The sequence below is a fragment of the Pseudomonas sp. WMBT8 genome (assembly GCF_050916005.1).
GTDB lineage: Bacteria > Pseudomonadota > Gammaproteobacteria > Pseudomonadales > Pseudomonadaceae > Aquipseudomonas.
The window spans coordinates 1662013-1888110 of record NZ_CP188096.1 but is presented as its reverse complement, the minus strand read 5'-3'; the positions used below and the strand labels follow the sequence as shown (position 1 = coordinate 1888110).

At 59.6% G+C, this 226098-nt stretch carries 220 protein-coding genes, 1 other RNA gene and 3 pseudogenes (1 of these 224 only partly in view); 147 read left to right on the top strand and 77 right to left on the bottom strand.

Features of this window, described 5'->3' with window-relative positions; translation table 11 throughout:
• The first annotated feature begins 258 nt into the window (after positions 1–258).
• Both ACO77H_RS08470 and ACO77H_RS08465 read left to right on the top strand, forming a co-directional pair.
• Positions 259–1080 carry a DUF5677 domain-containing protein gene (locus ACO77H_RS08470; protein ID WP_432755275.1) on the top strand — a complete coding sequence of 274 codons (822 nt, stop codon included), beginning with the start codon at positions 259–261 and terminating at the stop codon, positions 1078–1080.
• A 248-nt stretch (positions 1081–1328) separates the two neighbouring features.
• On the top strand, positions 1329–2270 hold the full coding sequence (locus tag ACO77H_RS08465) for a hypothetical protein (protein ID WP_432755274.1): 942 nt from the start codon (positions 1329–1331) through the stop codon (positions 2268–2270).
• Between the two features lie 101 nt (positions 2271–2371).
• Here ACO77H_RS08465 and ACO77H_RS08460 read toward each other — a convergent pair whose 3' ends face one another.
• Both ACO77H_RS08460 and ACO77H_RS08455 read right to left on the bottom strand, forming a co-directional pair.
• A complete protein-coding gene (locus ACO77H_RS08460) occupies positions 2372–2971 on the bottom strand; it encodes a hypothetical protein (protein ID WP_432755273.1) in 600 nt (199 codons plus the stop codon).
• 41 nt (positions 2972–3012) lie between these two features.
• Positions 3013–3231 (bottom strand): hypothetical protein, encoded by a 219-nt coding sequence (locus tag ACO77H_RS08455; protein WP_432755743.1) that lies wholly within the window; start codon positions 3229–3231, stop codon positions 3013–3015.
• Positions 3232–4198: 967 nt separating this feature from the next.
• Here ACO77H_RS08455 and ACO77H_RS08450 point away from each other — a divergent pair.
• The gene (locus ACO77H_RS08450; protein WP_432755272.1) at positions 4199–4996 is read left to right on the top strand and encodes a BRO-N domain-containing protein; all 798 of its coding nucleotides are present in this window, start codon (positions 4199–4201) and stop codon (positions 4994–4996) included.
• A gap of 265 nt (positions 4997–5261) precedes the next feature.
• Here the strand turns inward: ACO77H_RS08450 and ACO77H_RS08445 are convergent, their stop codons facing one another.
• A complete protein-coding gene (locus ACO77H_RS08445; RefSeq protein ID WP_432755271.1) occupies positions 5262–5756 on the bottom strand; it encodes a hypothetical protein in 495 nt (164 codons plus the stop codon).
• A complete protein-coding gene (locus tag ACO77H_RS08440; RefSeq protein WP_432755270.1) occupies positions 5753–6610 on the bottom strand; it encodes a winged helix-turn-helix domain-containing protein in 858 nt (285 codons plus the stop codon). Before ACO77H_RS08440 ends, ACO77H_RS08445 begins: the two co-directional genes overlap by 4 nt.
• Positions 6611–6799: 189 nt before the next feature.
• On the opposite strand from ACO77H_RS08440, the gene ACO77H_RS08435 reads away from it, so the two are divergent.
• Complete coding sequence (locus tag ACO77H_RS08435) at positions 6800–7120, top strand: hypothetical protein (RefSeq protein ID WP_432755269.1); 321 nt, start codon at positions 6800–6802, stop codon at positions 7118–7120.
• Between the two features lie 669 nt (positions 7121–7789).
• On the opposite strand, the gene ACO77H_RS08430 is transcribed toward ACO77H_RS08435, so the two are convergent.
• Both ACO77H_RS08430 and ACO77H_RS08425 read right to left on the bottom strand, forming a co-directional pair.
• On the bottom strand, positions 7790–8839 hold the full coding sequence (locus ACO77H_RS08430) for a phage portal protein (protein ID WP_432755268.1): 1050 nt from the start codon (positions 8837–8839) through the stop codon (positions 7790–7792).
• Positions 8839–10596, bottom strand: coding sequence for a terminase ATPase subunit family protein (locus ACO77H_RS08425; protein WP_432755267.1), 1758 nt, complete (start codon positions 10594–10596; stop codon positions 8839–8841). The genes ACO77H_RS08430 and ACO77H_RS08425 overlap by 1 nt, the downstream gene beginning before the upstream one ends.
• 155 nt (positions 10597–10751) lie before the next feature.
• Between ACO77H_RS08425 and ACO77H_RS08420 the strand changes: the two genes are divergently transcribed.
• The 25 genes and pseudogenes from ACO77H_RS08420 (at position 10752) to ACO77H_RS08300 (ending at position 28521) form a co-directional block, all read left to right on the top strand.
• Positions 10752–11582: a GPO family capsid scaffolding protein gene (locus ACO77H_RS08420; RefSeq protein ID WP_432755266.1), complete on the top strand. Its 831-nt coding sequence runs from the start codon at positions 10752–10754 to the stop codon at positions 11580–11582.
• A 40-nt stretch (positions 11583–11622) separates the two neighbouring features.
• Positions 11623–12645, top strand: coding sequence for a phage major capsid protein, P2 family (locus tag ACO77H_RS08415; protein WP_432755265.1), 1023 nt, complete (start codon positions 11623–11625; stop codon positions 12643–12645).
• 4 nt (positions 12646–12649) lie between these two features.
• Complete coding sequence (locus ACO77H_RS08410; protein ID WP_432755264.1) at positions 12650–13351, top strand: terminase endonuclease subunit; 702 nt, start codon at positions 12650–12652, stop codon at positions 13349–13351.
• A gap of 103 nt (positions 13352–13454) precedes the next feature.
• The gene (locus tag ACO77H_RS08405) at positions 13455–13916 is read left to right on the top strand and encodes a head completion/stabilization protein (protein ID WP_432755263.1); all 462 of its coding nucleotides are present in this window, start codon (positions 13455–13457) and stop codon (positions 13914–13916) included.
• Positions 13916–14128 (top strand): tail protein X, encoded by a 213-nt coding sequence (locus ACO77H_RS08400; protein WP_198849215.1) that lies wholly within the window; start codon positions 13916–13918, stop codon positions 14126–14128. The genes ACO77H_RS08405 and ACO77H_RS08400 overlap by 1 nt, the downstream gene beginning before the upstream one ends.
• A gap of 45 nt (positions 14129–14173) precedes the next feature.
• Positions 14174–14497, top strand: coding sequence for a phage holin, lambda family (locus tag ACO77H_RS08395; RefSeq protein ID WP_170043373.1), 324 nt, complete (start codon positions 14174–14176; stop codon positions 14495–14497).
• A complete protein-coding gene (locus tag ACO77H_RS08390) occupies positions 14494–15336 on the top strand; it encodes an N-acetylmuramidase domain-containing protein (RefSeq protein WP_432755262.1) in 843 nt (280 codons plus the stop codon). The genes ACO77H_RS08395 and ACO77H_RS08390 overlap by 4 nt, the downstream gene beginning before the upstream one ends.
• Positions 15333–15536 (top strand): hypothetical protein, encoded by a 204-nt coding sequence (locus ACO77H_RS08385; RefSeq protein WP_128592886.1) that lies wholly within the window; start codon positions 15333–15335, stop codon positions 15534–15536. Before ACO77H_RS08390 ends, ACO77H_RS08385 begins: the two co-directional genes overlap by 4 nt.
• Positions 15533–15976: an Rz-like lysis system protein LysB gene (lysB, locus tag ACO77H_RS08380; protein ID WP_432755261.1), complete on the top strand. Its 444-nt coding sequence runs from the start codon at positions 15533–15535 to the stop codon at positions 15974–15976. Before ACO77H_RS08385 ends, lysB (ACO77H_RS08380) begins: the two co-directional genes overlap by 4 nt.
• A pseudogene (gene lysC / locus ACO77H_RS08375) lies at positions 15891–16076 on the top strand (Rz1-like lysis system protein LysC); the annotation flags it as partial. The gene lysB (ACO77H_RS08380) and the pseudogene lysC (ACO77H_RS08375), both read left to right, overlap by 86 nt.
• Positions 16073–16555, top strand: coding sequence for a phage tail protein (locus tag ACO77H_RS08370; RefSeq protein ID WP_432755260.1), 483 nt, complete (start codon positions 16073–16075; stop codon positions 16553–16555). The pseudogene lysC (ACO77H_RS08375) and the gene ACO77H_RS08370, both read left to right, overlap by 4 nt.
• Positions 16545–17003: a phage virion morphogenesis protein gene (locus tag ACO77H_RS08365; RefSeq protein ID WP_432755259.1), complete on the top strand. Its 459-nt coding sequence runs from the start codon at positions 16545–16547 to the stop codon at positions 17001–17003. The genes ACO77H_RS08370 and ACO77H_RS08365 overlap by 11 nt, the downstream gene beginning before the upstream one ends.
• Positions 17004–17064: 61 nt before the next feature.
• Complete coding sequence (locus ACO77H_RS08360; RefSeq protein WP_432755258.1) at positions 17065–17637, top strand: phage baseplate assembly protein V; 573 nt, start codon at positions 17065–17067, stop codon at positions 17635–17637.
• Entirely contained in the window at positions 17634–17978 is a 345-nt protein-coding gene (locus ACO77H_RS08355) for a GPW/gp25 family protein (protein ID WP_432755257.1), read from the top strand. Before ACO77H_RS08360 ends, ACO77H_RS08355 begins: the two co-directional genes overlap by 4 nt.
• The gene (locus tag ACO77H_RS08350) at positions 17975–18886 is read left to right on the top strand and encodes a baseplate assembly protein (protein ID WP_432755256.1); all 912 of its coding nucleotides are present in this window, start codon (positions 17975–17977) and stop codon (positions 18884–18886) included. The genes ACO77H_RS08355 and ACO77H_RS08350 overlap by 4 nt, the downstream gene beginning before the upstream one ends.
• Positions 18886–19503, top strand: coding sequence for a phage tail protein I (locus ACO77H_RS08345; protein ID WP_432755255.1), 618 nt, complete (start codon positions 18886–18888; stop codon positions 19501–19503). The genes ACO77H_RS08350 and ACO77H_RS08345 overlap by 1 nt, the downstream gene beginning before the upstream one ends.
• Positions 19500–21179, top strand: a complete 1680-nt coding sequence (locus tag ACO77H_RS08340) for a phage tail protein (protein ID WP_432755254.1) — start codon at positions 19500–19502, stop codon at positions 21177–21179. The genes ACO77H_RS08345 and ACO77H_RS08340 overlap by 4 nt, the downstream gene beginning before the upstream one ends.
• Position 21180: 1 nt before the next feature.
• Complete coding sequence (locus ACO77H_RS08335; protein ID WP_432755253.1) at positions 21181–21786, top strand: phage tail assembly chaperone; 606 nt, start codon at positions 21181–21183, stop codon at positions 21784–21786.
• 91 nt (positions 21787–21877) lie between these two features.
• Positions 21878–23053, top strand: a complete 1176-nt coding sequence (locus ACO77H_RS08330) for a phage tail sheath protein (protein WP_432755252.1) — start codon at positions 21878–21880, stop codon at positions 23051–23053.
• A gap of 58 nt (positions 23054–23111) precedes the next feature.
• Positions 23112–23627, top strand: coding sequence for a phage major tail tube protein (locus ACO77H_RS08325; protein ID WP_432755251.1), 516 nt, complete (start codon positions 23112–23114; stop codon positions 23625–23627).
• A 51-nt stretch (positions 23628–23678) separates the two neighbouring features.
• Complete coding sequence (locus ACO77H_RS08320) at positions 23679–24014, top strand: phage tail assembly protein (RefSeq protein WP_128592877.1); 336 nt, start codon at positions 23679–23681, stop codon at positions 24012–24014.
• An 8-nt stretch (positions 24015–24022) separates the two neighbouring features.
• A complete protein-coding gene (locus tag ACO77H_RS08315; protein WP_029293885.1) occupies positions 24023–24142 on the top strand; it encodes a GpE family phage tail protein in 120 nt (39 codons plus the stop codon).
• Positions 24132–26807 carry a phage tail tape measure protein gene (locus tag ACO77H_RS08310; protein ID WP_432755250.1) on the top strand — a complete coding sequence of 892 codons (2676 nt, stop codon included), beginning with the start codon at positions 24132–24134 and terminating at the stop codon, positions 26805–26807. The genes ACO77H_RS08315 and ACO77H_RS08310 overlap by 11 nt, the downstream gene beginning before the upstream one ends.
• A gap of 5 nt (positions 26808–26812) precedes the next feature.
• Positions 26813–27253, top strand: a complete 441-nt coding sequence (locus tag ACO77H_RS08305; protein WP_169960485.1) for a phage tail protein — start codon at positions 26813–26815, stop codon at positions 27251–27253.
• The gene (locus ACO77H_RS08300) at positions 27250–28521 is read left to right on the top strand and encodes a phage late control D family protein (RefSeq protein WP_432755249.1); all 1272 of its coding nucleotides are present in this window, start codon (positions 27250–27252) and stop codon (positions 28519–28521) included. The genes ACO77H_RS08305 and ACO77H_RS08300 overlap by 4 nt, the downstream gene beginning before the upstream one ends.
• A 333-nt stretch (positions 28522–28854) precedes the next feature.
• On the opposite strand, the gene ACO77H_RS08295 is transcribed toward ACO77H_RS08300, so the two are convergent.
• Entirely contained in the window at positions 28855–29367 is a 513-nt protein-coding gene (locus ACO77H_RS08295) for a hypothetical protein (RefSeq protein WP_432755248.1), read from the bottom strand.
• A 75-nt stretch (positions 29368–29442) separates the two neighbouring features.
• Positions 29443–29778 carry a helix-turn-helix domain-containing protein gene (locus tag ACO77H_RS08290; protein WP_432755247.1) on the bottom strand — a complete coding sequence of 112 codons (336 nt, stop codon included), beginning with the start codon at positions 29776–29778 and terminating at the stop codon, positions 29443–29445.
• 84 nt (positions 29779–29862) lie between these two features.
• Here ACO77H_RS08290 and ACO77H_RS08285 point away from each other — a divergent pair, with 84 nt between their 5' ends.
• From ACO77H_RS08285 to ACO77H_RS08235, 11 genes are all read left to right on the top strand, one after another.
• Positions 29863–30075, top strand: a complete 213-nt coding sequence (locus tag ACO77H_RS08285; RefSeq protein ID WP_092231667.1) for a DNA-binding protein — start codon at positions 29863–29865, stop codon at positions 30073–30075.
• Between the two features lie 29 nt (positions 30076–30104).
• Positions 30105–30578 carry a YmfL family putative regulatory protein gene (locus ACO77H_RS08280; RefSeq protein WP_432755246.1) on the top strand — a complete coding sequence of 158 codons (474 nt, stop codon included), beginning with the start codon at positions 30105–30107 and terminating at the stop codon, positions 30576–30578.
• Positions 30575–30862: an ogr/Delta-like zinc finger family protein gene (locus ACO77H_RS08275; protein ID WP_057439568.1), complete on the top strand. Its 288-nt coding sequence runs from the start codon at positions 30575–30577 to the stop codon at positions 30860–30862. The genes ACO77H_RS08280 and ACO77H_RS08275 overlap by 4 nt, the downstream gene beginning before the upstream one ends.
• Entirely contained in the window at positions 30862–31233 is a 372-nt protein-coding gene (locus ACO77H_RS08270) for a hypothetical protein (RefSeq protein WP_170060364.1), read from the top strand. Before ACO77H_RS08275 ends, ACO77H_RS08270 begins: the two co-directional genes overlap by 1 nt.
• A 75-nt stretch (positions 31234–31308) precedes the next feature.
• On the top strand, positions 31309–31542 hold the full coding sequence (locus tag ACO77H_RS08265; RefSeq protein WP_057439570.1) for a hypothetical protein: 234 nt from the start codon (positions 31309–31311) through the stop codon (positions 31540–31542).
• A 12-nt stretch (positions 31543–31554) separates the two neighbouring features.
• On the top strand, positions 31555–34272 hold the full coding sequence (locus ACO77H_RS08260; protein ID WP_432755742.1) for a toprim domain-containing protein: 2718 nt from the start codon (positions 31555–31557) through the stop codon (positions 34270–34272).
• A gap of 43 nt (positions 34273–34315) precedes the next feature.
• Positions 34316–34627, top strand: coding sequence for a hypothetical protein (locus ACO77H_RS08255; protein WP_432755245.1), 312 nt, complete (start codon positions 34316–34318; stop codon positions 34625–34627).
• A 58-nt stretch (positions 34628–34685) separates the two neighbouring features.
• On the top strand, positions 34686–34949 hold the full coding sequence (locus tag ACO77H_RS08250) for a hypothetical protein (protein ID WP_432755244.1): 264 nt from the start codon (positions 34686–34688) through the stop codon (positions 34947–34949).
• A gap of 2 nt (positions 34950–34951) precedes the next feature.
• Positions 34952–36628: a DNA cytosine methyltransferase gene (locus ACO77H_RS08245; protein WP_432755243.1), complete on the top strand. Its 1677-nt coding sequence runs from the start codon at positions 34952–34954 to the stop codon at positions 36626–36628.
• A 258-nt stretch (positions 36629–36886) separates the two neighbouring features.
• On the top strand, positions 36887–37183 hold the full coding sequence (locus ACO77H_RS08240) for a hypothetical protein (protein ID WP_432755242.1): 297 nt from the start codon (positions 36887–36889) through the stop codon (positions 37181–37183).
• Between the two features lie 2 nt (positions 37184–37185).
• Entirely contained in the window at positions 37186–37461 is a 276-nt protein-coding gene (locus ACO77H_RS08235; RefSeq protein ID WP_096143616.1) for a pyocin activator PrtN family protein, read from the top strand.
• Here the strand turns inward: ACO77H_RS08235 and ACO77H_RS08230 are convergent.
• The gene (locus ACO77H_RS08230) at positions 37436–38587 is read right to left on the bottom strand and encodes a tyrosine-type recombinase/integrase (RefSeq protein ID WP_432755241.1); all 1152 of its coding nucleotides are present in this window, start codon (positions 38585–38587) and stop codon (positions 37436–37438) included. The two genes, ACO77H_RS08235 and ACO77H_RS08230, sit on opposite strands and share 26 nt — an antisense overlap.
• Before the next feature lie 414 nt (positions 38588–39001).
• On the opposite strand from ACO77H_RS08230, the gene ACO77H_RS08225 reads away from it, so the two are divergent.
• The 3 genes from ACO77H_RS08225 (at position 39002) to ACO77H_RS08215 (ending at position 41870) form a co-directional block, all read left to right on the top strand.
• Positions 39002–39481: a GNAT family N-acetyltransferase gene (locus tag ACO77H_RS08225; protein WP_170043395.1), complete on the top strand. Its 480-nt coding sequence runs from the start codon at positions 39002–39004 to the stop codon at positions 39479–39481.
• 377 nt (positions 39482–39858) lie between these two features.
• Positions 39859–40680 carry a DUF5677 domain-containing protein gene (locus ACO77H_RS08220; protein ID WP_432755275.1) on the top strand — a complete coding sequence of 274 codons (822 nt, stop codon included), beginning with the start codon at positions 39859–39861 and terminating at the stop codon, positions 40678–40680.
• A gap of 248 nt (positions 40681–40928) precedes the next feature.
• The gene (locus ACO77H_RS08215) at positions 40929–41870 is read left to right on the top strand and encodes a hypothetical protein (protein ID WP_432755274.1); all 942 of its coding nucleotides are present in this window, start codon (positions 40929–40931) and stop codon (positions 41868–41870) included.
• A 101-nt stretch (positions 41871–41971) separates the two neighbouring features.
• On the opposite strand, the gene ACO77H_RS08210 is transcribed toward ACO77H_RS08215, so the two are convergent.
• Both ACO77H_RS08210 and ACO77H_RS08205 read right to left on the bottom strand, forming a co-directional pair.
• Positions 41972–42571 (bottom strand): hypothetical protein, encoded by a 600-nt coding sequence (locus ACO77H_RS08210; RefSeq protein ID WP_432755273.1) that lies wholly within the window; start codon positions 42569–42571, stop codon positions 41972–41974.
• Between the two features lie 41 nt (positions 42572–42612).
• Positions 42613–42831, bottom strand: coding sequence for a hypothetical protein (locus ACO77H_RS08205; protein WP_432755743.1), 219 nt, complete (start codon positions 42829–42831; stop codon positions 42613–42615).
• A gap of 967 nt (positions 42832–43798) precedes the next feature.
• Here ACO77H_RS08205 and ACO77H_RS08200 point away from each other — a divergent pair.
• A complete protein-coding gene (locus ACO77H_RS08200) occupies positions 43799–44596 on the top strand; it encodes a BRO-N domain-containing protein (RefSeq protein ID WP_432755272.1) in 798 nt (265 codons plus the stop codon).
• 265 nt (positions 44597–44861) lie between these two features.
• Here ACO77H_RS08200 and ACO77H_RS08195 read toward each other — a convergent pair whose 3' ends face one another.
• Together ACO77H_RS08195 and ACO77H_RS08190 are read right to left on the bottom strand one after the other, a co-directional pair.
• Positions 44862–45356: a hypothetical protein gene (locus ACO77H_RS08195; protein ID WP_432755271.1), complete on the bottom strand. Its 495-nt coding sequence runs from the start codon at positions 45354–45356 to the stop codon at positions 44862–44864.
• Positions 45353–46210: a winged helix-turn-helix domain-containing protein gene (locus ACO77H_RS08190; protein ID WP_432755270.1), complete on the bottom strand. Its 858-nt coding sequence runs from the start codon at positions 46208–46210 to the stop codon at positions 45353–45355. The genes ACO77H_RS08195 and ACO77H_RS08190 overlap by 4 nt, the downstream gene beginning before the upstream one ends.
• 189 nt (positions 46211–46399) lie before the next feature.
• Between ACO77H_RS08190 and ACO77H_RS08185 the strand changes: the two genes are divergently transcribed.
• Complete coding sequence (locus ACO77H_RS08185; protein WP_432755269.1) at positions 46400–46720, top strand: hypothetical protein; 321 nt, start codon at positions 46400–46402, stop codon at positions 46718–46720.
• Between the two features lie 669 nt (positions 46721–47389).
• Here the strand turns inward: ACO77H_RS08185 and ACO77H_RS08180 are convergent.
• Together ACO77H_RS08180 and ACO77H_RS08175 are read right to left on the bottom strand one after the other, a co-directional pair.
• Positions 47390–48439, bottom strand: a complete 1050-nt coding sequence (locus ACO77H_RS08180; RefSeq protein ID WP_432755268.1) for a phage portal protein — start codon at positions 48437–48439, stop codon at positions 47390–47392.
• Positions 48439–50196: a terminase ATPase subunit family protein gene (locus tag ACO77H_RS08175; RefSeq protein WP_432755267.1), complete on the bottom strand. Its 1758-nt coding sequence runs from the start codon at positions 50194–50196 to the stop codon at positions 48439–48441. Before ACO77H_RS08175 ends, ACO77H_RS08180 begins: the two co-directional genes overlap by 1 nt.
• 155 nt (positions 50197–50351) lie before the next feature.
• On the opposite strand from ACO77H_RS08175, the gene ACO77H_RS08170 reads away from it, so the two are divergent.
• The 25 genes and pseudogenes from ACO77H_RS08170 to ACO77H_RS08050 all read left to right on the top strand — a co-directional run bounded on the left by ACO77H_RS08170 (position 50352) and on the right by ACO77H_RS08050 (position 68121).
• Positions 50352–51182 carry a GPO family capsid scaffolding protein gene (locus tag ACO77H_RS08170; protein WP_432755266.1) on the top strand — a complete coding sequence of 277 codons (831 nt, stop codon included), beginning with the start codon at positions 50352–50354 and terminating at the stop codon, positions 51180–51182.
• Between the two features lie 40 nt (positions 51183–51222).
• Positions 51223–52245: a phage major capsid protein, P2 family gene (locus tag ACO77H_RS08165; protein ID WP_432755265.1), complete on the top strand. Its 1023-nt coding sequence runs from the start codon at positions 51223–51225 to the stop codon at positions 52243–52245.
• Between the two features lie 4 nt (positions 52246–52249).
• The gene (locus ACO77H_RS08160) at positions 52250–52951 is read left to right on the top strand and encodes a terminase endonuclease subunit (RefSeq protein ID WP_432755264.1); all 702 of its coding nucleotides are present in this window, start codon (positions 52250–52252) and stop codon (positions 52949–52951) included.
• 103 nt (positions 52952–53054) lie between these two features.
• Positions 53055–53516 (top strand): head completion/stabilization protein, encoded by a 462-nt coding sequence (locus ACO77H_RS08155; protein WP_432755263.1) that lies wholly within the window; start codon positions 53055–53057, stop codon positions 53514–53516.
• Positions 53516–53728: a tail protein X gene (locus ACO77H_RS08150; protein WP_198849215.1), complete on the top strand. Its 213-nt coding sequence runs from the start codon at positions 53516–53518 to the stop codon at positions 53726–53728. Before ACO77H_RS08155 ends, ACO77H_RS08150 begins: the two co-directional genes overlap by 1 nt.
• A gap of 45 nt (positions 53729–53773) precedes the next feature.
• The gene (locus ACO77H_RS08145) at positions 53774–54097 is read left to right on the top strand and encodes a phage holin, lambda family (protein ID WP_170043373.1); all 324 of its coding nucleotides are present in this window, start codon (positions 53774–53776) and stop codon (positions 54095–54097) included.
• A complete protein-coding gene (locus ACO77H_RS08140; RefSeq protein ID WP_432755262.1) occupies positions 54094–54936 on the top strand; it encodes an N-acetylmuramidase domain-containing protein in 843 nt (280 codons plus the stop codon). The genes ACO77H_RS08145 and ACO77H_RS08140 overlap by 4 nt, the downstream gene beginning before the upstream one ends.
• Entirely contained in the window at positions 54933–55136 is a 204-nt protein-coding gene (locus ACO77H_RS08135; RefSeq protein ID WP_128592886.1) for a hypothetical protein, read from the top strand. Before ACO77H_RS08140 ends, ACO77H_RS08135 begins: the two co-directional genes overlap by 4 nt.
• Entirely contained in the window at positions 55133–55576 is a 444-nt protein-coding gene (lysB, locus tag ACO77H_RS08130) for an Rz-like lysis system protein LysB (RefSeq protein ID WP_432755261.1), read from the top strand. The genes ACO77H_RS08135 and lysB (ACO77H_RS08130) overlap by 4 nt, the downstream gene beginning before the upstream one ends.
• Positions 55491–55676 (top strand): annotated as a pseudogene (gene lysC, locus ACO77H_RS08125) (Rz1-like lysis system protein LysC); the annotation flags it as partial. The gene lysB (ACO77H_RS08130) and the pseudogene lysC (ACO77H_RS08125), both read left to right, overlap by 86 nt.
• Positions 55673–56155, top strand: a complete 483-nt coding sequence (locus tag ACO77H_RS08120) for a phage tail protein (protein ID WP_432755260.1) — start codon at positions 55673–55675, stop codon at positions 56153–56155. The pseudogene lysC (ACO77H_RS08125) and the gene ACO77H_RS08120, both read left to right, overlap by 4 nt.
• On the top strand, positions 56145–56603 hold the full coding sequence (locus tag ACO77H_RS08115; RefSeq protein ID WP_432755259.1) for a phage virion morphogenesis protein: 459 nt from the start codon (positions 56145–56147) through the stop codon (positions 56601–56603). Before ACO77H_RS08120 ends, ACO77H_RS08115 begins: the two co-directional genes overlap by 11 nt.
• Before the next feature lie 61 nt (positions 56604–56664).
• Positions 56665–57237, top strand: a complete 573-nt coding sequence (locus tag ACO77H_RS08110; protein ID WP_432755258.1) for a phage baseplate assembly protein V — start codon at positions 56665–56667, stop codon at positions 57235–57237.
• A complete protein-coding gene (locus ACO77H_RS08105) occupies positions 57234–57578 on the top strand; it encodes a GPW/gp25 family protein (RefSeq protein ID WP_432755257.1) in 345 nt (114 codons plus the stop codon). Before ACO77H_RS08110 ends, ACO77H_RS08105 begins: the two co-directional genes overlap by 4 nt.
• The gene (locus tag ACO77H_RS08100) at positions 57575–58486 is read left to right on the top strand and encodes a baseplate assembly protein (protein ID WP_432755256.1); all 912 of its coding nucleotides are present in this window, start codon (positions 57575–57577) and stop codon (positions 58484–58486) included. Before ACO77H_RS08105 ends, ACO77H_RS08100 begins: the two co-directional genes overlap by 4 nt.
• Positions 58486–59103 carry a phage tail protein I gene (locus ACO77H_RS08095; protein ID WP_432755255.1) on the top strand — a complete coding sequence of 206 codons (618 nt, stop codon included), beginning with the start codon at positions 58486–58488 and terminating at the stop codon, positions 59101–59103. The genes ACO77H_RS08100 and ACO77H_RS08095 overlap by 1 nt, the downstream gene beginning before the upstream one ends.
• Positions 59100–60779 carry a phage tail protein gene (locus ACO77H_RS08090; RefSeq protein ID WP_432755254.1) on the top strand — a complete coding sequence of 560 codons (1680 nt, stop codon included), beginning with the start codon at positions 59100–59102 and terminating at the stop codon, positions 60777–60779. Before ACO77H_RS08095 ends, ACO77H_RS08090 begins: the two co-directional genes overlap by 4 nt.
• Position 60780: 1 nt before the next feature.
• Complete coding sequence (locus ACO77H_RS08085; protein WP_432755253.1) at positions 60781–61386, top strand: phage tail assembly chaperone; 606 nt, start codon at positions 60781–60783, stop codon at positions 61384–61386.
• A gap of 91 nt (positions 61387–61477) precedes the next feature.
• The gene (locus tag ACO77H_RS08080; RefSeq protein WP_432755252.1) at positions 61478–62653 is read left to right on the top strand and encodes a phage tail sheath protein; all 1176 of its coding nucleotides are present in this window, start codon (positions 61478–61480) and stop codon (positions 62651–62653) included.
• 58 nt (positions 62654–62711) lie between these two features.
• Entirely contained in the window at positions 62712–63227 is a 516-nt protein-coding gene (locus ACO77H_RS08075) for a phage major tail tube protein (protein ID WP_432755251.1), read from the top strand.
• 51 nt (positions 63228–63278) lie between these two features.
• Complete coding sequence (locus tag ACO77H_RS08070; RefSeq protein WP_128592877.1) at positions 63279–63614, top strand: phage tail assembly protein; 336 nt, start codon at positions 63279–63281, stop codon at positions 63612–63614.
• A gap of 8 nt (positions 63615–63622) precedes the next feature.
• Complete coding sequence (locus ACO77H_RS08065; protein ID WP_029293885.1) at positions 63623–63742, top strand: GpE family phage tail protein; 120 nt, start codon at positions 63623–63625, stop codon at positions 63740–63742.
• Positions 63732–66407: a phage tail tape measure protein gene (locus ACO77H_RS08060; RefSeq protein ID WP_432755250.1), complete on the top strand. Its 2676-nt coding sequence runs from the start codon at positions 63732–63734 to the stop codon at positions 66405–66407. Before ACO77H_RS08065 ends, ACO77H_RS08060 begins: the two co-directional genes overlap by 11 nt.
• A 5-nt stretch (positions 66408–66412) precedes the next feature.
• On the top strand, positions 66413–66853 hold the full coding sequence (locus tag ACO77H_RS08055) for a phage tail protein (protein ID WP_169960485.1): 441 nt from the start codon (positions 66413–66415) through the stop codon (positions 66851–66853).
• A complete protein-coding gene (locus ACO77H_RS08050) occupies positions 66850–68121 on the top strand; it encodes a phage late control D family protein (RefSeq protein ID WP_432755249.1) in 1272 nt (423 codons plus the stop codon). The genes ACO77H_RS08055 and ACO77H_RS08050 overlap by 4 nt, the downstream gene beginning before the upstream one ends.
• Positions 68122–68454: 333 nt before the next feature.
• Here ACO77H_RS08050 and ACO77H_RS08045 read toward each other — a convergent pair whose 3' ends face one another.
• Positions 68455–68967 (bottom strand): hypothetical protein, encoded by a 513-nt coding sequence (locus tag ACO77H_RS08045; protein WP_432755248.1) that lies wholly within the window; start codon positions 68965–68967, stop codon positions 68455–68457.
• A 75-nt stretch (positions 68968–69042) separates the two neighbouring features.
• Positions 69043–69378 (bottom strand): helix-turn-helix domain-containing protein, encoded by a 336-nt coding sequence (locus ACO77H_RS08040; protein ID WP_432755247.1) that lies wholly within the window; start codon positions 69376–69378, stop codon positions 69043–69045.
• A gap of 84 nt (positions 69379–69462) precedes the next feature.
• On the opposite strand from ACO77H_RS08040, the gene ACO77H_RS08035 reads away from it, so the two are divergent.
• The 11 genes from ACO77H_RS08035 to ACO77H_RS07985 all read left to right on the top strand — a co-directional run bounded on the left by ACO77H_RS08035 (position 69463) and on the right by ACO77H_RS07985 (position 77061).
• Positions 69463–69675, top strand: a complete 213-nt coding sequence (locus ACO77H_RS08035) for a DNA-binding protein (protein WP_092231667.1) — start codon at positions 69463–69465, stop codon at positions 69673–69675.
• A 29-nt stretch (positions 69676–69704) separates the two neighbouring features.
• A complete protein-coding gene (locus tag ACO77H_RS08030) occupies positions 69705–70178 on the top strand; it encodes a YmfL family putative regulatory protein (RefSeq protein ID WP_432755246.1) in 474 nt (157 codons plus the stop codon).
• Positions 70175–70462 (top strand): ogr/Delta-like zinc finger family protein, encoded by a 288-nt coding sequence (locus ACO77H_RS08025; protein ID WP_057439568.1) that lies wholly within the window; start codon positions 70175–70177, stop codon positions 70460–70462. Before ACO77H_RS08030 ends, ACO77H_RS08025 begins: the two co-directional genes overlap by 4 nt.
• Positions 70462–70833: a hypothetical protein gene (locus tag ACO77H_RS08020; RefSeq protein ID WP_170060364.1), complete on the top strand. Its 372-nt coding sequence runs from the start codon at positions 70462–70464 to the stop codon at positions 70831–70833. Before ACO77H_RS08025 ends, ACO77H_RS08020 begins: the two co-directional genes overlap by 1 nt.
• A 75-nt stretch (positions 70834–70908) precedes the next feature.
• Positions 70909–71142 carry a hypothetical protein gene (locus tag ACO77H_RS08015; RefSeq protein ID WP_057439570.1) on the top strand — a complete coding sequence of 78 codons (234 nt, stop codon included), beginning with the start codon at positions 70909–70911 and terminating at the stop codon, positions 71140–71142.
• A 12-nt stretch (positions 71143–71154) separates the two neighbouring features.
• Positions 71155–73872 carry a toprim domain-containing protein gene (locus ACO77H_RS08010; protein ID WP_432755742.1) on the top strand — a complete coding sequence of 906 codons (2718 nt, stop codon included), beginning with the start codon at positions 71155–71157 and terminating at the stop codon, positions 73870–73872.
• A gap of 43 nt (positions 73873–73915) precedes the next feature.
• Positions 73916–74227 carry a hypothetical protein gene (locus ACO77H_RS08005; RefSeq protein ID WP_432755245.1) on the top strand — a complete coding sequence of 104 codons (312 nt, stop codon included), beginning with the start codon at positions 73916–73918 and terminating at the stop codon, positions 74225–74227.
• Positions 74228–74285: 58 nt separating this feature from the next.
• A complete protein-coding gene (locus ACO77H_RS08000) occupies positions 74286–74549 on the top strand; it encodes a hypothetical protein (RefSeq protein ID WP_432755244.1) in 264 nt (87 codons plus the stop codon).
• 2 nt (positions 74550–74551) lie between these two features.
• Complete coding sequence (locus ACO77H_RS07995) at positions 74552–76228, top strand: DNA cytosine methyltransferase (protein WP_432755243.1); 1677 nt, start codon at positions 74552–74554, stop codon at positions 76226–76228.
• A 258-nt stretch (positions 76229–76486) separates the two neighbouring features.
• Positions 76487–76783: a hypothetical protein gene (locus tag ACO77H_RS07990; protein WP_432755242.1), complete on the top strand. Its 297-nt coding sequence runs from the start codon at positions 76487–76489 to the stop codon at positions 76781–76783.
• Between the two features lie 2 nt (positions 76784–76785).
• Entirely contained in the window at positions 76786–77061 is a 276-nt protein-coding gene (locus tag ACO77H_RS07985; RefSeq protein ID WP_096143616.1) for a pyocin activator PrtN family protein, read from the top strand.
• Here ACO77H_RS07985 and ACO77H_RS07980 read toward each other — a convergent pair.
• Positions 77036–78187 (bottom strand): tyrosine-type recombinase/integrase, encoded by a 1152-nt coding sequence (locus ACO77H_RS07980; protein WP_432755241.1) that lies wholly within the window; start codon positions 78185–78187, stop codon positions 77036–77038. The two genes, ACO77H_RS07985 and ACO77H_RS07980, sit on opposite strands and share 26 nt — an antisense overlap.
• A gap of 103 nt (positions 78188–78290) precedes the next feature.
• Here ACO77H_RS07980 and dusA point away from each other — a divergent pair, with 103 nt between their 5' ends.
• Together dusA and tal are read left to right on the top strand one after the other, a co-directional pair.
• A complete protein-coding gene (dusA, locus tag ACO77H_RS07975; protein WP_432755240.1) occupies positions 78291–79301 on the top strand; it encodes a tRNA dihydrouridine(20/20a) synthase DusA in 1011 nt (336 codons plus the stop codon).
• A gap of 242 nt (positions 79302–79543) precedes the next feature.
• Positions 79544–80470 carry a transaldolase gene (tal, locus tag ACO77H_RS07970; protein WP_169954162.1) on the top strand — a complete coding sequence of 309 codons (927 nt, stop codon included), beginning with the start codon at positions 79544–79546 and terminating at the stop codon, positions 80468–80470.
• A 132-nt stretch (positions 80471–80602) separates the two neighbouring features.
• Here the strand turns inward: tal and rssC are convergent, their stop codons facing one another.
• Positions 80603–81085 carry an anti-sigma factor antagonist RssC gene (gene rssC / locus ACO77H_RS07965; protein ID WP_029293846.1) on the bottom strand — a complete coding sequence of 161 codons (483 nt, stop codon included), beginning with the start codon at positions 81083–81085 and terminating at the stop codon, positions 80603–80605.
• Positions 81085–82266 (bottom strand): two-component system response regulator RssB, encoded by a 1182-nt coding sequence (rssB, locus tag ACO77H_RS07960; RefSeq protein ID WP_032863287.1) that lies wholly within the window; start codon positions 82264–82266, stop codon positions 81085–81087. The genes rssC and rssB overlap by 1 nt, the downstream gene beginning before the upstream one ends.
• Before the next feature lie 277 nt (positions 82267–82543).
• Here rssB and ACO77H_RS07955 point away from each other — a divergent pair, with 277 nt between their 5' ends.
• The gene (locus ACO77H_RS07955) at positions 82544–82840 is read left to right on the top strand and encodes a PilZ domain-containing protein (RefSeq protein WP_432755239.1); all 297 of its coding nucleotides are present in this window, start codon (positions 82544–82546) and stop codon (positions 82838–82840) included.
• A 59-nt stretch (positions 82841–82899) separates the two neighbouring features.
• Here the strand turns inward: ACO77H_RS07955 and ACO77H_RS07950 are convergent, their stop codons facing one another.
• Entirely contained in the window at positions 82900–83586 is a 687-nt protein-coding gene (locus ACO77H_RS07950) for an MlaA family lipoprotein (RefSeq protein ID WP_432755238.1), read from the bottom strand.
• A gap of 195 nt (positions 83587–83781) precedes the next feature.
• Here ACO77H_RS07950 and ACO77H_RS07945 point away from each other — a divergent pair, with 195 nt between their 5' ends.
• On the top strand, positions 83782–84393 hold the full coding sequence (locus ACO77H_RS07945) for an HAD family phosphatase (protein WP_432755237.1): 612 nt from the start codon (positions 83782–83784) through the stop codon (positions 84391–84393).
• A gap of 110 nt (positions 84394–84503) precedes the next feature.
• The gene (locus tag ACO77H_RS07940) at positions 84504–84770 is read left to right on the top strand and encodes a DUF4404 family protein (RefSeq protein WP_076961288.1); all 267 of its coding nucleotides are present in this window, start codon (positions 84504–84506) and stop codon (positions 84768–84770) included.
• 139 nt (positions 84771–84909) lie between these two features.
• On the opposite strand, the gene queF is transcribed toward ACO77H_RS07940, so the two are convergent.
• Both queF and ACO77H_RS07930 read right to left on the bottom strand, forming a co-directional pair.
• Positions 84910–85740, bottom strand: a complete 831-nt coding sequence (gene queF, locus ACO77H_RS07935) for an NADPH-dependent 7-cyano-7-deazaguanine reductase QueF (protein ID WP_432755236.1) — start codon at positions 85738–85740, stop codon at positions 84910–84912.
• 66 nt (positions 85741–85806) lie between these two features.
• Positions 85807–86331: a copper-resistant cuproprotein CopI gene (locus tag ACO77H_RS07930; RefSeq protein ID WP_172313154.1), complete on the bottom strand. Its 525-nt coding sequence runs from the start codon at positions 86329–86331 to the stop codon at positions 85807–85809.
• Positions 86332–86485: 154 nt separating this feature from the next.
• On the opposite strand from ACO77H_RS07930, the gene ACO77H_RS07925 reads away from it, so the two are divergent.
• Complete coding sequence (locus ACO77H_RS07925; protein WP_169954168.1) at positions 86486–87166, top strand: heavy metal response regulator transcription factor; 681 nt, start codon at positions 86486–86488, stop codon at positions 87164–87166.
• Positions 87166–88527 carry a heavy metal sensor histidine kinase gene (locus ACO77H_RS07920; RefSeq protein WP_432755235.1) on the top strand — a complete coding sequence of 454 codons (1362 nt, stop codon included), beginning with the start codon at positions 87166–87168 and terminating at the stop codon, positions 88525–88527. The genes ACO77H_RS07925 and ACO77H_RS07920 overlap by 1 nt, the downstream gene beginning before the upstream one ends.
• 105 nt (positions 88528–88632) lie before the next feature.
• On the opposite strand, the gene ACO77H_RS07915 is transcribed toward ACO77H_RS07920, so the two are convergent.
• The 3 genes from ACO77H_RS07915 to ACO77H_RS07905 are packed head-to-tail and all read right to left on the bottom strand — an operon-like array spanning position 88633 to position 91879.
• Positions 88633–89877 (bottom strand): lipoprotein-releasing ABC transporter permease subunit, encoded by a 1245-nt coding sequence (locus ACO77H_RS07915; protein ID WP_169954170.1) that lies wholly within the window; start codon positions 89875–89877, stop codon positions 88633–88635.
• Positions 89878–89937: 60 nt separating this feature from the next.
• On the bottom strand, positions 89938–90621 hold the full coding sequence (gene lolD, locus ACO77H_RS07910) for a lipoprotein-releasing ABC transporter ATP-binding protein LolD (protein ID WP_169954171.1): 684 nt from the start codon (positions 90619–90621) through the stop codon (positions 89938–89940).
• Positions 90622–90628: 7 nt separating this feature from the next.
• Positions 90629–91879 carry a lipoprotein-releasing ABC transporter permease subunit gene (locus ACO77H_RS07905; protein ID WP_169954172.1) on the bottom strand — a complete coding sequence of 417 codons (1251 nt, stop codon included), beginning with the start codon at positions 91877–91879 and terminating at the stop codon, positions 90629–90631.
• Positions 91880–91973: 94 nt separating this feature from the next.
• Here ACO77H_RS07905 and ACO77H_RS07900 point away from each other — a divergent pair, with 94 nt between their 5' ends.
• Entirely contained in the window at positions 91974–92558 is a 585-nt protein-coding gene (locus tag ACO77H_RS07900; protein ID WP_170043346.1) for a PilZ domain-containing protein, read from the top strand.
• Between the two features lie 43 nt (positions 92559–92601).
• The gene (locus ACO77H_RS07895; RefSeq protein ID WP_432755234.1) at positions 92602–93324 is read left to right on the top strand and encodes a glycerophosphodiester phosphodiesterase; all 723 of its coding nucleotides are present in this window, start codon (positions 92602–92604) and stop codon (positions 93322–93324) included.
• Between the two features lie 42 nt (positions 93325–93366).
• Here ACO77H_RS07895 and sthA read toward each other — a convergent pair whose 3' ends face one another.
• Positions 93367–94761: a Si-specific NAD(P)(+) transhydrogenase gene (gene sthA / locus ACO77H_RS07890; protein ID WP_024074093.1), complete on the bottom strand. Its 1395-nt coding sequence runs from the start codon at positions 94759–94761 to the stop codon at positions 93367–93369.
• A gap of 190 nt (positions 94762–94951) precedes the next feature.
• Positions 94952–95965, bottom strand: coding sequence for an FAD:protein FMN transferase (locus ACO77H_RS07885; protein ID WP_432755233.1), 1014 nt, complete (start codon positions 95963–95965; stop codon positions 94952–94954).
• Between the two features lie 263 nt (positions 95966–96228).
• Here ACO77H_RS07885 and ACO77H_RS07880 point away from each other — a divergent pair, with 263 nt between their 5' ends.
• Entirely contained in the window at positions 96229–97527 is a 1299-nt protein-coding gene (locus ACO77H_RS07880) for an MFS transporter (RefSeq protein WP_432755232.1), read from the top strand.
• A gap of 286 nt (positions 97528–97813) precedes the next feature.
• Here the strand turns inward: ACO77H_RS07880 and ACO77H_RS07875 are convergent, their stop codons facing one another.
• Entirely contained in the window at positions 97814–99277 is a 1464-nt protein-coding gene (locus ACO77H_RS07875; protein WP_076961276.1) for a glyceraldehyde-3-phosphate dehydrogenase, read from the bottom strand.
• A 338-nt stretch (positions 99278–99615) separates the two neighbouring features.
• Between ACO77H_RS07875 and mfd the strand changes: the two genes are divergently transcribed.
• From mfd to ACO77H_RS07860, 3 genes are read left to right on the top strand one after another with little or no spacing between them, the layout of a single operon-like run.
• A complete protein-coding gene (gene mfd / locus ACO77H_RS07870) occupies positions 99616–103065 on the top strand; it encodes a transcription-repair coupling factor (protein ID WP_432755231.1) in 3450 nt (1149 codons plus the stop codon).
• A gap of 10 nt (positions 103066–103075) precedes the next feature.
• Positions 103076–103645 (top strand): CsiV family protein, encoded by a 570-nt coding sequence (locus ACO77H_RS07865; protein ID WP_170043341.1) that lies wholly within the window; start codon positions 103076–103078, stop codon positions 103643–103645.
• 9 nt (positions 103646–103654) lie between these two features.
• Positions 103655–106348, top strand: a complete 2694-nt coding sequence (locus ACO77H_RS07860) for a DEAD/DEAH box helicase (RefSeq protein WP_172313162.1) — start codon at positions 103655–103657, stop codon at positions 106346–106348.
• A 125-nt stretch (positions 106349–106473) separates the two neighbouring features.
• Here the strand turns inward: ACO77H_RS07860 and nagZ are convergent, their stop codons facing one another.
• Together nagZ and ACO77H_RS07850 are read right to left on the bottom strand one after the other, a co-directional pair.
• A complete protein-coding gene (nagZ, locus tag ACO77H_RS07855) occupies positions 106474–107484 on the bottom strand; it encodes a beta-N-acetylhexosaminidase (RefSeq protein ID WP_170043339.1) in 1011 nt (336 codons plus the stop codon).
• Positions 107485–107624: 140 nt separating this feature from the next.
• A complete protein-coding gene (locus ACO77H_RS07850) occupies positions 107625–108332 on the bottom strand; it encodes a TetR/AcrR family transcriptional regulator (RefSeq protein ID WP_169954182.1) in 708 nt (235 codons plus the stop codon).
• A gap of 263 nt (positions 108333–108595) precedes the next feature.
• On the opposite strand from ACO77H_RS07850, the gene lexA reads away from it, so the two are divergent.
• Both lexA and sulA read left to right on the top strand, forming a co-directional pair.
• On the top strand, positions 108596–109204 hold the full coding sequence (lexA, locus tag ACO77H_RS07845; protein WP_029300096.1) for a transcriptional repressor LexA: 609 nt from the start codon (positions 108596–108598) through the stop codon (positions 109202–109204).
• 10 nt (positions 109205–109214) lie between these two features.
• Complete coding sequence (gene sulA / locus ACO77H_RS07840; protein ID WP_169954183.1) at positions 109215–109694, top strand: SOS-induced cell division inhibitor SulA; 480 nt, start codon at positions 109215–109217, stop codon at positions 109692–109694.
• Positions 109695–109843: 149 nt separating this feature from the next.
• Here sulA and ACO77H_RS07835 read toward each other — a convergent pair whose 3' ends face one another.
• The 7 genes from ACO77H_RS07835 to ACO77H_RS07805 all read right to left on the bottom strand — a co-directional run bounded on the left by ACO77H_RS07835 (position 109844) and on the right by ACO77H_RS07805 (position 118316).
• Positions 109844–110077, bottom strand: coding sequence for a hypothetical protein (locus ACO77H_RS07835; RefSeq protein ID WP_026136850.1), 234 nt, complete (start codon positions 110075–110077; stop codon positions 109844–109846).
• 198 nt (positions 110078–110275) lie between these two features.
• Positions 110276–110797: a DUF6586 family protein gene (locus ACO77H_RS07830; RefSeq protein WP_076961269.1), complete on the bottom strand. Its 522-nt coding sequence runs from the start codon at positions 110795–110797 to the stop codon at positions 110276–110278.
• A 129-nt stretch (positions 110798–110926) separates the two neighbouring features.
• A complete protein-coding gene (topA, locus tag ACO77H_RS07825) occupies positions 110927–113548 on the bottom strand; it encodes a type I DNA topoisomerase (protein WP_169954184.1) in 2622 nt (873 codons plus the stop codon).
• 114 nt (positions 113549–113662) lie between these two features.
• Positions 113663–113899 (bottom strand): DUF1653 domain-containing protein, encoded by a 237-nt coding sequence (locus ACO77H_RS07820; protein ID WP_170057751.1) that lies wholly within the window; start codon positions 113897–113899, stop codon positions 113663–113665.
• Positions 113900–113993: 94 nt separating this feature from the next.
• Entirely contained in the window at positions 113994–115169 is a 1176-nt protein-coding gene (gene fadA / locus ACO77H_RS07815; protein WP_005786153.1) for an acetyl-CoA C-acyltransferase FadA, read from the bottom strand.
• 29 nt (positions 115170–115198) lie between these two features.
• Positions 115199–117346, bottom strand: coding sequence for a fatty acid oxidation complex subunit alpha FadB (fadB, locus tag ACO77H_RS07810; RefSeq protein ID WP_029300084.1), 2148 nt, complete (start codon positions 117344–117346; stop codon positions 115199–115201).
• 532 nt (positions 117347–117878) lie between these two features.
• On the bottom strand, positions 117879–118316 hold the full coding sequence (locus tag ACO77H_RS07805) for a hypothetical protein (RefSeq protein WP_169954186.1): 438 nt from the start codon (positions 118314–118316) through the stop codon (positions 117879–117881).
• Between the two features lie 105 nt (positions 118317–118421).
• On the opposite strand from ACO77H_RS07805, the gene ACO77H_RS07800 reads away from it, so the two are divergent.
• Positions 118422–118859, top strand: a complete 438-nt coding sequence (locus tag ACO77H_RS07800; protein WP_169954187.1) for a universal stress protein — start codon at positions 118422–118424, stop codon at positions 118857–118859.
• Positions 118860–119037: 178 nt separating this feature from the next.
• Here ACO77H_RS07800 and ACO77H_RS07795 read toward each other — a convergent pair whose 3' ends face one another.
• Positions 119038–120954: an ATP-binding cassette domain-containing protein gene (locus ACO77H_RS07795; protein WP_432755230.1), complete on the bottom strand. Its 1917-nt coding sequence runs from the start codon at positions 120952–120954 to the stop codon at positions 119038–119040.
• Between the two features lie 212 nt (positions 120955–121166).
• On the opposite strand from ACO77H_RS07795, the gene ACO77H_RS07790 reads away from it, so the two are divergent.
• On the top strand, positions 121167–123095 hold the full coding sequence (locus ACO77H_RS07790; protein WP_169954291.1) for a transglycosylase SLT domain-containing protein: 1929 nt from the start codon (positions 121167–121169) through the stop codon (positions 123093–123095).
• Positions 123096–123143: 48 nt separating this feature from the next.
• On the opposite strand, the gene ACO77H_RS07785 is transcribed toward ACO77H_RS07790, so the two are convergent.
• Positions 123144–124913, bottom strand: a complete 1770-nt coding sequence (locus tag ACO77H_RS07785; protein ID WP_432755741.1) for an ABC transporter transmembrane domain-containing protein — start codon at positions 124911–124913, stop codon at positions 123144–123146.
• 245 nt (positions 124914–125158) lie between these two features.
• On the opposite strand from ACO77H_RS07785, the gene ACO77H_RS07780 reads away from it, so the two are divergent.
• Complete coding sequence (locus ACO77H_RS07780; RefSeq protein WP_029300072.1) at positions 125159–125332, top strand: PA1571 family protein; 174 nt, start codon at positions 125159–125161, stop codon at positions 125330–125332.
• 63 nt (positions 125333–125395) lie between these two features.
• Here ACO77H_RS07780 and pdxB read toward each other — a convergent pair whose 3' ends face one another.
• Complete coding sequence (pdxB, locus tag ACO77H_RS07775; RefSeq protein WP_432755229.1) at positions 125396–126538, bottom strand: 4-phosphoerythronate dehydrogenase PdxB; 1143 nt, start codon at positions 126536–126538, stop codon at positions 125396–125398.
• Between the two features lie 142 nt (positions 126539–126680).
• Between pdxB and ACO77H_RS07770 the strand changes: the two genes are divergently transcribed.
• Positions 126681–128066 (top strand): MATE family efflux transporter, encoded by a 1386-nt coding sequence (locus tag ACO77H_RS07770; RefSeq protein ID WP_169954292.1) that lies wholly within the window; start codon positions 126681–126683, stop codon positions 128064–128066.
• Here ACO77H_RS07770 and tusA read toward each other — a convergent pair.
• On the bottom strand, positions 128063–128314 hold the full coding sequence (gene tusA, locus ACO77H_RS07765; RefSeq protein ID WP_432755228.1) for a sulfurtransferase TusA: 252 nt from the start codon (positions 128312–128314) through the stop codon (positions 128063–128065). The two genes, ACO77H_RS07770 and tusA, sit on opposite strands and share 4 nt — an antisense overlap.
• Positions 128315–128457: 143 nt before the next feature.
• Positions 128458–129531: a 23S rRNA (cytidine(2498)-2'-O)-methyltransferase RlmM gene (gene rlmM / locus ACO77H_RS07760; protein WP_029300064.1), complete on the bottom strand. Its 1074-nt coding sequence runs from the start codon at positions 129529–129531 to the stop codon at positions 128458–128460.
• Positions 129532–129721: 190 nt separating this feature from the next.
• Here rlmM and acnA point away from each other — a divergent pair, with 190 nt between their 5' ends.
• Positions 129722–132463 (top strand): aconitate hydratase AcnA, encoded by a 2742-nt coding sequence (gene acnA / locus ACO77H_RS07755; RefSeq protein ID WP_170043335.1) that lies wholly within the window; start codon positions 129722–129724, stop codon positions 132461–132463.
• Positions 132464–132514: 51 nt separating this feature from the next.
• Here the strand turns inward: acnA and ACO77H_RS07750 are convergent, their stop codons facing one another.
• Positions 132515–132922 carry an ester cyclase gene (locus tag ACO77H_RS07750; protein ID WP_169954194.1) on the bottom strand — a complete coding sequence of 136 codons (408 nt, stop codon included), beginning with the start codon at positions 132920–132922 and terminating at the stop codon, positions 132515–132517.
• A 258-nt stretch (positions 132923–133180) separates the two neighbouring features.
• On the opposite strand from ACO77H_RS07750, the gene ACO77H_RS07745 reads away from it, so the two are divergent.
• The 8 genes from ACO77H_RS07745 to ACO77H_RS07710 all read left to right on the top strand — a co-directional run bounded on the left by ACO77H_RS07745 (position 133181) and on the right by ACO77H_RS07710 (position 145081).
• Positions 133181–133975, top strand: a complete 795-nt coding sequence (locus ACO77H_RS07745; protein WP_169954195.1) for a CPBP family intramembrane glutamic endopeptidase — start codon at positions 133181–133183, stop codon at positions 133973–133975.
• Between the two features lie 219 nt (positions 133976–134194).
• Positions 134195–135334: a non-hydrolyzing UDP-N-acetylglucosamine 2-epimerase gene (wecB, locus tag ACO77H_RS07740; protein ID WP_169954196.1), complete on the top strand. Its 1140-nt coding sequence runs from the start codon at positions 134195–134197 to the stop codon at positions 135332–135334.
• Positions 135331–136593, top strand: a complete 1263-nt coding sequence (gene wecC, locus ACO77H_RS07735; RefSeq protein ID WP_170043333.1) for a UDP-N-acetyl-D-mannosamine dehydrogenase — start codon at positions 135331–135333, stop codon at positions 136591–136593. Before wecB ends, wecC begins: the two co-directional genes overlap by 4 nt.
• A 12-nt stretch (positions 136594–136605) precedes the next feature.
• Positions 136606–140286, top strand: a complete 3681-nt coding sequence (locus tag ACO77H_RS07730) for a glycosyltransferase family protein (protein WP_432755227.1) — start codon at positions 136606–136608, stop codon at positions 140284–140286.
• Positions 140210–141022: a hypothetical protein gene (locus tag ACO77H_RS07725; protein ID WP_432755226.1), complete on the top strand. Its 813-nt coding sequence runs from the start codon at positions 140210–140212 to the stop codon at positions 141020–141022. The genes ACO77H_RS07730 and ACO77H_RS07725 overlap by 77 nt, the downstream gene beginning before the upstream one ends.
• 31 nt (positions 141023–141053) lie before the next feature.
• The gene (locus tag ACO77H_RS07720; protein WP_432755225.1) at positions 141054–142262 is read left to right on the top strand and encodes a glycosyltransferase family 4 protein; all 1209 of its coding nucleotides are present in this window, start codon (positions 141054–141056) and stop codon (positions 142260–142262) included.
• Positions 142259–143431, top strand: a complete 1173-nt coding sequence (locus tag ACO77H_RS07715) for a glycosyltransferase family 4 protein (RefSeq protein WP_432755224.1) — start codon at positions 142259–142261, stop codon at positions 143429–143431. The genes ACO77H_RS07720 and ACO77H_RS07715 overlap by 4 nt, the downstream gene beginning before the upstream one ends.
• Before the next feature lie 84 nt (positions 143432–143515).
• Positions 143516–145081, top strand: a complete 1566-nt coding sequence (locus ACO77H_RS07710; protein WP_038442232.1) for a methyl-accepting chemotaxis protein — start codon at positions 143516–143518, stop codon at positions 145079–145081.
• An 85-nt stretch (positions 145082–145166) separates the two neighbouring features.
• Here the strand turns inward: ACO77H_RS07710 and ACO77H_RS07705 are convergent, their stop codons facing one another.
• The gene (locus tag ACO77H_RS07705; protein WP_432755223.1) at positions 145167–145859 is read right to left on the bottom strand and encodes an alpha/beta family hydrolase; all 693 of its coding nucleotides are present in this window, start codon (positions 145857–145859) and stop codon (positions 145167–145169) included.
• Positions 145860–145938: 79 nt separating this feature from the next.
• Between ACO77H_RS07705 and ccoN (ACO77H_RS07700) the strand changes: the two genes are divergently transcribed.
• The 16 genes from ccoN (ACO77H_RS07700) to hemN all read left to right on the top strand — a co-directional run bounded on the left by ccoN (ACO77H_RS07700) (position 145939) and on the right by hemN (position 160847).
• Positions 145939–147363 carry a cytochrome-c oxidase, cbb3-type subunit I gene (ccoN, locus tag ACO77H_RS07700; RefSeq protein WP_169954201.1) on the top strand — a complete coding sequence of 475 codons (1425 nt, stop codon included), beginning with the start codon at positions 145939–145941 and terminating at the stop codon, positions 147361–147363.
• 10 nt (positions 147364–147373) lie between these two features.
• Positions 147374–147982 (top strand): cytochrome-c oxidase, cbb3-type subunit II, encoded by a 609-nt coding sequence (gene ccoO / locus ACO77H_RS07695; protein ID WP_432755222.1) that lies wholly within the window; start codon positions 147374–147376, stop codon positions 147980–147982.
• 3 nt (positions 147983–147985) lie between these two features.
• Positions 147986–148204: a cbb3-type cytochrome oxidase subunit 3 gene (locus ACO77H_RS07690; protein ID WP_169954202.1), complete on the top strand. Its 219-nt coding sequence runs from the start codon at positions 147986–147988 to the stop codon at positions 148202–148204.
• Positions 148201–149124 carry a cytochrome-c oxidase, cbb3-type subunit III gene (gene ccoP / locus ACO77H_RS07685; RefSeq protein ID WP_169954203.1) on the top strand — a complete coding sequence of 308 codons (924 nt, stop codon included), beginning with the start codon at positions 148201–148203 and terminating at the stop codon, positions 149122–149124. Before ACO77H_RS07690 ends, ccoP (ACO77H_RS07685) begins: the two co-directional genes overlap by 4 nt.
• A gap of 536 nt (positions 149125–149660) precedes the next feature.
• Positions 149661–151103 carry a cytochrome-c oxidase, cbb3-type subunit I gene (gene ccoN / locus ACO77H_RS07680; RefSeq protein ID WP_057439486.1) on the top strand — a complete coding sequence of 481 codons (1443 nt, stop codon included), beginning with the start codon at positions 149661–149663 and terminating at the stop codon, positions 151101–151103.
• A complete protein-coding gene (ccoO, locus tag ACO77H_RS07675; protein ID WP_029300047.1) occupies positions 151103–151711 on the top strand; it encodes a cytochrome-c oxidase, cbb3-type subunit II in 609 nt (202 codons plus the stop codon). The genes ccoN (ACO77H_RS07680) and ccoO (ACO77H_RS07675) overlap by 1 nt, the downstream gene beginning before the upstream one ends.
• A gap of 5 nt (positions 151712–151716) precedes the next feature.
• Positions 151717–151902 carry a CcoQ/FixQ family Cbb3-type cytochrome c oxidase assembly chaperone gene (locus ACO77H_RS07670; RefSeq protein ID WP_003175465.1) on the top strand — a complete coding sequence of 62 codons (186 nt, stop codon included), beginning with the start codon at positions 151717–151719 and terminating at the stop codon, positions 151900–151902.
• On the top strand, positions 151899–152873 hold the full coding sequence (ccoP, locus tag ACO77H_RS07665; RefSeq protein ID WP_170043329.1) for a cytochrome-c oxidase, cbb3-type subunit III: 975 nt from the start codon (positions 151899–151901) through the stop codon (positions 152871–152873). The genes ACO77H_RS07670 and ccoP (ACO77H_RS07665) overlap by 4 nt, the downstream gene beginning before the upstream one ends.
• A gap of 156 nt (positions 152874–153029) precedes the next feature.
• Entirely contained in the window at positions 153030–153284 is a 255-nt protein-coding gene (locus ACO77H_RS07660) for a type II toxin-antitoxin system Phd/YefM family antitoxin (RefSeq protein WP_169954205.1), read from the top strand.
• Positions 153284–153694, top strand: a complete 411-nt coding sequence (locus ACO77H_RS07655) for a type II toxin-antitoxin system VapC family toxin (protein ID WP_432755221.1) — start codon at positions 153284–153286, stop codon at positions 153692–153694. Before ACO77H_RS07660 ends, ACO77H_RS07655 begins: the two co-directional genes overlap by 1 nt.
• A gap of 207 nt (positions 153695–153901) precedes the next feature.
• Positions 153902–155317, top strand: a complete 1416-nt coding sequence (gene ccoG / locus ACO77H_RS07650; RefSeq protein ID WP_169954207.1) for a cytochrome c oxidase accessory protein CcoG — start codon at positions 153902–153904, stop codon at positions 155315–155317.
• A 14-nt stretch (positions 155318–155331) separates the two neighbouring features.
• Positions 155332–155871: a FixH family protein gene (locus tag ACO77H_RS07645; protein ID WP_057960318.1), complete on the top strand. Its 540-nt coding sequence runs from the start codon at positions 155332–155334 to the stop codon at positions 155869–155871.
• Positions 155872–155985: 114 nt separating this feature from the next.
• Positions 155986–158436 (top strand): heavy metal translocating P-type ATPase, encoded by a 2451-nt coding sequence (locus tag ACO77H_RS07640; RefSeq protein ID WP_170057743.1) that lies wholly within the window; start codon positions 155986–155988, stop codon positions 158434–158436.
• Between the two features lie 22 nt (positions 158437–158458).
• A complete protein-coding gene (gene ccoS / locus ACO77H_RS07635) occupies positions 158459–158686 on the top strand; it encodes a cbb3-type cytochrome oxidase assembly protein CcoS (protein WP_169954209.1) in 228 nt (75 codons plus the stop codon).
• The gene (locus ACO77H_RS07630; protein WP_170043328.1) at positions 158679–159362 is read left to right on the top strand and encodes a sulfite exporter TauE/SafE family protein; all 684 of its coding nucleotides are present in this window, start codon (positions 158679–158681) and stop codon (positions 159360–159362) included. Before ccoS ends, ACO77H_RS07630 begins: the two co-directional genes overlap by 8 nt.
• Before the next feature lie 102 nt (positions 159363–159464).
• Positions 159465–160847 carry an oxygen-independent coproporphyrinogen III oxidase gene (gene hemN, locus ACO77H_RS07625; protein ID WP_432755220.1) on the top strand — a complete coding sequence of 461 codons (1383 nt, stop codon included), beginning with the start codon at positions 159465–159467 and terminating at the stop codon, positions 160845–160847.
• 6 nt (positions 160848–160853) lie between these two features.
• Here hemN and ACO77H_RS07620 read toward each other — a convergent pair whose 3' ends face one another.
• On the bottom strand, positions 160854–161324 hold the full coding sequence (locus tag ACO77H_RS07620) for a hypothetical protein (protein ID WP_057960322.1): 471 nt from the start codon (positions 161322–161324) through the stop codon (positions 160854–160856).
• 154 nt (positions 161325–161478) lie between these two features.
• On the opposite strand from ACO77H_RS07620, the gene fnr reads away from it, so the two are divergent.
• The gene (fnr, locus tag ACO77H_RS07615; protein WP_032863348.1) at positions 161479–162213 is read left to right on the top strand and encodes a fumarate/nitrate reduction transcriptional regulator Fnr; all 735 of its coding nucleotides are present in this window, start codon (positions 161479–161481) and stop codon (positions 162211–162213) included.
• A 90-nt stretch (positions 162214–162303) separates the two neighbouring features.
• A complete protein-coding gene (locus ACO77H_RS07610) occupies positions 162304–162852 on the top strand; it encodes an adenine phosphoribosyltransferase (RefSeq protein ID WP_169954212.1) in 549 nt (182 codons plus the stop codon).
• 118 nt (positions 162853–162970) lie between these two features.
• On the opposite strand, the gene ACO77H_RS07605 is transcribed toward ACO77H_RS07610, so the two are convergent.
• The 5 genes from ACO77H_RS07605 to dnaX form a co-directional block, all read right to left on the bottom strand.
• Positions 162971–164119: an acyl-CoA dehydrogenase family protein gene (locus ACO77H_RS07605; protein ID WP_170057741.1), complete on the bottom strand. Its 1149-nt coding sequence runs from the start codon at positions 164117–164119 to the stop codon at positions 162971–162973.
• Positions 164120–164319: 200 nt separating this feature from the next.
• The gene (gene recR / locus ACO77H_RS07600; protein ID WP_432755219.1) at positions 164320–164922 is read right to left on the bottom strand and encodes a recombination mediator RecR; all 603 of its coding nucleotides are present in this window, start codon (positions 164920–164922) and stop codon (positions 164320–164322) included.
• A gap of 58 nt (positions 164923–164980) precedes the next feature.
• Positions 164981–166006 carry an NADP-dependent oxidoreductase gene (locus tag ACO77H_RS07595; RefSeq protein ID WP_432755218.1) on the bottom strand — a complete coding sequence of 342 codons (1026 nt, stop codon included), beginning with the start codon at positions 166004–166006 and terminating at the stop codon, positions 164981–164983.
• A gap of 141 nt (positions 166007–166147) precedes the next feature.
• Positions 166148–166486, bottom strand: coding sequence for a YbaB/EbfC family nucleoid-associated protein (locus ACO77H_RS07590; protein ID WP_003193199.1), 339 nt, complete (start codon positions 166484–166486; stop codon positions 166148–166150).
• Positions 166487–166552: 66 nt separating this feature from the next.
• A complete protein-coding gene (gene dnaX, locus ACO77H_RS07585) occupies positions 166553–168604 on the bottom strand; it encodes a DNA polymerase III subunit gamma/tau (RefSeq protein WP_169954298.1) in 2052 nt (683 codons plus the stop codon).
• Positions 168605–168738: 134 nt separating this feature from the next.
• Between dnaX and ACO77H_RS07580 the strand changes: the two genes are divergently transcribed.
• Positions 168739–169506, top strand: a complete 768-nt coding sequence (locus ACO77H_RS07580) for a substrate-binding periplasmic protein (RefSeq protein WP_169954216.1) — start codon at positions 168739–168741, stop codon at positions 169504–169506.
• On the opposite strand, the gene ACO77H_RS07575 is transcribed toward ACO77H_RS07580, so the two are convergent.
• The 3 genes and pseudogenes from ACO77H_RS07575 to ACO77H_RS07565 form a co-directional block, all read right to left on the bottom strand.
• Entirely contained in the window at positions 169485–171176 is a 1692-nt protein-coding gene (locus ACO77H_RS07575) for a putative bifunctional diguanylate cyclase/phosphodiesterase (protein WP_170043323.1), read from the bottom strand. The genes ACO77H_RS07580 and ACO77H_RS07575 overlap by 22 nt on opposite strands.
• Before the next feature lie 18 nt (positions 171177–171194).
• Positions 171195–172262 carry a methyl-accepting chemotaxis protein gene (locus ACO77H_RS07570; RefSeq protein ID WP_432755740.1) on the bottom strand — a complete coding sequence of 356 codons (1068 nt, stop codon included), beginning with the start codon at positions 172260–172262 and terminating at the stop codon, positions 171195–171197.
• 216 nt (positions 172263–172478) lie between these two features.
• Positions 172479–172760: pseudogene (locus ACO77H_RS07565) on the bottom strand (PAS domain-containing protein); the annotation flags it as partial.
• 458 nt (positions 172761–173218) lie between these two features.
• Between ACO77H_RS07565 and ACO77H_RS07560 the strand changes: the two are divergent.
• Both ACO77H_RS07560 and ACO77H_RS07555 read left to right on the top strand, forming a co-directional pair.
• Positions 173219–173533 carry a helix-turn-helix domain-containing protein gene (locus tag ACO77H_RS07560; RefSeq protein ID WP_032863355.1) on the top strand — a complete coding sequence of 105 codons (315 nt, stop codon included), beginning with the start codon at positions 173219–173221 and terminating at the stop codon, positions 173531–173533.
• A 33-nt stretch (positions 173534–173566) separates the two neighbouring features.
• Positions 173567–173851, top strand: coding sequence for a hypothetical protein (locus ACO77H_RS07555; protein ID WP_432755217.1), 285 nt, complete (start codon positions 173567–173569; stop codon positions 173849–173851).
• 156 nt (positions 173852–174007) lie between these two features.
• Here the strand turns inward: ACO77H_RS07555 and ffs are convergent.
• The 6 genes from ffs to ACO77H_RS07525 all read right to left on the bottom strand — a co-directional run bounded on the left by ffs (position 174008) and on the right by ACO77H_RS07525 (position 183279).
• Positions 174008–174104: signal recognition particle sRNA small type (gene ffs / locus ACO77H_RS07550), an RNA gene on the bottom strand.
• Between the two features lie 208 nt (positions 174105–174312).
• Positions 174313–175479 (bottom strand): zinc-binding metallopeptidase family protein, encoded by a 1167-nt coding sequence (locus tag ACO77H_RS07545; RefSeq protein ID WP_432755216.1) that lies wholly within the window; start codon positions 175477–175479, stop codon positions 174313–174315.
• Positions 175480–175565: 86 nt separating this feature from the next.
• A complete protein-coding gene (ligA, locus tag ACO77H_RS07540; RefSeq protein ID WP_432755215.1) occupies positions 175566–177923 on the bottom strand; it encodes an NAD-dependent DNA ligase LigA in 2358 nt (785 codons plus the stop codon).
• Between the two features lie 88 nt (positions 177924–178011).
• On the bottom strand, positions 178012–178875 hold the full coding sequence (zipA, locus tag ACO77H_RS07535) for a cell division protein ZipA (protein WP_169954221.1): 864 nt from the start codon (positions 178873–178875) through the stop codon (positions 178012–178014).
• Between the two features lie 253 nt (positions 178876–179128).
• The gene (gene smc / locus ACO77H_RS07530) at positions 179129–182617 is read right to left on the bottom strand and encodes a chromosome segregation protein SMC (protein ID WP_432755214.1); all 3489 of its coding nucleotides are present in this window, start codon (positions 182615–182617) and stop codon (positions 179129–179131) included.
• A 2-nt stretch (positions 182618–182619) separates the two neighbouring features.
• Complete coding sequence (locus ACO77H_RS07525; RefSeq protein WP_169954223.1) at positions 182620–183279, bottom strand: GntR family transcriptional regulator; 660 nt, start codon at positions 183277–183279, stop codon at positions 182620–182622.
• 267 nt (positions 183280–183546) lie between these two features.
• Here ACO77H_RS07525 and xdhA point away from each other — a divergent pair, with 267 nt between their 5' ends.
• The 4 genes from xdhA to guaD all read left to right on the top strand — a co-directional run bounded on the left by xdhA (position 183547) and on the right by guaD (position 189657).
• On the top strand, positions 183547–184995 hold the full coding sequence (gene xdhA, locus ACO77H_RS07520) for a xanthine dehydrogenase small subunit (protein ID WP_172313195.1): 1449 nt from the start codon (positions 183547–183549) through the stop codon (positions 184993–184995).
• The gene (gene xdhB, locus ACO77H_RS07515; protein WP_432755213.1) at positions 184988–187387 is read left to right on the top strand and encodes a xanthine dehydrogenase molybdopterin binding subunit; all 2400 of its coding nucleotides are present in this window, start codon (positions 184988–184990) and stop codon (positions 187385–187387) included. Before xdhA ends, xdhB begins: the two co-directional genes overlap by 8 nt.
• Positions 187388–187502: 115 nt before the next feature.
• Positions 187503–188345, top strand: a complete 843-nt coding sequence (gene xdhC / locus ACO77H_RS07510) for a xanthine dehydrogenase accessory protein XdhC (RefSeq protein ID WP_432755212.1) — start codon at positions 187503–187505, stop codon at positions 188343–188345.
• Positions 188346–188352: 7 nt separating this feature from the next.
• Positions 188353–189657 carry a guanine deaminase gene (gene guaD, locus ACO77H_RS07505; protein ID WP_169954227.1) on the top strand — a complete coding sequence of 435 codons (1305 nt, stop codon included), beginning with the start codon at positions 188353–188355 and terminating at the stop codon, positions 189655–189657.
• Between the two features lie 122 nt (positions 189658–189779).
• On the opposite strand, the gene ACO77H_RS07500 is transcribed toward guaD, so the two are convergent.
• Positions 189780–190544 (bottom strand): GntR family transcriptional regulator, encoded by a 765-nt coding sequence (locus ACO77H_RS07500; protein WP_057439513.1) that lies wholly within the window; start codon positions 190542–190544, stop codon positions 189780–189782.
• A 220-nt stretch (positions 190545–190764) separates the two neighbouring features.
• On the opposite strand from ACO77H_RS07500, the gene ACO77H_RS07495 reads away from it, so the two are divergent.
• Positions 190765–191955: a benzoate/H(+) symporter BenE family transporter gene (locus ACO77H_RS07495; protein ID WP_169954228.1), complete on the top strand. Its 1191-nt coding sequence runs from the start codon at positions 190765–190767 to the stop codon at positions 191953–191955.
• Between the two features lie 53 nt (positions 191956–192008).
• On the opposite strand, the gene ACO77H_RS07490 is transcribed toward ACO77H_RS07495, so the two are convergent.
• Positions 192009–192353 (bottom strand): YggL family protein, encoded by a 345-nt coding sequence (locus ACO77H_RS07490; RefSeq protein ID WP_169954229.1) that lies wholly within the window; start codon positions 192351–192353, stop codon positions 192009–192011.
• 237 nt (positions 192354–192590) lie between these two features.
• On the opposite strand from ACO77H_RS07490, the gene dacB reads away from it, so the two are divergent.
• The gene (gene dacB / locus ACO77H_RS07485) at positions 192591–194051 is read left to right on the top strand and encodes a D-alanyl-D-alanine carboxypeptidase/D-alanyl-D-alanine endopeptidase (RefSeq protein WP_170043315.1); all 1461 of its coding nucleotides are present in this window, start codon (positions 192591–192593) and stop codon (positions 194049–194051) included.
• Between the two features lie 149 nt (positions 194052–194200).
• On the opposite strand, the gene ACO77H_RS07480 is transcribed toward dacB, so the two are convergent.
• Positions 194201–196600, bottom strand: coding sequence for a sensor domain-containing diguanylate cyclase (locus tag ACO77H_RS07480; protein WP_432755211.1), 2400 nt, complete (start codon positions 196598–196600; stop codon positions 194201–194203).
• Positions 196601–196735: 135 nt separating this feature from the next.
• Positions 196736–199006: a bifunctional 23S rRNA (guanine(2069)-N(7))-methyltransferase RlmK/23S rRNA (guanine(2445)-N(2))-methyltransferase RlmL gene (gene rlmKL, locus ACO77H_RS07475; RefSeq protein WP_432755210.1), complete on the bottom strand. Its 2271-nt coding sequence runs from the start codon at positions 199004–199006 to the stop codon at positions 196736–196738.
• Positions 199007–199539: 533 nt separating this feature from the next.
• Between rlmKL and rmf the strand changes: the two genes are divergently transcribed.
• The gene (gene rmf / locus ACO77H_RS07470) at positions 199540–199755 is read left to right on the top strand and encodes a ribosome modulation factor (RefSeq protein ID WP_002553055.1); all 216 of its coding nucleotides are present in this window, start codon (positions 199540–199542) and stop codon (positions 199753–199755) included.
• 133 nt (positions 199756–199888) lie between these two features.
• On the opposite strand, the gene ACO77H_RS07465 is transcribed toward rmf, so the two are convergent.
• The 4 genes from ACO77H_RS07465 to ACO77H_RS07450 all read right to left on the bottom strand — a co-directional run bounded on the left by ACO77H_RS07465 (position 199889) and on the right by ACO77H_RS07450 (position 202911).
• A complete protein-coding gene (locus ACO77H_RS07465; protein WP_169954231.1) occupies positions 199889–200914 on the bottom strand; it encodes a quinone-dependent dihydroorotate dehydrogenase in 1026 nt (341 codons plus the stop codon).
• A 90-nt stretch (positions 200915–201004) separates the two neighbouring features.
• Positions 201005–201469 (bottom strand): transglycosylase SLT domain-containing protein, encoded by a 465-nt coding sequence (locus ACO77H_RS07460; RefSeq protein ID WP_432755209.1) that lies wholly within the window; start codon positions 201467–201469, stop codon positions 201005–201007.
• Positions 201466–201873, bottom strand: coding sequence for a winged helix-turn-helix domain-containing protein (locus tag ACO77H_RS07455; RefSeq protein ID WP_169954233.1), 408 nt, complete (start codon positions 201871–201873; stop codon positions 201466–201468). Before ACO77H_RS07455 ends, ACO77H_RS07460 begins: the two co-directional genes overlap by 4 nt.
• Positions 201874–202050: 177 nt before the next feature.
• A complete protein-coding gene (locus tag ACO77H_RS07450) occupies positions 202051–202911 on the bottom strand; it encodes a secretin N-terminal domain-containing protein (protein WP_432755208.1) in 861 nt (286 codons plus the stop codon).
• 246 nt (positions 202912–203157) lie between these two features.
• Between ACO77H_RS07450 and ACO77H_RS07445 the strand changes: the two genes are divergently transcribed.
• The 8 genes from ACO77H_RS07445 (at position 203158) to cobA (ending at position 214692) form a co-directional block, all read left to right on the top strand.
• Positions 203158–204384, top strand: coding sequence for a CmpA/NrtA family ABC transporter substrate-binding protein (locus ACO77H_RS07445; RefSeq protein ID WP_432755207.1), 1227 nt, complete (start codon positions 203158–203160; stop codon positions 204382–204384).
• A gap of 13 nt (positions 204385–204397) precedes the next feature.
• The gene (locus tag ACO77H_RS07440; protein WP_038442299.1) at positions 204398–204973 is read left to right on the top strand and encodes an ANTAR domain-containing response regulator; all 576 of its coding nucleotides are present in this window, start codon (positions 204398–204400) and stop codon (positions 204971–204973) included.
• Between the two features lie 247 nt (positions 204974–205220).
• Positions 205221–206432 (top strand): nitrate/nitrite transporter, encoded by a 1212-nt coding sequence (locus tag ACO77H_RS07435; RefSeq protein WP_432755206.1) that lies wholly within the window; start codon positions 205221–205223, stop codon positions 206430–206432.
• Positions 206432–208099, top strand: a complete 1668-nt coding sequence (locus tag ACO77H_RS07430) for a bifunctional protein-serine/threonine kinase/phosphatase (protein ID WP_169954284.1) — start codon at positions 206432–206434, stop codon at positions 208097–208099. The genes ACO77H_RS07435 and ACO77H_RS07430 overlap by 1 nt, the downstream gene beginning before the upstream one ends.
• Before the next feature lie 368 nt (positions 208100–208467).
• Positions 208468–210921 (top strand): nitrite reductase large subunit NirB, encoded by a 2454-nt coding sequence (nirB, locus tag ACO77H_RS07425; protein ID WP_432755205.1) that lies wholly within the window; start codon positions 208468–208470, stop codon positions 210919–210921.
• Positions 210918–211235 carry a nitrite reductase small subunit NirD gene (gene nirD, locus ACO77H_RS07420; RefSeq protein ID WP_169954238.1) on the top strand — a complete coding sequence of 106 codons (318 nt, stop codon included), beginning with the start codon at positions 210918–210920 and terminating at the stop codon, positions 211233–211235. The genes nirB and nirD overlap by 4 nt, the downstream gene beginning before the upstream one ends.
• Positions 211235–213943, top strand: a complete 2709-nt coding sequence (locus ACO77H_RS07415) for a nitrate reductase (protein ID WP_432755204.1) — start codon at positions 211235–211237, stop codon at positions 213941–213943. The genes nirD and ACO77H_RS07415 overlap by 1 nt, the downstream gene beginning before the upstream one ends.
• Positions 213944–213954: 11 nt before the next feature.
• Complete coding sequence (gene cobA, locus ACO77H_RS07410) at positions 213955–214692, top strand: uroporphyrinogen-III C-methyltransferase (protein WP_170057730.1); 738 nt, start codon at positions 213955–213957, stop codon at positions 214690–214692.
• Between the two features lie 60 nt (positions 214693–214752).
• On the opposite strand, the gene ACO77H_RS07405 is transcribed toward cobA, so the two are convergent.
• The 8 genes from ACO77H_RS07405 to ppsA form a co-directional block, all read right to left on the bottom strand.
• Positions 214753–215733 carry an OmpA family protein gene (locus ACO77H_RS07405; protein WP_169954241.1) on the bottom strand — a complete coding sequence of 327 codons (981 nt, stop codon included), beginning with the start codon at positions 215731–215733 and terminating at the stop codon, positions 214753–214755.
• A gap of 107 nt (positions 215734–215840) precedes the next feature.
• Positions 215841–216431 (bottom strand): RNA polymerase sigma factor SigX, encoded by a 591-nt coding sequence (gene sigX / locus ACO77H_RS07400; RefSeq protein ID WP_038442311.1) that lies wholly within the window; start codon positions 216429–216431, stop codon positions 215841–215843.
• Positions 216432–216518: 87 nt separating this feature from the next.
• Positions 216519–217343, bottom strand: a complete 825-nt coding sequence (locus ACO77H_RS07395; RefSeq protein WP_169954242.1) for a mechanosensitive ion channel family protein — start codon at positions 217341–217343, stop codon at positions 216519–216521.
• Between the two features lie 2 nt (positions 217344–217345).
• Positions 217346–217591, bottom strand: coding sequence for a hypothetical protein (locus ACO77H_RS07390; RefSeq protein WP_038442312.1), 246 nt, complete (start codon positions 217589–217591; stop codon positions 217346–217348).
• A gap of 85 nt (positions 217592–217676) precedes the next feature.
• On the bottom strand, positions 217677–218672 hold the full coding sequence (locus ACO77H_RS07385; RefSeq protein ID WP_169954243.1) for a zinc transporter ZntB: 996 nt from the start codon (positions 218670–218672) through the stop codon (positions 217677–217679).
• A gap of 24 nt (positions 218673–218696) precedes the next feature.
• On the bottom strand, positions 218697–219188 hold the full coding sequence (gene rraA / locus ACO77H_RS07380; protein WP_170057727.1) for a ribonuclease E activity regulator RraA: 492 nt from the start codon (positions 219186–219188) through the stop codon (positions 218697–218699).
• Positions 219189–219417: 229 nt separating this feature from the next.
• The gene (locus ACO77H_RS07375; RefSeq protein WP_169954245.1) at positions 219418–220407 is read right to left on the bottom strand and encodes an alpha/beta fold hydrolase; all 990 of its coding nucleotides are present in this window, start codon (positions 220405–220407) and stop codon (positions 219418–219420) included.
• Positions 220408–220506: 99 nt separating this feature from the next.
• Positions 220507–222882, bottom strand: coding sequence for a phosphoenolpyruvate synthase (gene ppsA, locus ACO77H_RS07370; RefSeq protein WP_029298284.1), 2376 nt, complete (start codon positions 222880–222882; stop codon positions 220507–220509).
• A 178-nt stretch (positions 222883–223060) separates the two neighbouring features.
• Between ppsA and ppsR the strand changes: the two genes are divergently transcribed.
• Entirely contained in the window at positions 223061–223879 is an 819-nt protein-coding gene (gene ppsR, locus ACO77H_RS07365) for a posphoenolpyruvate synthetase regulatory kinase/phosphorylase PpsR (protein ID WP_076961191.1), read from the top strand.
• A gap of 105 nt (positions 223880–223984) precedes the next feature.
• Here the strand turns inward: ppsR and ACO77H_RS07360 are convergent, their stop codons facing one another.
• Positions 223985–225409 (bottom strand): PLP-dependent aminotransferase family protein, encoded by a 1425-nt coding sequence (locus tag ACO77H_RS07360; protein WP_169954246.1) that lies wholly within the window; start codon positions 225407–225409, stop codon positions 223985–223987.
• A gap of 160 nt (positions 225410–225569) precedes the next feature.
• On the opposite strand from ACO77H_RS07360, the gene ACO77H_RS07355 reads away from it, so the two are divergent.
• Positions 225570–226098, top strand: the 5' portion of a protein-coding gene (locus tag ACO77H_RS07355) for a DMT family transporter (protein ID WP_169954285.1). The gene runs 365 nt beyond the window's last position; only the first 529 of its 894 coding nucleotides appear in the window; the start codon lies at positions 225570–225572; the stop codon falls past the right edge of the window.

Genomic DNA, 226098 nt, shown 5'->3' with positions numbered 1-226098 from the left:
TCAGGCGCAAAATCACCAGCTTTATCGGTGATGGATTGGAACACTTAAATCTACAGACCTTAGAGCCCGGCACCTGTGGCATGACTCAAAACCACTCGTACCACTTTCGTACCAACACAATTCCAATACTCAGGGCCTGCCCCTTTTCACAGGCTGTAGCGATTCTGTGCGCTGTCACTGCTATGCTTGATCACTGCCAAAATAGGTCAGTCGTAAAGTGATGAGTTCCCCACGGCGATACACGCTGAGGATGTAGACATGGAAGTGCTGCGCAATATCATCAATGAGCAACTCGAGCTGCTTCGCCTCACGTTGTACGTGACGACTCAGGGCCCTCTGGAGTACAGCGGAGAGACGTACAACTGTACCCTCTCAGAAGAAAAGCAGAGGACCTCACAACCGATCGCAATGGCCGCAGGACAGACTGTAAATACGCTACTTAAGTGCTCCGACTGGAGAGGAGTACCGGTTCGGGATCTCTATCCTCTAGCGCGAAGCTGTATTGAGTCGTTCATAAATGCATCTTTCCTGCTGGCGGAAGACGATGCAAAAGCCGAGCGTGCAGTCCGGTGGTTGAAGTATCGTGCTTGGAAACAACACAATCGTAGCGTTGGGACTGGGACGTTTTCCCTACATATCTCCAACGATACCCCTGCCCCCGAAGAAGCAAGCGAGTTCACGAGAAGGGGCGTGTCTCGTGAATGGAGCGAATACGACACACCTACCCGATTGAGAAGAGTGGCCGAACTCGCTGGTGGTAAGGCTGGCTCGCGCTTGCTGGCAGCCTATGCGCTTGTCTACTCCACCTCTTCAGAAATCATCCACGGATCCCCCTACGGCGTGAGCTATTTTTATCAAGCATACCTTCCGCCCGACCCCACCGTGGAGGACTTCCCAAAAGCAACACAGCTACAACTAGAGGATTTACTTTGTGCGGTCTGCCATGCTCTCGCCGGTTATTTATCTTGCAGTACTAAGGTTTTGGGACTTAGGCAGATGTATACCGCCGAACAACGACTTTTCAACCGGCTTCTAGCACACGAAGGTGTTGAGCCTCAAACAGTGGAAGATATTACATAAGATTAATTATCAGCCAGGAACGTTTTTTTTAAATTAGTTGAGTGCACACCTTTAATCAATTTCGGTCGGCAACGCTCGAAATCACCAGCTTCAGAGGTGATTAATTAGACCAGCTAGGAAGTGAAAAACGAACCCCTTACAAAACCCGCAAAGAATATAAAACCACACCCTATTCCTTATTTATTATACACCTTAGCCTTTTGCACCAAACAACACTCACTGCAGTACAACTAAAAAAGAAAAAGACCATGCTCACAATACTATCTAATTGGTTCTCAGATCCTAAAAACTGGGGAGCATTACTGATAACAGCGCCGATAGCAATCTTGGCCTTATTCGTCGCCATTAAAAACTATCAGCGAAAGTCAGGAATATCGATCCGAGGAGGATTTGGAATTGCATCAAGCTCAAGATGCGAAGAAAGCTACGTGTCACATATAGTACTAGAAAATCTAAAAGATCGAGCAGTTACAATATACGGTATTTTTTTAAAAGTAGGGCACAATTTTTATATCGATTTAGAAAGCCATGAAGACAACCCGCTTGTCTTGAAGCCCTACGAAACATACCACAGGACGATGGGGGAAATAATTTTCTATAGCGTTAACACGAATATAATAAAAATGGAAAAACTTCTCCAAGACAAAAAAACAAAAAAACGTTTAGTACTTTCAACAAGCGAAGGTAAATATATCGTACCAAAGGAAGTCAAAAGATGGTCGCCTGTAGGGGATTTTTTTAGAAACTATCTGACTGGAGTAATACGAACCGTTAGAGTTTCTCACAACAAAAAAGACATAGGTGGCAATGTCCGATTTATAGTCGACATAACTAATACTGACGGAGACATAGAAACCATTGAGCTAATGAGCGACGATTACCAGCTAGTCATTTTCAAAAACTTTATACTTACGGAGGAAAGCCTTTCAACCAAAGAATCTTTGGAGAATTTCCTGCAAGAAAAATTGGAAAACAACCTTATTTCTAAAGGATCATCTATCAAAGTCTATGATTTTTATGAACATAAGAAAAAAATAAACGAGCTATATCGAGGCGAAGCAATAGAAGCAGAGCGCTATAGCGCCTCCTATTACTACGTATTTGGCAAGCTCTATACTATTTACTCAAACCTTAAAACCGCCAGAGCAAACAAACGCATCCAGTCAGAAAACAATAAACGTAGAGATTGATTCGCTGTTGGACGGCAAGTAAAGGTTTGTACACTCTGAGCAGCGAGTATTTAAGGATGTGAATTTAAGATAAACTCCTTCCGTTTAGCTGTCGTTTAAGATCAGTTGTGTTTGCCTTTCGGCATTGTCCGGCGTGGGAGCCAGTCATCGGCAGCAGGATTGCCTGTAAGTATGCAGAGCATCCTGCGGCTTATGAAACCTCCTTCATTTTCCCTCTCGCGTGCAAGATCCTCCACTCCACCTGGATATCTGATTTTAAAATTGATTACACTCAGCTCCTTATGGAAATCTGCTAGGCTTCCTGCTGGAAAGTGCAAGGTTATGACCTGTTTTTTAGACACTCGCGTGGTGCTTATTTTTTCTGGTTCGGCCATAGACCAGGTCCACATGCCATGAATTAGCGCGTTTCGAGATTCATGCAGGCGAGTGATATTTTCGAACTGCTGCTCTAACAATACAGCACGCTCGCCCTCTTCTACTTCGGCAACCCGAGCTTTCCATAATTCCAGTACCTTGAGAAAATTTAGGTTATTCATCACCCTTGGTAACTTCTCGACATCTTGCACATCGAAAGTTGCAATTGTCTGTGCAAACACTTCGGACTCAAGCGCCCCCCAAAGAGCAATGATCCTGCCGATGAGTATCGCTTCTTTGTCAGAGAGCGGAAGGTCGTAAAGTTCGATCAAATCATTTTCACTCATGGGTGAATTCTCTCAATATTATCGGTGGGGAGGTAGACTCTCTACGCCTGTCGTAGGCGCATAATCGCATTTGCAATCTCTTTGGCATTTGTATCCAGAGCTTCCATGGCACCGGCTGCATTATATGCAGCACTCTCTACTCCATTCTCTGAAAGCCATTTAGTGACCTCCTCTATTGCAGCAGCAAGAGCATGCTGATTATGCAAAAGCAAAGTCAAAGCATCTGCCGTTGCGATGTTGGATACTGAGTTTTCTGGCATGTAAGTCATCCTTGGCGAGATTTCTGCAAAAGCATAGCTCATCTGGCCGCTAGTTTAGGTCACTAAGCCATCCTGGACTAACTTTCCGTACCAGAAAATAGCATCTACCCCTAATCTTCCCATGTGGTCATTTTTTCATACGATCAAAACCAGAAACTCTATTTTATATAATTAAATCAGTTAGCTAGCCTTGATCAATCTGCAGTGAAGGAGAAATTCGAAAGCATCCGTCCCCCTGATCTGTCAGCCGACTCCCCTGAATACAAGGGCTCCAGCGGTGCCAGTTGCGCAAAAGCATGCCCACTCCATTCCCACGCGCATCAGCATGCACCTCAGTACGCGTGCGCATCACACGTAGAGGGGCCTGAAATTCAAAATCTAGAGGGGGCACAAAAAGAGTAACATAAGTAATCTTGACCGTTTTTTACGCTCAAACAATTGATATTTAAGGGTTTTATATTTAGAGCAAAAGGTAATTTTTAAGTAATATTGAAGTAATCTGATTACTCTTTACAAATGTAATTCCCCACTTTTATAAAACCCTTTAAAATCAATAGCTTGACAAAAAATTACCTTTTCAATTACTTCTCTGTTACTCCTTTTTGTAATCTCTTAACCCACGAAATACGAGGGCTCCAGACCGTTTCCGTGGGGAGATTACTGAAATTACTCTTTTTGAGACTCCCCCCCTCCCCATAAACAACATAGCCTCCAAGGCCCTTCCACAAAATACCCCCTCGGTGCAGGGTTCCGCAGGTATTTCCGAGTTCGGAAATCGGAAAGCGGCCCCTAGCCAGCGCCGTGTTGAGGGGGTTGCAGGTATGCAGAAAAAGCGACCCATTTAGCCCGCAGGCGAGGTGGGGGGACGACGGCGCGCGCCAGGTGCAGATCGAGTTGCCGATCGCTGCCAGGCTGGGCAAACTGCTCGATGCCACATCCTGGACAAGACTTCGCAAGGAACGCATCGATGACCATGCCCATACTGTTTGAGTTTGAAGCATTGCCGGTGCGAGTCGTGACCGAAGAGAACGGAGAGCATTGGTTTTGCGCCAAGGATGTTTGCACGATTCTCGGCTACAGCAACTCAAGACAGGTGATCAGCGACAACTGCCGCGAGAAAGGTGTCCGTAGGACGGACACCCTTACGGAAAAAGGTAAGCAGGAACTGCAATTCATTGATGAAGGCAACCTATACAGGCTCATCATCAGAAGCAGGAAGGAAGAGGCTAAGCATTTCGAATCATGGGTTTGCGACGAGGTACTTCCAGCTCTGCGCAAGACCGGCAGCTATCAATTGGAAAGCCGCTCGACAGCCTCCGCGCGCATTGCTAACCACCGACTTCGCTTATCGTTAGGCAAAGAACTCCATCGCACCCGAGACCCAGCGCTGCGCACGCTCATTCACCAACAACTGGCTGACGTGTCCAATGCATTGGGCCTACCTACCCCGGATATCGACAGTTTAGGTCGCACCGCGCCCACCGTACCGGATGTTCTTAGGACCTTTTGGGAGGCTTTGAATTTACTCGACAGCAAAGGCGTGGACTATAACCACACTGCTCGCTCAAATACCCTGGCCATCAATCTACGAGAGCTAACCCGCTTGCTCAGCGAGAACGGCCGAACGCTACAAATCGACACCGTCCAACGCCAAGCCATGTGGCAAAGTCAGAGCCCCCGCTGCCTGCACAAGAACCATGCTGTTCACAGTCGACTAACCGGAAAGATCATCAAATGCTGGGTGTTTGAGCGACAGGCTGAATGAGGATGGGTGCAGAAAACTCGATTATTTAGTCGGCAGGAGAGGTGCGGGGACGACGGCGGTTGGTAGGAACTGCTCAGATTACGGAACAAGGCGTTGACTGGCTTCACCGCGTCTTCAGGCTTTTATTTAGTTCCGAGAGCCCGAGGTACACCGAAGACCTGGTCGGCGTGTAGCCGCCTGTGGAGTGCATCCTGGGGGAAAACGGTGGGCCCACTCAGGGCGCCAAGCGTCTAAGGACACTTGGCGCTCGACATCGTCGACGTGTCTATCTAAGGCCGAAGCAGAACAGGCTATTATTATCGTAGTGATAGAAACACATCCCTGAAGAGTCGTTTTTTAGTAGGCGGACATACGAAGTACTCCCCTCCGAGAGTTCCAGCTGCCTATCTAATATAATAGGAACTCCAAGCTCACTTAATAAAGTGCGCAGTCCATCCGTCACAACTTGCTTTTCGATGGACATATAGGCGTATGCGCCCCAAATAGGAGTAATATCCCCGGTCACATATAAGTACTCCGTTTCTCCCGCCTTTTGCCAAGTCGAAGTATATTGAAACGAACGGTGTCCCAGCGTCATAGTTTCAACATTATTTATCACGCGCTCATTTTTCAAAGCATCATCTTTCTCGATGTATATTGCAGTGCGCATTTTATACTCGACATTTTTTTCAACGCCCCATTCTCGTAAATAAACTGCCAGTGTAACCAAGACCAAACTACAGACCAGAACAACCAAGAACATAAACTTTTTGAAGCTCATGATTCCCCTCCTGCGCGCGACAGGCAATTCGCAACAGCATAATCTAACGGTACCGAGATCGGCACTGTAAAAGAGCTGAAACCTGCGGAAACATAGCATACAACCCTATATCTTTTTTCATGAACCCTAACCATGACCTTCCCATAAGCCCCCATAGGAATATTTTTGATTTGAGCCTCCAAAGGAGCCGCAATATCTTTTTTTAATGAAATAATAAACTCAACATCAAGCTCTCCAACATTAAATTTTGTAATTCTTAGAGGATCCCTAGTTAAAATCTCAAATTCCGGCTTAAGCAAGTAGATCAAGGAAGCCAAAAAAAACAAAAAAACAACTGCCCTCAACAAACGCACAACAACGTGCTTCCGGCCTCCCCTCTCAAAAGACTTGCTAGTTCTCTCATCAACCGTAAAAGTAAGATCTGCACTATTAACTTCTACATCCAACTCCTGAACCGGATGCTTTTCAACACTGAGAGAGCCAACTAAAAAATCCGAATTAAACATATAGCCAGCTTTTGGGCTAGTGACAATAATTCCATGCCCATCTGCACCAAAGAAAGACCTTATATTAAAAATAGCCTGCGCCAAGCTACCAGTTGCCACTACACGCCCAGGCCAACCAAATAGAATTAGCTGCTCCTTGTTAAACACTTCTCCCGACCTAGAGATAAGTTGATACAAGACCCTAATCTCCGCTGTACCCAGGTTGCAGATGATAGGCTGCTCCTCGAGATCTCTCACCCTCAACCTTTTTTTAGGACCGTCAAAAAACAAACGAGCCCACCTCTTCTTCCCAGAGTCCATATAGACTGTAAAAACTTCAACCCCCACACCTATTTCCTGATCAGGCATAGCCGTTTCTCACTCTAGATCGGACTCAAAATCAATATAGACGATACTGAAGCAGTAGAAACGCAAAGGAAACCCCCGACTACAAAATCTCTCTCACCCCCAAGCAAATAAAATTAATAAACGATCAATGATTTGACCGAGCGTTAAACAACCTCCAAATTTGACGTAACGAATTGTGGAGCAACGAACATGCAAAATAAGTCGAACGCCAATAATGCCAACAGTTTTGTCGAATACGACCAACTGTCGAAGGATTACCAACAGCAGATCCTCGATTTAAACAAGCGACAGTTAATTCCTGCACACTCGTTTAGCCAGGTTTTTAGCGCCGCGCTTGGTGATCGCATTATCATTAGCAATCTTCCCTCGAGCCCAGCCCACAACTCATCAAGTTTCTGCGATAAAATCTCAATCGAGATTACCTCAACAAGCAAAAACTCTATTAACCTCAAGCTAACCATCAGCAACAACACTTTTCTAATAGAGAAACAATTACCAGCAAAGAGCTAAGCCAGTTCCAAGAACTGGCCACACTTCAAAAACCGAGCATTTCAAAGACTATTACAGTTGACTCGTATAAAAACCGGCTTGCCTTATCTGGATACCTAGAGATACTGGAGCTTGCCCATCCATCAATAGAGGCAGAGCACAAGACATTCACAACTTACGCTTAACTTCTGAGCTGGGGCAATTATTATGCATTCACAATCAAGACATATATCAAGGTGCAACTTCACCACCAACCAATGGATTAATTAAAAAGCCCTCCATTGCATATCGACCACCTTCAGTCCTCCAGCAGGCTTCTAACTATTGAAAACTTGAGAAGGAGATCCGTCACTGACACTAGAAATTCTTGAGATGTATAATGCGTACTCCCCTCATCGTCCCTCTAGGTTTCAGAAGGTCTTAGGACTGTGCTTGCGACCGGCACAACAATAAAAATTATGCCTCGCAGTAAAATTATAAACCAACGAGTCCAGGAAGATGGTACTTCACCGCTCCTATAGCCTTACATGACAATGAGAGAATTATTCTCGGTTACAATTTAGTTAAGTCACCATCACCTCACAACGTATTTTTTATACAGCACCTGCAATATTGCATAGGGTCTTTAAACCCTCACCAATCCGGGGTAGCTATCAAAAAAGCAACAACCCCTCATTATTCTCAAAAACCTCAGATGGATTCGCTAACTTCATAAGGTTTGAAGCGCATTACCTCCTCCCCAATCCAGTCATTCAACTGCGTCATTCGCGCCTGAATCGGCTCCAGTTCATTGGCCGCATAAATCTGCGCCGCCTCCCTGATCGACCCAAATCCACCCGCGTTCTGCGGCACGATGCCCATGAGCTGCGGCGGAATGCGCAAGCTGGCCAGCACGTCATCGCGGGTCTGGTTTTTGATCGAGTTGAATTCGTCCTTGGCCGTCACTTCGCTGACCGGGATGATCTGCAGGCCGTCCTTTTTGCCGTTCGGCGAGTACACGAACAGGTTGCGGAAGTTGCCAGGCCCCTTGGAGTCCTTCAGTGCCTTGCGTAGGGAATCAACGTCCGCCTCGTTCTGAGCGGCGTCGGTCATGTAGAGAATGAAACCGGCATGGCTGCCGTTCTCGTAATACTTGCGGCGAAACAGCGTGGCGGATTCATTCAGCAATGCCGACTGCAACGCACTGATCCACTCTGGCAGCCCATACACCTCCTGGTGCAGATCCGCCTCGCGTAGATGGAAGACCGTGCCCGGTTCAAATTCATGTTCTTCGTTCCACCCCTGAACCATGAACTGCCGACCATCCTTGCCAGAGCGCATGTACTTCGCCAGCGGCGGTACCAGCTCACGCACTGGGCCGAGCATTGAGCGGCGGGCCTCCAAGTACCCATTACCCAGGCAAAGGAAGTCCAGGGCAAACTGTTCAAACGCCGCCCGCGATAGCAACCGGTGCGGGACGAAGGTCTTACTCAACAGGTTGCGCTTGAACATCAGACCCGAATGCAGATGCACGCTGGAACCCACCGACCGCGCCAGGCCATCCAGCGACAGAGGTGGCTCGTACCAGCGCCCGTTAAACCAGCATTCCAGATAATCAAACACCTCCCGACCGCTCAGGACCGGCGAAGGGTCACCGAAGCTGAACGCCTCGATCTTGCCCTCACTGCGCGGGATAAACTCCTGCGTTGTCACTGCGGGCACCTGGGCCATCTGTTTGGTACTTCTGCGGCGGTTCGACATCAAAAAATCTCCATCCGCCCGGTGTTGGCAGTGGTCTGCCCCTCCAGCGGTTCATTGTGCAATGCGTGAAAGAGCGCCCATGCCAGGTCGGCATGGCCGGTGTTATCGTTGCGGCCGGCGGTATAGGTGAATTGGCGACCGCCTGCGGTGATGGTCTTGCGAATCGCCATCAGCGACTGCGCCATGTCAGTCCAGCCGGCGTCGAACTCCAGCCGGCCCCGGTGGATCACGTCGTAAGCCTTGAGCACCAGGCGCGTCTTGACCTCGGGCGAGTAGCTGAAGGTGGTGACGTTGGGGAAGAATTGGCGAACCAGCTGCGCCACGCCGCTGCCCAGCCCGGTAACGTCGATCCCGATGTAGGTCACCCAGTAACGGTCGCAGACAGCTTTGATGACGCTGGCCTGGGCCGCGAAGTCCATGCCCCGGAACTGGTGGCGTTCCAGTACGCGGAATTTTCCACCTGGCACCAGCGGCGGCGCGACCACCACCAAGCCTGAACAATCACCGGTTTCAGCGGGGTCATAACCCACCCATACCTGGCGGTCACCGAAGGGCCGTATGGCAAACGGCTTGTAGTCCTCGGCCCACTCGACCCAGCTGTCGACCATGCATGGCTGCAGCACGGTCAGCGGGAAGATGCTCGCGCCGTCGTCGACGAACTCGCACATCAGCAGGTTGGCGAAAGCCTCGGGACTGTACTCACGACGCAGTTCTTCAATGTCGAACAGGTCGCAACCGCCCTGCTCCGCATCGAGGATGGTGACAATCTGGCGCCACAACCGATCCTCACAGAGCCGCCCCTGTTGGAGAGCCCCGTGGGAGACGTCGACTTTGGTATGTTGCGCCGCTGGTTTACCTTTGTTGAAGCGCTCACCGGTCCAAAAGGTGTAGGCCTCATGTGCCATGGTCGATGGCGTCGAGAAGTAGGTTTTGCGCCACTTTTTGTGCATCGCCATGCCCGAGGCGACCTTGTTCAACTCCTCAAACTTGAAGGTCCAGAAGAATTCGTCGAAATAGAAGTTGCCGTGGTAGCCCTGGGCCGTCCGAGCGTTGGTGCCGAGGAAAAACAGCTCGGCGCCGTTCGGTAACACGATGGGATCACCGGTCAGCTCGACGCCGATCACCTCACGCGCAAACGCCTGGATGTACCCACGAAACAGATAGGCCTGGTTCTTCGACGCTGACAGGAAGATTTGATTGCGCCCGGTTTCCAGCGCATCAATGAAAGCCTCGCGAGCAAAGTAGTAAGTGGCACCGATCTGCCGGCTCTTGAGGATGACGCGAGTGCGCTGATTGCCTGCCCGATGCCAGTCTTTCTGGTAATCGAAGCAGCCATCGATAAACGCCTCGCGCAGCAGCTCAATCTGGTCTTCGCTGATGTCGTTTTTCGGAGTCTTTTTCTTCGGTCCTTCGTTGCGTTTGGCAAGGTTCGGGTTGAGTTCGGTTTCGGTACCACCACCCTGGAAGCGCTGAATGCGAGCCTGGCGCTCCAACTGCCGGTGCAGCAAATCAATCTCTTTGAAGTCGCCGCTGCTCTTCCCCTCCTTGAGGATCAGTTGCACCAGCCGTGCTTCCAAAGCCCCGCCGATCCGTTCAACGTTGTCGGCCCGATCCCATTCGTCACGGGCCTTCCAGCTGTGTAGCGTTTTTTCCTTTTCGCCCGTAGCCTCGGCGATCTCGCAGATACGCCAGCCCATCCAATACAGAAACTTGGATTGGCGCCGGGGATCGATGGGGAGCAGTTCGGTCGTAGTCATGGCCGCGATGCTGCCGCCCATGCCTGCGAGTCAGTAGCTCCGCCTCTTGTAACAGCCCTTCCTACAATCCCGCCTCGTTGCCGCAACTCGCGCGCGTCACGACCATGCCCCTCATTGCAACGCACTTAGCGCCCAACGCATTGAGGATTCCCGGCATGAAGAAATTTCGCAGTAATTGGTTTCGCGTCGCCGTCGAGGGCGCTACCTCTGACAAGCGCACCATCAAACGCAGTTGGTTGGAACAGGCGGCGAAGAACTTCAATCCAGCCACCTATGGTGCTCGCATCTGGCTGGAACACTTCCGCAGCCTGCTGCCCGACAGCCCTTTCAAGGCCTACGGTGACGTGCTCGCGGTCAAGACTGAAGAAGTGGAAATCAACGGCCAGAAGAAGCTGGCCCTGTTCGCCCAGGTAGAGCCGACGCCCGATCTGATCGCCATGAACAAGGCCAAGCAGAAGATTTACACCTCGATCGAAATCGACGACAGCTTCTCGGACACCGGCGAGGCCTACATCGTCGGCCTGGCGGTGACCGATTCCCCGGCCAGCCTGGGCACCGATGTGCTGTCTTTCTCCGCGCAGAAGCCAGAATCCAGCCCATTCAAAGACCGTCATTATTCCGCGACGTCGATGTTCACCGAGGCAGTGGAAACCGAGCTGCTGTTTGAAGAAGTCGAAGAAAAACCCAGCCTCGGCGCCCAGCTTTTCAGCAAAGTTCAGGCTCTTCTGGGTGGCAAACAGGCCAAGGACGACGCCGAGTTTGCGCAGATCGGCCAGGCCGTCGAAGCGATTGCCGACCACGTTAAGGATCTGCCCGACCAGTTGGCCGCAGAGAAGAAATTTTCAGGAGAACTGAAAACGACGGTCGAGCAGCTCAGCAAAGACCTGACCGAGCTAAAAACTACGCTCGGCAACACTCAGGACCATTCCCAAATCCAGCGCCCACCGGTAACCGGCGGCGGCAAACAAGCCCTGGCTGAATTCTGACCTGCGGCCTTAACCGCCCAGCCCACTATCGGAGACACCCATGCGTAACGACACTCGAAAACTCTTTACCGGCTACCTCGGTCAGGTTGCCCAGCTCAACCGCGTTGAGTCGGCCACTGCAACATTCAGCGTCGATCCGACCATCCAGCAGAAGCTGGAAACCAAGATCCAGGAGTCGAGCGAGTTCCTGACCAAGATCAACGTCCTCGGCGTCGACGAACAGGAAGGCGAAAAGGTGGGCATGGGCGTGGGCAGCACCGTTGCCAGCCGCACCAACACCAAGATCAAGAAGCGCGAGCCGAGCAGCATCGGCACTCTGTCCAGCGACAAATACCGCGCTGAACAAACCGACTTCGACACCTACGTCAGCTACAAACAGCTCGACGCCTGGGCCAAGTTCCCGGACTTCCAAACCCGCCTGTCTAGCGCCATTGCCCAGCGTCAGGCGCTCGACCGCATCCAGATCGGCTTCTACGGCACCTCGGCAGCCGAGCAAACCGACCGCACGGCACACCCTCTGTTGGAAGACGTCAACATCGGCTGGCTCCAGCAGTACCGCACTCATGCACCCGACCGAGTGCTGAAGGAAGGCGCTATCGCTGGCAAGATCACCATCGGCAAAACCGGCGACTTCAAGAACATCGACGCCTTGGTCTACGACGCCATCCAATTGCTGGATCCGTGGTATCGCCGTAACCCTGGCCTGGTGGTGCTGACAGGCCGCGAGCTGGTACACGACAAGTTCCTGGCCCTGGTCAACAAGGACCAAGACTCCACCAACACCCTGGCCAGCGACCTGATCATCTCTCAACGTCGCGTCGGGGGCCTGCCGCTGTACGAAGTGCCGTACATCCCAGAAGGCACGATCCTGATCACCACCTTCGCCAACCTGTCGGTGTACTGGCAGATCGGTGCTCGCCGCCGCTACCTCAAGGAAGAGCCGGAGTGGAACCGCGTCAGTAACTTCGAATCGTCGAACGAAGCCTACGTCGTCGAGGAATACGGCCTCGGATGCCTGCTGGAAAACATCAAGCCGGTTGAAGACGCAAGCAGCGAGGGTTAATCCCATGGCACTCAGCATCGCCCAAGCCCACCAACGCCGCGCACGCGCGGCAATGGAGGCAGCGAAAACAGCACCACAGCAATCCATGGCCGGCGCCACCGCCTACGAGCATCAGTTGAATCAGCTGCTGCAAGACCGCTTGCGCCTCAAAGCCATCCAGTCCAACGAAGGCAAAGCCGCGCTCAAGCTGCAACTGCTGCCCGAGTACGTCCCGTATGTCGAAGGTGTGCTTGAGGCCGGCCATGGTGCCCAAGACGACGTCATGACCACCGTCATGGTGTGGCGTGTCGACGTCGAGGACTACAGCGGCGCTCTGGACATCGCCGACTACGTGCTCAAGCACAAGCTGATCATGCCGGACCGATTCGAACGCACCACCGGTTGCCTGGTCGCGGAAGAAATCGCCACAGCCGCGCTGAAAGCACAGAAGGCCAATGGCAATTTCGACCTGAGCATCCTGCACCGCACCGTCGAGCTGACCGACGCCGAAGACATGCCTGATCAGGCTCGCGCCAAGCTGTTCCTGGCGACTGGCCGAGCCACCTTGCACGGCATTACCGCCGAAGAACCGGGCCAGCCTGGACAGATTCAGGCCGGTATCGACCTGCTTAAGCGCGCAATCGAATTGCATGACGGTTGCGGCGGCAAAAAGGATTTGGACGGCGCCGAGCGCCTCCTGAAAAAACACGCTGCACCAAGCAGCTAACCGAGCGTCCCCACGCACCCCGCCGGCTCGGGGCGGATCGGCCAGGCCGCTCCTCCTGAACGTGAAGCCCCGACCACCGGCGACCTATTTTCGAGTGCAGTTCATGAGCGCATTTGTAGCCAGCGGCCCTGTCGCAGGCGGTCATATCAACACCGACCCCTTCTGGCCGTCGATTGACCTGGACCACTTGCGCGCCACCCTGCGCATCAACGACAGCGTCACCCCGGCCCGACTGGAAACCGCCGTGATTTCTGCCGCCATCAACCTCAACCGCGAGCTGGCCGAGTGGCGGAAAGCCCAGCAAGCAGCCGGCCACGCCAAGCTGGACGACGTACCCGGTGATCGCATCAATTACGTGTCGGTAAAGGCCCACCTCTACCGCCGTGCCATCGAAGCCGCTACCGGCGCCGAAGTCTGCGAGCGTTACCGCGATTACAGCGCCACGAATGCCGGCAGCCAGAAGGCCGAAGAAGTCACCCCCACCATTGACGACTACCGCCGCGACCTGCGTTGGGCTGTGCGCGACTTTCTTGGTCGCACCCGCACCACCGTGGAGTTGATCTGATGGCCGTCGCGGTCCGTGCAAATCAAAACGACACGGTCGACGCCCTGTGCTGGCGTTTCTACGGCCGCACCGCAGGCGTCACCGAGGCCGTCCTTGAAGCCAACCCCGGCCTGGCCGACCAGGGCCCAATCCTGCCGCAAGGCTTTGTCGTCAACATGCCCGAAGCCCAAACCAGCGCCCCGCAGCGGCAAATGGTGAACCTATGGGACTGACTGAGCTGCACCCGGACCTTGAACCCACCAACCCTGGACAACGGAATGAAGCGCATGCCTGAACGTCCCGACACCTGGGCCTGGCTCGCCGCCTGGCTCGAACAGAACTGGCCGACTCTTTACGCCGGAGTCCTCGCCGTGATCATCGCAGCCCTAAGGATCATGTACGGCGGCGGCACGGTGCGCCGCATGCTGATCGAGGCGCCGCTGTGCGGCACCTTGGCCCTGGCTGCCAGCCATGGCTTGGCCTTGCTCGGCATCCCAACCACCACCGCGCCGTTTTTCGGCGGTGTGATTGGTTTGCTCGGCGTGGAGGGCACGCGCGCGGTCGCCAAGAAGTTTTTCACCCGCAAGGTAGAACAGCTATGACGACCCTACGACACGGCGACCGCTCGCAGGCAGTACGCACGCTGCAAAAGAATCTCAACAGCCACGGCGCCAAGCTGGATGTGGACGGCAGTTATGGCGACAGCACCGAAACCGCTGTCCGTGCCTATCAGCTCAAGGTTGGTCTGGTCGTTGATGGCGTAGCCGGCGAAAAAACCCAAACCAGCCTGGCCGGCGGTGACTGCGCCAAGCTGCTGCGCAACAACGATCTGATCGCTGCCGCCGAACGCCTCGGCGTGCCGCTGGCAAGCATCTACGCCATCAACGAAGTGGAATCCAAGGGCAAGGGCTTCTTCGACAACGGCAAGCCAGTGATCCTTTTCGAACGGCACATCATGTACCGCCAGCTCGCCAAGGTGCGGCACGACGGCGATGACCCGGCCGAACTCAAGCACCACGCCGACCAGCTCGCCGCCGTCAATCCCGCCCTGGTAAACCCAAAGTCGGGCGGATACTCCGGCGGTACCGCCGAACACCAGCGCCTGGCCATGGCCCGGCTGATCGATGACACCGCCGCCCTTGAATCTGCGTCATGGGGGGCTTTCCAGATCATGGGCTTCCACTGGCAGCGCCTGGGCTATACCAGCGTGCAGGACTTCGTGGCAGCCATGAGTGCCAGCGAATCGCAACAGTTCGACGCCTTCACCCGCTTCATTGAAACCGACCCGGTGTTGCAAAAAGCGCTGAAAGCCCGCAAATGGGCCGAATTCGCCAAGCTCTACAACGGTCCGGACTATCAGCGAAACCTCTACGACGTGAAGCTACAGCGTGCCTACGAACGGCACGCCGACTGCGGTTGCGGGCAAGGGGTAGCCGCATGATCGACTTCGAAGCGGTGCAAAAACTGCGAGTGCAGGACGGCGATCTGCTGGTGGTGCCGGAATCCACCGAACAGGACGATATGCAAGTGCTGGCCGAGGCCATTCAGTTGATGAGCGGTGCCAGGGCCGTGATCGTTCGCGGCCCTATTAAACAACTCGATACCGAAGCCATGAATAAGCTCGGCTGGTACCGCGCATGAGCACCCTGCGCCAGGCCCTGTACGGCATTGCCTTGCTCGGTGCCCTGGCGCTGCTGATCTGGGGCCAGCAACAGCGCATCAACGTCGCCGTGGGTAAAGCCGAACGGGAAGAATCTGCGGCTAAGACCGCCCGCGCAGACGCCGACCGCAACCTGACCACCGCCAACACGCTCAAGACCGCCCTAAAACAGGAACGTGACGCCCAAAGTGCCCTGCGAACTCAGCAGGATCAGTTACGCCAGGGCCTGGCAAAGCGCGAGCGAACCATAGAGGAGCTGAAACGTGAAAACGCCGAACTACGCACCTGGGCTACTCAGCCTTTGCCTGATGCTGCTCGCAGGTTGCGAGAGCGCCCCGCCCTTACCGGCGCCGACGCTTATCGTCAGTGGTTGTCCGGCCGTAGTGCCGTGCCAGTTGCCGGCGACCAGCCCACGCAATAATGGTGACCAGCTCACCGACCAGGACCGCGTCGAAGCCGCCTGGGCCGACTGTGCGGCGCAGGTCGACATGGTTTACCAACATCAGCAGGCAGCGCCATGAACAAGCCTGAAAGCCTACGCGCCCACCTCCTGGCCACCGTCGCCGAATTCAAGCACAACCCTGACCGGCTGCTGATCTTTATCAACAACGGCAAAGTTCGCTGCACCTCTGCGCCAAGCCTCTCTTTTGAGTACAGCTTCGAACTGCAGATCATCCTCACAGAGTTCGCAGGACACCCTGATAGCGTGATGCTCCCACTGTTGGGCTGGCTCAGCGTCAACCAATCCGAGCTGCTCGACAACCTCGATAAAGTGAAGAACGGCTTCCAATTTGAGGCCGAAATTCTCAATAAAGACCTGGTGGACCTCAGTATTACCCTGCCGCTGACAGAGAAAGTGATCGTCGGCCAAGATGACCAGGGCCACACCACCGTCAAGCACCCAAACGAGCCGCAGCGTGTAGCGGGCTACCTCGACCCGAACTGGAAGCCTGGCGCCCAGGGCAACACCAGCGAATGGTTTGTCCCAGATGGCAAATGATCTGGAAGCCCTCGAGACCTGGGCAGCGACGCTGCTGGAACGGCTTGAGCCTGGGGCACGCAATCAACTGGCCCGCAGCATCGGCCAGGACCTGCGTCGCAGCCAACAAAAACGGGTTACTGCCCAGCAGAACCCGGACGGCAGCAAGTTTGCCCCCCGTAAACAGCGCAATCTGCGTGGTAAGCAGGGGCATATCCGCCGCAAGTTGGAAATGTTCAAGAAGCTGAAGAACGCCACCTACCTCAAGGCCCGAGGCGACAGCAACGCCATATCTGTGGGCTTTACCGGGCGAATCGCCCGAATTGCCAGGGTTCACCAGTATGGGCTGAAGGACCGCGCAGAGCGTGGCGCTCCAGACGTGCAATACGAACAACGTGAAGTGCTGGGATTCACCGAGGCGGATCTTGATGTGATCCGTGACAGCTTGCTTGCGCACCTGACACTGTAAAACCCCTCCCTACAAGGCAGCGAAGCTGCACCCGCGCACGCGTGGCGCCACCATCGGCGCCATGAACAATTTCGCCGCCCTCTCCCGCATGCTCGAAAACCTCATCCGCCTCGGCGTCATCGCTGAAGTCCAGATGGTGCCCCCGCGCGTGAAAGTAAAGACCGGCGAATTGACAACCGCCTGGCTGCCCTGGCTGGCCCTGCGTGCGGGGGCCGACCGTGAGTGGGACCCGCCCACCGTCGACGAACAGGTCATCCTGATCAGCCCGTCCGGCCAACTCGCCAACGGCGTCGTCATCACCGGCCTACCCAGCGATCACATTCCCGCCAACGGCAACCGCCCTGGCCTGCACCGTCGCACCTACGCCGACGGCACGGTGATCGATTACGACAGCGTCGCCCACCACCTCAACGCCACCCTGGCCGAAGGTGGCACCACCAACTTGACCAGCACAGGCGGCATCAACATCGTCGGCCCGATCACGCACCACGGCGACTACACCCAGACCGGCAACCAAAACGTCACCGGTACCGTGACCGTCACCGAGGACGTGGTCGCGGCTGGTATCAGCCTGGTGGAACATCCGCACGGCGGCGTCATGCCAGGCAGCGGCAAGACGGGGAAACCTGAATGAACCGAGAAACCGGCGGCGCCATCGGCGATCTGGACCTCATCAGCCAGGCGATTACCGACATCCTCACCACCCGCATCGGCACCCGCGTCATGCGCCGCGAATACGGCAGCCTGCTGCCCGAGTTGGTGGACCATCCCTTCAACGATGCCACCCGCCTGCGCGTGTACGCGGCAGCAGTCATGGCATTGATGCGCTGGGAACCGCGTATCAGCCTGAACCGGGTGCAGTTCCTCGGCGCCAATCTGCAAGGCCAATCGGTGCTGGACCTGGACTGCACCCTGGTGGACTCCAATGAGCCGTTGAGCATGAGCCTGCCGCTGCAACTGGGGGCCAGTGTATGAACACGTTCGCCGCCATCGACCTCAGCCTGTTACCCGCGCCGCAGATCGTCGAGCAGATCGACTACGAGCAGATCCTTGCCGAGCGCAAGGCCTACGCCATCAGCCTGTGGCCGGTCGAGGAACAGCCAAAAATCGCCGCGCGCCTTGAGCTAGAGTCGGAGCCTCTGACCAAGCTGCTGCAAGAGAACGCTTACCGCGAGACGATCTGGCGCCAACGGGTCAACGAAGCATCAACCGCCAATATGCTGGCCTTTGCCAAGGGCTCCGACCTGGAAAACTTGGCCTCCAACTTCAACGTCAAGCGCCTGGTTATTCAGGAGGGCAATGCATCAGCATCCCCGCCCGTGGCGCGGGTCATGGAAGATGACGACAGCCTGCGCGAACGCACGCAGATGGCCTGGGAAGGCCTCAGCACCGCAGGCCCGCGCAACAGCTACATCTTCCACGCCCGCGCAGCTGACGGGCGGGTTGCCGATGCCACAGCGGAAAGCCCTTCCCCGGCCGTGGTCGTGGTGACGGTCCAGGGCATGCTGGCCGATGGGAGCGCAGAGCCTGAGTTGCTGGCCGTTGTGAACGCCTATCTCAGCGATGAGGACCGCCGCCCAGTCGGCGACCGCCTGACCGTCCAGGCCGCGCAGATCCTGCGTTACCAGGTCAAAGCCAAGCTCTACCTGAAAACCAGTGGGCCAGAAACTGAGCCTGCCCGAGCGGCTGCCGAACAACGCCTGAAGCACTACGTCCACCAGCGCCGCCGGTTGGGCATGGAAGTCTCAGAATCAGCGATCCACGCCGCGCTGCACGTCGAGGGCGTGCGCAAGGTCGAGCTGGAGAACTGGGTCGATATTGCCGCCACGCCTTACCAGGCGCCGTTTTGCACCGACATTAAATTATCGGTTGGGGTGGAGTGATGGGCGCCCAGCACCTGCTACCCAGCAACTCGACGCAGTTAGAGCGTGACGCGGCCGTCGCACTGGCGCAGATCCAGCGGGTGCCTATTCCCATTCGCCTGCTGTGGAGCCCGGACCTATGCCCGCTCGCGGTGTTGCCGTATCTGGCCTGGTCGTTTTCCGTCGACCGCTGGGACAGCACCTGGTCGGAGTCCATCAAGCGCGCGGCCATCCGTGCCGCTTACTACATCCATTCGCGCAAGGGCACCATCGGCGCGCTGCGGCGCGTGGTCGAGCCCCTGGGCTATCTGATCGAGATTATCGAGTGGTGGCAGGACGTGCCGGTCGGCATCCCGGGCACCTTCAAACTCAAGGTCGGCGTGCTAGACACCGGCATCACCGAAGAGATGTATCAGGAACTGACCTTCCTGATCGATGACGCCAAACCCCGCAGCCGCCACCTCACCGGCCTGGCCATCAGCCTGGAAACCACCGGCAGTTTCTATATCGGCGCCTGCGTCAGCGAAGGCGATGAACTCAGCGTTTACCCACCGACCCAACGCGACATCGAAGTCAGCGGTTACCTGCGCCTGGGCGGTCGCGAACATCACATTGATACGATGGACATCCTCCCATGATCGACCAGAACAGCCAGTTTCAAGCCATTCTTACGGCCATCGGCGAGGCCAAACAGGCGAACGCGGACGCCCTCGGCATCCCCTGGACGTTCGCACAGATGGGCGTGGGTGATGCCAACGGCACCGACCCATTCCCCGACCGCCTGCAAACCAAGCTGATCAACGAGCGGCGCCGTGCACCGCTCAACCAGCTCAAACCCGACCCGAAGAACCCCGGCATCATCATTGCCGAACAGGTCATCCCGGAAAACGTCGGTGGTTTCTGGATTCGGGAAATCGGTCTGTACGACCAGGACGGCGATCTGGTGGCCGTCGCCAACTGCGCGCCGACGTTCAAGCCGTTGTTGGCCCAAGGATCGGGTCGGACTCAGATCATTCGTATGAACCTGATCGTTTCCAGCCTGGCCAACATCGTGCTGAAGATTGATCCATCAGTAGTCCTAGCAACTCGGGATTATGTGGACCGCTCGATTGGTGAGGTGCTGCCGGCGGATAAAACGCCCGGTACTTATCACCGAGTTACGATCAACGCGCGGGGCATTGTGGTGTCGGGAAGCAATCCAACCACGCTCGACGGTTTCGGTATCAAAAACGCTTACACCAAAGACCAGACCGATAACCTGCTTGATCAGCGGGCTGGAGCAGACGGCATACTGGCGGCGGGTGTGGTTAATGGAGATCCAGGCTTACCGTACTTCAGGTTCAAGAATCCTGATGGCTCTGCGGGCCATATAATCAACCTGTCACTGTCATCTCATGGTCACACCTTCGCTAGCTTGAGTGACAAGCCAACAACACGCGATGGCTATGACCTCCGCGATGTTTTTACAAAGACCGAAACACGAGCCGGTTTTGTTGCAGCCGGTTCGGAAAACCGCATCGCTCTTTCCTGGGCTGCGGAGGGGTTAAAAGCCGCTGTTGATGTTACTGACCTCGGTGCGTTATGGCTGACGTCGAACTTCAATCCTGACACGAAGGCAGACAAGTCCAATACCTACACCATTGGGCAAACAGATGTTCGTTTATCGCAGCGAGTTGTCAGCGATTGGATATCTCACGCAGGGTTGATTTCGGATAACCCGGACCTTCCTTACGTCATGCAGACTTCGACCGGCGCTATTTTGCAGCTTGCTCGCCGGGTGCATCGTCACGCATTTTCCGATCTGGATGGGCTTCCGCCTACAGCTGTTGGGCATGGGATCTACGACGTCTACTCCGTATCTCAGTCAGATATAAAGTTCAATCAAAAGCTGACCCGCGATGCGATTAGCGTGGCTGGATTATGGGGCGGCGACATCAACCTTCCGTACTTCCGGAGGGCTTTTGATGAACAGCCGGTTTACTTCATCACCCAAACCACCCTGCCGAAAAACACCTGCCAGAAGGGTATTCCAGGCTGGTGGAAATGCGCCGATACCGGCTTACTACGTCAGCGGGTCTCCATCTATATCGGTGATGTCTCAACGGCATGGGCGGGTGCGGTTACATGGCCTGTTGCCTTTGCAGAGCAAGCTGATTCAGTGAAGCTTTCGTTTCTCCATACCAATGGTTCGCCGGCAACCGTCTCATGTGCGTATGCCGACCTGACCCGCACAGGGTGCAATTTGCGCGTAGATGAATGGGGGTTAAATCCGCAGTACGGGCTGACACTTATCGTAGAAGCGGAGGGTTATTAAGATGAGCGCGTATTTTCACTCAAAAAGTGTCGGGTTCTATACCGATGAGGTTCACGGCCCCCGGACTATCTTGGTAGTTGATCCCAAGTGGAAGCAGCCAGAAATCCAGATTACTGATCCCGATTGGGTTCCTGGTGACGATGATAAAGACGCAGAGCCCCCGCTGATTAGCGTCCCCGACCCTGACGCGGTTCCGCCCCTAATTGAAGTGCCGAACCCCAAATGCTCGCTGCCTCCGAAGGCCGAACTGCGGGACCTGCCCCAGGACAAGTACCTGGCGCTCCTAGTCGCACAGTCCCAAGGTAAAGTCATTCAAGCCAATTCAAAGGGAGAGCCTGTTGCTGTTGCTCCACCTCCGCCCAGTGACGCAGAGCTTGAACGGCGCGAGCGTATTTGGCGCGACTCATCGCTGGCAAACACTGACGGTTTGGTTGTGCGCCATCGTGACGAGTTAGAGCTTCAACAGGCTACAACGCTTACAACTGAACAGTATCAGCAGTTGCAGCGTTATCGCTTGGACCTGCGAGCCTGGCCCGTCGCGGAACATTTTCCAGACAGACAATTCCGGCCAGTAATACCAGATTGGGTCGCTGCCAAGAACTTGTAAGCGTTGCGACTACAAGCCCGCGCGCTCGCCCAACCGGCGCGCGCGCGGCAGCCTGTGCACTGTCATTCCATCACAACGCAGGCAACCACCCATGGCCGGTTCAGACTATCTCCACGGCGTGCGGGTCATCGAACTCAACGACGGCACCCGCCCCATTCGCACCATCTCCACCGCAGTCATCGGCCTGGTTTGCACGGCTGAGGATGCAGACCCCCTGATGTTTCCGCTGGACACCCCGGTACTGCTGACCAATGTGCAAAGCGCCATCGCCAAAGCCGGCGTCAAAGGCACCCTGGCATCCAGCCTGCAAGCCATTGCCGACCAGACCAAGCCCTACACCATCGTGGTGCGGGTCAAGGAAGGCGCGGACGAAGCCGCCACCACCAGCGCCCTGATCGGTACCACCACCGCCGATGGCAAGTACACCGGCATGAAAGCCCTGCTCGCAGCCAAGGCCCGCGTGGGCATGACGCCGCGCATTCTCGGCGTGCCTGGCCTCGACAGCCAGCCGGTAGCCACCGCGCTGGTATCGATTGCCAAGGACCTGCGCGCCTTCGCTTACGTCAGTGCTTGGGGCTGCAAAACCAAGGAAGAGGTGGTCGCCTACCGCGAAAACTTCGGCGCCCGTGAAGTGATGGTGATCTGGCCGGAGTTCCAGAACTGGAGCACCGTCACCAATGCGACCGTCACTGCCTCGGCCGTGGCGCGTGCCCTGGGCCTGCGGGCCAAGATCGATCAGGAAACCGGCTGGCACAAGACTATCTCCAACGTCGCCGTCAATGGCGTGACCGGTATCAGCGCCGACGTGTTCTGGGATCTGCAAAACCCGGCCACCGATGCCAACTACCTCAACAGCAATGAGGTCACCACGCTGATCAACGAGGGCGGCTTCCGATTCTGGGGCAGCCGTACGTGCAGCGACGATCCACTGTTCGCCTTTGAAAACTACACCCGCACCGCGCAGATCCTCGCCGACACCATGGCCGAGGCGCACATGTGGGCGGTAGACAAGCCCATGCACGCCTCCCTGGTGCGGGACATCATCGAGGGCGTTAACGCCAAGTTCCGCGAATGGATCGCCCAGGGCTACCTGATCGGCGGCAGTTGCTGGTACCCCGAAGACATTAACGACAAGGACACCCTCAAGGCCGGCAAGCTGACCCTCGACTACGACTACACCCCAGTGCCGCCCCTGGAAGACCTCACGCTTCGCCAGCGCATCACCGACCGTTACCTGATGCAGTTCGCCAGCCAGATCAACAGCTAAACCGGGCCTCCCCCGCGAGGGGAGTTAACCCTGTGCCATACCCCCGGAGAACACCGCCATGGCCCTGCCCCATAAGCTCAAAAACCTCATGTTGTTCAACGACGCCAACATCTACCGTGGATTGGTTAAGTCCGTCACCCTGCCCGCCCTCGGCCGCAAGATGGAAGCCTATCGCGGCGGCGGCATGAACGGCCCGGTCAAGGCAGACCTGGGCTTTTCCGATGACGGCATCCAGTTGGAATGGAAAACCGGTGGCCTCGATCTGATCAGCCTCAAACAATTCGGCGCGGTCAACGCCTCGGGCGTGGCGCTGCGATTTTCTGGCGCCTATGAGCAGGACGACACCGGCGAAGTCAGCGCGGTGGAAATCGTGGTGCGCGGCCGTCACGAAACCATCGAAATGGGTGACGCGCAGCCAGGCGAGGACACCGAACACGCCATCACCACCACCTGCACCTACTACAAGCTGACGGTCGACAACGAAGAAATCATCGAAATTGACCTGCTCAACTTCATCGAGAACGTAGGTGGCAAGGACATGCTGGAGAAACAGCGCAAGGCCATCGGGGTCTGATCCCCGCCCTCGATCGACAATCCCATACGTTCATCACCAGGAGCTTTTCCAATGAAAACAGCCGCCACCGAACAACCCGACCTCCAGCCACTGGCCGACGACAACACCGTCGTCCTCGACTCCCCGATCCGTCGCGGCGTCACCACCATCGACAGCATAACCTTGCGCAAACCCAGCTCGGGCGAGCTGCGCGGCGTGAGCCTGGTGGAACTGCTGCAAATGGACGTCGCCAGCCTGATCAAGGTCGTACCGCGTATCAGCAGCCCAACCCTCACCGCCATTGAGGTCTCCGGCATGGACCCGGCCGATCTGCTCGCTCTCAGCAGCAAGATCAGCGGTTTTTTGTTGCAGAAGTCGGCGAAGACGGATGCATCCCTCGTCGCGTAGAGGACGCCATGGCCGATCTAGCCGTGGTTTTTCACTGGGCACCGGCCGATATGGATCAGTTGGGCCTGCAAGACCTGATGGACTGGCGCGAGCGTGCCAGGGTGCGGAGTTCCACCGATGGCAAATGATCTGAAACTTCAGGTGCTGCTCAGTGCCATCGACAAAGCCACTCGCCCACTGAAGCAAATCAACAACGGCAGCCTGGAGACCGCTCGCGCGCTCAAGGCTGCCCGCGACCGCCTGAAGGAACTCAACACCCAGCAGAAAGACGTCACCGCCTGGCGGTCGCAGCGTGCAGCTGTCGAGCAGACCAACGAGGCGTTGAGTGCCGCCCAGACCAAAGTCAAAACCCTCAGCCAGCAGTTTGCCGCGACCGGCGTGCCGACCAGGGCAATGGCGAAGGACTTTCGAACGGCCCTGCGCGAGGCCCAGCGGCTGAAACAGCAGCACCAGCAGCAGAGCGAGCAGCTCCAGGGGCTGCGCTCCCGACTGTATGACGCGGGTATCAGCACCAAGAACCTGGGCACTCACGAGCGCCAGCTGCGCGAGCAAATCAACGCTACCAACGCCAGCATCAGTGCGCAGGGCAAGCGAATGGGCGAGCTGGCCGCCCAGCATAAGCAAGCGGCGACAGCCCGCAGCCAGATGGAGAAAACCCAGAGAGCAGCCGGGAACCTGGCAGTCAATGGCGCTGCTGGATTGGGTGTGGGATACGCGGCAAGTCGGCCTATCATGGCGGCAGTCAGGGCCTTTGCACCCAATGAAGACTCAGCCACCCAGCTCAAAGTGTCCATGATGGGCGACACCGGCAAGGTGTCAGAGGACTTCCAGAAGATCACCGAGCAGGCCACCAAGCTCGGCGACCTTTTGCCCGGTTCCACGGCAGACTTTCAAAACATGATGACCATGCTTCGCCGCCAGGGCCTGAGTTCGAAAAATATCTTGGGCGGTACTGGTGAAGCCGCCGCCTACCTCGGCGTCCTGCTGAAAATGGAAGCGACTCAAGCCGCTGAGTTCGCTGCCAAGATGCAGGACGCTACGCGCACCACTGAAAAAGACATGATGAGCCTGATGGATACCATCCAGCGAGGGTTCTACGCGGGTGTTGATCCGACCAACATGCTTGCCGGCTTCAGCAGCATTTCGCCCGTGATGGACATCATCAACAAGTCAGGTTTGGAGGCAACCAAAAGCCTGGCACCACTGCTGATCATGATGGATCAGGCCAGTATCGAGGGGAGCAAAGCAGGTAATGCCTTTCGAAAAATATTTCAGGCATCGCTGAAGAAAAGCAACGTCGACAGCATCAACAAAATGCTCGCCGACAAAGGGCAGAAAATCAGCTTCAGCTTTACCAATGAGGAAGGGAATTTCTCTGGCGTGGAGAACCTCTACGCCCAAATCGACAAGATCAAGGATCTGAATCAGGTCGACAGAACAGCGGTTATCGGAAAGCTGTTTGGCGACGACGCGGAAACCATCACGACCCTCAACGTCATGATGAACAAAGGGCTGGCCGGGTATCAGCAGGTGCAGCAGCAACTACAAACCCAGGCTAATCTACGCACCCGCGTGAATGAACAGCTGGGTACCCTGACCAACGTGATGGAAGCCGCAGAGGGCAGTTTTACCAACGCCTTGGCCGAATTCGGCGCGGCCGTCGCGCCCGACTTGAAAGACCTGATTAAAACGCTGGGCGACATCGCCAACAGCGTCGGGACCTGGGCACGAGAAAACCCGAAGTTGGCTGGTGGTCTAGTTAAGGTAGTGGGCCTTGTGGCGGTCCTGGCGTTCAGCTTCGGGGGCCTGGCATTGACCATGGCGAGTCTGTTGGGACCATTTGCCATGCTGCGCTATGGCATGACCATGTTTGGCATCCAGGGCGGTGGCGTCTCCAAAATGGTGAAGGGGCTGTTCCCCACGCTGACTGGACTTGCTCGCAACGTATTTCCGATGTTCACCCAGGGCATACGCCTGCTCGCCACAACCATGGGCGGTGCGCTTTTAACCGCCCTTCGCACCGTAGGGATTGCGCTGTGGGGGCTGGCAGCAAACCCGATTGTCCTGGTCATCGCCGCCGTGGTCGCCGCCCTGGCTGCCGGCGCCTACCTGATCTACACCAACTGGGACGCGGTGAAGAACTACTTCGCCAACGCCTGGACCGAGATCAAAGCCGGCTTCAGCGGTGGGATCGTCGGCATCATCAACACCCTGGCCAACTTCAGCCCCATCGGCCTGATTTACCAGGCCTTCGCCGGGGTGCTGAGTTACCTGGGCGTGGATCTGCCCAGCCGCTTTACCGAGTTCGGCAACATGATTGTCAATGGCCTGGTCAACGGACTGATGGCTGGGCTGGGCAGCGTCAAGACCGCCATCAGCTCAATCGGCGACGCCAGCATTGGTTGGTTCAAGGAAAAGCTCGGTATTCACAGCCCGTCGCGGGTGTTCGCCGAGTTGGGCGGGTTCACCATGGCTGGGTTGACCAAAGGCCTGGAGGGCGGCCAGAAAGGCCCGCTCAACGCACTGAGCAGCATGGGCAAGCAACTGACAGCCGCCGGCACGCTGGCCCTGAGCGCCACCGCTATGCCGGCGTTGGCCGTAGATGACCGACCGCCCCTTGCTGCCTCGACTGCGACAACCACAATGTCCGCCCCGGCAGAAGTGACCATCCATGTTCACGCGGCACCAGGCATGGATGAAGGCACCATCGCTCGGGAAGTAGCAAAACAGGTTGATCGGATACTGAGAGCTAAAGAAGTACGTCAACGCAGCCAGTTAAAAGACTTGGAATAATCACCATGATGTGTGCCCTCGGCATGTTCGTGTTCAGCCTCTCCACCGCCGCTTACCAGGAGCTGCAACGCCAAACCGATTGGCGCCACGCCAGCAACAACCGCGTCGGCGCCGCTCCTGCGCGGCAGTTCGTGGGCCGTGGTGACGACTCCATCACCCTCCCCGGCATCATTTTCCCGGAACTGGCCGGCAGTGCCCTCAGCCTGGACGCCCTGCGCCTGATGGCAAACACCGGTAAGGCCTGGCCCATGGTCGAAGGCAGTGGCCGGATCTACGGCCTGTGGGTGATCGAGAGCCTCAGCGAAACCAAAACCATATTCTTCAGCAACGGCACGCCACGGCGCATTGAGTTCACCCTGAACCTCAAACGAACCGACGATGACCGGATCGATCTGCTCGGCGCTGCCACCAACATCGGCGTCAACATCCTGCGGGGGCTGCTGTGATTGACGCTGCGCTGTCCAAGGTCACCGGCTACCTCAAAGACACCGCCCAGCGCTTCATCCGCGACGCGGCCTACCCGGTACCGGCATTCCGTCTGTCCGTAGACGGCCTCGATATCGCCCAGAAGATCAGCCCGCGACTGATGAGCATGGATCTGACCGACAACCGTGGCGTCGAAGCCGATCAACTCACCATCACCCTCAGCGACCACGACGGCCTGCTGACCATCCCGCCCAAGGGCGCTGTATTGCGACTGTGGCTGGGTTGGAGTGATACAGGCCTGGTAGACAAAGGCACCTACACCGTCGACGAAACCGAACACAGCGGCGCCCCGGATGTACTGAGCATCCGCGCCCGCTCGGCGGACCTGCGCAAAGGACTCAAGACCAAACGCGAACGCAGCTGGAGCAACACCACCCTCGGCAAAGTCCTGGGCGATATCGCCATCGGCAACAACCTCACCGCCACCATTGCCGGTGCCCTGGACGGATTGCCGATCCTGCAGCTCGACCAGGCCAACGAATCCGACGCCAACCTGATCAGCCGCCTGGGCGAAGAATTCGACGCGGTGGCCAGCGTCAAAGCCGGCTGCCTGTTGTGCCTCCCAGCCGGTGGTGGCAAGACCGCCAGCGGCCTGGACCTGCCCCACATCACCCTGACCCGCATCGACGGCGACCAGCACCGGTACCTGCAAGCAGACCGCGACAGCTACGACGGAGTCCGCGCCTATTACTACGACGTCAACAGCGCAAAAAAACAGGAAGCCATTGCCGGCGGCGGTGACAACCTCAAAGACCTGCGCCACACCTACAGCGACCAACAGTCAGCCCTGCGCGCTGCCCGTGCCGAATTCCGACGACTGCAACGCGGCAGCGCCACCCTCAGCTACACCCTCGCCGTGGGGCGGCCGGACCTGATTCCAGAACTGACCTACACGCTCCAGGGAGTGAAGGCAGAAATCGACGAGATCATCTGGTACGGCGGAAATGTGCAGCACAGCCTGACTGCTGACGGCGGTTACATCGTGAGCCTGGAGCTGGAGAGCAAGTTGCCAGAGGACAATGTCGAGGATCTGGCAGAGGACAATCCAGGGGATTACACGGGAATAATCGCGTACTACCGGGATGAGAAAACCGGAAAGGAAAAGACAATCACGGCGGGGGATCAGGCGAAACCGAGGCGATTGCGGTGGCTGTATGCCAGTGAGAAGACGGCCAAGCGTGCCGTAGATCGAGAGTGGAAAAAGGCACAAGCCGAAAAGTCGGCATAAACCCCGGCGCTCGGCCGGGGCCCTGTGGGCGTTACTCAGGAGCCTGCGCAAACACTTCCAAAAGTCGCATCACATCATTTTTTTGTTGGGCACTTGTGGCCCGAAACAATACCAACAATATGACTTCTTGCTCACTCAGGCAGTCCGAGTTTACGGCTGACGACTGGCTGTTCGAGACGCTATTGTTCCCCATCATGCGATTACTCCTTTCACATGCAACGGGAGCCCGGTGCCAACACGGCACCGTCAAGGTCTCCCGGAGAACAACGGATGTTCATCACAAAATCGGTGTGTCATCAGCTGACGAACAAAAAACTGTGAGGCTTTGTAACCCTACAACTGCCCAGGTCGAGCCCGAACATCAAGTACTTGGTTATTCGCCGGATTGAAGTCGCATTCGTAGGTATGCCTTTGGAAAGCGCCAAAGCCGTTCTGAAATTCGATTTTGTCTCCGATGAAGGTCAGCAGGCCTTGCTCTTGATTCAGCCAACGGAAATGGCTGAATTTCGTCTCGAAAGTGCCATCAGTCCAGCGGGAGGTGTATTTGGCCAGGCGAGATACCGGATCTTTGCAATAGACACTGGCGGCAATTCCGTACTTGTCTCCCGCGCACTGTAGGTCCTTACGGCAGGCAGCTTCATCGACCTTGGTTTTTTTATCATCCGCTTTATCGCTTTCACCGCCAGAGCACATTGAAACGACGATAGCGATGATGATCACCAAAAATATGGCCCCTCCAACAGCGCTTCCCGTGGAAACACCTGGATTTGCCACACCGCAGTTAGGGCATGTTTTCGCCGATGTATCGACATTATGTTTGCAGGACTTACAGGGCTTCAGCGCCATTCCTCTACTCCTTTGAACTTCCTTGAAAAACCGGCCATCTTGGTCGGTGTGTTACTTCCGTTCGCCTAACCTCAGCTACTCGGCTGCTGCCCTACCCACTACTGCGAACGCTAAGGCCATGCGTAGCAAAACCTGGCGATCTTCTTCAGTGACGTGCTGATAAGCAGCCAGCAACTCTGAAGCATCAGCACCGATGCTGTCGGTCGACCGCGGCTTACGCTCGCCAGTCACCACATAAAGAATGTCCACCCCTTTCCCAGCCACAGCTGCGAGGTAAACCGCATCTGGGCTTCGTTCACCTTTCTCGTAGTTGTACTGGCTATTTTTCGAAGCCCCTGCGACGGCCGCAAATTCAGTCTGACTGAACCCTAAGCGCTCCCGTTCCTCTTTGAGGCGGTCACCAATACCCACATTTGTCTCCATCAAGACTTGACGATCCCACGTACATGGGAAATACTTCGCCTATCACCACACGAAACCACACGAAACGAGACTATGCCGAACGCATCCCCCATCGAGCAAGCCTGCCAAGAGGCCCGTGATCGTCTCGCACGTCTCGGGATCTCGGCAAAAGACTGGGCCGAAAAAAATGAATTCAACCCGTCGACGGTCTACGCGGTTCTGAACGGACAGAAGAAGTGTTTACGCGGTGAGGCTCATCGCGCCGCCGTGCTGCTCGGAATCAAAGACGGCGTCATTACAAACTAGGGCCTCTGGCTCCAAGGGGAAACCAGAAGATGAAACGCCCAGTTCTAGCGACCAAGCGGCAAGTAATGAGTGCAGTTATTTGCGACTACCCAGGCGGACGCGAATGCGCTTCAGCTCGCCTTGGTTACGAGCTCAAGAAGTTCGATAACCACATCTATGAAAATGCCGGCAGCCGACCTTTAAGCGATGAGCAGATTCATGTGTTGGAGCAGGACGCTGGCACCACACATCTGCCGGAATACATCGCAGCCTTGTACGGCGGCATGTTCGTCCCACTGGCAAATCCCGAAACCCTGGACAACGTCGACCTCTACAGCCGGTCGGTCAACGCTGCTGCCAAGCGCGGAGTCGTCGACCAGATCATTGCCAAAGCCTTGGACGACGGTCGCATCGAACGTGACGAGGCGGAAGCGATCCTTGCCGCGCACAACCGCTATATGTCGGCTCGTCATTCAGAAGTACTTGCGACCATCCAGTTGCACAGCAAGGGGCCCCAACATTGAGCACTTACAAGCTGGTTTGCCCCCACTGCCAAGGCCGCATGCGTATCCGCACCAGCGAAGGACAGCACATTTTCTTGCGTATCACCTACATGCAATGCACCAACGAAGCCTGTGGCTGGTCGGTGCGTGCTTTGTTTCAAATGACCCACGAGCTGAGCCCCAGCGGCATGCCCAACCCAGCTGTAAAGCTGCCAGTTGCAGACGTGGTCATTCGTCGACAGGCAATGAAAACCGCTAACGATCAACCCGATCTGCTGGATCAACTGGAAATGGAGCGTGCGTGATGAAGCCCGAGCAATTGACTCATGACTACCGCAGCAGCATGCAACACGCTGCTTTCGCTTACCTGCAACGCCATGACGCCGAACACCTGGTGGACTCCGATCTGCTGTTCGACCGGTGCATACGTCATCTGACCCTGGCTCTGGAAGTGCCGGTGTTCATGGCGCCCAAGCTGGTACACAACGCCTGGACCGAACTGCAGGTCATCAAACAACGGCAAAACCTGGGTGTGGACTGGGGTGCCGGTGATGACAGAACGGTCGTGCATCTGATCGATACCCGCGCCCACTTGCGATATCCGGTACCGGCACGACTGCTCCCGCAGAAATTGCTCGACCAGCGCGATACCGCGCTCAAGCCTCACCCTCAGTAAACCCCTTTAAAACATCCCGCCCTTCCCCGGCTGCCGTGGGTTTGGGTGAGCTTTGCCCGAAATCCGAGGTGGACCATGGAAATCGACGTCGCCATCACCGCAAAACTGCCCCGCGACCAGGCCGAAGCCCTGCTTCAGGTGCTACGTGCTCAGTACGCACAGCAGTTCAACGAGCATTGGTACGACGACCGCTTTCGCATGATCCCCGAGGGTTTGCGGCATGGCTCGCTGCTCGTCGCCTTCCCGGTGATGGCTGCACAGAAACGCCTGATCGGCGCCCTTAAACACAGTCTCGACGAAGCGAAGTAAGCCCCGATGGAAATGAAAGAAAGGCTGCGCGCCGACGTCATCCAACGCATTGAGCGGGACTACCAGCTCAAGCACATGCGCGGCACGGACTATATGCGTAAGGGTGTTTGCCCTGCCTGCGGCCAGAAGACTCTGTACACCTTCTACGATTCGCCCTGGACGTTGATCTGTGGACGGCCGGAAAAGTGCGACCACCGCGTCTATATAAAGGACGTGTATGACGACCTGTTCAACGACTGGAGCAAGACCGCCCCGTCGACACCGGACAATCCCCTTGCCACCGCCCGCGCCTACCTGGAGTTTGCGCGGGGCTTCAAATTTGAGCTGATCGCCGGATGGTTCACCCAGGAAAACTACTGGGATAGCCGGCTCAATATCGGTAGCGCCACGGTGCGTTTTGCCCTGGAGAAAGGTGGCTACTGGGAACGCCTGATAGATCGGCCTGACCGCTTCGGCAAGATGAAAGCGCGCTTCCGCCCTACCGGCGAAGGTGCAACAGGCTACAAAGGAGTTTGGTGGTGCCCGCCGAGCGTAGACCTGTTGGAGGTCGACGAACTGTTTATCGTCGAAGGGATATTCGACGCTATCGCCCTGCTGCATAACGACGTGTCGGCCGTGTCGATGATGTCCAGCGCGCCCTGCCCGATTGATTCGCTCAAGGCCCTGGTCAAGCTGCGCCATGACGCTGACAAGCGCCTGCCGACTCTGGTGTGGGCACTGGATAACGAACCGGTGGCTAAAGCCAATACACGCCGCTGGGTCAAAGAGGCCCGCGACCTGGGCTTCACCTGCAAAGCGGCAGTGATCCCACAGCCCAACGGTAAAAAGGTCGACTGGAACGATCTGCACCACCGCTGGAAGTCGATCGAGGGCGACGAGAAACGTGCCGAGCGCATCGAGCAAGACCTTGATAACGCTCGCCACCAGGGTGACCTGCTGCTGGCTGACTCGGCTGAAGAAAAAGGTTTCCTCATCTACCTGCGCGACGAACGCAAAGAATTCAACTTCACATTCCGCAAGCGCCTGTACTGGTTTCGGATTGACCTTGATAAGCACGACCGCGCCATGAGTGACCTTGAGAGTTCACAACATCACGAGGACCAACTGCTCAACGATGAACAAAAGCGTTACAAGGCACTGCGCCAATCCGGCTCAGTGACCTGCATCGCCAACTGCAATTTCCAAGCGCTGTACTACATGCGCAACGACCTGACCGATGAGGCCTGGTACTACTTCCGTATCGAGCGCCCGCAAGGGCCTGCCATTAAAAGCACGTTCACGGCCAAGCAACTCACGTCGGCGCCTGAGTTCGCGAATCGCCTGCTCAACGTCTCCAATGGCGCGATGTTCGAGGGCAGCGCCCAACAACTGAAACGGATTCTGGCACCTCAACTGGACTGCCTGAAAGCCGTCAACACCATCGAATGGATCGGATACAGCCGCGAACACGGTGCTTATGTTTTCAACGACCTGGCCTTCTTCGACGGGGCGGTGCATGTGCGCAACAAAGAAGACTTTTTTGACCTGGGCAAGCTGAGTATCAAGTCACAGAGCCAGTCGCCCGTGCTGCACATCAATACCGACCTGAACGCCTACAACGAAGGTTGGTTCGACATCTACTGGCGCTGCTTTGGTGTCCAAGGTCTGGTAGTGCTGGCCTGGTGGCTTGGCGCTTTGCATGCCGAGCAGATCCGCCAGATCCACAAGTCGCTGATGTTCCTGGAGCTGGTAGGCGAAGCCGGGTCGGGCAAAACCACCCTGGTCGAGCTGCTGTGGAAACTGGTCGGACGCACTGATTACGAAGGTTTCGACCCGTCCAAAGCAACAGCAGCCAGCCGTGCGCGCAACTTCTCGCAGGTCAGCAACCTGCCGGTGGTGCTGATCGAGTCCGAGCGTGAACAGAAGGAAGGCCAGCCCGTAAAGCACTTCGACTGGGACGAACTGAAAACCGCCTACAACGGCCGCAGCGTTCGCTCCACTGGCGTGAAAAACAACGGCAACGACACCCACGAACCGCCATTCCGCGCCGCCCTGCTGATTGCGCAGAACAACGCGGTGAACGCCTCAGAACCGATCCTCCAGCGCCTCTGCCACGTCCATCTGACCCGCGAGCACCACACCCCGGAAACCAAGCAGTTCGCCGAGCAGCTGGAGCGCATGCCGATGGAAAGGATTAGCGGCTTCCTGGTCAAGGCCTTGCAACGCGAAGCCAACACCATGCGCCTGATGGAAGAAAACACCTCCGGCTACGAGCAGGAGCTGCTGGCACAACCCGGCATCCGCACAGTGCGTATCGCGAAGAACCACGCCCAGTTGCGAAGCCTGGTGGATGCCCTGGCCGACGTCGTCCCGCTTGGCGAGCACCGTAAAGCCCTGGCGCACGCCGAGGTCAGCCGCATGGCCCTGGAGCGCCAGCAGGCAATCAACGCCGACCACCCGACCGTTACCGAGTTTTGGGACCTGTACGACTTCCTCAACGGTATGGACGAAACAGGGGCGCTCAACCACGCCCGTCGAGATGGGCTGATCGCGGTAAACCTCAACGAATTTGTAGAGATGGCGGCGAACAAGCGCCAGCAGGTGCCCGCCCTCAGTGACCTGAAACGCCTGCTCAAGACCAGCAAGTCACCCAAGTTTCTGGAATCCAACAAGGCCGTCAACTCGGCGCGGGCGCTGGACGCTTTCGACAAACCGAAAACCATTCGCTGCTGGGTATTCCAGGGCGTGTAGGGGCTGCAACCCCTCGACACCATCCACCCAAAGGAGAAGCACCATGCACATACAAGTAATCACCGGTGACGGCAAGGAGGGGGAAACCAACCGCCTTCGGCATTTGAAAGAGCTGAAAGCCTGGTTTAACGAGTCCGGGAAAATTGTTCACGCTGAAGCCTACGACCCTGCCGGGCTGGTCGCAATCCTGGAGGTTCGTGCCGTAGGCGATAAAGAAATACTGGTGCTGGAGTGCAGCCGGGAACAGATCCAGGCAGTCCTGGAATGGCAATCCGCGACAGATGAAGTTGTCGAGTTTGAAAACCTGCTGCTGCACCTCGTGCGCAAGCAAAACCCAATCGGCGAAGGCCAGTAAGAAGATGGTGTCGAGGGGCTGCAACCCCTCGACACCGACCACCCAAAGGAGAAGCACCATGCAAGTGAATCAACCCCAAGGCGGCACTGTAGAGGCTACCACAACCCCACTCGCCGTCGGCGACAAGGTCAGTTATGTCGCAATGAGCGGTGGAGGTCGGGAATACCGTCTCAGAGCTCGTACAGGCGTGATCACAAGGATCGCTGGCAACGTCGCCACCTTGCGTACCTCAAACGGTCGTAGCACCACCCAACCACTCGACAAGCTGACGCCTGACGGTAAGCCCAACGCGCTGACACGCATGCTCATGGGAGGGCAGTGACCATGCTTAAGCGTGTTTTTAAGCATTTTCACTTCTGCTGCGGCCTCGGCGGCGGCGCCAAAGGGTTCAACAACGCCAAGCCCGTGGTGGGCAACATGCAGGCCGAGTGGCAGTGCATCGGTGGCATTGATGTTGACCCGGCCGGGTTGCGCGACTTCCAGCGGCTGTCTGGTGTTTCTGGCACGTTGATGGATCTGTTCACCCTCAGCATGTACACCGCGTTTCACGGCAAGCCACCATCGCCTGGTTGGGTTGAGGCTGGCCCCGACGATGTACGCAAGGCTGCCGGTTACGAGCGCCCAGATGCGGTGTTTATCTCCAGCCCCTGCAAAGGCGCCTCGGGCTTGCTATCCGAAACAATGAGCCTGACCCCGAAATACCAGGCCCTCAACGAACTGACGCTACGCTGCGTGTGGTTGATGTGTGAAGCCTGGAAGGATGACCCGGTATCGTTGATCGTTTTCGAGAACGTACCGCGCCTGGCCACCCGTGGCCGGCACCTGCTGGACCAGATCAACAAGCTGCTGAACCACTACGGTTATGCAGTTGCAGAAACCACGCACGATTGCGGTGTTATCGGTGGCCTGGCCCAGAGCCGTAAGCGTTTCTTGCTCGTGGCCAGGCACATCGAGAAGGTGCCGCCCTTCCTGTACGAGCCAGAGAAAAAGACGCTCAAGTCTGTTGGTTCGATCCTCGGCCGCATGCCAATGGCTGGTGATGTTGCCGCCGCAGGTCCAATGCATCGACTTCCGGCGCTGCAATGGAAAACGTGGGTTCGCCTCGCCCTTGTCGAGGCTGGCAAGGATTGGCGCTGCCTGAACGACTTAGCGATCGAGGACGGCTACCTGCGCGACCTGGTCATCGTTCCGCAATTCCGTGACGGCTTCCTGGGTATGCATGACTGGAACGAAACCGCCGGTACCGTCGCCGCACGTAGCGGCCCAACCAATGGCAAGTTCTCGGTAGCGGATCCACGGGCCAGGGCCGGCGCCCTGCAATACCAGCAGTACGGTGTCCGCCGTTGGGATGAGACGAGCGGTGCAGTGATCGGCGTCAAGTCACCCGGGCAAGGGACATTCAGCGTTGCTGACCCCCGCGACCCTGGCATTGGGCACGCCAAGTACAACGTGGCCCAGTGGGACGGCACCTCGCGCACGGTAATTTCTGGCAGCACCACCGGCCAGGGCGCTTTCGCTGTTCAAGACCCACGCCCAGGCATGAAGCGCACCAAGGGCGATGCCTACCTAACCGGCGGCCATTACGGGGTTGTGGGTTGGAGCGACCAGTGCGGCGCGGTTTCAGCCAGCGCCCGCCAGGACAATGGGCGCTGGTCTGTTGCAGATCCCCGCATGCCAGAAGCCAACGAGCGGCTGACCTGCGTTATCGAAAGCCTCGACGGCACATGGCACCGGCCATTCACCACGCTGGAGCTGGCCGCACTGCAAAGCCTGGTTGAGCCTGAGGAATGGTTTGAGCTGGAAGGACTGAGCGACCAGGCCTGGCGCGAGCGGATCGGGAACGCAGTTCCACCGGCCGCAGCCGAAGCAATCGCCCATGTGATGGGCACCACCTTGTTGCTGGCCCAGTCCGGAGAAACTTTCATGCTCAACAGCATGCCGGTTTGGGTGCAGCCGGTAGCGATTGCCCTGAGCGTGGCACAGCGGGAGGTAGCGCTATGAACGTCCTTCTCCTGCTGTACCTGTGCTCAGACGCAACCCGCACAGATTGCCAGGTGTTGCCGGCTCAACTCTGGCAGGGACCAGATGCATACGAACAATGCATCGGTGCAGTGCCAGGCCTGACCGAGGCCCTGACGGCGCCCAACCGTAATCGACACCGATTTGTGTGCGAGGTCCAGCCGGACAGCGAGCAAAGCGTTAGGCATCAAGCCAAGCCGGCGTTCATTCATCAATCGTTTCGGATGTGAGGGGATAGCAATGACACATAAATGCTACCGGCGTGACCCAGCTGTTAACGCCATCACCGACCTTGTGACTGATGAACAGATGCTGGTGACATTCCAGGGTACCAACTTCGGGCACAACGACTACCGTGGCCTATTGGCCCAGGGGTGCATTAAAGCACTGGCCGGCTGGCACCAGGGGCACACGCTTACCACAATTCTGCAAGAGCTTCGCCTGATCAACTGGAACAAGCAGTCGGGAAAAATCAAGGTTACCGCCAAAGGTCGCCACTACATTTGGCTTGCCTTCAAAGGCCGTCCGGGAGTTTAGCTATGAACACAGCCTTCATTCTTATGGCCCAATACGACGGCCAAGCGATTATCTCGCTGGAGTTGGTGTGTCGGGATTACTTCACACACCTGACACCGGACATGTTCCAGCGCAAGGTGATGAGTGGTCAGATCAAGCTGCCAATTACCCGCCTGGAGCCGAGTCAGAAGTCTGCCAAGGGCGTCCACATCACCGACCTGGCCGTCTACCTCGACCTACAGCGCGCCGCCGCGGTAAAAGAGCACAACCAACTCAACGGGTTAAAACCCGCCGTTTGAGCCACTTCATTGATGCGGCGCCCAGTTGGACGGGCGCCCTCAATATTTTCTCGTGCCATTCCCAGCCAACATATCGGTCACCCTTGCCACGCAGGTGGGTGTATCGCCGCATAGAGTTCCAATCCCGGTGCCCGGAAACACTCGCCACACGCGGGATATCCCAGTCCATTTCAAACAGGCGGCTCACACCTTCATGGCGAAGGTCATGAAAGTGAAGATCTGCAATTTCCAGGAATTTGCAGGCTTTCGCCCAGGACGTCGAGATTGATTCAGGGCTGTAGGGGAATATGTCGTCGCCAGCTTTTGGCATTGTCCGGAGGATCTGCCATGCCTCATCCGGCAGGAAACACCAAACATCGTTGCCAATCTTCTGGCCGGGATTCTTCATATCGCGCACCAGCACCCGTTGACCAGGCTCGTCGACATCCGCCCAGCGAATACGGGTTATTTCATCCAAGCGGCGTGTGGAGAACAGGGCAAACCCCACGACTTTCAACATATTGATGGCGGTCGGGCGCCTGGCCTGCATGGCTTGGTAGTGCATCAGCACCTTTCCCAACTCGTCCAAGGTCGGCCGGCGGTCACGCTCCCGGCTTTTCAGGTTGTAGCCCAGCTTGCGCAGCACACGCCTGGCGCCGCCCATGGCGAGCGGATCGACCTGATAGCCCCAGGCATCTTTGGCGATGGCCAGGACAGCGCCGAGGTGCGCCAAGTCGTTGCCAGCGGTTTGTGGCTGAACCCCGCCACCCTCTCGGCTCATTCGCCAGAGGGCGAAGTCGACCAGGCATTGGGTGGTAACGTCGGTATCGTTCAGTTTGCCGATATCCATCTTACCGATGGCTTCGAGCGTGAACTTCTTGGTTTTGCCCAACGGCCGGGCCTTTTCCACTTCCCGCAGGTACTGCTCGATCATTTCTTTGACGGTGACGCCCTGCCGGCTCGCCCGCTCGATAGCACCAGGCTGGTCCAGCTCCGATTCGCGCTTGCGCGTCCACGCCTGGGCTGCCTGTTTCCGGGCGAAGGTCTGGCTCTCTTGGTAGACTTGCACTCCGTCGCGCTTGATGCGGATCTGAGCCGTATAGCTCACAGTCCCATCCGCCAGTTTTCTTGCCCTGATAGTCGCCATATCGAAAGTGGTACGCGTCAGTTTTGAGGTGGTACATCGTACCACCGAGCCTTGAAAAACGCCTGAAAACGCCCTAAAACACGCCAAGAACACGTTGAGTAAAATGCTAGATAAACAGAGCTTTAGCCCAGCAGAATCAAGCCCCGCACTGTCTCGGCGCTTTAGCGTTGCACCTATGATGGATTGGAACTACTAAGCCAAAGAGTCTTTAAAACAAAGGCCTACAGCTCACCCAGCTTTAGCTCGTACCACTTATGTACCACTGGACTCCTTTCGATCCATACCTACGCCCTGACTAGCCGCCTTAGGCATCAGGCAGATAACGGCCAGAAGCGGACGTACGCGACACGAGCTTGGTTGCCCCTTAATCTTTTTTGTGAGAGGTTGAGGGACGCTGATTCATCAAGGAAGATCATGGACATTCGATCGACAGAAACAGAGGATTGGATGCTACTAAAGCAAGTCCGACTCGCCGCGCTTTTGGACACGCCAACGGCATTTGGTGTCAGTTATCAAACTGCTGCCGCATACACTGATGAACAGTGGAAAGTTAGAGCCTCATCAACCGGAACAGCATTTTGGCTGGCACTCGACAAAGGTAGACCTGTCGGAATGATCGGTGCCGCAGTCAATAGTGCACATCGCTTTAACTTGATAGGAATGTGGGTTGATCCTGCTGCCCGGGGCTCAGGAGTAGCAACTCAGTTGGTAGAAGTTGTGAAAGCTCGCGCTACCGCGGAAGGCTTTGATCGCGTTTTTCTCGACGTATCGCCCGACAATGCGAGAGCCTCGAACTTCTATCTCAAGCAAGGTTTTATTTTCATGGATGAATGGGAGCCGTTAGAAAGTCATCCGTATATTACGGTTCAGACGATGCTCTGGATCGGAAGCTGATTCACGAGTTCGCTCTTAGCCGGATGTCCCTTAGAGGTCGGCTCCTGCACGTCACAACGGAAAGAAACCGGCCAATTTCTATCGACGCTGACCGGCCGCTTAGGGTCGATTGCTGCCAGTCAGGCGCAAAATCACCAGCTTTATCGGTGATGGATTGGAACACTTAAATCTACAGACCTTAGAGCCCGGCACCTGTGGCATGACTCAAAACCACTCGTACCACTTTCGTACCAACACAATTCCAATACTCAGGGCCTGCCCCTTTTCACAGGCTGTAGCGATTCTGTGCGCTGTCACTGCTATGCTTGATCACTGCCAAAATAGGTCAGTCGTAAAGTGATGAGTTCCCCACGGCGATACACGCTGAGGATGTAGACATGGAAGTGCTGCGCAATATCATCAATGAGCAACTCGAGCTGCTTCGCCTCACGTTGTACGTGACGACTCAGGGCCCTCTGGAGTACAGCGGAGAGACGTACAACTGTACCCTCTCAGAAGAAAAGCAGAGGACCTCACAACCGATCGCAATGGCCGCAGGACAGACTGTAAATACGCTACTTAAGTGCTCCGACTGGAGAGGAGTACCGGTTCGGGATCTCTATCCTCTAGCGCGAAGCTGTATTGAGTCGTTCATAAATGCATCTTTCCTGCTGGCGGAAGACGATGCAAAAGCCGAGCGTGCAGTCCGGTGGTTGAAGTATCGTGCTTGGAAACAACACAATCGTAGCGTTGGGACTGGGACGTTTTCCCTACATATCTCCAACGATACCCCTGCCCCCGAAGAAGCAAGCGAGTTCACGAGAAGGGGCGTGTCTCGTGAATGGAGCGAATACGACACACCTACCCGATTGAGAAGAGTGGCCGAACTCGCTGGTGGTAAGGCTGGCTCGCGCTTGCTGGCAGCCTATGCGCTTGTCTACTCCACCTCTTCAGAAATCATCCACGGATCCCCCTACGGCGTGAGCTATTTTTATCAAGCATACCTTCCGCCCGACCCCACCGTGGAGGACTTCCCAAAAGCAACACAGCTACAACTAGAGGATTTACTTTGTGCGGTCTGCCATGCTCTCGCCGGTTATTTATCTTGCAGTACTAAGGTTTTGGGACTTAGGCAGATGTATACCGCCGAACAACGACTTTTCAACCGGCTTCTAGCACACGAAGGTGTTGAGCCTCAAACAGTGGAAGATATTACATAAGATTAATTATCAGCCAGGAACGTTTTTTTTAAATTAGTTGAGTGCACACCTTTAATCAATTTCGGTCGGCAACGCTCGAAATCACCAGCTTCAGAGGTGATTAATTAGACCAGCTAGGAAGTGAAAAACGAACCCCTTACAAAACCCGCAAAGAATATAAAACCACACCCTATTCCTTATTTATTATACACCTTAGCCTTTTGCACCAAACAACACTCACTGCAGTACAACTAAAAAAGAAAAAGACCATGCTCACAATACTATCTAATTGGTTCTCAGATCCTAAAAACTGGGGAGCATTACTGATAACAGCGCCGATAGCAATCTTGGCCTTATTCGTCGCCATTAAAAACTATCAGCGAAAGTCAGGAATATCGATCCGAGGAGGATTTGGAATTGCATCAAGCTCAAGATGCGAAGAAAGCTACGTGTCACATATAGTACTAGAAAATCTAAAAGATCGAGCAGTTACAATATACGGTATTTTTTTAAAAGTAGGGCACAATTTTTATATCGATTTAGAAAGCCATGAAGACAACCCGCTTGTCTTGAAGCCCTACGAAACATACCACAGGACGATGGGGGAAATAATTTTCTATAGCGTTAACACGAATATAATAAAAATGGAAAAACTTCTCCAAGACAAAAAAACAAAAAAACGTTTAGTACTTTCAACAAGCGAAGGTAAATATATCGTACCAAAGGAAGTCAAAAGATGGTCGCCTGTAGGGGATTTTTTTAGAAACTATCTGACTGGAGTAATACGAACCGTTAGAGTTTCTCACAACAAAAAAGACATAGGTGGCAATGTCCGATTTATAGTCGACATAACTAATACTGACGGAGACATAGAAACCATTGAGCTAATGAGCGACGATTACCAGCTAGTCATTTTCAAAAACTTTATACTTACGGAGGAAAGCCTTTCAACCAAAGAATCTTTGGAGAATTTCCTGCAAGAAAAATTGGAAAACAACCTTATTTCTAAAGGATCATCTATCAAAGTCTATGATTTTTATGAACATAAGAAAAAAATAAACGAGCTATATCGAGGCGAAGCAATAGAAGCAGAGCGCTATAGCGCCTCCTATTACTACGTATTTGGCAAGCTCTATACTATTTACTCAAACCTTAAAACCGCCAGAGCAAACAAACGCATCCAGTCAGAAAACAATAAACGTAGAGATTGATTCGCTGTTGGACGGCAAGTAAAGGTTTGTACACTCTGAGCAGCGAGTATTTAAGGATGTGAATTTAAGATAAACTCCTTCCGTTTAGCTGTCGTTTAAGATCAGTTGTGTTTGCCTTTCGGCATTGTCCGGCGTGGGAGCCAGTCATCGGCAGCAGGATTGCCTGTAAGTATGCAGAGCATCCTGCGGCTTATGAAACCTCCTTCATTTTCCCTCTCGCGTGCAAGATCCTCCACTCCACCTGGATATCTGATTTTAAAATTGATTACACTCAGCTCCTTATGGAAATCTGCTAGGCTTCCTGCTGGAAAGTGCAAGGTTATGACCTGTTTTTTAGACACTCGCGTGGTGCTTATTTTTTCTGGTTCGGCCATAGACCAGGTCCACATGCCATGAATTAGCGCGTTTCGAGATTCATGCAGGCGAGTGATATTTTCGAACTGCTGCTCTAACAATACAGCACGCTCGCCCTCTTCTACTTCGGCAACCCGAGCTTTCCATAATTCCAGTACCTTGAGAAAATTTAGGTTATTCATCACCCTTGGTAACTTCTCGACATCTTGCACATCGAAAGTTGCAATTGTCTGTGCAAACACTTCGGACTCAAGCGCCCCCCAAAGAGCAATGATCCTGCCGATGAGTATCGCTTCTTTGTCAGAGAGCGGAAGGTCGTAAAGTTCGATCAAATCATTTTCACTCATGGGTGAATTCTCTCAATATTATCGGTGGGGAGGTAGACTCTCTACGCCTGTCGTAGGCGCATAATCGCATTTGCAATCTCTTTGGCATTTGTATCCAGAGCTTCCATGGCACCGGCTGCATTATATGCAGCACTCTCTACTCCATTCTCTGAAAGCCATTTAGTGACCTCCTCTATTGCAGCAGCAAGAGCATGCTGATTATGCAAAAGCAAAGTCAAAGCATCTGCCGTTGCGATGTTGGATACTGAGTTTTCTGGCATGTAAGTCATCCTTGGCGAGATTTCTGCAAAAGCATAGCTCATCTGGCCGCTAGTTTAGGTCACTAAGCCATCCTGGACTAACTTTCCGTACCAGAAAATAGCATCTACCCCTAATCTTCCCATGTGGTCATTTTTTCATACGATCAAAACCAGAAACTCTATTTTATATAATTAAATCAGTTAGCTAGCCTTGATCAATCTGCAGTGAAGGAGAAATTCGAAAGCATCCGTCCCCCTGATCTGTCAGCCGACTCCCCTGAATACAAGGGCTCCAGCGGTGCCAGTTGCGCAAAAGCATGCCCACTCCATTCCCACGCGCATCAGCATGCACCTCAGTACGCGTGCGCATCACACGTAGAGGGGCCTGAAATTCAAAATCTAGAGGGGGCACAAAAAGAGTAACATAAGTAATCTTGACCGTTTTTTACGCTCAAACAATTGATATTTAAGGGTTTTATATTTAGAGCAAAAGGTAATTTTTAAGTAATATTGAAGTAATCTGATTACTCTTTACAAATGTAATTCCCCACTTTTATAAAACCCTTTAAAATCAATAGCTTGACAAAAAATTACCTTTTCAATTACTTCTCTGTTACTCCTTTTTGTAATCTCTTAACCCACGAAATACGAGGGCTCCAGACCGTTTCCGTGGGGAGATTACTGAAATTACTCTTTTTGAGACTCCCCCCCTCCCCATAAACAACATAGCCTCCAAGGCCCTTCCACAAAATACCCCCTCGGTGCAGGGTTCCGCAGGTATTTCCGAGTTCGGAAATCGGAAAGCGGCCCCTAGCCAGCGCCGTGTTGAGGGGGTTGCAGGTATGCAGAAAAAGCGACCCATTTAGCCCGCAGGCGAGGTGGGGGGACGACGGCGCGCGCCAGGTGCAGATCGAGTTGCCGATCGCTGCCAGGCTGGGCAAACTGCTCGATGCCACATCCTGGACAAGACTTCGCAAGGAACGCATCGATGACCATGCCCATACTGTTTGAGTTTGAAGCATTGCCGGTGCGAGTCGTGACCGAAGAGAACGGAGAGCATTGGTTTTGCGCCAAGGATGTTTGCACGATTCTCGGCTACAGCAACTCAAGACAGGTGATCAGCGACAACTGCCGCGAGAAAGGTGTCCGTAGGACGGACACCCTTACGGAAAAAGGTAAGCAGGAACTGCAATTCATTGATGAAGGCAACCTATACAGGCTCATCATCAGAAGCAGGAAGGAAGAGGCTAAGCATTTCGAATCATGGGTTTGCGACGAGGTACTTCCAGCTCTGCGCAAGACCGGCAGCTATCAATTGGAAAGCCGCTCGACAGCCTCCGCGCGCATTGCTAACCACCGACTTCGCTTATCGTTAGGCAAAGAACTCCATCGCACCCGAGACCCAGCGCTGCGCACGCTCATTCACCAACAACTGGCTGACGTGTCCAATGCATTGGGCCTACCTACCCCGGATATCGACAGTTTAGGTCGCACCGCGCCCACCGTACCGGATGTTCTTAGGACCTTTTGGGAGGCTTTGAATTTACTCGACAGCAAAGGCGTGGACTATAACCACACTGCTCGCTCAAATACCCTGGCCATCAATCTACGAGAGCTAACCCGCTTGCTCAGCGAGAACGGCCGAACGCTACAAATCGACACCGTCCAACGCCAAGCCATGTGGCAAAGTCAGAGCCCCCGCTGCCTGCACAAGAACCATGCTGTTCACAGTCGACTAACCGGAAAGATCATCAAATGCTGGGTGTTTGAGCGACAGGCTGAATGAGGATGGGTGCAGAAAACTCGATTATTTAGTCGGCAGGAGAGGTGCGGGGACGACGGCGGTTGGTAGGAACTGCTCAGATTACGGAACAAGGCGTTGACTGGCTTCACCGCGTCTTCAGGCTTTTATTTAGTTCCGAGAGCCCGAGGTACACCGAAGACCTGGTCGGCGTGTAGCCGCCTGTGGAGTGCATCCTGGGGGAAAACGGTGGGCCCACTCAGGGCGCCAAGCGTCTAAGGACACTTGGCGCTCGACATCGTCGACGTGTCTATCTAAGGCCGAAGCAGAACAGGCTATTATTATCGTAGTGATAGAAACACATCCCTGAAGAGTCGTTTTTTAGTAGGCGGACATACGAAGTACTCCCCTCCGAGAGTTCCAGCTGCCTATCTAATATAATAGGAACTCCAAGCTCACTTAATAAAGTGCGCAGTCCATCCGTCACAACTTGCTTTTCGATGGACATATAGGCGTATGCGCCCCAAATAGGAGTAATATCCCCGGTCACATATAAGTACTCCGTTTCTCCCGCCTTTTGCCAAGTCGAAGTATATTGAAACGAACGGTGTCCCAGCGTCATAGTTTCAACATTATTTATCACGCGCTCATTTTTCAAAGCATCATCTTTCTCGATGTATATTGCAGTGCGCATTTTATACTCGACATTTTTTTCAACGCCCCATTCTCGTAAATAAACTGCCAGTGTAACCAAGACCAAACTACAGACCAGAACAACCAAGAACATAAACTTTTTGAAGCTCATGATTCCCCTCCTGCGCGCGACAGGCAATTCGCAACAGCATAATCTAACGGTACCGAGATCGGCACTGTAAAAGAGCTGAAACCTGCGGAAACATAGCATACAACCCTATATCTTTTTTCATGAACCCTAACCATGACCTTCCCATAAGCCCCCATAGGAATATTTTTGATTTGAGCCTCCAAAGGAGCCGCAATATCTTTTTTTAATGAAATAATAAACTCAACATCAAGCTCTCCAACATTAAATTTTGTAATTCTTAGAGGATCCCTAGTTAAAATCTCAAATTCCGGCTTAAGCAAGTAGATCAAGGAAGCCAAAAAAAACAAAAAAACAACTGCCCTCAACAAACGCACAACAACGTGCTTCCGGCCTCCCCTCTCAAAAGACTTGCTAGTTCTCTCATCAACCGTAAAAGTAAGATCTGCACTATTAACTTCTACATCCAACTCCTGAACCGGATGCTTTTCAACACTGAGAGAGCCAACTAAAAAATCCGAATTAAACATATAGCCAGCTTTTGGGCTAGTGACAATAATTCCATGCCCATCTGCACCAAAGAAAGACCTTATATTAAAAATAGCCTGCGCCAAGCTACCAGTTGCCACTACACGCCCAGGCCAACCAAATAGAATTAGCTGCTCCTTGTTAAACACTTCTCCCGACCTAGAGATAAGTTGATACAAGACCCTAATCTCCGCTGTACCCAGGTTGCAGATGATAGGCTGCTCCTCGAGATCTCTCACCCTCAACCTTTTTTTAGGACCGTCAAAAAACAAACGAGCCCACCTCTTCTTCCCAGAGTCCATATAGACTGTAAAAACTTCAACCCCCACACCTATTTCCTGATCAGGCATAGCCGTTTCTCACTCTAGATCGGACTCAAAATCAATATAGACGATACTGAAGCAGTAGAAACGCAAAGGAAACCCCCGACTACAAAATCTCTCTCACCCCCAAGCAAATAAAATTAATAAACGATCAATGATTTGACCGAGCGTTAAACAACCTCCAAATTTGACGTAACGAATTGTGGAGCAACGAACATGCAAAATAAGTCGAACGCCAATAATGCCAACAGTTTTGTCGAATACGACCAACTGTCGAAGGATTACCAACAGCAGATCCTCGATTTAAACAAGCGACAGTTAATTCCTGCACACTCGTTTAGCCAGGTTTTTAGCGCCGCGCTTGGTGATCGCATTATCATTAGCAATCTTCCCTCGAGCCCAGCCCACAACTCATCAAGTTTCTGCGATAAAATCTCAATCGAGATTACCTCAACAAGCAAAAACTCTATTAACCTCAAGCTAACCATCAGCAACAACACTTTTCTAATAGAGAAACAATTACCAGCAAAGAGCTAAGCCAGTTCCAAGAACTGGCCACACTTCAAAAACCGAGCATTTCAAAGACTATTACAGTTGACTCGTATAAAAACCGGCTTGCCTTATCTGGATACCTAGAGATACTGGAGCTTGCCCATCCATCAATAGAGGCAGAGCACAAGACATTCACAACTTACGCTTAACTTCTGAGCTGGGGCAATTATTATGCATTCACAATCAAGACATATATCAAGGTGCAACTTCACCACCAACCAATGGATTAATTAAAAAGCCCTCCATTGCATATCGACCACCTTCAGTCCTCCAGCAGGCTTCTAACTATTGAAAACTTGAGAAGGAGATCCGTCACTGACACTAGAAATTCTTGAGATGTATAATGCGTACTCCCCTCATCGTCCCTCTAGGTTTCAGAAGGTCTTAGGACTGTGCTTGCGACCGGCACAACAATAAAAATTATGCCTCGCAGTAAAATTATAAACCAACGAGTCCAGGAAGATGGTACTTCACCGCTCCTATAGCCTTACATGACAATGAGAGAATTATTCTCGGTTACAATTTAGTTAAGTCACCATCACCTCACAACGTATTTTTTATACAGCACCTGCAATATTGCATAGGGTCTTTAAACCCTCACCAATCCGGGGTAGCTATCAAAAAAGCAACAACCCCTCATTATTCTCAAAAACCTCAGATGGATTCGCTAACTTCATAAGGTTTGAAGCGCATTACCTCCTCCCCAATCCAGTCATTCAACTGCGTCATTCGCGCCTGAATCGGCTCCAGTTCATTGGCCGCATAAATCTGCGCCGCCTCCCTGATCGACCCAAATCCACCCGCGTTCTGCGGCACGATGCCCATGAGCTGCGGCGGAATGCGCAAGCTGGCCAGCACGTCATCGCGGGTCTGGTTTTTGATCGAGTTGAATTCGTCCTTGGCCGTCACTTCGCTGACCGGGATGATCTGCAGGCCGTCCTTTTTGCCGTTCGGCGAGTACACGAACAGGTTGCGGAAGTTGCCAGGCCCCTTGGAGTCCTTCAGTGCCTTGCGTAGGGAATCAACGTCCGCCTCGTTCTGAGCGGCGTCGGTCATGTAGAGAATGAAACCGGCATGGCTGCCGTTCTCGTAATACTTGCGGCGAAACAGCGTGGCGGATTCATTCAGCAATGCCGACTGCAACGCACTGATCCACTCTGGCAGCCCATACACCTCCTGGTGCAGATCCGCCTCGCGTAGATGGAAGACCGTGCCCGGTTCAAATTCATGTTCTTCGTTCCACCCCTGAACCATGAACTGCCGACCATCCTTGCCAGAGCGCATGTACTTCGCCAGCGGCGGTACCAGCTCACGCACTGGGCCGAGCATTGAGCGGCGGGCCTCCAAGTACCCATTACCCAGGCAAAGGAAGTCCAGGGCAAACTGTTCAAACGCCGCCCGCGATAGCAACCGGTGCGGGACGAAGGTCTTACTCAACAGGTTGCGCTTGAACATCAGACCCGAATGCAGATGCACGCTGGAACCCACCGACCGCGCCAGGCCATCCAGCGACAGAGGTGGCTCGTACCAGCGCCCGTTAAACCAGCATTCCAGATAATCAAACACCTCCCGACCGCTCAGGACCGGCGAAGGGTCACCGAAGCTGAACGCCTCGATCTTGCCCTCACTGCGCGGGATAAACTCCTGCGTTGTCACTGCGGGCACCTGGGCCATCTGTTTGGTACTTCTGCGGCGGTTCGACATCAAAAAATCTCCATCCGCCCGGTGTTGGCAGTGGTCTGCCCCTCCAGCGGTTCATTGTGCAATGCGTGAAAGAGCGCCCATGCCAGGTCGGCATGGCCGGTGTTATCGTTGCGGCCGGCGGTATAGGTGAATTGGCGACCGCCTGCGGTGATGGTCTTGCGAATCGCCATCAGCGACTGCGCCATGTCAGTCCAGCCGGCGTCGAACTCCAGCCGGCCCCGGTGGATCACGTCGTAAGCCTTGAGCACCAGGCGCGTCTTGACCTCGGGCGAGTAGCTGAAGGTGGTGACGTTGGGGAAGAATTGGCGAACCAGCTGCGCCACGCCGCTGCCCAGCCCGGTAACGTCGATCCCGATGTAGGTCACCCAGTAACGGTCGCAGACAGCTTTGATGACGCTGGCCTGGGCCGCGAAGTCCATGCCCCGGAACTGGTGGCGTTCCAGTACGCGGAATTTTCCACCTGGCACCAGCGGCGGCGCGACCACCACCAAGCCTGAACAATCACCGGTTTCAGCGGGGTCATAACCCACCCATACCTGGCGGTCACCGAAGGGCCGTATGGCAAACGGCTTGTAGTCCTCGGCCCACTCGACCCAGCTGTCGACCATGCATGGCTGCAGCACGGTCAGCGGGAAGATGCTCGCGCCGTCGTCGACGAACTCGCACATCAGCAGGTTGGCGAAAGCCTCGGGACTGTACTCACGACGCAGTTCTTCAATGTCGAACAGGTCGCAACCGCCCTGCTCCGCATCGAGGATGGTGACAATCTGGCGCCACAACCGATCCTCACAGAGCCGCCCCTGTTGGAGAGCCCCGTGGGAGACGTCGACTTTGGTATGTTGCGCCGCTGGTTTACCTTTGTTGAAGCGCTCACCGGTCCAAAAGGTGTAGGCCTCATGTGCCATGGTCGATGGCGTCGAGAAGTAGGTTTTGCGCCACTTTTTGTGCATCGCCATGCCCGAGGCGACCTTGTTCAACTCCTCAAACTTGAAGGTCCAGAAGAATTCGTCGAAATAGAAGTTGCCGTGGTAGCCCTGGGCCGTCCGAGCGTTGGTGCCGAGGAAAAACAGCTCGGCGCCGTTCGGTAACACGATGGGATCACCGGTCAGCTCGACGCCGATCACCTCACGCGCAAACGCCTGGATGTACCCACGAAACAGATAGGCCTGGTTCTTCGACGCTGACAGGAAGATTTGATTGCGCCCGGTTTCCAGCGCATCAATGAAAGCCTCGCGAGCAAAGTAGTAAGTGGCACCGATCTGCCGGCTCTTGAGGATGACGCGAGTGCGCTGATTGCCTGCCCGATGCCAGTCTTTCTGGTAATCGAAGCAGCCATCGATAAACGCCTCGCGCAGCAGCTCAATCTGGTCTTCGCTGATGTCGTTTTTCGGAGTCTTTTTCTTCGGTCCTTCGTTGCGTTTGGCAAGGTTCGGGTTGAGTTCGGTTTCGGTACCACCACCCTGGAAGCGCTGAATGCGAGCCTGGCGCTCCAACTGCCGGTGCAGCAAATCAATCTCTTTGAAGTCGCCGCTGCTCTTCCCCTCCTTGAGGATCAGTTGCACCAGCCGTGCTTCCAAAGCCCCGCCGATCCGTTCAACGTTGTCGGCCCGATCCCATTCGTCACGGGCCTTCCAGCTGTGTAGCGTTTTTTCCTTTTCGCCCGTAGCCTCGGCGATCTCGCAGATACGCCAGCCCATCCAATACAGAAACTTGGATTGGCGCCGGGGATCGATGGGGAGCAGTTCGGTCGTAGTCATGGCCGCGATGCTGCCGCCCATGCCTGCGAGTCAGTAGCTCCGCCTCTTGTAACAGCCCTTCCTACAATCCCGCCTCGTTGCCGCAACTCGCGCGCGTCACGACCATGCCCCTCATTGCAACGCACTTAGCGCCCAACGCATTGAGGATTCCCGGCATGAAGAAATTTCGCAGTAATTGGTTTCGCGTCGCCGTCGAGGGCGCTACCTCTGACAAGCGCACCATCAAACGCAGTTGGTTGGAACAGGCGGCGAAGAACTTCAATCCAGCCACCTATGGTGCTCGCATCTGGCTGGAACACTTCCGCAGCCTGCTGCCCGACAGCCCTTTCAAGGCCTACGGTGACGTGCTCGCGGTCAAGACTGAAGAAGTGGAAATCAACGGCCAGAAGAAGCTGGCCCTGTTCGCCCAGGTAGAGCCGACGCCCGATCTGATCGCCATGAACAAGGCCAAGCAGAAGATTTACACCTCGATCGAAATCGACGACAGCTTCTCGGACACCGGCGAGGCCTACATCGTCGGCCTGGCGGTGACCGATTCCCCGGCCAGCCTGGGCACCGATGTGCTGTCTTTCTCCGCGCAGAAGCCAGAATCCAGCCCATTCAAAGACCGTCATTATTCCGCGACGTCGATGTTCACCGAGGCAGTGGAAACCGAGCTGCTGTTTGAAGAAGTCGAAGAAAAACCCAGCCTCGGCGCCCAGCTTTTCAGCAAAGTTCAGGCTCTTCTGGGTGGCAAACAGGCCAAGGACGACGCCGAGTTTGCGCAGATCGGCCAGGCCGTCGAAGCGATTGCCGACCACGTTAAGGATCTGCCCGACCAGTTGGCCGCAGAGAAGAAATTTTCAGGAGAACTGAAAACGACGGTCGAGCAGCTCAGCAAAGACCTGACCGAGCTAAAAACTACGCTCGGCAACACTCAGGACCATTCCCAAATCCAGCGCCCACCGGTAACCGGCGGCGGCAAACAAGCCCTGGCTGAATTCTGACCTGCGGCCTTAACCGCCCAGCCCACTATCGGAGACACCCATGCGTAACGACACTCGAAAACTCTTTACCGGCTACCTCGGTCAGGTTGCCCAGCTCAACCGCGTTGAGTCGGCCACTGCAACATTCAGCGTCGATCCGACCATCCAGCAGAAGCTGGAAACCAAGATCCAGGAGTCGAGCGAGTTCCTGACCAAGATCAACGTCCTCGGCGTCGACGAACAGGAAGGCGAAAAGGTGGGCATGGGCGTGGGCAGCACCGTTGCCAGCCGCACCAACACCAAGATCAAGAAGCGCGAGCCGAGCAGCATCGGCACTCTGTCCAGCGACAAATACCGCGCTGAACAAACCGACTTCGACACCTACGTCAGCTACAAACAGCTCGACGCCTGGGCCAAGTTCCCGGACTTCCAAACCCGCCTGTCTAGCGCCATTGCCCAGCGTCAGGCGCTCGACCGCATCCAGATCGGCTTCTACGGCACCTCGGCAGCCGAGCAAACCGACCGCACGGCACACCCTCTGTTGGAAGACGTCAACATCGGCTGGCTCCAGCAGTACCGCACTCATGCACCCGACCGAGTGCTGAAGGAAGGCGCTATCGCTGGCAAGATCACCATCGGCAAAACCGGCGACTTCAAGAACATCGACGCCTTGGTCTACGACGCCATCCAATTGCTGGATCCGTGGTATCGCCGTAACCCTGGCCTGGTGGTGCTGACAGGCCGCGAGCTGGTACACGACAAGTTCCTGGCCCTGGTCAACAAGGACCAAGACTCCACCAACACCCTGGCCAGCGACCTGATCATCTCTCAACGTCGCGTCGGGGGCCTGCCGCTGTACGAAGTGCCGTACATCCCAGAAGGCACGATCCTGATCACCACCTTCGCCAACCTGTCGGTGTACTGGCAGATCGGTGCTCGCCGCCGCTACCTCAAGGAAGAGCCGGAGTGGAACCGCGTCAGTAACTTCGAATCGTCGAACGAAGCCTACGTCGTCGAGGAATACGGCCTCGGATGCCTGCTGGAAAACATCAAGCCGGTTGAAGACGCAAGCAGCGAGGGTTAATCCCATGGCACTCAGCATCGCCCAAGCCCACCAACGCCGCGCACGCGCGGCAATGGAGGCAGCGAAAACAGCACCACAGCAATCCATGGCCGGCGCCACCGCCTACGAGCATCAGTTGAATCAGCTGCTGCAAGACCGCTTGCGCCTCAAAGCCATCCAGTCCAACGAAGGCAAAGCCGCGCTCAAGCTGCAACTGCTGCCCGAGTACGTCCCGTATGTCGAAGGTGTGCTTGAGGCCGGCCATGGTGCCCAAGACGACGTCATGACCACCGTCATGGTGTGGCGTGTCGACGTCGAGGACTACAGCGGCGCTCTGGACATCGCCGACTACGTGCTCAAGCACAAGCTGATCATGCCGGACCGATTCGAACGCACCACCGGTTGCCTGGTCGCGGAAGAAATCGCCACAGCCGCGCTGAAAGCACAGAAGGCCAATGGCAATTTCGACCTGAGCATCCTGCACCGCACCGTCGAGCTGACCGACGCCGAAGACATGCCTGATCAGGCTCGCGCCAAGCTGTTCCTGGCGACTGGCCGAGCCACCTTGCACGGCATTACCGCCGAAGAACCGGGCCAGCCTGGACAGATTCAGGCCGGTATCGACCTGCTTAAGCGCGCAATCGAATTGCATGACGGTTGCGGCGGCAAAAAGGATTTGGACGGCGCCGAGCGCCTCCTGAAAAAACACGCTGCACCAAGCAGCTAACCGAGCGTCCCCACGCACCCCGCCGGCTCGGGGCGGATCGGCCAGGCCGCTCCTCCTGAACGTGAAGCCCCGACCACCGGCGACCTATTTTCGAGTGCAGTTCATGAGCGCATTTGTAGCCAGCGGCCCTGTCGCAGGCGGTCATATCAACACCGACCCCTTCTGGCCGTCGATTGACCTGGACCACTTGCGCGCCACCCTGCGCATCAACGACAGCGTCACCCCGGCCCGACTGGAAACCGCCGTGATTTCTGCCGCCATCAACCTCAACCGCGAGCTGGCCGAGTGGCGGAAAGCCCAGCAAGCAGCCGGCCACGCCAAGCTGGACGACGTACCCGGTGATCGCATCAATTACGTGTCGGTAAAGGCCCACCTCTACCGCCGTGCCATCGAAGCCGCTACCGGCGCCGAAGTCTGCGAGCGTTACCGCGATTACAGCGCCACGAATGCCGGCAGCCAGAAGGCCGAAGAAGTCACCCCCACCATTGACGACTACCGCCGCGACCTGCGTTGGGCTGTGCGCGACTTTCTTGGTCGCACCCGCACCACCGTGGAGTTGATCTGATGGCCGTCGCGGTCCGTGCAAATCAAAACGACACGGTCGACGCCCTGTGCTGGCGTTTCTACGGCCGCACCGCAGGCGTCACCGAGGCCGTCCTTGAAGCCAACCCCGGCCTGGCCGACCAGGGCCCAATCCTGCCGCAAGGCTTTGTCGTCAACATGCCCGAAGCCCAAACCAGCGCCCCGCAGCGGCAAATGGTGAACCTATGGGACTGACTGAGCTGCACCCGGACCTTGAACCCACCAACCCTGGACAACGGAATGAAGCGCATGCCTGAACGTCCCGACACCTGGGCCTGGCTCGCCGCCTGGCTCGAACAGAACTGGCCGACTCTTTACGCCGGAGTCCTCGCCGTGATCATCGCAGCCCTAAGGATCATGTACGGCGGCGGCACGGTGCGCCGCATGCTGATCGAGGCGCCGCTGTGCGGCACCTTGGCCCTGGCTGCCAGCCATGGCTTGGCCTTGCTCGGCATCCCAACCACCACCGCGCCGTTTTTCGGCGGTGTGATTGGTTTGCTCGGCGTGGAGGGCACGCGCGCGGTCGCCAAGAAGTTTTTCACCCGCAAGGTAGAACAGCTATGACGACCCTACGACACGGCGACCGCTCGCAGGCAGTACGCACGCTGCAAAAGAATCTCAACAGCCACGGCGCCAAGCTGGATGTGGACGGCAGTTATGGCGACAGCACCGAAACCGCTGTCCGTGCCTATCAGCTCAAGGTTGGTCTGGTCGTTGATGGCGTAGCCGGCGAAAAAACCCAAACCAGCCTGGCCGGCGGTGACTGCGCCAAGCTGCTGCGCAACAACGATCTGATCGCTGCCGCCGAACGCCTCGGCGTGCCGCTGGCAAGCATCTACGCCATCAACGAAGTGGAATCCAAGGGCAAGGGCTTCTTCGACAACGGCAAGCCAGTGATCCTTTTCGAACGGCACATCATGTACCGCCAGCTCGCCAAGGTGCGGCACGACGGCGATGACCCGGCCGAACTCAAGCACCACGCCGACCAGCTCGCCGCCGTCAATCCCGCCCTGGTAAACCCAAAGTCGGGCGGATACTCCGGCGGTACCGCCGAACACCAGCGCCTGGCCATGGCCCGGCTGATCGATGACACCGCCGCCCTTGAATCTGCGTCATGGGGGGCTTTCCAGATCATGGGCTTCCACTGGCAGCGCCTGGGCTATACCAGCGTGCAGGACTTCGTGGCAGCCATGAGTGCCAGCGAATCGCAACAGTTCGACGCCTTCACCCGCTTCATTGAAACCGACCCGGTGTTGCAAAAAGCGCTGAAAGCCCGCAAATGGGCCGAATTCGCCAAGCTCTACAACGGTCCGGACTATCAGCGAAACCTCTACGACGTGAAGCTACAGCGTGCCTACGAACGGCACGCCGACTGCGGTTGCGGGCAAGGGGTAGCCGCATGATCGACTTCGAAGCGGTGCAAAAACTGCGAGTGCAGGACGGCGATCTGCTGGTGGTGCCGGAATCCACCGAACAGGACGATATGCAAGTGCTGGCCGAGGCCATTCAGTTGATGAGCGGTGCCAGGGCCGTGATCGTTCGCGGCCCTATTAAACAACTCGATACCGAAGCCATGAATAAGCTCGGCTGGTACCGCGCATGAGCACCCTGCGCCAGGCCCTGTACGGCATTGCCTTGCTCGGTGCCCTGGCGCTGCTGATCTGGGGCCAGCAACAGCGCATCAACGTCGCCGTGGGTAAAGCCGAACGGGAAGAATCTGCGGCTAAGACCGCCCGCGCAGACGCCGACCGCAACCTGACCACCGCCAACACGCTCAAGACCGCCCTAAAACAGGAACGTGACGCCCAAAGTGCCCTGCGAACTCAGCAGGATCAGTTACGCCAGGGCCTGGCAAAGCGCGAGCGAACCATAGAGGAGCTGAAACGTGAAAACGCCGAACTACGCACCTGGGCTACTCAGCCTTTGCCTGATGCTGCTCGCAGGTTGCGAGAGCGCCCCGCCCTTACCGGCGCCGACGCTTATCGTCAGTGGTTGTCCGGCCGTAGTGCCGTGCCAGTTGCCGGCGACCAGCCCACGCAATAATGGTGACCAGCTCACCGACCAGGACCGCGTCGAAGCCGCCTGGGCCGACTGTGCGGCGCAGGTCGACATGGTTTACCAACATCAGCAGGCAGCGCCATGAACAAGCCTGAAAGCCTACGCGCCCACCTCCTGGCCACCGTCGCCGAATTCAAGCACAACCCTGACCGGCTGCTGATCTTTATCAACAACGGCAAAGTTCGCTGCACCTCTGCGCCAAGCCTCTCTTTTGAGTACAGCTTCGAACTGCAGATCATCCTCACAGAGTTCGCAGGACACCCTGATAGCGTGATGCTCCCACTGTTGGGCTGGCTCAGCGTCAACCAATCCGAGCTGCTCGACAACCTCGATAAAGTGAAGAACGGCTTCCAATTTGAGGCCGAAATTCTCAATAAAGACCTGGTGGACCTCAGTATTACCCTGCCGCTGACAGAGAAAGTGATCGTCGGCCAAGATGACCAGGGCCACACCACCGTCAAGCACCCAAACGAGCCGCAGCGTGTAGCGGGCTACCTCGACCCGAACTGGAAGCCTGGCGCCCAGGGCAACACCAGCGAATGGTTTGTCCCAGATGGCAAATGATCTGGAAGCCCTCGAGACCTGGGCAGCGACGCTGCTGGAACGGCTTGAGCCTGGGGCACGCAATCAACTGGCCCGCAGCATCGGCCAGGACCTGCGTCGCAGCCAACAAAAACGGGTTACTGCCCAGCAGAACCCGGACGGCAGCAAGTTTGCCCCCCGTAAACAGCGCAATCTGCGTGGTAAGCAGGGGCATATCCGCCGCAAGTTGGAAATGTTCAAGAAGCTGAAGAACGCCACCTACCTCAAGGCCCGAGGCGACAGCAACGCCATATCTGTGGGCTTTACCGGGCGAATCGCCCGAATTGCCAGGGTTCACCAGTATGGGCTGAAGGACCGCGCAGAGCGTGGCGCTCCAGACGTGCAATACGAACAACGTGAAGTGCTGGGATTCACCGAGGCGGATCTTGATGTGATCCGTGACAGCTTGCTTGCGCACCTGACACTGTAAAACCCCTCCCTACAAGGCAGCGAAGCTGCACCCGCGCACGCGTGGCGCCACCATCGGCGCCATGAACAATTTCGCCGCCCTCTCCCGCATGCTCGAAAACCTCATCCGCCTCGGCGTCATCGCTGAAGTCCAGATGGTGCCCCCGCGCGTGAAAGTAAAGACCGGCGAATTGACAACCGCCTGGCTGCCCTGGCTGGCCCTGCGTGCGGGGGCCGACCGTGAGTGGGACCCGCCCACCGTCGACGAACAGGTCATCCTGATCAGCCCGTCCGGCCAACTCGCCAACGGCGTCGTCATCACCGGCCTACCCAGCGATCACATTCCCGCCAACGGCAACCGCCCTGGCCTGCACCGTCGCACCTACGCCGACGGCACGGTGATCGATTACGACAGCGTCGCCCACCACCTCAACGCCACCCTGGCCGAAGGTGGCACCACCAACTTGACCAGCACAGGCGGCATCAACATCGTCGGCCCGATCACGCACCACGGCGACTACACCCAGACCGGCAACCAAAACGTCACCGGTACCGTGACCGTCACCGAGGACGTGGTCGCGGCTGGTATCAGCCTGGTGGAACATCCGCACGGCGGCGTCATGCCAGGCAGCGGCAAGACGGGGAAACCTGAATGAACCGAGAAACCGGCGGCGCCATCGGCGATCTGGACCTCATCAGCCAGGCGATTACCGACATCCTCACCACCCGCATCGGCACCCGCGTCATGCGCCGCGAATACGGCAGCCTGCTGCCCGAGTTGGTGGACCATCCCTTCAACGATGCCACCCGCCTGCGCGTGTACGCGGCAGCAGTCATGGCATTGATGCGCTGGGAACCGCGTATCAGCCTGAACCGGGTGCAGTTCCTCGGCGCCAATCTGCAAGGCCAATCGGTGCTGGACCTGGACTGCACCCTGGTGGACTCCAATGAGCCGTTGAGCATGAGCCTGCCGCTGCAACTGGGGGCCAGTGTATGAACACGTTCGCCGCCATCGACCTCAGCCTGTTACCCGCGCCGCAGATCGTCGAGCAGATCGACTACGAGCAGATCCTTGCCGAGCGCAAGGCCTACGCCATCAGCCTGTGGCCGGTCGAGGAACAGCCAAAAATCGCCGCGCGCCTTGAGCTAGAGTCGGAGCCTCTGACCAAGCTGCTGCAAGAGAACGCTTACCGCGAGACGATCTGGCGCCAACGGGTCAACGAAGCATCAACCGCCAATATGCTGGCCTTTGCCAAGGGCTCCGACCTGGAAAACTTGGCCTCCAACTTCAACGTCAAGCGCCTGGTTATTCAGGAGGGCAATGCATCAGCATCCCCGCCCGTGGCGCGGGTCATGGAAGATGACGACAGCCTGCGCGAACGCACGCAGATGGCCTGGGAAGGCCTCAGCACCGCAGGCCCGCGCAACAGCTACATCTTCCACGCCCGCGCAGCTGACGGGCGGGTTGCCGATGCCACAGCGGAAAGCCCTTCCCCGGCCGTGGTCGTGGTGACGGTCCAGGGCATGCTGGCCGATGGGAGCGCAGAGCCTGAGTTGCTGGCCGTTGTGAACGCCTATCTCAGCGATGAGGACCGCCGCCCAGTCGGCGACCGCCTGACCGTCCAGGCCGCGCAGATCCTGCGTTACCAGGTCAAAGCCAAGCTCTACCTGAAAACCAGTGGGCCAGAAACTGAGCCTGCCCGAGCGGCTGCCGAACAACGCCTGAAGCACTACGTCCACCAGCGCCGCCGGTTGGGCATGGAAGTCTCAGAATCAGCGATCCACGCCGCGCTGCACGTCGAGGGCGTGCGCAAGGTCGAGCTGGAGAACTGGGTCGATATTGCCGCCACGCCTTACCAGGCGCCGTTTTGCACCGACATTAAATTATCGGTTGGGGTGGAGTGATGGGCGCCCAGCACCTGCTACCCAGCAACTCGACGCAGTTAGAGCGTGACGCGGCCGTCGCACTGGCGCAGATCCAGCGGGTGCCTATTCCCATTCGCCTGCTGTGGAGCCCGGACCTATGCCCGCTCGCGGTGTTGCCGTATCTGGCCTGGTCGTTTTCCGTCGACCGCTGGGACAGCACCTGGTCGGAGTCCATCAAGCGCGCGGCCATCCGTGCCGCTTACTACATCCATTCGCGCAAGGGCACCATCGGCGCGCTGCGGCGCGTGGTCGAGCCCCTGGGCTATCTGATCGAGATTATCGAGTGGTGGCAGGACGTGCCGGTCGGCATCCCGGGCACCTTCAAACTCAAGGTCGGCGTGCTAGACACCGGCATCACCGAAGAGATGTATCAGGAACTGACCTTCCTGATCGATGACGCCAAACCCCGCAGCCGCCACCTCACCGGCCTGGCCATCAGCCTGGAAACCACCGGCAGTTTCTATATCGGCGCCTGCGTCAGCGAAGGCGATGAACTCAGCGTTTACCCACCGACCCAACGCGACATCGAAGTCAGCGGTTACCTGCGCCTGGGCGGTCGCGAACATCACATTGATACGATGGACATCCTCCCATGATCGACCAGAACAGCCAGTTTCAAGCCATTCTTACGGCCATCGGCGAGGCCAAACAGGCGAACGCGGACGCCCTCGGCATCCCCTGGACGTTCGCACAGATGGGCGTGGGTGATGCCAACGGCACCGACCCATTCCCCGACCGCCTGCAAACCAAGCTGATCAACGAGCGGCGCCGTGCACCGCTCAACCAGCTCAAACCCGACCCGAAGAACCCCGGCATCATCATTGCCGAACAGGTCATCCCGGAAAACGTCGGTGGTTTCTGGATTCGGGAAATCGGTCTGTACGACCAGGACGGCGATCTGGTGGCCGTCGCCAACTGCGCGCCGACGTTCAAGCCGTTGTTGGCCCAAGGATCGGGTCGGACTCAGATCATTCGTATGAACCTGATCGTTTCCAGCCTGGCCAACATCGTGCTGAAGATTGATCCATCAGTAGTCCTAGCAACTCGGGATTATGTGGACCGCTCGATTGGTGAGGTGCTGCCGGCGGATAAAACGCCCGGTACTTATCACCGAGTTACGATCAACGCGCGGGGCATTGTGGTGTCGGGAAGCAATCCAACCACGCTCGACGGTTTCGGTATCAAAAACGCTTACACCAAAGACCAGACCGATAACCTGCTTGATCAGCGGGCTGGAGCAGACGGCATACTGGCGGCGGGTGTGGTTAATGGAGATCCAGGCTTACCGTACTTCAGGTTCAAGAATCCTGATGGCTCTGCGGGCCATATAATCAACCTGTCACTGTCATCTCATGGTCACACCTTCGCTAGCTTGAGTGACAAGCCAACAACACGCGATGGCTATGACCTCCGCGATGTTTTTACAAAGACCGAAACACGAGCCGGTTTTGTTGCAGCCGGTTCGGAAAACCGCATCGCTCTTTCCTGGGCTGCGGAGGGGTTAAAAGCCGCTGTTGATGTTACTGACCTCGGTGCGTTATGGCTGACGTCGAACTTCAATCCTGACACGAAGGCAGACAAGTCCAATACCTACACCATTGGGCAAACAGATGTTCGTTTATCGCAGCGAGTTGTCAGCGATTGGATATCTCACGCAGGGTTGATTTCGGATAACCCGGACCTTCCTTACGTCATGCAGACTTCGACCGGCGCTATTTTGCAGCTTGCTCGCCGGGTGCATCGTCACGCATTTTCCGATCTGGATGGGCTTCCGCCTACAGCTGTTGGGCATGGGATCTACGACGTCTACTCCGTATCTCAGTCAGATATAAAGTTCAATCAAAAGCTGACCCGCGATGCGATTAGCGTGGCTGGATTATGGGGCGGCGACATCAACCTTCCGTACTTCCGGAGGGCTTTTGATGAACAGCCGGTTTACTTCATCACCCAAACCACCCTGCCGAAAAACACCTGCCAGAAGGGTATTCCAGGCTGGTGGAAATGCGCCGATACCGGCTTACTACGTCAGCGGGTCTCCATCTATATCGGTGATGTCTCAACGGCATGGGCGGGTGCGGTTACATGGCCTGTTGCCTTTGCAGAGCAAGCTGATTCAGTGAAGCTTTCGTTTCTCCATACCAATGGTTCGCCGGCAACCGTCTCATGTGCGTATGCCGACCTGACCCGCACAGGGTGCAATTTGCGCGTAGATGAATGGGGGTTAAATCCGCAGTACGGGCTGACACTTATCGTAGAAGCGGAGGGTTATTAAGATGAGCGCGTATTTTCACTCAAAAAGTGTCGGGTTCTATACCGATGAGGTTCACGGCCCCCGGACTATCTTGGTAGTTGATCCCAAGTGGAAGCAGCCAGAAATCCAGATTACTGATCCCGATTGGGTTCCTGGTGACGATGATAAAGACGCAGAGCCCCCGCTGATTAGCGTCCCCGACCCTGACGCGGTTCCGCCCCTAATTGAAGTGCCGAACCCCAAATGCTCGCTGCCTCCGAAGGCCGAACTGCGGGACCTGCCCCAGGACAAGTACCTGGCGCTCCTAGTCGCACAGTCCCAAGGTAAAGTCATTCAAGCCAATTCAAAGGGAGAGCCTGTTGCTGTTGCTCCACCTCCGCCCAGTGACGCAGAGCTTGAACGGCGCGAGCGTATTTGGCGCGACTCATCGCTGGCAAACACTGACGGTTTGGTTGTGCGCCATCGTGACGAGTTAGAGCTTCAACAGGCTACAACGCTTACAACTGAACAGTATCAGCAGTTGCAGCGTTATCGCTTGGACCTGCGAGCCTGGCCCGTCGCGGAACATTTTCCAGACAGACAATTCCGGCCAGTAATACCAGATTGGGTCGCTGCCAAGAACTTGTAAGCGTTGCGACTACAAGCCCGCGCGCTCGCCCAACCGGCGCGCGCGCGGCAGCCTGTGCACTGTCATTCCATCACAACGCAGGCAACCACCCATGGCCGGTTCAGACTATCTCCACGGCGTGCGGGTCATCGAACTCAACGACGGCACCCGCCCCATTCGCACCATCTCCACCGCAGTCATCGGCCTGGTTTGCACGGCTGAGGATGCAGACCCCCTGATGTTTCCGCTGGACACCCCGGTACTGCTGACCAATGTGCAAAGCGCCATCGCCAAAGCCGGCGTCAAAGGCACCCTGGCATCCAGCCTGCAAGCCATTGCCGACCAGACCAAGCCCTACACCATCGTGGTGCGGGTCAAGGAAGGCGCGGACGAAGCCGCCACCACCAGCGCCCTGATCGGTACCACCACCGCCGATGGCAAGTACACCGGCATGAAAGCCCTGCTCGCAGCCAAGGCCCGCGTGGGCATGACGCCGCGCATTCTCGGCGTGCCTGGCCTCGACAGCCAGCCGGTAGCCACCGCGCTGGTATCGATTGCCAAGGACCTGCGCGCCTTCGCTTACGTCAGTGCTTGGGGCTGCAAAACCAAGGAAGAGGTGGTCGCCTACCGCGAAAACTTCGGCGCCCGTGAAGTGATGGTGATCTGGCCGGAGTTCCAGAACTGGAGCACCGTCACCAATGCGACCGTCACTGCCTCGGCCGTGGCGCGTGCCCTGGGCCTGCGGGCCAAGATCGATCAGGAAACCGGCTGGCACAAGACTATCTCCAACGTCGCCGTCAATGGCGTGACCGGTATCAGCGCCGACGTGTTCTGGGATCTGCAAAACCCGGCCACCGATGCCAACTACCTCAACAGCAATGAGGTCACCACGCTGATCAACGAGGGCGGCTTCCGATTCTGGGGCAGCCGTACGTGCAGCGACGATCCACTGTTCGCCTTTGAAAACTACACCCGCACCGCGCAGATCCTCGCCGACACCATGGCCGAGGCGCACATGTGGGCGGTAGACAAGCCCATGCACGCCTCCCTGGTGCGGGACATCATCGAGGGCGTTAACGCCAAGTTCCGCGAATGGATCGCCCAGGGCTACCTGATCGGCGGCAGTTGCTGGTACCCCGAAGACATTAACGACAAGGACACCCTCAAGGCCGGCAAGCTGACCCTCGACTACGACTACACCCCAGTGCCGCCCCTGGAAGACCTCACGCTTCGCCAGCGCATCACCGACCGTTACCTGATGCAGTTCGCCAGCCAGATCAACAGCTAAACCGGGCCTCCCCCGCGAGGGGAGTTAACCCTGTGCCATACCCCCGGAGAACACCGCCATGGCCCTGCCCCATAAGCTCAAAAACCTCATGTTGTTCAACGACGCCAACATCTACCGTGGATTGGTTAAGTCCGTCACCCTGCCCGCCCTCGGCCGCAAGATGGAAGCCTATCGCGGCGGCGGCATGAACGGCCCGGTCAAGGCAGACCTGGGCTTTTCCGATGACGGCATCCAGTTGGAATGGAAAACCGGTGGCCTCGATCTGATCAGCCTCAAACAATTCGGCGCGGTCAACGCCTCGGGCGTGGCGCTGCGATTTTCTGGCGCCTATGAGCAGGACGACACCGGCGAAGTCAGCGCGGTGGAAATCGTGGTGCGCGGCCGTCACGAAACCATCGAAATGGGTGACGCGCAGCCAGGCGAGGACACCGAACACGCCATCACCACCACCTGCACCTACTACAAGCTGACGGTCGACAACGAAGAAATCATCGAAATTGACCTGCTCAACTTCATCGAGAACGTAGGTGGCAAGGACATGCTGGAGAAACAGCGCAAGGCCATCGGGGTCTGATCCCCGCCCTCGATCGACAATCCCATACGTTCATCACCAGGAGCTTTTCCAATGAAAACAGCCGCCACCGAACAACCCGACCTCCAGCCACTGGCCGACGACAACACCGTCGTCCTCGACTCCCCGATCCGTCGCGGCGTCACCACCATCGACAGCATAACCTTGCGCAAACCCAGCTCGGGCGAGCTGCGCGGCGTGAGCCTGGTGGAACTGCTGCAAATGGACGTCGCCAGCCTGATCAAGGTCGTACCGCGTATCAGCAGCCCAACCCTCACCGCCATTGAGGTCTCCGGCATGGACCCGGCCGATCTGCTCGCTCTCAGCAGCAAGATCAGCGGTTTTTTGTTGCAGAAGTCGGCGAAGACGGATGCATCCCTCGTCGCGTAGAGGACGCCATGGCCGATCTAGCCGTGGTTTTTCACTGGGCACCGGCCGATATGGATCAGTTGGGCCTGCAAGACCTGATGGACTGGCGCGAGCGTGCCAGGGTGCGGAGTTCCACCGATGGCAAATGATCTGAAACTTCAGGTGCTGCTCAGTGCCATCGACAAAGCCACTCGCCCACTGAAGCAAATCAACAACGGCAGCCTGGAGACCGCTCGCGCGCTCAAGGCTGCCCGCGACCGCCTGAAGGAACTCAACACCCAGCAGAAAGACGTCACCGCCTGGCGGTCGCAGCGTGCAGCTGTCGAGCAGACCAACGAGGCGTTGAGTGCCGCCCAGACCAAAGTCAAAACCCTCAGCCAGCAGTTTGCCGCGACCGGCGTGCCGACCAGGGCAATGGCGAAGGACTTTCGAACGGCCCTGCGCGAGGCCCAGCGGCTGAAACAGCAGCACCAGCAGCAGAGCGAGCAGCTCCAGGGGCTGCGCTCCCGACTGTATGACGCGGGTATCAGCACCAAGAACCTGGGCACTCACGAGCGCCAGCTGCGCGAGCAAATCAACGCTACCAACGCCAGCATCAGTGCGCAGGGCAAGCGAATGGGCGAGCTGGCCGCCCAGCATAAGCAAGCGGCGACAGCCCGCAGCCAGATGGAGAAAACCCAGAGAGCAGCCGGGAACCTGGCAGTCAATGGCGCTGCTGGATTGGGTGTGGGATACGCGGCAAGTCGGCCTATCATGGCGGCAGTCAGGGCCTTTGCACCCAATGAAGACTCAGCCACCCAGCTCAAAGTGTCCATGATGGGCGACACCGGCAAGGTGTCAGAGGACTTCCAGAAGATCACCGAGCAGGCCACCAAGCTCGGCGACCTTTTGCCCGGTTCCACGGCAGACTTTCAAAACATGATGACCATGCTTCGCCGCCAGGGCCTGAGTTCGAAAAATATCTTGGGCGGTACTGGTGAAGCCGCCGCCTACCTCGGCGTCCTGCTGAAAATGGAAGCGACTCAAGCCGCTGAGTTCGCTGCCAAGATGCAGGACGCTACGCGCACCACTGAAAAAGACATGATGAGCCTGATGGATACCATCCAGCGAGGGTTCTACGCGGGTGTTGATCCGACCAACATGCTTGCCGGCTTCAGCAGCATTTCGCCCGTGATGGACATCATCAACAAGTCAGGTTTGGAGGCAACCAAAAGCCTGGCACCACTGCTGATCATGATGGATCAGGCCAGTATCGAGGGGAGCAAAGCAGGTAATGCCTTTCGAAAAATATTTCAGGCATCGCTGAAGAAAAGCAACGTCGACAGCATCAACAAAATGCTCGCCGACAAAGGGCAGAAAATCAGCTTCAGCTTTACCAATGAGGAAGGGAATTTCTCTGGCGTGGAGAACCTCTACGCCCAAATCGACAAGATCAAGGATCTGAATCAGGTCGACAGAACAGCGGTTATCGGAAAGCTGTTTGGCGACGACGCGGAAACCATCACGACCCTCAACGTCATGATGAACAAAGGGCTGGCCGGGTATCAGCAGGTGCAGCAGCAACTACAAACCCAGGCTAATCTACGCACCCGCGTGAATGAACAGCTGGGTACCCTGACCAACGTGATGGAAGCCGCAGAGGGCAGTTTTACCAACGCCTTGGCCGAATTCGGCGCGGCCGTCGCGCCCGACTTGAAAGACCTGATTAAAACGCTGGGCGACATCGCCAACAGCGTCGGGACCTGGGCACGAGAAAACCCGAAGTTGGCTGGTGGTCTAGTTAAGGTAGTGGGCCTTGTGGCGGTCCTGGCGTTCAGCTTCGGGGGCCTGGCATTGACCATGGCGAGTCTGTTGGGACCATTTGCCATGCTGCGCTATGGCATGACCATGTTTGGCATCCAGGGCGGTGGCGTCTCCAAAATGGTGAAGGGGCTGTTCCCCACGCTGACTGGACTTGCTCGCAACGTATTTCCGATGTTCACCCAGGGCATACGCCTGCTCGCCACAACCATGGGCGGTGCGCTTTTAACCGCCCTTCGCACCGTAGGGATTGCGCTGTGGGGGCTGGCAGCAAACCCGATTGTCCTGGTCATCGCCGCCGTGGTCGCCGCCCTGGCTGCCGGCGCCTACCTGATCTACACCAACTGGGACGCGGTGAAGAACTACTTCGCCAACGCCTGGACCGAGATCAAAGCCGGCTTCAGCGGTGGGATCGTCGGCATCATCAACACCCTGGCCAACTTCAGCCCCATCGGCCTGATTTACCAGGCCTTCGCCGGGGTGCTGAGTTACCTGGGCGTGGATCTGCCCAGCCGCTTTACCGAGTTCGGCAACATGATTGTCAATGGCCTGGTCAACGGACTGATGGCTGGGCTGGGCAGCGTCAAGACCGCCATCAGCTCAATCGGCGACGCCAGCATTGGTTGGTTCAAGGAAAAGCTCGGTATTCACAGCCCGTCGCGGGTGTTCGCCGAGTTGGGCGGGTTCACCATGGCTGGGTTGACCAAAGGCCTGGAGGGCGGCCAGAAAGGCCCGCTCAACGCACTGAGCAGCATGGGCAAGCAACTGACAGCCGCCGGCACGCTGGCCCTGAGCGCCACCGCTATGCCGGCGTTGGCCGTAGATGACCGACCGCCCCTTGCTGCCTCGACTGCGACAACCACAATGTCCGCCCCGGCAGAAGTGACCATCCATGTTCACGCGGCACCAGGCATGGATGAAGGCACCATCGCTCGGGAAGTAGCAAAACAGGTTGATCGGATACTGAGAGCTAAAGAAGTACGTCAACGCAGCCAGTTAAAAGACTTGGAATAATCACCATGATGTGTGCCCTCGGCATGTTCGTGTTCAGCCTCTCCACCGCCGCTTACCAGGAGCTGCAACGCCAAACCGATTGGCGCCACGCCAGCAACAACCGCGTCGGCGCCGCTCCTGCGCGGCAGTTCGTGGGCCGTGGTGACGACTCCATCACCCTCCCCGGCATCATTTTCCCGGAACTGGCCGGCAGTGCCCTCAGCCTGGACGCCCTGCGCCTGATGGCAAACACCGGTAAGGCCTGGCCCATGGTCGAAGGCAGTGGCCGGATCTACGGCCTGTGGGTGATCGAGAGCCTCAGCGAAACCAAAACCATATTCTTCAGCAACGGCACGCCACGGCGCATTGAGTTCACCCTGAACCTCAAACGAACCGACGATGACCGGATCGATCTGCTCGGCGCTGCCACCAACATCGGCGTCAACATCCTGCGGGGGCTGCTGTGATTGACGCTGCGCTGTCCAAGGTCACCGGCTACCTCAAAGACACCGCCCAGCGCTTCATCCGCGACGCGGCCTACCCGGTACCGGCATTCCGTCTGTCCGTAGACGGCCTCGATATCGCCCAGAAGATCAGCCCGCGACTGATGAGCATGGATCTGACCGACAACCGTGGCGTCGAAGCCGATCAACTCACCATCACCCTCAGCGACCACGACGGCCTGCTGACCATCCCGCCCAAGGGCGCTGTATTGCGACTGTGGCTGGGTTGGAGTGATACAGGCCTGGTAGACAAAGGCACCTACACCGTCGACGAAACCGAACACAGCGGCGCCCCGGATGTACTGAGCATCCGCGCCCGCTCGGCGGACCTGCGCAAAGGACTCAAGACCAAACGCGAACGCAGCTGGAGCAACACCACCCTCGGCAAAGTCCTGGGCGATATCGCCATCGGCAACAACCTCACCGCCACCATTGCCGGTGCCCTGGACGGATTGCCGATCCTGCAGCTCGACCAGGCCAACGAATCCGACGCCAACCTGATCAGCCGCCTGGGCGAAGAATTCGACGCGGTGGCCAGCGTCAAAGCCGGCTGCCTGTTGTGCCTCCCAGCCGGTGGTGGCAAGACCGCCAGCGGCCTGGACCTGCCCCACATCACCCTGACCCGCATCGACGGCGACCAGCACCGGTACCTGCAAGCAGACCGCGACAGCTACGACGGAGTCCGCGCCTATTACTACGACGTCAACAGCGCAAAAAAACAGGAAGCCATTGCCGGCGGCGGTGACAACCTCAAAGACCTGCGCCACACCTACAGCGACCAACAGTCAGCCCTGCGCGCTGCCCGTGCCGAATTCCGACGACTGCAACGCGGCAGCGCCACCCTCAGCTACACCCTCGCCGTGGGGCGGCCGGACCTGATTCCAGAACTGACCTACACGCTCCAGGGAGTGAAGGCAGAAATCGACGAGATCATCTGGTACGGCGGAAATGTGCAGCACAGCCTGACTGCTGACGGCGGTTACATCGTGAGCCTGGAGCTGGAGAGCAAGTTGCCAGAGGACAATGTCGAGGATCTGGCAGAGGACAATCCAGGGGATTACACGGGAATAATCGCGTACTACCGGGATGAGAAAACCGGAAAGGAAAAGACAATCACGGCGGGGGATCAGGCGAAACCGAGGCGATTGCGGTGGCTGTATGCCAGTGAGAAGACGGCCAAGCGTGCCGTAGATCGAGAGTGGAAAAAGGCACAAGCCGAAAAGTCGGCATAAACCCCGGCGCTCGGCCGGGGCCCTGTGGGCGTTACTCAGGAGCCTGCGCAAACACTTCCAAAAGTCGCATCACATCATTTTTTTGTTGGGCACTTGTGGCCCGAAACAATACCAACAATATGACTTCTTGCTCACTCAGGCAGTCCGAGTTTACGGCTGACGACTGGCTGTTCGAGACGCTATTGTTCCCCATCATGCGATTACTCCTTTCACATGCAACGGGAGCCCGGTGCCAACACGGCACCGTCAAGGTCTCCCGGAGAACAACGGATGTTCATCACAAAATCGGTGTGTCATCAGCTGACGAACAAAAAACTGTGAGGCTTTGTAACCCTACAACTGCCCAGGTCGAGCCCGAACATCAAGTACTTGGTTATTCGCCGGATTGAAGTCGCATTCGTAGGTATGCCTTTGGAAAGCGCCAAAGCCGTTCTGAAATTCGATTTTGTCTCCGATGAAGGTCAGCAGGCCTTGCTCTTGATTCAGCCAACGGAAATGGCTGAATTTCGTCTCGAAAGTGCCATCAGTCCAGCGGGAGGTGTATTTGGCCAGGCGAGATACCGGATCTTTGCAATAGACACTGGCGGCAATTCCGTACTTGTCTCCCGCGCACTGTAGGTCCTTACGGCAGGCAGCTTCATCGACCTTGGTTTTTTTATCATCCGCTTTATCGCTTTCACCGCCAGAGCACATTGAAACGACGATAGCGATGATGATCACCAAAAATATGGCCCCTCCAACAGCGCTTCCCGTGGAAACACCTGGATTTGCCACACCGCAGTTAGGGCATGTTTTCGCCGATGTATCGACATTATGTTTGCAGGACTTACAGGGCTTCAGCGCCATTCCTCTACTCCTTTGAACTTCCTTGAAAAACCGGCCATCTTGGTCGGTGTGTTACTTCCGTTCGCCTAACCTCAGCTACTCGGCTGCTGCCCTACCCACTACTGCGAACGCTAAGGCCATGCGTAGCAAAACCTGGCGATCTTCTTCAGTGACGTGCTGATAAGCAGCCAGCAACTCTGAAGCATCAGCACCGATGCTGTCGGTCGACCGCGGCTTACGCTCGCCAGTCACCACATAAAGAATGTCCACCCCTTTCCCAGCCACAGCTGCGAGGTAAACCGCATCTGGGCTTCGTTCACCTTTCTCGTAGTTGTACTGGCTATTTTTCGAAGCCCCTGCGACGGCCGCAAATTCAGTCTGACTGAACCCTAAGCGCTCCCGTTCCTCTTTGAGGCGGTCACCAATACCCACATTTGTCTCCATCAAGACTTGACGATCCCACGTACATGGGAAATACTTCGCCTATCACCACACGAAACCACACGAAACGAGACTATGCCGAACGCATCCCCCATCGAGCAAGCCTGCCAAGAGGCCCGTGATCGTCTCGCACGTCTCGGGATCTCGGCAAAAGACTGGGCCGAAAAAAATGAATTCAACCCGTCGACGGTCTACGCGGTTCTGAACGGACAGAAGAAGTGTTTACGCGGTGAGGCTCATCGCGCCGCCGTGCTGCTCGGAATCAAAGACGGCGTCATTACAAACTAGGGCCTCTGGCTCCAAGGGGAAACCAGAAGATGAAACGCCCAGTTCTAGCGACCAAGCGGCAAGTAATGAGTGCAGTTATTTGCGACTACCCAGGCGGACGCGAATGCGCTTCAGCTCGCCTTGGTTACGAGCTCAAGAAGTTCGATAACCACATCTATGAAAATGCCGGCAGCCGACCTTTAAGCGATGAGCAGATTCATGTGTTGGAGCAGGACGCTGGCACCACACATCTGCCGGAATACATCGCAGCCTTGTACGGCGGCATGTTCGTCCCACTGGCAAATCCCGAAACCCTGGACAACGTCGACCTCTACAGCCGGTCGGTCAACGCTGCTGCCAAGCGCGGAGTCGTCGACCAGATCATTGCCAAAGCCTTGGACGACGGTCGCATCGAACGTGACGAGGCGGAAGCGATCCTTGCCGCGCACAACCGCTATATGTCGGCTCGTCATTCAGAAGTACTTGCGACCATCCAGTTGCACAGCAAGGGGCCCCAACATTGAGCACTTACAAGCTGGTTTGCCCCCACTGCCAAGGCCGCATGCGTATCCGCACCAGCGAAGGACAGCACATTTTCTTGCGTATCACCTACATGCAATGCACCAACGAAGCCTGTGGCTGGTCGGTGCGTGCTTTGTTTCAAATGACCCACGAGCTGAGCCCCAGCGGCATGCCCAACCCAGCTGTAAAGCTGCCAGTTGCAGACGTGGTCATTCGTCGACAGGCAATGAAAACCGCTAACGATCAACCCGATCTGCTGGATCAACTGGAAATGGAGCGTGCGTGATGAAGCCCGAGCAATTGACTCATGACTACCGCAGCAGCATGCAACACGCTGCTTTCGCTTACCTGCAACGCCATGACGCCGAACACCTGGTGGACTCCGATCTGCTGTTCGACCGGTGCATACGTCATCTGACCCTGGCTCTGGAAGTGCCGGTGTTCATGGCGCCCAAGCTGGTACACAACGCCTGGACCGAACTGCAGGTCATCAAACAACGGCAAAACCTGGGTGTGGACTGGGGTGCCGGTGATGACAGAACGGTCGTGCATCTGATCGATACCCGCGCCCACTTGCGATATCCGGTACCGGCACGACTGCTCCCGCAGAAATTGCTCGACCAGCGCGATACCGCGCTCAAGCCTCACCCTCAGTAAACCCCTTTAAAACATCCCGCCCTTCCCCGGCTGCCGTGGGTTTGGGTGAGCTTTGCCCGAAATCCGAGGTGGACCATGGAAATCGACGTCGCCATCACCGCAAAACTGCCCCGCGACCAGGCCGAAGCCCTGCTTCAGGTGCTACGTGCTCAGTACGCACAGCAGTTCAACGAGCATTGGTACGACGACCGCTTTCGCATGATCCCCGAGGGTTTGCGGCATGGCTCGCTGCTCGTCGCCTTCCCGGTGATGGCTGCACAGAAACGCCTGATCGGCGCCCTTAAACACAGTCTCGACGAAGCGAAGTAAGCCCCGATGGAAATGAAAGAAAGGCTGCGCGCCGACGTCATCCAACGCATTGAGCGGGACTACCAGCTCAAGCACATGCGCGGCACGGACTATATGCGTAAGGGTGTTTGCCCTGCCTGCGGCCAGAAGACTCTGTACACCTTCTACGATTCGCCCTGGACGTTGATCTGTGGACGGCCGGAAAAGTGCGACCACCGCGTCTATATAAAGGACGTGTATGACGACCTGTTCAACGACTGGAGCAAGACCGCCCCGTCGACACCGGACAATCCCCTTGCCACCGCCCGCGCCTACCTGGAGTTTGCGCGGGGCTTCAAATTTGAGCTGATCGCCGGATGGTTCACCCAGGAAAACTACTGGGATAGCCGGCTCAATATCGGTAGCGCCACGGTGCGTTTTGCCCTGGAGAAAGGTGGCTACTGGGAACGCCTGATAGATCGGCCTGACCGCTTCGGCAAGATGAAAGCGCGCTTCCGCCCTACCGGCGAAGGTGCAACAGGCTACAAAGGAGTTTGGTGGTGCCCGCCGAGCGTAGACCTGTTGGAGGTCGACGAACTGTTTATCGTCGAAGGGATATTCGACGCTATCGCCCTGCTGCATAACGACGTGTCGGCCGTGTCGATGATGTCCAGCGCGCCCTGCCCGATTGATTCGCTCAAGGCCCTGGTCAAGCTGCGCCATGACGCTGACAAGCGCCTGCCGACTCTGGTGTGGGCACTGGATAACGAACCGGTGGCTAAAGCCAATACACGCCGCTGGGTCAAAGAGGCCCGCGACCTGGGCTTCACCTGCAAAGCGGCAGTGATCCCACAGCCCAACGGTAAAAAGGTCGACTGGAACGATCTGCACCACCGCTGGAAGTCGATCGAGGGCGACGAGAAACGTGCCGAGCGCATCGAGCAAGACCTTGATAACGCTCGCCACCAGGGTGACCTGCTGCTGGCTGACTCGGCTGAAGAAAAAGGTTTCCTCATCTACCTGCGCGACGAACGCAAAGAATTCAACTTCACATTCCGCAAGCGCCTGTACTGGTTTCGGATTGACCTTGATAAGCACGACCGCGCCATGAGTGACCTTGAGAGTTCACAACATCACGAGGACCAACTGCTCAACGATGAACAAAAGCGTTACAAGGCACTGCGCCAATCCGGCTCAGTGACCTGCATCGCCAACTGCAATTTCCAAGCGCTGTACTACATGCGCAACGACCTGACCGATGAGGCCTGGTACTACTTCCGTATCGAGCGCCCGCAAGGGCCTGCCATTAAAAGCACGTTCACGGCCAAGCAACTCACGTCGGCGCCTGAGTTCGCGAATCGCCTGCTCAACGTCTCCAATGGCGCGATGTTCGAGGGCAGCGCCCAACAACTGAAACGGATTCTGGCACCTCAACTGGACTGCCTGAAAGCCGTCAACACCATCGAATGGATCGGATACAGCCGCGAACACGGTGCTTATGTTTTCAACGACCTGGCCTTCTTCGACGGGGCGGTGCATGTGCGCAACAAAGAAGACTTTTTTGACCTGGGCAAGCTGAGTATCAAGTCACAGAGCCAGTCGCCCGTGCTGCACATCAATACCGACCTGAACGCCTACAACGAAGGTTGGTTCGACATCTACTGGCGCTGCTTTGGTGTCCAAGGTCTGGTAGTGCTGGCCTGGTGGCTTGGCGCTTTGCATGCCGAGCAGATCCGCCAGATCCACAAGTCGCTGATGTTCCTGGAGCTGGTAGGCGAAGCCGGGTCGGGCAAAACCACCCTGGTCGAGCTGCTGTGGAAACTGGTCGGACGCACTGATTACGAAGGTTTCGACCCGTCCAAAGCAACAGCAGCCAGCCGTGCGCGCAACTTCTCGCAGGTCAGCAACCTGCCGGTGGTGCTGATCGAGTCCGAGCGTGAACAGAAGGAAGGCCAGCCCGTAAAGCACTTCGACTGGGACGAACTGAAAACCGCCTACAACGGCCGCAGCGTTCGCTCCACTGGCGTGAAAAACAACGGCAACGACACCCACGAACCGCCATTCCGCGCCGCCCTGCTGATTGCGCAGAACAACGCGGTGAACGCCTCAGAACCGATCCTCCAGCGCCTCTGCCACGTCCATCTGACCCGCGAGCACCACACCCCGGAAACCAAGCAGTTCGCCGAGCAGCTGGAGCGCATGCCGATGGAAAGGATTAGCGGCTTCCTGGTCAAGGCCTTGCAACGCGAAGCCAACACCATGCGCCTGATGGAAGAAAACACCTCCGGCTACGAGCAGGAGCTGCTGGCACAACCCGGCATCCGCACAGTGCGTATCGCGAAGAACCACGCCCAGTTGCGAAGCCTGGTGGATGCCCTGGCCGACGTCGTCCCGCTTGGCGAGCACCGTAAAGCCCTGGCGCACGCCGAGGTCAGCCGCATGGCCCTGGAGCGCCAGCAGGCAATCAACGCCGACCACCCGACCGTTACCGAGTTTTGGGACCTGTACGACTTCCTCAACGGTATGGACGAAACAGGGGCGCTCAACCACGCCCGTCGAGATGGGCTGATCGCGGTAAACCTCAACGAATTTGTAGAGATGGCGGCGAACAAGCGCCAGCAGGTGCCCGCCCTCAGTGACCTGAAACGCCTGCTCAAGACCAGCAAGTCACCCAAGTTTCTGGAATCCAACAAGGCCGTCAACTCGGCGCGGGCGCTGGACGCTTTCGACAAACCGAAAACCATTCGCTGCTGGGTATTCCAGGGCGTGTAGGGGCTGCAACCCCTCGACACCATCCACCCAAAGGAGAAGCACCATGCACATACAAGTAATCACCGGTGACGGCAAGGAGGGGGAAACCAACCGCCTTCGGCATTTGAAAGAGCTGAAAGCCTGGTTTAACGAGTCCGGGAAAATTGTTCACGCTGAAGCCTACGACCCTGCCGGGCTGGTCGCAATCCTGGAGGTTCGTGCCGTAGGCGATAAAGAAATACTGGTGCTGGAGTGCAGCCGGGAACAGATCCAGGCAGTCCTGGAATGGCAATCCGCGACAGATGAAGTTGTCGAGTTTGAAAACCTGCTGCTGCACCTCGTGCGCAAGCAAAACCCAATCGGCGAAGGCCAGTAAGAAGATGGTGTCGAGGGGCTGCAACCCCTCGACACCGACCACCCAAAGGAGAAGCACCATGCAAGTGAATCAACCCCAAGGCGGCACTGTAGAGGCTACCACAACCCCACTCGCCGTCGGCGACAAGGTCAGTTATGTCGCAATGAGCGGTGGAGGTCGGGAATACCGTCTCAGAGCTCGTACAGGCGTGATCACAAGGATCGCTGGCAACGTCGCCACCTTGCGTACCTCAAACGGTCGTAGCACCACCCAACCACTCGACAAGCTGACGCCTGACGGTAAGCCCAACGCGCTGACACGCATGCTCATGGGAGGGCAGTGACCATGCTTAAGCGTGTTTTTAAGCATTTTCACTTCTGCTGCGGCCTCGGCGGCGGCGCCAAAGGGTTCAACAACGCCAAGCCCGTGGTGGGCAACATGCAGGCCGAGTGGCAGTGCATCGGTGGCATTGATGTTGACCCGGCCGGGTTGCGCGACTTCCAGCGGCTGTCTGGTGTTTCTGGCACGTTGATGGATCTGTTCACCCTCAGCATGTACACCGCGTTTCACGGCAAGCCACCATCGCCTGGTTGGGTTGAGGCTGGCCCCGACGATGTACGCAAGGCTGCCGGTTACGAGCGCCCAGATGCGGTGTTTATCTCCAGCCCCTGCAAAGGCGCCTCGGGCTTGCTATCCGAAACAATGAGCCTGACCCCGAAATACCAGGCCCTCAACGAACTGACGCTACGCTGCGTGTGGTTGATGTGTGAAGCCTGGAAGGATGACCCGGTATCGTTGATCGTTTTCGAGAACGTACCGCGCCTGGCCACCCGTGGCCGGCACCTGCTGGACCAGATCAACAAGCTGCTGAACCACTACGGTTATGCAGTTGCAGAAACCACGCACGATTGCGGTGTTATCGGTGGCCTGGCCCAGAGCCGTAAGCGTTTCTTGCTCGTGGCCAGGCACATCGAGAAGGTGCCGCCCTTCCTGTACGAGCCAGAGAAAAAGACGCTCAAGTCTGTTGGTTCGATCCTCGGCCGCATGCCAATGGCTGGTGATGTTGCCGCCGCAGGTCCAATGCATCGACTTCCGGCGCTGCAATGGAAAACGTGGGTTCGCCTCGCCCTTGTCGAGGCTGGCAAGGATTGGCGCTGCCTGAACGACTTAGCGATCGAGGACGGCTACCTGCGCGACCTGGTCATCGTTCCGCAATTCCGTGACGGCTTCCTGGGTATGCATGACTGGAACGAAACCGCCGGTACCGTCGCCGCACGTAGCGGCCCAACCAATGGCAAGTTCTCGGTAGCGGATCCACGGGCCAGGGCCGGCGCCCTGCAATACCAGCAGTACGGTGTCCGCCGTTGGGATGAGACGAGCGGTGCAGTGATCGGCGTCAAGTCACCCGGGCAAGGGACATTCAGCGTTGCTGACCCCCGCGACCCTGGCATTGGGCACGCCAAGTACAACGTGGCCCAGTGGGACGGCACCTCGCGCACGGTAATTTCTGGCAGCACCACCGGCCAGGGCGCTTTCGCTGTTCAAGACCCACGCCCAGGCATGAAGCGCACCAAGGGCGATGCCTACCTAACCGGCGGCCATTACGGGGTTGTGGGTTGGAGCGACCAGTGCGGCGCGGTTTCAGCCAGCGCCCGCCAGGACAATGGGCGCTGGTCTGTTGCAGATCCCCGCATGCCAGAAGCCAACGAGCGGCTGACCTGCGTTATCGAAAGCCTCGACGGCACATGGCACCGGCCATTCACCACGCTGGAGCTGGCCGCACTGCAAAGCCTGGTTGAGCCTGAGGAATGGTTTGAGCTGGAAGGACTGAGCGACCAGGCCTGGCGCGAGCGGATCGGGAACGCAGTTCCACCGGCCGCAGCCGAAGCAATCGCCCATGTGATGGGCACCACCTTGTTGCTGGCCCAGTCCGGAGAAACTTTCATGCTCAACAGCATGCCGGTTTGGGTGCAGCCGGTAGCGATTGCCCTGAGCGTGGCACAGCGGGAGGTAGCGCTATGAACGTCCTTCTCCTGCTGTACCTGTGCTCAGACGCAACCCGCACAGATTGCCAGGTGTTGCCGGCTCAACTCTGGCAGGGACCAGATGCATACGAACAATGCATCGGTGCAGTGCCAGGCCTGACCGAGGCCCTGACGGCGCCCAACCGTAATCGACACCGATTTGTGTGCGAGGTCCAGCCGGACAGCGAGCAAAGCGTTAGGCATCAAGCCAAGCCGGCGTTCATTCATCAATCGTTTCGGATGTGAGGGGATAGCAATGACACATAAATGCTACCGGCGTGACCCAGCTGTTAACGCCATCACCGACCTTGTGACTGATGAACAGATGCTGGTGACATTCCAGGGTACCAACTTCGGGCACAACGACTACCGTGGCCTATTGGCCCAGGGGTGCATTAAAGCACTGGCCGGCTGGCACCAGGGGCACACGCTTACCACAATTCTGCAAGAGCTTCGCCTGATCAACTGGAACAAGCAGTCGGGAAAAATCAAGGTTACCGCCAAAGGTCGCCACTACATTTGGCTTGCCTTCAAAGGCCGTCCGGGAGTTTAGCTATGAACACAGCCTTCATTCTTATGGCCCAATACGACGGCCAAGCGATTATCTCGCTGGAGTTGGTGTGTCGGGATTACTTCACACACCTGACACCGGACATGTTCCAGCGCAAGGTGATGAGTGGTCAGATCAAGCTGCCAATTACCCGCCTGGAGCCGAGTCAGAAGTCTGCCAAGGGCGTCCACATCACCGACCTGGCCGTCTACCTCGACCTACAGCGCGCCGCCGCGGTAAAAGAGCACAACCAACTCAACGGGTTAAAACCCGCCGTTTGAGCCACTTCATTGATGCGGCGCCCAGTTGGACGGGCGCCCTCAATATTTTCTCGTGCCATTCCCAGCCAACATATCGGTCACCCTTGCCACGCAGGTGGGTGTATCGCCGCATAGAGTTCCAATCCCGGTGCCCGGAAACACTCGCCACACGCGGGATATCCCAGTCCATTTCAAACAGGCGGCTCACACCTTCATGGCGAAGGTCATGAAAGTGAAGATCTGCAATTTCCAGGAATTTGCAGGCTTTCGCCCAGGACGTCGAGATTGATTCAGGGCTGTAGGGGAATATGTCGTCGCCAGCTTTTGGCATTGTCCGGAGGATCTGCCATGCCTCATCCGGCAGGAAACACCAAACATCGTTGCCAATCTTCTGGCCGGGATTCTTCATATCGCGCACCAGCACCCGTTGACCAGGCTCGTCGACATCCGCCCAGCGAATACGGGTTATTTCATCCAAGCGGCGTGTGGAGAACAGGGCAAACCCCACGACTTTCAACATATTGATGGCGGTCGGGCGCCTGGCCTGCATGGCTTGGTAGTGCATCAGCACCTTTCCCAACTCGTCCAAGGTCGGCCGGCGGTCACGCTCCCGGCTTTTCAGGTTGTAGCCCAGCTTGCGCAGCACACGCCTGGCGCCGCCCATGGCGAGCGGATCGACCTGATAGCCCCAGGCATCTTTGGCGATGGCCAGGACAGCGCCGAGGTGCGCCAAGTCGTTGCCAGCGGTTTGTGGCTGAACCCCGCCACCCTCTCGGCTCATTCGCCAGAGGGCGAAGTCGACCAGGCATTGGGTGGTAACGTCGGTATCGTTCAGTTTGCCGATATCCATCTTACCGATGGCTTCGAGCGTGAACTTCTTGGTTTTGCCCAACGGCCGGGCCTTTTCCACTTCCCGCAGGTACTGCTCGATCATTTCTTTGACGGTGACGCCCTGCCGGCTCGCCCGCTCGATAGCACCAGGCTGGTCCAGCTCCGATTCGCGCTTGCGCGTCCACGCCTGGGCTGCCTGTTTCCGGGCGAAGGTCTGGCTCTCTTGGTAGACTTGCACTCCGTCGCGCTTGATGCGGATCTGAGCCGTATAGCTCACAGTCCCATCCGCCAGTTTTCTTGCCCTGATAGTCGCCATATCGAAAGTGGTACGCGTCAGTTTTGAGGTGGTACATCGTACCACCGAGCCTTGAAAAACGCCTGAAAACGCCCTAAAACACGCCAAGAACACGTTGAGTAAAATGCTAGATAAACAGAGCTTTAGCCCAGCAGAATCAAGCCCCGCACTGTCTCGGCGCTTTAGCGTTGCACCTATGATGGATTGGACCGACCGCCACTGCCGCTTTTTCCTACGTCTCCTCTCCAAGCACGCCCTGCTCTACACCGAAATGGTCACCACCGGCGCCATCCTCCGCGGTGACCACGAACGTTTCCTGCGTCACAACGAGGCCGAGCACCCACTGGCGTTGCAACTGGGTGGCAGTGTTCCAGCCGATTTGGCTGCCTGTGCCCGCATGGCCGAGGATGCAGGCTACGACGAAGTGAACCTGAACGTCGGCTGCCCCAGCGACCGGGTGCAGAACAATATGATCGGCGCGTGCCTGATGGGGCACCCCGCTCTGGTGGCGGACTGTGTAAAGGCGATGCGTGATGCGGTGTCGATTCCGGTGACGGTCAAGCACCGTATCGGGATTAATGGCCGGGATAGTTATGCCCAGTTGTGTGATTTCGTCGGGCAGGTGAAAGACGCGGGTTGCACCAGTTTTACAGTGCATGCGCGGATTGCGATTCTGGAGGGGTTGTCGCCCAAGGAGAATCGGGACATTCCGCCGTTGCGTTATGACGTAGCGGCGCAATTGAAGCGGGATTTTGCCGAGTTGGAGATTATTCTCAATGGCGGGATCAAGACGCTGGAGCAATGCGAAGAGCATTTGCAGGTGTTTGATGGGGTAATGCTGGGGCGTGAGGCTTATCACAATCCGTATTTGCTGGCAGAAGTGGATCAGCGGCTGTTTGACAGTACGGCGCCGGTGATCAGTCGGGCCGAGGCGTTGGCGAAGTTGCGGCCTTATATCGCCGAGCACCTGGCCACTGGTGGGGCGATGCATCACATTACGCGGCATGTGTTGGGGTTGGGCACCGGATTTTCGGGGGCGCGCAGGTTTCGGCAGTTGTTGTCGGTGGATATTCATAAGGCCAGCGATCCGTTGGCTTTGTTGGATCAGGCTGGGGCGTTGCTGGAGGGCCACTGACGGAGCGGGTCAGTCGGTTGATTGGACGACTGGTCCAGCGCTATCGCGGGCCAGCCCCACATTTTGATCGCGGTGCAGGCGGAACCTGATGGCGATTCTGCCCTCCTATCTAGCAGCACGGCCGGTCATTCAAACGGCTGTTTTCAGGTTGTTGCCCTCGCAAACGATCGAACGCATTTGCACCCTTGAGCGGCTAGCAACCCTCGGGTAATGTCATCAGACCCATAGGACAGAGCACGCCCATGACTTCCAAGCTGGAACAACTCAAGCAATTCACCACTGTAGTTGCCGACACCGGCGATTTTGAAGCTATCGCTCGCGTCAAGCCACAGGATGCCACCACCAACCCTTCCCTTTTGCTCAAGGCTGCGTCAATTCCAGGCTACGCCAAGTTGCTGGATGCCTGCGTGCAGGATTGCAACGGTGATGTGGGCCTGGCCAGTGACCGCTTTGCGGTGGCTGTGGGCCAGGAGATCCTGAAAGTGGTGCCAGGACGCATTTCCACCGAGGTGGATGCGCGCCTGTCGTTCGACACTGACGCGGTACTCAAGCGTGCGCATCGTCTGATCGACCTGTACGAAAAGGCAGGTATTGGCCGCGACCGCGTGCTGATCAAGATCGCGTCCACCTGGGAAGGCATTCGTGCCGCCGAGCAACTGGAAAAGGAAGGCATCCAGACCAACCTGACCCTGTTGTTCTCCTTCGCCCAGGCCGTGGCCTGCGCGGAAGCCGGGGTGTTCCTGATTTCACCGTTTGTCGGTCGTATCTACGACTGGTACAAAAAGGCCAACGGCAACGACTACATCGGCGCCGATGATCCAGGCGTGCAGTCGGTCACCCGCATCTACAACTACTACAAGGCCAATGGCTACAAGACCGTGGTGATGGGCGCGAGCTTCCGCAACCTGAGCCAGATCGAGGAGTTGGCCGGTTGCGACCGCCTGACCATCAGCCCGGACTTACTGGAGAAGCTGGCGGCCGACAATGGCAAGCTCGAGCGCAAGTTGGCGCCAGGCCACGCCGGCGAACCTCGCGTGCATATGACCGAGGCGCAGTTCCGTTGGGAGTCCAACGAAGATGCGATGGCCACTGAGAAGCTGGCTGAGGGGATTCGTCAGTTTGCCCGGGATCAGGAGAAGCTGGAGGCGTTGTTGAGCGCCAAGCTGTAAAAAGCGAGCGCGGCAAAAAGGGCGGCATCTTTGGGATGCCGCCCTTTTTTGTACCCGCTCAATATGGGTGGTTGGGCTGGCGCTATCGCAGGCAAGCCAGCTCCTGCATTTTGACCTTGCTCAACAGTGAGATCAGTGACGCTCCAGGGCGTTGACCAGGTCGTGAAACGCCTCGCGGTTGGATTCGTTCAGGCCCATCAGGATCTTGTGCGCTTCCAGCACCTTGAGCCGCACCACTTCCTCGGACTGGTCCTGGGAAGGCAAGTCGGTCAGGCATTCCGGACAGGGGATCGGGCGATCGACGATGTTGAACACCTGGTCGAAACCCATCGACTGCAACAGCCGGGTGATGTCTTCGTGTGTGGTGACGACGGTCGGCAGCAGTCCAACCTTCTGCCGCGACAGAATGGACAACTTGGCCAACAGCCCAAGGGTTGTGCTATCGATGCTGCGGGTTTCGGTCAGATCGATCACGATCGCCGAGAAATTCAAGGCTGTGAAAATCCGCTCAATCGTTGCATCCAGCGCCGAACACAAGGTCAGGCGCACTTCACCGACAAACTTCAGGACGAAGGTCCCGTCTTGCTCGGCGAATTGGATTCTTCCGGTACTCATCAAAGATTCCTGCTCAACACCAATAGGGCGATATCATCCGGCATCTCCCCTAGCGTGGCCAATCCAAAAACCTGCCGCAGGCCATCCAGGCTGCCGCCCGCCGACCTTACCCGTTGGGGCAAGGCGGCTTCTTTCTCTTTGAGTGTAGGCTCTGGAAGAAGGTCCAGGATGCCATCGGACATCAGCGTCAGGCTGAAGGCCGGTGGCAGTTCCAGGATGTGATCTTCATAGGTGGCTTCGTTGAACAAACCCACCGGCAGACCACGCCCTTCCAGATAACGCACACTGTCTGGAGTGTATAAAACCGGCAATGGCAGATGACCGCCAATGCTGTAAGTCAAAAGACCCGTTTCTTCATCAATCACGCCGCCCACCATCGTCACGTGCTTGCCCAGCTTGCAGCTGATCAGGCCCCGGTTGATGTGGCCCAGCACTTGCGAGGGAGTGAACTCCGGCAAAGTGCCGTTGCGCTTGGATTCGAACAACAGCCGTGTGGTCATGAACTTCAACAACACAGTCACGAATGCAGAAGATGCGCCGTGCCCGGAGACGTCGGCCAGGTAGAACGCGACACGGCGCTCATCAACGCGAAAATAGTCGACAAAATCACCCGACAAATACAATGAAGGGATGATCTGGTGGGCAAACTGGAACTCGTCGATGCTCCAGGGGCTGACCGGCAGCATGTTCATCTGCACCTGGCGACCGGCGTTCTGGTCTTCCTGGAGCAGGTTGAGGCTGGCCTCGAGTTCACGGTTGGCGGTTTCGAGCTTTTCGCGGTAGCGCTGGTTTTCCAGCAGCAGGCGGGCACGGTCCAGTGCACGGCGCACCGAGTGTTCCAGGACGGCCAGGTCTTCCAGGGGCTTGATCAGGTAATCGGCGGCGCCCAGGCGCAAGGCTTCCACGGCGTCGTTCATCACTCCGGCACCCGACACGACAATGACCGGCGTCTGCGGGGCAAGCTCGGTCACCTGGCGGATCAGCTCAAGGCCGCCCATCTGGGGCATGCGCAGGTCGCAGATCACCAGGTCGGGCTGGTCGCGCTCGAACACCTGGAGACCCTGAAGACCATTGCCGGCCTGCAGGACGCTGAAGCCACTGTCTTCCAAATAGGCCGCGAGGCTCGCGCGCACTACTTCGTCGTCATCGATTATCAGCAGCGTGGCACTGGTTTTTTGCATGTGGGCAAACGGCGCCAGAATTAGGTTGGCGTAGGCAGTCAGGCAATGGCCCGGCTCGCACTACTGGATTCGCTTTCTAGCCTCTCTGTCCTACAAAACATGAGCTGTTGGCCCACGCACAAAGGTAAAGCAGAGTTGCCCTTCTAAGGCGCAGACGGTACTCCCATCCGCCAGGGGTTTCAAGCTCATGCCGATGGTCGCTGGGCGTCTTTACATCGCAAATCACCGGGAGTTATAAGAACAGGCAAAACCACAACGCAATGGAAGGATGAAAGCTATGAGCGCAAATGAATGTGACTACGCAGAAAAGCGCGATTTCATCCGCATGCGGGTGGAGGCGGACGTGTCGCTGATCCATGCCGGGCAAGAGATTGCCGGGGTCTGTCTGGACCTCTCCAGCTCTGGCATGCAGGTCCAGGCGCAGCATCCGTTCAACGTTGGCGACCAACTGAAGGTGCGCATCGACTCAGAACACGCCGCGCTCAAGGGCCTTGAGGCGGACACCGAGGTGGTCTGGGCCAGGAAAGAAGGCAACGACCAACACCTGGGCCTGAAAATCCTCACGATGTACTGAAATCAATGCACACAAAAAAGGCGGCCTCAAGGGCCGCCTTTTTCATTCAAGGTTTAACCTTAAAAGTCATCCACTACATTGCCGTCCTTGACCTTGAACTCGCGGTTCTGCAGGTAGGCATTGCGAATAAAGGTGTATTTGTCGCCGTTGATCAGCTTTTCAGCCGACAGCAGGCTGGCGCGGGTATCGATGATATCCAGGCCCATGGCGCTGTTGCGCGTAGGAATGTCGTTCATGTAGCGGTAGGGTTCGGTGTAGCTGTCGACATACTTGGACGGTGCATCACGCAGGGTGCTCGGGCCCAGCAGCGGCAGCATCACGTACGGACCGCTGCCCACGCCCCAGTAACCGAGGGTCTGGCCAAAGTCTTCATCGCTGCGCTGCAGCCCCATTTTGGTGCCGACATCAACCAAGCCCAGCACGCCAAACGTGGTGTTGACCAGCAAGCGCGCGGTATCGACACCGGCCTGATGCGGCTTGAGTTGCAGCACGTTGTTGGCCAGGTTGCCCACATCGCCGATATTGCGGAAGAAGTTGTGGATACCGTCTTCGACAAATTGCGGGGTGATGAACTGGTAGCCCTGGGCCAATGGCTTCAGTGCATAGGTATCAACGGTGTCGTTGAACGTGAAGATCGGGCGGTTGATGCTCTCCCACGGATCTTCTTCTGCAGCCTGGACGGCGAAAGGCACCAGCAGGACACTGGCACATACCGATAGTTGAGCAAGACACTGGCTCCAGCGCATAGCTTGAACTCCTTGAATGATCTGTCATGGGCGCTATGCCCTGAATAAGGCGGCAGTATATGACGGAAGTGTAGGATTAGGCAGCTTGACGGAATTGTCATTCAGAAAATGTACAAATTCCCTACAATCTCATCAGGTGTCATCTGCCTGTCACGGACCTCCGATAGCGTCACAGCTATTTTCAGGGACGTCGAAATGCCCCACCCCCAGATCGTTGCAGACAACGCCCCTTCCCTGACCGCCGTGTTGTTTGGGCTCAGTGGTTGCCTGGTGGACTTCGGTTCCACGGCCCACGCCAACACCGTCCCCGCAGCCGAAACCCTGGCCACCCCTGGTGCCCTGAATATCCTGCAATGGCTCAACACCCAAGGCACCCCCTGCGCCTGGCTGGATGAGTTGCCTTGCGCCGTCACCACGCCGTTGGCCGCAGCTCTGCCCGGCTGGGTGCATGGCTCTCGCCCTGCGACCGCCCCCTGGCCTGCGCCCCATGCCTGCTGGCAAGCGTTGATGGAGTTGAACATCGCACACCTGGATGGCTGCGTGTTGGTCAGTGGTGAGCCGCGGCTGCTGCAATCAGGGCTCAACGCTGGGCTCTGGACGATTGGCCTGGCGTCCTGCGGCTCCCTCTGCGGGCTCTCCCCTGGCCAATGGCAAGCGCTGGACGAACAGGCACGCGAACACAAGCGCGCCAAGGCCACCGTCGCGCTGTACGGGCTTGGCGTGCACTCGGTGATTGATCACCTGGGTGAACTGGGCACCTGCCTGGCGGACATCGGCCTGCGCCGGCTCAAAGGCGAGAAGCCCTGATCAAGATCATGCACAGTCGCCGCCAGTGGATTAATCTACAGGTCGTCCCGTAGACCTTTCTCGGCGTGCCGTGGTCTATGCCAGTGCCTATTGATAAAAGGAAGAACGCCATGCCTGCCCGCGAAAAACTGCAAGAACAGGTTTCCATCCTGCGCGAGCAATTGAACCAGGACCCGCCTCTGTCGCTGGAAAAACGCGAAGCGCTGGAAGCGTTGATTGCCAAGTTTGAAGTGCAACTGGAACTAGAACCTGCCACTCAGAACCCCAGCCTTGCCGACGGTGTCAACCTGGCTGTAGAACGCTTCGAGCTGGAGCATCCGGGCATAGCCGGGACATTGCGCAATATTGTGGTGACCCTGGGCAATATCGGGATCTAATCCGCATCCAGGCCAAACCCAGAACCAAAAAATGTGGGAGCGGGCTTGCTCGCGATAACGGAGTGCCAGTCACCGAAGATATTGACTGAAACACCGCTATCGCGAGCAAGCCCGCTCCCACATTTGTGTGGTGTAAAGCTTACTGGCGAGCCAGGCGCAGGTTCTGGAACTGCACAGCCTCGGTACTGCGATAGGGGTTGATATCCAACCCACCGCGACGCACATACCGCGCATACACCGTCAACTTCTGCGGCTTGAGCAACCGCTGCAGGTCGAGAAAGATCCGCTCCACGCACTGCTCATGAAAGTCCGAGTGCTGGCGGAAGCTCACCAGGTATGCCAACAGGCTCGCATGGTCCAGCGCCGCGCCACGGTATTCCACCGCCACGCTGCCCCAGTCCGGCTGGCTGGTCACCGGGCAGTTGGACTTGAGCAGGTGGCTGTGCACGCTCTCCTCCACCACACGGGAATCATCGCAACGCAGCAATTCCGGACGCGGATGCTCGTAGTTGCTGACACTGATATCCAGGTCATCGATGCACACCCCCGGCAGGTGCACCACGCCTTCGTCTTCCACCTCGGCCAGGCTGCGGATGCGCACACCCACGGGTTTGCCGGCCGCCGCGCTCAAGTCGGCACGCAAGGTCGCCTCAAGGTTGGACACATCGGCAAACGGCGTCTGGTTCAACGAGTTGAGGTAGAGCTTGAAGGACTTTGACTCGATGATGTTCGGCGAGTCAGCCGGGATGCTGAACTCACCGATAGCCACCACCGGCTTGCCAGACGGCAGCAGCCAGGACAGTTCAAAACAGTTCCAGAAATCCACGCCCTTGTAAGGCAGCGTCTGGGCGGTGAGGCCCAGCTCGGCCCATTTGGCGGCGCGAGGGATAGGGAACAGCAATGAAGGGGTGTAAGTGGAGATGTATTCACTGGACTTGCCCAGCGGCGAATGTTCGGCTGCGGGATGCATGGCGGAAACCTGGCTAAATAAACCCCGCCAGTCTACCAGCCTTTGCTCCCGGCCTTAACCCGCGCGTCAGGGGGCAACAGTCAGCTTGCCGACCATCCCCGCCTGGTAATGCCCGGGGAGGTTGCAAGCGAACTCCAGGGCCCCAGCCTTGCTGAAGGTCCAGGTCAATTGCGCGGTCTTGCCTGGCTCCACCAGCACGCTGTTGGGATCGTCATGCTTCATGCCACCCATATCACCATGGCCCATCGCCGCGTGATCCATCTGGCCCATGCCGGTGGAGGTCAACATGCCACTGGCTTGCATCTTGAGCATTTCTTTCTGGTGATCGGCATGCATGCTTGCGTCACCCAGGTTGAACTCATGCAGCAACTGCCCCTTGTTGACCAGCACAAAGCGCACCGTCTCACCGGCCTTTACATCAAGTGAGGTGGGTGCAAAGGAAATATCCTGCAGCACCACTTCCACCGTACGAGTGGCCTTGGTCGCCGGCGCCGCCTCGCCAAAGGCAAACGTGTGAGCGCCATCGGCCAGCGCCGGGACGCTCAACATCATCAAGCAACCTGCCAGCCACCCAGATTTACGCAAAAACATGTTTATCCTCCAAAGGTATAAGACCAGCCTGTGGGACACTCTAATAATGCACCGCTGCCAGTTCCCTGACTGCTAGATTACAACTTTGTCAGGTTGCGCCAGCCCACCGGCGCGCACGGTATAAAGCCCGCTGCTACCCCGTCATGAGTTGCCTATGAAACTGCTGATCGTCGAAGACCAACCCAAAACCGGCCAATACCTGCGCCAGGGCCTGGCCGAAGCCGGGTTCAATACCGAACTGGTGGCCGACGGCACCACCGGCCAGCACTTGGCGCTGACGGGTGACTACGACTTGCTGATTCTCGATGTGATGCTGCCGGGCCGCAGCGGCTGGCAGATCCTGCAGGCGGTGCGCAGTGCCGGCCTGGAAATCCCGGTGCTGTTCCTGACGGCACGGGATGCGGTGGAAGATCGGGTCCACGGCCTGGAGTTGGGCGCTGACGACTACCTGGTCAAGCCATTCGCGTTCTCCGAACTGCTGGCCCGGGTGCGCAGCCTGTTGCGCCGCGGCAGCAGCACACCCCAGGAAACCAACCTGCACCTGGCCGACCTGCGCCTGGACCTGATCCGGCGCCGCGTGGAGCGCAGCGGCCAGCGTATCGACCTCACCGCCAAGGAGTTCGCCCTGCTGGAAATGCTCCTGCGCCGCCAGGGCGAAGTGTTGCCCAAGTCGCTGATCGCCTCCCAGGTCTGGGACATGAATTTCGACAGCGACACCAATATCATCGAAGTGGCCATCCGCCGCCTGCGCTTGAAGATCGATGACGGCTTCCCCAACAAGCTGATCCACACCGTGCGCGGCATGGGCTATGTGCTGGAAGAGCGATTCAGTTGATGAAACGCCTCTCCCTGGCCAGCCGCCTGGCCCTGCTGTTTGCCGGCTGCACCGCCGTGGTCTCGCTGCTGGCAGGCGTATTGTTCAGCCAGGCCAGCGAAAAGCACTTCATCGAACTCGACCAGCAATTGCTCGACAGCAAGCTGCTGGCCCTGCGCAGTGCCCTGCAAGGCGCCGACACCCCGGCGCTGTTCGCCCAACGCGTGGCCGCACTGACAGACGAACTGAGCCATCAACCGGACCTGGCCGTGCGCGTCAACGCCGCCGACGGCCAGCGCTGGTTTGACAGCGCGCCGCGCATCCCCGTCGACCTGCCCACCGCGCCCGGCCTGCACAGCCTGCAAAGCGCCGGCACCAGCTACCGGGTGTACAACGCTGCGTTGAACCCCGCCCAGCCCGGTTCTGCGCAGTTGGTCCTGATGCTCGACATCACCCATCACCAGCACTTCCTGCAACGCATGCAACACCTGATCTGGCTGACAGTCGGCCTGTCCGCCCTGGCGACCGCGCTCCTTGGCGCCTGGGCCGCGCGCAGCGGGCTGCGGCCCCTGCGGCGAATGACCGAAGTGGCCAGCAATATCCGCGCTCACTCCCTGACCCAGCGCCTGCCCCAGGAACAGATGCCCGCCGAACTGGCGGAACTGGCCCAGGCCTTCAATGCGATGTTTGGCCGCCTCGATGATGCGTTCCAGCGGCTATCGGCGTTCTCTGCCGATATCGCCCACGAACTGCGCACACCGTTATCCAACCTGCTGACCCAGACCCAGGTGATCCTCACCCAACCCCGGCCGCTGGAAGACTACCGCGAAGCGCTGCACAGCAATCTGGAAGAGCTGCAATGGATGGCCCAACTGGTCAACGACATGCTGTACCTGGCCAAGGCCGACCACGGTTTGCTCAACCCCAAACGCGAACACCTGGCCCTGGCCGACGAGGTGGATGCCTTGCTGGAGTTCTTCGCGCCGTTGGCCGAGGACGCCCAGGTCAACCTGCTGCGCGACGGCAGCGCCAGTGCCGCCGGTGACCGCAGCATGCTGCGCCGGGCGTTTTCCAATCTGTTGGACAACGCCGTGCGCTTTACCCCGCCGGGTGGCGAAGTACGGGTGAGGATCAGCGAAAACGCCCAGGGCGTGACACTAAGTGTGGAAAACACCGGGACCGGGATTCCCCAAGGGCTGCTGCCCAAGCTGTTTGACCGGTTCTACCGCGCAGATCCGGCTCGGCATGAAGGCAGCAGTGAGCATGCGGGGCTGGGGTTGGCGATTACCCAGTCGATTGTGCGGGCGCATGGGGGGAGGATTTTCTGTGAATCACAACCGGGGTGGACGCGGTTTGTGATTGAGTTGCCACAGGGGGTTTGAGGCAAGCTGGGCGGGCCTCATCGCGGGCAAGCCCGCTCCCACATGTTGATTTGCGAACACCGTCAAATGTGGGAGCTGGCTTGCCTGCGATAGCGATCTCAAGACCTACGAATATCTCAGGGCATGCGCCGGCTCGATCTTCGCCGCCCGATACGCCGGGTAGATCGTCGCCAAAAAGCTCAACACAAACCCCGCGCTGCAAATCAGCAGCACATCGCCACCTTGCAGCTCCGATGGCAGGTTGCTGACGAAATACACGTCCGAACTGAAGATATGCTGCCCGGTCACACGCTCCATCCAGCCCACCAGCTCACTGACGTTGAGCGCGGCTATCACCCCCAGCACGCCGCCAATCAGAGTGCCGACAATACCGATCACCGTGCCCTGGACCATGAAGATCGCCATGATCTGCCGTGGCGTGGCGCCGATAGTGCGCAGGATCGCGATGTCCGCGCCCTTGTCGTTCACCACCATGATCAGCGTGGCGATGATATTGAAGGCCGCGACGGCGACGATCATCAGCAGCAACAGGCCGATCATGGTCTTTTCCATCTTCATCGCGCTGAACAGGCTGCCCTGGGTATGGGTCCAGTCATCGGCCTTGTAGGCCGCACCCAGCCCACTGGCGATGTCTGCCGAAACCTTGGGCGCCGCATACAGGTCCTTGACCGCCAGGCGCACGCTTTGCACCTGGTTGGGCTGCCAACGCAGCATCTGCGCGGCATCGGCGACGTGGATCAGGGCCATCGAGCCGTCCAGCTCGGCACCGACCTTGAACACACCGACCACATTCAAACGCTGCATACGCGGAGTAATGCCGCCGGGAGCCGTGCTGATTTCCGGGACGATCAATGTCAGCTTGTCACCCACATTCAGGCGGAAACGGCGTGCGGTGATTTCCCCGATCACCACGCCAAACTCACCCGGCTGCAGGTCTGCCAGGTTCCCCTGGACGATATGCTGGGTGACGATGGAGACCTTGCCTTCCTGCGCCGGGTCGATCCCGCTGATCTGGATCGGCTGCATCGAACCCTTGTAGGACAGCATGCCCTCCATCTCGGTGAACGGCACGGCGGCGGTCACTTCGGGGTTTTTCAGGGCGGCGGCGGCCACGGGCTGCCAGTCGCTGATCGGGTTTACGCCGACGATGGTGGCGTGCGGCACCATGCCCAGAATGCGTGAACTCATTTCCCGCTGGAAACCGTTCATCACCGACAACACCACGATCATCGCCAGCACGCCCAGGGCGAGGCCGATCATCGAGGTCATCGAAATAAACGAGACAAAACGGTTGCGGCGCTTGGCGCGGGTATAGCGCGCGCCGATAAAAATCGATAACGGTCTGAACATTCGCTTGCACCGCCTGAAAAAAAAGAAAACCCAGGCACAGGCGCCCGGGCTTGAAACAGGTCAGATGGCGACCAGATGACCTTCCTGCAGGTGCAACACGCGGTCCATCTGCCGGGCCATGCTCATGTCATGGGTCACCACCAGGAACGCGGTGCGCATCTGGGTGCTCAGCTCCAGCATCAAGTCCTTGATGCCCTGGGCGGTGTGGGAGTCGAGGTTGCCGGTCGGCTCGTCGAGCATCACCAGGCCTGGGTTGTTCACCAGGGCGCGGGCAATCGCCACACGCTGGCGCTCGCCACCGGACAACTCTGAAGGCTTGTGCTCCAGGCGATGGCCAAGGCCGACGCGCTCCAGTAACGCCGTGGCACGCTGGCGCGCCTGCGGGATCGCGGTCTTGCCGATCAAGAGCGGCATGCACACGTTTTCCAGGGCGGTGAACTCTGGCAGCAAATGGTGGAACTGGTACACAAAGCCCAGGGAGCGGTTGCGCAACTGGCCACGGGCCTTCTCGTTCAACGCCGAGAGCTCTTCACCGGCCAGCCACACGCTGCCGTGGGACGGCGTATCAAGGCCGCCCAACAGATTGAGCAAGGTACTTTTGCCGGAGCCGGAACTGCCGACGATCGCCACGCGCTCGCCGGGATGCAGTTCCAGTTGCAGGTTGGACAGCACCACTACCGATTCCGGGCCTTCCTCGTAGGATTTGCCCAGGTTGCGGCAGCTCAGGATTGCTTTTTCACTCATGCCCGATTCACTCATAGCGTAAAGCCTGCGCCGGCTGGGTACGTGCCGCGCGCCAGGCTGGATATAGGGTGGCAAGGAAACTCAGGACCAACGCGGCGCCGCCGACCATCAGCACATCCTGGCTCTGCACCTGGGATGGCAAATAGTCGATGAAGTAGACGTCGGCGTTGAGAAACTTGTGGCCGATCAGGGTTTCGACGCCGGCGATGGCGGCGCTGACGTTCAGCGCGGCAAAAATCCCCACCGCCGTACCGATCAAGGTGCCGACCACGCCAATCACCGTGCCCTGGACCATGAAAATCGCCATGATCTGCCCCGGCGTGGCGCCAAGGGTACGCAGGATGGCGATATCGCCCTTCTTGTCGTTCACCACCATCACCAGGGTGGAGATGATGTTGAACGCGGCCACGGCGACAATCAGCAGCAACAACAGGCCGATCATGGCTTTTTCCATGCGGATCGCCTGGTACAGATTGCCGTGGGTACGGGTCCAGTCGCGGGCGTAGTACTGGCTTTCACCCAGGTGCTGGGCAATTTCCCAAGCGCCGCGCGGCGCTTCGAACAAGTCGTTGAATTTCAGGCGCAGGCCCTGCACCTGGTCCGGCTTCCAGCGATGCAGGCGGGCCAGGTCGGTGAGGTTGGTCAGGCCGAGGAAGCCATCGATCTCGCCGGCGCCGACATGAAAGATGCCGACCACGGTAAAGCGCTTCATGCGCGGGAACATCCCGGCCGGGGTCACCGTGACCTCGGGGGCGACAAACGTCAGCTTGTCGCCGATAGCCACGCCCAGCTTGGCTGCCGCCCGGTCGCCAATCACGATGCCGAAGCTGCCAGGCGTAAGGGCATCGAGTTGGCCCTGCTGCATGAACTGGTCAATGATCGAGACCTTGCGCTCCTGCGCCGGGTCGATGGCATTGAGCAGGACTTTCTGCACCTTGCCGTCGTTGGTCAGCAGGCCCTGCATCTGGGTAAATGGCGCGACGGCCAGCACCTTGGGGTTCTGCTTGACCTTGTCGGCCAGGCCTTGCCAGTCACCCAGGGGCTCGCCGGACTCGATGGTCGCGTGGGGCACCATGCCCAGCACGCGGGTGCGCATCTCATGATCGAAGCCATTCATCACCGATAGCACCACGATCATCACGACAACGCCCAGGGCGAGTCCGATCATGGAGGTCAGGGAAATGAACGACACAAAATGATTGCGACGCTTTGCACGGGTATAACGCGTGCCGATAAATACGAAGAGAGGTCTGAACATGTCGGGGCTTGTTCGGAGGAAAAGAAGACGTCCCGGTGGCGGGGTCTGGTAAGCAGCTTTACACTCAGACCATTACCGTTACCTGGGGTTCGCCATGACGACATTAGATGAAGAAGATCGCCGCGAATACTACCGTATCGACGACATGATCGCACTCCAAATCAAAAGCCTGTCGGCCCCGCAAGCGGCGAGCAAGGAAGTGTTGCTGGATGATTCCCCGCTGTTCAACCTGCTCAGTGAACTGCACCTGAGCGAATTCGAGTCCCAGCACCTGCTGCGCCAGCTCGGCGAGCGCGACCGCACCCTCGCCGCCTTCCTCAAGGTGCAGAACAAACGCATGGACCTGCTCAGCCAAGTCATGGCGCAAAGCCTGCTGGGCGAAATCGGTGCGCCGCAGCCGGTGATCATTTCCGAAGGCGGTATCGACTTCCAGCACCCCACGGTGCTCGCGCCGGGCAGCCACCTGGCAGTCAAGCTGGTGCTGATGCCCCAGGCGCTGGGCCTGTTGTTACGGGCCAAGGTCACCCACTGCGATCCAAAGGGCGATGGTTTTGACGTGGGCACCGAATTCGAATCCATGACCGACGCCCAGCGCCAGTTGCTGGCGCGCTATATATTGCAAAAACAGGCCCAGGAACGGCGCCTGGCCCGGGAACAAAGCGACGGCCAAGACACCTGATTTGATATTTATCCAGCCATACACCTGGCGAAAAGGAGCAACTGTGACCCTGATTTATGGCCACCGCGGCGCTAAAGGCGAAGCACCGGAAAACACCCTGACCAGCTTCCAGCAATGCCTCAAGCACGGCGTGCGCCGTTGCGAGCTGGACTTGCACCTGTCCATGGACGGCGAGCTGATGGTAATCCACGACCCAACCCTCAAGCGTACCGCCGACCGGCGCGGCAAGGTGGTGGAATATGCCGCCGCCGACCTGGTGAGGATGGACGCGCGCAACGGCGGCCCGGGCTGGGTCAGCCCCTGCCCGATCCCGCGCCTGGAAGAGCTGTTCGAGAAGTGCGACTTCGATCACTGGCAACTGGAAGTCAAGAGCGCCTCGCGCACCCGCGCCGCGACCACTGTGCTGGCGATCCGCGAAATGGCCCAGCGCTTTGGCTTGCTGGACAAGGTCACCGTGACCTCAAGCTCGCGGGAAGTGTTGAAGGCTGCCCTGGAGTTGACGCCGGACCTGTCCCGTGGACTGGTGGCCGAATACGCCTGGCTCGACCCGCTGAAGGTCGCGCAGAACTATGGCTGTGAGATTTTGGCGTTGAACTGGACGTTGTGTACCCCTGAACGCCTGGCCAAGGCCCAGCGCCAGGGGCTGCACGTGTCCGTGTGGACAGTCAACGAACCCGCGCTGATGCGCAGGCTCGCCGACTTCGGCGTAGATAGCCTGATTACAGACTTTCCCGGTTTGGCCACTGCCACTCTCGGGAATTACTGAAATCGGTCTCCCCGGCCGGCTCAGGCCACCGGCCGGAGCCGCTCAAAAAAGCCGGTTGAGGCCGTCGTAGGCCGCTACCCGATAGGCTTCAGCCATGGTCGGGTAGTTGAACGTGGTGTTGACGAAATACTTCAGGGTATTTTGCTCGCCCGGCTGGTTCATGATCGCCTGGCCGATGTGCACGATCTCCGAGGCCTGGTAGCCGAAGCAGTGCACGCCGAGCACTTCCAACGTCTCGCGGTGGAACAGGATCTTCAGCATGCCTTGCGGCTCGCCGGCGATCTGCGCACGCGCCATGCTCTTGAAAAACGCCTTGCCCACTTCGTAAGGCACCTTGGCCTTGGTCAGCTCGTGCTCGTTCTTGCCGATGGAGCTGATCTCGGGAATGGTGTAGATCCCGGTCGGCACGTCGTTGACGTAACGCCAGCTGCCGTTGTCGACAATGCTGCCAGCGGCAGAACGGCCCTGGTCGTGGGCGGCACTGGCCAGGCTCGGCCAGCCGATCACATCGCCGGCACCATAGATATTGGTGACGCAGGTGCGGTAGTTCTCATCCACCTCGATCTGGCCACGGCTATTGACCTTGACCCCGATGTTTTCCATGCCCAGCTTGTCGGTGTTGCCGGTACGGCCGTTGCACCAGAGCAAGGCGTCGGCCTTGATCTTCTTGCCGGACTTGAGGTGCAGGATCACTCCGTTGTCCAGGCCTTCAACGCGATCGTATTCCTCGTTGTGGCGCACGGTGATGTTGTTGTTGCTGAAGTGGTAGCTCAACGCCTGGGAGATTTCCGAGTCGAGGAAGCTCAGCAACTGGTCACGGTTGTCCACCAACTCCACCAGTACACCCAGGCCACTGAAGATCGAGGCGTATTCACAGCCGATCACGCCGGCGCCGTAGATGATCAGTTTGCGTGGGGTGTGGCCCAGGCTAAGGATGGTGTCGCTATCGTAGATACGCGGGTGGTGGAAATCGATATCGGCCGGGCGATACGGGCGCGAGCCAGTGGCGATGATGATGTGCTTGGCCACCAGTTTTTCGACCACGCCATTGGCGCAGACCACTTCGACGGTTTGCTCGTCGGCGAAGCTGCCGGTGCCGAAGAACAGGTCGACACGGTTACGGGCGTAGTAGCCGGTACGCGAGGCGACTTGCTTGGAAATGACTTTCTCGGCGCTTTTCAGCACATCCGGGAACGAGAACCAGCGCGGCTCACCAATGGCCCGGAACATCGGGTTGGTGTTGAACTGCATGATCTGGCGCACCGAGTGACGCAAGGCCTTGGACGGGATGGTGCCCAGGTGGGTGCAGTTACCGCCGACCTGACGACGGCTATCGACCATCGCCACCTTGCGTCCTGCTTTGGCGGCATTCATCGCCGCACCTTCTCCAGCTGGGCCAGAACCCAGTACCACCACGTCGTAGTTGTAGACAGCCATGCGTACTCCTCAGAACAGGCCAGGGCGCACGGTTGGGCGCCTGGCTAAATCATGCCGCGGCCAGCGGTCATGAAGGATCAAATAGGCTCAGGTGTGTGAGCCGGGGCACAGTCTATATAAGGCTCAACGCCGCGCACATTAACCCTTGGTCGCGTCGTAGGCCAGTTTTGCCTTTACTACACAGTATTGATTACGGCTTGACCGCCGTCAGTTGTTCGAACGCTTTGTTGCTGCGTGTGACGAAAGCATCCCCCTCTCGCATCACAAAAAACGCCGCGATCTGGTGTTTTTCTGCATAGTCCCAGCCTTCTTCAGGCCCCAGCACCAGCAGCAACGTCGACAAGCCATCGGCCATCAACGCCGAAGCCTCCAGCACCGTGACCGACGCCAGGTGATGGGTGATCGGCGCACCGGTTCGCGCATCGAGGGTGTGGGAATAGCGGCGACCATCCTGCTGGAAATAATTGCGATAGTCACCTGAAGTAGACACGCCAAAGCCGTCCACTGCGATAACGCGCTCAGCGACCTGCTGGTCATCGCGGGGCTCCTCCAGGGCCACACGCCAGGGCGTACCGTCAGGTTTGCGCCCGGCGGCCTTGAGCTCGCCGGTCACTTCGACCAGGTACCGCTCAATGCCCAACTGATCAAGCCGCTCGGCAATCCGGTCCACCGTGTAGCCGGCGGCGATGCTGTTGAAGTCCACCTGTACCGCCGCATCCTTGCACAACTGGCCAGCGTCGATACGCAGGTGTTGATGGCCGACCCGCTGGCGCGCCAGGGCCAGCGCCATGGGCTCCGGGACTTTTACCTGGCGCGCCTGGGGGCCAAAACCCCACAGGTTCAGCAGCGGCTCGACCGTCAGGTCAAAAGCGCCGCCACTGGCCTGGGACAGTTGCTCGCCTGTGCGCACCAACCGCAGGATCGATTCGGGCATCGCCTGACAGCGGTTGTCCGGCAAGTCGTTGAAACGCTCGATATCGGAATCGCTACGATAGGTCGACATCTGCCGGTCGACCTCGGCAAGGATGCGCTCGACTTGCGGCTGTACAGCACTGGCCGCCGGCGTACCGGGGGTGCGGACGTACTTGATCGAATAAGTGCTGCCCATGGTCGGGCCGCCAAAAACCTCCACGGGCTCACCCTTACCGCAGCCCGCCAGGATCGCCAGTGCAGCGCCCACCACTACGTATCGCAAACCGCCCATAAGCCACACAACCTTCTCGCTGCTGAAAACCAAAATGATGCCGCACTCAAGCATATTTCCCGGGCGAGCCATTATGCGGCATGTCGTCGCCTGCTCAGGACCACTTGCGGCAAATAGCCAGCGTGCTAACGGTTTTTGTTGCTCGGCAACACGGATACACATATGGTTACAAAACTCTTTGGCGCCACCGCGCGCCCAGATTCTGCAGCACGGACGAACAACAACCAGGGATTTCCAACAAGATAGCCAGTTGAGTAAATGACATGTCCAGCACCACGGGCAAAGGCAAGGCGATCTTTCGCGTTGTCAGCGGTAACTTCCTCGAAATGTTCGACTTCATGGTCTACGGCTTCTACGCCACGGCCATCGCCAAGACCTTCTTCCCTGCCGACAGCGCCTTTGCCTCCCTGATGTTGTCCCTGGCGACCTTCGGTGCCGGGTTCCTGATGCGCCCGCTGGGGGCGATTTTTCTCGGTGCCTACATCGACCGCCATGGCCGTAAAAAAGGCCTGGTGATCACCCTGGCCATGATGGCCGCCGGTACGGTGTTGATCGCCTGCGTGCCCGGCTACGCCACGCTCGGGGTGGCCGCGCCGCTGATCGTGCTGCTTGGCCGGTTGCTGCAAGGCTTCTCCGCGGGTGTCGAGCTGGGCGGGGTTTCGGTGTACCTGGCAGAAATCGCCACGCCGGGGCGCAAGGGCTTCTTCGTCAGTTGGCAGTCCGCCAGCCAGCAAGCCGCCGTGGTCTTCGCCGGCCTGCTGGGCGTAGGCCTGAACCATTGGCTAAGCCCCGAGGAAATGGGCGAATGGGGCTGGCGCGTGCCGTTCCTGATCGGCTGCCTGATCGTGCCGGTGATCTTCGTGATTCGCCGCTCCCTGGAAGAAACGCCTGAGTTCCAGGCGCGCAAACACCGCCCTACCCTGCAGGAAATCATCCGTTCCATTGGTCAGAACTTTGGCATCGTCGTGGCAGGCATGGCGCTGGTGGTGATGACCACCGTGTCGTTCTACCTGATCACTGCCTACACACCGACCTTTGGCAAAGCCGAGTTGCACCTGTCGGACCTGGATGCGCTATTGGTCACCGTGTGCGTGGGCATTTCCAACTTTATCTGGCTGCCGGTGATGGGCGCCGTGTCCGACAAGATCGGCCGCAAACCCTTACTGCTCGGCGCGACGATTCTGGCGATTCTCACGGCATACCCGGCGTTGTCGTGGCTGGTGGTCAATCCGAGTTTCAGCCACCTGCTGATCGTGCTGTTGTGGCTGTCCTTCCTGTATGGCTCGTATAACGGCGCCATGGTCGTTGCACTGACCGAAATCATGCCGGTGGAAGTCCGCACCACCGGCTTCTCCCTGGCCTACAGCCTGGCGACCGCAACCTTTGGCGGCTTTACCCCGGCCGCCTGCACTTACCTGATCCATGTGCTGGATAACAAGGCAGCGCCGGGGATCTGGCTCAGTGGGGCGGCGGTGCTGGGGTTGATTGCGACCCTAGTGCTGTTCAAGGGGAATCGGCATGAACTGAGCACTGCACAGGCTTCGGTAGTCGGTGGGGCCTGATAGATCGCTATCGCGGGCAAGCCCTAATGCCAGTCAGTTAAGCGCAGATCCCCTGTGGGAGCGGGCTTGCTCGCGAAAGCAGTGGGTCAGTCAACATCCATGTTTGCTGGGCCGACGTCTTCGCGGCGATGCGGCGATCCGACAAGCCCGCCCCCACATTTGAATGTATTCGCAAATCAAACTGTGGGAGCGGGCTTGCCCGCGATGAGGCCTTCAAATCCATCACAATCCCCCAGACACAAAAAAGCCCCGAACCAGTCGGGGCTTTTTCATCTACCGCTAATGCTTAGCGCGGAAACGCCGGCGGGTTGACCCCAGCCATGTCTTCCATCACGCGCACCACCTGGCAGCTGTAACCGAATTCGTTGTCGTACCAGACGTACAGTACAACGCGGTTATCCTGGGTGATGGTCGCTTCAGCATCGACCACACCGGCGTGGCGCGAGCCAACGAAGTCGGTGGACACCACTTCCTGGGAATTGACGAAGTCGATTTGCTTATGCAGATCGGAGTGCAGCGCCATGTAGCGCAGGTACTCGTTCATCTCTTCACGGGTGGCGGCTTTCTCAAGGTTGAGGTTGAGAATGGCCATCGACACGTTCGGCGTAGGTACACGGATCGCGTTACCGGTCAGCTTGCCGGCCAGCTCAGGCAGGGCCTTGGCAGCAGCGGTGGCAGCACCGGTCTCGGTGATCACCATGTTCAGCGCGGCGCTACGGCCACGGCGATCGCCCTTGTGGAAGTTGTCGATCAGGTTCTGGTCGTTGGTGTACGAGTGAACGGTTTCGACGTGACCGTTGATGATGCCGAACTTGTCATTCACAGCCTTGAGCACCGGCACGATGGCGTTGGTGGTGCAGGAAGCGGCAGACACGATCTTGTCGTCAGCGGTGATTTCGTTGTGGTTGATGCCGTGAACGATGTTCTTCAGCTTGCCCTTGCCAGGCGCGGTCAGCACAACGCGGTCGATACCTGGGCACGCCAAGTGCTGGCCCAGGCCGTCGGCATCACGCCAGACGCCGGTGTTGTCCACCAGCAAGGCGTTCTGGATGCCGTACTGGGTGTAATCCACCTCGGTCGGGTTCTTCGCGTAGATCACCTGGATCAGGTTACCGTTGGCGGTGATGGTGTTGTTTTCTTCGTCGATGGTGATGGTGCCATTGAACGAACCGTGTACCGAGTCGCGGCGCAAGAGGCTGGCGCGCTTGGTCAGGTCATTCTCGGCGCCTTTGCGCACGACAATGGCCCGCAGGCGCAGGCCGTCGCCACCGCCGGTTTTTTCGATCAGGATACGTGCCAGCAGGCGGCCGATACGACCGAAGCCGTACAGCACCACGTCGGTACCTTTGCGGGACGCGGCATTTTGCTGGCCAACCACGTCGGCCAGCTCTTCACGCACGAACTGCTCGGCGCTGCGGCCATTGCCTTGGGCGCGGAATTTGAACGCCAACTTGCCCAGGTCTACCGAGGCCGCGCCGAGCTTGAGCTCGCTCATGGCTTTAAGCAGAGGGAATGTTTCGTGGACGGAGAGTTCGCTATCGTCGGCAGAACGATGGCGAGCAAAGCGATGAGCCTTGAGAATCGCGATGACTGATTGGTTGATCAGGCTGCGGCCATAGATCGAGCTCACCACATTGTTATTGCGGTACAGCTGACCGATAAGCGGGATCATCGCTTCTGCGAGTGCTTCACGGTCGATCCATTCACCAAGACACTGGTCGGGCTTCTGAGTCACGGGAACCTTCCACATGTAGGGGCTGAAAAAAGGGGCTACATTATGCCGCCCGACCGCCCCCTGAGCAATGCGCGTCACGCAACAAAAGCCCTTGCAAATAATTTTCACCGCGCTACAGGCCAGTAAATACGCGGCTTCCAGCGAACCCCTCGGAGAGAGCCCCAGGCGACTTGTCCGTAACCCTCCGAAACATATGTGCATTTCGGCACTACATATTGAGTCAAAACCGCGCATTGTTTGTCTTAGCCACTACATTTCCTACAAACCGTAATAGGCACAGTCAGCAACTGACAGGCGGCACTCCAGGCCGTTACAATTACCGACTTTGTCGCAACGCTGGAGCTCAACCTTCCGTGCCCGTCCTGCGTCTACCGCTACTCCCTGCCCAGGCAGGTAAACAGCATTGGGGCAATCTGCCCGGTGCCGCCCTGAGCCTGGCCATTGCCGAGGCTGCCAGTGCAGCCAAGCGCTTTACCCTGCTCCTGACCGCCGACAGCCAAAGTGCCGAGCGGCTGGAGCAGGAGCTGAGCTTCTTCGCCCCCGATTTGCCGGTACTGCACTTCCCGGACTGGGAAACCCTGCCCTACGACTTGTTCTCGCCGCACCAGGACATCATCTCCCAGCGCATCGCCAGCCTGTACCGCTTGCCGGAACTGGCCCACGGTGTACTGGTGGTGCCGATCACTACGGCGCTGCACCGCCTGGCGCCGACCAAGTTCCTGCTGGGCAGCAGCCTGGTGCTGGATATCGGCCAGAAACTCGACGTGGAGCAAATGCGCACGCGCCTGGAAGCCAGTGGCTACCGCTGCGTCGATACGGTGTACGAACATGGCGAGTTCGCCGTGCGCGGGGCACTGATCGACTTGTTCCCGATGGGCAGCAAACTGCCCTACCGCATCGACCTGTTCGATGACGAAATCGAGACCCTGCGCACCTTCGACCCGGAAAACCAGCGTTCCATCGACAAAGTACAGTCGATCAAACTGCTGCCGGCCAGGGAGTTCCCCCTGCAAAAAGACGCGGTCACGCGCTTCAAGGCGCGCTTTCGCGAACGCTTTGACGTGGACTTCCGTCGTTGCCCGATCTTCCAGGACTTGAGCAGCGGGATTACGCCCGCCGGTATCGAGTACTACCTGCCGCTGTTCTTCGACGAAACCTCGACCCTGTTCGATTATCTGCCCCAGGACACCCAGGTGTTCTCGCTGCCGGGCATCGAGCAGGCGGCGGAAAACTTCTGGAACGACGTGCGCAACCGTTATGAAGAACGCCGCGTCGACCCCTCCCGGCCTTTATTGCCGCCTGCCGAGCTGTTCCTGCCGGTAGAGGACTGCTTCGCCCGCCTGAAAAACTGGCCGCGCGTGGTCGCCAGCCAGCAGGATGTGGAAGCCGGCGTCGGTCGCGAACGCTTCCCCGCCCAAACCCTGCCCAACCTGGCCATCGAGGCCAAGGCCAGCCAGCCGCTGCAAGCGTTGTCCGACTTTCTCGGTGACTTCCCCGGTCGTGTGCTGTTTACCGCCGAATCCGCCGGGCGCCGCGAAGTGCTGCTGGAGTTGCTGGAACGCCTGAAACTGCGACCAAAAACCGTCGACAGCTGGCCAGACTTTGTCGCCGGCAAGGATCGCCTGGCGATCACCATTGCGCCGCTGAACGAAGGCCTGCAACTGGATGATCCGGCCCTGGCGCTGATTGCCGAGAGCCCGCTGTTCGGCCAACGCGTGATGCAGCGCCGGCGCCGGGAAAAACGCGCCGACGCCAACAACGACGCGGTGATCAAGAACCTCACCGAACTGCGCGAAGGCGCGCCGGTGGTGCACATCGACCACGGCGTGGGGCGCTACCTGGGCCTGCAGACCCTGGAGATCGACAACCAGGCCGCCGAATTCCTCACCATGGAATACGCCGAGGGCGCCAAGCTCTATGTGCCGGTGGCCAACCTGCACCTGATCGCGCGCTACACCGGCAGCGACGACGCCCTCGCGCCGTTGCACCGCCTGGGCTCCGAGACCTGGCAGAAGGCCAAGCGCAAGGCCGCCGAGCAAGTGCGCGACGTGGCCGCCGAACTGCTGGACATCTATGCCCGCCGTGCGGCCCGCGAAGGTTATGCGTTCGCCGACCCGAAGGCCGACTACGCCACGTTCAGCGCAGGCTTCGCCTTCGAAGAAACCCCGGACCAGCAAACCACCATCGATGCGGTGCGCGCCGATATGCTTGCACCCAAGCCCATGGACCGCCTGGTCTGCGGTGACGTGGGCTTTGGCAAGACCGAGGTGGCGATGCGCGCCGCGTTCATCGCGGTGCATGGCGGCCGCCAGGTGGCAATCCTGGTGCCGACCACCCTGCTCGCCCAGCAGCACTACAACAGCTTTCGCGACCGCTTCGCTGATTGGCCGGTGACCGTGGAGGTGATGAGCCGCTTCAAGTCGGCCAAGGAAGTCAACGCCGCCGTCGCCGACCTGGCCGAAGGCAAGATCGATATCGTGATTGGCACGCACAAGCTGCTGTCGGACGATGTGAAGATCAAGAACCTGGGCCTGGTGATCATCGACGAAGAGCACCGCTTTGGCGTACGCCAGAAGGAGCAACTCAAGGCCCTGCGCAGCGAGGTCGATATCCTGACCCTGACCGCCACGCCAATCCCGCGCACGTTGAACATGGCGGTGTCGGGCATGCGCGACCTGTCGATCATCGCCACGCCGCCGGCGCGACGCCTGTCGGTGCGCACCTTCGTCATGGAGCAGAACAACAGCACGATCAAGGAAGCCCTGCTGCGCGAGTTGCTGCGCGGCGGCCAGGTCTACTACCTGCACAACGATGTGAAAACCATCGAGAAATGCGCCGCCGACCTCGCCGAACTGGTGCCGGAAGCACGGATCGGCATCGGCCACGGGCAGATGCGCGAGCGCGAACTCGAACAGGTGATGAGCGACTTCTACCACAAGCGCTTCAACGTGCTGATCGCCTCGACCATCATCGAGACCGGCATCGACGTGCCGAGCGCCAACACCATCATCATCGAGCGCGCCGACAAGTTCGGCCTGGCGCAGCTGCACCAGTTGCGTGGCCGGGTCGGCCGCAGTCACCACCAGGCCTATGCCTACCTGCTGACGCCACCGCGCCAGCAAATCACTGGCGACGCCGAAAAGCGCCTGGAGGCCATCGCCAACACCCAGGACCTGGGCGCAGGCTTTGTGCTGGCCACCAACGACCTGGAAATCCGTGGCGCCGGCGAACTGCTGGGCGACGGCCAGAGCGGGCAGATCCAGGCCGTGGGCTTTACCCTCTATATGGAGATGCTCGAGCGGGCGGTAAAGGCCATCCGCAAAGGCGAGCAACCGAACCTCGATCAACCCCTGGGCGGCGGCCCGGAAATCAACCTGCGCCTGCCGGCGTTGATTCCCGAGGACTACCTGCCGGATGTGCATGCACGGCTGATCCTGTACAAGCGCATCGCCTCGGCCACCGACGAAGAAGGCCTCAAGGACCTGCAAGTGGAGATGATCGACCGCTTCGGCCTGTTGCCGGAACCGACCAAGAACCTGGTGCGCCTGACCCTGCTCAAACTGCAGGCCGAGCAACTGGGAATCAAGAAGGTCGACGCCGGGCCGCAGGGCGGGCGTATCGAGTTCGAAGCGCAGACGCCGGTAGACCCGCTGGTACTGATCAAGTTGATCCAGGGCCAGCCCAACCGCTACAAATTCGAAGGCGCCACGCTGTTCAAGTTCATGGTGCCGATGGAACGTGCAGAAGAGCGCTTTAATACATTGGAGGCGCTGTTTGAGCGCCTCATCCCGAAATCTGCTTGAAGGACGCCCCATGCGCCTGCTTCGTATCCTGAGCCTGTTGTTGGTGGTAGTTGCACCTTCGGCGTTTGCCGACAGCCTCTACCAGGTGGAAATGATCCTGATCCGCCAAAATGCGGAGCCGGTGATCAACAGCCGGCCAGCCCCGGAAGACTGGGCCGCCGGGGCGCCACGCCAAGGGATCGAGAAAATCAGCCCGCCGCGCCTGAACAACATCGTCGAGAAACTAAAGGCCAACGGCGACTACACCGTACTGCTGCACAAGGCCTGGGAACAGAACCTGGGCGAGCAGCCGGTGAAGGTGAAAATCACCGACGGCCAGGAACAGTTCGGCCAGTACCCCATCCAGGGCACCCTGGACCTGCAACTGGGGCGCTTTACCCGTATTGACGCAAGCCTGTGGCTCAATCAGTTCGACAACAACGGCAGCGTGATTGCCAGCGAACACCTGAGCCAGCCAGACGTGCGCACCAAGAACAACCAACTCAACTACCTGGACGGCGGCCACCTGGCCTTGCTGATCAAGATCACCTCCCTCACCGCCAAGCCACCGAGCGCACCGCCGCCCGGCCTCGCGGACTGATCCAGCGCCATGCCCCTGACGCCCTCGCTGACCAAGCCCCTGGCCCCCTCCTGGGCCAACCGCTTCAAGGAACAAAGCCTGGAGCGCGGCCGGCGCTACGCCCTGGAAAACCGCGTGCGGATTGTCGAGTCGGGCGACAGCACCATCATCGCCAGTTGCGAAGGCTCGGGCGGCAATGTGTATCGCCAGACCATCTCTCTGCGCGAGTCGGCCAAAGGCACCTTGATCCTGGTGGACAGCCGCTGCACCTGCCCCGTGCACACCAATTGCAAACACATCGCGGCAGTGCTGCTGCAGGTCCAGGAAACCCTGGCCTACCCGGCAGCGGCCAAGGATGCCGAACTGCTGGAGAAGCTGCAGGCCGTGCTGGATAACCGCGTGGTCCTGCCGCAAGTGGTGCTTGAGGACGTGCAGCCGATTCCACGGCTGTGGCTGGCCAGCATCGAGTTCAGCGCCTTTGAGCCGCGCAACGGCAAGATGCAGCGCTATATCCAGCACCGAGCGGCGCTGTCGTTCAATTACCTGGGCAATTACGTCAGCGGCCAGAAAAACGCCGATATCATCGTGCGCCAGGAAACCCAGAGCCTGCGGATCAAGCGTCACCCCGAGGTGGAACAAGGCTTTCGCGAACACCTGCGCCTGCTTGGCTTCAAGATCGCCACCCGCCAGAGCAAGGCCCTGCCGGAAAGCGCCGGCGAGTTGTTTGAGATGGTCAATGACAGCGCCTGGCTGAACTTCACCCTCAACGCCTCGCCGAGCCTGCGCGCTGAAGGCTGGGAATTGCAGATCGATGAGGATTTCGGCTTTGACCTGAGCCCGGTCGATGACTGGTACGCCAGCGTCGATGAAGTGCCGGAGCGCGACTGGTTCGACCTGGAGCTGGGGATCATCGTCAATGGCGAACGGCTGAGCCTGTTGCCGATCCTGTTGAACCTGATGCGCTCCCACACCGAAATCCTCAACCCGGAAAAACTCGCGCGCCGTCGCGACGACGAACTGATCCTGGTGAACATCCCCGGCCTACCCAACGGTGGCCACGGCCCACTGCAAGTCGCCCTGCCCTATGGCCGGCTCAAACCGGTGCTGGCGACCCTCGGCGAGTTCTACCTGCAAGAGCCCGGCACAACTACCTTGCGCCTGGCCAAGGCCGACGCCACTCGGCTCAACCCGCTGGAAGACCTGCCCCTGCAATGGGAAGGCGGCGAGCAGATCCGCAGCTTTGCCCAGCGCCTGCGCGACATCAAGGACTTCACCTGCATCGCCCCCGAAGGCCTGAACGCCACGTTACGCCCCTATCAGCTCGAAGGCCTGAGCTGGATGCAGTCCCTGCGCCAACTGGAAGTGGGCGGGATTCTCGCGGACGACATGGGCCTGGGCAAAACCCTGCAGACCCTGGCACATATTCTCAGCGAAAAAATCGCCGGGCGCCTGGACCGGCCGTGCATGGTGGTGATGCCCACCAGCCTGATCCCCAACTGGCTCGACGAGGCCGCGCACTTCACCCCGCAGCTCAAGGTATTGGCGCTGTACGGTGCCGGGCGCAAGAAACACTTCGCCCAGTTACAGGATTACGACCTGCTGCTGACCACCTACGCCCTGTTGCCCAAAGACATCGAGCAACTGGCCGCGCAGCCGCTGCATGTGCTAATCCTCGACGAAGCCCAATACATCAAGAACCCCACCAGCAAGGCCGCCCAGGCCGCCCGCGAGCTGAATGCACGCCAGCGCCTGTGCCTGAGCGGCACGCCCTTGGAAAACCACCTGGGCGAACTGTGGTCGCTGTTCCACTTCCTGCTGCCGGGTTGGTTGGGCGATGTAAAAAGCTTCAACCGTGATTACCGCGTGCCCATCGAAAAACGCGGCAGCGACGTGCGATTGCAACACCTCAACGGTCGGATCAAGCCGTTCCTGCTACGCCGTACCAAAGAACAGGTGGCCACTGAATTGCCGCCCAAGACTGAGATCATCCACTGGGTCGATCTCAACGAAGCCCAGCGTGATGTGTACGAAACCATGCGCCTGGCCATGGACAAGAAGGTGCGCGACGAGATCACCCGCAAGGGCGTGGCTCGTAGCCAGATCATCATTCTGGAAGCGCTGCTCAAGCTGCGCCAGGTCTGCTGCGACCTGCGCCTGGTGAACGACGCCACCCCGCCCGCGCGCGGCAGCAGCTCGGGCAAGCTCGACAGCCTGATGGAGATGCTCGACGAACTGTTTGCCGAAGGGCGCAGGATTTTGCTGTTCTCGCAGTTCACCTCAATGCTCAGCCTGATTGAGATCGAACTAAAAAAACGCGGGGTCGCCTATGCCTTGCTGACCGGCCAGACCCGCGACCGGCGCACGCCGGTCAAGGACTTCCAGAGTGGCAGGCTGCAGATCTTCCTGATCAGCCTCAAGGCTGGCGGCGTGGGGCTTAACCTGACCGAAGCCGATACCGTGATCCACTACGACCCCTGGTGGAACCCAGCCACGGAAAACCAGGCGACTGACCGTGCGTATCGCATCGGCCAGGAGAAGCCGGTATTCGTCTACAAGATGATTGCCCGGGGCACCGTGGAAGAGAAGATCCAGGCGTTGCAGCAAGAAAAGTCAGACCTGGCGGCGGGTGTGCTGGATGGTCGTACCACGGGCGACTGGAAGTTGGGCAACGAAGATATCGAGGCGCTGTTCGCGCCATTGCCCCAAAAGCTAGAGAAGCGTTGATAGTTAGATAGCTATCGCGGGCAAGCCCGCTCCCACAGGGGGGGGGCTCACTGGGGCAGAGATTTTTGGTACCGCCACAAATCAAATGTGGGAGCGGGCTTGCCTGCGATGGGCGCAGCTCAATCTCATTCGATCAACTGCGCATCCCGAAGCGCGCCGAGCGCCGCCAACCAACGTGGGTCCTGCTTGTAGTCAGTCGACGCAATCGCCTGCCCACGCATACGGGCAATGCGCGCCGACGGCGTGACCTTCATGCGCTGGGCGGCACTCAGGGCCAGCTCGGCGGCCGCACGGTCATTGCACACCAGGCCCATGTCGCAGCCAGCACTCAACGCAGCCTCGATCCGACTTGCCGCATCCCCCACCACATGGGCACCGGCCATGGACAGGTCATCACTGAAAATCACCCCGTCGAACTGCAACTCGCCGCGCAGGATGTCTTGCAGCCAACGGCGCGAGAAGCCGGCCGGTTGGTTATCGACCTGCGGGTAGATCACGTGGGCCGGCATGACCGCGGCCAATTGCTTGCTCAGGCGCGCAAAGGGCACCAGGTCGTGGGTGCGAATCTGTTCCAGGCTACGTTCATCATTGGGAATGGCGACGTGGGAATCTGCCTCGGCCCAGCCATGCCCTGGGAAGTGCTTGCCGGTGGCGGCCATGCCGGCGCTGTTCATACCCCGGATAAAGGCACCGGCCAGCAGCGCTGCACGTTCGGGATCACCTTCGAACGAACGCGTGCCTACGACGGCGCTGCGCTGGTAGTCGAGGTCCAGCACGGGGGCGAAGCTCAGGTCCAGGCCAACCGCCAGTACTTCCGTGGCCATGACCCAGCCACACTGCTCGGCCAGGTATTCGGCGTTCGGATTGTCCGCCAGCGCACGCATGGCCGGCAGGCGTACAAACCCCTGGCGCAGGCGCTGGACCCGACCGCCTTCCTGGTCGACGGCCAGCAGCAGGTCCGGGCGCACCGCACGAATGGCGGCGCTCAATTCCCGCACCTGGCGCGGATGCTCGATATTGCGCGCAAAAATGATCAGGCCGCCCACTTCAGGCTGGCGCAACAAGTGGCGATCTTCAGCTGTCAGCCAGGTGCCGGCGACGTCCACCATCAAAGAGCCTTGCAGGGCAGCAGTCATAAATTTTCCTTGAATGACGCGCGCACCCCGCCGCTTCGCCAGGTCGAGCCGGGCAAGGCGATGGGGTGCGGGTAACTAGTTGAAATCGGCATGGGCGGCTAGCTTAGCGGATGCAAGCGGTTGCGCCCAGACGCCAGTGGCTAAACCTTGGCCGCCACCGGTACGGACTTGCTGCGCGGGCGCAGTTGGGCGGCCGCCATTGCCGGGTCGGTAACACCGCTTTCAGCGCGCATGCCAGCGGCCAGGAACGGCACCATCAGGCGCATGACCTGCTCGATGGAGGTGTTGACTCCAAAATCGGTCTCGGCGATAGCGCGCAAGGCCTTGATCCCGGACATGCTGAACGCCGCTGCGCCGAGCATGAAGTGCACGCGCCAGAACAATTCGATAGGCGGAATACGTGGCGCCGCCTCGTTGACCAGCAACATATAGCGACGGAAGACCTTGCCGTACATGTCTTCGAGGTAACGGCGCAAGTGGCCCTGGCTCTGGCTGAAGGCCAGGCCCAGCAGGCGCATGAAGATCGACAGGTCATTGCCGCTGCGTGGCTGCACCACCAGGGCTTGTTCGACGAGGATTTCCAGCAGGTCTTCCAGGCTCGGCTTATTGTCGGGCTTGGCTTGGCGCCGCTCCAACTCACGGTCGAGGCTGATGCAGAACGGCCCCAGAAAACGTGAGAAGACGGCCTGGATCAGGGCTTTTTTCGAGCCGAAATGATAGTTCACTGCCGCCAGGTTGACCCCGGCTTTGCTCGTGATCAGGCGCAATGAGGTTTCAGCAAATCCTTTTTCCGCGAACAACTGCTCGGCAGCATCGAGAATGCGTTCAACGGTTTCCGACTGGGCCATGGCTACTCCGCCTGACAAACACTTGTTTGAAACATACGTTTCACCTTGTGCAATGTCAAGCCTGCAGGTCCGTTTTCCGGCCGGGCAGTCACCCGATTCGCACCTATTTAATCACATCTTCAACGGCCTGTAGGCCGCGCTATCTCCGGGCTTTGCAAGGACCGACGGATGACCGTCCGGCGGAGTCGGCAAAAACGATGATTGCCAAGCGCAGTTCACTGTATATAATCCCAGTCACTGTATAAAAAGACAGAGCGATCAACATGCTAAAACTGACGCCACGCCAAGCTGAGATTCTCGCTTTTATCAAGCGCTGCCTCGACGACAACGGTTATCCGCCGACCCGGGCAGAAATCGCCCTGGAGCTGGGGTTTAAATCCCCCAATGCTGCCGAAGAACACCTGAAAGCCCTTGCCCGCAAGGGTGCGATCGAAATGACCCCGGGCGCATCCCGTGGCATTCGTATCCCTGGTTTCGAAGCCAAGGCTGACGAATCGACGCTGCCGATCATCGGCCGGGTCGCTGCCGGTGCGCCGATTCTTGCACAACAGCACGTCGAAGAGTCCTGCAATATCAACCCGACCTTCTTCCATCCTCGCGCCGATTACCTGTTGCGGGTCCATGGCATGAGCATGAAGGACGTGGGTATCTTCGACGGCGACCTGCTGGCCGTACACACCACCCGCGAAGCGCGCAACGGCCAGATCGTCGTGGCCCGCATCGGCGATGAAGTGACGGTCAAGCGCTTCAAGCGCGAAGGCAGCAAAGTCTGGCTGCTGGCAGAAAACCCCGAGTTTTCGCCGATTGAAGTCAACCTGAAGGATCAGGACCTGGTGATCGAAGGCTTGAGTGTCGGCGTTATTCGCCGCTAACGGAGGCATCATGCAGTTCCCACATGCGCAACAACATACACAACTGCCACTGTTTGAGGCCTTTTTGGCCCAGCCGCTTGCACCTATCCTCAGCGAGACGGTGGAGTCCCCATGGACCGCCCCCGCCGAACCGGAGGTATTCAGTGAATTGTCGTTGCGTGGCGCTGCCGGGAACTGCCTGAGCTTGCTGGCGCCAATCCTGCGTGACCTGAGTGAGGAACAGGACGCCCGCTGGCTGACCCTGATCGCCCCGCCGTCCAGCCTGACCCAGGCTTGGCTGCGGGATGCGGGCCTGAACCGCGAGCGTATCCTGCTGCTGCAACCGCGCGGCACCCAGAGCGCCCAGCAACTGACCTGCGAAGCGTTGCGCCTGGGGCGTAGCCACACTGTTGTCAGCTGGCTGAACCCGCTGGGTGCTTCGGCCAAGCAGCAGTTGATCAGCGCAGCGCGCACGGGCGATGCACAAAGCTTGAATATTCGATTGGGATAAGCCCGAGACTGACGCGCAACGCGTTATCGGGAGTGGTACAGGTCGTCCGATTGCAGCCTGACGTCAGGTCAGTGCCTGCGATGGACGCAAGGCTTCTACAGAATTGAGAAGCCGATTGAACATTTGAATCTTAAAAACGACAAACGGACTCAGTGAAGAACCCGTGGACCGTCGTCTTTCTCTGGCTCACCTTCAGCCAGGCGCCCCGCCATCTGCACACCCACGCTCAACATGGCTTTTGCCACTTCCACATGCTGGCCTTGCAGGAACGCCTTGGCGTCCTCGGAAAAGTCCAAAGTCACCAGAGAACCCTCGTCCTCAGCCCTGCGCAGCTCAATTCGGCCGTCGGGCAATTCAACAATTTCCAGAAAGGACGTTGGCATAAAAGTCTGTTCTCCACGAAAGGCCGGCATTATATCAGTCATCAACGCGGCCTCGCTCAGGATCTGAACAGCTTTCTTTACGGCTTGATGAATGGTCTGTAGGCGTTGGCTTGCCAGCGATAGCGCTCTGGCAGTCAACTTGGCATTGCTTGATCAATTGTTATCGCCGGCAAGCCGGCGCCTACATTGTCTTGCCGCTCAGCACTCGTTCAAGCCATCCCGAAAGCGGATCGCCAGCTTCTTCAGTTCCTGGCGCCAGCTCTCCAACTCAGCCCGGCTCAGCGGCTCCGGCCCTTCTTCTTCCAGGCTGACCGCAACGATCAACGGCTGGGTCACATCGCCCTTGGGCTTGTGCGGCACACGCGGCGGCTGGAACAGCGCCGAATGGGCAGCCAACAAGCGAGCCAGCCAACTGTCAGGGCTGCGGGCCATTTCCACCAGCTCGGCCAACTCGGGGATGGCCATAGACTCGAGCACCTCACGGGTCAGGATATCCTCGGCCCGAGGCGCATTCGCCTGGGGCAGGCGGTAGAAACCTGCAATTTCATGACACAACCCCAGCAAAGCCCCATATAGATGGAACAAGGCCGACTCTCGCCCCGCCTGGACCAGCGCAATAGCATTCATCTCCTTCCCTTCCTCGGCACGACCAAGGGCTTCCAGGGACAAACCCGCGAAGTAAATTTTCTGGTTGGTACGGGTATAGAGTTCGTTGGCCATGACGGCAGTCTCCACAACGACATAAACGTGATGCTGGCTGAACAGTGTCACGGATGAGACAAGCCCACTGCAAGCGCAAAACAAAAGGCCGCCTGTGAAGGCGGCCTTTATTTCAATGCAGGAGCGGGATCAAGCGCCCTGGCGCTTGTCCTCGACCTTCCACTTGCCACCGTCGTAGAACGCCTTCCAGCCCGTAGGCTTGCCGTCCACTTCAGTCTGCACGTACTGCTCCTTGGTCTTGCGGCTGTAGCGGATCACGGCCGGACGACCGTCGGGATCCTTCTTCGGCGCTTCGCACAGGAAGTGGTACTTGGGATCGATCTCGTCCTTATGCGGCACGATCTCCATCACCAGTGGTGCACGGGTCTCGCGGTTTTTCGGGAACTGGCTGGCGGCCAGGAACAGGCCCGAAGCGCCATCACGCAGGATGTAGGTGTCGTTGACCTTCTCGCACTTGAGCTCGGGCATCTTCACCGGGTCCATCTTCGGCGGCGCCGCGTCACCGCTTTTCAGCAGCTTGCGGGTGTTCTTGCAGGTCGGATTGGTGCAACCGAAGAACTTGCCGAAGCGACCGGTCTTGAGCTGCATCTCGCTGCCGCACTTGTCGCACTCCAAGCTCGGGCCTTCATAGCCCTTGATGCGATAGGTGCCTTCTTCGATCTCGTAGCCGTTGCAATCGGGGTTGTTACCGCAGATGTGCAGCTTGTGCTTCTCGTCCAGCAGGTAGGCATCCATGGCCGTGCTGCAGATCGGGCAACGGTGCTTGCCACGCAAAACCAGCGACTCGGATTCACCCTCGTCGTCGGCGGCGATTTCATCACCCGGCACCAGGTTGACGGTGGCCTTGCAGCGCTCTTTGGGCGGCAGGCTATAGCCCGAGCAACCCAGGAACACACCGGTAGACGCGGTACGGATCTGCATCGGCCGGCCGCAGGTGGTGCACGGAATATCCGTCATCACCGGCTGGTTGGCGCGCATGCCGTTTTCCGGGCTCTCGGCTACTTCGAGTTTTTTCTTGAAGTCACCATAGAACTCGTCGAGGACGTTTTTCCAATCGCGCTCGCCCTGGGCCACGTCATCGAGGTTCTCTTCCATGCCGGCGGTAAAGCCGTAGTCCATCAGGTTGGAGAAACTCTCGGACAAACGCTCGGTAACGATATCGCCCATCTTTTCCGAATAGAAACGACGGTTATGCAGGGCCACGTAGCCGCGGTCCTGGATGGTGGAGATGATCGCCGCGTAGGTCGAAGGACGACCAATACCGCGTTTTTCCATTTCCTTGACCAGGCTGGCTTCCGAATAACGGGGTGGCGGCTTGGTGAAGTGCTGGCTCGGGTCGAGCTTGATCAGCTTCAGCGCATCGCCCTGGGCCATGTCTGGCAGGACGTCGTCATCGCCCGGCTTGGCAATTTGCGGCATCACGCGGGTATAGCCGTCGAACTTGAGGATACGACCCTTGGCGCGCAGCTCGAAGTCCCCGGCACCCACTGTGACGGTCGTGGACAGGTATTGCGCCGGCAGCATCTGGCAAGCCAGGAATTGGCGCCAGATCAACTCGTAGAGGCGCTCAGCGTCGCGCTCCATGCCGCTCAGCTTGCTTGGCTCGGTATTGGCATCGGAGGGACGAATCGCTTCGTGGGCCTCTTGTGCGCCTTCCTTGCTGCTATAGACGTTTGGCTTCTCCGGCAGGTACTTCTTGCCGAATTCGCTTTCAATATAAGTACGCGCCATCGCCACCGCGTCCACCGACAGGTTGGTGGAGTCGGTACGCATGTAAGTGATGTAGCCCGCTTCGTACAGACGCTGGGCCATCATCATCGTCTTCTTCACGCCAAAGCCCAGGCGGTTGCTCGCGGCCTGTTGCAGGGTGGAGGTGATGAACGGCGCCGACGGCTTGCTGCTGGTGGGCTTGTCTTCACGCTTGACGATGCTGTAGCTGGAAGCCTTGAGCTTCTCCAGCGCGGCCATGGCCTGGGCTTCGTTGAGCGGCTTGAAGGCCTCGCCTTTCTCGCGGGCCACTTCAAAGCGCACGTTATTGCCCTTGGCGGTGCCGAGGTCCGCGTGGACTTCCCAGTACTCTTCAGGGTTGAACGCACGAATCTCGCGCTCACGCTCCACCACCAGCTTGACCGCTACCGATTGCACGCGACCAGCGGACAGGCCACGGGCGATCTTCGCCCACAACAGCGGCGAGACCATGTAGCCGACCACGCGATCGAGGAAGCGCCGAGCCTGCTGGGCATTGACGCGGTCGATGTCCAGTTCGCCCGGCTTGGAGAAGGCTTCCTGGATCGCCTTCTTGGTGATTTCGTTGAACACCACGCGTTTATAGCGGCTGTCGTCCCCACCGATGGCTTCGCGCAGGTGCCAGGCAATGGCTTCCCCTTCGCGGTCCAAGTCCGTCGCGAGATAGATGGTGTCAGCATCCTTGGCGAGCCGGCGCAGCTCCTCGATCACCTTTTCCTTGCCCGGAAGGATTTCGTACTTGGCCTTCCAGCCATGATCCGGGTCCACACCCATGCGCGAGACCAGTTGCTTGCGCGCTTTTTCCTTGGGCGAGAGCACCGGACCTTCGCCCGCAGCCGCCTTGCCGCGCTTGGCAGCAGGCTCCTTGCTGGCGCTAGCCGAACCGCTGGTGGGCAGGTCTCGGATATGGCCGATACTCGACTTCACCACGTACTCGTTACCCAAGTACTTGTTGATGGTCTTGGCCTTAGCCGGGGATTCCACAATGACCAGCGATTTGCCCATGGATCGGAAAATTCCTGAATTCGAGAAGAGAAAGGCGGTTGGCGCCTGACGCGGCAACGCTATATATAGTGGCAACACAGTGAGGTCAAGCACAGCATTCTGCGCAACCTGCCGTTATTGCCCTGAAAAAAGACTGGGTTCGACCTGCACCAAAGCAAAGCGCGGGACCTGCTTGCCGTCAACTTCGACGGTCTCCAGGAACATGCTCAAGGGGCGCACCCAAAAGCCGTAATCGCCATACAGTGCTTGGTAGAACACCACTTCTTCTTCGGTCTCGGAGTGCCGCGCCACATTAAAAACGCGGTACCTGGGACCTTTATAATGCTGGTAGAGCCCTGGTTCGACTTTCATGCTGTGGCCCTCTTACAAAATTTATAAAAAAAAATTAAAAATTCCAAAAAACAAAAGCCGGGGCACTGGGCCCCGGCTTCCGTCAACCCAACGCTTAGACGCGTTCGAAGACGGTAGAAATGCCTTGGCCGAGACCAATGCACATGGTTGCAACCCCAAGGTTGCCGCCATTTTGCTTCATCACGTTAAGCAAGGTGCCGGAGATACGCGCACCGGAGCAACCAAATGGGTGGCCCAGGGCGATTGCACCGCCGTGCAGGTTAACCTTCTCGTTCATCTTGTCGAGTACTTTCAAATCTTTCAGCACTGGCAGGGCCTGTGCGGCGAAAGCTTCGTTGAGCTCGAAGAAGTCGATGTCGGAGATACTCAGACCTGCGCGCTTCAAGGCTTTTTGTGTGGCCGGTACTGGACCATAGCCCATGATCGCCGGGTCCACACCCGCCACAGCCATGGAACGGATCACTGCCAGAGGCTGGATCCCCAGGTCCTGGGCGCGCTGGGCCGACATCACGATCATGCACGAAGCACCATCGGTGATCTGCGACGAAGTACCGGCAGTCACGGTGCCGCCCTTTGGGTTGAATGCCGGCTTCAAGGCCGCCAGGCTTTCCAGGGTGGTGTCCGGACGAATGGTTTCGTCGTAGTCGAACAGTTTCAGGAAACCGTTCTCGTCATAGCCGTTCATCGGGATGATCTCATCCTTGAACTTGCCTTCCACAGTCGCCTTGTGGGCCAACTGGTGGGAGCGCAGGCCGAAGGCGTCCTGGGCTTCACGGGTGATGCCATGCATCTTGCCGAGCATTTCTGCGGTCAGGCCCATCATGCCCGAGGCTTTCGCCGCGTACAGCGACATGTGCGGGTTAGGATCGACGCCGTGCATCATGCTGACGTGGCCCATGTGCTCCACGCCACCGACCACAAACACATCACCGTTGCCGGTCATGATCGCCTGGGCGGCGGTGTGCAGTGCGCTCATGGACGAACCACACAGGCGGCTGACGGTCTGGCCGGCAGCGGTGTGCGGGATCTGGGTCATCAAGGAGGCCATGCGCGCGATGTTCCAGCCCTGCTCCAGGGTCTGGTTGACGCAGCCCCAGATCACGTCCTCGACTTCGTTCGGGTCGACCTTGACGTTGCGTTCCAGCAGCTTGCTGATCAGGTGCGCCGACATGTCTTCGGCGCGGGTGTTGCGGTGCATGCCGCCCTTGGAGCGGCCCATCGGAGTACGACCGAAGTCGACAATCACGACGTCTCTTGGATTCAAGCTCATAAATATTCTCGCTCTAGTCGTCTGGGCACTTAACCGAAGAAGCTCTGGCCATTCTTGGCCATCTCGCGCAGCTTCGCGGTCGGGTGGTACAGCGGGCCCAGATCAGCGTACTGATCAGCCAGGGCAACGAACTCGGCCACACCGATCGAGTCGATGTAACGCAGCGCACCACCACGGAATGGAGGGAAGCCAATACCGTACACCAGGCCCATATCGGCTTCGGCAGCGGTTTCGACGATGCCATCTTCCAGGCAACGCACGGTTTCCAGGCACAGGGCGATCATCATCCAGTTGATGATGTCCTCGTCGGACACCTCACGCTGCTCGTAGACGATTGGCGCCAGCACTTCGTGAACCGATGGATCGGCAACTTTCTTCTGCTTGCCTTTCTTGTCGGTCTCGTAGGCATAGAAACCCTTGCCATTCTTCTGGCCCAGGCGCTTGGCTTCGTACAGCGCATCGACAGCCGAGCGACGGTCGTCTTTCATGCGGTCCGGGAAGCCTTCAGCCATGACGTCGCGACCGTGGTGGCCGGTGTCGATACCGACCACGTCCATCAGGTACGCCGGGCCCATTGGCCAGCCGAATTTTTCCATGACCTTGTCGATACGCACAAAGTCCACGCCAGCACTGACCAGCTTGGCGAAACCACCGAAGTACGGGAACAGCACGCGGTTGACCAAAAAGCCCGGGCAGTCGTTGACCACGATCGGGTTCTTGCCCATTTTCTTGGCGTAGGCAACGGTGGTGGCAACTGCCAGCTCGCTGGACTTCTCGCCACGGATCACTTCTACCAGCGGCATCATGTGCACCGGGTTGAAGAAGTGCATGCCGACGAAGTTTTCCGGACGCTTGAGGGCCTTGGCCAGCAAGGTGATGGAAATGGTCGAGGTGTTGGAAGCCAGGATCGTGTCTTCTTTGACCTGGGCCTCAACTTCAGCCAGGACCGCCTGCTTGACCTTCGGGTTCTCGACAACCGCTTCGACCACCAGGTCGACGTGGCCGAAATCACCGTAGGAAAGCGTAGGACGAATGCCGTTAAGCACTTCAGCCATCTTCGCAGCGGTCATGCGACCTTTATCAACGCGGCCTACCAGCAGCTTGGCGGCTTCCGCCAGACCTTGCTCGATACCGTGCTCGTTGATGTCTTTCATCAGGATCGGTGTGCCTTTGGACGCCGACTGATAGGCAATACCGCCACCCATGATCCCGGCGCCGAGGACGGCAGCCTGTTTCACGTCTTTGGCAATTTCGTCGTAGGCCTTGGCCTTTTTCTTCAGCTCCTGATCGTTCAGGAACAGGCCGATCAGGCTCTGCGCAGCAGAAGTCTTGGCCAGTTTGACGAAGCCGGCGGCTTCGATTTCCAGGGCCTTGTCGCGACCGAAGTTCGCGGCTTTCTGGATGGTCTTGATCGCTTCGACCGGGGCCGGGTAGTTAGGGCCCGCTTGACCGGCGACGAAACCCTTGGCGGTTTCGAACGACATCATTTGTTCGATGGCGTTGAGCTTGAGTTTTTCCAGCTTCGGCTGACGCTTGGCCTTGTAGTCAAATTCGCCGCTGATGGCGCCCTTGATCAGGTTCAGTGCAGCTTCTGCGAGTTTGTCCGGAGCAACCACGGCATCCACGGCGCCGACTTTCAGCGCGTCTTCAGCACGGTTTTCCTTGCCGGCGGCAATCCACTCGATGGCGTTGTCGGCACCGATGATACGCGGCAGGCGTACGGTACCGCCGAAGCCCGGGTAGATGCCCAGCTTGACTTCCGGCAGGCCGATTTTCGCGCTGGAGGCCATGACGCGAAAGTCCGCGGCCAGGCACATTTCCAGACCGCCGCCCAGAGCGATGCCATTGATCGCGGCAACGGTCGGCACGTTGAGGTCTTCGAAATCGCTGAAAATCTTGTTGGCTTCGAGGTTGCCAGCCACAAGCTCGGCATCGGGCAGCTTGAAGTTGTCGACGAATTCGGTGATGTCAGCGCCGACGATGAACACGTCTTTGCCGCTGGAGACGATCACACCCTTGATCGATGCATCAGCCTTGATGGTGTCTACGGCCTGACGCAGTTCGTTCAGGGTTAGACGGTTGAACTTGTTGACGGACTCACCCTTGAGGTCGAATTTCAATTCGACGATGCCACTTTCAAGAGCCTTAACCGTGATGGCTTTACCTTCGTAAATCATCAACTGATCTCCACGATATGGAAGCTGAACAGTACACATCGGACGCTGGCCCCTGGTCGGGCATTGATCACTTCGTCAATGCTCATACCAACGCGCCAGGCACACCCGCCAATGCGATAGTCGGGATTATGTATGAGATGCCTGACAGACAAACACTCAATTCATACGCCCGTTTGATTTGGGTACGCCACCTTCAGCCAATTCCAGGCAATTGTCAATCGCCCGAAAGCACCGTAAAAACGCGACTTTTCAGTCATTTCATAACCGCCAAGGCTAATCAATGCGCAGGCATTCACCCGATCAATAATGCGAAAGAGCCAGCAACGGCCTGTACAGCGGCGGATATCCGGCTAGGCTAGCCGCATGTGAGAACGCCTGTGCGAATGCGCGGCGTGACGATTTACAGATTTACCGGCCTGCCTGGCCAGTTCCAGCCCGATGACGATGTCGGGCTTTTTATTGCCTACGTTTTATTGCCGGCGATGGCGTGCTCAACGGCCCTATCGCCGGCAAGCCGGTTCCTACGGGTGTGTCAGGCCAAGGCCTTGAGTAACGCACTGATGGCCTGCAAGTCGCTGGACTCGCCCTTCTCACCCCAATACACGGCGATCATTTGCTTGTCCGCCTCCACTTTGTAGACATTGGCCGGCAGCGTTGCAAAATGCGGCAACAACTTCTCGTCCACGCAGGTTTCCTGCCATTGGTTGACCCACACCCCGGGCTCCTGCTGCCAGTAAACCCAGAGTGCGGGCTTGCTGCCGCGCCGTGGCCGACAGTACTGCGCACAGGGGCTGGGCGGCTCTTGCTTGAGCCAGTGCGGCCACTCCTGGGGCGACAATTGCATCGCCAGGCCGATGCGGCGCGCCTCCATGCGCAGGGCCATGCGCCCGCTCTGGTGGCGCGACGGTCGCAACCATGCCAGGGGGCTCAAGACCACTAGAAGGATTGACACCACTATCCAGACCGTCATATGTGTACTCCCGAATTTCTAGATGAGCGGATTTGACCTGACTCAACCCCATCCGCTTGAAAGCAGCCATACTGAACTTATTGCAGTCCCCTGGAGGAACGCCTCATGACTTACGAACATATTCTGGTCGCCGTGGACCTGACCGAAGAGTGCGATCCGGTGATCAAGCGCGCCGTGGCCATTGCCGGCGATACCGTGAAGCTGTCCCTGGTGCATATCGTCGAACCCATGGCCATGGCCTTTGGCGGCGACGTGCCGATGGATCTTTCGCAACTGCAACAGCAGCAGTTCGACCAGGCCAAGGAACGCCTGGACCGACTGATTGACAAGTATCCCGCGCTGAAAAAAGACCAAAGCCACCTGACCTATGGCCAGCCGCGCCAGGAAATCCACCACCTGGCCAAGGAACAGAGCTGCGACCTGATCGTGGTCGGCAGCCATGGTCGTCACGGCTTGGCGTTGCTGCTGGGCTCCACTGCCAACGATGTACTGCACGGCGCGCCTTGCGACGTACTGGCAGTGAAGCTGGTAAAAAGCTCGTAAGAACACTGCAAATCAAATGTAGGAGCTGGCTTGCCTGCGATAGCAGTCTGTCAGTTGATACATCTGGTGGCTGGCAAACCGCTATCGCAGGCAAGCCAGCTCCTACCTATTGAAGTGCATTTCATATAAAAAAACCGGTGCTCGTAAGAGCGCCGGTTTTTTATTGCCGCCAAATCATTCAGGCATCCAGCTCGGCCCAACGCTCAACCAATACTTCCAACTCCTGGTTCAGCTTCTCAAGGGACTCGATGACCTTGGCCGTTTCTGCCGCAGGACGCAGGTAGAAACCCGCGTCAGCCATGTCGGCCTCCACGCCAGCGATCTGCTTTTCCTTGGCCTCGATCTCACCCGGCAGGGCTTCGAGCTCACGCTGCAGCTTGTAGCTGAGCTTCTTCTTGGCGGCCGGCGCGGCTTCTTGAACCGGTGCAGCAGCCGACGGTGCAACCACCGCAGAGTTCAAGTCGGCCTTGCCGGACTTGCTCTCGGTCACACCCAGCAGGCGCGGCGAGCCGCCCTGGCGCAGCCAGTCCTGGTAACCACCGACGTATTCGCGCACCTTGCCTTCACCCTCGAAGACCAGGGTGCTGGTGACCACGTTGTCGAGGAATGCCCGGTCGTGGCTGACCATCAGCACGGTGCCGTTGAACGTCAGCAGGACCTCTTCCAGCAACTCCAGCGTTTCCACGTCGAGGTCGTTGGTCGGTTCGTCGAGCACCAGCAGGTTGGCCGGCTTGCTGAACAGCTTGGCCAGCAGCAGACGCGCACGCTCACCGCCAGACAACGCCTTGACCGGCGTACGCGCACGTTGCGGGCTGAACAGGAAGTCCCCCAGGTAGCTCAACACGTGGCGGCTCTGGCCGTCGATGTCGATAAAGTCGCGGCCTTCAGCGACGTTGTCGATCACGGTCTTTTCCAGGTCCAACTGGTGGCGCAGTTGGTCGAAGTAGGCCACGTCGATGCGCGTGCCCTCTTCCACGGTACCGCTGGTCGGTTGCAGGCCACTGAGCATCAGCTTGAGCAAGGTGGTCTTGCCGGTACCGTTGGCGCCCAGCAGGCCGATGCGGTCGCCGCGCTGCAGGACCATGGAGAAGTCCTTGATCAGGAACGGGCCATCCGGGTGATGGAAGCTGACGTTCTCCAGGACCATGACCTGCTTGCCCGACTTGTCGGCGGTTTCGAGCTGGATATTGGCCTTGCCAGTGCGTTCGCGACGCTCGCTACGCTCCACACGCAAGGCTTTCAGGGCCCGTACGCGGCCTTCGTTACGGGTGCGACGGGCCTTGATGCCCTGGCGGATCCAGACTTCTTCCTGGGCCAGTTTCTTGTCGAACAGCGCGTTGGCGGTTTCTTCGGCGGACAGCGCGGCCTCTTTGTGCACGAGGAAGCTGGCGTAGTCGCCGTTCCAGTCGATCAGGCCGCCGCGATCCAGTTCGAGGATGCGCGTGGCGAGGTTCTGCAGGAAGGAACGGTCGTGCGTGATGAACAACACGGCGCCCTGGAAGTCCTTGAGGGCTTCTTCAAGCCAGGCAATCGCGCCGATATCCAGGTGGTTGGTCGGTTCGTCGAGCAGCAGCAGGTCCGGTTCGGAAACCAGGGCCTGGGCCAGCAGGACGCGGCGACGCCAGCCGCCGGACAATTCGGCGAGGGTCTTGTCGGCCGGCAGTTGCAGGCGGCTCAAGGTGCTGTCGACCAATTGCTGCAAGCGCCAGCCATCACGGGCTTCTAGGTCTTGCTGGACGTGCATCAGTTTATCCAGGTCGGCATCGGTGACGCAGTTCTGGGCCAGGTGATGGTATTGGGCAAGCAATGCGCCCACGCCGTCGAGGCCTTCGGCAACCACGTCGAACACGGTCCGTTCGTCGGCCACCGGCAATTCTTGCGGCAATTCGCCGATCTTCAGGCCCGGGGCGCGCCACACGGAGCCGTCATCGGGCTTCTGGTCGCCTTTTACCAGCTTCATCATGCTGGACTTGCCGGTGCCGTTGCGGCCGATGATGCACACCCGCTCACCACGGGCGATCTGCCAGGACACCTTGTCCAACAACGGCATAGCGCCGAAAGCAAGGGACACATCGCTGAATTTGAGCAGGGTCATACGCTTCTCCAAAAACTGGGCGCGCATTCTACCTGAGTTGGGGGGTGAAGCGGCCGGCATTTTCGTGCCCGACACGTTCTGTAGGACATTTCTTGAGAACTTCAGCGAAGCGGCCTGCAAAGCTTTCACCGGCTGCGGGCAAAAGGCTAAGCTAGGGGCAATCAGTGTCGGCGGCGCCGGCACTAGTCCTGATTTCTTTGCACGGACGTCTCATGCGCAGTCGCCTTTTCAGCTTTTTATCTTGCCTGCTTCTTTCCTCCACCGCCGTCCAGACCGCCCAGGCAGTGGACCTGACCACCCAACGCCAATATTACGACCAAGCCAAGCGCGCCCTGGCCAAAGGCGATACCGGTCCCTACATGCAATACAGCCAGGCCCTGGCCGATTATCCGCTGACGCCGTACCTGGCCTACGACGAACTGACCGCTCGCCTGAAGTCCGCGAACAACCAGGAAATCGAACAGTTCCTGGCCAAGCATGGCGACCTGCCCCAGGCCAACTGGATGAAGCTGCGCTGGTTGCGCTGGCTGGCCGAGCGTGGTGATTGGCAGACCTTTGAAAAGTACTACGACGCCAAGCTCAATTTCACCGAACTGGACTGCCTGCATGGCCAGTACCAGTTGAGCCACAACCTCAAGGCCGAAGGCTACAAGACTGCCGAAGCCCTGTGGATGACTGGCAAATCCCAACCGGCCGCCTGTGATGCCACGTTTGGCCAGTGGGCCGCCGCTGGGCAGTTGACCGAACAGAAAATCTGGGACCGCGCGAAGCTGGCCGCCGAGGCCCGCAACTATCCCCTGGCCAACAGCCTGGTGAAAACCCTGCCCACCCTGGGTGCCCAGGGCCGCCTGATGGTGGATGTGGCGCAAAAGCCCACCATGCTCAGCGACCCATCGCGCTTCCTGCCCGCCACTGAAGCCATGTCCGACGCCGTCGGCCTGGGCCTGCGCCGCCTGGCGCGCCAGGACCCGGAACAAGCCATGGCCCTGCTGGATGGGTATGCCAGCAGCATGCACTTCTCGCGCGACGAAAAAGTCTCTATCGCCCGGGAAATCGGCCTGACCCTGGCGCGCCGCTACGACCCGCGCGCCCTGGACGTGATGACCAAATACGACCCGGAGCTGCGTGACAATACCGTCTCCGAATGGCGCCTGCGCCTGCTGCTGCGCCTGGCCCGCTGGGAAGATGCCTATCAGTTGACCCGCAAGCTGCCCCAGGACCTGGCCACCACCAACCGCTGGCGCTATTGGCAGGCCCGTGCCCTGGAGCTGGCCGAGCCGAAGAACCCGCAAGCGCTGGTCCTGTACAAAGGCCTGGCAAAGGAGCGGGATTTTTATGGCTTCCTTGCCGCAGACCGCTCCCAGGCTCCGTATCAACTGAATAACCAGCCGCTGGTGATGAGCCAGGCCCTGGTCAACAAGGTGCGCAATACCCCGGGTGTACGCCGCGCCCTGGAGTTTTATGCCCGCGGCCAGATCGTCGACGGCCGCCGCGAGTGGTATCACGTCAGCCGTCACTTCAACCGTGACGAAATGGTCGCCCAGGCCAAGCTCGCCTATGACATGAAGTGGTACTTCCCGGCGATCCGCACTATCAGCCAAGCCAAGTACTGGGACGACCTGGACATCCGCTTCCCCATGGCCCACCGCGACACCCTGGTGCGTGAAGCCAAGGTCCGTGGCCTGCATTCGAGCTGGGTGTTTGCTATCACCCGCCAGGAAAGCGCGTTTATGGATGACGCCCGTTCCGGCGTGGGCGCCAGCGGCCTGATGCAATTGATGCCCGCCACCGCCAAGGAAACCGCACGCAAGTTCAGCATCCCGCTGGCGTCACCGCAGCAGGTGCTGGACCCGGACAAAAATATCCAGCTCGGCGCCGCCTACCTGAGCCAGGTCCACAGCCAGTTCAACGGCAACCGCGTGCTCGCCTCCGCCGCCTACAACGCCGGCCCTGGGCGCGTACGCCAATGGCTGCGTGGCGCGGACCACCTGAGTTTCGACGTGTGGGTGGAAAGCATCCCCTTCGACGAAACCCGCCAGTATGTGCAAAACGTGCTGTCTTATTCGGTGATCTACGGGCAAAAGCTCAATTCACCACAACCGCTGGTGGACTGGCACGAACGTTATTTCGATGACCTGTAGGAGCCGACCTGGCGATGGCGATCTCACGGACGCCATCGCCAGCCCCCCCTACACGGGTTCTTCGCTAAATTGCAGGGCCGCCAGCCGCGCATACAGCGGGTTGCTGGCAATCAGCTGCTGATGTGTGCCCACAGCCACCAATTTCCCCTGATCCATCACCGCAATCCGGTCGGCGTTTTTCACCGTGGCCAGGCGGTGGGCGATCACCAGGGTGGTACGCCCCTGCATCAATTGCGGTAATGCCTGCTGGATCAGGTGTTCACTCTGCGCGTCCAGGGCGCTGGTGGCCTCGTCCAGCAACAGGATGGGCGCATCCACCAGCAAGGCCCGGGCAATCGCCAGGCGTTGGCGCTGGCCGCCGGAAAGGCCCATGCCGCCATCCCCCAGGTGGGTCTGGTAACCGTCAGGCATTTGCAGGATGAAATCGTGGGCGTGGGCAATGCGCGCCGCCTCTTCGACCTGGGCAAAACTGGCCTTTGGGTTGCCGTAGCGAATGTTGTCTTCGACGCTGCCAAAAAACAGCGCCGGGCTTTGGGACACCAAGGCAAAACAGCGGCGCAGGTCCAAAGGATCGAGGCTGGTCAGCGGTCGGCCTTCGAGCAGCACCTGCCCCTGTTGCGGGTCGTAGAAGCGCAACAGCAAGTCGAACAGGGTGGACTTGCCCGCCCCGGACGGCCCGACCAGGGCCAGGGTTTCTCCGGCCTTGATACTCAGGCTCAGGCCCTCGATGGCAAAGCGATCGGGACGCGACGGGTAGGAAAAGTACAGATCCTGTAGCTCCAGGCGGCCACTGACCCGCTGCGGCAACGTGATCACGCCCGTGGCAGGCGCGTGGATGTCATTGTTCGACTGCAACAGCTCGGCAATCCGCTCCGCCGCCCCGGCGGCCCGTTGCAACTCGCCGATCACCTCGCTCAAGGTGCCAAAGGCGCTGCCGACGATCAAGCTGTAGAACACAAAGGCCGCCAGCTCACCGCCGGAGATGCGCCCGGCGATCACATCCATGCCACCCACCCACAGCATCACGCCGACAGCGCCCAGCACCAGCACAATCACCAGGGTGATCAGCCAGGACCGCTGCACGATGCGTTTGCGCGCCGTGGTGAACGCCTCCTCCACCGTCACCGCGAAGCGCTGCTCATCCTGCGCCTGATGGTTGTAGGCCTGCACGGTCTTGATCTGGCCCAGGGTCTCGGACACGTAGCTGCCGACGTCGGCAATCCGGTCCTGGCTCTGGCGCGACAGGCTGCGCACGCGGCGGCCAAAGACCAGGATCGGCGCCAGCACCAGCGGCAATGCCACCACCACAATGCTGGTGAGCTTGGGGTTGGTGATAAACAACAGCACAATCCCGCCGATCACCATCAACGCATTGCGCAGGAACAGCGACAGGGATGAGCCGATCACCGATTGCAGCAAGGTGGTGTCGGCGGTCAGGCGCGACTGGATTTCCGAGCTGCGATTGTTCTCGTAGAACCCCGGATGCAGGTAGATCAGGTGATTGAACACCTGCCGGCGAATGTCCGCCACCACCCGCTCGCCGATCCACGACACCAGGTAGAAGCGTGCAAACGTGCCCACCGCCAGGCCCAGCACGAGGATCATGAACAGACCGATGGACTGGTTGAGCAGGTGCGGCGACTGGGTCATGAAGCCCTGGTCCACCAACAGGCGGATGCCCTGGCCCATGGACAACGTAATGCCTGCGGTGACGATCAGCGCCAGCAAGGCGCCGACGGCCTGCCAGCGATAGGGGGCGATAAAGCGCATGGCCAGGCGAATGGCGCGGCGTTGACGGGCTGAAAGCATGGAGAGCATCACCTGAGGAAGACAACCTCAAGCCTACACCGCAATCGGATTGAACTTGGGTAAATCACAATGAGTCAGGTTAATTATGCCCGGCAAGACTAGGCCCTAGAGGCTATCGGTCTAAAGTGCGGCTGGAAATCCAAAGTGATTTCTGCTGGACTGGGCATTCGATCCGTCGACGGGCCATGGAGTTGTAACAGCTCGGTCACGCGGGGGAATTAGAGTAGGTACACAACCTGATGAGGAGACAGGCCATGTCCTTGCAAAACAGCAGCACTGACAAAGTTGAAGTAATCCGCCAGCCACAACAGTTGCCTTGCTCGTACATCGATGCCCAGGGCCGCGAAGTGCAGATTACCGAAGAGATGATCCAGGGCGCGTGCGCCGAACTGGAGCAGAAACTGGTCAAGCCTGCCCAGCAAGGCTGATACGCCCCAGCTCTTTCAGACCCGGCCCCGGTGGCCGGGTTTTTTATGCCTACGCTGTGTACATCAGCAAAGGTTTGCGCCCAGGGCGTTGACGAGGCCGTGCAACGCCGCCGACTCCCCGCTGATCCGCACCTTCAAGCCGTCAATCTCGCGGCGATCCGGGTAATGCTTGCGCAGCAGGTCGAAGGCCTTGCGCTGCTGCTCCACAGTGCCCACCAGGCTGCGGCGAAAATCCGCATCGTCACGGCGCGGGTCATAGACGCTGCGGCACAGCGTCGCCAGGGCCCAGGCCGGGTCGGTGCTGGCATGCAGGTTGACCTCGGCCAGCCAAGGCTCGGGCAGCAAGTCACTCAGTTGGATGCTCGCCGGCTGGCCAAGGTGCGCGCACAGCGCCTGGTAGATCTGCGCCGTGCCGCGCTGCTTGCCGTCCAGGCTGTAGCCGGCGATATGCGGGGTCGCCAGCACGCACAACTCGGCCAGCTCGACATCCACCTCAGGCTCGCCTTCCCACACGTCCAGCACCGCCTGCAGGTCTTCGCGCTCCAGCAACACCTCGCGCAGCGCCGTGTTATCCACCACCGGGCCACGGCTGGCGTTGATCAGCCAGGTACCGGGCTTGAGTTGCTCCAGGCGCTGGCGATCCAGCAGGTGCCAGGTCGAGCCATTGCCGGATTTTTTCAGCGGGGTATGCAGGCTGATCACATCACATTGCTCGATGATCTGCTCAAGGCTTACGTAATCACCGTCTTCGACAATCTGGCGGGGCGGATCGCAGACCAGCACCTTCCAGCCCAGGCCCCTGAGCACCTTGACCAGGCGCCCGCCCACTTCACCGGCACCGACGACGCCATAGGTGCGCTGGTTCAGGTCCGCACCCTCGATTTCAGCCAGGGTCAGCAGGCTGCCCAGCACATAGTCCACCACCCCACGGGCGTTGCAGCCCGGCGCGCTGGACCATTGGATACCGGCCTTTTGAAAGTAGTCGAGGTCCAGGTGATCGGTGCCGATGGTGCACGTGCCGACAAACCGTACCGGCGTGCCTTCGAGCAGCGCCCTGTTGACGTTGGTCACCGAACGCACCAGCAGCACATCGGCCTGTTCAATGGCGGCGCGGTCGATGGCGCGGCCCGGCACCCGGCGGATCTCGCCAAAACCTTCAAAGAACGCATCGAGCAGCGGGATATTTTCGTCGGCAACAATCAACATGGCAGGCTCCTTTGGCGGACCCGCAGTGTACAGGCACCAGCCTGTGGCGCGTTTACAAATCCGCTACACAGGTATTTTCCTGACCTACCCGTCAAGGCGTAGAATGCGCCGTCCTGCGCTCCCCCTTATCGGACATCTGCACGTGAACACTGCCACTCTGCCCCTCTCCCGCCCTGCCCGCGTTCGCCGGGAAGTCCACAGCCTGCTGGCGCTGGCCCTGCCGATCATGATCGGGCAACTGGCAACCACTGCCATGGGGTTTGTCGATGCAGTGATGGCCGGGCGCGTGAGTGCGCGGGACCTGGCGGCGGTGGCCCTGGGCAATTCCATCTGGATCCCGGTGTATCTGTTGATGACCGGCACCTTGCTGGCCACCACCCCCAAAGTCGCCCAGCGCTTTGGCGCCGGCAGCCACACCGAGATCGGCCCGCTGGTGCGCCAGGCGTTGTGGCTGGCGCTGGTGGTGGGGTGCACCGCGGCATTGCTGTTGATCAGCGCCGAGCCGATCCTGCATGCGATGAACGTCGACCCCGAGCTGATCGCCCCCTGCATGGGCTACCTGCACGGCATCGCGGCGGGCATGCCGGCGGTGGCGCTGTATTACGTACTGCGTTGTTTCAGTGACGGCCTGGGCCGCACGCGCCCGAGCATGATCCTCGGCCTGGGCGGGCTGGCGTTGAATATCCCGCTGAACTACGTGTTCATCTATGGCCATTTCGGCGTGCCGGCCATGGGCGGCGTGGGCTGCGGCTGGGCCACCGGGATCGTGATGTGGGCAATGATGCTGGGCTTCGCCGCCTGGACGCGCTGGGCCCCGGTCTATCAAGCCAGCGAGCTGTTCAAGCGCTTCGACTGGCCGAAATGGTCGGTGATCAAGCGCATCCTGGGCATCGGCCTGCCGATTGGCATCGCCGTGTTTGCCGAGTCGAGCATCTTTGCGGTGATCGCCCTGCTGATCGGCAGCCTGGGCGCAACTGTGGTGGCCGGGCACCAGATCGCCCTGAACTTCAGCTCCCTGGTGTTCATGATTCCCTACTCCCTGAGCATGGCCGTGACCGTGCGGGTCGGCCAGGCCCTGGGCCGTGGCGAACCCCGTGAAGCGCGCTTCGCCGCAGGCGTGGGGATGGGCACCGCACTGGCTTATGCCTGCCTGTCGTGCAGCCTGATGCTGTTGTTTCGCGAGCAGATCGCCACGATCTACACCGCCGACCCGCAGGTGGTCCAGGTGGCGGCGATGCTGATTGTGTTTGCGGCGCTGTTCCAGTTCTCCGATGCGATCCAGGTGACCGCCGCCGGCGCCCTGCGTGGCTACCAGGACACCCGCGTGACCATGATCCTGACCCTGTTCGCCTATTGGGGCGTGGGCCTGCCGGTGGGTTACTTGTTGGGCCTGACCGACTGGCTGGGCCAGGCCAACGGCCCGAGCGGCTTGTGGCAGGGGCTGATCGTCGGCCTCAGCTGCGCGGCGGCGATGCTGGTAGTGCGCCTGGCACGCAGTGCGCGCAAGCGCATCCGCACGGCGGTTTAAGCGAGCTTCTTGCGGATCCAGTACAGGTAAGTACCGGCCTCTTCGCGCTGTTCTACCAGTTCATGGTCCAGGAACACGCAGAACTTGGGGATATCGCGACGGGTCGAGGGATCGGTCGCGATGACCTTGAGCAGGCCGCCCGGCGCCAGGTCGCGGATGTGCTGGTGCAGCATCATCACCGGTTCCGGGCAGTTGAGGCCGGTGGCGTCGAGGGTGCCGTCGACGGGTATATCCGAAAACTGACTCATACTTCACTCCGAAAACAGATCCGCCCCTGTGTGGGAGCGGGCTGCCCGCGATGACGTGGGCACATTCAACATTGATTTCGATTGTTATAACGCTATCGCGGGCAAGCCCGCCCCCACATTTTGGAGCGGTGCCCGCCACAGGATCAACGGGCCTTGGGTTTCTTTACGTCCAGGCGGCGCAGGTGGCAGGTCACTTCCTCGCGGTCGTGGTACAGCTGCTTGCAACCGATTTCCACGCGAATGCCTCGCGCCTTGAAGCCTTCTTCGATGCGCTCCAGCAGGCGCTTCACTTCGGCATAACGCTGTTTCATCGGCAACTTGAGGTTGACCACCGCTTCGCGGCAATGCCCCTCGCCAATCCAGGTTTCCAGCAGGGCTGCGTTGCGCGCCGGCTTCTCGACGATATCGCAGACCATCCAGTCCACCGGCTGCTTGGGGGTGAAGGTAAACCCATCCGCCATCAGGTGTTGCACCAGGCCGGTGTCCATCAGGCTTTCGGCCATGGGGCCGTTATCGATCGCCGTCACCAGCATGCCACGGTTGACCAACTGCCAGGTCCAGCCGCCCGGCGCTGCGCCAAGGTCCACGCCGGTCATGTCGCCGTGCAGGCGCTCGTCCCACTGGTCCCGGGGGATAAAGTGGTGCCAGGCCTCTTCCAGCTTGAGGGTCGAGCGGCTTGGCGCGTCACGGGGGAATTTCAGGCGCGGGATGCCCATCGGCCACATCGCCGAGTTATTTGACTCGGCCAGGCCCATGAACACTTCGCGGCCGCTCTTGAAGGTCAGCAGCAGGCGCGGCTTGCTCGGGTCTTCGACCAGTTTGCCGGCGGCCAGCAGGGCCTTGCGCAGGTGCACTTCGAATTTCTTGCAGAAGTTCGACAGTTCCTTGCCGTCGTTGGTATCGACCATTTCCAGCCACAGGCTGCCGCACACAGGGAAATCGCGCAGGTGCGCGAGGATCACGCTGATGCGGTCGGTCTCTGGCAAGTCGATGAACACCCCACGCGCCCACTGCCTTGGGAAGATCAGCTCGGCAAACCGCTGGCCGCGCATCAGGCGCTGGGCGCCGTCTTCTTCGGTGCAGACAAATTCGGCGCAGGCGCTGCCGGTCTTGGCCTTGGCATAGCCGGAAACGTTCAGGCGCGCGGCGTGTTCCGCGATCTCGGAACAGACTTCGCCTTCAAAACCCGGGCGGCAGTGCATAAAAAGGGTGTTCATTGAATCTCCTGGCAACTGGCTTGCTCTATCGCAATGCCTGTCATGAAAACGCGCGCATGATAGCTGAGTTCGGAACCTTGGACTTGTCCATAGAGTCCAGTTATTAGCCTGCTACTGAAAACAGGGCTAAGTTGAAAGCTCTGTTCGTCCCGTCAGGTCCGTAGCCGTGCGGACCATAAGGAGTCATGTAATGTCATCCGTTGATAGCCTGAGAACCCTTAAGACCCTGCAAATCGACAGTAAGACCTACCACTACTTCAGCTTGCCCGAAGCCGCCAAGAGCCTGGGTGACCTGGACAAGTTGCCGATGTCCCTCAAGGTGCTGCTGGAAAACCTGCTGCGCTGGGAGGACGAAAAAACCGTCACCGGCGCCGATCTCAAGGCGCTGGCCGCCTGGCTCAAGGAGCGTCGCTCCGACCGCGAGATCCAGTACCGCCCGGCCCGGGTACTGATGCAGGACTTTACCGGCGTACCCGCCGTGGTCGACCTGGCCGCCATGCGCGCCGCCGTGGCCAAGGCCGGTGGCGATCCGCAGCGCATCAACCCGTTGTCGCCGGTGGACCTGGTGATTGACCACTCGGTGATGGTCGACAAGTTCGGCAACGCCGATGCCTTCGAGCAAAACGTCGATATCGAAATGCAGCGCAACGGTGAACGCTATGCGTTCCTGCGCTGGGGCCAGAGCGCCTTTGATAATTTCAGCGTGGTACCACCGGGGACCGGCATCTGTCACCAGGTCAACCTGGAATACCTGGGCCGCACGGTGTGGACCAAGGACGAGGACGGCCGCACCTACGCCTTCCCGGACACCCTGGTGGGCACCGATTCCCACACCACCATGATCAACGGCCTCGGCGTCCTGGGCTGGGGCGTGGGCGGGATCGAGGCGGAAGCGGCGATGCTCGGCCAGCCGGTGTCGATGCTCATCCCGGAAGTGATCGGCTTCAAGCTCACTGGCAAATTGAAAGAAGGCATCACCGCCACCGACCTGGTGCTGACGGTCACGCAAATGCTGCGTAAAAAAGGCGTGGTGGGTAAATTCGTCGAGTTCTATGGCGACGGCCTCGCCGACCTGCCCCTGGCCGACCGCGCGACCATCGCCAACATGGCCCCGGAATACGGCGCCACCTGCGGCTTTTTCCCCGTCGATGAGGTGACCCTGGACTACTTGCGCCTGTCGGGCCGGCCTGCGGCCACCGTCAAGCTGGTCGAGGCGTACACCAAGGCCCAGGGCCTGTGGCGCAATGCCGGTGAAGAACCAGTGTTCACCGACAGCCTGGCCCTCGACATGGGCACCGTCGAAGCCAGCCTGGCCGGGCCCAAACGCCCGCAGGACCGAGTCTCGCTGCCGGATGTGAGCCAGGCGTTCACTGACTTCCTCGACTTGCAGTTCAAACCTGCCAGCAAGGAAGAAGGTCGCCTGGAAAGTGAAGGCGGCGGCGGTGTCGCGGTGGGTAACGCCGACCTGGTGGGTGAAGCCGACTACGACTTTGAAGGCCAGACCTATCGCCTGAAAAACGGCGCGGTGGTGATCGCCGCGATCACCTCCTGCACCAACACCTCCAACCCCAGCGTGATGATGGCTGCAGGCCTGGTCGCGAAAAAAGCCGTGGAAAAGGGCCTGAGCCGCAAGCCCTGGGTAAAAAGCTCGCTGGCGCCAGGCTCCAAGGTGGTCACCGACTACTACAACGCCGCCGGCCTGACCCCCTACCTGGACCAATTGGGCTTCGACCTGGTGGGTTATGGCTGTACCACCTGCATCGGCAACTCCGGGCCATTGCCCGAGCCTATCGAGAAAGCCATCCAGAAAGCCGACCTGACCGTGGCGTCGGTGCTGTCCGGCAACCGTAACTTCGAGGGCCGCGTGCATCCGCTGGTGAAAACCAACTGGCTGGCCTCGCCGCCGCTGGTGGTGGCCTATGCCCTGGCCGGGACCGTGCGCATTGATATCAGCAGCGAGCCCCTGGGCACCGGCAAGGATGGTGCGCCGGTCTACCTGCGCGATATCTGGCCCAGCAGCCAGGAGATCGCCGACGCGGTGGCCCAGGTCAGCACCAGCATGTTCCACAAGGAATACGCCGAGGTGTTCGCCGGTGACGCACAATGGCAAGCCATTGAAGTGCCACAGGCCGCGACCTATGTGTGGCAAAAAGACTCCACCTATATCCAGCACCCGCCGTTCTTCGATGACATCGCCGGGCCGCTGCCGGTGATCAAGGATGTGCAGGGTGCCAATATCCTGGCCCTGCTTGGCGACTCGGTAACCACCGACCACATCTCCCCGGCCGGCAATATCAAGGCCGACAGCCCGGCCGGCCGTTACCTGCGCGAACAGGGCGTGGAACCGCGGGACTTCAACTCCTACGGCTCGCGCCGTGGCAACCATGAAGTGATGATGCGCGGTACCTTCGCCAACATCCGTATCCGCAACGAAATGCTTGGCGGCGAAGAAGGGGGCAACACCCTCTACATTCCCACCGGCGAGAAGATGCCGATCTACGATGCGGCCATGAAGTACCAGGCGTCCGGCACGCCACTGGTGGTGATCGCCGGCCAGGAATACGGCACTGGCTCCAGCCGCGACTGGGCCGCCAAGGGCACCAACCTGCTGGGGGTCAAGGCGGTGATTGCCGAGAGCTTCGAGCGCATCCACCGCTCCAACCTGGTGGGCATGGGCGTGCTGCCGCTGCAGTTCAAGCTGGACCAGAACCGCAAGGCGCTGCAACTGACCGGTAAGGAGAAGATCGACATTCTCGGCCTGACCGATGCCCAGATCGAGCCACGGATGAACCTGACGCTGGTGATTACCCGCGAGGATGGCCGCAGCGAGAAGGTCGAGGTGCTGTGCCGGATCGACACCCTCAATGAAGTTGAATACTTCAAGGCGGGTGGGATTCTGCACTATGTACTGCGTCAACTGATCGCTTCGTAAACCGCGCAGCACACCTCTCGCTGAGGGGTGTGCTGTTTGTTCAGCACAGGTTTATTGGTCTTTAAATCCCAGTTGTTTGAACAACGTGGCCATATTGTAGTAATCCGTGCACTCGATGATTTTACTATTGGCGGTTTTAATCACGCACACCCCGCGAACCAAAATCTCTTTATGGGTTGCAGCCCGATCAAACAACGTCCCTTTGTGCGTGCCTGTCATATGCCATTGAATAGTGCCGCCGCCCTCTCCCAGGCTGATCACTTCCTCGAACACCTTGAAGTCCGGCAAGGCTTGCCTGATCAAGTCGAAAAACCCGCCTAACTCGGGTTTTCCCTTCATTTTCATTTCAGCCGCGACATCCTCGTAAATGCAATCATCTGCAAAGATCGCGAGAAATCGCTGTTTGGAGGAAGTGGACCATGCGTCGGCCCATTCTTTAATCAGTTGATGATCATTCATTGTAAATGCCTCTGAAAGTCGGGAACACGCCTCTTGCGCTGCATACTCCGCCTGACAGATACACCTTCAACTCCTGCTGAGCAGATACTCCCTCTGTTCGTAAGCGTGAAAAAAGCTTAGTTGCCTCCGCGCCATCCAACCAATGTCCAGATGGCGGTTTTTTCATTTAAGTGATCAATGGCGCTCCGTATAATCGGCCGCTGATTCCTGGGCGCCGATTAATGCTGAGCGCCCGCTTGACCGTCACAAGGACTTCTCATGTTTGCTGCTTTACCCTGGCTGTACCTGGCGCTTCTTTCGATTGGCTATGCGCTGGCCCTGACCTATGGACAACTGGGGTTGCTGGCGCTGGTATCGGTCGGTTTACTGGGGGGCGCCGGGTATGCCGTGCGCCAACAACACATCCCCTGGGCCCGCTACCTCGGCCATGGCCTGTTCATCGTATTGGCCCTGGGCCTGGCGATGCACTGGCTGCCCGGTTTCTACAACGGTCGCGGCATCGACCCACAGCGCTTCACGGCCGATGCCGTGCCCTTCTCGATGTACCTGAACCAGGACAAGCCGCTGATCGGCTTCTGGCTGCTGCTCGCCTGCCCGTGGATCGTCGCTCGCCGCCCGTTGCGCCTGTCGATCTACGCCACGGCCCTGGCCTTGACCCTGACCACCATCGCCGCCCTTGGCGGTGCGGTACTGCTGGGCATCATCAGTTGGGCCCCCAAATGGCCGGACCAGGCCTGGCTCTGGGTGTTGAACAACCTGTTGCTGGTGACCCTGGTTGAGGAGGCACTGTTTCGCGGCTACATCCAGGGCGGCCTGAGCCGGCGCTTCAAACAACTGCCCTACGGCGAAAACCTCGCCTTGCTACTGGCTTCGCTGCTGTTTGGCCTGGTGCATGTGGGCGCGGGTTGGCAGTGGGTGCTGCTGGCCAGTATCGCCGGCGCGGGGTACGGCCTGGCCTACCGCTTCGGCGGCCTGGGCGCAGCGATTGCCACGCACTTTGGCTTGAACCTCCTGCATTTCGGCTTGTTTACCTACCCGATGCTGGCGGGCTGAGCAGTCCCTCTGCACTGAACACAAAAGCCGCCTTCGGGCGGCTTTTGTGTGTTCGGCGCTCGATAAAACCTAGCCGGACGGTCAGTGGTCGCCCCTCCCCCCGTTCGGCAGAATGCCTAGGAGCTTTCGTACTCACCCAACCAGCAGCGTTTCAATTGCCGGGGTTGCGATGAGGCAACCCACGCCTGTGTGTCAGGCATCCAATAAGAACCCACGCCCATGCCTCTCAAGACCCTGTCCATCTTCGGCACTCGCCCGGAGGCCATTAAAATGGCACCGCTGGCGATCCAACTGGCAAGCGATGCCCATTTCGACTCGAGAGTCTGCGTCACCGCGCAGCACCGCGAGATGCTGGATCAAGTTCTCGAGCTGTTTGAACTGGTGCCGGACTATGACCTGAACATCATGAAAGCCGGGCAAAACCTGACAGATGTGACCACGGCCATCATCCAGGGGCTCCAGGCAGTGCTGGATGACTTCAAGCCGGATGTGATCCTGGTCCATGGCGACACCGCTACCACCTTCGCTGCCAGCCTGGCGGCCTATTACCGGCAGATTCCGATTGCCCACATCGAGGCCGGGCTGCGTACCAACGACCTGTATTCACCCTGGCCGGAGGAAGGCAATCGACGCCTGACCGGCAGCCTGGCGACGCTGCACTTTGCCCCCACGCAAACCTCCCGGCAAAACCTGCTCAAGGAAGGCGTGGCCCCGGACAGGATCCATGTCACGGGCAATACCGTGATTGATGCGCTGCTCAGCGTGGTAGAGAAGCTGATGCCGATGCGCGCCCGGCTTGATCGACAGTTTTCGTTCCTGCCCAAGGGGCAACGCATGGTGCTGGTAACCGGGCATCGCCGGGAAAACTTTGGCGAGGGTCTGGAGCGTATCTGCCAGGCCCTGGCAGACAGCGCCCGGTGCTTTCCAGAGGTGGCCTTTGTTTACCCGATGCACCTGAACCCCAATGTGCAGAAGCCGGTAAAACGCCTGTTGGCCGGGATCGACAATGTGTACCTGATCGCCCCGCAGGATTACCTGCCCTTCGTGTACCTGATGACCCGCGCCTACCTGATTCTCACCGACTCGGGCGGCATCCAGGAGGAAGCGCCCGCCCTGGGCAAGCCGGTACTGGTGATGCGCGATACCACCGAGCGCCCCGAGGCTGTGGCGGCAGGCACCGTCAGGCTGGTCGGCACCGAGGTCAGTTGCATCACCCACCACCTTAACCAGTTGCTGGAGAACGAGGCCGCCTATCGGCAAATGAGCATCGCCCATAACCCTTATGGCGACGGGAATGCTTGCGTGCGTATCCGGGCTGCGTTGCTGGACCTGCCGCAAAAAAGCGAGGCCGCTGCATGAATGTCGAGAAGATTTGCGTCATGGGCCTGGGCTACATTGGCCTGCCCACCGCGGCCATTTTTGCCTCGCGCAAAAAGCAGGTGATCGGCGTGGATATCAACCAGCGCACCGTGGACATCATCAATCGCGGAGCCGTGCATATTGTCGAGCCCGAGCTGGAGCTGCTGGTCCACGGGGTGATCACCCAAGGCTACCTACGGGCAACCACTACGGTGGAGCCTGCCGAGGCGTTCCTGATCGCCGTTCCCACGCCGTTCACGGGCAACCATGAACCTGACCTGAGCTACATCCGGGCCGCTATCGAAGCCCTGGCTCCGGTGCTGAAAAAACACGACCTGGTCGTCCTCGAATCCACCTCACCAGTGGGCACTACCGAGCGCATGGCCCAGTGGCTCGCCCGGGCACGACCCGACCTGACCTTCCCGGCGACCCACGGCCAAACCAGTGATATCCGCGTTGCCCACTGCCCGGAGCGTGTGTTGCCGGGCCATGTACTGCGCGAGCTGGTGAGCAATGACCGGATCATCGGCGGCCTGACGCCGGCGTGCTCGGCGGCCGCCACCCAGTTGTACCGGACATTCGTCAAAGGCCAATGCATCGAGACCGACGCACGCACGGCAGAGATGTGCAAGCTCACGGAAAACAGCTTTCGCGACGTCAATATCGCCTTTGCCAATGAGCTTTCAATGATCTGCGCACAGTTGAAGATCAACCCCTGGGAGCTGATTCGCCTGGCCAACCATCACCCGCGGGTGAACATCCTCCAGCCAGGGCCGGGTGTGGGCGGGCACTGCATTGCCGTCGACCCGTGGTTCATCGTCAGCAAGAGCCCGGACCTGGCGCGTTTGATCCGCACGGCGCGGGAGGTCAATGAGCATAAGCCGCAGTGGGTGATCCAGCAGGTCAAGCTGGCGCTGGCATCCCTGCTGCTCAAGCGTACCGACCTGCAGGCCGGCAGCGTGCGCATTGCCTGCTATGGCCTGGCATTCAAGGCCGATATCGATGACTTGCGTGAAAGCCCGGCCTTGAGTATCGCCCGGCAACTGGGCCAGGAACTGGGGGTCAAGCTGCTGCTGGTGGAGCCCAACATCGAGGCGCTGCCCGCCGACATGGCCATGCACTCGCTGACCGACACCGTCGACGCCCTCGAGCGCGCACAGATTCATGTGTTGCTGGTCAGGCACCGCGAGTTCGTCTCGATGCCCGCCCTGCGCGATGGCCTTCTGGTGATTGATGCTGCCGGCGTGCTGGCAGCCTGAGAGGTACCGATAATGAATGCGATGGAACGCGCCGCACACAAGCAAGTGCGCCACGACCTGGAGGAGCAACGCGCTACCAGCGAACAGCTGCAGGCTGCCCTCAGCCAAGCCCGTGAGCAGATCGCCACGCTCAATGACAACCTGCACAGTGCCAATGCCAAGCGCCATCTGGCAGAACAGCGGCTGATCAAGACGCGCGCCAGCCTCACCTATCAATTGGGTTATCAATTGAAGGCCGGCACCCGCTCGCTGGGCGCATTGCTGCGCCTGCCAGCGACCTTGTTCAGGCTGTACCGCCAGGCCCGCAGGAGCCGTCCGAACACCCAGCAAGCAAGCGCTGAGCACCCACGACAGCCGCTGCCAGCCACGGCACCGGTTACAGCGACACCCCGGCCCCGTCCGCTGGCAGAGGCCGACTACATCCACGACCACCTGTTGCCAGGCGCCCAGGACAATGCCCAGCCACTGAGAGTGGCCTGCGTGATGGACCCGTTTACCTACGATGCCTACCGCCACGAATGCCAGTTGCTGCAACTGACCCCGGCCCACTACCTGGCAGAACTTGAAGCGTTCCAACCCGAGCTTCTGTTTATCGAGTCGGCTTGGCGCGGCAAGGATGACTTGTGGCACAACAAAGTGGGGCACAACTGCGAGGAACTGCGGGGCACCTTGCAGTGGTGCAAGGAGCACGGCGTGCCCACGGTGTTCTGGAACAAGGAAGACCCCGTGCACTACGAAACCTTCCTCAACACGGCCAAGCAATTGGACTTTGTATTCACCACCGATATCGACTGCATTCAGCGCTATAAAGGCGCATTGGGTCACGAGCGTGTCTACCTGCTGCCCTTTGCCTGCCAGCCCGTGGTGCACAACCCGATTGAGCTGTATGAACGCAAGGACGGGTTCTGCTTTGCCGGTGCCTACTACGTCCGTTATCCCGAACGGACCCGTGACCTGGTCAATCTCATCAGCGAACTGCCACGCTTGCGCCCCTTGGAGATCTTTGATCGCAACTTCGGCAAACAAGACGCCAACTATCAGTTCCCCGCCGAATATCAACCCTACATCGTCGGCACGTTGAGCCCTGCACACATGGACCTGGCCTACAAAGGCTATCGCTACGGGGTCAACCTCAACTCGATCAAGCAATCCCAGTCCATGTTCGCGCGGCGCGTCTTCGAGCTGCTGGGCTCCAACACCCTGACTGTCAGCAATTTTTCCCGTGGCCTGCGCGTATTACTGGGTGATCTGGTAATTACCACCGACAACAGTGCGCACATGCTCAACCGGCTCAAGGCGCTGGCGGATAACCCGCAACATAGCGCCAGACTGCGTCTGGCCGGTTTGCGCAAGGTGATGCAGGAACATACCTACGCCCATCGCTTGCGCTATGTCATGGCCAAAGTCAGCGGCACGCCCCAAGACGATCCCTTGCCCACGATTTGCATCATCGCCAATGCGCTCAACAATGCCGAGCTGCTGGCACTGACCCGGCACCTGCAGCGCCAGCGCTACAGCAATATCATCATGAAGGTCGTGGTGAACACGGGCGTAACCGCAACAGACCCGCGATTACACCTGATCAGCCGCACGCAGTTGAACGCCGTTACCGTGGCTGAACTGGCCAACGGCGCCGCCTGGGTTGGCGCGATGGTCGCGCAGGACTACTACGGCCCCCACTACCTGCTCGACCTGGCCCTGGCCACGCGCTACAGCCAGGCCAACGTGATCGGCAAGGCGGCGCACTACGTAGCCGATGAACATGGCATCCACCTGCACAATGCCGGGCAGGACTACCGCTGCGCCAGCGCCATCGCCGCCCGTTGCGCGCTGATCAAGCCCTCATTGCTGGCCAGCCAAACGGTTGGCGACTGGCTCCGCGCCCTGCCCTCCCTTGAGTACCGCAACCCGAAGGCCCTGGCGAGCGACGTCTTCAACTACTGCAAAAACGCGGCGGGCACCCACCCGCAGCAGGTCAGCGCCATGGTGGATGATCTTGCGGTGGATAGCGGTGTGAGCCTCGCCACCCTGCAACGGCACGCCGAAACCATTCCCCCGCTGCAAGCGAGCGCCAGTACGCCGTACATCAGTGGTGCAGCCCTGGCGAAACTGTTTGCCCCCATCGCCAGCAAGTTCCTGCAAACCAAGGTCGATGCCGATACCTGGCATATCTCCTCATCCCTGGCGGACGGTAGGCACGAGTACCATTACGCCAGGCAGGAACTGCCCGTGGCCCAACTGGCAACCGACGCGCCTCTGCAACTGTTCCTCGACGCCACCCCAGGCTTGAACATTCAGTTGGTCGTCCTGTTCCTGGATGCACAGAAACAACGCATCAGCCATCTGCTGCAAACGGCCAATCGCAACCAGAGCTGCGAGGTCCCTCCCGAAACCGCCTACGTGCGCCTGGGAATCCGTGCTTACGCAAGCGGCAGTTCCACGATCAAGGAACTGGTCCTCGGCCATCGTGATATCCAGCCATCCACACTGCTCGCCAAGGCCGGGCACCTACTGCTGACCAACCACTACCCGGCCTATGACGATCTGTACCGCAACGGCTTTTTGCACACCCGTGTAAGCGCCTATCAAACACAAGGCTTGCCGGTGGATGTGTTTCGCCTGCGCGCAAATGAGCCGGTCAGCTATCAAGAGTTTGAAAACGTCGATGTCATCACTGGCTCCCAGGCAGCCCTGGCCAACATGCTTGGGTCAAGGTGTTATCAATCGGTGCTGGTGCATTTTCTGGACCCGCAGATGTGGGAAGTCCTGCGCCTGCACGCCATCCCCACCATCGTCTGGGTGCACGGTTCCGAAATCCAGCCATGGTGGCGTCGGGCGCACAACTACGGCAGCGATGCGCAACGGCAACTGGGCAAGCTCGAAAGCGAGCGGCGCATGGGCTTCTGGCGCAAGCTGCTAAACCCCATGCCGGCCAATTTGCAGTTGGTGTTCGTATCGCATCACTTTGCCGAAGAGGTCATGGAAGACCTGGGCTTTCGCCTGCCAAAAAACCAGTACCGGATCATTCACAACCCGATCAATACCCAGTTGTTTTCCTATCAGGAAAAACCGCCGGAACAGCGCAAGAAAATCCTCTCGATCCGCCCTTATGCATCGCGCACCTATGCCAATGACCTGAGCGTCAAGGCCATCCAGTTGCTGGCGCAAAAGCCCTGGTTCAGTGAACTGCAGTTTCGCCTGATCGGGGATGGGCCGTTATTCGAGGAGACATTGGCGCCCCTGCGCCAATACCCCAACGTACAGATTGAAAGGGGCTACTTGAAACAGTCCGAAATCGCCGAACTGCACAAACACTATGGGGTATTCCTGTGCCCCAGCCGCATGGATACCCAAGGTGTCTCTCGTGATGAAGCAATGGCCTCGGGCCTGGTACCGATCACCAATCGAGTCGGGGCAATACCGGAGTTTGTCGATGACAACAGTGGTTTTCTAGCGGCCCCGGAAAGTTTCATCGAGCTGAGCGAAGCCATTGAAACCCTGTTCCTGCACCCCTGCACTTTCCAGGAAAAATCCCTGAGCGCCAGACAACGCGTGGTCATGCAAAGCGACACGCTGCAGATTTCAAAAGCTGAACTCAACCTCATACGAGACACAAATGACCATCGAGAAAGAGTCGACACTCCAGATAATCCTGCTATCGACACTCGGCTGGTGCATGTCATTGGCTCGTAAATTCATACGAGTCACTCCGACAGCAACTTTCACCGCCCATACCGCACATTTTTGTGCGCAAGGCCTATTGATCGTAACGTTTCTGTTACCGCTGAAAATCCTCATCCTGCTGGGCTCCGAGGCAATTCCCGAATATTTGCCGCAGGCATTCAAGTCGTTCAGCAAACCCTGGCTGATTATTGGCCTCAGTTTATTGACCGCTGTGTTTTATGGCCTCTATTTGCTGTCGGAAGTTATCGCGTCACGTTATTCAAGAACGGGCGCCTACCAACTAATGAACCACAACCAGAAGTCCAACAGTCTGGGTAACCAGCGACCTCTGGCAGTACTGGCGTTCTCCAGGTTCACTCGGGGCTTGTCTGCGGCCAGTTTTGTGACCATTGCCCTGAGCCTATTGCTTTACATCTACCCGGCGCTGCTGACCATTGCCCTGGCCTATATTGCGGGGGTCACGACACTGATCATCGTTTTATACAACCGTAAACACCGCATACGTTCAATTGTGCAGCGCCATCATCATGCGTTGCTCAATGCACTTTCGTCCCTGGGGTTCCTGGGGACGTTTGCCTTCATGGTCATGGACTTTCTGTACATGACACCTGCCCCCATCTCTATCGCGCTCATTTCATTGATTCTGGTCCGGCAAAGCCTTGCCCGGCTCAAGTCGATGATTGAGGACGCTATCTACCTGAAAAACCATCAACAGAAAATCAATGCGCTGTTCTTCGCCTATTGATTGCCAACGTGCCGAACAGGAGTGGGTTCCCGTGACTCGTATTGCCATGCTCGTATGGAACGAATTTCGCAACGACGCCCGCGTGTTGAAACAGGCCCAGACACTTCAGTCGGCGGGCTATCAAGTCACGGTGTTTGCCCTGCATACCCCAGGTATAACCTGCCAAAAAGAAACCCTCGCGGATGGCACTCAGGTGATACGAGTCGCGCGGCGTCCGTTATGGCGGTGGCGCAGCGCCAAGGCGCAACAATCGAGGGGCGCGTCGGCGACTGGCAAGCCAATGTCAGTGCTGCGCGTACTTGCGCGGGTATGGACACATATCGGCCTGGTGACCCGTATCGCCTGGCATCGCGCAACGGTGATCCACGCCCATGACGTCAATACCCTGCCCAGCGCCTGGCTCGCCGCCCGGCTCAGCGGGGCCAAGCTGGTGTATGACGCCCACGAAATCAGCACCAGCCGCGAAGGTTACGGGCGCTATCGCCAGTGGGTGGCGCGGGTCGAGCGCACGCTGATGCCCAGGACTGACGGCAACATCACCACCACCGAGACGCGGGCGAAGTTCTTTGCCCGCGCTTACGCCATTGCCCGCCCGCTGGTGCTGCAGAATCGGCCACGGTTGAGCAGCAGCCCGCCAACACAACGGATCCGCCATGAACTGGGGCTGGTGCAGCCCTGGCCGATCATCGTCTATCAGGGCGGATTGCAGCAGGGACGCGGGCTGGAGCGCCTGCTGCGGGTAGCGGCAAGCGTACCGGATGCCTATTTCGTGTTGATTGGGGGCGGAAATCTGTGCGGGCCGCTGCTGGCATTGCGCGATGAACTGGGCCTGGCCGAGCGCGTGCATTTTATCCCCGTGGTGCCCCTGGCGGATCTGCCCAGCTACACCGTATCAGCCGATATTGGCGTGCAACCCATCGAACACACCTGCCTGAACCACTTCACCACCGACTCCAACAAGCTGTTCGAGTACGTGATCGCCGGGCTGCCGGTAATAGCCACGGACTTCCCGGAGATTCGCCGGATTGTCAAAGCCCATGACATCGGGTTGCTGGTGCCGGCCGGTGACGACCTGCAATTGCGCGCGGCTCTCAGGCATTTGCTGGATGACCCTGTGCTACGCCGCAGGTATGCCGGCAACACACGAATTGCCGCCAGGTACCTGAACTGGGAACAGCAGGAGGCAGAGCTGGTAACGCTGTACTACCGGTTGACGGGCATGGGCCAGGTGCATCCATGACGATGCGTATCCTGTTGTTGAGCTACTACTACCCACCTGACCTGGCAGCATTTCGGGTCGAAGCGATGGTCGAGGCCCTGCTCGCACACCCTGGCGGCGAGGCGCAGATCGACTTGCTCACCACTTGTCCCAACCGCTATGCCGCCTCTTACGTGGCAGGCAGCGATGGCCCACAACGACCGGGGCTTTGTATTACGCGCATAGCCCTGCCCAGGGCCCCCAACAACTTCCGCGATCAGGCAAGGGGGTTTGCGGCCTATGCCCATGGCGTACGCAAGGCGATAAAAGGCAAGGAGTACGACTTGATCCTTGCCTCCTCCTCGCGGCTGATGACCGCCGCGCTGGCGGCCTCGATTGCCCGGGCACGCAAGACCCCGCTCTATCTGGATATCCGCGATATTTTCGTCGATGTGCTGCCCGAGCTTTTCCCTGGCCTGCGCGGCAACATCCTCGCCCGGCTGTTTGCCGTGGTCGAGCGACTGACGATCAACCAGGCCTCGCGGATCAACCTGGTGTCACCGGGGTTTCTCGGTTACTTCGTCGCGCGCTATCCGCACAAGAGGTTTGCCACCTTTACCAATGGCATTGACGATCTGTTTTTCCAGTCAGCGCTCTCCCAAGGCATACCCTGCGCACCTGCCGGCCGATTGAAAATCGTGTATGCCGGCAACATCGGCGCCGGCCAGGGCCTGGAGAAAATCATCCCGCAACTGGCGCAACGGTTGACCGACCGTGCCAGCTTTTATGTGATTGGCCATGGCGGCACACTGCACAAATTGCGCGATGAGCTGCAACGCCTGCGCATCACCAATGTCGAGCTGATTGCCCCCATGTCCCGCGCCCAGCTCATCAATCACTATCGCCAGGCCGATGTGCTGTTTTTGCACCTGAATACGTTCAAGGCATTCCTCAAAGTCATACCCTCAAAATTGTTCGAGTACGCCGCCACCGGCAAGCCGATCCTGGCGGGCCTGGATGGTTACTCAAAACACTTCGCCACCACCCATATCGCCAACACCGCAGTGTTTGCCCCCGCAGACCTGGAGTCCGCCATCGCCGCCCTGGCTCGACTCAGGCTCGAGCCCACCGACCGTTCGGCATTCATTCGCGATTACGCGCGCACGACCATCCAGCAACACATGGCGATCGACATACTGAGCACCCGATAAGCGCCCGCCGATTATTGCAAAAATAAGTTAAATAAAAGCCCGCCGGGGCCGACAACCTGTCAAAGCCTTGCGGATTGATCAATCATGCGTAATAACCAACCCGTTACCCAGCGCGAACGTACCTTCCCCGCTCAACAACGGTTGATCTCCACGACCGATGCCAAAGGCGTGATCACTTACTGCAACGACGCGTTTGTCGAGATCAGTGGGTTTTCCCGGGATGAACTGATGCGCGCCCCGCACAACCTGGTACGTCACCCGGATGTGCCGGCCGCGGTGTTCGCGCATATGTGGGCGACGCTCAAACAAGGCTTGCCATGGATGGGCATCGTCAAGAACCGCTGCAAGACCGGCGATCACTACTGGGTCAACGCCTATGTGACCCCGGTGTTCGACGGCGAACAGGTGATCGGCTACGAGTCGGTACGGGTCAAGCCGACCGCCGAGCAGATCCGCCGTGCCGAAGCGCTGTACCAGCGGATCAATCAGGGCAAGTCGGCCATCCCGCGCAGTGATAAATGGCTGCCGGTGTTGCAGGACTGGCTGCCGTTTATCCTGGTCAGCCAGTTGAGCTTCCTGATCGGCATCTGGTTCAACTCCCACTGGGGTTTTGCCCTGGCCGCCGCACTGTCGGTGCCGCTGGGCCTGCTCGGCCTGAGCTGGCAGCAGCGCGGTCTCAAGCGCCTGTTGCGCCTGGCCGAACAGACCACCTCCGACCCGCTGATCGCGCAGATGTACACCGACAGCCGTGGCGCGCAAGCACGCCTGGAGATGTCGATCCTCAGCCAGGAAGCCCGCCTGAAGACCTGCCTGACCCGCTTGCAGGACACCGCCGAACACCTCAACGACCAGGCGCGTCAGTCCAACACCCTGGCCCACAACAGCTCTACCGGCCTGGAACGCCAGCGCGTGGAGACCGAGCAGGTAGCCACCGCCGTCAACCAGATGGCCGCCACCACCCAGGAAGTCGCCAGCCATGTACAACGTACGGCTGACGCCACCCAGGAGGCCAATCGCCTGACTGGGCGCGGGCGTGATATCGCGGGCGAAACCCGCGAAGCCATCCAGCGCCTGTCAGTGGTGGTTGGGGAAACCGGTGTGACCGTGACCCAACTGGCCAAGGACAGCGACGAGATCGGCGGCGTGGTGGATGTGATCAAGGGCATTGCCGACCAGACCAACCTGCTGGCCCTGAACGCCGCCATCGAAGCGGCGCGCGCCGGTGAAATGGGCCGCGGGTTTGCGGTGGTGGCCGATGAAGTGCGGCAACTGGCGCAACGCACCAGCGAATCCACCGGGCAGATCCATGCCCTGATCGCCAAGTTGCAACAGACCGCCAGCACCGCCGTGCAGACCATGGATGCCGGGCATCGCCAGGCCGAAGAAGGCGTGGCGCGGGTGATGGAAGCGGACGCGGCGCTGGTGGGGATCAGCGAGGCGGTGGCGCACATTACCGACATGACCACCCAGATCGCCGCCGCGACCGAGGAGCAAAGCTCGGTGGCCGAAGAGATCAGCCGCAATATCAGCACCATTGCGCTGCTGGCGGACCAGACTTCGGAGCAGGCGTTGAATTCGGCGCAGTTGAGTGAAGAGCTGACCCATACGGCCAATACGCAGTATTCGCTGGTGGAGCGGTTTAACCGCTAGATCGCTATCGCAGGCAAGCCAGCTCCCACATTTTGATCTGTGAATACATTCAAAATGTGGGAGCTGGCTTGCCTGCGATGAGGCCCTAACGGGTGCCGAGAAAACCAGCCACCTTCCGCGCCGCAGCTTCCAGATGCTGCTCATGGGTAAACCCCGAAGCCTTCAACGGCTTCAAATCGTGATCCCCCGCCACCAGCCACATCACCTCGATGCTCGGCGACAATACATACCCCTCCACCGCCGCCCGATTGCCCAGCGCATCGCGTTCGCCCTGCACAATCAAGGTCGGGGTCTTCAGCCCTGCCAGATGCTCGACCCGTGGCTTCTCTGGCTTACCCACCGCATAGAACGGATACCCCAGGCACACCAGTGCATCAGCCGCCAATTCATCGGCCAATAAACTGGCCATCCGCCCGCCCATGGACTTGCCGCCAATCGCCAAAGGCCCAGCGACATGACGTCGCACCTGGGCATATACCTCGCGCCAGCATTCCAGCAGTTTTGGCGCCGGGTTCGGCGGGCGTTTGCCGCCATCCACACGGCGCTGGGCCATGTAAGGAAACTCGAAGCGCAACACGCTCACGCCATGCCCGGCAAGGCGTACAGCCATGTCGTCCATAAAGCCCGAGTCCATCGGCGCGCCGGCACCGTGAGCCAGGATCAGCGTCGGTGATTGGCCCGCGTCAACGCTCGTGGCCGCATTCCACAACCACCCGTGTTCACGCACACACTGCGCCCATTGATCCCCGTCAATACTGGCCTTGTGCTCTTTGCCCATGCTTGCCTCGCTTTTTAGTCTGCCTATAACTCCAGCCCAAGTGCCGCATCTGCTTGGGTTGAACCGTGGATGGGGAACCATGAACACTACTTTAAGTACCGCCTATAACTACAAGGTGGTCCGCCAATTCGCCATTATGACGGTGGTGTGGGGCATCGTCGGCATGGGGCTCGGGGTTTTTCTCGCCGCCCAGTTGGTATGGCCCGAACTCAACTTCAACCTGCCTTGGACCAGTTTCGGTCGATTGCGCCCACTGCACACCAACGCGGTGATTTTCGCGTTTGGTGGCTGCGCGCTGTTTGCCAGCTCCTTCTACGCGGTGCAACGCACCTGCCAGACCCAGCTGTTCGCGCCGAAAGTCGCCGCGTTCTGCTTCTGGGGCTGGCAGTTGGTGATCCTGCTGGCAGCAATCAGCTTGCCACTGGGCTACACCAGTTCCAAGGAATACGCCGAACTGGAATGGCCGATCGACATCCTGATCACCATCGTCTGGGTCGCCTACGCCATCGTGTTCTTCGGCACCGTGGCCAAGCGCAACACCAAGCACATCTATGTCGGTAACTGGTTCTTCGGTGCGTTCATCATCACCGTGGCGATCCTGCATATCGTCAACAACCTGGAAATCCCGGTCAGCCTGACCAAGTCCTACTCGCTGTACGGCGGTGCGACGGATGCCATGGTGCAGTGGTGGTATGGCCACAACGCCGTAGGTTTCTTCCTCACTGCGGGCTTTTTGGGGATGATGTACTACTTTGTGCCCAAGCAGGCCGAGCGTCCGGTTTACTCCTATCGCTTGTCCATCGTGCACTTCTGGGCACTGATCACCCTGTACATCTGGGCCGGTCCTCACCACCTGCACTACACCGCGCTGCCGGACTGGGCACAGTCCCTGGGCATGGTGATGTCACTGGTTCTGCTGGCGCCAAGCTGGGGCGGCATGATCAACGGCATGATGACCCTCTCGGGCGCCTGGCATAAGCTGCGCAGCGACCCGATCCTGCGCTTCCTCGTTGTATCGCTGGCGTTCTACGGCATGTCGACCTTCGAAGGGCCGATGATGGCCATCAAGACGGTCAACGCCCTGTCCCACTACACCGACTGGACCATCGGCCACGTACACGCCGGCGCTCTCGGTTGGGTAGCGATGATCTCCATCGGCGCGCTGTACCACATGATCCCGAAAATCTTCGGTCGCGAGCAGATGTACAGCCTCGGCCTGATCAACGCGCACTTCTGGCTGGCGACCATCGGCACCGTGCTCTACATCGCTTCGATGTGGGTCAACGGCATTGCCCAGGGCCTGATGTGGCGTGCGGTCAACGAAGACGGCACCCTGACCTACTCCTTCGTCGAAACCCTGGTGGCCAGCCACCCAGGCTTCATCGTGCGGTTGGTGGGCGGAGCGATCTTCCTCAGCGGCATGTTCCTGATGGCTTACAACACTTGGCGCACCGTGCGTTCGGCACAACCTGCCGAAGTGGCCGCTGCGGCGCAGATGGCCTGAGGAGTCGATGATGAAACACGAAACGATTGAAAAGAACGTCGGCCTATTGATGCTGCTGATGGTGCTTGCCGTGAGTATCGGCGGCCTGACGCAGATCGTCCCGCTGTTCTTCCAGGACGTCACCAACAAGCCGGTCGAAGGCATGAAGCCCTACACCGCGCTGCAACTGGAAGGCCGTGACATCTACATCCGCGAAGGCTGCGTACAGTGTCACTCGCAGATGATCCGGCCGTTCCGCGCCGAGACCGAACGCTACGGCCACTACTCGGTCGCCGGCGAAAGCGTGTGGGATCACCCGTTCCTGTGGGGTTCCAAGCGTACCGGTCCGGACCTGGCCCGTGTTGGCGCGCGCTACTCCGACGACTGGCACCGCGCGCACTTGTACAACCCGCGCAACGTTGTGCCTGAGTCGAAGATGCCGGCCTACCCTTGGCTGGTCACCGCGCAGGTCGACAGCAGCCACATCGAAACCAAGCTCAAGGTCATGCGCACCCTCGGCGTGCCGTACACCGACGCAGACATCACCGCGGCCGTGGACAGCCTCAAGGGCAAGACCGAAATGGACGCCCTGGTCTCCTACCTGCAAGTGCTCGGCACTGCAATCAAGAGCAAGAGGTGAACCATGGGTTTTGAACTCGATACCGGAATGATCCGCGGCCTCGGCACGCTGGTGGTGGCAATTGCCTTCATCGGCCTGTCGCTGTGGGTGTTCAACTCCAAGCGCAACCCGGAGTTCGCCGAGGCCTGCCTGCTGCCATTTGCCGATGAGCCTAAGCCTGACGCCATCGACACCCCATCCGACGCTCAAGAAGAGCCTGTAACAAGGAGCATTCGGCCATGACTACCTTTTGGAGTACATGGATCTGTGTACTGACCCTCGGCAGCCTGATCGGCCTGACCTGGCTGCTGTTCGGCACCCGCAAGGGCGAGACCAAGGGCAGCGTCGACCAGACCATGGGCCACGCCTTCGACGGGATTGAGGAGTACGACAACCCCCTGCCCCAGTGGTGGTTCATGTTGTTCGCCGGTACCCTGGTGTTTGCCGTCGGCTACCTGATCCTCTATCCGGGCCTGGGCAACTGGAAAGGCGTGTTGCCGGGCTATGAAGACGGCTGGACCCAGACCAAGGAATGGGACAAGGAAATGGCCAAGGCCGACGCCAAGTTTGGGCCGATCTTCGCCAAATTCGCAGCCATGCCCGTGGAAGAAGTGGCCAAGGACCCGCAAGCGTTGAAAATGGGCGGCCGCCTGTTTGCCTCCAACTGCGCGGTGTGCCACGGCTCCGATGCCAAGGGCGCCTACGGCTTCCCGAACCTGGCGGACGACAACTGGCGCTGGGGCGGTTCGGCAGACGCGATCAAGCTGACCATCATGAACGGGCGCCACGCCGCCATGCCGGCCTGGGGTGAAGTGCTGGGCGAGGACGGGGTGAAAAACGTCGCGGCCTATGTGCGCCACGACCTGGCCAAGTTGCCACTGCCGGCTGACAGCAAGGTCGACCTGGCTGCTGGCAAGCAAGCGTTCGACACCACCTGCGTGGCCTGCCACGGCCCAGAAGGCCACGGCGTTGAAGCCATGGGCGCGCCAAACCTGACGCAGCCTGCCGGTTTCATCTACGGCACCAGCCTTGCGCAGTTGCAGCAGACCATCCGTCACGGCCGCCAGGGCCAGATGCCGGCGCAGGAAGCCCTGCAAGGCAACGACAAGGTCCACCTGCTGGCGGCCTACGTCTACAGCCTGTCGCAGAAAGAGCAGAAGTAAGCTTCAAGCTACACGCTGCAAGAGAAGAGTTCTCAACTCGGCTCTTGCAGCCCTCCCTCTCCCCGCTCCAAACCTGCCCCTTGCAGCTTGCTACTAACCACTGCGCCCTGCGCCAGATTGTCACACCCTTCTAAAGCACACCTTTCCCCTCTCGCCATTCGGGTCTACGCTTGTTTCCACAGTGGGCCGGCGTTGATCGGTCGCAGCTAGACTTGCACTCGATGAGTCAGACACTCCAGCAGGGTGACAGGCGCAAAGGCTGGCAGTTACCGGCTGTCGTGCCATTGACCATTCGTCACTTCGCCAGCTTGTTTGTACATACCTCGCTACAAGTACCTGCGCCCCCTCAAAATTCCTGTCCAACCCGTCAGCTTTTCATTTTTGATTTTGTCCTTACGCCAAACATGGAAAGGGCGCAGAATCTGGTTTGTAAAGCATTGACGCAGGTCAGCGTTACGTTGCAATGGCACCTCGCTTTCTCCATACTTGCGACCGATTTTTATCCTAATAAAACACCTAAACCGTGGAACCTTAGAATGAGCACAGCAATCAGTCCGACTGCTTATAACTATAAGGTAGTCCGCCAGTTCGCCATCATGACGGTGGTCTGGGGGATCCTTGGCATGGGGCTCGGTGTCTTCATCGCCTCGCAACTGGTCTGGCCGGAGTTGAACTTCGACCTGCCATGGACGACGTTTGGACGCCTACGCCCACTGCACACCAACCTGGTGATCTTCGCCTTCGGCGGATGTGCACTGTTTGCCACTTCCTACTATGTCGTGCAGCGAACCTGCCAGACGCGACTGATTTCCGATGGTCTCGCCGCCTTCACCTTCTGGGGATGGCAAGCGGTGATTGTCGGCGCCATCATCACCCTGCCAATGGGCTTCACCACCACCAAGGAATACGCGGAATTGGAATGGCCCCTTGCCATCCTTCTGGCGATCGTCTGGGTGACCTACGGCATTGTGTTCTTTGGCACCATCGTCAAGCGCAAGACCAAGCACATCTATGTCGGCAACTGGTTCTACGGCGCATTCATCGTCGTGACGGCGATGCTGCACATCGTCAACCACGCGTCCCTGCCGGTGAGTTTCTTCAAGTCCTACTCGGCCTACGCCGGTGCGACCGATGCGATGATCCAGTGGTGGTACGGCCACAACGCCGTAGGGTTCTTCCTGACCACCGGCTTTTTGGGGATGATGTACTACTTCGTGCCAAAACAGGCCGAGCGTCCGATCTACTCCTATCGCCTGTCCATCGTGCACTTCTGGGCGCTGATCACCCTGTATATCTGGGCCGGTCCGCACCACCTGCACTACACCGCACTGCCAGATTGGGCACAGTCCCTGGGCATGGCCATGTCGATCATCCTGCTGGCTCCGAGCTGGGGCGGCATGATCAACGGCATGATGACCCTGTCCGGCGCCTGGCATAAGCTGCGCACCGACCCGATCCTGCGCTTTTTGGTGGTATCGCTGGCGTTCTACGGCATGTCGACCTTCGAAGGGCCGATGATGGCCATCAAGACCGTCAACTCGCTGTCCCACTACACCGACTGGACCATCGGCCACGTCCACGCCGGCGCCCTCGGCTGGGTAGCGATGATCTCCATCGGCGCGCTGTATCACATGATTCCCAAGCTCTATGGCCGGGCGCAGATGCACAGCACCAGCCTGATCAATACCCACTTCTGGCTGGCCACCATTGGCACCGTGCTCTACATCGCCTCGATGTGGGTCAACGGCATCACCCAGGGCCTGATGTGGCGTGCGATCAACGACGACGGCACTCTCACCTACTCCTTCGTCGAAGCGCTGCAAGCCAGCCATCCTGGTTTCATCGTCCGTGCCCTCGGTGGTGCGTTCTTTGCCAGCGGCATGCTGTTCATGGCCTACAACGTGTGGCGCACCGTGCGTGCCTCCAACCCTGTAGAGGCTGAAGCCGCCACCAAGATCGCCGTCGTGGGAGCTCACTGATGAAGCATGAAGTAGTCGAGAAGAATATCGGCCTGCTGGCCTTCTTCATGGTCATCGCCGTGAGTATCGGCGGCCTGACCCAGATCGTTCCGCTGTTTTTCCAGGACGTGACCAACAAGCCGGTCGAAGGCATGAAGCCACGTACCGCCCTTGAACTGGAAGGTCGCGATGTGTACATCGCCAACGGCTGTGTCGGCTGCCACTCGCAGATGATCCGCCCGTTCCGTGCTGAAACCGAACGCTATGGCCACTACTCGGTCGCCGGCGAAAGCGTGTGGGACCACCCGTTCCTGTGGGGTTCCAAGCGTACCGGTCCGGACCTGGCCCGCGTGGGTGGTCGTTACTCCGATGACTGGCAGCGTGCGCACTTGTACAACCCGCGCAACGTGGTGCCCGAGTCGAAAATGCCGGCGTACCCGTTCCTCGTGGAAAACAAGCTCGACGGCAAAGACACGGCCAAGAAAATGGAAGTCTTGCGCACCCTCGGCGTGCCTTACACCGACGAAGACATCGCCGGTGCCCAGGCAGCCGTCAAGGGCAAGACCGAAATGGACGCGCTGGTGGCCTACCTGCAAGGCCTGGGCACCATCATCAAAAGCAAACGGTGATCTGAATGGATATCGGGATGATTCGAGGCCTGGGCACCGTTGTCGTGATGGTGGCCTTTATCGGCCTGGCGTTGTGGGTGTTCAGCCCCAAGCGCAAGTCAGAGTTTGAAGACGCGACCTTGCTGCCTTTTGCGGATGATCCCGAAGCCATCAAGCACGTCGAGCAAGCTTCTAGGAGTAACAAAGAATGACTACGTTCTGGAGTCTGTACGTCACAGTCCTCAGTCTGGGTACCATTTTTGCCCTGACCTGGCTGCTGCTGTCGACCCGCAAGGGCCAGCGCGCCGAACAAACGGACGAGACGGTTGGCCACTCGTTCGATGGCATCGAGGAATACGACAACCCACTGCCAAAGTGGTGGTTCATGTTGTTCGTCGGCACCATCGTGTTTGCCCTGGGCTACCTGGTGCTGTACCCGGGCCTGGGCAACTGGAAAGGCCTGCTGCCGGGCTATGCCTACCTCGATAACGACAAGCAAACCCCATTCGCCAACGGCCAGAGCGGCTGGACTGGCGTGCACGAGTGGGAAAAGGAAATGGCGCGCTCGGACGCCAAGTTCGGGCCGATCTTCGCCAAATTCGCGGCCATGCCTATTGAAGAAGTGGCCAAGGACCCGCAAGCGCTGAAGATGGGAGGCCGCCTGTTCGCCTCCAACTGCTCGGTCTGCCACGGTTCCGACGCCAAGGGTGCCTACGGCTTTCCCAACCTGACCGACGCCGACTGGCGCTGGGGCGGCGAGCCGGAAACCATCAAGGCCACCATCATGGCCGGCCGCCATGCAGTGATGCCGGGCTGGGCTGAAGTCATCGGCGAACAAGGCGTGGCTGACGTGGCCGGCTTCGTGCTGACCAACCTCGATGGCCGCAAGCTGCCGGAAGGCGCCAAGGCCGACGTGGCCAACGGCGAGAAACTGTTCGCCGCCAACTGCGTGGCCTGCCACGGACCGGCCGGCAAGGGTACGCCAGCAATGGGCGCACCCGACCTGACCCACCCGGGCGCGTTCATCTACGGCTCCAGCTTCGCCCAACTGCAGCAGACCATCCGTTACGGCCGCCAGGGTCAGATGCCTGCGCAAGAGCAACTGCAAGGTAACGACAAGGTGCACTTGCTGGCAGCGTATGTTTACAGCCTGTCGCACAAAGAGCAGCAAGAGCAGAAGTAAGCTGCAAGCCCCGATAAAAAGCCCCGTACAGCGCATGCTGGCGGGGCTTTTTTGGTTCTGGTGAAGCCTATCGACCGTTTGTAGCTTCAAGCTTGTGGCTTGCAACTGCGTAGTAGTAACGTAACTACATTCACCCATCCCGCTGGGAGGCGCCCCATGACTATCACGACAATCTCCAGCCGCGAATTCAACCAGGACACAAGCGGTGCCAAAAAAGCCGCGCGCCAAGGACCGGTTTTTATTACCGATCGAGGCAAGCCTGCCCATGTACTGCTAAGTATTGAGGACTACCAAAAATTGACAGGTATCAACGCCGATATCGTTGACCTGTTGGTGATGCCCGAAGCGGCGGATATCGAGTTTGAAACCGAGCGTGCCGTGATTACACACCGACCCGTGGACCTCTCCTGATGTATCTGCTCGATACCAACGTCATTTCCGAGTTACGCAAACCCCAAGCCGACAAAAATGTGGTGGCCTGGGCCAGAACCGTCGCCGCACCGCGCATGTATATTTCGGCGATTACCTTGAAGGAACTGGAGACTGGGGTGCTGCGAATGGAGCGCCGTGACCCCGCGCAGGGCAAGGTCTTGCGCACCTGGCTCAAACGCCACGTCATGCCGGCCTTCGATGCCAGAATCCTGCCAATTGACGCTGCCGTGGCATTGCGCTGCGCCAGCTTGCATGTGCCCGATTGTGCCAACGAAAGTGATGCGCTTATCGCCGCAACCGCTCTGGCTCACGGCCTGACCGTGGTCACCCGCAATGTCACCGACTTCCAAAGCAGCGGTGTGACACTGATCAACCCATGGGACGAATGACCTTCGAGCCCTGAAAAACCGTCCATACTCATCCTGTCAATTGATTCAAGTCACGTACACCATCAATTGATTTCCCCCAACGCGACCAAAGGTCGCACCCGTTCATCGGTACTACAGGCGTATCATTACGCCACTGCAAGACCCCTATTTTGACCCCGGCTGGCACGTACTGGCCGAGGCAAATCTCCACTGCCGTGGGATGCAATGATGAGCAACCAGATTCCGGTACATGACGTTACCCCGCCTGCCAAAAAAACCAGCGACACCGTCGATCTCTACGCCTCGCGGGAGAAAATCTACACCCGTGCCTTCACCGGGATGTTCCGCAATCTGCGGATGCTCGGCGGTGCCGGGTTGTTCCTGCTGTACTTCGGTACGGTGTGGCTGAACTGGGGCGGGCACCAGGCCGTCTGGTGGAACCTGCCAGAGCGTAAATTCTTCATTTTCGGTGCGACATTCTGGCCCCAGGACTTCATCCTGCTGTCGGGCATCCTGATCATCTCGGCCTTTGGCCTGTTCTTTATCACCGTGTACGCCGGGCGGATCTGGTGCGGCTACACCTGCCCGCAAAGCGTGTGGACCTGGATCTACATGTGGTGCGAAAAGGTCACCGAAGGCGACCGCAACCAGCGGATCAAGCTGGACAAGGCGCCGATGAGCGCCAACAAGTTCCTGCGTAAACTCAGCAAGCACAGCCTGTGGCTGATCATCGGTTTTGTTACCGGCATGACCTTTGTCGGCTACTTCTCGCCGATCCGCGAACTGGTCTTCGATTTCTTCACAGGCCAAGCCGATGGCTGGTCGTACTTCTGGGTCGGCTTCTTCACCCTCGCCACCTACGGCAACGCCGGTTGGCTGCGTGAACAAGTGTGCATCTACATGTGTCCGTATGCGCGCTTCCAGAGCGTGATGTTCGACAAGGACACCCTGATCGTCTCCTATGACCCGCGCCGTGGCGAAGTGCGTGGCCCACGCAAGAAAGGCATCGACTACAAGGCCCAGGGCCTGGGGGATTGCATCGACTGCACCATGTGCGTGCAGGTCTGCCCCACCGGGATCGACATCCGTGACGGCCTGCAGATCGAGTGCATTGGCTGCGCGGCCTGCATCGACGCCTGCGACACCATCATGGACAAGATGGACTACCCTCGCGGGTTGATCAGCTACACCACCGAACATAACCTGTCGGGGCAAAAGACCCACAAGTTGCGCCCGCGCCTGATCGGCTATGCGCTGGTGCTGCTGGCGATGATCAGCCTGCTGGCCACGGCGTTTTTCATGCGCTCGCTGGTGGGTTTCGACGTCAGCAAGGACCGCGTGCTCTACCGCGAAAACGCCGAAGGGCGGATCGAGAACGTCTACAGCCTGAAAATCATGAACAAGGACCAGCACGACCACACCTACGTGCTGGACGCCAGCGGCCTGCCGGACCTCAAGCTGCAAGGCAAGCGCGAGATCAAGGTCGCCGCCGGGGAAATCTTCACCATGCCGGTGGAGCTGTCGAGCGCGCCGGAACAATTGCCATCGAGCACCAACGAGGTGAAATTCATCCTCAAGGATGCTGACGATGACAGCGTCCACGTTGAAGCCAAGAGCCGGTTCATCGGCCCACAAATTCGTTAAAAGAGAGCAGAACAATGCCCGTAGCAACTGCCGCAAGCCCCTGGTACAAGCACCTCTGGCCCTGGATCATCATTGCCATCCTGGCCTGCTCGGTGACGCTGACCTTGTCCATGGTGACCATCGCGGTGAACAACCCGGACAACCTGGTCAACGACAACTACTACGAGGCCGGCAAAGGCATCAACCGCTCCCTGGACCGCGAACTGCTGGCCCAGACCCTGCAAATGCGCGCCACCCTGCACCTGGATGAACTGACCGGTGAAGTGGAACTGTTCCTCACCGGCAACAGCGGGCCGACCACTCTGGAGCTGAACCTGATTTCGCCGACCCAGCCGGAGAAAGACCGCAAGGTCGTGCTCACCCGCAGCCAGAGCGAGCCGGGGCGGTACATCGGCCAGGTGACCGACAAGGTCGAGGGGCGGCGCTTCGTCGAACTGCTGGGGGTCGAAGGCGACAGAACCTGGCGCATGTTTGAAGAGGAAGAAGTCAGCCATGGCACCGACTTGAAGTTAGGTGACGAGCCGTTGCAGGGTGCTGAAGACCTGAAGAACTGACAGCCGCGCTTCGCGCATCGCCGGCAAGCCGGCTCCTACAGGGAGTGTGCGATAACCTTGTAGGAGCGGGCTTGCCCGCGATGAGGCCCTCCCCGCCCACACAGATCCAAAACCATGACCACCCCAACCCCCTGCTACCACTGCGCCCTCCCCGTCCCGCCCGGCAGCCGCTTCACTGCGGTGATCCTTGGCGAGTCCCGCGAGCTCTGCTGCCCGGGTTGCCAGGCGGTGGCCGAGGCGATTGTCGCAGGCGGGCTGGAAAGCTATTACCAACACCGCAGCGAGGCCTCGGCCAACCCCGAAGCGCTGCCCGTGCAGTTGGTCGACGAACTGGCGCTGTACGACCGCGCCGATGTGCAAAAACCCTTCGTGCGCCACGACGGCGACCTGGCCGAAGCCACCCTGTTGATGGAAGGCATCAGTTGCGCCGCCTGCGGCTGGCTGATCGAAAAACACCTGCGCAGCCTGCCCGCCGTGGCCGAGGCGCGACTGAACCTGTCCAACCATCGCCTGCATGTGCGCTGGGCCGATGGGCAGTTGCCGTTGAGCCAGGTGCTCAGCGAGCTGCGCCAGATCGGCTACGCCGCCCACCCCTATCAAGCCGACCGCGCCGCCGAACAACTGGCCAGCGAAAACCGCCTGGCCCTGCGCCAACTCGGCGTCGCCGGCCTGCTGTGGTTCCAGGCGATGATGGCAACCATGGCCACCTGGCCGGAATTCAATATCGACCTGAGCCCCGAGCTGCACGTGATCCTGCGCTGGGTCGCGCTGTTTTTGACCACCCCCATCGTGTTCTACAGCTGCGCGCCGTTTTTCAAGGGCGCCATGCGCGACCTGCGCACTCGCCACCTGACCATGGATGTCTCGGTGTCACTGGCCATCGGCGGCGCTTACCTCGCGGGGATCTGGACCGCGATAACGGGGGTGGGCGAGCTGTATTTCGATGCCGTGGGCATGTTCGCCCTGTTCCTGCTGGCCGGCCGCTACCTGGAGCGCCGTGCCCGCGAGCGCACGGCCGCCGCCACCGCGCAGTTGGTCAACCTGCTGCCGGCCTCGTGCCTGCGCCTCAAAGGCGATGGCCAGAGCGAACGCATCCTGCTCACCGAACTGGCCCTGGGCGACCGGGTGCTGGTGCATCCGGGCGCGATCCTGCCGGCCGACGGGGTGATCCTGAAGGGCCAATCGAGCATCGACGAGTCCCTGCTCACCGGCGAATACCTGCCACAACCGCGACAGGCCGGCGATAGCGTCACCGCTGGCACCCTCAACGTCGAAGGCGCGTTGACCGTGCAAGTGCGCGCCCTGGGCCACGACACCCGCTTGTCGGCCATCGTGCGCCTGCTGGAGCGGGCCCAGGCCGAAAAACCGCGCCTGGCAGAAATCGCCGACCGCGCCGCGCAATGGTTCCTGCTCTGCTCACTGATCGCCGCCGCTGTGATCGGCCTGCTGTGGTGGGAGCTGGATTCATCGCGAGCATTCTGGATTGTCCTGGCGATGCTGGTGGCGACTTGCCCGTGCGCCCTGTCCCTGGCAACCCCCACGGCCTTGACCGCCGCCACCGGCACCCTGCACAAACTCGGCCTGCTGCTGACCCGTGGCCATGTGCTGGAAGGCTTGAACCAGATCGACACAGTGATTTTCGACAAGACCGGCACCCTCACCGAAGGTCGCCTGGCCCTGCGCGCCATCCGGCCGCTGGGCAGCATGAGCAGCGACCTCGCCCTGGCCCTGGCCGCCGCCCTCGAAAACCGCTCCGAACACCCGATTGCCCGGGCCTTTGGCCGCGCGCCGCTGGCAGCTGATGAGGTGCTCAGCACCCCTGGCCTGGGGCTCGAAGGGCGGGTCGGCGAACGCCTGCTGCGCATTGGCCAACCCGCTTTCGTCTGTGAGTTAAGCGGCTGTGGGATTCCCGATTCGCCGCAAGATGCCGGCCAATGGCTGCTGCTGGGCGATACCGGCGGGGCCCTGGCCTGGTTTGTCCTGGATGATCGCCTGCGCAGCGATGCTCCTGCGCTGTTGGCCGCGTGCAAGGCGCGGGGCTGGCGTACCTTGTTGCTGTCGGGTGACAGCTCGCCGATGGTCGCCAGCGTCGCCGCCGAACTGGGGATTGATGAAGCCCGTGGCGGCCTGCGCCCGGATGACAAGCTGCAGGTGCTGCAACAACTGCACAAGGAAGGCCGCAAGGTGCTGATGCTCGGGGACGGCGTGAATGACGTGCCGGTGTTGGCCGCCGCCGATATCAGCGTGGCCATGGGCTCGGCCACTGACCTGGCGAAAACCAGCGCCGATGCGGTGCTGTTGTCCAACCGCCTGGACGCCCTGGTGCAAGCCTTCAGCCTGGCCCGGCGCACGCGCCGGGTAATCATTGAAAACCTGCTGTGGGCCGGGCTGTACAATGGCCTGATGTTGCCGTTCGCCGCCCTCGGTTGGATCACGCCGATCTGGGCTGCGATCGGCATGTCCCTCAGTTCGTTGACCGTGGTGATCAACGCCCTGCGCCTGACACGCCTGCCGCGCGCCAGTGCCGCGAGCACCACCCCACAGCCTCGCCCGCTGCCGGCTTGAGCCGCGCGGGCATGGAGTAGCGATGCCAGCTCTTTACGTAATGATTCCAGCGGCGCTGCTGATCGTCGCCATCGCCATCTACATCTTCTTCTGGGCGGTTGACAGCGGCCAGTATGACGACCTCGACGGGCCGGCCCACAGCGTGTTGTTCGACGACCAGGACCCCAAGCACCTGGCCGCTGTCGACGAAGCCAGCAGCCATGCGCAACCACCGACCAAGCCTGACGAGCCGGCGCCGCCCCATGCTTGACCTCGCGCCGCTGCTGGTTTCTGCGCTGATCCTCGGCCTGCTGGGCGGCGGCCATTGCCTGGGCATGTGCGGCGGCCTGATGGGCGCGCTGACCCTGGCCATCCCCCCGGAGCAACGCAGCCGGCGCTTTCGCCTGCTGCTGGCGTACAACCTGGGACGCATCCTCAGCTATGCCTGCGCCGGCGTATTGATTGGCCTGGCCGGCTGGGCCGTGGCCAACAGCCCGGCGGCGATGTTCATGCGCATCCTCGCGGGCCTGCTGTTGATCAGCATGGGCCTGTACCTGGCCGGCTGGTGGAGCGGCCTGACCCGTATCGAAAGCCTCGGCCGCGGCCTGTGGCGCCATATCCAGCCGTTTGCCAGCCGTTTGCTGCCGGTGTCCAGCCTGCCCCGCGCCTTGCTGCTGGGCGCGCTGTGGGGTTGGTTGCCGTGCGGCCTGGTCTACAGCACCTTGTTGTGGGCGGCCAGCCAGGGCAATGCGATGGATAGCGGGTTGCTAATGCTGGCCTTCGGCCTTGGCACCTGGCCGGTCTTGCTCGCCACCGGTCTGGCGGCGGAGCGTGTCACCGCGCTGTTGCGCAAGCGCAGTGTGCGCGTGGCGGGCGGCCTGCTGGTGATGGTGTTCGGGATCTGGACCCTACCCGGCCCCCATCAGCACTGGCTGATGGGCCACTAAAAGGCCATGTGGCATAGCGCCGCTCCCCTTTGATACAAATCAAGATGACCGCCCGGCCATGCCCCTAGACTCGGCCCACTAGCCAATCCGGGGAACGCCCGCATGCTCGACGCCATTCGTTGGGATACTGATCTGATTCATCGCTACGACCTCGCGGGGCCGCGCTACACCTCCTACCCCACCGCCGTACAATTCACCAGCCAGGTCGGCACTTTCGACCTGCTGCACGCCCTGCGCGACAGCCGCAAGGCGGTGCGCCCGCTGTCGCTGTATGTGCACGTGCCGTTCTGCGCGAACATTTGCTACTACTGCGCCTGCAACAAAGTCATCACCAAGGACCGCGGTCGCGCCCAGGCCTACCTGCAACGCCTGGAACAAGAGATTCAACTGGTCGCCTGCCACCTGGACCCCAACCAACGGGTGCAGCAGCTGCATTTTGGCGGCGGCACACCGACCTTTCTCAGCCACGACGAATTGCGCCAACTGATGGCGCAACTGCGCCAGCACTTCAACCTGCTGGATGACGACTCCGGCGACTACGGCATCGAGATCGACCCCCGGGAAGCCGACTGGGCCACCATGGGCCTGCTGCGTGAACTGGGCTTCAACCGCGTGAGCATCGGCGTGCAGGACCTGGACCCCGAGGTACAGCGGGCGGTCAATCGCCTGCAAAGCCTGGAAGAAACCCGCGCGGTGATCGACGCGGCGCGCACCCTGCAGTTTCGCTCGATCAATATCGACCTGATCTACGGCCTGCCCAAGCAGACCCCGGAGCATTTCGCCCGCACGGTGGCCGAGGTCATCAGCCTGCAACCCGACCGCCTGTCGGTGTTCAACTATGCCCACCTGCCCGAACGCTTCCTGCCCCAGCGGCGGATCAACTGCGAAGACCTGCCGGCCCCCGCCGTCAAATTGCAGATGCTGCAGGAAACCATCGAACAGTTGACGGCGGCTGGCTACAACTACATCGGCATGGACCACTTCGCCCTGCCCGATGACGAATTGGCCATTGCCCAGGAAGAGTCCACCCTGCAGCGCAACTTCCAGGGCTACACCACCCACGGTCACTGCGATTTGATCGGGCTTGGCGTTTCGGCCATCAGTCAGATTGGTGACCTGTACTGCCAGAACAGCAGCGACCTGAATCACTACCAGAACGCCCTGGCGGGGGCGCAACTGGCCACCAGTCGCGGCCTGCTCTGCACGGCGGACGATCGTTTGCGCCGGGCGGTGATTCAACAGTTGATCTGTCACTTCAGCCTGGACTTCGAAAGCATCGAGCAGGCCTTCACCGTGGATTTTCGCGGCTATTTCGCCGAGCTTTGGCCACAACTCCAAGCCATGGCCAGTGACGGCCTGATCGAACTCGACGCCGAAGGCATTCGGGTACTGCCGGCCGGACGCCTGCTGGTGCGCTCGGTGTGCATGGTGTTCGATGCCTATCTGGAGCAACAGAATAGGCAGCGATTTTCGCGGGTGATCTAAGCCGGGTTACTTGGCCATCAACGAGGCGGCCTTCACCGCGTCTTCGGCGCTCAGGTTCTTCATCGCTTCGCTCAACGACGCATAGGCGCCGGTCAGCGAGGCTTGCAAGCCGCCCAACGCCGATTGCACGCCGCTCAGTTTCGCCAGGACCTGCTCCGGGCTGAGGCGCTTGTCGGACATGATCGCCGACATCTCAGCCATCTTTTCCGCGATCTGCTGCTTCAACTGGCGAATCATTTTCAGCAGTTTCTGCACGTTCTCGTCCAGCCCGCTTTCTTCGATATCGTCGTTGGCGGTCTTCTCGGCGCTGGCAGCCTTCAGCGACGCACCGGAAAAGGTCACACTCACGCCTTCGGCAGGCTGGGTTTCACCCAGCGCCGTTGATTCGGTACCGGCGCCCACGGTGCTGGTTTTTTTCGGTTCAAGCAGCGTCGGCACAGTGGTGCGGGACGGAAGATTGCCGTCGATGGAAAGCATATCGTGAGCCTCCAAGCTCTTGGTCGTTAGCAGTTCATCGGCCGCGGGGTAAAATTCTTTATACCCCTGCCGGTTTTTTGTACAGGCTGGCCTGATAGTCCCTCAGTGCGGTACCCTTACGTCTTATGTGTGTTTTCCCACAAGGATTTAAGAAATGTCCGAGCCAGTTAAACTGCGCGCTCATAGCCAGGCTCACTGCAAGGATTGCAGCCTGGCGCCCCTCTGCTTGCCACTTTCGCTGAATCTGGAAGACATGGATGCGCTGGACGAAATCGTTAAACGTGGTCGCCCCCTGAAGAAAGGCGAGTTTTTGTTTCGCCAGGGTGACAAGTTCGATTCCGTCTATGCAGTACGCTCGGGCGCCTTGAAGACGTTCAGCCTGAGCGACAGCGGCGAAGAACAGATCACCGGCTTCCACCTGCCCAGCGAGCTGGTGGGCCTGTCGGGCATGGACACCGAGATTCACCCGGTGTCGGCTCAGGCCCTGGAAACCACGTCGGTGTGCGAGATCCCGTTCGAACGCCTGGACGAACTGGCCCTGCAATTGCCGCAGTTGCGCCGCCAGTTGATGCGCGTGATGAGCCGGGAAATCCGTGACGACCAGCAAATGATGCTGCTGTTGTCGAAAAAAACCGCCGACGAACGGATTGCCACCTTCCTGGTCAACCTGTCGGCGCGTTTCCGCGCCCGGGGTTTCTCGGCCAATCAGTTCCGCCTGAGCATGTCGCGCAACGAAATCGGCAATTACCTGGGCCTGGCGGTGGAAACCGTATCCCGGGTATTCACGCGCTTCCAGCAGAACGAACTGATTGCCGCCGAGGGCAAGGAAGTACACATCCTCGACCCGATCCAGCTCTGCGCACTGGCCGGCGGCTCCCTCGACGGCTGACCGCCGGACCAGGGGCGCGACACTTGCGGCCAAGCCAACCGGCGAGGCCGCAGGTATACTGCGAAGTCTTTGCGCCCAGGACTCCCGACGATGGCTTTCGACTCCTTCGACATCAAATCCCTGATTCGCCCCGTCATCGACTTCCCCAAGCCTGGGGTGATCTTTCGTGATATCACGCCGCTGTTCCAGTCGCCCAAGGCCATGCGCCTGGTGGCCGATACCTTTATCCATCGCTACGTCGAAGCCGAGTTCAGCCATATCGGCGCGATGGATGCCCGCGGCTTTCTGATCGGATCGGTGATTGCCTATCAACTGAACAAGCCGCTGATCCTGTTCCGCAAACAGGGCAAGCTGCCAGCAGACGTACTGTCCGAGGGCTATCAGACCGAATATGGCGAAGCGTTCCTCGAAGTACACGCCGACAGCCTGTGCGAAGGGGATTCGGTATTGATGTTCGATGACCTGATCGCCACGGGTGGCACCTTGATTGCTGCGGCTAATCTGGCGCGGCGCATGGGAGCACGGATTTTCGAGGCCGCGGCGATTATTGATCTGCCGGAGCTGGGGGGCTCGCAGCGTTTGGAGGATATGGGGATTGCGACCTTCTGTTTGACGCAGTTTGGCTTGACTGAGCGGTAATTTGCGCTGGTCTTGCGGGCCTCATCGCGGGCAAGCCCGCTCCCACCTTTGAATGGGTTCACAAATCAAAATGTGGGAGCGGGCTTGCCCGCGATGAGGCCAGTGATAACACCCTCACTCACAACCCCATCTGCTTACTGATGATTTCATTCATCACCTCCCGCGTCCCGCCACCAATCGACAAAATCCGGTTATCCCGGTACAGCCGCTCCACCAGGCTGCCGCGCATATAACCCAGGCCTCCCAGGATCTGCACCGCGTCATACGTCACCCGGTCGGCGGTGTCGGTGGCCAGGTTCTTGGCCATGGAAATCTCCTTGATCACACTCTTGCCCGCCGCCATCTTCGCGGCCTGGCGGTAGGTGAACTCGCGGGAAACCTCGACCGCCGTGGCCATCTCCGCCAGGCGGTGCTTGAGCACCTGGAACTTGCCAATCGGCTTGCCAAAGGCCTCGCGCTGCGCAGCCCACTTCAGGCTCTCTTCCAGGGCCATCTGCGCCGTCATGTTGGCCATCAATGCCAGGGCCAGGCGTTCGCTCTGGAAATTGCCCATGATGCAGGCAAACCCCATGTTTTCGCTGCCGATCAGGTTGCCTGCGGGCACCTGGCAATTGTCGAAGAACAACTCGGCAGTGTCCGACGCCCACCAACCCATTTTCTTCAGCGGTTGGCCGACGGTGAAGCCAGGCGTGCCCTTCTCGATCAGCAACAGGCTGATGCCGGCAAAGCCCGGCCGGCCGGTACGTACGGCGACGGTGTAGTAGTCGGCGCGCACGCCACTGGTAATAAAGGTTTTGCTGCCACTGACCCGATAGCAATCGCCGTCGCGCACGGCACGGGTTTGCAGGCTGGCCACGTCGGAGCCACCACCGGGCTCGGTGACGGCCAGGGCCATGATCTTCTCGCCAGACAAGACCTGCGGGGCCACGCGCTCGCGGATTTCGGGGCGGGCCCATTTGACGATGGGCGGCAGGCCGATATCCAACGAGCCCAGCCCCGCCACCACGCCGCCGGAGCCACAGCGCATCAGCTCTTCGCTGGCGGCCACCTTGGCGAACAGATCGCCTTCATGACTGCCGCCGAGGGCTTCGGGGTAACCGATCCCGAGAATCCCCGCCGCACCGGCCTTGAGGTACAGCTCGCGAGGGAAGTGTTCGGCCTCCTCCCACTGCTCGATGCCCGGCACAATCTCGCGCTCGACAAAACGGCGCACGCTGTCGCGGACCAATTGGTGACTGGGGTCGAAATATTCCTGGTAGGCAGACATCGGCAAGCTCCATGCAGAGATGGAGCGAACTTACCAAGCGCTTGCTTGGTTATCAAGCCGAACGCAAATGCAATGTGCATGCTTGTGTAGGAGCTGGCTTGCCTGCGATGGTATCGCCTCGGTCCCCCTGATACAGCGCAGTGCCTGCATCGCAGGCAAGCCAGCTCCTACACAAGCCAGCGTGCTACAGGGAGTTTGGCTTACAGCGCGATAGGTTTACGCCCGGCAAACGAGTGCGCCAGGGTGCCGCCGTCCACCAACTCCAGCTCACCACCCAACGGCACGCCGTGGGCGATGCGCGAGGTGATCAGGCCTTTGTTGGCCAGCAGTTGCGCGATGTAATGCGCCGTGGCTTCCCCTTCCACCGTAGGGTTGGTGGCCAGGATCACTTCGGTAAAGGTGCCCTGCTCTTCGATGCGCGCCACCAATTGCGGGATACCAATGGCTTCAGGCCCCAGGCCGTCAAGCGGCGACAGGTGGCCCTTGAGCACGAAGTAGCGCCCGCGGTAGCCGGTCTGCTCCACCGCATACACGTCCATCGGCCCTTCGACCACGCACAGCAGGGTGTCGTCGCGACGGGGGTCGGCGCATTGCGGGCACAGTTCTTCTTCGGTAAGGGTGCGGCACTGACGGCAATGGCCCACGCCTTCCATGGCCTGGCTCAAGGCCTGGGCCAGCCGCGAGCCACCGCTGCGGTCACGCTCCAGCAGTTGCAGCGCCATACGCTGGGCGGTTTTCTGGCCCACGCCCGGCAAGATGCGCAGGGCGTCGATCAGTTGACGAATCAGAGGGCTGAAGCTCATGGGGCAAAGGTCCGACAAAACAACGAGACGCGGTTTATACCCGCGCCTCGGATAAGCGTCAAATACGCACGACCAACTTGCCGAAATTGCGCCCTTCCAACAGGCCGATAAAAGCTTCGGGCGCCTGCTCAAGGCCCTCGACCACGTCTTCGCGAAACTTGACCTTGCCGTCCCGCACCCACGGCGCCATGGCGCTGATGAATTCCGGGTGGCGGTCGCCATAGTCGTCGAACACGATAAAGCCCTGGATGCGCACGCGCTTGGTCAGCAAGGTGCGTTGCAGCGCCGGCAGGCGATCGGGACCGGTGGGCGCTTCATGGGCGTTGTAGCCGGCAATCAGGCCACACAGGGGGATCCGCGCCTTGGGATTGAGCAGGGGCAGCACGGCGTCGAAGACCTTGCCGCCGACGTTTTCATAATAGATGTCCACCCCGTTAACACAGGCGTTGGCCAGTTCATCGGCAAAGTCCGCGCTCTTGTGGTCGATGCACGCGTCAAACCCCAGCTCCTCCACCACATAACGGCACTTGTCCGCACCGCCGGCCACGCCGACCACCCGCAGGCCCTTGAGCTTGGCCACCTGGCCAACCACCGAGCCCACCGCACCGGAGGCCGCCGCCACCACCAGGGTTTCCCCGGCCTGGGGTTGGCCAATATCCATCAGGCCCATGTAGGCCGTCATGCCGGGCATGCCCAGCACACCCAGGGCCATGGACGGGCTTGGCAAGCCGTTGGGTACCGGTATCAAATTGCGGCCGTCACTGATGCTATGGCTTTGCCAGCCGGTGGCGCCGACCACCAGGTCACCCACCTCAAATTTGGGGTTGCGCGACTGTTCGATGCGGCTGACAGCGCCGCCAGTCATCACCTCGCCGATTTCTACCGGGGCTGCGTAGGACGGCGCGTCACTCATACGTCCACGCATGTAGGGGTCCAGGGACAGGAACAGGGTCTTGAGCAGGACCTGGCCGTCTGCCAGGTCGGGCAGCGCCACGCGCTCCAGGCGGAAGTTTTCCGGCACGGGCGCACCCTGCGGGCGGGATACCAGGACGATGCGCTGGTTAAGGGTCATGGCTTGGGTCATCAGCGAGGCTCCTTTATATCGGTGATTGAATTCAGCGGTATAGGGTGCAGACAGCTGTTGCAGGGCTGACGTTCGATTGTGCCCGACACAAACAAAAATGCCAGGCGCGATGCCTGGCATTTTCAGTCTTGCGCTGGCCGGTCAGAACGGCAGCTTCATGCCCGGCGGCAGTTGCATGCCCGCGGTCACGCCGGACATTTTGTCCTGGCTGTTGGCTTCGATCTTGCGCACGGCGTCGTTGACGGCCGCGGCGAACAGGGCTTCGAGCATTTCCAGGTCGTCTTCGCCAACGCCCGGCAATACGCTTGGGTCAATGCTCACGCGCTTGATGTCGTGACGACCGGTCATCACCACGCTGACCATATCGCCACCGGCTTTACCGGTGACTTCGGCGTTGGCCAGTTCTTCCTGCATCTTGGCCATCTTTTCCTGCATCTGCTGCGCCTGCTTCATCAGGCCGGCCATGCCACCTTTCATCATGGGAATCACCTCAAAAGTACGTGGATCAATACGGCGCCGAGCCTCGGGGCACGGCGCCTGCAATTATCAGCCCGCTGCAGCCTGGGCTTCGACAGGTTCAATAGTATCGTGTCGCACCACCGCGCCAAACTGCTCCATCATCTGCTGGATCAGCGGGTCGGCCTGGATCGACTCCTCGGCCTCGCGCTGGCGGTTGAGCCGGCGACGGGTGGCGGCCTGGGCCGGGGTTTCCTGCTCGGGCTTGATCAGCTCGATGGTCACCGTCAGGGTGCGTTCGTGGAACTGGTTCAGGGCATCGTTGAGCCGGCGCTGCTGGGTCGCGTTGAACAGGGCGCTGTGGGCCGGGTCCAGGTGCAACAGCCAGTGATCGCCATCGACAGCGATCAGCGTGCAGTTGGCGGCGATGCTGCCGGTCATGCCGGAAATCGGCAATTTCGGGAACAGCTCCAGCCATTGCAGGGCCAGGCCGGTGGCCGGCATGGCGGCAGGTTCCGCCTCGGGCTCGGGCGCAGGCTCGGCGGTGTGCTCGCTGGCCAGGTCGTCCAGGTAGCTGTAGGCCGAATCCATGTCCGGCTCGATGTAATCTTCGTCCAGCGGCGGTTCGTCATCCAGGTCGATGCCTGGGGTAGCGGCGTCCACTTCGGCAATAGTCGGCTCGGGCACGGGTGCCGAGACCCATTCCGGCGCGTCGGGTACCACGCTGTCGGGGGTTGGCGTCGGCATCGGCGTCAGTTCAGGCTGCTCGCCGGTGGTTTCGAGGACAGGCTCGACGGCAGGAGCCAGCTCGACCACGGCCTCTGCCGGCTCATTCCAGGGCAGATCGACTACCGGCGCGGGCTCGGGCTCGACCATCGGCTGCGGCGCCACTACAGGCGCCACAGGCTCCACCGCGACCATGGCTGGAGCAGCGGCCACAGGTTGCGGCGCGCTTACTGGCGCAACGACCGCCGCGCCAGCCACTGGTTTGGCGGAATCAACTGTGGCCTGGCTGATCCCCACTGGCTTTAGTGGCTGTCTCGGCGCGTCGGCGGTATCCGCGGGGCGAAACGCCAGCATGCGCAGCATGACCATTTCGAAACCGCCGCGCGGGTCTGGTGCCAACGGCAGGTCGCGGCGCCCGATCAGGCCCATCTGGTAGTAGAACTGCACATCTTCGGCCGGCAGCGCCTGGGCCAGTGCCAATACGCGGTCGCGGTCGCCGTGGCCGTTGTCGACCCCCTCAGGCAGGGCCTGGGCGATAGCGACGCGGTGCAGCACATTGAGAATTTCCGAGAGCACGCCATTCCAGTCCGGCCCCTGCTCCGACAGATGGCGCACGGCTTCGAGCAGCGCCTTGGCGTCGCCTTCGATCAGCGCATGCAGCACGTCGAACACTTGGCCGTGATCGAGGGTGCCGAGCATGGCGCGCACGTCGGCGGCCATTACCTTGCCTTCACCGAAGGCAATCGCCTGGTCGGTCAGGCTCATGGCATCGCGCATCGAGCCATCGGCGGCGCGGCCCAGCAGCCACAGCGCATCGTCTTCGAACGGCACGTTCTCCACACCCAATACGTGGGTCAAATGCTCGACCACCCGCTCAGGGGTCATGTTCTTCAGGGAGAACTGCAGGCACCGCGACAAAATCGTTGCAGGAAGTTTCTGCGGGTCGGTGGTGGCCAGGATGAACTTAACATAGGGCGGCGGCTCCTCCAGGGTCTTCAACAGGGCGTTGAAGGAATGGCTGGAGAGCATGTGCACTTCGTCGATCAGGTAGACCTTGAAGCGCCCGCGGCTGGGGGCGTACTGCACGTTGTCCAGCAGTTCGCGGGTGTCCTCGACCTTGGTGCGGCTCGCGGCGTCGATTTCGATCAGGTCGACAAAGCGCCCTTCGTCGATCTCCCGGCACACCGAGCAGGTGCCGCAGGGCGTCGAGGTGATGCCGGTCTCACAGTTCAGGCACTTTGCAATGATCCGCGCAATGGTGGTCTTGCCCACCCCGCGCGTGCCGGTGAACAGGTAGGCGTGGTGCAGCCGTTGGCTGTCCAAGGCATTGATCAGAGCCTTGAGCACATGGGTCTGGCCGACCATTTCGCGGAACGAGCGCGGACGCCATTTACGTGCAAGAACCTGATAACTCATCGAAAACCGTCGCAACTGGGAAGCGGAAGCCGGTAATGCTAGCGGAGCAGGGGGGAAATTGCATCCGGCACGCTCGCCTAATCTGACTAAGCTGGTAGTGGCACGCCCTGCAAAGGGCTGATCCCGGAGAGTTTATGCGCGTAGTCCTGGGCGCTTTATGGATGATCACCACACTGAGCCTGGCGGCGCCCGCCCCGTTGCGCTTCGCCATTTCCGACAGCTGGGCCATGCCCATGGTGCAGATCGAGGGGGCCCAGCCGACCCAGGGCATTTTGTATGACTTGATGCTCAGCCTGGCAACCCAGGTCGGCCACCCGGCGCAGTTCCAGGTGTTGGCCCGGGCCCGTATCGCTCCAGCCATGGAGCACGGCGAGATTGATGTGCGCTGCTACGTCGCACAAGCGTGGCTGAATAATCTGTCCGGGGACTACGTATGGAGCATTCCGTTATGGGTGCAGCGCAATGTCCTGGCCAGCGCCCATGTGCCGCCGCTGTCGGTGAATGTGGCGCAGCTGGCGGCACAGAATATCGGCACGGTGCTCAACTACAGCTACCCGACCCTCGAACCGCTGTTTGCCAAGGGCCAGCTCAAGCGCGACGACGCCCGCAGCGAAGAGCAAGTGCTGCAAAAGCTGGTGGCGGGACGCTTCAAGTACGCGGTCACCAACGAATGGACCCTGGAACGCTTCAATCAGCAGTTACCGGCAGGTCGCAAGCTGCACGTGGTGGCCGTGATTGAAGAGCAGAGCCTGGGCTGCTACGTGCGCAACGACCCAGCCCTACCCGTGCAGCGGATTTTGCGCACACTGCTGCGTATGAAAATGTCCGGGGAGATTGACGCAATCATCCTGCTCTATACCGGCGACGCTGGGCGCCTGCCTCAATCCCCGCCAGCGCCATAGTTGAGCAGATCAAACCCCGCCGCCCAGGCCGGCACCTCGGCTGCCGGCATCGGTTGGGCGAAGTAATAGCCCTGCGCCACTTCACAGCCCATGCGCAGCAGCAACTGGCCATGCTCGAGGGTTTCCAGGCCCTCGGCGATCACTTCGCGACCAAATGCCCGGGCCAGGCCGATCACCGCCTGGGTCAGCGCGAGGTCATCCTTGTCGTGCAGGATGTCGCGCACAAACGACTTGTCGATCTTGATGGTCTGGGTGGGCAGGCGCTTGAGGTAGCTGAGGGACGAATAGCCCGTGCCGAAATCGTCCAGGGAAAACCGCACTCCCAGCGCCTGGCATGCCGCCAGGTGCTCGGTGACGCGCTGGATATGATCGATGGCTACCGATTCGGCGATCTCCAGGTCGAGCATGTGCGGCGCAACGTCAGGATGCTGGGCCAGCAGCTGTTGCAAGCGCTCGACAAAATCCGCGCGCTGGAAGTGTCGCGCCGCGATATTCACGCTGACCGGCCAGCAGTGCCCGGCATCTTGCCACTGGCGTATCTGCGCCAGCACCTGGTCCATCACCCACTCGCCGACATCGACGATCAGGTCGGTCTGCTCGATCAACGACAGGAAATCCTTGGGCGACACCAGCCCGCGAATCGGGTGCTGCCAGCGCAGCAATGCCTCAAAACCCACGACCTGGCCGTGGCGCAGGTTGATCTTGGGATGGAAGTGCAGGCACAACTCCCCCGCTGCCAGGGCCTGGCGAATCTGCTGCACGGTCTGGTGGGTGGCCTTGACCTCCTGCTCCAGGGACACATCAAACAGCTGGTAGCGGTTACGGCCACTTTGCTTGGCCACGTACATCGCCTGGTCGGCATGGCGCAGCAGGGTGTCGGCATCCTCGTCATCCAACGGGAACAGCGTGACGCCAATGCTGGCAAACACGTTGATCTGCGCGCCGAGGATCGAGTACGGCTCGGAAATGGCCGTGAGGATGCGCCGCAAAGCGCGGTTCAACTCCTCGGCATCGCGCACGTAGCGCAGGATCAGCACAAACTCGTCACCGGCAAGCCTTGCGACCACGTCTTCGCCACGGATGATGTCGCGCAGGCGGCTGGCGACCTCCACCAGCAACAGGTCGCCAGAGGCATGGCCGTAGCCGTCGTTGACCGCCTTGAAGCCGTCCAGGTCGAGCATGCACACCGCCAGGGGGATGTGCTCGCTGCGGGAAAACTCCAAGGATTGCACGAGCAGTTCAGACAGATAGGCACGGTTGGGCAGCCCGGTCAGCACATCATGGCCGACCCGCCATTGCAGGGTCTGCAACAACTGGCGCTTTTCGCTGACATCAAAACGAATCGACACGTACTTCTGCACCTTGCCGGTCCGCTCATCGACCAGCGGCACCATGGTGCTGTCGACCCAGTACAGCGAGCCGTCCTTGGCGCGGTTACAGATTTCCCCGCGCCAGACCTTACCCTCGGTGATGGTGCGCCACATCCCCTGGAAAAACCCGGCAGGATGCAACCCGGAACTGAGGATCCGGTGGTTGCGCCCCAGCAACTCGTCGCGGCTGTAGCCGGACATGCCGCAGAATTGGTCGTTTACATAGGTGATGCGGCCGGTGAGGTCTGTCTCGGAGAAAATGGCGGCGGCATCCACGGCCCTGCGGTATTTCTCATCCATGAATGAGGCTCTAGGTGGCTAGCGGTTGAACCGCTCGACCAGGGCACGCAACCCGGAAGAGATGCTTTCAAGTTCCCGGCCCCGGGTGACTGCAGCGTTGGCATTGCCCGCTGTCTTTTGTACCGTGGCCGCGACGTTATTGATCTGTTGTGAAACATCCTCTGCGACGTGGGATTGTTCCTGCGAGGCAGCAGCCATTTGCTGACTCATGCCGGTAATGCGCTCTACTGCCTGGCGAATACCCAGCAATGCCTGTTGCGCCTGCAATACCTGCTGCACGCCCTGCTCGGCTTCATGGATACCGGTGCTGGCAATTTCCACTGCTTCATCGGCGCCCGCGCGTAGATTCTGGATGATGCCCTGGATCTGCTCGGTCGACTCCCGGGTCTTGCCCGCCAGCGCCCGCACTTCATCGGCCACCACCGCAAAACCACGGCCCTGTTCACCAGCCCGCGCCGCCTCGATGGCAGCATTCAGGGCCAGCAGGTTGGTCTGGTCGGCAATCGCCTGGATCATGCTCGCCGCCACGCGGATTTCCTGGGTCTGGCCGGCCAGGTGGCCCACCGCCTGGTTGATCTGGGTAACGGTGGCCGCCAGCAGTTGGATCGCGTCGCGTGTGGTTCCGACCACCTGGCTGCCATGCCCGGCCAGGTCGTTGGCGGTACGGGCTTCGCTGGCGGTCTGCTGTACATGTGTCGCCACTTCGGCGATGGAGGCGGCCATTTCGGTCATGGCCGCGGCGGTCATATCGGTTTCGGCGCGCTGTTCCAGCAGTGCCGACTCGGTATTGCCCGACAACACGCTGGAATCGGTAGCCGCCTCGGCCATCTGTGTGGCCAGGTCGCTGAGCCGCGTGAGGGCGGTTTTCAAGCGCGCCTCTTCGCTGATCAGGATCATCTCCAATTGCGCGGCCGGACCTAGCGCATCGCTGTAGGTCATGGCGCTGATCGGATCGGAAAAGGTGTTGGGAGTGTGCTCGACAATCTGCTTGAGCTGCTGCCCCAGACGCAGGTGCGCCCAGGCGCCCAGACCGAGAAACAGCAGCGCAGTCGTTGCCTGAGCCCAGCCGCTGGGCAGCCATTGCACCGCGCCGCCAGCCGCCACCGCCGCCAGGGCGGGCACGGCCAGGGCATTGCCGAACTGGCCCAGGCGTTGCAGCGGCGAAACCGCCGAACGCCCGGCACGCAAGCGCGCGTAGAGCGCTTCGGCACGCCGCACCTGTTCGCGCGTCGGCTTGACCCGCACCGACTCATAGCCCACCAACCGGCCGTCTTCGAGGATGGGGGTCACATAGGCGCTGACCCAATAAAAGTTGCCATTTTTGCAGCGATTCTTGACCACGCCCATCCAGCTCTGGCCGGCCTTGAGGTAGCGCCACATCAGTTCGAAGACCGCCGGCGGCATATCCGGGTGGCGTACCAGGTTGTGGGTACTGCCGATCAGCTCGGCTTGGGTGAAGCCGCTCATGGCAGCAAACTCGGCGTTGCAGTAGGTAATGTGGCTATTGATGTCCGTCGCGGAAATGAGCCGTTGCTGCTCCCCGAAAGTCTGTTCAACTGTGGTGACCGGCAAATTGACGCGCACTTTAAAGCTCCATGGACAGCATTCGATCTACCGGCCCGGGATCGGGTAGATCCGGCAGGTAGAGGGGTATTTCCAGACGGGTAAACCGTCAATCGGCTGGCTGGCGCCATTGGGCGGCCAAACCAGGTTTTGCCCAGCACCTGAGCTTCGGTTTAGCGAAGATCAACTAGGCTTTAATTCGAGCGTCTGGTGTGAAAGGCGGGGGCTGCGGGGGCGCGCAAGAGCGAGCCTGGCGCTGCGGCCAAGCAACTGTTTTGCAACTACCTTTATGAAAGAGAGGAGAAAGCAATGATTTCCCGTTTCATAAAGGTGCCCTGTGAAACGACACCGCCAAATACTTGTCCTAAACGCCGATTCTACGAATTACATCACATTTTGCAAGAAAAGGTGATGGTGCGTGCCGTTGTCTAATGCCAATATTTATCGTTAAGTTCTTGATTCTAAATGGGAATTGAGCGATGCAAATTTCAAGTTTGGGTCCAGCCATCAGACGTTATCGAAAGGTAGCGGGGCTTACTCAGGCTGAACTAGGTGAGAAAACCGGTTTTGACCCTAAAACCATCAGCCGCTTCGAAACCGGCACCTATACACCCAGCGTTGACGCTCTCTTCTTGTTTGCAGAGGCTCTGGGAGTGAAGCTGAAAGTCTTTTTTGCCGATCTGGGCGATGAGGACGAACAGCGCGCTTATCTGTTCGGTGTCATTCATAAAGCCACCCCGAAGGATCTGGGAAAGCTGATAGCGGCGGTAGACCAGGCCTTGTCCAAGCCTTAGAGCTCGTACGACATAAAAAAGAGCAGGTCGCTGATGCCGCCTGTTCTTTGCTCTTTGCCTACTGACATGATCCAACCGGACAGCGCCTCTCCTGGCAGGCGCTGGGCCACGCCTTTTGCCAATATGCTCGCGCAGCCCAAGCGGACTCGGCATCCTTTCGCGCAATTACTTCAAAATGCAAGGGACTACCATGAGCTACCTGCGCCTGCTGGCGGTGGCTGGCACCTAGAACCTGCCTGCAAGACCGGCATCTTCCTGCTGGCGGCGAAGAAGCTTCTGGTGATTGACGTGGTTGCGTTGCTGGCAGGCGCGCGCTAGTTCTTCAACCGCAATAAAGGCCGATAGCCAGACACGAAAACGCCGCGAAAAAAACGCGGCGTACAGACGGCTTCGACCGCTGCGCAATAACGCACGGCAAAGTGATAATTTTTGATCAGAGGGAGAGTTGTTACGAAGGGAGCGTTATGGAGGCAACCCCACCAGCCACACCCCGGCACACAATGTTCCCGCTGTGGCTGCTGCCTTCCGGCTCTGACCAGGTTCACGGGTAATCGTTGCGGGGGGACCGATGGGGTCACCATAACGACGCTGGCCTCTCGGCAAGCCGCGCCATTGTACCGATCTCATCGGAAGTTACAACCGTTGGTGCAGGATTAAAAAGCCAAGGGGCTCAAGTACTTGCCATAGCCCTGAAGAACACCCTCTATGTGGTGTGGGAGCGGGCTTGCCCGCGATGGCGGTGGTCACGTCATCGCGGGCAAGCCCGCTTCCACACTGGATCACTGGGCTTTCAATACCTCATCCGCCCGGCCGCCCTCCTCCTGGATCACCAGGTGGATGAAATGCAGCTTGGCAATCACCGCCGGTGGCAGCACGAAGGGATAGAAATCCGGTTGCCCCATGCTGCGGGACAGTTCGTTGAGCATGCCGGCCAGTTCGATCCAGGCGTTGACGAACGACAGGAACGCCGCCCCGCCAGGGTGTTGCGGATCGTAGAGCGTGGCGAGGGGAAACGGCTGGTAGTCCAGGTCCATCTCCCGCGCGCTCATGCCAAAGCCCAGGGCGGTATCGACCGCGTCCATCATGTGCAGGTAGTGGGCCCAGGTTTCCGCCCAGTCTTCCCAAGGGTGCATGGTGGCGTAGGCGCTGACGCAGGTTTGCTGCCAGCCCGGGCGCGGGCCGTTCTGGTAGTGCTGCTCGAGAGCATCGGCATAGCTGGCACGCTCATCACCAAACACCTGGCGGAACGGCTCCAGCCAGTGGCTGCCGGCGACCAGGCGATCCCAGTAATAGTGACCGACTTCATGCCGGAAATGACCGAGCAAGGTGCGGTACGGTTCACGCATCTGCACGCGAATTTTCTCACGGTGTTCGTCGTCGGCTTCCTTGATATCCAAGGTGATCAAGCCGTTGGCATGCCCGGTAGTGGGGGCCTTGCCTTGCAGATCGATACCGACGAAGTCAAAGGCCAGGCCATTGGCTTCATCGACGGACTTGGGGACCACCTGCAACCCCAGGCTGATCAGTTGCGCCACCAGCCGGCGCTTGGCGGTTTCGACTTTGCGCCAGCGCTCGGGGTTTTCTGCAATCGACAGGTCGGGGATGGTGCGATTAAGGCTACACGCCACGCACAGCGGTGCGGTGCTGTAGGCCGGGATCAGCCAGTTGCAGGCAGCAGGCGTGTCGAGGTTGGCGCAGCGGCGCCAGGCGCCCGCGTCAAGATTATCGTCCTGCAGCCAGGTATTGACGACAGGCCCAGGTTGCAGGGACGACAGCCGGCTTTGCTCGGGCAGATAGCCCAGCAGCGCCGAACAGGACAGGCATTGGCTGTTGCGAAAGAACAGGGATTGCCCGCAACGGCACTGCCACACCTTGCTATTGCGCGAAGTCCCGGCCATGAACGGTGCGGCGATGCGCGAACTGAGCTGTTCGAAGAAGCGGTACATGGCGATCTCTCCAGGGGCGTGCCCAAGACTAGATCATTTACCACGCAAGATCGTTCCCACACTCTGCGTGGGAACGATCGTCATCATCAGATGGAGATGTTGTGGCGGGTCAGAAAGGCGACAAAAGCCTCTTCATCCATGACTTTCAACCCCAGCTCACTGGCCTTGGCCAACTTCGACCCGGCGCCTGGCCCCGCGACCACGCAATAGGTTTTCGCCGACACCGAACCGGCGACCTTGGCGCCCAGGCTTTCGAGTTTTTCCTTGGCCACGTCGCGGCTCATCAACTCCAGCGAGCCGGTCAGTACCCAGGTATGGCCCGCCTCGGGCAAGCCCTCGAGGACTTTCTTCTCGCTCTGCCAGTGCATGCCAAAGTCCTTGAGCTGCTGCTCGATGGCTTGCGCACGCTGGGCATTGTCCGGATTATCAAAAAACTCGCGCACGGCCTTGGCCTGTTTCTCTGGGAGTGCCTGGCGCATATCCAGCCAATCGGCCTGGATAACGCCCTCCAGGGAGCCGAACTTGTCCGCCAGCTTCTGCGCAGCCCCCGGCCCCACGGAAGGCACGTGCAGCTTGTCGAGAAAGCCGCCCAGGGTGGTACTGGCCGCGAACTCGGCGCTCAGTTCGCCCTGGTCCTGCAATTGCAGGCCGCACTCATCCGGCGACAGTAACGCGCCAATCACCTGCTGGTTATGGCTGTCTTCAAAGAAGCTGTGGATCTCGTGCGCCACCTCCAGGCCAACATCCGGCAAGTACGTCAACACTTCGGGCAAGGCTTGCTGCACGCGCTCCAGGGACGCCAGGGAGCGCGCCAGCACCTTGGCGGTTTCCTCGCCGACATCGGGAATGCCCAGGGCGTAGATAAACCGTGCCAGGGTTGGGGTCTTGCTGTTTTCGATGGCAGCGATCAGTTTCTTGCTGGAAACATCAGCGAAGCCTTCCAGGTCGATGATCTGTTCGTACTTGAGCTTGTACAGGTCAGCCGGCGAACCGATGAGCTTTTCATCGACCAGTTGCTCGATGGTCTTGTCGCCCAGGCCGTCGATATCCATGGCCCGTCGCGAGACAAAATGGATAATCGCCTGCTTGAGCTGCGCACCACAGGCCAGCCGCCCGACACAGCGATACACCGCGCCTTCGCTGACGGTTTCCTTGCCCTTGCTACGCTTGACCAACTGCGTGCGTTCCACATGGGAGCCACACACCGGGCAGGTTTGCGGGATCTGTACGGCGCGGGCATTTTCCGGGCGGCGCTCGGCAACCACCGACACGACCTGTGGGATTACGTCACCGGCACGGCGGATAATCACGGTGTCACCGATCATCAAGCCCAGGCGCGCCACTTCGTCCATATTGTGCAACGTCGCATTGGACACAGTGACGCCCGCCACCTTGACTGGCTTCAAGCGTGCTACCGGGGTCACGGCGCCGGTGCGGCCGACCTGGAACTCAACGTCCAGCAATTCGGTGAGTTCTTCCAGCGCCGGAAACTTATGAGCGATGGCCCAGCGCGGCTCGCGGGCGCGAAAGCCCAGTTCACGCTGGTAGGCAATGCTGTTGACCTTGAACACCACCCCGTCGATTTCATAGGGCAGGCTGCTACGCCGCTCACCGATGTCGCGGTAGTACGCCAGGCAATCCTCAATACCCTTGGCCAGCTTCAACTCATGGCTGATGGGCATGCCCCATTTCTGCAACTGCTGCAGGTTGCCGATATGAGTGTCGCTGATATCCGTGGTCACGCCGTAGCAGCAAAACTCCAGGGGGCGACTGGCTGTGATCTTCGAATCGAGTTGGCGCAGGCTGCCGGCGGCGGCGTTGCGCGGGTTGGCGAAGGTCTTGCCGCCGACTTCCAGTTGCGAGGCATTCAAACGCTCGAAACCGGCCTTGGACATGAACACTTCACCACGCACTTCCAGGGTCGCCGGCCAGCCTGTGCCGTGCAGTTTCAACGGGATATTGCGCACGGTGCGCACATTGACGCTGATGTCTTCGCCCGTGGTGCCGTCGCCACGGGTCGCGCCGCGTACCAACTCGCCATTCTGGTACAGCAGGCTGACCGCCAGGCCATCGAGCTTGGGTTCGCAGCTGTATTCCACCGCCGCACCACTGCCAAACAGATCGCCCACCGGCAGGTCGAGGCCCTCGGTGACCCGACGATCAAATTCCAGCATGGTGGTTTCATCAAACGCGTTGCCCAGGCTGAGCATGGGGATCTCATGGCGCACCTGGGTAAACGCCGACAACGCCGCACTACCCACCCGTTGCGTTGGTGAATCACGGGTCACCAGGTCGGGGTGCTCGGACTCCAGGGCCTTGAGCTCATGGAACAACCGGTCGTACTCGGCGTCCGGGATGCTCGGCTCGTCGAGTACGTGATAACGGTAGTTGTGCTGATCCAGTTCAGCGCGCAGTTCGAGGATGCGGGTGTGGGCGGCGGTCATGGGTGTTCTCTCATAAAGCAAAAGAGCAGCCGAAGCTGCTCAATATGTTAGTGCGCTTAATTCTACTGACAACGCTGAAGACCAATCCTCAGCGTTTCTGTGTCAGGGCGCGACGCTCGAACTCGACGATGCGCTGACGGTAGTGTTCGATGGTCTGGGCGGTCAGTACGCTGCGCTGGTCGTCCTTGAGCTCACCGTTAAGTTCCTGGGACAGCTTGCGGGCGGCGGCCACCATGACGTCGAACGCCTGTTTCGGGTGGCGCGGGCCTGGCAGGCCGAGGAAGAAGCTCACCGCCGGGGTGCTGAACAGGTCGATATCGTCCAAATCGAAGGTGCCCGGCTTGACCGCGTTGGCCATGGAGAACAGCACTTCACCGTTGCCCGCCATGCTTTCGTGACGGTGGAAAATATCCATCTCGCCAAAACGCAGGCCGCTTTCCAGGATGTTCTGCAACAGCGCCGGGCCCTTGAAGCCGGCCGCGTCGCGGCAGATCACGCTGATCACCAGCACTTCTTCAGCCGCCGGCTGATCCTTGGAGGACTCACGCGGTGCGCTCTTGGCCGGGGTTTCATCCGGAAAATCACCGTCACGGCTGCTGAAGCTCGGGCCTTCGTCGACGTCGAGGTTCAGGTCGCCCTGATGCGGCTCGGCCACGACAGCACTGCCACGCTTGCCGCGCTTGGACGACGGCTCGCGGGGCTCGCGCACCGGCGCGCTCATCGACGGCAGGTCGTGTTCGTCCAGTTGCGGTTCTTTATGGGTATCCAGGACACGGGGAGGCCCCAGCAGCTCGGCGGCGCCATCGTCGTCGGGCAGATTGGACAGGTTTCGGTCCAGGCGGAATTTCAGCTTGCCCTTGCCGCCGCGCATACGGCGCCAGCCATCAAAAAGAATACCGGCTATTACAATAATGCCGATGACGATCAGCCACTCGCGCAGACCGATTTCCATGTAATCCCTTGCCTCTATAAAAAATGCTGAAAAATAAGGGGTTTAGCACCGTGCAAACCGCTTTAAAACGTGGCGCCAACTCTATGTTCTGACTGACGTTTTGCCCACGCATACGAAAAATTGACATTAAACTAGCACGACCAAAGATAACTTTACACAGTTGGCGCAAAATGTGTCGGCTAACGCAGGAATCAGGCTACAAATCATAAGCTTCAAGCCGACACTCTTGCCCCTTGAAGCTAGCAACTTGCCGCTAACTTTCCACCATCGCCATCGCCTCTTCCACATCCACCGCCACCAGTCGCGAACAGCCCGGTTCATGCATGGTCACCCCCATCAATTGATCAGCCATTTCCATGGCGATCTTGTTGTGGGTGATATAGATGAACTGCACCGTCTGGGACATCTCTTTAACCAGGCGGGCATACCGTCCAACGTTAGCGTCATCCAGCGGCGCGTCAACTTCGTCGAGCATGCAGAACGGCGCCGGGTTCAACTTGAAGATGGCAAACACCAGGGCCAATGCGGTCAGGGCCTTCTCGCCGCCGGACAACAAATGGATGGTGCTGTTCTTCTTGCCCGGAGGCCGCGCCATGATCGTTACCCCTGTATCGAGTAGATCTTCGCCCGTCAGTTCCAAGTAAGCGCTGCCACCACCGAAAACTTTTGGGAATAAGGCCTGTAAACCGCTATTAATCTGATCAAAGGTATCTTTGAAGCGGTTTCGGGTCTCTTTGTCGATCTTGCGAATGACGTTTTCCAAAGTGTCGAGGGCTTCCACCAGATCGGCGTCCTGGGCATCCAGATAACGTTTGCGCTCGGACTGCTGCTGGTATTCGTCGATGGCCGCGAGGTTGATCGCCCCGAGTCGTTGAATACGTGCGCCAATGCGCTCAAGTTCTTCCTCGGCGTCCTTCTCGTTGGCCTGGGCGGTCAGGGTATTGAGTACGCCGTGCAGGTCGTAGCCATCTTCCAGCAACTGGTCTTGCAGGGTTTTGCGGCGCACCGTGAGGGCTTGCCACTCCATGCGCTGCTGTTCGAGCTGGCCGCGGATCAATTGCGATTGCTGCTCGGCCTGGGTCCGGCGCTTTTCTGCGTCGCGCAGTTCGCGGTCGGCGTCTTCCAGGGCGATTTGTGCGGTCTTGAGTTCTTCGTCGACGCTCATGCGTTTATCGAGCAACTCTTCGAGCTTCAAGCGCAGCTCTTCCAGCGGCGCCTCGCCCTCCTCCAGGTTGAGGCTCAGTTGCTCGCGCTTTTCCGTCAGGCGTTCGGACTGCATCTCCAGGCGCTCCAGGGCCTGGCGCGTGGAATCGTGCTGGGCGCGCAAGGAGCCCAGGCGCACGGCCAACTGGTGGGCGTGATCCTTGTGCTGGCGCGCTTCCTGGCGTACCCGGTCGAGGCGCTCGCGCAGGCTGTCACGCTGGGCCAGCAACAGTTCGCGCTGCTCGGTATCGAGGGCCATGCTGTCGAGGGCCTCCTGCAATTGCAGGCGTGCCTCACCGACTTGTTCGTGTTCGAGGGCGCGCTGTTCGCCCATTTCGGCCACTTCTTCGTCGAGCCGGGTGCGGCGCAGGGTCAGCTGTTCGGCCTTGGCCTTGCTGGCCGAGAGTTGGGCTTTCAATTCGCCCTGCTGGCGCGCTTCGTCCTGCAACAGGCGGCGCAAGTGTTCGCGGCCGGTCTCTTGCTGGCGCTGAGTGGCGCGCAGGGTTTGCAGTTGGGTTTCCAGGGACTCAAGGGTGGCTTCGCGCTCTTCACGCTCGGCACTCAGGTTGACGATTTCCTGGCCACGGGCCAATACGCCACTTTCGGCTTCACTGGCGCGGCGCACCCGCAAAAAGTGCCGGCCTACCCAGTAGCCGTCGCGGCTGATCAGGCTTTCGCCAGAGATCAATTGGCCACGCAGCGCCAGGGCCTGTTCCAGCGAGTCCACCGGTTTGACCTGGCCCAGCCACGGCGCCAGATCAATCTGCGCCTCGACTTTATCCAACAGGCTGCCGGGCACGCGGGTGCCATCGGCTGCCGGGCTGAGCAGGCGCAAGTCGCCTTGTGTGAAGCCCGCCAGGTCAAAGCCGCCAAAATCGTCCACCAGCACCGCTTGCAGGTCCGCACCGAGCACGGTTTCCACAGCCAATTCCCAACCAGCTTCAACCTTAAAGCCTTCGGCCAGGCGCGGGCGCTCGGCCAGGTGCTGGTCGCGCAGCCATTCGGCGGTGCCGGTGCCTGGGTCCAATGCGGCCTGCTGCAAGGCTTCAAGGGAGGCCAGGCGCCCGTTAAGGCGCTGTAAATCGCCCTGGGCCTGCTGTTGCGCCTGGGTCGCCTGCTGCAGCTCCTGACGCAATTGCTCCAGGCGTTCCACTTGTTGTTCTTCGCTGGCCTCCAGCTCTTCCAAGGTCATTTCGCTTTCGGCCAACTGCTCGCTCAGCGCCATGATCGCCGCGTCTTCCGGAGCGGAGGCGAGCAACGCGCGCTCCTCCAGGACCCGGCGCTGACGCTCGGCCAGGCGCTCCATACTGGTTTCCAGTTGCTGGATGCGCGACTGCTGCACCTCAGCCTGGCGCCGTGGCTCGGCGGAGCGCAGGTTGAACGCGTCCCACTGCTCCTGCCAGCCGTGCATGGTGGTTTCCGATTCTTCCAGGGCGGCGGCGGCTTCTTCGGCGGCGGCGCTGGTGATTTCCTGCTCGGGGGTGAGCATGTCCAGCTCTTCGCCGAGGGTCAGCAGCAAGGTGCGGTCGTGGCCCAGGTGGGATTCGGTTTCCAGCCGCGCCCGCTCCGCTTCCTTGAGGTCATCCTGCAACTGGCGCAGGCGCTGCTGGCCGTGCTGGATGCTCTGCTCGACCCGCGCAATATCGCCGCCCACCGAATAGAAACGGCCCTGCACCAGATTGAAGCGCTCGGACAGATCATGGTGACCGTCACGCAGGCGCTCGATGCTGGCGTCGGCATTGCGCTGCTCGGCCACCAGGGCTTCGAAGCTGATTTCCTGGGTGCCGATGATCGCTTCGCGCTGGCCCACCTGGTCATTCAAGGCCTGCCAGCGCAGGGCCGAGAGTTGTGCCTTGAGCTGGCGCTCTTCGCCTTTGTATTCCTGGTATTTCTCGGCGGCCTGGGCCTGGCGGTGCAGGCGCTCCAACTGGCGCTCCAGCTCTTCACGCAGGTCGGTCAGGCGCGCCAGGTTTTCGTGGGTGCGGCGGATGCGGTTCTCGGTCTCGCGCCGGCGCTCCTTGTACTTGGAGATGCCGGCCGCTTCCTCGATAAAGTTGCGCAAGTCCTCGGGCTTGGCTTCGATCAGCTTGGAGATCATGCCTTGCTCGATGATCGAGTAGCTGCGCGGGCCCAGGCCGGTGCCGAGGAAGATGTCGGTGATGTCGCGGCGCCGGCACTTGGTGCCATTGAGGAAGTAACTGTTCTGGCTGTCGCGCGTCACTTTGCGGCGGATGGAAATTTCTGCGTAGGCCGCGTATTCGCCCACCAGGGTGCCGTCGGAGTTGTCGAACACCAGTTCGATGCTGGCCTGGCTCACCGGCTTGCGGCTGGTGGAGCCATTGAAGATGACGTCGGTCATCGACTCGCCACGCAGGTTTTTTGCCGAGCTCTCGCCCATCACCCAGCGCACGGCGTCGATAATGTTCGACTTGCCGCAACCATTGGGCCCGACCACTGCCGCCATGTTACTGGGGAAGTTCACCGTAGTCGGGTCGACGAAGGATTTGAACCCCGCCAGTTTGATGCACTTGAGCCGCACGCTTAGGCGTCCGCCAGGGCTGCGATAACCAGGGTGCAACTGCGCTGGCCATAGGCCGACAACACTTGGCGAATCTGCGGCAAGTCACGGGCCAGTACGGCAGCGAGCAGTTGCTCGAACAGCACCAGGTACTCGCTCATGGACGCCTTGCGTTGATCCAGGGCCAGGTAATAGGCGCGATTCATCGCCGGCTGCAGGTTCTCGACGGTTTCCTGCAGGTACGGGTTGTTGGCAAAGGGGTATGCGGCGCGCATGACATTGAAGCATTCCTCGACAAAGGCGCGGATGTCCTGGCGTTCGAAATTGCTCACCAGTCGTTGCTGGATCTGCACGAACGGCGCCATGTCGACCTGGGTCTGCCAGCCTTCGGCAACCGCGTTGCCCAGCAGGATGTACAGCTCGCTCATCAGCGTGCACAGGCTCTGCACCTTGTGTGCGGTGAGCTCGGTGACGTGGGCGCCACGGCGCGGCAGGATGGCGATCAGGTGCCGCCGCTCGAGGATCAGCAAGGCTTCGCGCACGGAGCCACGGCTGACATTGAGTGCCAGCGTGACTTTCTGTTCCTGGATCCGCTCCCCAGGCTTGAGATCGCCGCGAATGATGCGTTCGGCGAGGTGGTGAGCGATTTGCTCGGCGAGACTATCCGGCGCCTTGAACGTCATGTTTTCCCTTCAAAATCGTCTATCGGTACAAGGGCGGCAGTGTAGCGCAATCACTGGGCCAGCAACGCCGAATTTGGCATGAAATAAGCAGACGATAAAGCCCAGGCGCCCCTGAAAACGGCGGTTACAGGGATCTGAACCATAATCAAAGGTGTTGCAATCGCATTTTCTTGACCTTCTGGTCAGAAAATCGTTGACCGAAAAGTCAGACATGACTAGATTCGGCGCAAAGCGGTTAACAACAATAATGAGTCTGCGAGGCCTTCCGTGATCCAGTTTTTACTAAACCAGGAGCTCCGTAGCGAGCACGCCCTGGACCCGAACCTGACTGTGCTCAACTACCTGCGTGAGCACCTGGGCAAATCCGGAACCAAGGAAGGCTGCGCCAGCGGCGACTGTGGTGCCTGCACCGTGGTGGTCGGCGAGTTGCATACCGACGAGCAAGGTGCCGAGCAGATTCGCTATCGCAGCCTCAATTCGTGCCTGACGTTTGTCTCGTCCCTGCACGGCAAGCAACTGATCAGCGTCGAAGACCTCAAGCACCAGGGCCAACTGCACAGCGTGCAACAGGCGATGGTCGAGTGCCATGGCTCGCAGTGCGGTTTCTGCACACCGGGCTTTGTGATGTCACTGTTCGCCCTGCAAAAAAACAGCGACGCCCCGGACAGCGCCAAGGCCCATGAAGCCCTGGCCGGCAACCTGTGCCGCTGCACCGGCTACCGGCCGATCCTGGCCGCCGCCGAACAGGCCTGCTGCAACAAGCCCCAGGACCAGTTCGACAGCCGCCAGGCGCAGACCATCGCCCGCCTCAAGGCCATCGCCCCGACGCAAACCGGTGAACTGAACAGCGGCGACAAACGCTGCCTGGTGCCCCTGACCGTCGCCGACCTGGCCGACCTCTACGACGCCTATCCACAGGCCCGACTGCTGGCCGGCGGCACCGACCTGGCGCTGGAAGTGACCCAGTTCCACCGCACGCTGCCAGTGATGATCTATGTGGGCAACATCGAGGCCATGAAGCGCATCGAGACCTTTGACGACCGCCTGGAAATCGGCGCCGCCACCGCCCTCTCCGACTGCTACAGCGCGCTGCACCATGAATACCCGGACTTCGGCGACCTGCTGCACCGCTTCGCCTCCCTGCAAATCCGCAACCAGGGCACCCTCGGCGGCAATATCGGCAACGCCTCGCCCATCGGTGATTCGCCGCCGCTGCTGATCGCCCTCGGCGCGCAGATCGTGCTGTGCAAGGGCAGCGTGCGCCGCACCCTGGCCCTGGAAGACTACTTTATCGACTACCGCGTCACTGCCCGCCAGGACAGCGAGTTCATCGAAAAAATCATCGTACCCAAGGGCCACGCGCTGTTTCGTGCCTACAAGGTTTCCAAGCGCCTGGACGATGACATCTCGGCGGTGTGCGCGGCGTTCAACCTGAAAATCGACAACGGGGTGATCAGCGATGCCCGCGTCGCCTTCGGCGGCATGGCCGCCACGCCCAAACGCGCGCAACACTGCGAGACGGTGCTGATCGGCGCCACCTGGAACAGTGCCACCGTGGAGAAAGCCTGCGCGGCCCTGGCCGAGGATTTCACCCCGCTGTCGGACTTTCGCGCGAGCAAGGAATACCGCCTGCTCAGCGCACAGAACCTGCTGCGCAAATACTTCATCGAACTGCAAACGCCGCACATCGAGACTCGGGTGACCGCTTATGTCTAACCATCACGCCGTGGTAAAAACCCAAGCCGAAATGGCCGCGCTGTTTGCCCAGGACCTGACGTCCGGGGTCGGGCGCAGCGTCAAGCATGACAGCGCCGCCAAGCACGTGTCGGGCGAAGCGCAGTACATCGATGACCGCCTGGAATTCCCCAACCAGTTGCACCTGTATGCGCGCATGTCCGACCGCGCCCATGCCCGGATCCTCAGCATCGACACCGCGCCCTGCTACGCCTTCGAGGGGGTGCGCATCGTCATCACCCACGAAGACGTACCGGGCCTCAAAGACATCGGCCCGCTGATGCCCGGCGACCCGTTGCTGGCCATCGACACCGTGCAGTTCGTCGGCCAGGTGGTGCTGGCCGTCGCCGCCCGCGACCTGGAGACCGCACGCAAGGCCGCCATGGCGGCGGTGATCGAATACGAAGACCTGGAGCCGGTGCTGGATGTGGTCGAGGCCTTTCGCAACAAACATTTCGTGCTGGACAGCCACACCCACCAGCGCGGGGATTCGGCGGGCGCCCTGGCGAGCGCGAAACACCGTATCCAGGGGACCCTGCATATCGGCGGCCAGGAACACTTCTACCTGGAGACCCAGATTTCCTCGGTGATGCCCACCGAAGACGGCGGCATGATCGTCTACTGCTCCACCCAGAACCCCACCGAAGTGCAGAAACTGGTGGCCGAAGTGCTGGACGTGTCGATGAACAAAATCGTCGTGGATATGCGCCGCATGGGCGGTGGTTTTGGTGGCAAGGAAACCCAGGCGGCCAGCCCGGCATGCCTGTGTGCAGTGGTCGCGCGCCTGACCGGCCAGCCGACCAAAATGCGCCTGCCACGGGTCGAAGACATGCTGATGACCGGCAAGCGCCACCCGTTCTATATCGAATACGACGTGGGCTTTGACGACAACGGCCGCCTGCACGGGATCAATCTGGACCTGGCGGGTAACTGCGGCTGCTCGCCAGACCTGTCTAACTCGATTGTCGACCGCGCGATGTTCCACTCCGACAACTCCTATTACCTGGGCGACGCCACCGTCAACGGCCATCGCTGCAAGACCAACACCGCCTCCAACACCGCCTACCGTGGCTTCGGCGGCCCGCAAGGCATGGTCGCCATCGAGGAAGTGATGGACGCCATCGCCCGCCACCTGGCGCTGGACCCGCTGGCGGTGCGCAAGGCCAATTACTATGGCAAGACCGAGCGCAACATCACCCACTACTACCAGACTGTCGAGCACAACATGCTCGAAGAGATGACCGCCGAGCTTGAGGCCAGCAGCCAATACGCCGAGCGCCGCGAAGCGATCCGCCTGTACAACGCCCACAGCCCGATCCTGAAAAAAGGCCTGGCGCTGACCCCGGTCAAGTTCGGTATTTCGTTTACCGCCAGCTTCCTCAACCAGGCCGGCGCCTTGATCCATATCTACACCGACGGCAGCATCCACTTGAACCACGGCGGCACCGAGATGGGCCAGGGCTTGAACATCAAAGTCGCGCAAGTGGTGGCCGAGATTTTCCAGGTGGAAATCGACCGGGTGCAGATCACCGCGACCAACACCGACAAAGTGCCCAACACCTCGCCGACCGCCGCCTCCAGCGGTGCCGACCTCAACGGCAAGGCCGCGCAGAATGCCGCCGAGACCATCAAGCAGCGCCTGGTGGAATTTGCCGCGCGCAAATACGACGTCAGCGAGGCCGATGTTGAGTTCCACAACGGCCATGTGCGGGTGCGCGAGCAGATCCTGACGTTCGAGGAGCTGATCCAGCAGGCGTATTTCGCCCAGGTGTCGCTGTCCAGTACCGGGTTCTACAAGACCCCGAAAATCTTCTACGACCGCAGCCAGGCACGGGGTCGGCCGTTCTACTACTTCGCCTTCGGTGCGGCCTGCTGCGAAGTGATCGTCGACACCCTGACCGGCGAGTACAAAATGCTGCGCACCGACATCCTCCACGACGTGGGCGCCTCGCTGAACCCGGCCATCGATATCGGCCAGGTGGAAGGCGGTTTTATCCAGGGCATGGGCTGGCTGACCATGGAAGAGCTGGTGTGGAACAACAAGGGCAAATTGATGACCAATGGCCCGGCCAGCTACAAGATCCCGGCGGTAGCGGACATGCCCCTGGATTTGCGGGTCAAGCTGGTAGAAAACCGCAAGAACCCGGAAGACACGGTGTTCCACTCCAAGGCCGTGGGTGAGCCGCCGTTCATGCTCGGGATTGCCTCGTGGTGCGCGATCAAGGATGCGGTGGCGAGCCTGGGTGACTATCGCCATCAACCCAAGATCGATGCGCCGGCGACCCCGGAGCGGGTGTTGTGGGGGTGTGAGCAGATGCGCCAGTTGCAGGTGGCGACGGTGGTTGAGGCTGAGACCGAGATGGCTTCGCTCTAGACCCAGGTGCTGCCATCGCAGGCAAGCCAGCTCCCACATTTGGATTGCATTCCCCTGTGGGAGCGGGCTTGCCCGCGAAGACGGCCGAACTGACAACAGAAATGTTGAGGTAGACATGAACAACTGGATCAGCGCCCTCGCCGACCTGCAACACCAGGGTGAACCCTGCGTGCTGGTGACCATCATCGAAGAACTCGGCTCCACGCCGCGCAACGCCGGTTCCAAGATGGTGATCAGTGCCGCCCGGACCTTCGACACCATCGGCGGCGGCCACCTGGAATACAAAGCGATGCAGATCGCCCGCGAGATGCTCACCAGCGGTCAGCACAACACCCATCTGGAGCGCTTCAGCCTGGGGGCCAGCCTCGGCCAGTGCTGCGGCGGCGTGACTGTGCTGCTGTTTGAGCCCATGGGCCAGGTGCAGGCGCAGATTGCCGTATTCGGCGCCGGCCATGTCGGCCGCGCGCTGGTGCCACTGCTGGCCAGCCTGCCGTGCCGGGTGCGCTGGATCGACTCGCGGGAACAGGAATTCCCGGAGCATATCCCCCAGGGCGTGCGTAAAATCGTCAGCGAAGAGCCGGTCGATGAAATTGCCGACCTGCCGGCGGGCAGTTACTGCATCGTCATGACCCACAATCACGCGCTGGACCTGGAACTCACCGCAGCCCTGCTCAAGCGCAATGACTTTGCCTACTTCGGCCTGATCGGCTCGCAGACCAAACGCGTCAAGTTTGAACACCGCCTGCGTGAGCGCGGCTTCGAGGCCGCGCAGTTACAACGCATGCGCTGCCCCATGGGCCTCACCGAGGTGAAGGGCAAATTGCCGGTGGAAATCGCCATTTCCATCGCCGGCGAGATCATCGCCACCTATAACGCCAACTTCGGCCAGCACACCGCGAGTGCCGAACCCATTGCCAAACTGCTGCCGGCCTCGCGCCGCAGCCAAGCTATCAATTGAGACGACCATGCCTTTGACTCGCAAAGCCTACCGCGCCGCCATCCTGCACAGCCTCGCCGACCCTGCCGTGGTTGGGATCGACGCCTCCTACGAGTATTTCGAAGACGGCCTGCTGGTGATCGACAACGGCCAGATCAGCGCCCTGGGGCATGCCAGCGACTTGCTGCCGACGCTGGCGGCCGATATCGAAATCACCCATTACCAGGACGCGCTGATCACCCCCGGCCTGATCGACACCCATATCCACCTGCCGCAAACCGGCATGGTCGGGGCCTACGGCGAACAACTGCTGGATTGGCTCAACACCTATACCTTCCCTTGCGAAAGCCAGTTCGCCGACAAGGCCCACGCCGAAGAAGTGGCGGATATCTTTATCAAGGAACTGCTGCGCAACGGCACCACCACCGCCCTGGTGTTCGGCAGCGTGCACCCGCAATCGGTCAACTCATTCTTTGAAGCCGCCGAGAAACTCGACCTGCGCATGATCGCCGGCAAGGTGATGATGGACCGCAATGCGCCGGACTACCTGACCGACACCGCCGAGTCCGGCTACCAGGAGAGCAAGGCGCTGATCGAGCGCTGGCACGGCAAGGGCCGTTTGCACTACGCCGTGACCCCGCGCTTCGCGCCTACCAGCACACCGGAACAGTTGACCCTCGCCGGGCAATTGCTGGGGGAATACCCGGACCTGTACATGCAGACGCACATCAGTGAAAACCTGCAGGAAGTGCAATGGGTCAAGGAGCTGTTCCCGGAGCGCAGCGGCTACCTGGACGTGTACGACCACTACAAGCTGCTGGGGGAACGTTCGGTATTCGCCCATGGCGTGCACCTGTGCGACGACGAATGCGCGCGACTGGCGCAAGCGGGTTCAGCAGTGGCGTTCTGCCCGACGTCGAACTTTTTCCTCGGCAGCGGCCTGTTCAACCTGCCGATGGCCGAGAAGCATCAGCTCAATGTGGGCCTGGGCACGGACGTGGGGGGTGGCACCAGTTTCTCGCTGCTGCAGACCCTGAACGAGGCCTACAAGGTCATGCAATTGCAGGGCGCGCGGTTGAGTCCGTTCAAATCGCTGTACCTGGCGACCCTGGGCGGTGCCAAAGCGCTGCGCCTGGAAGACAAGATCGGCACCTTGCAGCCGGGCACCGATGCCGACTTCCTGGTCCTGGACTACAACGCCACGCCACTGCTCAGCTATCGCCTGAAGCAGGCCAAGAACATTGCCGAGACGTTGTTTGTATTGATGACACTGGGGGATGATCGGGCGGTGATGCAGACGTATGCGGCGGGCAATCTGGTACACCAACGCTGACCCAAAGAACACCACAAAACCCTGTAGGAGCTGGCTTGCCAGCGATAGCATCACCGCGGTGAACAGATACACCGCGGTGCCTGCATCGCTGGCAAGCCAGCTCCTACACAGTTTGATCGGGTTTACAACTTGATCGAGGAGCGGCCCGGCTTCTTGGTCTGCAGCAAATGCGAGAACACCGCATGCAAATCATCCGACGCGCTTTCCTCATCGAGGTTGAGCTTGCTGTCGATGTGATCCATGTGGTGCATCATCAGGTTCACCGCCAGCCCCACGTCCCGGGCTTCGATGGCATCGATCAACTGGGTGTGCTCGTCGTAGGAACAGTGCGAGCGGTTGCCGCTTTCATACTGGGCGATGATCAGCGAAGTCTGGGACACCAGGCTGCGTTGGAAGCTGATCAGCGGGGCATTCTTCGCCGCCTCGGCCAGCTTGAGGTGGAACTCGCCGGACAACCGGATACCCGCGCCACGGTCGCCACGGGAGAAGCTGTCGCGCTCATCGTTGACCATCTGCCGCAACTCGGCCAACTCTTCGGTGGAGGCATGCTGCACCGCCAGTTCGGTGATAGCCCGCTCGACCAGGCGCCGGGCGAGGAATACCTGGCGGGCTTCCTCGACACTTGGGCTGGCCACGACCGCACCCCGATTGGGGCGCAACAACACCACGCCTTCATGGGCCAGGCGCGACAAGGCGCGGCGGATGATGGTGCGGCTGACGCCAAAGATCTCGCCCAGTGCTTCTTCACTCAATTTGGTACCGGGCGCCAGGCGTTGTTCGAGGATGGCCTCGAAGATATGCGCGTAGACGATATCGTCCTGGGTTCCACTGCGACCGGCCTTACCGGCTCGCGGCTGTTTCTTGAGGGGCTGCAACTGTTCGTTCATGGGCACTCGGGTCGGGAGAACGGCGGCGAATTGACGTTGACTGTAATAAGGGTATAGCGGGTCGCTGGCAAGTATCGCGTAAAAACAGCGCACATTGTACACAACCCGTTGCGCCAACACACTGTACGGCTGTTTGCGCGGCCGGCTGTATTGCAACAGTCAGTTACGTTTGAGTTTAGGCTTGATTCCACGATTTCCCAGGTACAAGGAACACCGCCCCATGACCGACGCGACCCAGGCGCCCCTGCGCCCACTGGCCGACACTTCACCCTCGGCCATTGTCGCCGGCTTCATCGCCATGATGACCGGCTACACCAGTTCGCTGGTGCTGATGTTCCAGGCCGGCCAGGCTGCCGGCCTGACCACCGGGCAAATCTCCTCGTGGATCTGGGCGATCTCCATCGGCATGGCGGTGTGCAGCATCGGCCTGTCCCTGCGCTACCGCACGCCCATCACCATTGCCTGGTCGACCCCCGGTGCGGCGCTGCTGATTACCAGCCTGGGCGGGGTCAGCTATGGCGAGGCCATTGGCGCCTACATCACCTGCGCGGTGCTGGTGACGATCTGCGGCCTCACCGGCAGCTTTGAGAAGCTGGTGAGGAAGATCCCCGCCTCGCTGGCCGCCGCGCTGCTGGCCGGGATTCTGTTCAAGATCGGCAGCGAGATTTTCGTCGCCGCGCAGCACCGCACCGCCCTGGTACTGGGCATGTTCTTTACCTACCTGATCATCAAGCGCCTGTCGCCCCGGTATGCGGTGCTGGCGGCGCTGCTGATCGGCACCGCCTTGTCCGGGCTGATGGGGCTCCTGGATTTCAGCGGGTTCAGCCTGGAAGTGGCGACGCCGGTGTGGACCACGCCGCACTTCTCCCTGGCGGCGACCATCAGCATCGGTATTCCGCTGTTCGTGGTGGCGATGACTTCGCAGAACATGCCGGGGGTCGCGGTGTTGCGCGCCGATGGCTACGATGTACCGGCCTCGCCACTGATCACCGCCACCGGCCTGGCCTCGCTGGTGCTGGCACCGTTCGGCTCCCACGGCATCAACCTGGCAGCCATCAGTGCGGCCATCTGCACCGGGCCTCACGCCCATGAAGATCGCAACAAGCGCTACACCGCCGCGGTGTGGTGCGGGATTTTCTACGGTATCGCCGGGGTATTTGGCGCAACCTTGGCGGCCTTGTTCGCCGCATTGCCCAAGGAGCTGGTGCTGTCGATCGCGGCATTGGCGTTGTTTGGCTCGATCATCAATGGCCTGAGCATCGCCATGAATGAGCCCAAGGAGCGGGAAGCCGCGCTGATTACCTTTATGGTCACGGCGTCGGGGCTGACGCTGTTTTCCATCGGTTCGGCATTCTGGGGGATTGTGGCGGGGGTGTTGACGCTGGTGATTCTGAACTGGCGCAAAGCCTGACTTTAATACCCTGAAACGAAAAAGCGACCCGGGAGGGTCGCTTTTTCATGACATCAGACAGCCGGGTTGATCGGCTTTTCTGGGTGCCAGGCGTCCAGCAGTTCGCTGACTTCAACGCGGGTCAGCTCTGGGCGAGCCTTGAGCCACGCTTCGACAACTGCACGCTGCTCAGGGGTAACCGAACCACGGGTGGCTTTGCAGACCAGACCGAAGTCGTCGCCGCCCACGTAGTCCAGGCCATTGCCATCCATCGCTTCGGTCAGGAAGGCGTCGATGAAAGCGTCAACCGCTTTGTCGTCCAAACCTTCTTTGAAATCCAGGTTCAGTTCGAAACCCAGCTCTTGAAATTCATCAACGCACAGTTTTTTGCGCAGACGCCGGGAACGGTTAGTCGCCATTGGAACAATCCTCTTAAGTATTAACGGCCGGCACTCTACCAGTTTAAGGCGCTGATTGCCCGGCAATCCAAGACGGGTGGCACGATAGCGCGAAAAAAAACCGTGATTTGCAGCTATCGTTGAGGCACAAGTAGCTCCACCTTGGGGCATAATGCCGACACTTTCATGACCACTGGGGGATTTTCTTACATAGCCCCCGCTATATTCACCCTCCTATGCAGTAGGGTCTTACTTCTTATGATCAAATCCTTGCGTCCATTGTTACTCGCCAGTTTCCTTTTGCCCCTGGCCCTCTCTGTCACCGCCGCCCCGATCAATACCACCTTGCCACCTAAAGTCCAGGAAGCCCTGCAGAAAGCCAAGCTGCAGAACAATGCACTGTCCCTGGTGATGATTCCGCTCAATGGCCCCGGCACTGCCACGGTGTTCAACGCTGACGTCTCGGTCAACCCGGCGTCGACCATGAAGCTGGTCACCACCTACGCTGCCCTGGAAATGCTCGGCCCCAATCATCAATGGAAAACCGAGTTCTACACCGACGGCACCCTCAGTGGCGGCGTCCTGCGGGGCAACCTGTACCTCAAGGGCGGCGGCGACCCCAAGCTGAACATGGAAAAACTCTGGCTGCTGATGCGCGACCTGCGTGCCAATGGCGTACAGCAAGTCACCGGTGACCTGGTGCTGGACCGTGGCTTCTTTATCCAGCCGCAATTGCCGGAATTCAACGACGACGGCAACGACGCCAACAAACCGTTCCTGGTCAAGCCGGACGCCCTGCTGGTCAACCTCAAGGCCCTGCGTTTCGTGACCCGCAACGATTCAGGACGGGTGTTGGTGTCGGTGGAACCGCCGATTGCCAGCATCCAGATCGACAATCAGGTCAAGGCCACCAACGCCAAGCAGTGCACCGGTGACGTGCGCTACAACCCGGTCACCGCCGCCGATGGCAGTGTCACCGTGACCGTCAGCGGCCAGTTGGGCGATGGCTGCAGCTCGCAGACATATCTGTCGCTGCTCGACCATGCCACCTACACCGCTGGTGCCGTGCGCGCGATCTGGAAAGAACTCGGCGGCACGATCCAGGGCCGCGACGTGCTGGCCCCAGTGCCGAAAACCGCCAAGGTCCTGGCCCGGGCGTTCTCCCCGGACCTGGCCGAGATCATTCGCGACATCAATAAATACAGTAACAACACCATGGCCCAGCAACTGTTCCTCAGCCTCGGCGCGCAATACCGCACCGATGCCGATGGCGACGATGCCAAGGCTGCGCAGCGTGTGGTGCGCCAGTGGCTGGCGAAAAAAGGCATCACCGCGCCGCACCTGGTGATGGAAAACGGCTCCGGCCTGTCCCGTGCCGAACGGGTCAGTGCCCGGGAAATGGCGACCATGTTGCAGGCTGCCTGGAGAAGCCCGTACGCGGCAGAGTTCATCAGCTCGATGCCGATTGCCGGCAGTGACGGCACCATGCGCAAGCGCCTGAAGACCACGGCCCTGCGTGGCGAAGCCCACGTCAAGACCGGCACCCTGAACACCGTGCGCGCCATTGCCGGCTTCAGCCGTGATAACAATGGCAATACTTGGGCGGTGGTGGCGATTCTCAACGATCCGAAGCCTTGGGGTGCTTCATCGGTGCTCGACCAGGTGCTGCTGGACCTGTATCGCCAGCCGAAGCTGGCAGCAGCGGCACCAGGTCTATAGATGGGGACTCAATGTGGGAGCGGGCTTGTGTGGGAGCGGGCTTGCCCGCGATGGCGGTGTATCAGGTGCCAAATGTGCTGACTGACCCACAGCTATCGCGGGCAAGCCCGCTCCCACACAAGCCCGCTCCCACATTCGGTATACGGTACTCAGGCAGGCAAGCGCTGCGCCTCGACCCGATCCCGGCCCGCCTGCTTGGCCGCATACACCGCCGAATCCGCACGCAGCAACAAGCTATCCACGCCCTCATCGAGCCGCCAACTGGCCACGCCGAAACTGGCCGTTACCGTGCCGACGCCGTCCATTGGTGTACTGCGCAGCACTTCCCACAACTCAACGGCCAGGCTGTAGGCCTGAACGCCATCGGTGTTCGGACACAACACCATGAACTCCTCACCGCCCAGACGACAGAACACATCGCTGCGGCGCACACGCAGGCGGATACGCCGGCACAGCTCCTGCAGCACGCCATCTCCCGCCGCGTGCCCATGCTGGTCATTGATACGTTTGAAGTGATCGATATCCAGCATGATCACTGCCAGTGCTCCCGACGTGCGCCGCACCCGGCTCATCTCGGCCTTCAGCCGGTCCTGGAAATAGCGACGATTATGGATACCCGTCAACGAATCGGTGATGGACAACGCCCGCAACTCTTCCTCTACCCGCTTGAGATCGGAGATATCCGACACATAGCCATGCCATAGCGTACCGCCGCCAGGTAACTCTTCCGGCGTCGCCTCGCCGCGAATCCAACGCAGGCCCCGACCTGGCAGTTGCACCCGGTACTCTTCACGCCAGTGGCTCAATTGCAGCGCTGACAGGCGGATGGAGGCGCGGATCCGCTCGGCGTCCTGGGGATGAATTCGCTCGAAGACTTGCTTGGCATCCTGTTGCAGCAACCCCGGATCGATTTCGTAGATATCGCGAATACCGTCGCTGGCGTAGATAAACCGCCAATTGTCGTTGGGCTCCAGGGTGAACTGGAAGATCCCGCCCGGCACATGGGCGCTGAGTTTTTTCAGCAACCGATCCCTCGCCGCCAGGGCCTCATAGGCGCGTTTCTGTTCGGTGACATCCAGGCAGATCGCCAGGTGCCCGACCCACAAACCATGTTCATCAAGCAAGGCTGTGGCCAGCATATTCACGGTCAACTGGCTGCCGTCCTGGCGCACCAGCGTCCACTCCCGGGCCTCATGCAGGCTGTCGGCGCCCTCCACCAGCATCGCCTGGCCGGGCATGATCCGCTTGCCGAGAGCATGGCTCAGTTGCATGGCACGGGTTTCCAGCTCCACCGCCAGGTGCAGGCTTTCGAGGGTCATGTGGCCCAGCACCTGGTCAGCCGGATAACCCAGCATTTGCTCGGCGCCGGCATTGAAGGTGCTGATCACGCCCCGCAAATCTGTGGCAATGATCGCCACCTGGGTCGCGGCGTTGAGCACACTGCGCAACTGGCCGTGGGCACCGCGCAACTCGTACTCGCGCTGGTGCAATTGCCCGGTGCGTTGCTGCACCAGCCGCACCGCCCGTTGACGCTGGCTGACCAGCACATAGAGCAAGGCACTGAGTAACAGGCTGAGCAAACAGCCCATGGTCAGGATACTGGCGACGGAGGAATGATTGGCCTGGGCGAATACCTGGCTGGGGCGCAGGCTCAGGGCGTAGACATGATCCCCAAGGGTCAGCCGGCGGATCGCTTCCAGGCCACTATCGCCCAGGGCATTGTCCGACGCATACAACACCCGCTGCTGGGTATCGGAAGTATCCACAATCTGCATCACCAGGTTGTCCCGCGCAGGTTTGGGCAGACCGTCGGCGACCAATTGGCGCATGCTGATCACCGCCATGACGAAACCGTAGGGTTCGTTGTAGGGCATTTGCGCGGTGGGCGCTCGAGTGACGGGCGCCACCAGCAACACCCCCATGGCATACGCCGGCTCGACGCCCACCAGCGACATCGGTTGGGACACGGCGATGGTGCCGGAGCGGTACGCCCGCTCGACCGTCGATCGGCGCAGTGGCTGCGCCAGCAAGTCAAACCCCAAGGGTGAGCCGAGCAGGCTTTGGGTCTGGCTGTACAACACCGGCACATATTCGTCGCGCTCGCCCGCCGTCACCAGAGTCCCGGCTTCGTTCAGCTCGCGAATGGAGAACGACATGCCACGCTGGAGTGACACTTGCTGTTCAAAAGCCTGGCGCTGATCGCGAAATATCCGTGGCGCCCAGGCGTAGGCGCGCGCGCGCAACAGCAGCGGCTGGGCGAACCCATCGAACTCTTCGCGGGAAACATCATGGGAGTTGACGAAAAAACGCCGCAGGCTGCCCAGGCGCTGTTCCTGGTCTTCAAAACGCTCTTCCAGGCGGCTATAGCGTTCGTTGACCAACAACTGAAAACGCTGGCGGACCTCCTGGTGATGCAGGTCGGCCGTGGCCAGCGCCAGTACGCCGGTAAGCGCCATACCCACCAGCAAGACCACCAAAGCCACCAGCCAAGCCGACGCCTGTTCGCTGATAAATCCCAGTATTTTCGGGCGGACGGCTTGCAACGGCATAGGCAAAACTCGCAACACCAGCGTGCAGGGGCGCCACTTTGGCTAAGAGAATAGTTATAGCCATCGAGCCCACTTTTGACCAGCGCAAAAAAGCCGCGAGCCCGGAAAAATCCAGGCTCGCGGCTTCAAGGTCGATCAGCGTGCGGTGATTTTCCAGGCGCGGTGGATTTTCGGGTTACGGGCGAAATCCGGATCGATGGTTTTGTCGCTGATTTCCTCGACGGCATAGCGCTCGCCCAGGTTGTCTTCCAACTGGAACTTGCGGAAGTTGTTGGAGAAATACAGCACCCCGCCCGGCGCCAAGCGGGCCATGGCCAGGTCCAGCAACTGCACGTGGTCACGCTGGACGTCAAACACGCCCTCCATGCGCTTGGAGTTGGAGAAGGTCGGCGGATCGATGAAGATCAGGTCGAACTCATCACGACTGGCTTCCAGCCACGCCATCACATCACCCTGCTCCAGGCGGTTCTTGTCGGAGAAGCCATTGAGGGACAGGTTGCGACGTGCCCAGTCCAGGTAGGTTTTCGACAAATCGACGCTGGTGGTGCTGCGCGCACCGCCTTTGGCCGCGTGCACACTGGCAGTGGCGGTGTAGCAATACAGATTGAGGAAGCGCTTGCCGGCGGCTTCTTTCTGGATGCGCATGCGCATCGGGCGGTGGTCGAGGAACAGACCGGTGTCCAGGTAGTCGGTCAGGTTGACCAGCAACTTTACCCCGCCTTCGCTGACTTCCGTGAACTTGCCCTGGGCACTCTGGCGCTCGTACTGCTTGGTGCCGCTCTGGCGCTCGCGGCGCTTGACCACCACACGGCTCTTGTCGATGTTCAGCGCCTGGGGAATTGCGGCCAGGGCATCGAACATGCGCGCCGAGGCTTTTTCCGGGTCGATGGATTTGGGTGCCACGTATTCCTGGACGTGCACCCAGTCGTGGTACAGGTCGATGGCCATGGAATATTCCGGCATATCGGCGTCGTACACACGGTAGCAATCCACACCCTCGCGCTTGGCCCACTTGCCTAGCAACTTGAGGTTCTTTTGCAGGCGGTTGGCAAACATCTGCCCGCCTTCGCTCAAGCGCGCCTGCTCGACCACCGGAGCCGCTGCCGGCGCGGGTTTGATCGGGTTACCGTTCTTGTTGTACTGGCGCTCTTGCGGCTCGGTCGGGGCCTGGTCGTAAGCGGCTTGCTCACGTTCGGCCTGGCGCTGTTCCGGGGTGCGGCGCTCGCCGGTGACGAACTGGTCCGGGTTGACCTTGATCAGCAGCAGCTTGCACGGCAAGGCGCCGTTCCAGAACGAGTACTGCTTGTGGCTGCGGATACCCATGCGCTTGCCCAGGTCCGGGGCGCCGGTGAACACCGCCGCTTCCCAGCCCATGCACGCCTGGCGCAGACGCTCGCCAAGGTTCTGGTAGAGGTACAACAGGCTGGCTTCATCACCCAGGCGCTCGCCGTACGGCGGGTTGCAGATGACCAGGCCTTTCTGGTTCTGGTCCGGGCGCGGTTCGAAGGTGCCGACTTCACCCTGGTAGATCTTGATCCAGTGGCTCAGGCCGGCGCGCTCGATGTTGTTGCGCGCGGGCTGGATCAGACGCGGATCGGCTTCGTAGCCACGGATCCACAGTGGTGGCTTGTTCATGCCGATAGCCGCACGCTCGCTGGCCTCGGTGTGCAGTTTTTTCCACAAGGCAGGCACGTGGCCGAGCCAGGCGGTGAAGCCCCACTGCTCGCGATTGAGGTTGGGGGCCATGTCGGCGGCGATCATCGCGCCTTCGACCAGGAAAGTGCCGACGCCGCACATCGGGTCAGTCAACGCGCCGTTTTCAGCGGCAATGCGCGGCCAGCCGGCACGAATCAGAATTGCCGCCGCGAGGTTTTCCTTTAACGGTGCCGCGCCCTGCTGCAGGCGGTAACCGCGCTGGTGCAGGCTATGGCCGGACAGGTCAAGGGAGAGGATCGCTTCGCCACGGTCCAGGCGCAGGTGAATGCGCAGATCGGGGTTGATCTTGTCGATGGACGGACGTTCGCCGGTCGGGGTACGCAGCTTGTCGACAATCGCATCCTTGACCTTCAGCGCGCCGAAGTGAGTGTTGTCGATACCCGAGCCATGGCCGCTGAATTCCACCGCGAGGGTGCCATCAGGGACCATATGGTCTTGCCATTCGATATCCAGCACGCCGTGGTACAGGTCTTCGGCATCCTTCATCGGGAAGCGCTTGAGCACCAGCAACACACGGTTGGCCAGGCGCGACCAGAGGCACAGGCGGTAGGCGGTTTCCATGTCGGCCATGCCGCGCACGGCCGAGGTGTGCTCGCGCGCATCTTCAAGGCCAAGCCCGACGGCTTCCTCGATCAGCAGGCCTTCGAGGCCCTTGGGGCAAGTGAGGAAGAGTTCGTAACGGTCCGACATGGGCATTCCAGGCTTTTCAGCAATAAGTGAACGGGCGACGCATCGCGCGTTCGGTTTTCAATCAAGCGCTTTTCTTGAAGAGCGCTCGCGTGGCACGAATGTGTGCCGTTCCACCCCGGTCTCCTGGCCTATTGGCCTTGATTGCCGGGGCAGAGAGATAATTTGTGCAACAAAATGAAATATTCTGACCCTTCGTCGAATAATAACCGACTGCAAGCGGCGGGTATTCTCACTAAAGGATTAAACCCATCCTCTATACAGGGCACATCATAGCTGGCTTTGCCCTGTAAATGGGGCGAAAAGCCATCCCAGCTTATGGCTATAGCATCGTTATCGTTACGTGCTTATGACAAAACGATCATTGAATCCATGTGACCTATTGGTTAGAACTCAACACAGGTTAGCGCCGCAACGACGCTGACACAGAGGCTCGCCACGCCGGCAGCGAGCCACACCAACGGCAGAAAAACTCTGCCCGGCCTCGGATGAGGTCGAAGGATATCAAGACAGTCAACAAGTGAGGGAAACACCCTATGAGAAGACTTAAGCGTGATCCGTTGGAAAGAGCATTTTTACGCGGATATCAGTATGGCGTTCATGGCAAATCCCGTGAGCTTTGCCCCTTTACTCTACCGTCGGTACGCCAAGCCTGGATTAACGGCTGGCGCGAAGGACGCGGCGACAATTGGGACGGTATGACCGGCACTGCGGGGATCCACAGACTCAACGAACTTCACGCCGTCGGCTAATCAGGGCACTTAATTCCGACAACCACCTTGAAGAATGTAACGACTTAACCACGCACGCCCCATCCGGGCGGCGGGCTTCGGCCCAGGGGCTCCTTCGAGGAGCCCTTTTTTATGGGCCGGCTCCTACAGGGGCTCAGGATTTGGGGAGCGCCGCGATAGCGTCGACCGATTGGCGAATCAGCGCTGGCCCCTTGTAGATAAACCCGGAATACAACTGCACCAGGCTGGCCCCTGCGGCGATTTTCTCGGCAGCGTGCTTGCCTTCGGTGATCCCGCCCACGGCGATGATCGGCAAACGACCGGCCAGTTCGGCCGCCAGCACCTTGACGATATGAGTGCTCTGGTCACGCACTGGCGCACCGGAAAGGCCACCGGCTTCGTCACCATAGGCCAGGCCTTCAACGCCGACACGGCTGAGGGTGGTGTTGGTCGCAATCACCGCGTCCATCCCCGAATCCACCAGGGCCTGGGCCACCAGCACGGTTTCTTCGTCGCTCATGTCCGGGGCGATCTTGATTGCCAACGGCACGCGCTTGCCGTGGCGTACCGCCAGGTCTTCCTGGCGCTGGCGCAGGGCTTCGAGCAGCTGCTTGAGGGAGTCGCCAAACTGCAGGCTGCGCAGGCCCGGGGTGTTGGGCGAACTGACGTTGACTGTCACATAGCTGGCGTGGGCGTATACCTTGTCCAGGCAAGTCAGGTAGTCATCCACCGCACGCTCCACCGGGGTATCGAAGTTCTTGCCGATATTGATCCCCAGGATGCCCTTGTACTTGGCGGCCTGTACCCGGGACAGCAGGTGGTCAACCCCCAGGTTGTTGAAGCCCATGCGGTTGATGATCGCCTCGGCTTCCGGCAGGCGGAAAATACGCGGCTTGGGATTGCCCGGCTGCGGGCGCGGTGTGACGGTGCCGATCTCGACAAAACCGAACCCCAACTGCGCGAAGCCATCGATGGCCGCGCCATTCTTGTCCAGGCCAGCCGCCAGGCCCACCGGGTTGGGAAAATCGAGCCCCATCACCGACACCGGCATCTTCGCCGGCGCCTTGCACACCAGGCCATTGAGCCCCAGGCGGCCACCCGCGCCGATCAGGTCCAGGGACAGATCGTGGGAAGTTTCCGGGGAGAGTTTGAACAACAGCTGGCGGGCCAGGGTATACATGGGCGGGCTTGACTCGGATGGCGGCAAAAGGTGGCGGCGATTATAGCCGGGGTGGCGGGTCCGTGCGAGGCATGGCACACCGCCGGTCGATCATCCATTGCGATGGGCCATCAACTCTTCATAGCGGCTCCAGATCTTCTGCGCGTAGCGCAGGCGCAACGCGTCACGCTCGGTCCCCGCCCCAGGCCCGACGTTATAGGCGCCCACGGCAGTCCAGTTGTAGCCAAACTGCTTGATGAAGCCGGCCAGGATCGAGGCCCCCACCTCGACCGACAGACAGGGCTCATCCAACAGGCGCTGCTCGGTAATGCCCTGCTTGAGCAGGCGAGGCAGATGGATGCTGTTGATTTGCATCAGGCCAATATCATAGGTGCCGTTGTTATTGCTGTAGTTCATGGCCTCGGCACGGTAGCCGGACTCCACAGCGGCAATCGCCTGCAACAGTTCCGGCTCGATATCGTATTGACGAGCGGCCTCGGCCCAGCAGTACGCCCGGGCTTCGCCTGCCCCGCCCAGGCAAAGCAACAACAGTCCCAGCCGGCAGGCGCGTTTCATGCCCGCTCGCCATACCATCCACAGGCAGGGCACGCACGGGGCGCTTTGCCCGCCGCCTGCGCCGGGCCAGGTGGCTCGATCACCCGCACCCGGCCATTGAAGCGATAACCACGGCCATACACGGTCGCGATCAGCGCCCGGTCGCCCTCCAACTGCTTGCGCAGCGCGTAGATGCACCGGGTCAGGGACTCTTCGGCGATATCGGTATGGGGCCAGACCTGCTCCAGCAGGTGGTCCTTGCTGACCAGCACGCCGGGCGTGGCCAGCAACAGGCGCAACACGTGACATTCCTTGGGTGGTAGCTGAATGTCGCGACCTTCAGTGGTCAACCTGCCATCCGCCTGCAACCTCCAATGACCAAAGGCGAGGGACGCCGCCATCAAGCCCTCAACTGCAACAACCATTCAAACCTCTGTACCTGTCTGCGGACATTCACGGCGCCCTGATTTTCCATAGCGCACCGTCTGGGAGATAGGGCGACTATAGAAACCCGCAGCCAGTTTCACGTTAGGAAAAAGCCCGCTGCTTCGAAGTTTTCCGGGAGTGTTGCGTAGGAACTTTCGAAGTCTGTACAAACCCCGCTACGGCTCGGCGATCCGCGCAAATGCACGCCGCACACGCTCGTATTGCTCGGCACTCAAGGGCGTCGAAGTGACGGAATGCGCGGGTGTGTCCAGCTCAGCCACCAGTTTTTTGATCAGCCTCAACTGCTGCTCACTGCCTTTGACCAGCAGGCTGTTGGTCTCTGGGTAGGCGATTACCACCGCGCCGGTGCCGGCCTTGCGCCCCAGCGTGGCGAGCTGTTTCTCGAGCAGCGTGGCGACACCCGGCACGGTGATGGTCTGCGAGCCCATGTCATACCGACGGTCCGAGACGTCGGCATTCTGCACCTGGACTACGCCCACTTCAGGCGGGGCCTCGCGTCGCGCCGGGCGCGGGCGATCCATCAACTGGGCCAGGCGCAGGACGTGGTCGACGTAGTTGGCGGGCCCCGACACATAAAACAATCGGGCGCCGGCCTTGCGCAGGGGGTAACGCGCCTCTTCGAGCCCCGCGCGGCGCATGACCTGGCGCAATCGGTCGACGGTCATGTAGCGCAGGGTCACCCCGGAACTCTTGGCCTCGCTGGCGTCGTAGAGATGCAGCACCTGGCCGTCGCTGTACCAGATCAGATCGTGCTGCAACGCCACGCTCTCCAGGACCGCTAGTGCATGGGCAAAATCAAAATGCCCGATAATGCGCTTGCCCGCCGCCAGTTTGCTGACCACGATGGGCTGGCCCAGGGGCACCGCAAGCCGTCTGAAGAAGCCTTGTAGGCTTTCGTCCCACATCAGATAGGACTCGCCCATGGCCGGCAAGGCATTGAGCATCAACAGACCGCCCAGCAGCCAGCGCTGTAAAAAGCCACGACAGGTCGTTGCGTTAGATCGATCAAGGAGCACGCCGGGTTTCCTGGACGGTGTTGCGTGAAAGAGCGCCATAGTGAAAGCCCACCCGGGTGCAATCTTGATGAAAACCTGATCAACCACCACTCGCCCGGGCGCCGTGGCATGTGCCTTGCTTTGCCCTACCCAGCGCAGCCCGCGCCAACGCCGGAACGGGCTCACAGACAAAGGCGTCGTTACCTGCCGCGGCTTGCATGCCGCCTGGCATAACGACGCCTTTTTTCATACAGAAGGTAGGTGTAGATGAGTGATCAGCTCGGCAACAGCCAGGCCAACAACCCTCTGGCCTGGGTCAACGGCAGCGATGCCCCGGAAAAGAGCAGCCTCGACCTGGGCTTCATGGCCTTGAGCGATTGTGCCTCGCTAGTGGTCGCGGCGACCCAGGGGTTTGCCCAGCCCTACGGCCTGACGCTAAACCTCAAGCGCCAGTCATCCTGGGCCGGCCTGCGGGACAAGCTGGTCAGCGGCGAACTCGACGCCGCCCACAGCCTGTACGGCCTGATCTATGCGGTGCACCTGGGCATCGGCGGCGTTGCGCCGACCGACATGGCGGTGCTGATGGGCCTGAACCAGAACGGCCAGGGCATCAACCTGTCCCAGGGCCTGCAACAACAGGGCGTGACCAGTCCTGAGGCACTGGCGCGCAAGGTGCACCAAAGCCGGACAAAACTGACCTTCGCCCAGACGTTTCCTACCGGCACCCACGCCATGTGGTTGTATTACTGGCTGGCTAGCCAGGGCATTCATCCATTGCGGGATGTGGACAGTGTGGTAGTGCCGCCACCGCAGATGGTCGCGCACCTGCAAGCCGGGCGGATCGACGGCCTATGTGTCGGCGAACCCTGGTGCGCCAGCGCGGCGCAACAGCACCAGGGTTTTACCCTCGCCACCAGCCAGGCGATCTGGCCGGACCACCCGGAGAAAGTCCTGGGCTGCACCCAGGCGTTTGTCGAGCAGTACCCCAACACCGCCCGGGTGCTGGTGATGGCGGTCCTGGAAGCCAGCCGCTTTATCGACGACAGCATCGAAAACCGACGTTCCACCGCGCAACTGCTGAGCGCCCGGGAATACCTGGACGCCCCGCTCGACTGCATCGAGCCACGGCTGCTGGGCGCCTATGCCGACGGCCTGGGCAACCACTGGCAGGACGCGCACGCGCTGCGCTTCCATGGCGAGGGCGAGGTCAACCTGCCGTACCTGTCCGATGGCATGTGGTTCATGACCCAGTTCCGCCGCTGGGGCCTTTTGCGGGAAGACCCCGATTACCTCGCCGTGGCCCGCCAGGTGCAGCAACTGGATCTCTATCGCCAGGCCGCAAGCGCCGTGGGCGTGGCGGCCATGGACACGCAGATGCGCAGCAGCCAATTGATCGACGGCAAGGTCTGGGACGGCTCGGACCCGGCCGGTTATGCCCGCAGTTTCCGCCTGCATGCCCTGGCCGACGATGTCGTCCGCCACGCCTTGCGCTGACCGGAGGCCACCCATGTTGCGAATCCTGCTGATCAATGACACCCCACGCAAAGTCGGGCGCCTCAAGAGCGCGCTGACCGAAGCCGGTTTTGAGGTAATCGACGAGTCCGGCCTGACCATCGACCTACCGGCGCGCGTCGAAACGGTGCGCCCGGACGTGATTCTGATCGATACCGAATCACCCGGGCGCGATGTGATGGAGCAAGTGGTGCTGGTCAGCCGCGACCAGCCGCGGCCCATCGTGATGTTTACCGACGAACATGATCCCGGGGTGATGCGCCAGGCGATCAAGTCCGGGGTCAGCGCCTACATCGTCGAAGGCATCCAGGCCCAGCGCCTGCAACCGATCCTCGATGTCGCCATGGCGCGCTTCGAGAGCGACCAGGCCTTGCGCGCACAACTACTGGCCCGCGACCAGCAACTGGCGGAACGCAAGCGCATCGAGCTGGCCAAGGGCTTGCTGATGAAAATGAAGGACTGCAATGAGGAACAGGCCTACACCCTGATGCGCCGCCAGGCCATGAGCCGCCAGCAGAAGTTGATCCAGGTGGCGGAGCAGATTATTGCCATGAGTGAATTGCTAGGCTGAGCCACACAACCGCAATCGCCCAAGGTGGGAACGGGCCTGCCCGCGAGGGCAATGTCACGGTTGGCGCAAGACTTGCTAACTAAACACCACAGGTAGCCAACGGCGGTTGCCCCTCCACGACAAAGACGTCGCACATCCGGTTTGCCCAGGCGAACCCGGTGGCGGCGTTTTTTCGTTTGGATGGGGCGGCCTTCGCTGGCCGTTCCATCACCAGGCCTTCTACAAGATCCCCAATCTGAGGTGCGTGATGAAATCAAGCTTCTGGAAATCCGGGCACACCCCGACCTTGTTTGCCGCGTTCCTGTATTTCGACCTGAGTTTCATGGTCTGGTACCTATTGGGCCCGCTGGCGGTGCAGATCGCCGCCGACCTGCAACTGACCACCCAGCAACGCGGGCTGATGGTCGCCACGCCGATCCTGGCAGGGGCGATCCTGCGCTTCCTGATGGGCATGCTCGCGGACAAGCTGTCGCCCAAGACTGCCGGCCTGATCGGCCAGGTGATCGTGATTGTGGCGCTGTTCTGTGCCTGGAAACTGGGGATCCACAGTTATGAACAGGCGTTGCTGCTAGGACTGTTCCTCGGCATGGCCGGGGCCTCGTTTGCCGTCGCCCTGCCGCTGGCCTCCCAGTGGTACCCCGCCGAACACCAGGGCAAGGCCATGGGCATCGCCGGGGCCGGCAACTCCGGCACGGTGTTCGCCGCGCTACTGGCACCGCTGATCGCCGCCGCATTTGGCTGGAGCAACGTGTTTGGCTTTGCCCTGATCCCGCTGATCCTGACTTTGATCGTGTTCGCCTGGCTGGCACGCAATGCGCCTGAGCGACCCAAAGCCAAATCCATGGCCGACTATTTCAAGGCCCTGGGCGACCGCGACAGTTGGTGGTTCATGTTCTTCTACAGCGTGACCTTCGGTGGTTTCATCGGCCTGGCCAGCGCCCTGCCCGGCTACTTCAACGACCAATACGGCCTGAGCCCGGTCACCGCCGGTTACTACACCGCCGCCTGCGTGTTCGGCGGCAGCCTGATGCGGCCCCTGGGCGGCGCCCTGGCTGACCGTTTCGGCGGGATCCGCACCCTGCTGGGCATGTACGGCGTGGCGGCCGTGTGCATCGCCGCAGTGGGCTTCAACCTACCGAGTTCCTACGCGGCACTGGCACTTTTCGTGTGCACCATGCTCGGCCTGGGTGCGGGTAACGGTGCGGTATTCCAACTGGTGCCCCAGCGCTTTCGCCGCGAGATTGGCGTGATGACCGGGCTGATCGGCATGGCCGGCGGTATCGGCGGTTTCGCCCTGGCAGCGGGCATGGGCGCGATCAAGCAAAGCACCGGCAGCTACCAGTTGGCACTGTGGCTATTCGCCAGCCTGGGCGTGCTGGCGTGGTTCGGCCTGTATGGCGTGAAGCGCCGCTGGAGGACCACCTGGGGTTCGGCGGCCGTCACCGCCGCGCGGGTCTGATGAGCCTGCAATTGAGCGTGGCCCAGGCCAGCGCCATCGGGCCACGCGCGGAAAACCAGGACGCCCTGCGCCTGGTCACGCCGGCTCCGGAACTGGCCGCCAGCAAAGGCTATCTGTGTGCTATCGCCGATGGCGTCAGCCAATGCGCCGACGGCGGCCTGGCCGCGCGCTCGACCTTGCAGGCCCTGGCCCTGGATTACTACGCCACGCCACAGACCTGGGGCGTGGCCCAGGCCCTGGAGCGGCTGTTGCTGGCACAGAATCGCTGGCTGCAGGCCAATGGCGGCGGCCAACCGTTACTGACCACCCTCAGCGCCCTGGTGTTTCGCGGCCAGCGCTTTACCCTGGCCCATGTTGGTGATTGCCGGGTGTATCGCTGGTTTGACGGTGAGTTGCAGCGCATCACTCAAGAGCATGTCTGGGAGCAGCCCGGCATGCAGCATGTGCTCAAGCGCGCCCTGGGCCTGGACCAGCATCTGGTGGTGGATTTTCTCGACGGTGAACTGCGCCAGGGCGAATGTTTCCTGCTGCTCAGCGATGGTGTGTGGGCGACCCTCGCCGACCACAGCATCCGCGCGATCCTGCGCGAACAGGCCGACCTGGACGTGGCGGTCAATACGCTGGTCAACGCCGCGCACCTGGCAGGTAGCCAGGACAACGCCAGTGCCCTGCTGGTGCGCATCGACCGGCTCGGCGCCGCGACCCTGGGTGATGCGCTGGTGCAGTTGCAACAGTGGCCATTGCCGCCACTGTTGAAGGCCGGGCAATCCTTCGAAGGCTGGCAGGTGGAATGCCTGCGGGCACACAGTCGCCAGTCGTTGCTGTACCGGGTGCGGGATGCCCAGCAGCAACCCTGGCTGCTCAAGACCCTGCCCCCTGACCACGATGATGATCACGATGCCGCCCAGGCCCTGCTCGCGGAGGAATGGTTTCTGCGCAGGGTGGCCGGACGGGCATTTCCTGAAGTCCATCCGGGCGGCGGGCGTCAGCATTTGTACTACGTGATGCGTGAATACAGCGGGCAAACCCTGGCGCAGCTGTTCCAGCGGCAAGGCCCGTTGCCACTGGCGCAGTGGCAATCCATTGCCGAACGCTTGCTGCGGGCAGTGGGCATGCTGCATCGCCGGCAAATCCTGCACCGCGACATCAAGCCGGAAAACCTGCTGCTGGGCGATGACGGCGAACTGCGGGTGCTGGATTTTGGCCTGGCCTATTGCCCTGGGTTGTCCGAAGACCGCGCTCACCTGTTGCCGGGCACGCCCAGCTTTATCGCGCCCGAAGCCTTCAGCGGCGAACGTCCGACCCCGCAGCAGGATTTGTACAGCGCCGGTGTGAGCCTGTATTACCTGCTCACCGGGCATTATCCCTACGGTGAGATCGAAGCTTTCCAGCGGCCCCGGTTCAACACGCCGGTCAACGCCAGCCGCTACCGGCCGGACCTGCCCGATTGGTTGCAGCAAAGCCTGGAACGCTCGGTGGCCGCGCAAGCAGATCAGCGTTACGAAACCGCCGAGCAATGGCTGCTGGTATTGGAACAGGCCGACCGCCGCGAACTGAGCCTGCGCCCGCGGCCGCTGCTGGAACGCGAACCGCTGAAGGTCTGGCAAACCCTGGCGTTGGTGTCGCTGCTGATCAATCTGCTGTTGCTGTATCTGTTATCCCTGTAGGAGCCAGCTTGCCGGCGCAAAACCCACAATCACCGTATTCATCCAGGTACCTCGCGTTATCGTTAACGTCCTTCGCCGGCAAGCCGGCTCCTACAGGAGGTCGACGCGCCAGTTGTGGGCATCGCGCCTTTAAATGGTGCGAAACAGCCTTGTGGCAGCCGCCAGAACCTCAGTAAATCCGGCTTTTCACGACTTGGCACAACCGCTGCATTAGCTCCTGCAACACCCCCACATACAGCCCACCCTTCAACGACGAAGGTGGGGCTCTCCCGAGAGAACGGGACCAGGACAAAGGCGTCCTCGCTAGGCAACTAGCGGGACGCCTTTTTTGTTTGCGCGTGATTTGTCGAGCCACTGCGGAGAACGACATGAAGAAACTCAAACTGGTGATGATCGGCAACGGCATGGCCGGGGTTCGCACCCTTGAAGAACTGCTGAAACTGAGCACCGAGCTGTACGACATCACGGTGTTTGGTGCCGAGCCCCACACCAACTACAACCGCATCCTGCTCTCGCCGGTGCTGGCCGGCGAGCAGACGTTCGAAGAGATCGTGCTCAACGACCTGGACTGGTACCTGCAAAACAACATCAAGCTGCTGCTCAACCGCAAGGTGGTACAGATTGACCGGGTCAAGCGCAAAGTCATCGCCGAAGACGGCACCGAGGCCGAGTACGATCGCCTGCTGATCGCCACCGGTTCGACCCCGTTTATCCTGCCGATCCCCGGCAACACCTTGCAGGGCGTGATTGGCTACCGCGACATCGCCGACACCCAGGCCATGATCGACACCGCCAAAACCCACAAGCACGCGGTGGTCATCGGCGGCGGCCTGCTGGGCCTGGAAGCCGCCAATGGCCTGATGTTGCGCGGCATGCACGTGACCGTGGTGCATATCGGCGAATGGCTGCTGGAACGCCAGCTGGACAAGACCAGCGGCCAGTTGCTGCAAACCGAACTGGAAAGCCGGGGCCTGGTGTTTCGCCTGTGCGAACAGACCCAGGCCCTGCATGACGCCGGCAACGGCCGCGTGGGCTCGGTGCAGTTCAAAAATGGCGAAGTGATTCCGGCCGACCTGGTGGTGATGGCCGCCGGTATCCGCCCCAACACCGAACTGGCGGAACGGTCCGGCATCCCGTGCAACCGTGGGATCCTGGTCAACGACACGCTGCAAACCTACGACCCGCGCATCTATGCCATCGGCGAGTGCGCCAGCCATCGTGGGATTGCCTACGGCCTGGTGGCACCGCTGTTCGAACAGGCCAAGGTGTGTGCCAACCATCTGGCGCAGTTGGGCTTCGCCACCTACAAAGGCTCGGTGACCTCGACCAAGCTCAAAGTCACCGGCATCGACCTGTTTTCTGCTGGCGACTTCATGGGCGGCGAAGGCACCGAGACCATCACCCTTTCCGACCCCATTGGCGGCGTCTATAAGAAGCTGGTGATCAAGGACGACATACTGGTCGGCGCCTGCCTGTACGGCGATACCGCCGACGGCGGTTGGTATTTCCGGCAGATCCGTGAGAACCATGGCATTGGCGAGATCCGCGATCACCTGATGTTCGGCGAAAACGCCTTGGGCGACGTAGGCCACCAAGGCCAGGACAAAGCCATGAGCATGGCCGACAGCGCCGAAGTCTGCGGCTGTAACGGGGTGTGCAAGGGCACCATCGTCAAGGCGATCCAGGAACAGGGCCTGTTCAGCGTCGATGAGGTAAAAAAACACACCAAGGCCGCCAGTTCCTGCGGCTCCTGCGCCGGGCTGGTGGAGCAGATCCTGATCAATACCGTGGGCGGCGCCGCCGACGTCAAGCCCAAAAGCGAAAAAGCCATCTGCGGTTGCAGCGACCTCAACCACGGGCAAATCCGCCAGGCCATCCGCGACCAGCACCTGCTGACCATCGCCGACACCATGGGCTACCTCAACTGGCGCACGCCCAACGGCTGCGCCACCTGCCGCCCGGCCTTGAACTACTACCTGATCTCCACCTGGCCAGGCGAAGCCAAGGACGACCCGCAATCGCGCCTGATCAACGAACGGGCCCACGCCAATATTCAGAAAGACGGCACCTACTCGGTAGTCCCACGGATGTGGGGCGGTGTGACCAATCCTTCCGAGCTGCGGCGGATTGCCGATGTGGCCGACAAATACAACGTGCCGATGGTCAAGGTCACTGGCGGCCAGCGCATCGACTTGCTGGGCATCAAGAAACAGGACCTGCCCGGGGTCTGGAAAGACCTCGATATGCCGTCCGGGCATGCCTACGGCAAATCCATCCGCACCGTGAAGACCTGTGTCGGCAGCGAGTTCTGCCGTTTCGGTACGCAGAACTCCACGCAACTGGGCATTGAGCTTGAGCATGACCTGTTCAATATGTGGTCGCCCCACAAGGTCAAGCTGGCGGTCTCCGGGTGCCCGCGCAACTGCTCGGAAGCCGGGATCAAGGACGTGGGAATAATCGGCGTCGACTCGGGGTGGGAGATGTATATCGGTGGCAATGGCGGGATCAAGACCGAGGTCGCGGAATTTTTCGTCAAGCTCAAGACCGCCGAGGAAGTGCGTGAGTACAACGGCGCTTTCCTACAGCTGTACCGCGAAGAAGCCTTCTACCTGGAGCGCACCGTGCACTACCTGCAACGGGTCGGCATGGACCACATCAAGAAGGCCGTGCTGGAAGACCCGGCGCGGCGCCAGGCCCTCAATGAGCGCCTGCAATTTTCCCTGTCGTTTGAACAGGACCCGTGGAAAGAGCGCCTGGAGCAGCCATTGCTGAAAAAGGAATTCGACACCATCGCCGTCAAACAGCTGGAGGTAGTGCTATGAACTGGCTGGATATCTGCGCCCTCGAAGAAATCAACGCCCTGGGCTCGCGCATCATCAGCGGCCCGAAAGGGGAAATCGCGATTTTTCGTACCAGTGACGATGAAGTGTTCGCCCTCGACGACCGCTGCCCGCACAAGGGCGGGCCGCTGTCCCAGGGGCTGATCTATGGCAAACGCGTGGCCTGCCCGCTGCACAACTGGCAGATCGACCTGGCATCCGGCGAAGCCCAGGCCCCGGATATCGGCTGCGCCCACCATCACCACGCCCGGGTGGAAAACGGCCGGGTGATGCTGGCCCTGCGGGACGCCGGTTGATGAACCGCCAGGTCACCGCATCGACCTGCTGCTACTGCGGGGTCGGCTGCGGCGTGCTGATCGAACATGATGGCACGCAGATCCTCGGGGTCAGCGGCGATCCGGCGCACCCGGCCAACTTCGGCAAACTGTGCAGCAAGGGGTCCACCCTGCACCTGACCGGCGACCGGTCGGCGCGGGCGCTGTACCCGGAACTGCGCCTGGGCAAGGGCCTGGCCCGCAGCCGCACCGACTGGGACACGGCCCTGGAACACGCGGCCAATGTGTTCGCCGATACCATCACCGAGCATGGCCCCGACAGCGTGGCGTTCTATATCTCCGGGCAACTGTTGACCGAGGACTACTACAGTTTCAACAAACTCGCACGGGCCCTGGTGGGCACCAACAATATCGACAGCAATTCCAGGCTGTGCATGTCCTCGGCGGTGGTCGGCTACAAGCGCAGCCTGGGTGCCGATGCGCCACCGTGCAGCTATGAGGATCTGGAGGCCAGCGATTGCGTGATGATCGTCGGCAGTAACATGGCCTACGCCCACCCGGTACTGTTTCGCCGGCTGGAAGAAGCCAAGGCGCGCCGACCGGACATGAAGGTGCTGGTCATCGATCCCCGACGCACCGACACCTGCGACCTGGCGGATATGCACTTGGCGATCCTGCCGGGGACTGATGTGGCGTTGTTCCATGGGATTTTGCATCTGTTGCTGTGGGAAGACTGGATCGACCGCGACTTTATCCAGGCCCATACCGAGGGTTTGGTCGAGCTGAAACGGCTGGTGCATGACTACACGCCGCAGATGGTCACGCAATTGTGCGGGATCAGCGTCGAACAACTGCGCCAGTGTGCAGAGTGGGTCGGCACCTCGCCGAGTTTCCTGTCTTTGTGGTGCATGGGGTTGAACCAGTCCACTGCCGGCAGCGCGAAAAACAGTGCATTGATCAACCTGCACCTGGCCACCGGCACCCTTGGCCGCCCAGGTTGCGGGCCCTTTTCCCTGACCGGCCAACCGAATGCCATGGGCGGCCGGGAAACCGGCAGCCTGTCGAACCTGCTACCGGGCCATCGCGACGCCGGCAATGCCGAGCACCGCGCCCAAGTCGCCGCTTATTGGGGGGTTGAGCAACTGCCATCCAGCACCGGCTTGACCGCCATCGAACTGTTCGAGCAGGTGCAGGCCGGCAAGATCAAGGCATTGTGGATCGCCTGTACCAACCCGGCGCAATCAATGCCGGACCAGAACAGCGTGCGTCTGGCCTTGGCCGCGTGCCCGTTCGTGGTATTGCAAGAGGCCTTTCGCACTACCGAAACCGCGGCCTTTGCCGACCTGTTGCTGCCGGCTGCCAGTTGGGGCGAGAAGGACGGCACGGTGACCAATTCCGAGCGGCGCATTTCCCACGTCCGCCAGGCCATCACCCCACCGGGCGAAGCGCGACCGGACTGGGCAATCACCGTGGATTTCGCCCAGCGCCTGGAACGCCGCCTGCGCCCGCAGAAAACCGGCCTGTTCACCTTCGAAAACCCGGCGCAGGTGTTTGATGAATACAAACAGCTGACTCGTGGCCAAGACCTGGACCTGTCAGGCCTCAGCCACGCGCTGCTCGACTGGATCGGCCCGCAGCAATGGCCGTTTCCCGCAGAGGCCCAGGCCGGCACGGCACGCTTGTACACCGACGGTATCTTCCCAACCGCCAATGGTCGGGCGCGGTTTGTCGCCGACCCTTATCGCGCCGCCAAGGAGCAGCGTGATGCGCGCTTTCCCCTGACCCTGATCACCGGCCGCCTACGTGACCAATGGCACGGCATGAGCCGTACCGGCACGGCGGCGCAACTTTTCGGGCACGTCAGCGAAGCGTTGCTCAGCCTGCATCCGGACGAATTGCGTCGGCATCGTTTCAAGGAAGGCGACCTGGTCAACCTCAAGAGCCGTCGTGGCAATGTGATCGTGGCGGTGAGCAGTGATGACAGCGTGCGCCCCGGCCAGGCGTTCCTGCCGATGCATTGGGGCGATCGCTTCCTCAAGGGCGGCGTCAACGCCCTGACCCAGCCGGCGTTCGATCCACTGTCGAAACAACCGGAACTCAAGCACAGCGGCGTGCGCCTGGAAGCCGTGCAATTGCCCTGGCACTTGTTCGCGCTGATCGAGGGCGATGTACAGCAACACTTCGAAGCCTTGCGCCCCCTGTGCCAGGGTTTTGCCTATGTCAGCCTGAGCCTGGCCGGGCGCGAACGGCCTGCCCTGCTGGTACGCGCGGCACATAGCGAGGCGCCGGACCTGCAACTGCTCAAGGCCATCGACCAACTGCTGGGCCTTAATGACGGCCCGGTCATGGCCTATGACGACCCGCGGCGCTCTATCGGCAAACGGGTAAAAATCGAGAAAGGCCGGATTACCGCGATCCGCCTGGCCGGCGAAACCCTAGCCCGCCACTGGCTGCAAAGCCTGTGGCTGGAAGGTCGGGCCGACGAGCAATTGCGCCGTTGGCTGCTGGCACCGCTGAGTGCGCCACCTGGTGGTGAAATGACCAGCAACAGAACCCTCTGCAACTGCAAGAACGTCAGTGAAAGCGCGATATGCGCCGGCATCGGCCGTGGTTTGGATCTGGATGGGCTGAAACAAGCGTTGGGCTGCGGCACGCAATGTGGCTCCTGCGTGCCCGAAATCAAACGGCTATTGGCGAGCACCTCGCAGCCAATCGCTATCAGTGTGTGAGGGCAATACCTATGAACGCAAAAGTCTGGCTGGTGGGCGCAGGCCCAGGTGATCCGGAGTTGTTGACCCTCAAGGCGGTACGGGCCCTGCACGAGGCCGATGTGGTACTGATTGATGACTTGGTCAACCCTGCGGTACTTGAGCATTGCCCCGGTACGCGGGTGATAACCGTCGGCAAGCGCGGGGGATGTCGTTCTACGCCCCAGGATTTCATTCACCGCTTGATGCTGCGTTATGCACGCCAGGGCAAATGTGTGGTGCGCCTGAAAGGCGGCGATCCGTGCATTTTTGGGCGCGGCGGCGAAGAGGCCAGTTGGCTGAGGGATCGAGGGGTGAGCGTGGAGTTGGTCAATGGCATCACGGCGGGGCTGGCGGGTGCCACAAACTGCGATATACCGCTGACGTTGCGGGGAATCAGTCGCGGCGTAACGCTTGTCACCGCCCATACCCAGGACGACAGCCGCCTCAATTGGCGGGCATTGGCCGAGGGTGGCACGACACTGGTGGTGTACATGGGTGTGGCGAAGCTTTCAGAGATTGCCCGGCACTTGCTCGAAGGGGGCATGGCCCCTGATATGCCGGTGGCGATGATCGAAAACGCCTCGCTGCCCCAGCAGCGTGAGTGCCGCAGCGCCCTGGCGCACATGCAGGAGGATGCCAAGGCGTTTGCCTTGAAGAGCCCGGCGATCCTGGTGATCGGAGCTGTGGCGGGCAACGTGGTAGAGGTCGCCTTGCAGGCCAGCGCCTGAGGCAAATGGCAGGCGAAAAAAAGCCCGGCCTAAGCCGGGCTTTTTTCTACCACTCAGTAATTACTGAGCTTGAGCTTCAACCGACGCTTCTACACGACGGTTAACAGCACGACCAGCTTCAGTTGCGTTGTCAGCAACTGGGCGGGATTCGCCGTAACCTACCGCGGTGATGCGGTTGGCTTCAACGCCATCATTGGCCAGGACTTTCTTAACAGCGTCAGCACGACGCTGGGACAGCTTCTGGTTGTAGGCGTCTGGACCGACGGAGTCAGTGTGACCAGCAACTTCTACGTTGGTAGCTGGGTACTGCTTCATGAAGTCGGCCAGGTTTTTCACGTCGCCGTAGCTGTTAGGCTTAACAACGGCCTTGTCGAAGTCGAACTTCACGTCCAGCTCAACACGAACAACCTGAGCAACCGGAGCTTCTGGCTCTGGAACTGGCTCTGGAGCTGGTGCTGGGGTAGGAGCTGGAGCAACTGCGCCAGCGTTACCGCCGAAGTTTACGCCCAGGCCGACCAGTGCGGAGTAGTCCCACTTGCCGTTGTCCAGACCGTAGTCAGCTTCAACACCGGCACGAGCGTACAGGTTGTTGGTGAAGTAGTACTTAACACCAGTACCAACGGTAGCGAAAGTAGTCTGATCACGACCAGTGTGGCCATCAGCACGTACGTTGCCACGGCTCTGGTGACCGAAACCGCCTTCTACGTATGGACGCAGGGAGTCGACGCCAGCTTGACCGAAGTGGTACTGAGCAACGAGGCTGCCGGTATCACCTTTGATCTTCTGGTTGCCAGTACCGTCAGTCGAACGGGTGTGGTTGGTCTTGTCGTAGGACAGGTTCAAGGACAGGTCGTCGGTCAGGAAGTAACCGATGCGAGCGCCAGGATTGAAGCCGTCTTCGATGTGCTTGACGCTATCGTTGTACTGCTTCTTGTAGAACAGCTCGCCTTCAACTGCGCCTTGGCCTTGTGCCAGAACGCCGAAAGAAGTAGCGGCAATAAGAGAACCAATGGCCAAGCCCAAGGTGTTTTTCAGTTTCATCCGTTAAATCCCCATCTGGTGATTGTAAAGCAGTCCCACATACCGGGGGACAACTCGGCGACAAGTCTAACAGAACTTGCCTACACGTAAGAGATATTTGCACCGAACTAAGTTTCAGTACTGTCCGCAAATTTCTCACGCAATTTATCAAGAGCACGTTTGTAACGCATTTTTGTAGCACTCAAACCCATATGCATAATGTCAGCAATTTCCTGAAATTCCAGTTCTGCGACAAATCGTAGCACCAGAATTTCCCGGTCAATTGGATTCACATGCACCAACCAGCGATCAAGCCCGCCCTTCTCCTCGGGTGCCGGCGTCTTTTCTTCAGACGCCTCCTCAAGGGGGTCCAGGCTCAATGCGTCCATCAAGCGACGCTTTCGCCGTTCCTTACGATACTGCGTGATGCACTCGTTGTACGTGATGCTGTAGAGCCAGGTTTTGAACTTCGATTTACCCTCGAAGTTCTTCAGGCCATACAACACCTTGAGCATCACTTCCTGACAGACATCATCCGCATCACGATCGTTCCCTAAATATCTTGAACAAACGTTGAACAGAGTGCGTTGATACCTGCGCATCAATTCTTCGTACGCGCGTGTTACGTGAAACAGCTCCGTGTGCGAGCGCGCGACCAACTCCTCATCAGAGAGCTCACGGGGGTCATAGCGCGTGGACAGCGTTTGGGCTTTATTCAAAACAAGTCGTGCCGACAGTCAGGTCAATGTCCGCCACAGCCTGGATACCCAGGTTTGCGGCGGCGTACATTAGCAGGGTTTACCGGGTTAGCGGCTATTGACCTGCTGTTCCAGCAGAACCCGATTGGACAGCGACACTAGTTCGCCATCATCGGTCAGCACCGTGGTTTTCACCGTACCGATCTCTTCAATCTGCCCTTCGACCTCGCCAACACGCACGTGTTGCCCAACCTGATACAACTCACGCACATAGATTCCCGCAAGAATCTGACCGGCAATTCCCCGGCTTCCCAACCCCATGGCCAGTGCAACGGCCAGACCAACGGTAATCAAAACGATCACAATCACATGGTTGAGCAGGTCAGTCTTGACCTCCAACTGGCTGATCGCCACCGAAATACTGATGATGATTACCAGCCCCTGGGCGATTCGCCCCAGGCCGCTGGCATAGTCCAGGCCCACTCCTTCGGCAGCGCCGCGTACCAGCCCATTGGCCAGTTGCGCCAGCAAAACCCCCACCAGCAACACCAGCGCGCCGCCGAATACCTTCGGCAAATACAGCGCCAGCATGTCGAGCGTAGCTGAAACTCGCTCAAGTCCAAGTGATTGCGCCGCAGAAACCAGAAAAATCAGCAAAACAAACCAATAGACGATCTTGCCGATCAGTGTCGAGATCGGCACTTGCAGCCCGGCACGCCCCAGCAGCTTGGTCAATCCGGTGCCGGCCATCAGGCGATCGAGGCCCAGCTTGGCGAGCAATTTTGAGAGCAGGGTGTCGAGCAGCTTGGCCACGACAAAACCCAGCAGCACCAACACCAGCGCACCAAACAGGTTGGGAATGAAATTCGCCACCTTGGTCCACAACGCAGTCATTGCAGTGACCAGACTCTGCGTCCAGAGATCAAGTTCCATATTCAATCAGCCTTATCAGCAGTGCGAGCAATAGGTTTACGACGAGAAACAGGTGATACGTGGGCCGAACCATTGTTCAGGGCCATCATCAATGCCGGCACCCAGCGGCCGAGCAGACCAAACAGATCGCCCGCACCTACCTGGCGGTTGGCAGTTTTCAGTACGCGGCCCAGGCAAGCGTCGTCGTCACGGTTGGACGGCGAAGCATTAAGCATGTCACGCAGAGACTGTTCAAACGGATCGTGCATAGGGACCTCTCGCAAGTGAGTTAAAAGACGAGGGCAAAATTCGTCGGGTCACATGACCTCTCCCGCCGTTCAGGTCACGTTCAGGTCAAACCCAGCGTAAACGTCGAAACAACCACCACTGCCCAAGGGCCACCGAGACCATCAACAGGCACGCTAGCGCGAAACCATATGGGCTCTCGGAGAACGGAATTCCGCCCACGTTGATCCCCAGCAACCCTGTCAGAAAACTCATCGGCAAAAAGATCCCGGTGATGATCCCGAAGCGGTACATGGTGCGGTTCATGCGCACGCTCAAACGCCGATCCTCGGCCTCCAGCACCAGCCCCACGCGCTCCCGGCTCAGTTCCAGCTCTTCCAGGTAACGGGTCAGACTGTTATTCAATTCATTCCAATAGTCGGCATCGTCATCGGCAAACCATGGCAGTTTTATGCGTGTCAGTTGCGCGAAAATATCGCGCTGCGGCGCCAAAAAACGCTTGAGCGCGGCGGCACGCCGACGGATCTGCAGGACACTGCCATGCTCCGGGGTATACCGTTCGTCGGTATCGAGTTTTTCTTCTTCGATATCGACGATTTCAGACAGGTCACTGACCAGATCCTGCACTTTATGGGTCAGGTACTGCGCCATGTACAGGATCAGCTCGGAAGCAGTCCTGGGGCCTTTACCATCCGCCAACTGCACCAGCAACTCGTCGGTGGCGCGCAATGGCCGCAGACGCAGGGAGATGACCCGGTCAGCCGAAGCAAAGATACGCACCGACACCATGTCTTCCGGCTCGGCTCCTGGGTTGAGGTTGATCCCGCGCAGAAACAGCAGCAATTCGTCGTCCGGCAACGGCAGCAGACGCGGGCGGGTGTTCTCCTCCAGCAGCAGGTCACAGGCAAACTCGCTCAGGCCACTGGATTTGCGCAACCAGGTCTGGGTCTGGGGATGACTGCGATCCCAATGCAGCCACAGGCTTTCCTGAGGCTGCAGTTGCAGCTCGTCAAGCTCAGTCCGGGCAATTGAACGCGCACCGCCTTTACCGTCCAGCACCAGGGCATGCACCAGCCCCCACTGCGCGTTTTCTTCCTCGAACATCCTCACCCCTGTCGGCTGCTGCAGTTATTCAGGCATTTTCAAAGGGCTTGGCGAAACAATCACGCCATTATTATCGGCATAGACATATTCGCCTGGACGCAATGTCACGCCGGCAAAGGTCACGGCCCCGCCCACGTCACCCACACCCTGGCGATGACTCTTTTTAGGGTGGCTGGCCAGGGCCTGCACGCCCAGGTCGGTCTGCGCCAGTACGTCAACGTCACGCACACAACCGTAGATCACCAAGCCCTCCCAACCATTCTTTGCGGCTCGATCAGCGATCATGTCGCCCAGCAAGGCGCAACGCAGCGAACCCCCACCATCGACCACCAGCACTTTGCCAGTGCCGTCCAGCTCGGCCTGTTCCTTGACCCGGGAGTTGTCCTCAAAACACTTGACGGTCACGATCTGCCCACCGAAGGAGTCCCGGCCCCCAAAGTTGGCGAACATCGGCTCCAGCACCTGCACCAGGTCCGGGTAGGCGTCACACAGGTCGGGGGTAACGTAATGGTTCATCGAGAAACTCCTGTCGGTGAAAGAAGGTGTCGAACATCCACAGCCACATCAAGAAAACGCATCGCAACGGGCATTCTTTAAGACCTGCCGCTGCAAGGGCGACAATGATCAGACCCACCAGACTGTAACGCAATAGCCACTACGCGACTGAATATGACCAAAATAGCTCGGTGCGTCATATCTTAGCCGTAAGCCACTTCAAGCGAAACGCCCTCTTTAGAGCCTTTTCTCAGACAGTCGCAGGCACCGGCGCCTGTGCATCCACCGGAGGTGTCAGGGGATCTTTCAGCCAGCGCTGCACCAGTGGCCATACTTCGGCCTGCGCCGCTTTGCTGACCAGCATCTCAACATGCCCGAAATCACCGCTGAACCCATGCTTGCGCCCCAGGCACAGATAGTGGCGATGCTCGCTGCCCACCTGCTCAAACAGCTTGCGGCAGGCCCAGTCCGGGTCCTGATGATCGCCAGCGGCACTCACGGCCAGTAGCGGCACATCGACCTCGGCCAGGCCTTTCCACCAGTCGCGCTCGGCATCGCCGAAACGCCCGAACAAGCCATGCCAGCGCATGCTTTCCAGAGCCAGGCCGATAGGCTCGTCTTCCGGACCACGCTTGAGGCGCGAGCCGGAGAGCTGGGCAAAGCGCTTGAGAATCAAGCGTCCACCCCACTCCACCGGCGGAATCTTCAACGGCCAGTAAGTGCGGCTGACCTGGCAGCCAAACAACGCCACCGACGCCACCGCCGGCGCGCCCAGATAGTGGCCGCCCAAGGCTGCCGCCAGAGTCGTGCCACCCAATGAATGGCCGATCCAGTGCGGGATCTGCGCACTTTGCTCACGCACAAAGGCGGCAATGGCTGGCAAATCGTAACGAGCATAGTCGGCGACACGATTCTTGGCGTAGTCCTGGTTGCGCCGGGAAAGCCCGTGGCCGCGCATTTCCGGGATCCATACATCAAAGCCCTGGCGCGCCAGGTACGCCCCCAGGCCGATACCTTTGGGCGAATACCAGAAGCGCCGGTTGGAAAAGCTGCCATGCACCAGCACCACCGGTATGCCACGGCTTTGCGCGACATCGGCCAGGCCCAGGCGTGTCACCGCCAGCTCTACGGTGCTGTCGGGGCTGTTGCCAGGCTTGAGGCGATAGACATCTTCACTCAGGTCGCCACGACGCTCAGCGCTGATCAAGGCGACGGGAAACAGGTTGCTGCTGCTTTGCATAATGTTCTTGCACAAAAAAGGGCGGCGTCCGGTAGGAGTTCCGCCCTGTACAGAATGAGAAATGCCGGCCAGCCGCACTGGCTGGCCGGCAAATGGCAATTACGCCGAGGCTTGACCTTCAGCCAGGAAGAACCAGGTTTCCAGCACGGAATCGGGGTTCAGCGAGACGCTTTCGATGCCCTGTTCCATCAGCCATTTGGCCAGGTCCGGGTGATCGGAAGGGCCTTGGCCGCAGATGCCGATGTACTTGCCGGCCTTGTTACAGGCCTGGATGGCGTTTGCCAGCAGCTTCTTGACCGCAGGGTTACGCTCGTCAAACAGGTGCGCGATGATCCCGGAGTCACGGTCCAGGCCCAGGGTCAACTGGGTCAGGTCGTTGGAACCGATGGAGAATCCATCGAAGAACTCCAGGAACTCTTCGGCGAGGATGGCGTTGGACGGCAGCTCGCACATCATGATCACGCGCAGGCCGTTTTCGCCGCGGGTCAGACCGTTCTCGGCCAGCAGGTCAACGACCTGGCTCGCTTCGCCCAGGGTACGCACGAAGGGCACCATGATCTCGACGTTGGTCAGGCCCATCTCGTTGCGCACACGCTTGAGGGCGCGGCACTCAAGCTCAAAGCAGTCACGGAATGCTTCGCTGATGTAACGCGAGGCGCCACGGAAGCCCAGCATCGGGTTTTCTTCTTCCGGCTCGTAGAGCTTGCCGCCGATCAGGTTCGCGTATTCGTTGGACTTGAAGTCGGACAGGCGCACGATGACTTTCTTCGGCCAGAAGGCCGCCGCCAGGGTGCTGATGCCTTCCACCAGCTTCTCGACGTAGAAGCCCACCGGGTCGTTGTAGCCGGCGATGCGCTTGTCGACGCTGTCCTTGATTTCCACCGGCAGGCCGTCGTAGTTCAACAGGGCCTTGGGGTGCACGCCGATCATGCGGTTGATGATGAACTCCAGGCGGGCCAGGCCCACACCGGCGTTCGGCAACTGCGCAAAGTCGAAGGCGCGGTCGGGGTTGCCGACGTTCATCATGATCTTGAACGGCAGGTCCGGCATGGCGTCGATGGAATTTTGCTTGATATCGAAGCCCAGCTCACCTTCAAAGATGAAGCCGGTATCGCCTTCGGCGCAGGACACGGTGACGCCCTGGCCATCCTTGAGCAGTTGGGTGGCGTTGCCACAACCCACCACTGCCGGGATCCCCAGCTCACGGGCGATGATCGCCGCGTGGCAGGTACGCCCGCCACGGTTGGTGACGATGGCGCTGGCGCGCTTCATCACGGGTTCCCAGTCCGGGTCGGTCATGTCGGAGACCAGCACGTCACCTGGCTGGACCTTGTCCATCTCGGACACGTCCTTGATGATCCGCACCTTGCCCGCGCCGATGCGCTGGCCGATGGCACGGCCCTCTACCAGCACGGTGCCGGTTTCTTTCAACAGGTAGCGTTCCATGACATTGGCCGAGGTGCGGCTCTTCACGGTTTCCGGACGGGCCTGGACGATGTACAGCTTGCCGTCGTCGCCGTCCTTGGCCCATTCGATGTCCATCGGGCACTTGTAGTGCTTCTCGATGATCATCGCCTGCTTGGCCAATTCGCTGACTTCGGCATCGCTGAGGCAAAAGCGCGCACGCTCGGCCTTGTCGACATCAACGGTTTTCACCGAGCGACCGGCCTTGGCCTCGTCGCCGTAGATCATCTTGATGGCCTTGCTGCCCAGGTTGCGGCGCAGGATCGCCGGGCGACCGGCCTCAAGGGTGTGCTTGTGCACGTAGAACTCGTCCGGGTTGACCGCGCCCTGTACGACGGTTTCGCCCAGGCCGTAGGCGCCGGTGATGAACACCACGTCACGGAAGCCCGATTCGGTATCCAGGGTGAACATCACGCCGGCAGTACCGGTTTCCGAACGCACCATGCGCTGTACGCCGGCAGACAACGCTACCAACTTGTGGTCGAAACCCTGGTGTACACGGTAGGAAATGGCGCGATCGTTGAACAGCGAGGCAAATACTTCCTTGGCTGCCCGGATAACGTTTTCCACGCCACGGATATTCAGGAAGGTTTCCTGTTGGCCGGCGAACGAGGCGTCGGGCAAGTCTTCGGCGGTGGCCGAGGAACGCACGGCGACGGCCATGTCCGGATTGCCGGCCGACAAGGTGGCGAAGGCTGTGCGGATTTCGGCGTTGAGCTTCTCGGGGAACTCGGCTTCCATGATCCACTGGCGGATCTGTGCGCCGGTCTTGGCCAGGGCGTTGACGTCATCGACGTCCAGCGCGTCCAGGGCAGCGTGGATCTGATCGTTGAGGCCGCTCAGTTCGAGGAAATCGCGGTATGCCTGGGCCGTGGTGGCGAAACCACCGGGCACCGAGACACCAGCGCCCGCAAGATTACTGATCATCTCGCCGAGGGATGCGTTCTTGCCCCCCACATGCTCTACATCATGGACGCCGAGCTTATCGAGGGAAACTACGTACTCTACCAAGGTGATCTCTCCACTAACTGTGTTGGAAAAGCTCAGGGCGCCGGCGGCTCAGTAGGAGCATTTACCGGCGTTTGTGGCCTGGACCTGGAAAATAAGTGAGAATGCGGCCCACTGTGGGACGGCAAAATCGCGCCTATCATATCCAAGATTCGTCATCAGCTTAAGGCCCAAGGCTCAAATGAAACGATCTGCTTTCTTTATCTCCGATGGCACCGGCATTACCGCCGAAACCCTGGGTCAGAGCCTGCTGGCGCAGTTCGAAAGCATTACCTTTGCCAAATTTACCCGGCCTTATATCGATAACGTGGATAAAGCGCGGGCCATGGTACAACAAATCAATCTGGCCGCCGAAAAAGACGGTGTGCGCCCGATCATTTTCGACACCATCGTCAATCAGGACATCCGTGAGATCCTCGCGACCTCCAATGGTTTCATGATCGACATCTTCTCGACCTTCCTAGCGCCCCTGGAACAGGAGTTGAGCGAACACTCCTCGTACTCCGTAGGCAAGTCCCATTCCATTGGCCACAACTCCAACTACATGGAGCGGATCGAGGCGGTCAACTTCGCCCTGGACAACGACGACGGCGCCCGCACCCATTACTACGACAAGGCCGACCTGATCCTGGTCGGCGTGTCGCGCTGCGGCAAGACCCCGACCTGCCTGTATATGGCCATGCAATTCGGCATCCGCGCGGCCAACTACCCGCTGACCGAGGACGACATGGAGCGCCTGCAACTGCCGGCGGTGCTGCGCACCCATCAGCACAAGCTGTTCGGCCTGACCATCGACCCGGACCGCCTGACAGCGATACGTAATGAACGCAAGCCCAACAGCCGCTATTCGAGCTATGCCCAGTGCGAGTTCGAGGTGCGGGAAGTGGAAAATCTATTCCGTCGGGAGAACATTGCACACATCAATTCCACGCATTTTTCGGTGGAAGAGATTTCGGCGAAGATCCTTGTGGAAAAGGGCGTCGAGCGGCGCTTCAAGTAATTTGCATTGCTTGAGCCAGCTCCCATATTTGATCGGGTTCACACGTCAAATGCGGGAGCTGCGGTGGGACAATTCGACTTGCCTGCGATCAACGATAACCCAGCCTCACAGATGAAACCGGTCCCCACCCTGGCCCAGCGCCGTGGCCAGCGCATCAAACCCTGCCCTTAGCAGCTGATCATCCCCAGACGTATTGCAGATACTCGCCCGAATAAACTGCGGCACGGCCGTCTGCCCCACGGCGAAGGCCTCGGCCGTCGCGATCAGGTAATTGTTCTGCTTGAGCTCAGCCTCGATTTCCGACGCACGCCATGGCTCCGGGACTTCAATCCAGAAGTGCGGGCTATTGGGGTGCGTCCGGTATTCCAGGCCGCTCAGCAGGTCCTCGACCAACGCCTTGCGCCGGCTGATTTCGTGGATCTGCTGACGCAACAGATGCGCTGCCGTGCCGTTTTCAATCCACTGCGTGGCCAGTTCCAGGGTCACAGGGGTGGCCATCCAACAGGTTGAGCGCAGCGCTGCGGAAATACGGCTGACCAACGCCGGCGGCGCATGCACATACCCCACGCGCAAGCCCGCCGATACCGCCTTGCTCAGGCTGCTGATCAGAATCGTGCGCTCCGGGGCAAAATGACTCAGGGGCGGCGGGCGATCCTCCACCAACACACCATGGGCCTCGTCCTCCAGGATCAGCAGGTTGTGCTCACGGCAGACCCTGACCAGCGCCTCGCGACGGGCAACCGACAAGACCGCCGTCGTCGGATTCTGGATAGTCGGCGTGCAGTACAGGGCAGAAACCCGGTGATTACGACACACCTCCTCCAGGGCCGTCGGCAGCACACCCTCCTCGTCCATTTCCAGGCCGATCAGGCGGATGCCAAGCATCCGTGCGGCAGTGATCAGGCCGGGATAGGTCAACTGCTCGGTGACGACCGTATCGCCCGCGCGCACCAACGCCATCAACGCGCACAACAAACCGTGCTGGCCGCCGTTGACACAGATGACCTGCTCGGGAATCGGATGAAAATCACGCTGCACCAACCATTGCGCGCCCGCCGCGCGGTAGCGGGGCAAGCCGGCGTCCGGGGTGTAGGCACTGATGTCCTGCAGGAACTTGGCATTGGTGGCCAGGGTTTCAAAGCTCTGGGCCAGGAACGTGGTCTCCTGCCCCGGGATGTGCATATTGCGGCTCATATCGAAGTACTGGCGCGGTTCCTCGCTGACGTTGCGAAAGCCTTCGTCGCGCTGGCGCTCCATCCCACGCTTGCGCACGAATGTGCCGTCGCCCACCCGCGCCACCACCAGGCCCAGGCGTTCCAGTTCGCCGTAGGCGCGGCTGATCGTGCCGATGGTCACCCCCAGGTTGTCGGAAAGCACCCGATGAGGCGGCAGTTTGCGCCCTGGTTCGATCAAGCCCTCGAGGATGCCCCGCTCCATCACATCAGACAGGCGTTTGTACTTCACGCCCTGCCCACTGGACAGTCCCTCTCGCATAATTGACACCATGTCAATATTTGTTTTGACAGCCATCATTCGCCCTAATAGTGTGCTTTTACGGGTTCAATCACCGGGTGAAACCTCTAATTACAAGTCCAATATAGAGTTCAATTCCGGCTCAGGGAAGCAATAAACGATGCCAATGTCCGCCGTTCTCGAAAATTCCGAAAAAACCAAATCCCCCAAACAATGGCTGGCTGGCCTGATCACCAGTGTGATGTTCCTGATTGTCTGCCTAAGCTGGGGCACCACCTGGCTGGGGATCAAGATCGCCGTGGAAAGCGTGCCGCCCCTGACGTCGGCGGGCCTGCGCTTTTTGATCGCCTTCCCGCTGTTCCTGTGTTTTGCCTTCCTGCGTCGCGAGCCGATCCTGTTTCCACGGGAAAGCCGCTGGTTCTTTGTGTTCGTGACCCTTTGCTATTTCAGCGTGCCCTACTACCTGCTCAACTATGGCGAGATGCACGTCTCGTCCGGCCTCACCGCCCTGCTGTTCAGTTGCATGCCGGTGTTCATCCTGATCTTCTCCGCGCTGTTCCTGCGCGAGCGCATCTACTTTTCCCAGGTCGTGGGGATCGGCATCGGTTTCGCCAGCCTGTACATGATCATCAAGAGCCAGGGGCTGCACCTTGACCATGCCGAGTTCTTTGGCGTCCTGGCCATTCTGAGCGCCGCGATCATGCATGCCTTGTGCTATGTCATTACCAAGCAAAAAGGCAGCGCCA

What these genes read in the sequence shown, in the direction of transcription:
- ACO77H_RS08470 (WP_432755275.1), top strand. Translation starts at nt 259, where the DNA reads ATGGAAGTGCTGCGCAATATCATCAATGAGCAACTCGAGCTGCTTCGC.
- ACO77H_RS08465 (WP_432755274.1), top strand. Translation starts at nt 1,329, where the DNA reads ATGCTCACAATACTATCTAATTGGTTCTCAGATCCTAAAAACTGGGGA.
- ACO77H_RS08460 (WP_432755273.1), bottom strand. Translation starts at nt 2,971, where the DNA reads ATGAGTGAAAATGATTTGATCGAACTTTACGACCTTCCGCTCTCTGAC.
- ACO77H_RS08455 (WP_432755743.1), bottom strand. Translation starts at nt 3,231, where the DNA reads ATGCCAGAAAACTCAGTATCCAACATCGCAACGGCAGATGCTTTGACT.
- ACO77H_RS08450 (WP_432755272.1), top strand. Translation starts at nt 4,199, where the DNA reads ATGACCATGCCCATACTGTTTGAGTTTGAAGCATTGCCGGTGCGAGTC.
- ACO77H_RS08445 (WP_432755271.1), bottom strand. Translation starts at nt 5,756, where the DNA reads ATGAGCTTCAAAAAGTTTATGTTCTTGGTTGTTCTGGTCTGTAGTTTG.
- ACO77H_RS08440 (WP_432755270.1), bottom strand. Translation starts at nt 6,610, where the DNA reads ATGCCTGATCAGGAAATAGGTGTGGGGGTTGAAGTTTTTACAGTCTAT.
- ACO77H_RS08435 (WP_432755269.1), top strand. Translation starts at nt 6,800, where the DNA reads ATGCAAAATAAGTCGAACGCCAATAATGCCAACAGTTTTGTCGAATAC.
- ACO77H_RS08430 (WP_432755268.1), bottom strand. Translation starts at nt 8,839, where the DNA reads ATGTCGAACCGCCGCAGAAGTACCAAACAGATGGCCCAGGTGCCCGCA.
- ACO77H_RS08425 (WP_432755267.1), bottom strand. Translation starts at nt 10,596, where the DNA reads ATGACTACGACCGAACTGCTCCCCATCGATCCCCGGCGCCAATCCAAG.
- ACO77H_RS08420 (WP_432755266.1), top strand. Translation starts at nt 10,752, where the DNA reads ATGAAGAAATTTCGCAGTAATTGGTTTCGCGTCGCCGTCGAGGGCGCT.
- ACO77H_RS08415 (WP_432755265.1), top strand. Translation starts at nt 11,623, where the DNA reads ATGCGTAACGACACTCGAAAACTCTTTACCGGCTACCTCGGTCAGGTT.
- ACO77H_RS08410 (WP_432755264.1), top strand. Translation starts at nt 12,650, where the DNA reads ATGGCACTCAGCATCGCCCAAGCCCACCAACGCCGCGCACGCGCGGCA.
- ACO77H_RS08405 (WP_432755263.1), top strand. Translation starts at nt 13,455, where the DNA reads ATGAGCGCATTTGTAGCCAGCGGCCCTGTCGCAGGCGGTCATATCAAC.
- ACO77H_RS08400 (WP_198849215.1), top strand. Translation starts at nt 13,916, where the DNA reads ATGGCCGTCGCGGTCCGTGCAAATCAAAACGACACGGTCGACGCCCTG.
- ACO77H_RS08395 (WP_170043373.1), top strand. Translation starts at nt 14,174, where the DNA reads ATGAAGCGCATGCCTGAACGTCCCGACACCTGGGCCTGGCTCGCCGCC.
- ACO77H_RS08390 (WP_432755262.1), top strand. Translation starts at nt 14,494, where the DNA reads ATGACGACCCTACGACACGGCGACCGCTCGCAGGCAGTACGCACGCTG.
- ACO77H_RS08385 (WP_128592886.1), top strand. Translation starts at nt 15,333, where the DNA reads ATGATCGACTTCGAAGCGGTGCAAAAACTGCGAGTGCAGGACGGCGAT.
- lysB (WP_432755261.1), top strand. Translation starts at nt 15,533, where the DNA reads ATGAGCACCCTGCGCCAGGCCCTGTACGGCATTGCCTTGCTCGGTGCC.
- ACO77H_RS08370 (WP_432755260.1), top strand. Translation starts at nt 16,073, where the DNA reads ATGAACAAGCCTGAAAGCCTACGCGCCCACCTCCTGGCCACCGTCGCC.
- ACO77H_RS08365 (WP_432755259.1), top strand. Translation starts at nt 16,545, where the DNA reads ATGGCAAATGATCTGGAAGCCCTCGAGACCTGGGCAGCGACGCTGCTG.
- ACO77H_RS08360 (WP_432755258.1), top strand. Translation starts at nt 17,065, where the DNA reads ATGAACAATTTCGCCGCCCTCTCCCGCATGCTCGAAAACCTCATCCGC.
- ACO77H_RS08355 (WP_432755257.1), top strand. Translation starts at nt 17,634, where the DNA reads ATGAACCGAGAAACCGGCGGCGCCATCGGCGATCTGGACCTCATCAGC.
- ACO77H_RS08350 (WP_432755256.1), top strand. Translation starts at nt 17,975, where the DNA reads ATGAACACGTTCGCCGCCATCGACCTCAGCCTGTTACCCGCGCCGCAG.
- ACO77H_RS08345 (WP_432755255.1), top strand. Translation starts at nt 18,886, where the DNA reads ATGGGCGCCCAGCACCTGCTACCCAGCAACTCGACGCAGTTAGAGCGT.
- ACO77H_RS08340 (WP_432755254.1), top strand. Translation starts at nt 19,500, where the DNA reads ATGATCGACCAGAACAGCCAGTTTCAAGCCATTCTTACGGCCATCGGC.
- ACO77H_RS08335 (WP_432755253.1), top strand. Translation starts at nt 21,181, where the DNA reads ATGAGCGCGTATTTTCACTCAAAAAGTGTCGGGTTCTATACCGATGAG.
- ACO77H_RS08330 (WP_432755252.1), top strand. Translation starts at nt 21,878, where the DNA reads ATGGCCGGTTCAGACTATCTCCACGGCGTGCGGGTCATCGAACTCAAC.
- ACO77H_RS08325 (WP_432755251.1), top strand. Translation starts at nt 23,112, where the DNA reads ATGGCCCTGCCCCATAAGCTCAAAAACCTCATGTTGTTCAACGACGCC.
- ACO77H_RS08320 (WP_128592877.1), top strand. Translation starts at nt 23,679, where the DNA reads ATGAAAACAGCCGCCACCGAACAACCCGACCTCCAGCCACTGGCCGAC.
- ACO77H_RS08315 (WP_029293885.1), top strand. Translation starts at nt 24,023, where the DNA reads ATGGCCGATCTAGCCGTGGTTTTTCACTGGGCACCGGCCGATATGGAT.
- ACO77H_RS08310 (WP_432755250.1), top strand. Translation starts at nt 24,132, where the DNA reads ATGGCAAATGATCTGAAACTTCAGGTGCTGCTCAGTGCCATCGACAAA.
- ACO77H_RS08305 (WP_169960485.1), top strand. Translation starts at nt 26,813, where the DNA reads ATGATGTGTGCCCTCGGCATGTTCGTGTTCAGCCTCTCCACCGCCGCT.
- ACO77H_RS08295 (WP_432755248.1), bottom strand. Translation starts at nt 29,367, where the DNA reads ATGGCGCTGAAGCCCTGTAAGTCCTGCAAACATAATGTCGATACATCG.
- ACO77H_RS08285 (WP_092231667.1), top strand. Translation starts at nt 29,863, where the DNA reads ATGCCGAACGCATCCCCCATCGAGCAAGCCTGCCAAGAGGCCCGTGAT.
- ACO77H_RS08280 (WP_432755246.1), top strand. Translation starts at nt 30,105, where the DNA reads ATGAAACGCCCAGTTCTAGCGACCAAGCGGCAAGTAATGAGTGCAGTT.
- ACO77H_RS08270 (WP_170060364.1), top strand. Translation starts at nt 30,862, where the DNA reads ATGAAGCCCGAGCAATTGACTCATGACTACCGCAGCAGCATGCAACAC.
- ACO77H_RS08265 (WP_057439570.1), top strand. Translation starts at nt 31,309, where the DNA reads ATGGAAATCGACGTCGCCATCACCGCAAAACTGCCCCGCGACCAGGCC.
- ACO77H_RS08260 (WP_432755742.1), top strand. Translation starts at nt 31,555, where the DNA reads ATGAAAGAAAGGCTGCGCGCCGACGTCATCCAACGCATTGAGCGGGAC.
- ACO77H_RS08255 (WP_432755245.1), top strand. Translation starts at nt 34,316, where the DNA reads ATGCACATACAAGTAATCACCGGTGACGGCAAGGAGGGGGAAACCAAC.
- ACO77H_RS08250 (WP_432755244.1), top strand. Translation starts at nt 34,686, where the DNA reads ATGCAAGTGAATCAACCCCAAGGCGGCACTGTAGAGGCTACCACAACC.
- ACO77H_RS08245 (WP_432755243.1), top strand. Translation starts at nt 34,952, where the DNA reads ATGCTTAAGCGTGTTTTTAAGCATTTTCACTTCTGCTGCGGCCTCGGC.
- ACO77H_RS08240 (WP_432755242.1), top strand. Translation starts at nt 36,887, where the DNA reads ATGACACATAAATGCTACCGGCGTGACCCAGCTGTTAACGCCATCACC.
- ACO77H_RS08235 (WP_096143616.1), top strand. Translation starts at nt 37,186, where the DNA reads ATGAACACAGCCTTCATTCTTATGGCCCAATACGACGGCCAAGCGATT.
- ACO77H_RS08230 (WP_432755241.1), bottom strand. Translation starts at nt 38,587, where the DNA reads ATGGCGACTATCAGGGCAAGAAAACTGGCGGATGGGACTGTGAGCTAT.
- ACO77H_RS08225 (WP_170043395.1), top strand. Translation starts at nt 39,002, where the DNA reads ATGGACATTCGATCGACAGAAACAGAGGATTGGATGCTACTAAAGCAA.
- ACO77H_RS08220 (WP_432755275.1), top strand. Translation starts at nt 39,859, where the DNA reads ATGGAAGTGCTGCGCAATATCATCAATGAGCAACTCGAGCTGCTTCGC.
- ACO77H_RS08215 (WP_432755274.1), top strand. Translation starts at nt 40,929, where the DNA reads ATGCTCACAATACTATCTAATTGGTTCTCAGATCCTAAAAACTGGGGA.
- ACO77H_RS08210 (WP_432755273.1), bottom strand. Translation starts at nt 42,571, where the DNA reads ATGAGTGAAAATGATTTGATCGAACTTTACGACCTTCCGCTCTCTGAC.
- ACO77H_RS08205 (WP_432755743.1), bottom strand. Translation starts at nt 42,831, where the DNA reads ATGCCAGAAAACTCAGTATCCAACATCGCAACGGCAGATGCTTTGACT.
- ACO77H_RS08200 (WP_432755272.1), top strand. Translation starts at nt 43,799, where the DNA reads ATGACCATGCCCATACTGTTTGAGTTTGAAGCATTGCCGGTGCGAGTC.
- ACO77H_RS08195 (WP_432755271.1), bottom strand. Translation starts at nt 45,356, where the DNA reads ATGAGCTTCAAAAAGTTTATGTTCTTGGTTGTTCTGGTCTGTAGTTTG.
- ACO77H_RS08190 (WP_432755270.1), bottom strand. Translation starts at nt 46,210, where the DNA reads ATGCCTGATCAGGAAATAGGTGTGGGGGTTGAAGTTTTTACAGTCTAT.
- ACO77H_RS08185 (WP_432755269.1), top strand. Translation starts at nt 46,400, where the DNA reads ATGCAAAATAAGTCGAACGCCAATAATGCCAACAGTTTTGTCGAATAC.
- ACO77H_RS08180 (WP_432755268.1), bottom strand. Translation starts at nt 48,439, where the DNA reads ATGTCGAACCGCCGCAGAAGTACCAAACAGATGGCCCAGGTGCCCGCA.
- ACO77H_RS08175 (WP_432755267.1), bottom strand. Translation starts at nt 50,196, where the DNA reads ATGACTACGACCGAACTGCTCCCCATCGATCCCCGGCGCCAATCCAAG.
- ACO77H_RS08170 (WP_432755266.1), top strand. Translation starts at nt 50,352, where the DNA reads ATGAAGAAATTTCGCAGTAATTGGTTTCGCGTCGCCGTCGAGGGCGCT.
- ACO77H_RS08165 (WP_432755265.1), top strand. Translation starts at nt 51,223, where the DNA reads ATGCGTAACGACACTCGAAAACTCTTTACCGGCTACCTCGGTCAGGTT.
- ACO77H_RS08160 (WP_432755264.1), top strand. Translation starts at nt 52,250, where the DNA reads ATGGCACTCAGCATCGCCCAAGCCCACCAACGCCGCGCACGCGCGGCA.
- ACO77H_RS08155 (WP_432755263.1), top strand. Translation starts at nt 53,055, where the DNA reads ATGAGCGCATTTGTAGCCAGCGGCCCTGTCGCAGGCGGTCATATCAAC.
- ACO77H_RS08150 (WP_198849215.1), top strand. Translation starts at nt 53,516, where the DNA reads ATGGCCGTCGCGGTCCGTGCAAATCAAAACGACACGGTCGACGCCCTG.
- ACO77H_RS08145 (WP_170043373.1), top strand. Translation starts at nt 53,774, where the DNA reads ATGAAGCGCATGCCTGAACGTCCCGACACCTGGGCCTGGCTCGCCGCC.
- ACO77H_RS08140 (WP_432755262.1), top strand. Translation starts at nt 54,094, where the DNA reads ATGACGACCCTACGACACGGCGACCGCTCGCAGGCAGTACGCACGCTG.
- ACO77H_RS08135 (WP_128592886.1), top strand. Translation starts at nt 54,933, where the DNA reads ATGATCGACTTCGAAGCGGTGCAAAAACTGCGAGTGCAGGACGGCGAT.
- lysB (WP_432755261.1), top strand. Translation starts at nt 55,133, where the DNA reads ATGAGCACCCTGCGCCAGGCCCTGTACGGCATTGCCTTGCTCGGTGCC.
- ACO77H_RS08120 (WP_432755260.1), top strand. Translation starts at nt 55,673, where the DNA reads ATGAACAAGCCTGAAAGCCTACGCGCCCACCTCCTGGCCACCGTCGCC.
- ACO77H_RS08115 (WP_432755259.1), top strand. Translation starts at nt 56,145, where the DNA reads ATGGCAAATGATCTGGAAGCCCTCGAGACCTGGGCAGCGACGCTGCTG.
- ACO77H_RS08110 (WP_432755258.1), top strand. Translation starts at nt 56,665, where the DNA reads ATGAACAATTTCGCCGCCCTCTCCCGCATGCTCGAAAACCTCATCCGC.
- ACO77H_RS08105 (WP_432755257.1), top strand. Translation starts at nt 57,234, where the DNA reads ATGAACCGAGAAACCGGCGGCGCCATCGGCGATCTGGACCTCATCAGC.
- ACO77H_RS08100 (WP_432755256.1), top strand. Translation starts at nt 57,575, where the DNA reads ATGAACACGTTCGCCGCCATCGACCTCAGCCTGTTACCCGCGCCGCAG.
- ACO77H_RS08095 (WP_432755255.1), top strand. Translation starts at nt 58,486, where the DNA reads ATGGGCGCCCAGCACCTGCTACCCAGCAACTCGACGCAGTTAGAGCGT.
- ACO77H_RS08090 (WP_432755254.1), top strand. Translation starts at nt 59,100, where the DNA reads ATGATCGACCAGAACAGCCAGTTTCAAGCCATTCTTACGGCCATCGGC.
- ACO77H_RS08085 (WP_432755253.1), top strand. Translation starts at nt 60,781, where the DNA reads ATGAGCGCGTATTTTCACTCAAAAAGTGTCGGGTTCTATACCGATGAG.
- ACO77H_RS08080 (WP_432755252.1), top strand. Translation starts at nt 61,478, where the DNA reads ATGGCCGGTTCAGACTATCTCCACGGCGTGCGGGTCATCGAACTCAAC.
- ACO77H_RS08075 (WP_432755251.1), top strand. Translation starts at nt 62,712, where the DNA reads ATGGCCCTGCCCCATAAGCTCAAAAACCTCATGTTGTTCAACGACGCC.
- ACO77H_RS08070 (WP_128592877.1), top strand. Translation starts at nt 63,279, where the DNA reads ATGAAAACAGCCGCCACCGAACAACCCGACCTCCAGCCACTGGCCGAC.
- ACO77H_RS08065 (WP_029293885.1), top strand. Translation starts at nt 63,623, where the DNA reads ATGGCCGATCTAGCCGTGGTTTTTCACTGGGCACCGGCCGATATGGAT.
- ACO77H_RS08060 (WP_432755250.1), top strand. Translation starts at nt 63,732, where the DNA reads ATGGCAAATGATCTGAAACTTCAGGTGCTGCTCAGTGCCATCGACAAA.
- ACO77H_RS08055 (WP_169960485.1), top strand. Translation starts at nt 66,413, where the DNA reads ATGATGTGTGCCCTCGGCATGTTCGTGTTCAGCCTCTCCACCGCCGCT.
- ACO77H_RS08045 (WP_432755248.1), bottom strand. Translation starts at nt 68,967, where the DNA reads ATGGCGCTGAAGCCCTGTAAGTCCTGCAAACATAATGTCGATACATCG.
- ACO77H_RS08035 (WP_092231667.1), top strand. Translation starts at nt 69,463, where the DNA reads ATGCCGAACGCATCCCCCATCGAGCAAGCCTGCCAAGAGGCCCGTGAT.
- ACO77H_RS08030 (WP_432755246.1), top strand. Translation starts at nt 69,705, where the DNA reads ATGAAACGCCCAGTTCTAGCGACCAAGCGGCAAGTAATGAGTGCAGTT.
- ACO77H_RS08020 (WP_170060364.1), top strand. Translation starts at nt 70,462, where the DNA reads ATGAAGCCCGAGCAATTGACTCATGACTACCGCAGCAGCATGCAACAC.
- ACO77H_RS08015 (WP_057439570.1), top strand. Translation starts at nt 70,909, where the DNA reads ATGGAAATCGACGTCGCCATCACCGCAAAACTGCCCCGCGACCAGGCC.
- ACO77H_RS08010 (WP_432755742.1), top strand. Translation starts at nt 71,155, where the DNA reads ATGAAAGAAAGGCTGCGCGCCGACGTCATCCAACGCATTGAGCGGGAC.
- ACO77H_RS08005 (WP_432755245.1), top strand. Translation starts at nt 73,916, where the DNA reads ATGCACATACAAGTAATCACCGGTGACGGCAAGGAGGGGGAAACCAAC.
- ACO77H_RS08000 (WP_432755244.1), top strand. Translation starts at nt 74,286, where the DNA reads ATGCAAGTGAATCAACCCCAAGGCGGCACTGTAGAGGCTACCACAACC.
- ACO77H_RS07995 (WP_432755243.1), top strand. Translation starts at nt 74,552, where the DNA reads ATGCTTAAGCGTGTTTTTAAGCATTTTCACTTCTGCTGCGGCCTCGGC.
- ACO77H_RS07990 (WP_432755242.1), top strand. Translation starts at nt 76,487, where the DNA reads ATGACACATAAATGCTACCGGCGTGACCCAGCTGTTAACGCCATCACC.
- ACO77H_RS07985 (WP_096143616.1), top strand. Translation starts at nt 76,786, where the DNA reads ATGAACACAGCCTTCATTCTTATGGCCCAATACGACGGCCAAGCGATT.
- ACO77H_RS07980 (WP_432755241.1), bottom strand. Translation starts at nt 78,187, where the DNA reads ATGGCGACTATCAGGGCAAGAAAACTGGCGGATGGGACTGTGAGCTAT.
- dusA (WP_432755240.1), top strand. Translation starts at nt 78,291, where the DNA reads ATGCTAGATAAACAGAGCTTTAGCCCAGCAGAATCAAGCCCCGCACTG.
- tal (WP_169954162.1), top strand. Translation starts at nt 79,544, where the DNA reads ATGACTTCCAAGCTGGAACAACTCAAGCAATTCACCACTGTAGTTGCC.
- rssC (WP_029293846.1), bottom strand. Translation starts at nt 81,085, where the DNA reads ATGAGTACCGGAAGAATCCAATTCGCCGAGCAAGACGGGACCTTCGTC.
- rssB (WP_032863287.1), bottom strand. Translation starts at nt 82,266, where the DNA reads ATGCAAAAAACCAGTGCCACGCTGCTGATAATCGATGACGACGAAGTA.
- ACO77H_RS07955 (WP_432755239.1), top strand. Translation starts at nt 82,544, where the DNA reads ATGAGCGCAAATGAATGTGACTACGCAGAAAAGCGCGATTTCATCCGC.
- ACO77H_RS07950 (WP_432755238.1), bottom strand. Translation starts at nt 83,586, where the DNA reads ATGCGCTGGAGCCAGTGTCTTGCTCAACTATCGGTATGTGCCAGTGTC.
- ACO77H_RS07945 (WP_432755237.1), top strand. Translation starts at nt 83,782, where the DNA reads ATGCCCCACCCCCAGATCGTTGCAGACAACGCCCCTTCCCTGACCGCC.
- ACO77H_RS07940 (WP_076961288.1), top strand. Translation starts at nt 84,504, where the DNA reads ATGCCTGCCCGCGAAAAACTGCAAGAACAGGTTTCCATCCTGCGCGAG.
- queF (WP_432755236.1), bottom strand. Translation starts at nt 85,740, where the DNA reads ATGCATCCCGCAGCCGAACATTCGCCGCTGGGCAAGTCCAGTGAATAC.
- ACO77H_RS07930 (WP_172313154.1), bottom strand. Translation starts at nt 86,331, where the DNA reads ATGTTTTTGCGTAAATCTGGGTGGCTGGCAGGTTGCTTGATGATGTTG.
- ACO77H_RS07925 (WP_169954168.1), top strand. Translation starts at nt 86,486, where the DNA reads ATGAAACTGCTGATCGTCGAAGACCAACCCAAAACCGGCCAATACCTG.
- ACO77H_RS07920 (WP_432755235.1), top strand. Translation starts at nt 87,166, where the DNA reads ATGAAACGCCTCTCCCTGGCCAGCCGCCTGGCCCTGCTGTTTGCCGGC.
- ACO77H_RS07915 (WP_169954170.1), bottom strand. Translation starts at nt 89,877, where the DNA reads ATGTTCAGACCGTTATCGATTTTTATCGGCGCGCGCTATACCCGCGCC.
- lolD (WP_169954171.1), bottom strand. Translation starts at nt 90,621, where the DNA reads ATGAGTGAAAAAGCAATCCTGAGCTGCCGCAACCTGGGCAAATCCTAC.
- ACO77H_RS07905 (WP_169954172.1), bottom strand. Translation starts at nt 91,879, where the DNA reads ATGTTCAGACCTCTCTTCGTATTTATCGGCACGCGTTATACCCGTGCA.
- ACO77H_RS07900 (WP_170043346.1), top strand. Translation starts at nt 91,974, where the DNA reads ATGACGACATTAGATGAAGAAGATCGCCGCGAATACTACCGTATCGAC.
- sthA (WP_024074093.1), bottom strand. Translation starts at nt 94,761, where the DNA reads ATGGCTGTCTACAACTACGACGTGGTGGTACTGGGTTCTGGCCCAGCT.
- ACO77H_RS07885 (WP_432755233.1), bottom strand. Translation starts at nt 95,965, where the DNA reads ATGGGCGGTTTGCGATACGTAGTGGTGGGCGCTGCACTGGCGATCCTG.
- ACO77H_RS07880 (WP_432755232.1), top strand. Translation starts at nt 96,229, where the DNA reads ATGTCCAGCACCACGGGCAAAGGCAAGGCGATCTTTCGCGTTGTCAGC.
- ACO77H_RS07875 (WP_076961276.1), bottom strand. Translation starts at nt 99,277, where the DNA reads ATGTGGAAGGTTCCCGTGACTCAGAAGCCCGACCAGTGTCTTGGTGAA.
- ACO77H_RS07865 (WP_170043341.1), top strand. Translation starts at nt 103,076, where the DNA reads ATGCGCCTGCTTCGTATCCTGAGCCTGTTGTTGGTGGTAGTTGCACCT.
- ACO77H_RS07860 (WP_172313162.1), top strand. Translation starts at nt 103,655, where the DNA reads ATGCCCCTGACGCCCTCGCTGACCAAGCCCCTGGCCCCCTCCTGGGCC.
- nagZ (WP_170043339.1), bottom strand. Translation starts at nt 107,484, where the DNA reads ATGACTGCTGCCCTGCAAGGCTCTTTGATGGTGGACGTCGCCGGCACC.
- ACO77H_RS07850 (WP_169954182.1), bottom strand. Translation starts at nt 108,332, where the DNA reads ATGGCCCAGTCGGAAACCGTTGAACGCATTCTCGATGCTGCCGAGCAG.
- lexA (WP_029300096.1), top strand. Translation starts at nt 108,596, where the DNA reads ATGCTAAAACTGACGCCACGCCAAGCTGAGATTCTCGCTTTTATCAAG.
- sulA (WP_169954183.1), top strand. Translation starts at nt 109,215, where the DNA reads ATGCAGTTCCCACATGCGCAACAACATACACAACTGCCACTGTTTGAG.
- ACO77H_RS07835 (WP_026136850.1), bottom strand. Translation starts at nt 110,077, where the DNA reads ATGCCAACGTCCTTTCTGGAAATTGTTGAATTGCCCGACGGCCGAATT.
- ACO77H_RS07830 (WP_076961269.1), bottom strand. Translation starts at nt 110,797, where the DNA reads ATGGCCAACGAACTCTATACCCGTACCAACCAGAAAATTTACTTCGCG.
- topA (WP_169954184.1), bottom strand. Translation starts at nt 113,548, where the DNA reads ATGGGCAAATCGCTGGTCATTGTGGAATCCCCGGCTAAGGCCAAGACC.
- ACO77H_RS07820 (WP_170057751.1), bottom strand. Translation starts at nt 113,899, where the DNA reads ATGAAAGTCGAACCAGGGCTCTACCAGCATTATAAAGGTCCCAGGTAC.
- fadA (WP_005786153.1), bottom strand. Translation starts at nt 115,169, where the DNA reads ATGAGCTTGAATCCAAGAGACGTCGTGATTGTCGACTTCGGTCGTACT.
- fadB (WP_029300084.1), bottom strand. Translation starts at nt 117,346, where the DNA reads ATGATTTACGAAGGTAAAGCCATCACGGTTAAGGCTCTTGAAAGTGGC.
- ACO77H_RS07805 (WP_169954186.1), bottom strand. Translation starts at nt 118,316, where the DNA reads ATGACGGTCTGGATAGTGGTGTCAATCCTTCTAGTGGTCTTGAGCCCC.
- ACO77H_RS07800 (WP_169954187.1), top strand. Translation starts at nt 118,422, where the DNA reads ATGACTTACGAACATATTCTGGTCGCCGTGGACCTGACCGAAGAGTGC.
- ACO77H_RS07795 (WP_432755230.1), bottom strand. Translation starts at nt 120,954, where the DNA reads ATGACCCTGCTCAAATTCAGCGATGTGTCCCTTGCTTTCGGCGCTATG.
- ACO77H_RS07790 (WP_169954291.1), top strand. Translation starts at nt 121,167, where the DNA reads ATGCGCAGTCGCCTTTTCAGCTTTTTATCTTGCCTGCTTCTTTCCTCC.
- ACO77H_RS07785 (WP_432755741.1), bottom strand. Translation starts at nt 124,913, where the DNA reads ATGCTCTCCATGCTTTCAGCCCGTCAACGCCGCGCCATTCGCCTGGCC.
- ACO77H_RS07780 (WP_029300072.1), top strand. Translation starts at nt 125,159, where the DNA reads ATGTCCTTGCAAAACAGCAGCACTGACAAAGTTGAAGTAATCCGCCAG.
- pdxB (WP_432755229.1), bottom strand. Translation starts at nt 126,538, where the DNA reads ATGTTGATTGTTGCCGACGAAAATATCCCGCTGCTCGATGCGTTCTTT.
- tusA (WP_432755228.1), bottom strand. Translation starts at nt 128,314, where the DNA reads ATGAGTCAGTTTTCGGATATACCCGTCGACGGCACCCTCGACGCCACC.
- rlmM (WP_029300064.1), bottom strand. Translation starts at nt 129,531, where the DNA reads ATGAACACCCTTTTTATGCACTGCCGCCCGGGTTTTGAAGGCGAAGTC.
- acnA (WP_170043335.1), top strand. Translation starts at nt 129,722, where the DNA reads ATGTCATCCGTTGATAGCCTGAGAACCCTTAAGACCCTGCAAATCGAC.
- ACO77H_RS07750 (WP_169954194.1), bottom strand. Translation starts at nt 132,922, where the DNA reads ATGAATGATCATCAACTGATTAAAGAATGGGCCGACGCATGGTCCACT.
- ACO77H_RS07745 (WP_169954195.1), top strand. Translation starts at nt 133,181, where the DNA reads ATGTTTGCTGCTTTACCCTGGCTGTACCTGGCGCTTCTTTCGATTGGC.
- wecB (WP_169954196.1), top strand. Translation starts at nt 134,195, where the DNA reads ATGCCTCTCAAGACCCTGTCCATCTTCGGCACTCGCCCGGAGGCCATT.
- wecC (WP_170043333.1), top strand. Translation starts at nt 135,331, where the DNA reads ATGAATGTCGAGAAGATTTGCGTCATGGGCCTGGGCTACATTGGCCTG.
- ACO77H_RS07730 (WP_432755227.1), top strand. Translation starts at nt 136,606, where the DNA reads ATGAATGCGATGGAACGCGCCGCACACAAGCAAGTGCGCCACGACCTG.
- ACO77H_RS07725 (WP_432755226.1), top strand. Translation starts at nt 140,210, where the DNA reads ATGACCATCGAGAAAGAGTCGACACTCCAGATAATCCTGCTATCGACA.
- ACO77H_RS07715 (WP_432755224.1), top strand. Translation starts at nt 142,259, where the DNA reads ATGACGATGCGTATCCTGTTGTTGAGCTACTACTACCCACCTGACCTG.
- ACO77H_RS07710 (WP_038442232.1), top strand. Translation starts at nt 143,516, where the DNA reads ATGCGTAATAACCAACCCGTTACCCAGCGCGAACGTACCTTCCCCGCT.
- ACO77H_RS07705 (WP_432755223.1), bottom strand. Translation starts at nt 145,859, where the DNA reads ATGGGCAAAGAGCACAAGGCCAGTATTGACGGGGATCAATGGGCGCAG.
- ccoN (WP_169954201.1), top strand. Translation starts at nt 145,939, where the DNA reads ATGAACACTACTTTAAGTACCGCCTATAACTACAAGGTGGTCCGCCAA.
- ccoO (WP_432755222.1), top strand. Translation starts at nt 147,374, where the DNA reads ATGAAACACGAAACGATTGAAAAGAACGTCGGCCTATTGATGCTGCTG.
- ACO77H_RS07690 (WP_169954202.1), top strand. Translation starts at nt 147,986, where the DNA reads ATGGGTTTTGAACTCGATACCGGAATGATCCGCGGCCTCGGCACGCTG.
- ccoP (WP_169954203.1), top strand. Translation starts at nt 148,201, where the DNA reads ATGACTACCTTTTGGAGTACATGGATCTGTGTACTGACCCTCGGCAGC.
- ccoN (WP_057439486.1), top strand. Translation starts at nt 149,661, where the DNA reads ATGAGCACAGCAATCAGTCCGACTGCTTATAACTATAAGGTAGTCCGC.
- ccoO (WP_029300047.1), top strand. Translation starts at nt 151,103, where the DNA reads ATGAAGCATGAAGTAGTCGAGAAGAATATCGGCCTGCTGGCCTTCTTC.
- ACO77H_RS07670 (WP_003175465.1), top strand. Translation starts at nt 151,717, where the DNA reads ATGGATATCGGGATGATTCGAGGCCTGGGCACCGTTGTCGTGATGGTG.
- ccoP (WP_170043329.1), top strand. Translation starts at nt 151,899, where the DNA reads ATGACTACGTTCTGGAGTCTGTACGTCACAGTCCTCAGTCTGGGTACC.
- ACO77H_RS07660 (WP_169954205.1), top strand. Translation starts at nt 153,030, where the DNA reads ATGACTATCACGACAATCTCCAGCCGCGAATTCAACCAGGACACAAGC.
- ACO77H_RS07655 (WP_432755221.1), top strand. Translation starts at nt 153,284, where the DNA reads ATGTATCTGCTCGATACCAACGTCATTTCCGAGTTACGCAAACCCCAA.
- ccoG (WP_169954207.1), top strand. Translation starts at nt 153,902, where the DNA reads ATGAGCAACCAGATTCCGGTACATGACGTTACCCCGCCTGCCAAAAAA.
- ACO77H_RS07645 (WP_057960318.1), top strand. Translation starts at nt 155,332, where the DNA reads ATGCCCGTAGCAACTGCCGCAAGCCCCTGGTACAAGCACCTCTGGCCC.
- ACO77H_RS07640 (WP_170057743.1), top strand. Translation starts at nt 155,986, where the DNA reads ATGACCACCCCAACCCCCTGCTACCACTGCGCCCTCCCCGTCCCGCCC.
- ccoS (WP_169954209.1), top strand. Translation starts at nt 158,459, where the DNA reads ATGCCAGCTCTTTACGTAATGATTCCAGCGGCGCTGCTGATCGTCGCC.
- ACO77H_RS07630 (WP_170043328.1), top strand. Translation starts at nt 158,679, where the DNA reads ATGCTTGACCTCGCGCCGCTGCTGGTTTCTGCGCTGATCCTCGGCCTG.
- hemN (WP_432755220.1), top strand. Translation starts at nt 159,465, where the DNA reads ATGCTCGACGCCATTCGTTGGGATACTGATCTGATTCATCGCTACGAC.
- ACO77H_RS07620 (WP_057960322.1), bottom strand. Translation starts at nt 161,324, where the DNA reads ATGCTTTCCATCGACGGCAATCTTCCGTCCCGCACCACTGTGCCGACG.
- fnr (WP_032863348.1), top strand. Translation starts at nt 161,479, where the DNA reads ATGTCCGAGCCAGTTAAACTGCGCGCTCATAGCCAGGCTCACTGCAAG.
- ACO77H_RS07610 (WP_169954212.1), top strand. Translation starts at nt 162,304, where the DNA reads ATGGCTTTCGACTCCTTCGACATCAAATCCCTGATTCGCCCCGTCATC.
- ACO77H_RS07605 (WP_170057741.1), bottom strand. Translation starts at nt 164,119, where the DNA reads ATGTCTGCCTACCAGGAATATTTCGACCCCAGTCACCAATTGGTCCGC.
- recR (WP_432755219.1), bottom strand. Translation starts at nt 164,922, where the DNA reads ATGAGCTTCAGCCCTCTGATTCGTCAACTGATCGACGCCCTGCGCATC.
- ACO77H_RS07595 (WP_432755218.1), bottom strand. Translation starts at nt 166,006, where the DNA reads ATGACCCAAGCCATGACCCTTAACCAGCGCATCGTCCTGGTATCCCGC.
- ACO77H_RS07590 (WP_003193199.1), bottom strand. Translation starts at nt 166,486, where the DNA reads ATGATGAAAGGTGGCATGGCCGGCCTGATGAAGCAGGCGCAGCAGATG.
- dnaX (WP_169954298.1), bottom strand. Translation starts at nt 168,604, where the DNA reads ATGAGTTATCAGGTTCTTGCACGTAAATGGCGTCCGCGCTCGTTCCGC.
- ACO77H_RS07580 (WP_169954216.1), top strand. Translation starts at nt 168,739, where the DNA reads ATGCGCGTAGTCCTGGGCGCTTTATGGATGATCACCACACTGAGCCTG.
- ACO77H_RS07575 (WP_170043323.1), bottom strand. Translation starts at nt 171,176, where the DNA reads ATGGATGAGAAATACCGCAGGGCCGTGGATGCCGCCGCCATTTTCTCC.
- ACO77H_RS07560 (WP_032863355.1), top strand. Translation starts at nt 173,219, where the DNA reads ATGCAAATTTCAAGTTTGGGTCCAGCCATCAGACGTTATCGAAAGGTA.
- ACO77H_RS07555 (WP_432755217.1), top strand. Translation starts at nt 173,567, where the DNA reads ATGCCGCCTGTTCTTTGCTCTTTGCCTACTGACATGATCCAACCGGAC.
- ACO77H_RS07545 (WP_432755216.1), bottom strand. Translation starts at nt 175,479, where the DNA reads ATGTACCGCTTCTTCGAACAGCTCAGTTCGCGCATCGCCGCACCGTTC.
- ligA (WP_432755215.1), bottom strand. Translation starts at nt 177,923, where the DNA reads ATGACCGCCGCCCACACCCGCATCCTCGAACTGCGCGCTGAACTGGAT.
- zipA (WP_169954221.1), bottom strand. Translation starts at nt 178,875, where the DNA reads ATGGAAATCGGTCTGCGCGAGTGGCTGATCGTCATCGGCATTATTGTA.
- ACO77H_RS07525 (WP_169954223.1), bottom strand. Translation starts at nt 183,279, where the DNA reads ATGACGTTCAAGGCGCCGGATAGTCTCGCCGAGCAAATCGCTCACCAC.
- xdhB (WP_432755213.1), top strand. Translation starts at nt 184,988, where the DNA reads ATGTCTAACCATCACGCCGTGGTAAAAACCCAAGCCGAAATGGCCGCG.
- xdhC (WP_432755212.1), top strand. Translation starts at nt 187,503, where the DNA reads ATGAACAACTGGATCAGCGCCCTCGCCGACCTGCAACACCAGGGTGAA.
- guaD (WP_169954227.1), top strand. Translation starts at nt 188,353, where the DNA reads ATGCCTTTGACTCGCAAAGCCTACCGCGCCGCCATCCTGCACAGCCTC.
- ACO77H_RS07500 (WP_057439513.1), bottom strand. Translation starts at nt 190,544, where the DNA reads ATGAACGAACAGTTGCAGCCCCTCAAGAAACAGCCGCGAGCCGGTAAG.
- ACO77H_RS07495 (WP_169954228.1), top strand. Translation starts at nt 190,765, where the DNA reads ATGACCGACGCGACCCAGGCGCCCCTGCGCCCACTGGCCGACACTTCA.
- ACO77H_RS07490 (WP_169954229.1), bottom strand. Translation starts at nt 192,353, where the DNA reads ATGGCGACTAACCGTTCCCGGCGTCTGCGCAAAAAACTGTGCGTTGAT.
- dacB (WP_170043315.1), top strand. Translation starts at nt 192,591, where the DNA reads ATGATCAAATCCTTGCGTCCATTGTTACTCGCCAGTTTCCTTTTGCCC.
- ACO77H_RS07480 (WP_432755211.1), bottom strand. Translation starts at nt 196,600, where the DNA reads ATGCCGTTGCAAGCCGTCCGCCCGAAAATACTGGGATTTATCAGCGAA.
- rlmKL (WP_432755210.1), bottom strand. Translation starts at nt 199,006, where the DNA reads ATGTCGGACCGTTACGAACTCTTCCTCACTTGCCCCAAGGGCCTCGAA.
- rmf (WP_002553055.1), top strand. Translation starts at nt 199,540, where the DNA reads ATGAGAAGACTTAAGCGTGATCCGTTGGAAAGAGCATTTTTACGCGGA.
- ACO77H_RS07465 (WP_169954231.1), bottom strand. Translation starts at nt 200,914, where the DNA reads ATGTATACCCTGGCCCGCCAGCTGTTGTTCAAACTCTCCCCGGAAACT.
- ACO77H_RS07460 (WP_432755209.1), bottom strand. Translation starts at nt 201,469, where the DNA reads ATGAAACGCGCCTGCCGGCTGGGACTGTTGTTGCTTTGCCTGGGCGGG.
- ACO77H_RS07455 (WP_169954233.1), bottom strand. Translation starts at nt 201,873, where the DNA reads ATGGTTGTTGCAGTTGAGGGCTTGATGGCGGCGTCCCTCGCCTTTGGT.
- ACO77H_RS07445 (WP_432755207.1), top strand. Translation starts at nt 203,158, where the DNA reads ATGAGTGATCAGCTCGGCAACAGCCAGGCCAACAACCCTCTGGCCTGG.
- ACO77H_RS07440 (WP_038442299.1), top strand. Translation starts at nt 204,398, where the DNA reads ATGTTGCGAATCCTGCTGATCAATGACACCCCACGCAAAGTCGGGCGC.
- ACO77H_RS07435 (WP_432755206.1), top strand. Translation starts at nt 205,221, where the DNA reads ATGAAATCAAGCTTCTGGAAATCCGGGCACACCCCGACCTTGTTTGCC.
- ACO77H_RS07430 (WP_169954284.1), top strand. Translation starts at nt 206,432, where the DNA reads ATGAGCCTGCAATTGAGCGTGGCCCAGGCCAGCGCCATCGGGCCACGC.
- nirB (WP_432755205.1), top strand. Translation starts at nt 208,468, where the DNA reads ATGAAGAAACTCAAACTGGTGATGATCGGCAACGGCATGGCCGGGGTT.
- nirD (WP_169954238.1), top strand. Translation starts at nt 210,918, where the DNA reads ATGAACTGGCTGGATATCTGCGCCCTCGAAGAAATCAACGCCCTGGGC.
- ACO77H_RS07415 (WP_432755204.1), top strand. Translation starts at nt 211,235, where the DNA reads ATGAACCGCCAGGTCACCGCATCGACCTGCTGCTACTGCGGGGTCGGC.
- cobA (WP_170057730.1), top strand. Translation starts at nt 213,955, where the DNA reads ATGAACGCAAAAGTCTGGCTGGTGGGCGCAGGCCCAGGTGATCCGGAG.
- ACO77H_RS07405 (WP_169954241.1), bottom strand. Translation starts at nt 215,733, where the DNA reads ATGAAACTGAAAAACACCTTGGGCTTGGCCATTGGTTCTCTTATTGCC.
- ACO77H_RS07395 (WP_169954242.1), bottom strand. Translation starts at nt 217,343, where the DNA reads ATGGAACTTGATCTCTGGACGCAGAGTCTGGTCACTGCAATGACTGCG.
- ACO77H_RS07390 (WP_038442312.1), bottom strand. Translation starts at nt 217,591, where the DNA reads ATGCACGATCCGTTTGAACAGTCTCTGCGTGACATGCTTAATGCTTCG.
- ACO77H_RS07385 (WP_169954243.1), bottom strand. Translation starts at nt 218,672, where the DNA reads ATGTTCGAGGAAGAAAACGCGCAGTGGGGGCTGGTGCATGCCCTGGTG.
- rraA (WP_170057727.1), bottom strand. Translation starts at nt 219,188, where the DNA reads ATGAACCATTACGTTACCCCCGACCTGTGTGACGCCTACCCGGACCTG.
- ACO77H_RS07375 (WP_169954245.1), bottom strand. Translation starts at nt 220,407, where the DNA reads ATGCAAAGCAGCAGCAACCTGTTTCCCGTCGCCTTGATCAGCGCTGAG.
- ppsR (WP_076961191.1), top strand. Translation starts at nt 223,061, where the DNA reads ATGAAACGATCTGCTTTCTTTATCTCCGATGGCACCGGCATTACCGCC.
- ACO77H_RS07360 (WP_169954246.1), bottom strand. Translation starts at nt 225,409, where the DNA reads ATGGCTGTCAAAACAAATATTGACATGGTGTCAATTATGCGAGAGGGA.